The 226697-nt window shown below is 71.4% G+C and carries 204 protein-coding genes, 3 tRNA genes and 1 pseudogene (1 of these 208 running past the window's edge); 123 read left to right on the forward strand and 85 right to left on the reverse strand.

Annotated elements, in window-relative coordinates:
* Positions 1-154: 154 nt before the first annotated feature.
* The 5 genes from AB0O28_RS24310 to AB0O28_RS24330 form a co-directional block, all read right to left on the reverse strand.
* Positions 155-1600 carry an ATP-binding protein gene (locus AB0O28_RS24310; RefSeq protein ID WP_363643799.1) on the reverse strand — a complete coding sequence of 482 codons (1446 nt, stop codon included), beginning with the start codon at positions 1598-1600 and terminating at the stop codon, positions 155-157.
* A gap of 38 nt (positions 1601-1638) precedes the next feature.
* Positions 1639-2151 (reverse strand): MSMEG_6728 family protein, encoded by a 513-nt coding sequence (locus tag AB0O28_RS24315; protein WP_363643801.1) that lies wholly within the window; start codon positions 2149-2151, stop codon positions 1639-1641.
* A gap of 73 nt (positions 2152-2224) precedes the next feature.
* Entirely contained in the window at positions 2225-3313 is a 1089-nt protein-coding gene (locus AB0O28_RS24320; RefSeq protein ID WP_363643803.1) for a Zn-dependent alcohol dehydrogenase, read from the reverse strand.
* 37 nt (positions 3314-3350) lie between these two features.
* Positions 3351-3545 carry a ferredoxin gene (locus tag AB0O28_RS24325; RefSeq protein WP_030506197.1) on the reverse strand — a complete coding sequence of 65 codons (195 nt, stop codon included), beginning with the start codon at positions 3543-3545 and terminating at the stop codon, positions 3351-3353.
* A gap of 84 nt (positions 3546-3629) precedes the next feature.
* Entirely contained in the window at positions 3630-4112 is a 483-nt protein-coding gene (locus tag AB0O28_RS24330; RefSeq protein WP_363643805.1) for a pyridoxamine 5'-phosphate oxidase family protein, read from the reverse strand.
* A gap of 81 nt (positions 4113-4193) precedes the next feature.
* Here AB0O28_RS24330 and AB0O28_RS24335 point away from each other — a divergent pair, with 81 nt between their 5' ends.
* Positions 4194-4823, forward strand: a complete 630-nt coding sequence (locus tag AB0O28_RS24335; RefSeq protein WP_363643807.1) for a class I SAM-dependent methyltransferase — start codon at positions 4194-4196, stop codon at positions 4821-4823.
* A gap of 22 nt (positions 4824-4845) precedes the next feature.
* Here AB0O28_RS24335 and AB0O28_RS24340 read toward each other — a convergent pair whose 3' ends face one another.
* Positions 4846-5253, reverse strand: coding sequence for a RidA family protein (locus AB0O28_RS24340; protein ID WP_363643809.1), 408 nt, complete (start codon positions 5251-5253; stop codon positions 4846-4848).
* A 99-nt stretch (positions 5254-5352) separates the two neighbouring features.
* Between AB0O28_RS24340 and AB0O28_RS24345 the strand changes: the two genes are divergently transcribed.
* Positions 5353-5733 (forward strand): helix-turn-helix domain-containing protein, encoded by a 381-nt coding sequence (locus tag AB0O28_RS24345; RefSeq protein ID WP_363643811.1) that lies wholly within the window; start codon positions 5353-5355, stop codon positions 5731-5733.
* Positions 5734-5755: 22 nt separating this feature from the next.
* On the opposite strand, the gene AB0O28_RS24350 is transcribed toward AB0O28_RS24345, so the two are convergent.
* The 3 genes from AB0O28_RS24350 to AB0O28_RS24360 all read right to left on the reverse strand — a co-directional run bounded on the left by AB0O28_RS24350 (position 5756) and on the right by AB0O28_RS24360 (position 8957).
* A complete protein-coding gene (locus AB0O28_RS24350; RefSeq protein WP_363643812.1) occupies positions 5756-6817 on the reverse strand; it encodes a prenyltransferase in 1062 nt (353 codons plus the stop codon).
* Positions 6814-7527 (reverse strand): methyltransferase domain-containing protein, encoded by a 714-nt coding sequence (locus AB0O28_RS24355; protein WP_363643814.1) that lies wholly within the window; start codon positions 7525-7527, stop codon positions 6814-6816. The genes AB0O28_RS24350 and AB0O28_RS24355 overlap by 4 nt, the downstream gene beginning before the upstream one ends.
* A gap of 188 nt (positions 7528-7715) precedes the next feature.
* Entirely contained in the window at positions 7716-8957 is a 1242-nt protein-coding gene (locus tag AB0O28_RS24360; RefSeq protein WP_363643816.1) for a glycosyltransferase family 4 protein, read from the reverse strand.
* Between the two features lie 255 nt (positions 8958-9212).
* On the opposite strand from AB0O28_RS24360, the gene AB0O28_RS24365 reads away from it, so the two are divergent.
* Positions 9213-10238, forward strand: coding sequence for a GDP-mannose 4,6-dehydratase (locus AB0O28_RS24365; RefSeq protein ID WP_363643818.1), 1026 nt, complete (start codon positions 9213-9215; stop codon positions 10236-10238).
* 7 nt (positions 10239-10245) lie between these two features.
* Here the strand turns inward: AB0O28_RS24365 and AB0O28_RS24370 are convergent, their stop codons facing one another.
* Positions 10246-12153: a hypothetical protein gene (locus AB0O28_RS24370; protein WP_363643819.1), complete on the reverse strand. Its 1908-nt coding sequence runs from the start codon at positions 12151-12153 to the stop codon at positions 10246-10248.
* 21 nt (positions 12154-12174) lie between these two features.
* Between AB0O28_RS24370 and AB0O28_RS24375 the strand changes: the two genes are divergently transcribed.
* Complete coding sequence (locus AB0O28_RS24375; protein ID WP_363643821.1) at positions 12175-12501, forward strand: hypothetical protein; 327 nt, start codon at positions 12175-12177, stop codon at positions 12499-12501.
* Positions 12502-12645: 144 nt separating this feature from the next.
* Here AB0O28_RS24375 and AB0O28_RS24380 read toward each other — a convergent pair whose 3' ends face one another.
* Positions 12646-13083: a cellulose binding domain-containing protein gene (locus tag AB0O28_RS24380; RefSeq protein WP_363643823.1), complete on the reverse strand. Its 438-nt coding sequence runs from the start codon at positions 13081-13083 to the stop codon at positions 12646-12648.
* A 164-nt stretch (positions 13084-13247) separates the two neighbouring features.
* Here AB0O28_RS24380 and AB0O28_RS24385 point away from each other — a divergent pair, with 164 nt between their 5' ends.
* Entirely contained in the window at positions 13248-14477 is a 1230-nt protein-coding gene (locus AB0O28_RS24385; protein ID WP_363643825.1) for an ROK family transcriptional regulator, read from the forward strand.
* A 21-nt stretch (positions 14478-14498) separates the two neighbouring features.
* Here the strand turns inward: AB0O28_RS24385 and AB0O28_RS24390 are convergent, their stop codons facing one another.
* The gene (locus AB0O28_RS24390) at positions 14499-15698 is read right to left on the reverse strand and encodes a cytochrome P450 (protein WP_363643827.1); all 1200 of its coding nucleotides are present in this window, start codon (positions 15696-15698) and stop codon (positions 14499-14501) included.
* Positions 15699-15903: 205 nt separating this feature from the next.
* Between AB0O28_RS24390 and AB0O28_RS24395 the strand changes: the two genes are divergently transcribed.
* Complete coding sequence (locus tag AB0O28_RS24395) at positions 15904-16260, forward strand: MmcQ/YjbR family DNA-binding protein (protein ID WP_363643829.1); 357 nt, start codon at positions 15904-15906, stop codon at positions 16258-16260.
* Between the two features lie 114 nt (positions 16261-16374).
* Here AB0O28_RS24395 and AB0O28_RS24400 read toward each other — a convergent pair whose 3' ends face one another.
* A complete protein-coding gene (locus tag AB0O28_RS24400) occupies positions 16375-17043 on the reverse strand; it encodes a TetR family transcriptional regulator (RefSeq protein ID WP_363643831.1) in 669 nt (222 codons plus the stop codon).
* 208 nt (positions 17044-17251) lie between these two features.
* Between AB0O28_RS24400 and AB0O28_RS24405 the strand changes: the two genes are divergently transcribed.
* Entirely contained in the window at positions 17252-18319 is a 1068-nt protein-coding gene (locus AB0O28_RS24405; protein ID WP_363643833.1) for an acyl-CoA dehydrogenase family protein, read from the forward strand.
* A complete protein-coding gene (locus AB0O28_RS24410; RefSeq protein ID WP_363643835.1) occupies positions 18319-19491 on the forward strand; it encodes an acyl-CoA dehydrogenase family protein in 1173 nt (390 codons plus the stop codon). The genes AB0O28_RS24405 and AB0O28_RS24410 overlap by 1 nt, the downstream gene beginning before the upstream one ends.
* 64 nt (positions 19492-19555) lie before the next feature.
* On the opposite strand, the gene AB0O28_RS24415 is transcribed toward AB0O28_RS24410, so the two are convergent.
* Positions 19556-21508, reverse strand: coding sequence for a hypothetical protein (locus tag AB0O28_RS24415; protein ID WP_363643837.1), 1953 nt, complete (start codon positions 21506-21508; stop codon positions 19556-19558).
* Between the two features lie 274 nt (positions 21509-21782).
* Here AB0O28_RS24415 and AB0O28_RS24420 point away from each other — a divergent pair, with 274 nt between their 5' ends.
* Genes AB0O28_RS24420 through AB0O28_RS24435 form a run of 4 tightly spaced genes read left to right on the forward strand, consistent with a single transcriptional unit; the run spans position 21783 to position 25230 of the window.
* On the forward strand, positions 21783-22940 hold the full coding sequence (locus tag AB0O28_RS24420; RefSeq protein ID WP_363643839.1) for an ATP-binding cassette domain-containing protein: 1158 nt from the start codon (positions 21783-21785) through the stop codon (positions 22938-22940).
* Complete coding sequence (locus AB0O28_RS24425; protein WP_363643841.1) at positions 22937-23611, forward strand: ABC transporter permease; 675 nt, start codon at positions 22937-22939, stop codon at positions 23609-23611. Before AB0O28_RS24420 ends, AB0O28_RS24425 begins: the two co-directional genes overlap by 4 nt.
* Positions 23608-24270: an ABC transporter permease subunit gene (locus tag AB0O28_RS24430; protein WP_363643843.1), complete on the forward strand. Its 663-nt coding sequence runs from the start codon at positions 23608-23610 to the stop codon at positions 24268-24270. Before AB0O28_RS24425 ends, AB0O28_RS24430 begins: the two co-directional genes overlap by 4 nt.
* Before the next feature lie 39 nt (positions 24271-24309).
* A complete protein-coding gene (locus tag AB0O28_RS24435) occupies positions 24310-25230 on the forward strand; it encodes an ABC transporter substrate-binding protein (protein ID WP_363643845.1) in 921 nt (306 codons plus the stop codon).
* Between the two features lie 42 nt (positions 25231-25272).
* On the opposite strand, the gene AB0O28_RS24440 is transcribed toward AB0O28_RS24435, so the two are convergent.
* Together AB0O28_RS24440 and iolD are read right to left on the reverse strand one after the other, a co-directional pair.
* Positions 25273-26409: an SGNH/GDSL hydrolase family protein gene (locus tag AB0O28_RS24440; RefSeq protein WP_363643847.1), complete on the reverse strand. Its 1137-nt coding sequence runs from the start codon at positions 26407-26409 to the stop codon at positions 25273-25275.
* Between the two features lie 308 nt (positions 26410-26717).
* On the reverse strand, positions 26718-28580 hold the full coding sequence (iolD, locus tag AB0O28_RS24445) for a 3D-(3,5/4)-trihydroxycyclohexane-1,2-dione acylhydrolase (decyclizing) (RefSeq protein ID WP_363643849.1): 1863 nt from the start codon (positions 28578-28580) through the stop codon (positions 26718-26720).
* Positions 28581-28782: 202 nt separating this feature from the next.
* On the opposite strand from iolD, the gene AB0O28_RS24450 reads away from it, so the two are divergent.
* Entirely contained in the window at positions 28783-29274 is a 492-nt protein-coding gene (locus tag AB0O28_RS24450; protein WP_363643851.1) for a flavin reductase family protein, read from the forward strand.
* Here the strand turns inward: AB0O28_RS24450 and AB0O28_RS24455 are convergent.
* From AB0O28_RS24455 to AB0O28_RS24465, 3 genes are all read right to left on the reverse strand, one after another.
* A complete protein-coding gene (locus tag AB0O28_RS24455; RefSeq protein ID WP_363643853.1) occupies positions 29267-30958 on the reverse strand; it encodes a S49 family peptidase in 1692 nt (563 codons plus the stop codon). The two genes, AB0O28_RS24450 and AB0O28_RS24455, sit on opposite strands and share 8 nt — an antisense overlap.
* Positions 30959-31033: 75 nt before the next feature.
* Positions 31034-32656, reverse strand: coding sequence for a glycosyl hydrolase family 18 protein (locus AB0O28_RS24460; protein WP_363643855.1), 1623 nt, complete (start codon positions 32654-32656; stop codon positions 31034-31036).
* A gap of 317 nt (positions 32657-32973) precedes the next feature.
* The gene (locus AB0O28_RS24465) at positions 32974-33465 is read right to left on the reverse strand and encodes a helix-turn-helix domain-containing protein (protein ID WP_139578314.1); all 492 of its coding nucleotides are present in this window, start codon (positions 33463-33465) and stop codon (positions 32974-32976) included.
* Between the two features lie 94 nt (positions 33466-33559).
* Here AB0O28_RS24465 and AB0O28_RS24470 point away from each other — a divergent pair, with 94 nt between their 5' ends.
* The 3 genes from AB0O28_RS24470 (at position 33560) to AB0O28_RS24480 (ending at position 36140) form a co-directional block, all read left to right on the forward strand.
* Entirely contained in the window at positions 33560-34057 is a 498-nt protein-coding gene (locus AB0O28_RS24470) for a hypothetical protein (RefSeq protein WP_363643857.1), read from the forward strand.
* 260 nt (positions 34058-34317) lie between these two features.
* Positions 34318-35457, forward strand: a complete 1140-nt coding sequence (locus tag AB0O28_RS24475) for a histidine kinase (protein WP_363643859.1) — start codon at positions 34318-34320, stop codon at positions 35455-35457.
* Positions 35454-36140: a response regulator transcription factor gene (locus AB0O28_RS24480; RefSeq protein WP_363643861.1), complete on the forward strand. Its 687-nt coding sequence runs from the start codon at positions 35454-35456 to the stop codon at positions 36138-36140. The genes AB0O28_RS24475 and AB0O28_RS24480 overlap by 4 nt, the downstream gene beginning before the upstream one ends.
* Positions 36141-36169: 29 nt before the next feature.
* Here the strand turns inward: AB0O28_RS24480 and AB0O28_RS24485 are convergent, their stop codons facing one another.
* Positions 36170-37105: a LysR family transcriptional regulator gene (locus tag AB0O28_RS24485; protein WP_363643863.1), complete on the reverse strand. Its 936-nt coding sequence runs from the start codon at positions 37103-37105 to the stop codon at positions 36170-36172.
* 134 nt (positions 37106-37239) lie between these two features.
* Here AB0O28_RS24485 and AB0O28_RS24490 point away from each other — a divergent pair, with 134 nt between their 5' ends.
* Positions 37240-38517 (forward strand): MFS transporter, encoded by a 1278-nt coding sequence (locus tag AB0O28_RS24490; protein WP_363643865.1) that lies wholly within the window; start codon positions 37240-37242, stop codon positions 38515-38517.
* A 42-nt stretch (positions 38518-38559) separates the two neighbouring features.
* Positions 38560-39021 carry a cysteine hydrolase gene (locus AB0O28_RS24495; protein ID WP_363643867.1) on the forward strand — a complete coding sequence of 154 codons (462 nt, stop codon included), beginning with the start codon at positions 38560-38562 and terminating at the stop codon, positions 39019-39021.
* 5 nt (positions 39022-39026) lie between these two features.
* Here the strand turns inward: AB0O28_RS24495 and AB0O28_RS24500 are convergent, their stop codons facing one another.
* Positions 39027-39740: a DUF2306 domain-containing protein gene (locus AB0O28_RS24500; protein ID WP_363643869.1), complete on the reverse strand. Its 714-nt coding sequence runs from the start codon at positions 39738-39740 to the stop codon at positions 39027-39029.
* Positions 39741-39902: 162 nt separating this feature from the next.
* On the opposite strand from AB0O28_RS24500, the gene AB0O28_RS24505 reads away from it, so the two are divergent.
* Positions 39903-40886 (forward strand): NAD(P)-dependent alcohol dehydrogenase, encoded by a 984-nt coding sequence (locus AB0O28_RS24505; protein WP_363643871.1) that lies wholly within the window; start codon positions 39903-39905, stop codon positions 40884-40886.
* Positions 40887-40900: 14 nt separating this feature from the next.
* Here AB0O28_RS24505 and AB0O28_RS24510 read toward each other — a convergent pair whose 3' ends face one another.
* Positions 40901-41866, reverse strand: a complete 966-nt coding sequence (locus AB0O28_RS24510) for a YafY family protein (RefSeq protein ID WP_363643873.1) — start codon at positions 41864-41866, stop codon at positions 40901-40903.
* A 62-nt stretch (positions 41867-41928) separates the two neighbouring features.
* Between AB0O28_RS24510 and AB0O28_RS24515 the strand changes: the two genes are divergently transcribed.
* Positions 41929-43083 (forward strand): epoxide hydrolase family protein, encoded by a 1155-nt coding sequence (locus AB0O28_RS24515; protein WP_363643875.1) that lies wholly within the window; start codon positions 41929-41931, stop codon positions 43081-43083.
* A 48-nt stretch (positions 43084-43131) separates the two neighbouring features.
* Here AB0O28_RS24515 and glgB read toward each other — a convergent pair whose 3' ends face one another.
* From glgB to AB0O28_RS24535, 4 genes are read right to left on the reverse strand one after another with little or no spacing between them, the layout of a single operon-like run.
* Positions 43132-45360, reverse strand: coding sequence for a 1,4-alpha-glucan branching protein GlgB (glgB, locus tag AB0O28_RS24520; RefSeq protein ID WP_363643877.1), 2229 nt, complete (start codon positions 45358-45360; stop codon positions 43132-43134).
* A gap of 46 nt (positions 45361-45406) precedes the next feature.
* The gene (locus AB0O28_RS24525; RefSeq protein ID WP_363643878.1) at positions 45407-46756 is read right to left on the reverse strand and encodes an aminoglycoside phosphotransferase; all 1350 of its coding nucleotides are present in this window, start codon (positions 46754-46756) and stop codon (positions 45407-45409) included.
* A complete protein-coding gene (treS, locus tag AB0O28_RS24530; RefSeq protein ID WP_363643880.1) occupies positions 46753-48504 on the reverse strand; it encodes a maltose alpha-D-glucosyltransferase in 1752 nt (583 codons plus the stop codon). Before treS ends, AB0O28_RS24525 begins: the two co-directional genes overlap by 4 nt.
* Before the next feature lie 31 nt (positions 48505-48535).
* Positions 48536-50584: an alpha-1,4-glucan--maltose-1-phosphate maltosyltransferase gene (locus AB0O28_RS24535; RefSeq protein ID WP_363643882.1), complete on the reverse strand. Its 2049-nt coding sequence runs from the start codon at positions 50582-50584 to the stop codon at positions 48536-48538.
* 381 nt (positions 50585-50965) lie between these two features.
* Here AB0O28_RS24535 and glgP point away from each other — a divergent pair, with 381 nt between their 5' ends.
* From glgP to AB0O28_RS24550, 3 genes are all read left to right on the forward strand, one after another.
* Positions 50966-53563: an alpha-glucan family phosphorylase gene (glgP, locus tag AB0O28_RS24540; RefSeq protein WP_363643884.1), complete on the forward strand. Its 2598-nt coding sequence runs from the start codon at positions 50966-50968 to the stop codon at positions 53561-53563.
* Positions 53564-53624: 61 nt separating this feature from the next.
* Positions 53625-54683, forward strand: a complete 1059-nt coding sequence (locus tag AB0O28_RS24545) for a glycosyltransferase family 4 protein (RefSeq protein ID WP_363643886.1) — start codon at positions 53625-53627, stop codon at positions 54681-54683.
* Positions 54684-54704: 21 nt separating this feature from the next.
* On the forward strand, positions 54705-55478 hold the full coding sequence (locus tag AB0O28_RS24550) for an enoyl-CoA hydratase-related protein (protein ID WP_363643888.1): 774 nt from the start codon (positions 54705-54707) through the stop codon (positions 55476-55478).
* 53 nt (positions 55479-55531) lie between these two features.
* On the opposite strand, the gene AB0O28_RS24555 is transcribed toward AB0O28_RS24550, so the two are convergent.
* The gene (locus AB0O28_RS24555) at positions 55532-56407 is read right to left on the reverse strand and encodes an alpha/beta fold hydrolase (protein WP_363643890.1); all 876 of its coding nucleotides are present in this window, start codon (positions 56405-56407) and stop codon (positions 55532-55534) included.
* Positions 56408-56409: 2 nt separating this feature from the next.
* A complete protein-coding gene (locus AB0O28_RS24560; protein WP_363643892.1) occupies positions 56410-59109 on the reverse strand; it encodes an AAA family ATPase in 2700 nt (899 codons plus the stop codon).
* A gap of 224 nt (positions 59110-59333) precedes the next feature.
* Between AB0O28_RS24560 and AB0O28_RS24565 the strand changes: the two genes are divergently transcribed.
* From AB0O28_RS24565 to AB0O28_RS24595, 7 genes are all read left to right on the forward strand, one after another.
* Positions 59334-59702 carry a hypothetical protein gene (locus AB0O28_RS24565; RefSeq protein ID WP_363643894.1) on the forward strand — a complete coding sequence of 123 codons (369 nt, stop codon included), beginning with the start codon at positions 59334-59336 and terminating at the stop codon, positions 59700-59702.
* 6 nt (positions 59703-59708) lie between these two features.
* Complete coding sequence (locus AB0O28_RS24570; RefSeq protein ID WP_363643896.1) at positions 59709-60935, forward strand: DUF6395 domain-containing protein; 1227 nt, start codon at positions 59709-59711, stop codon at positions 60933-60935.
* A complete protein-coding gene (locus AB0O28_RS24575; protein WP_363643898.1) occupies positions 60920-61774 on the forward strand; it encodes a M55 family metallopeptidase in 855 nt (284 codons plus the stop codon). The genes AB0O28_RS24570 and AB0O28_RS24575 overlap by 16 nt, the downstream gene beginning before the upstream one ends.
* Before the next feature lie 104 nt (positions 61775-61878).
* Positions 61879-62394 carry a YbaK/EbsC family protein gene (locus tag AB0O28_RS24580; protein ID WP_363643900.1) on the forward strand — a complete coding sequence of 172 codons (516 nt, stop codon included), beginning with the start codon at positions 61879-61881 and terminating at the stop codon, positions 62392-62394.
* A 106-nt stretch (positions 62395-62500) separates the two neighbouring features.
* Entirely contained in the window at positions 62501-64747 is a 2247-nt protein-coding gene (locus AB0O28_RS24585) for a serine/threonine-protein kinase (protein ID WP_363643902.1), read from the forward strand.
* An 11-nt stretch (positions 64748-64758) separates the two neighbouring features.
* Positions 64759-66672, forward strand: a complete 1914-nt coding sequence (locus tag AB0O28_RS24590; RefSeq protein WP_363643904.1) for a serine/threonine-protein kinase — start codon at positions 64759-64761, stop codon at positions 66670-66672.
* 182 nt (positions 66673-66854) lie between these two features.
* On the forward strand, positions 66855-68099 hold the full coding sequence (locus tag AB0O28_RS24595; RefSeq protein WP_363643906.1) for a serine/threonine-protein kinase: 1245 nt from the start codon (positions 66855-66857) through the stop codon (positions 68097-68099).
* 60 nt (positions 68100-68159) lie between these two features.
* Here AB0O28_RS24595 and AB0O28_RS24600 read toward each other — a convergent pair whose 3' ends face one another.
* Positions 68160-68765, reverse strand: a complete 606-nt coding sequence (locus AB0O28_RS24600) for a hypothetical protein (RefSeq protein ID WP_363643908.1) — start codon at positions 68763-68765, stop codon at positions 68160-68162.
* Positions 68766-69180: 415 nt separating this feature from the next.
* Between AB0O28_RS24600 and AB0O28_RS24605 the strand changes: the two genes are divergently transcribed.
* Both AB0O28_RS24605 and AB0O28_RS24610 read left to right on the forward strand, forming a co-directional pair.
* A complete protein-coding gene (locus AB0O28_RS24605) occupies positions 69181-69960 on the forward strand; it encodes an electron transfer flavoprotein subunit beta/FixA family protein (protein ID WP_363643910.1) in 780 nt (259 codons plus the stop codon).
* An 11-nt stretch (positions 69961-69971) separates the two neighbouring features.
* Positions 69972-70925, forward strand: a complete 954-nt coding sequence (locus AB0O28_RS24610) for an electron transfer flavoprotein subunit alpha/FixB family protein (RefSeq protein WP_363643912.1) — start codon at positions 69972-69974, stop codon at positions 70923-70925.
* Between the two features lie 109 nt (positions 70926-71034).
* Here AB0O28_RS24610 and AB0O28_RS24615 read toward each other — a convergent pair whose 3' ends face one another.
* The 4 genes from AB0O28_RS24615 to AB0O28_RS24630 all read right to left on the reverse strand — a co-directional run bounded on the left by AB0O28_RS24615 (position 71035) and on the right by AB0O28_RS24630 (position 74673).
* Positions 71035-71436: a cupin domain-containing protein gene (locus AB0O28_RS24615; protein WP_363643914.1), complete on the reverse strand. Its 402-nt coding sequence runs from the start codon at positions 71434-71436 to the stop codon at positions 71035-71037.
* A 121-nt stretch (positions 71437-71557) separates the two neighbouring features.
* The gene (locus AB0O28_RS24620; protein ID WP_363643916.1) at positions 71558-72580 is read right to left on the reverse strand and encodes a zinc-dependent alcohol dehydrogenase family protein; all 1023 of its coding nucleotides are present in this window, start codon (positions 72578-72580) and stop codon (positions 71558-71560) included.
* A 213-nt stretch (positions 72581-72793) separates the two neighbouring features.
* On the reverse strand, positions 72794-74005 hold the full coding sequence (locus AB0O28_RS24625) for an MFS transporter (protein WP_363643917.1): 1212 nt from the start codon (positions 74003-74005) through the stop codon (positions 72794-72796).
* A gap of 176 nt (positions 74006-74181) precedes the next feature.
* Positions 74182-74673: a TetR/AcrR family transcriptional regulator gene (locus AB0O28_RS24630; RefSeq protein ID WP_363643919.1), complete on the reverse strand. Its 492-nt coding sequence runs from the start codon at positions 74671-74673 to the stop codon at positions 74182-74184.
* A gap of 103 nt (positions 74674-74776) precedes the next feature.
* On the opposite strand from AB0O28_RS24630, the gene AB0O28_RS24635 reads away from it, so the two are divergent.
* Together AB0O28_RS24635 and AB0O28_RS24640 are read left to right on the forward strand one after the other, a co-directional pair.
* Entirely contained in the window at positions 74777-75931 is a 1155-nt protein-coding gene (locus AB0O28_RS24635) for a cysteine desulfurase family protein (RefSeq protein WP_363643921.1), read from the forward strand.
* Positions 75932-76124: 193 nt separating this feature from the next.
* Complete coding sequence (locus AB0O28_RS24640; RefSeq protein ID WP_363643923.1) at positions 76125-77021, forward strand: LysR family transcriptional regulator; 897 nt, start codon at positions 76125-76127, stop codon at positions 77019-77021.
* A 138-nt stretch (positions 77022-77159) separates the two neighbouring features.
* Here AB0O28_RS24640 and AB0O28_RS24645 read toward each other — a convergent pair whose 3' ends face one another.
* The 4 genes from AB0O28_RS24645 to AB0O28_RS24660 all read right to left on the reverse strand — a co-directional run bounded on the left by AB0O28_RS24645 (position 77160) and on the right by AB0O28_RS24660 (position 80875).
* Positions 77160-77948, reverse strand: a complete 789-nt coding sequence (locus tag AB0O28_RS24645; protein ID WP_363643925.1) for an oxidoreductase — start codon at positions 77946-77948, stop codon at positions 77160-77162.
* A 281-nt stretch (positions 77949-78229) separates the two neighbouring features.
* On the reverse strand, positions 78230-78784 hold the full coding sequence (locus AB0O28_RS24650) for a hemerythrin domain-containing protein (RefSeq protein ID WP_363643927.1): 555 nt from the start codon (positions 78782-78784) through the stop codon (positions 78230-78232).
* Positions 78781-79701: a Rieske 2Fe-2S domain-containing protein gene (locus AB0O28_RS24655; RefSeq protein ID WP_363643929.1), complete on the reverse strand. Its 921-nt coding sequence runs from the start codon at positions 79699-79701 to the stop codon at positions 78781-78783. The genes AB0O28_RS24650 and AB0O28_RS24655 overlap by 4 nt, the downstream gene beginning before the upstream one ends.
* A 133-nt stretch (positions 79702-79834) precedes the next feature.
* A complete protein-coding gene (locus tag AB0O28_RS24660; RefSeq protein ID WP_363643931.1) occupies positions 79835-80875 on the reverse strand; it encodes a DUF695 domain-containing protein in 1041 nt (346 codons plus the stop codon).
* A gap of 155 nt (positions 80876-81030) precedes the next feature.
* Between AB0O28_RS24660 and mnmA the strand changes: the two genes are divergently transcribed.
* The gene (mnmA, locus tag AB0O28_RS24665) at positions 81031-82116 is read left to right on the forward strand and encodes a tRNA 2-thiouridine(34) synthase MnmA (RefSeq protein ID WP_363643933.1); all 1086 of its coding nucleotides are present in this window, start codon (positions 81031-81033) and stop codon (positions 82114-82116) included.
* A 17-nt stretch (positions 82117-82133) separates the two neighbouring features.
* Here mnmA and AB0O28_RS24670 read toward each other — a convergent pair whose 3' ends face one another.
* The gene (locus AB0O28_RS24670; protein WP_363643935.1) at positions 82134-82763 is read right to left on the reverse strand and encodes an MBL fold metallo-hydrolase; all 630 of its coding nucleotides are present in this window, start codon (positions 82761-82763) and stop codon (positions 82134-82136) included.
* A gap of 19 nt (positions 82764-82782) precedes the next feature.
* Between AB0O28_RS24670 and AB0O28_RS24675 the strand changes: the two genes are divergently transcribed.
* The 4 genes from AB0O28_RS24675 (at position 82783) to AB0O28_RS24690 (ending at position 86620) form a co-directional block, all read left to right on the forward strand.
* Entirely contained in the window at positions 82783-83787 is a 1005-nt protein-coding gene (locus AB0O28_RS24675; protein ID WP_363643937.1) for a methionine synthase, read from the forward strand.
* Positions 83788-83893: 106 nt separating this feature from the next.
* On the forward strand, positions 83894-84511 hold the full coding sequence (locus tag AB0O28_RS24680; RefSeq protein WP_363643939.1) for an urea carboxylase-associated family protein: 618 nt from the start codon (positions 83894-83896) through the stop codon (positions 84509-84511).
* A gap of 28 nt (positions 84512-84539) precedes the next feature.
* Positions 84540-85673: an NADH:flavin oxidoreductase gene (locus tag AB0O28_RS24685; protein WP_363643941.1), complete on the forward strand. Its 1134-nt coding sequence runs from the start codon at positions 84540-84542 to the stop codon at positions 85671-85673.
* Between the two features lie 80 nt (positions 85674-85753).
* Positions 85754-86620 carry a polysaccharide deacetylase gene (locus AB0O28_RS24690; protein ID WP_363643943.1) on the forward strand — a complete coding sequence of 289 codons (867 nt, stop codon included), beginning with the start codon at positions 85754-85756 and terminating at the stop codon, positions 86618-86620.
* A 59-nt stretch (positions 86621-86679) separates the two neighbouring features.
* Here AB0O28_RS24690 and AB0O28_RS24695 read toward each other — a convergent pair whose 3' ends face one another.
* Positions 86680-88242 (reverse strand): helix-turn-helix domain-containing protein, encoded by a 1563-nt coding sequence (locus tag AB0O28_RS24695; protein ID WP_363643945.1) that lies wholly within the window; start codon positions 88240-88242, stop codon positions 86680-86682.
* 124 nt (positions 88243-88366) lie between these two features.
* Between AB0O28_RS24695 and AB0O28_RS24700 the strand changes: the two genes are divergently transcribed.
* The 4 genes from AB0O28_RS24700 (at position 88367) to ligA (ending at position 93952) form a co-directional block, all read left to right on the forward strand.
* Positions 88367-89809: a cytosine permease gene (locus AB0O28_RS24700; protein ID WP_363643947.1), complete on the forward strand. Its 1443-nt coding sequence runs from the start codon at positions 88367-88369 to the stop codon at positions 89807-89809.
* Positions 89806-90789, forward strand: a complete 984-nt coding sequence (locus AB0O28_RS24705; RefSeq protein WP_363643948.1) for an asparaginase — start codon at positions 89806-89808, stop codon at positions 90787-90789. The genes AB0O28_RS24700 and AB0O28_RS24705 overlap by 4 nt, the downstream gene beginning before the upstream one ends.
* Before the next feature lie 131 nt (positions 90790-90920).
* Complete coding sequence (locus AB0O28_RS24710) at positions 90921-91382, forward strand: hypothetical protein (protein ID WP_363643950.1); 462 nt, start codon at positions 90921-90923, stop codon at positions 91380-91382.
* A gap of 389 nt (positions 91383-91771) precedes the next feature.
* The gene (ligA, locus tag AB0O28_RS24715; protein WP_363644187.1) at positions 91772-93952 is read left to right on the forward strand and encodes an NAD-dependent DNA ligase LigA; all 2181 of its coding nucleotides are present in this window, start codon (positions 91772-91774) and stop codon (positions 93950-93952) included.
* Positions 93953-93981: 29 nt separating this feature from the next.
* Here the strand turns inward: ligA and AB0O28_RS24720 are convergent, their stop codons facing one another.
* From AB0O28_RS24720 to AB0O28_RS24735, 4 genes are all read right to left on the reverse strand, one after another.
* A complete protein-coding gene (locus AB0O28_RS24720; RefSeq protein WP_363643952.1) occupies positions 93982-94848 on the reverse strand; it encodes a DUF234 domain-containing protein in 867 nt (288 codons plus the stop codon).
* Positions 94849-95012: 164 nt separating this feature from the next.
* Positions 95013-95279: a hypothetical protein gene (locus tag AB0O28_RS24725; protein WP_363643954.1), complete on the reverse strand. Its 267-nt coding sequence runs from the start codon at positions 95277-95279 to the stop codon at positions 95013-95015.
* A gap of 18 nt (positions 95280-95297) precedes the next feature.
* Positions 95298-96410, reverse strand: coding sequence for a hypothetical protein (locus AB0O28_RS24730; RefSeq protein ID WP_363643955.1), 1113 nt, complete (start codon positions 96408-96410; stop codon positions 95298-95300).
* A 99-nt stretch (positions 96411-96509) separates the two neighbouring features.
* On the reverse strand, positions 96510-97895 hold the full coding sequence (locus AB0O28_RS24735; protein ID WP_363643957.1) for a glycoside hydrolase family 6 protein: 1386 nt from the start codon (positions 97893-97895) through the stop codon (positions 96510-96512).
* A gap of 286 nt (positions 97896-98181) precedes the next feature.
* On the opposite strand from AB0O28_RS24735, the gene AB0O28_RS24740 reads away from it, so the two are divergent.
* The 10 genes from AB0O28_RS24740 to AB0O28_RS24785 all read left to right on the forward strand — a co-directional run bounded on the left by AB0O28_RS24740 (position 98182) and on the right by AB0O28_RS24785 (position 110587).
* Positions 98182-100332, forward strand: a complete 2151-nt coding sequence (locus AB0O28_RS24740) for an EAL domain-containing protein (protein WP_363643959.1) — start codon at positions 98182-98184, stop codon at positions 100330-100332.
* A gap of 96 nt (positions 100333-100428) precedes the next feature.
* Positions 100429-101157 (forward strand): hypothetical protein, encoded by a 729-nt coding sequence (locus tag AB0O28_RS24745; protein ID WP_363643961.1) that lies wholly within the window; start codon positions 100429-100431, stop codon positions 101155-101157.
* A 174-nt stretch (positions 101158-101331) separates the two neighbouring features.
* Positions 101332-101631: an Asp-tRNA(Asn)/Glu-tRNA(Gln) amidotransferase subunit GatC gene (gatC, locus tag AB0O28_RS24750; RefSeq protein WP_363643963.1), complete on the forward strand. Its 300-nt coding sequence runs from the start codon at positions 101332-101334 to the stop codon at positions 101629-101631.
* Entirely contained in the window at positions 101628-103118 is a 1491-nt protein-coding gene (gatA, locus tag AB0O28_RS24755; protein ID WP_363643965.1) for an Asp-tRNA(Asn)/Glu-tRNA(Gln) amidotransferase subunit GatA, read from the forward strand. The genes gatC and gatA overlap by 4 nt, the downstream gene beginning before the upstream one ends.
* Before the next feature lie 25 nt (positions 103119-103143).
* The gene (locus AB0O28_RS24760; protein ID WP_363643967.1) at positions 103144-104322 is read left to right on the forward strand and encodes an AAA family ATPase; all 1179 of its coding nucleotides are present in this window, start codon (positions 103144-103146) and stop codon (positions 104320-104322) included.
* Positions 104319-104909, forward strand: coding sequence for a DUF4276 family protein (locus AB0O28_RS24765; RefSeq protein WP_363643969.1), 591 nt, complete (start codon positions 104319-104321; stop codon positions 104907-104909). The genes AB0O28_RS24760 and AB0O28_RS24765 overlap by 4 nt, the downstream gene beginning before the upstream one ends.
* Positions 104910-104991: 82 nt before the next feature.
* Positions 104992-106302, forward strand: coding sequence for an AAA family ATPase (locus tag AB0O28_RS24770; RefSeq protein WP_363643971.1), 1311 nt, complete (start codon positions 104992-104994; stop codon positions 106300-106302).
* Positions 106303-106310: 8 nt separating this feature from the next.
* A complete protein-coding gene (locus tag AB0O28_RS24775) occupies positions 106311-106940 on the forward strand; it encodes a DUF4276 family protein (protein WP_363643973.1) in 630 nt (209 codons plus the stop codon).
* Positions 106933-108441 carry an Asp-tRNA(Asn)/Glu-tRNA(Gln) amidotransferase subunit GatB gene (gatB, locus tag AB0O28_RS24780; RefSeq protein ID WP_363643975.1) on the forward strand — a complete coding sequence of 503 codons (1509 nt, stop codon included), beginning with the start codon at positions 106933-106935 and terminating at the stop codon, positions 108439-108441. Before AB0O28_RS24775 ends, gatB begins: the two co-directional genes overlap by 8 nt.
* Positions 108442-108616: 175 nt before the next feature.
* Positions 108617-110587, forward strand: a complete 1971-nt coding sequence (locus tag AB0O28_RS24785; protein ID WP_363643977.1) for a VanW family protein — start codon at positions 108617-108619, stop codon at positions 110585-110587.
* A gap of 56 nt (positions 110588-110643) precedes the next feature.
* Here AB0O28_RS24785 and AB0O28_RS24790 read toward each other — a convergent pair whose 3' ends face one another.
* Positions 110644-111873 (reverse strand): PQQ-dependent sugar dehydrogenase, encoded by a 1230-nt coding sequence (locus tag AB0O28_RS24790; RefSeq protein ID WP_363643979.1) that lies wholly within the window; start codon positions 111871-111873, stop codon positions 110644-110646.
* Between the two features lie 65 nt (positions 111874-111938).
* Between AB0O28_RS24790 and AB0O28_RS24795 the strand changes: the two genes are divergently transcribed.
* The 5 genes from AB0O28_RS24795 to ilvC all read left to right on the forward strand — a co-directional run bounded on the left by AB0O28_RS24795 (position 111939) and on the right by ilvC (position 119565).
* Complete coding sequence (locus AB0O28_RS24795; RefSeq protein ID WP_363643981.1) at positions 111939-112859, forward strand: 2-hydroxyacid dehydrogenase; 921 nt, start codon at positions 111939-111941, stop codon at positions 112857-112859.
* A 300-nt stretch (positions 112860-113159) separates the two neighbouring features.
* The gene (locus tag AB0O28_RS24800) at positions 113160-115814 is read left to right on the forward strand and encodes an EAL domain-containing protein (RefSeq protein ID WP_363643983.1); all 2655 of its coding nucleotides are present in this window, start codon (positions 113160-113162) and stop codon (positions 115812-115814) included.
* A gap of 245 nt (positions 115815-116059) precedes the next feature.
* Entirely contained in the window at positions 116060-117865 is a 1806-nt protein-coding gene (locus AB0O28_RS24805; protein ID WP_363643985.1) for an acetolactate synthase large subunit, read from the forward strand.
* 126 nt (positions 117866-117991) lie between these two features.
* Positions 117992-118516: an acetolactate synthase small subunit gene (ilvN, locus tag AB0O28_RS24810; protein WP_363643987.1), complete on the forward strand. Its 525-nt coding sequence runs from the start codon at positions 117992-117994 to the stop codon at positions 118514-118516.
* Positions 118517-118572: 56 nt separating this feature from the next.
* A complete protein-coding gene (ilvC, locus tag AB0O28_RS24815) occupies positions 118573-119565 on the forward strand; it encodes a ketol-acid reductoisomerase (protein WP_363644189.1) in 993 nt (330 codons plus the stop codon).
* A 123-nt stretch (positions 119566-119688) separates the two neighbouring features.
* Here ilvC and dacB read toward each other — a convergent pair whose 3' ends face one another.
* The 4 genes from dacB to AB0O28_RS24835 all read right to left on the reverse strand — a co-directional run bounded on the left by dacB (position 119689) and on the right by AB0O28_RS24835 (position 123886).
* Positions 119689-121287 carry a D-alanyl-D-alanine carboxypeptidase/D-alanyl-D-alanine-endopeptidase gene (gene dacB / locus AB0O28_RS24820; protein WP_363643989.1) on the reverse strand — a complete coding sequence of 533 codons (1599 nt, stop codon included), beginning with the start codon at positions 121285-121287 and terminating at the stop codon, positions 119689-119691.
* Between the two features lie 81 nt (positions 121288-121368).
* Complete coding sequence (locus AB0O28_RS24825; RefSeq protein ID WP_363643991.1) at positions 121369-121902, reverse strand: DUF1707 and FHA domain-containing protein; 534 nt, start codon at positions 121900-121902, stop codon at positions 121369-121371.
* Positions 121903-122028: 126 nt separating this feature from the next.
* Positions 122029-122934 (reverse strand): CAP domain-containing protein, encoded by a 906-nt coding sequence (locus AB0O28_RS24830; protein WP_363643993.1) that lies wholly within the window; start codon positions 122932-122934, stop codon positions 122029-122031.
* Positions 122935-123223: 289 nt separating this feature from the next.
* A complete protein-coding gene (locus AB0O28_RS24835) occupies positions 123224-123886 on the reverse strand; it encodes a DinB family protein (RefSeq protein WP_363643995.1) in 663 nt (220 codons plus the stop codon).
* Positions 123887-123974: 88 nt separating this feature from the next.
* On the opposite strand from AB0O28_RS24835, the gene AB0O28_RS24840 reads away from it, so the two are divergent.
* Positions 123975-125021, forward strand: coding sequence for a sigma-70 family RNA polymerase sigma factor (locus AB0O28_RS24840; RefSeq protein WP_363643997.1), 1047 nt, complete (start codon positions 123975-123977; stop codon positions 125019-125021).
* Here the strand turns inward: AB0O28_RS24840 and AB0O28_RS24845 are convergent.
* Positions 124941-126380, reverse strand: coding sequence for an MFS transporter (locus AB0O28_RS24845; protein WP_363643999.1), 1440 nt, complete (start codon positions 126378-126380; stop codon positions 124941-124943). The two genes, AB0O28_RS24840 and AB0O28_RS24845, sit on opposite strands and share 81 nt — an antisense overlap.
* 177 nt (positions 126381-126557) lie before the next feature.
* Complete coding sequence (locus AB0O28_RS24850; RefSeq protein WP_363644001.1) at positions 126558-127445, reverse strand: hypothetical protein; 888 nt, start codon at positions 127443-127445, stop codon at positions 126558-126560.
* Between the two features lie 427 nt (positions 127446-127872).
* Between AB0O28_RS24850 and serA the strand changes: the two genes are divergently transcribed.
* The 4 genes from serA (at position 127873) to AB0O28_RS24870 (ending at position 132561) form a co-directional block, all read left to right on the forward strand.
* On the forward strand, positions 127873-129462 hold the full coding sequence (gene serA / locus AB0O28_RS24855; protein WP_363644003.1) for a phosphoglycerate dehydrogenase: 1590 nt from the start codon (positions 127873-127875) through the stop codon (positions 129460-129462).
* Between the two features lie 332 nt (positions 129463-129794).
* Positions 129795-129917, forward strand: coding sequence for a hypothetical protein (locus tag AB0O28_RS24860; protein WP_363644005.1), 123 nt, complete (start codon positions 129795-129797; stop codon positions 129915-129917).
* A 361-nt stretch (positions 129918-130278) separates the two neighbouring features.
* The gene (locus AB0O28_RS24865) at positions 130279-131325 is read left to right on the forward strand and encodes a 3-isopropylmalate dehydrogenase (protein WP_363644007.1); all 1047 of its coding nucleotides are present in this window, start codon (positions 130279-130281) and stop codon (positions 131323-131325) included.
* A gap of 144 nt (positions 131326-131469) precedes the next feature.
* Complete coding sequence (locus AB0O28_RS24870; protein WP_363644009.1) at positions 131470-132561, forward strand: branched-chain amino acid aminotransferase; 1092 nt, start codon at positions 131470-131472, stop codon at positions 132559-132561.
* A gap of 190 nt (positions 132562-132751) precedes the next feature.
* Here the strand turns inward: AB0O28_RS24870 and AB0O28_RS24875 are convergent, their stop codons facing one another.
* Complete coding sequence (locus AB0O28_RS24875) at positions 132752-133405, reverse strand: hypothetical protein (protein WP_363644011.1); 654 nt, start codon at positions 133403-133405, stop codon at positions 132752-132754.
* Positions 133406-134035: 630 nt separating this feature from the next.
* Here AB0O28_RS24875 and cimA point away from each other — a divergent pair.
* From cimA to AB0O28_RS24895, 4 genes are all read left to right on the forward strand, one after another.
* Positions 134036-135607, forward strand: a complete 1572-nt coding sequence (cimA, locus tag AB0O28_RS24880; protein ID WP_363644013.1) for a citramalate synthase — start codon at positions 134036-134038, stop codon at positions 135605-135607.
* A 400-nt stretch (positions 135608-136007) separates the two neighbouring features.
* Positions 136008-136391, forward strand: a complete 384-nt coding sequence (locus tag AB0O28_RS24885) for a group 1 truncated hemoglobin (RefSeq protein WP_363644015.1) — start codon at positions 136008-136010, stop codon at positions 136389-136391.
* Positions 136392-137513, forward strand: a complete 1122-nt coding sequence (locus AB0O28_RS24890) for a globin domain-containing protein (protein WP_363644017.1) — start codon at positions 136392-136394, stop codon at positions 137511-137513.
* A complete protein-coding gene (locus AB0O28_RS24895) occupies positions 137510-138163 on the forward strand; it encodes a DivIVA domain-containing protein (protein WP_363644019.1) in 654 nt (217 codons plus the stop codon). The genes AB0O28_RS24890 and AB0O28_RS24895 overlap by 4 nt, the downstream gene beginning before the upstream one ends.
* Before the next feature lie 42 nt (positions 138164-138205).
* On the opposite strand, the gene AB0O28_RS24900 is transcribed toward AB0O28_RS24895, so the two are convergent.
* Complete coding sequence (locus AB0O28_RS24900) at positions 138206-139903, reverse strand: heparinase II/III family protein (protein WP_363644021.1); 1698 nt, start codon at positions 139901-139903, stop codon at positions 138206-138208.
* Between the two features lie 227 nt (positions 139904-140130).
* On the opposite strand from AB0O28_RS24900, the gene AB0O28_RS24905 reads away from it, so the two are divergent.
* Entirely contained in the window at positions 140131-140730 is a 600-nt protein-coding gene (locus AB0O28_RS24905; protein ID WP_363644023.1) for an HD domain-containing protein, read from the forward strand.
* 113 nt (positions 140731-140843) lie between these two features.
* Here AB0O28_RS24905 and AB0O28_RS24910 read toward each other — a convergent pair whose 3' ends face one another.
* The gene (locus tag AB0O28_RS24910) at positions 140844-141236 is read right to left on the reverse strand and encodes an antibiotic biosynthesis monooxygenase (protein WP_363644025.1); all 393 of its coding nucleotides are present in this window, start codon (positions 141234-141236) and stop codon (positions 140844-140846) included.
* An 84-nt stretch (positions 141237-141320) separates the two neighbouring features.
* On the opposite strand from AB0O28_RS24910, the gene AB0O28_RS24915 reads away from it, so the two are divergent.
* On the forward strand, positions 141321-142091 hold the full coding sequence (locus tag AB0O28_RS24915) for a fumarylacetoacetate hydrolase family protein (protein WP_363644027.1): 771 nt from the start codon (positions 141321-141323) through the stop codon (positions 142089-142091).
* Entirely contained in the window at positions 142084-143460 is a 1377-nt protein-coding gene (gltX, locus tag AB0O28_RS24920; protein ID WP_363644029.1) for a glutamate--tRNA ligase, read from the forward strand. Before AB0O28_RS24915 ends, gltX begins: the two co-directional genes overlap by 8 nt.
* 235 nt (positions 143461-143695) lie before the next feature.
* Here the strand turns inward: gltX and AB0O28_RS24925 are convergent, their stop codons facing one another.
* Positions 143696-145678 (reverse strand): M3 family metallopeptidase, encoded by a 1983-nt coding sequence (locus AB0O28_RS24925; protein ID WP_363644031.1) that lies wholly within the window; start codon positions 145676-145678, stop codon positions 143696-143698.
* A gap of 229 nt (positions 145679-145907) precedes the next feature.
* Here AB0O28_RS24925 and AB0O28_RS24930 point away from each other — a divergent pair.
* From AB0O28_RS24930 to AB0O28_RS24950, 5 genes and pseudogenes are all read left to right on the forward strand, one after another.
* Positions 145908-145979: transfer RNA gene (locus AB0O28_RS24930), tRNA-Gln, on the forward strand.
* A 43-nt stretch (positions 145980-146022) separates the two neighbouring features.
* Positions 146023-146095, forward strand: a tRNA-Glu gene (locus AB0O28_RS24935).
* Between the two features lie 13 nt (positions 146096-146108).
* Positions 146109-146181: transfer RNA gene (locus AB0O28_RS24940), tRNA-Glu, on the forward strand.
* Positions 146182-146330: 149 nt separating this feature from the next.
* Positions 146331-146549 (forward strand): hypothetical protein, encoded by a 219-nt coding sequence (locus tag AB0O28_RS24945; RefSeq protein WP_363644033.1) that lies wholly within the window; start codon positions 146331-146333, stop codon positions 146547-146549.
* Positions 146550-146718: 169 nt separating this feature from the next.
* Positions 146719-147111 (forward strand): annotated as a pseudogene (locus AB0O28_RS24950) (ester cyclase); the annotation flags it as partial.
* Here the strand turns inward: AB0O28_RS24950 and AB0O28_RS24955 are convergent.
* The 3 genes from AB0O28_RS24955 to AB0O28_RS24965 all read right to left on the reverse strand — a co-directional run bounded on the left by AB0O28_RS24955 (position 147108) and on the right by AB0O28_RS24965 (position 150644).
* Entirely contained in the window at positions 147108-147830 is a 723-nt protein-coding gene (locus AB0O28_RS24955) for an MgtC/SapB family protein (RefSeq protein ID WP_363644035.1), read from the reverse strand. The pseudogene AB0O28_RS24950 and the gene AB0O28_RS24955 sit on opposite strands and share 4 nt — an antisense overlap.
* Positions 147831-147973: 143 nt before the next feature.
* Positions 147974-149677, reverse strand: coding sequence for a hypothetical protein (locus tag AB0O28_RS24960; protein WP_363644037.1), 1704 nt, complete (start codon positions 149675-149677; stop codon positions 147974-147976).
* Positions 149678-149927: 250 nt separating this feature from the next.
* Entirely contained in the window at positions 149928-150644 is a 717-nt protein-coding gene (locus tag AB0O28_RS24965) for an IclR family transcriptional regulator (RefSeq protein ID WP_079312748.1), read from the reverse strand.
* Between the two features lie 138 nt (positions 150645-150782).
* Here AB0O28_RS24965 and leuC point away from each other — a divergent pair, with 138 nt between their 5' ends.
* The 6 genes from leuC to AB0O28_RS24995 all read left to right on the forward strand — a co-directional run bounded on the left by leuC (position 150783) and on the right by AB0O28_RS24995 (position 156839).
* Positions 150783-152168 (forward strand): 3-isopropylmalate dehydratase large subunit, encoded by a 1386-nt coding sequence (gene leuC, locus AB0O28_RS24970; RefSeq protein WP_363644040.1) that lies wholly within the window; start codon positions 150783-150785, stop codon positions 152166-152168.
* Positions 152169-152197: 29 nt separating this feature from the next.
* A complete protein-coding gene (gene leuD / locus AB0O28_RS24975; RefSeq protein WP_363644042.1) occupies positions 152198-152785 on the forward strand; it encodes a 3-isopropylmalate dehydratase small subunit in 588 nt (195 codons plus the stop codon).
* On the forward strand, positions 152764-153024 hold the full coding sequence (locus AB0O28_RS24980) for a hypothetical protein (RefSeq protein WP_363644044.1): 261 nt from the start codon (positions 152764-152766) through the stop codon (positions 153022-153024). Before leuD ends, AB0O28_RS24980 begins: the two co-directional genes overlap by 22 nt.
* A gap of 53 nt (positions 153025-153077) precedes the next feature.
* Complete coding sequence (locus tag AB0O28_RS24985; protein ID WP_111698130.1) at positions 153078-153374, forward strand: HU family DNA-binding protein; 297 nt, start codon at positions 153078-153080, stop codon at positions 153372-153374.
* A 206-nt stretch (positions 153375-153580) separates the two neighbouring features.
* The gene (locus tag AB0O28_RS24990) at positions 153581-155641 is read left to right on the forward strand and encodes a SpoIIE family protein phosphatase (RefSeq protein WP_363644046.1); all 2061 of its coding nucleotides are present in this window, start codon (positions 153581-153583) and stop codon (positions 155639-155641) included.
* 19 nt (positions 155642-155660) lie between these two features.
* The gene (locus AB0O28_RS24995) at positions 155661-156839 is read left to right on the forward strand and encodes a DUF6596 domain-containing protein (protein ID WP_363644191.1); all 1179 of its coding nucleotides are present in this window, start codon (positions 155661-155663) and stop codon (positions 156837-156839) included.
* A 360-nt stretch (positions 156840-157199) separates the two neighbouring features.
* Here the strand turns inward: AB0O28_RS24995 and AB0O28_RS25000 are convergent, their stop codons facing one another.
* A complete protein-coding gene (locus AB0O28_RS25000; RefSeq protein ID WP_363644048.1) occupies positions 157200-157400 on the reverse strand; it encodes a hypothetical protein in 201 nt (66 codons plus the stop codon).
* A gap of 73 nt (positions 157401-157473) precedes the next feature.
* Between AB0O28_RS25000 and AB0O28_RS25005 the strand changes: the two genes are divergently transcribed.
* Positions 157474-158706, forward strand: a complete 1233-nt coding sequence (locus AB0O28_RS25005; protein ID WP_363644050.1) for an MFS transporter — start codon at positions 157474-157476, stop codon at positions 158704-158706.
* Here AB0O28_RS25005 and AB0O28_RS25010 read toward each other — a convergent pair.
* The gene (locus tag AB0O28_RS25010) at positions 158703-159455 is read right to left on the reverse strand and encodes a TetR/AcrR family transcriptional regulator (RefSeq protein WP_363644052.1); all 753 of its coding nucleotides are present in this window, start codon (positions 159453-159455) and stop codon (positions 158703-158705) included. The two genes, AB0O28_RS25005 and AB0O28_RS25010, sit on opposite strands and share 4 nt — an antisense overlap.
* A gap of 200 nt (positions 159456-159655) precedes the next feature.
* Here AB0O28_RS25010 and AB0O28_RS25015 point away from each other — a divergent pair, with 200 nt between their 5' ends.
* On the forward strand, positions 159656-161119 hold the full coding sequence (locus AB0O28_RS25015; protein WP_363644054.1) for an MFS transporter: 1464 nt from the start codon (positions 159656-159658) through the stop codon (positions 161117-161119).
* A 150-nt stretch (positions 161120-161269) separates the two neighbouring features.
* Here AB0O28_RS25015 and cofC read toward each other — a convergent pair whose 3' ends face one another.
* Positions 161270-161920, reverse strand: a complete 651-nt coding sequence (gene cofC / locus AB0O28_RS25020; protein ID WP_363644056.1) for a 2-phospho-L-lactate guanylyltransferase — start codon at positions 161918-161920, stop codon at positions 161270-161272.
* Between the two features lie 78 nt (positions 161921-161998).
* On the opposite strand from cofC, the gene AB0O28_RS25025 reads away from it, so the two are divergent.
* From AB0O28_RS25025 to AB0O28_RS25035, 3 genes are all read left to right on the forward strand, one after another.
* Positions 161999-162799: a lysophospholipid acyltransferase family protein gene (locus AB0O28_RS25025; protein WP_363644058.1), complete on the forward strand. Its 801-nt coding sequence runs from the start codon at positions 161999-162001 to the stop codon at positions 162797-162799.
* Positions 162800-162852: 53 nt separating this feature from the next.
* Positions 162853-163860 carry an NAD(P)H-dependent glycerol-3-phosphate dehydrogenase gene (locus AB0O28_RS25030; protein ID WP_363644060.1) on the forward strand — a complete coding sequence of 336 codons (1008 nt, stop codon included), beginning with the start codon at positions 162853-162855 and terminating at the stop codon, positions 163858-163860.
* Between the two features lie 86 nt (positions 163861-163946).
* Positions 163947-165062: a D-alanine--D-alanine ligase family protein gene (locus AB0O28_RS25035; protein ID WP_363644062.1), complete on the forward strand. Its 1116-nt coding sequence runs from the start codon at positions 163947-163949 to the stop codon at positions 165060-165062.
* Here AB0O28_RS25035 and AB0O28_RS25040 read toward each other — a convergent pair whose 3' ends face one another.
* Both AB0O28_RS25040 and AB0O28_RS25045 read right to left on the reverse strand, forming a co-directional pair.
* Positions 165063-165518, reverse strand: coding sequence for a DUF3515 domain-containing protein (locus tag AB0O28_RS25040; RefSeq protein ID WP_363644064.1), 456 nt, complete (start codon positions 165516-165518; stop codon positions 165063-165065). It lies immediately after the preceding gene.
* 23 nt (positions 165519-165541) lie between these two features.
* The gene (locus AB0O28_RS25045; protein ID WP_363644066.1) at positions 165542-165775 is read right to left on the reverse strand and encodes an Lrp/AsnC ligand binding domain-containing protein; all 234 of its coding nucleotides are present in this window, start codon (positions 165773-165775) and stop codon (positions 165542-165544) included.
* Between the two features lie 65 nt (positions 165776-165840).
* Here AB0O28_RS25045 and AB0O28_RS25050 point away from each other — a divergent pair, with 65 nt between their 5' ends.
* The 3 genes from AB0O28_RS25050 to thiD all read left to right on the forward strand — a co-directional run bounded on the left by AB0O28_RS25050 (position 165841) and on the right by thiD (position 169293).
* Positions 165841-166791, forward strand: coding sequence for a thiamine-phosphate kinase (locus AB0O28_RS25050; RefSeq protein WP_363644193.1), 951 nt, complete (start codon positions 165841-165843; stop codon positions 166789-166791).
* 295 nt (positions 166792-167086) lie between these two features.
* Positions 167087-168283, forward strand: a complete 1197-nt coding sequence (locus AB0O28_RS25055) for a hypothetical protein (RefSeq protein ID WP_363644068.1) — start codon at positions 167087-167089, stop codon at positions 168281-168283.
* 212 nt (positions 168284-168495) lie between these two features.
* Positions 168496-169293, forward strand: a complete 798-nt coding sequence (gene thiD / locus AB0O28_RS25060) for a bifunctional hydroxymethylpyrimidine kinase/phosphomethylpyrimidine kinase (protein WP_363644070.1) — start codon at positions 168496-168498, stop codon at positions 169291-169293.
* A gap of 109 nt (positions 169294-169402) precedes the next feature.
* On the opposite strand, the gene AB0O28_RS25065 is transcribed toward thiD, so the two are convergent.
* The gene (locus AB0O28_RS25065) at positions 169403-169834 is read right to left on the reverse strand and encodes a hypothetical protein (RefSeq protein ID WP_363644072.1); all 432 of its coding nucleotides are present in this window, start codon (positions 169832-169834) and stop codon (positions 169403-169405) included.
* Between the two features lie 97 nt (positions 169835-169931).
* Positions 169932-170117 (reverse strand): 50S ribosomal protein L28, encoded by a 186-nt coding sequence (gene rpmB / locus AB0O28_RS25070; protein WP_030506042.1) that lies wholly within the window; start codon positions 170115-170117, stop codon positions 169932-169934.
* Positions 170118-170347: 230 nt separating this feature from the next.
* Between rpmB and AB0O28_RS25075 the strand changes: the two genes are divergently transcribed.
* The 12 genes from AB0O28_RS25075 to ftsY all read left to right on the forward strand — a co-directional run bounded on the left by AB0O28_RS25075 (position 170348) and on the right by ftsY (position 184247).
* Complete coding sequence (locus tag AB0O28_RS25075) at positions 170348-171922, forward strand: DAK2 domain-containing protein (RefSeq protein ID WP_363644074.1); 1575 nt, start codon at positions 170348-170350, stop codon at positions 171920-171922.
* 36 nt (positions 171923-171958) lie between these two features.
* A complete protein-coding gene (gene recG, locus AB0O28_RS25080; RefSeq protein WP_363644076.1) occupies positions 171959-174121 on the forward strand; it encodes an ATP-dependent DNA helicase RecG in 2163 nt (720 codons plus the stop codon).
* Between the two features lie 423 nt (positions 174122-174544).
* On the forward strand, positions 174545-175114 hold the full coding sequence (rsmD, locus tag AB0O28_RS25085; RefSeq protein ID WP_363644078.1) for a 16S rRNA (guanine(966)-N(2))-methyltransferase RsmD: 570 nt from the start codon (positions 174545-174547) through the stop codon (positions 175112-175114).
* A gap of 16 nt (positions 175115-175130) precedes the next feature.
* A complete protein-coding gene (gene coaD / locus AB0O28_RS25090) occupies positions 175131-175607 on the forward strand; it encodes a pantetheine-phosphate adenylyltransferase (RefSeq protein WP_363644080.1) in 477 nt (158 codons plus the stop codon).
* Positions 175608-175677: 70 nt separating this feature from the next.
* Positions 175678-176232, forward strand: coding sequence for a DUF177 domain-containing protein (locus tag AB0O28_RS25095; protein WP_363644082.1), 555 nt, complete (start codon positions 175678-175680; stop codon positions 176230-176232).
* A 1-nt stretch (position 176233) separates the two neighbouring features.
* Positions 176234-176413 (forward strand): 50S ribosomal protein L32, encoded by a 180-nt coding sequence (rpmF, locus tag AB0O28_RS25100; protein WP_030506036.1) that lies wholly within the window; start codon positions 176234-176236, stop codon positions 176411-176413.
* A gap of 278 nt (positions 176414-176691) precedes the next feature.
* Positions 176692-177441: a ribonuclease III gene (gene rnc / locus AB0O28_RS25105; protein ID WP_363644085.1), complete on the forward strand. Its 750-nt coding sequence runs from the start codon at positions 176692-176694 to the stop codon at positions 177439-177441.
* Positions 177442-177456: 15 nt separating this feature from the next.
* On the forward strand, positions 177457-178332 hold the full coding sequence (gene mutM, locus AB0O28_RS25110; protein WP_363644087.1) for a bifunctional DNA-formamidopyrimidine glycosylase/DNA-(apurinic or apyrimidinic site) lyase: 876 nt from the start codon (positions 177457-177459) through the stop codon (positions 178330-178332).
* A gap of 59 nt (positions 178333-178391) precedes the next feature.
* Complete coding sequence (locus AB0O28_RS25115) at positions 178392-178652, forward strand: acylphosphatase (protein WP_363644089.1); 261 nt, start codon at positions 178392-178394, stop codon at positions 178650-178652.
* Positions 178653-178840: 188 nt separating this feature from the next.
* On the forward strand, positions 178841-179035 hold the full coding sequence (locus AB0O28_RS25120; protein ID WP_363644091.1) for a hypothetical protein: 195 nt from the start codon (positions 178841-178843) through the stop codon (positions 179033-179035).
* A 265-nt stretch (positions 179036-179300) separates the two neighbouring features.
* Complete coding sequence (locus AB0O28_RS25125) at positions 179301-183014, forward strand: AAA family ATPase (protein ID WP_363644093.1); 3714 nt, start codon at positions 179301-179303, stop codon at positions 183012-183014.
* Between the two features lie 51 nt (positions 183015-183065).
* Positions 183066-184247 (forward strand): signal recognition particle-docking protein FtsY, encoded by a 1182-nt coding sequence (ftsY, locus tag AB0O28_RS25130; RefSeq protein ID WP_363644095.1) that lies wholly within the window; start codon positions 183066-183068, stop codon positions 184245-184247.
* 73 nt (positions 184248-184320) lie between these two features.
* Here ftsY and AB0O28_RS25135 read toward each other — a convergent pair whose 3' ends face one another.
* Positions 184321-185391, reverse strand: a complete 1071-nt coding sequence (locus AB0O28_RS25135) for a PLP-dependent cysteine synthase family protein (protein ID WP_363644097.1) — start codon at positions 185389-185391, stop codon at positions 184321-184323.
* Positions 185392-185719: 328 nt separating this feature from the next.
* Here AB0O28_RS25135 and AB0O28_RS25140 point away from each other — a divergent pair, with 328 nt between their 5' ends.
* Positions 185720-186313 (forward strand): sigma-70 family RNA polymerase sigma factor, encoded by a 594-nt coding sequence (locus tag AB0O28_RS25140; protein WP_363644099.1) that lies wholly within the window; start codon positions 185720-185722, stop codon positions 186311-186313.
* A gap of 75 nt (positions 186314-186388) precedes the next feature.
* Here AB0O28_RS25140 and AB0O28_RS25145 read toward each other — a convergent pair whose 3' ends face one another.
* Complete coding sequence (locus AB0O28_RS25145) at positions 186389-187921, reverse strand: hypothetical protein (RefSeq protein WP_363644101.1); 1533 nt, start codon at positions 187919-187921, stop codon at positions 186389-186391.
* 140 nt (positions 187922-188061) lie between these two features.
* On the opposite strand from AB0O28_RS25145, the gene AB0O28_RS25150 reads away from it, so the two are divergent.
* Both AB0O28_RS25150 and AB0O28_RS25155 read left to right on the forward strand, forming a co-directional pair.
* Positions 188062-188724 (forward strand): response regulator transcription factor, encoded by a 663-nt coding sequence (locus AB0O28_RS25150; protein ID WP_363644103.1) that lies wholly within the window; start codon positions 188062-188064, stop codon positions 188722-188724.
* Positions 188721-189836: a HAMP domain-containing sensor histidine kinase gene (locus AB0O28_RS25155; protein ID WP_363644105.1), complete on the forward strand. Its 1116-nt coding sequence runs from the start codon at positions 188721-188723 to the stop codon at positions 189834-189836. Before AB0O28_RS25150 ends, AB0O28_RS25155 begins: the two co-directional genes overlap by 4 nt.
* 145 nt (positions 189837-189981) lie before the next feature.
* On the opposite strand, the gene AB0O28_RS25160 is transcribed toward AB0O28_RS25155, so the two are convergent.
* Positions 189982-190839 (reverse strand): DMT family transporter, encoded by an 858-nt coding sequence (locus AB0O28_RS25160; RefSeq protein ID WP_363644107.1) that lies wholly within the window; start codon positions 190837-190839, stop codon positions 189982-189984.
* A 44-nt stretch (positions 190840-190883) separates the two neighbouring features.
* Here AB0O28_RS25160 and AB0O28_RS25165 point away from each other — a divergent pair, with 44 nt between their 5' ends.
* The 4 genes from AB0O28_RS25165 to AB0O28_RS25180 all read left to right on the forward strand — a co-directional run bounded on the left by AB0O28_RS25165 (position 190884) and on the right by AB0O28_RS25180 (position 193499).
* Entirely contained in the window at positions 190884-191489 is a 606-nt protein-coding gene (locus AB0O28_RS25165; RefSeq protein WP_363644109.1) for an XRE family transcriptional regulator, read from the forward strand.
* A gap of 142 nt (positions 191490-191631) precedes the next feature.
* Positions 191632-191916: a hypothetical protein gene (locus AB0O28_RS25170; protein ID WP_319018244.1), complete on the forward strand. Its 285-nt coding sequence runs from the start codon at positions 191632-191634 to the stop codon at positions 191914-191916.
* Between the two features lie 34 nt (positions 191917-191950).
* Positions 191951-192775 carry a polysaccharide deacetylase family protein gene (locus AB0O28_RS25175; RefSeq protein ID WP_363644111.1) on the forward strand — a complete coding sequence of 275 codons (825 nt, stop codon included), beginning with the start codon at positions 191951-191953 and terminating at the stop codon, positions 192773-192775.
* 97 nt (positions 192776-192872) lie between these two features.
* Complete coding sequence (locus AB0O28_RS25180) at positions 192873-193499, forward strand: DUF2461 domain-containing protein (protein ID WP_363644113.1); 627 nt, start codon at positions 192873-192875, stop codon at positions 193497-193499.
* Between the two features lie 95 nt (positions 193500-193594).
* Here the strand turns inward: AB0O28_RS25180 and AB0O28_RS25185 are convergent, their stop codons facing one another.
* The 3 genes from AB0O28_RS25185 to typA all read right to left on the reverse strand — a co-directional run bounded on the left by AB0O28_RS25185 (position 193595) and on the right by typA (position 196616).
* A complete protein-coding gene (locus AB0O28_RS25185; RefSeq protein WP_363644115.1) occupies positions 193595-194296 on the reverse strand; it encodes a superoxide dismutase family protein in 702 nt (233 codons plus the stop codon).
* Positions 194297-194388: 92 nt separating this feature from the next.
* On the reverse strand, positions 194389-194583 hold the full coding sequence (locus tag AB0O28_RS25190) for an FAD-dependent oxidoreductase (RefSeq protein ID WP_363644117.1): 195 nt from the start codon (positions 194581-194583) through the stop codon (positions 194389-194391).
* A gap of 182 nt (positions 194584-194765) precedes the next feature.
* On the reverse strand, positions 194766-196616 hold the full coding sequence (typA, locus tag AB0O28_RS25195; protein WP_363644119.1) for a translational GTPase TypA: 1851 nt from the start codon (positions 196614-196616) through the stop codon (positions 194766-194768).
* Between the two features lie 314 nt (positions 196617-196930).
* Between typA and AB0O28_RS25200 the strand changes: the two genes are divergently transcribed.
* The 4 genes from AB0O28_RS25200 (at position 196931) to AB0O28_RS25215 (ending at position 200357) form a co-directional block, all read left to right on the forward strand.
* Positions 196931-197374 (forward strand): hypothetical protein, encoded by a 444-nt coding sequence (locus AB0O28_RS25200; RefSeq protein ID WP_363644121.1) that lies wholly within the window; start codon positions 196931-196933, stop codon positions 197372-197374.
* Positions 197371-198594 (forward strand): divalent metal cation transporter, encoded by a 1224-nt coding sequence (locus tag AB0O28_RS25205; RefSeq protein WP_363644123.1) that lies wholly within the window; start codon positions 197371-197373, stop codon positions 198592-198594. The genes AB0O28_RS25200 and AB0O28_RS25205 overlap by 4 nt, the downstream gene beginning before the upstream one ends.
* 134 nt (positions 198595-198728) lie before the next feature.
* On the forward strand, positions 198729-199535 hold the full coding sequence (locus AB0O28_RS25210) for a hypothetical protein (protein WP_363644125.1): 807 nt from the start codon (positions 198729-198731) through the stop codon (positions 199533-199535).
* Between the two features lie 66 nt (positions 199536-199601).
* The gene (locus tag AB0O28_RS25215) at positions 199602-200357 is read left to right on the forward strand and encodes an alpha/beta fold hydrolase (RefSeq protein WP_363644127.1); all 756 of its coding nucleotides are present in this window, start codon (positions 199602-199604) and stop codon (positions 200355-200357) included.
* 186 nt (positions 200358-200543) lie between these two features.
* On the opposite strand, the gene AB0O28_RS25220 is transcribed toward AB0O28_RS25215, so the two are convergent.
* From AB0O28_RS25220 to AB0O28_RS25230, 3 genes are all read right to left on the reverse strand, one after another.
* A complete protein-coding gene (locus AB0O28_RS25220) occupies positions 200544-201980 on the reverse strand; it encodes an aldehyde dehydrogenase (protein ID WP_363644129.1) in 1437 nt (478 codons plus the stop codon).
* A 170-nt stretch (positions 201981-202150) separates the two neighbouring features.
* Positions 202151-203776 carry a lactate permease LctP family transporter gene (locus AB0O28_RS25225; RefSeq protein ID WP_363644131.1) on the reverse strand — a complete coding sequence of 542 codons (1626 nt, stop codon included), beginning with the start codon at positions 203774-203776 and terminating at the stop codon, positions 202151-202153.
* A 37-nt stretch (positions 203777-203813) separates the two neighbouring features.
* The gene (locus AB0O28_RS25230) at positions 203814-204896 is read right to left on the reverse strand and encodes an alcohol dehydrogenase catalytic domain-containing protein (protein ID WP_363644133.1); all 1083 of its coding nucleotides are present in this window, start codon (positions 204894-204896) and stop codon (positions 203814-203816) included.
* 245 nt (positions 204897-205141) lie between these two features.
* Between AB0O28_RS25230 and AB0O28_RS25235 the strand changes: the two genes are divergently transcribed.
* Positions 205142-206032 carry a hypothetical protein gene (locus tag AB0O28_RS25235; protein WP_363644135.1) on the forward strand — a complete coding sequence of 297 codons (891 nt, stop codon included), beginning with the start codon at positions 205142-205144 and terminating at the stop codon, positions 206030-206032.
* On the opposite strand, the gene AB0O28_RS25240 is transcribed toward AB0O28_RS25235, so the two are convergent.
* Entirely contained in the window at positions 206014-207294 is a 1281-nt protein-coding gene (locus tag AB0O28_RS25240; RefSeq protein WP_363644136.1) for a GH1 family beta-glucosidase, read from the reverse strand. The genes AB0O28_RS25235 and AB0O28_RS25240 overlap by 19 nt on opposite strands.
* Before the next feature lie 74 nt (positions 207295-207368).
* On the opposite strand from AB0O28_RS25240, the gene AB0O28_RS25245 reads away from it, so the two are divergent.
* Positions 207369-208013, forward strand: coding sequence for a TetR family transcriptional regulator (locus AB0O28_RS25245; RefSeq protein WP_363644138.1), 645 nt, complete (start codon positions 207369-207371; stop codon positions 208011-208013).
* Between the two features lie 93 nt (positions 208014-208106).
* Here the strand turns inward: AB0O28_RS25245 and AB0O28_RS25250 are convergent, their stop codons facing one another.
* Positions 208107-208367 (reverse strand): hypothetical protein, encoded by a 261-nt coding sequence (locus AB0O28_RS25250; RefSeq protein ID WP_363644140.1) that lies wholly within the window; start codon positions 208365-208367, stop codon positions 208107-208109.
* 73 nt (positions 208368-208440) lie between these two features.
* Here AB0O28_RS25250 and AB0O28_RS25255 point away from each other — a divergent pair, with 73 nt between their 5' ends.
* Positions 208441-208731, forward strand: a complete 291-nt coding sequence (locus AB0O28_RS25255) for a hypothetical protein (RefSeq protein WP_363644141.1) — start codon at positions 208441-208443, stop codon at positions 208729-208731.
* A gap of 116 nt (positions 208732-208847) precedes the next feature.
* On the opposite strand, the gene AB0O28_RS25260 is transcribed toward AB0O28_RS25255, so the two are convergent.
* Together AB0O28_RS25260 and AB0O28_RS25265 are read right to left on the reverse strand one after the other, a co-directional pair.
* A complete protein-coding gene (locus tag AB0O28_RS25260; protein ID WP_363644143.1) occupies positions 208848-209759 on the reverse strand; it encodes an aldo/keto reductase in 912 nt (303 codons plus the stop codon).
* A gap of 45 nt (positions 209760-209804) precedes the next feature.
* Positions 209805-211502, reverse strand: coding sequence for a pentapeptide repeat-containing protein (locus AB0O28_RS25265; RefSeq protein ID WP_363644145.1), 1698 nt, complete (start codon positions 211500-211502; stop codon positions 209805-209807).
* 171 nt (positions 211503-211673) lie between these two features.
* On the opposite strand from AB0O28_RS25265, the gene AB0O28_RS25270 reads away from it, so the two are divergent.
* Entirely contained in the window at positions 211674-212066 is a 393-nt protein-coding gene (locus AB0O28_RS25270) for a MerR family transcriptional regulator (protein ID WP_363644147.1), read from the forward strand.
* Positions 212067-212120: 54 nt separating this feature from the next.
* Here AB0O28_RS25270 and AB0O28_RS25275 read toward each other — a convergent pair whose 3' ends face one another.
* Positions 212121-214025 carry an ABC transporter ATP-binding protein gene (locus AB0O28_RS25275; protein WP_363644149.1) on the reverse strand — a complete coding sequence of 635 codons (1905 nt, stop codon included), beginning with the start codon at positions 214023-214025 and terminating at the stop codon, positions 212121-212123.
* Between the two features lie 230 nt (positions 214026-214255).
* Between AB0O28_RS25275 and AB0O28_RS25280 the strand changes: the two genes are divergently transcribed.
* The 3 genes from AB0O28_RS25280 (at position 214256) to AB0O28_RS25290 (ending at position 217398) form a co-directional block, all read left to right on the forward strand.
* Positions 214256-215542, forward strand: a complete 1287-nt coding sequence (locus tag AB0O28_RS25280; RefSeq protein ID WP_363644151.1) for an ABC transporter substrate-binding protein — start codon at positions 214256-214258, stop codon at positions 215540-215542.
* A gap of 81 nt (positions 215543-215623) precedes the next feature.
* Positions 215624-216508, forward strand: coding sequence for a sugar ABC transporter permease (locus AB0O28_RS25285; protein WP_363644153.1), 885 nt, complete (start codon positions 215624-215626; stop codon positions 216506-216508).
* Positions 216505-217398 (forward strand): carbohydrate ABC transporter permease, encoded by an 894-nt coding sequence (locus tag AB0O28_RS25290; protein ID WP_363644155.1) that lies wholly within the window; start codon positions 216505-216507, stop codon positions 217396-217398. Before AB0O28_RS25285 ends, AB0O28_RS25290 begins: the two co-directional genes overlap by 4 nt.
* A gap of 17 nt (positions 217399-217415) precedes the next feature.
* Here the strand turns inward: AB0O28_RS25290 and AB0O28_RS25295 are convergent, their stop codons facing one another.
* Complete coding sequence (locus AB0O28_RS25295; protein ID WP_363644157.1) at positions 217416-218411, reverse strand: winged helix-turn-helix domain-containing protein; 996 nt, start codon at positions 218409-218411, stop codon at positions 217416-217418.
* A 79-nt stretch (positions 218412-218490) separates the two neighbouring features.
* On the opposite strand from AB0O28_RS25295, the gene AB0O28_RS25300 reads away from it, so the two are divergent.
* Positions 218491-219786: an MFS transporter gene (locus AB0O28_RS25300; protein WP_363644159.1), complete on the forward strand. Its 1296-nt coding sequence runs from the start codon at positions 218491-218493 to the stop codon at positions 219784-219786.
* Here the strand turns inward: AB0O28_RS25300 and AB0O28_RS25305 are convergent.
* Both AB0O28_RS25305 and AB0O28_RS25310 read right to left on the reverse strand, forming a co-directional pair.
* Positions 219716-220765 carry a LacI family DNA-binding transcriptional regulator gene (locus AB0O28_RS25305; protein ID WP_363644161.1) on the reverse strand — a complete coding sequence of 350 codons (1050 nt, stop codon included), beginning with the start codon at positions 220763-220765 and terminating at the stop codon, positions 219716-219718. The two genes, AB0O28_RS25300 and AB0O28_RS25305, sit on opposite strands and share 71 nt — an antisense overlap.
* Before the next feature lie 101 nt (positions 220766-220866).
* Positions 220867-221673: an IclR family transcriptional regulator gene (locus tag AB0O28_RS25310; RefSeq protein WP_363644163.1), complete on the reverse strand. Its 807-nt coding sequence runs from the start codon at positions 221671-221673 to the stop codon at positions 220867-220869.
* A 131-nt stretch (positions 221674-221804) separates the two neighbouring features.
* On the opposite strand from AB0O28_RS25310, the gene AB0O28_RS25315 reads away from it, so the two are divergent.
* Positions 221805-223028: an MFS transporter gene (locus AB0O28_RS25315; protein ID WP_363644165.1), complete on the forward strand. Its 1224-nt coding sequence runs from the start codon at positions 221805-221807 to the stop codon at positions 223026-223028.
* A gap of 19 nt (positions 223029-223047) precedes the next feature.
* On the opposite strand, the gene AB0O28_RS25320 is transcribed toward AB0O28_RS25315, so the two are convergent.
* The 4 genes from AB0O28_RS25320 to AB0O28_RS25335 form a co-directional block, all read right to left on the reverse strand.
* On the reverse strand, positions 223048-223677 hold the full coding sequence (locus AB0O28_RS25320; RefSeq protein WP_363644167.1) for a Uma2 family endonuclease: 630 nt from the start codon (positions 223675-223677) through the stop codon (positions 223048-223050).
* 50 nt (positions 223678-223727) lie between these two features.
* Positions 223728-224357: a cysteine dioxygenase family protein gene (locus AB0O28_RS25325; protein WP_363644169.1), complete on the reverse strand. Its 630-nt coding sequence runs from the start codon at positions 224355-224357 to the stop codon at positions 223728-223730.
* Complete coding sequence (locus tag AB0O28_RS25330; protein WP_363644171.1) at positions 224354-225253, reverse strand: amidohydrolase; 900 nt, start codon at positions 225251-225253, stop codon at positions 224354-224356. The genes AB0O28_RS25325 and AB0O28_RS25330 overlap by 4 nt, the downstream gene beginning before the upstream one ends.
* Before the next feature lie 104 nt (positions 225254-225357).
* Positions 225358-225732, reverse strand: a complete 375-nt coding sequence (locus AB0O28_RS25335; RefSeq protein WP_363644173.1) for a phage holin family protein — start codon at positions 225730-225732, stop codon at positions 225358-225360.
* A gap of 183 nt (positions 225733-225915) precedes the next feature.
* Between AB0O28_RS25335 and AB0O28_RS25340 the strand changes: the two genes are divergently transcribed.
* Both AB0O28_RS25340 and AB0O28_RS25345 read left to right on the forward strand, forming a co-directional pair.
* Positions 225916-226191 (forward strand): hypothetical protein, encoded by a 276-nt coding sequence (locus AB0O28_RS25340; protein WP_363644175.1) that lies wholly within the window; start codon positions 225916-225918, stop codon positions 226189-226191.
* A 52-nt stretch (positions 226192-226243) separates the two neighbouring features.
* A protein-coding gene (locus tag AB0O28_RS25345) for a response regulator transcription factor (protein WP_363644177.1) crosses the window boundary here: on the forward strand, positions 226244-226697 show its 5' portion. It continues 251 nt past the right edge of the window; the window shows 454 of its 705 coding nt (coding positions 1-454); its start codon is at positions 226244-226246; its stop codon lies beyond the right edge, outside the window.

Here is a 226697-nt window from a genome sequence, read left to right on the forward strand (position 1 = left end):
GAATCCCTCGCCTACATCCGCTCGCTCAACGCCATCACCCCGCCGGAGGCCGCCTTCGACGCCGCCTTCTCCTCCGAGAGCTGACCTCTCTCCCCAGCTCGCGTGAGGCCGGGCCGGGCGCTCCGTCAGGGGCGCCCGGCCCTTCGGCATGTCCTCATCCCCAGGCCGCCACCACGTCGTGGGCGTCCCAGGCCAGGCCGACGCCCTCCACGTCGGGGCGGACGCCGGACAACGACACCACCACGACGCCGCTCGTCCCCGCGTCGAAACCCGGCACCTGTACGGCGTCGCGGCGCAGCGCGGCGAGGTCGTGGCCGTCGAACGGCGTGCCGAGCCACTTGATCGAGCCCGCGAACAGCACCCGCCGTGCCACCGGTGCCCGGTCCGCGCCGACCAGGTCCACCTCGGGGGAGAACCGGCGGTTCCACCACCCGCCGACGGCCTCCGTATCAGGCCAGGGCAGATCTCCCGCCGCGGCGGCCATGCCCAGCGCCTGTCTGACGACCGGTTCGACGGCCCGCCCCCGCAGGCTCGCCCAGCGTCGCCGTACGAGCCCGAAGGCGAGATCGGGCCGTCCCCGGTGCGCGTGTTCCGCCGCTGCGCGCAGGACGCCCAGGTACATCCGCAGGTTGTGATCGCGGATGCGGTACAGCGCCGGTTTTCCGGGCTGGACGGACAAGGGCTCGTCCATCGCCAGGACGCGCTTCTCGCCGGTGAGCCTGCGCAGGAGAGGGGAGAGCGAACCGGACTGCAGCGGTCCCTCTCGCCCGCCCGCCGTCGCGGCGATGGCGGCGTGCGTCCTGTCGCCGCTGCCGACCGCTTCCAGCACCCGGCGGGCCTGGTCGGGCGAGGGGAATTCCCCGAGCAGCACGGATTCGGGCACGCCGAACAGGGCGGACGCCGGATCCTCGCACTCCTGCTGGATGAACTCCAGCGGTGGAGTGCCATGCGGCCAGGCGCGCAGGATCCCGGGCAGCCCTCCGCTGGCGAGGTACGCGTCGATCGCGTCACCTCCGGTCAGGCCCAGTGCCCCGGCGGTCTCCGCGGGATCAAGCGGGTCGAGCGCCATGGTGTCGGCGCGCCCGTAGAACGGCCGGTCGTAGGCGGTCAGCCGCTCCATCATGTGGAGGTCGCTGCCCAACAGGAGCAGGAGAACGGGCTTGGCCGACAGGAGCCGGTCCCAGGCCGTCTGCAGCGCGCCGTCGAAAAGGTCGTCCTGTTCCGCCAGCCAGGGCATCTCGTCGATCACGATTATCGAGGGGGTCGGCGGGATCGTCGCGTGCAGCACGCGAAAGCCCTCCGGCCAGCTCCCGCTGGTGACGCGGACGACCTGCTCGGGATCGGCGGGCAGGCACGACTCCTTGAGCTCGGCGCAGAACGCCTCGACCGCCTCGACCGGCGACATCCCCTTGGTCGCGGTGAAGAAAAGGTACGGCACCTCGGCCTTGTCGCAGAACTCCTGCACGAGCCGGGACTTGCCGACCTGGCGGCGTCCCCTGATGGCCATGGCGGAGCCGGCACCCGTCCGGCGGACCCGGTCGAGGCGTTTGGCCAGGGCGGCCAGCTCCCGCCGCCGGCCGATGAAAGGAACCGCGCTCACCATGCCCCTTATGTAGATGACATCTACGTAGATGCAATCTACACAGTTCGACGGCCCTGGATGGTGCGGCGCGGTGGGAGCAGGGCGTTGACGCGGTCGGAGTCGGGCCAGACGTAGGGGAGGTCGTCGGGGTCTCCGGGGAACTTCGGGCCGTAGAACTCGGGATCCTTGCGCAGCAGGGCCGAGCGGTGGCTGAGGTGGAGGGCGGGGTCTCCGAGCCACGGCGGCAGTTCGCCGGCCTCCGCGAGGCCCTCCTGGGTGCGGGGTGCCCCGATGCCCCGGCACTCCAGCAGCTCCTTGGTCATCGTCCCCGCGCAGGTGTCGGCCCGGCCCAGGCCGCACCAGGCCGCGACGATCTCCAGGCCGTAGCGGACCAGCGCCTCCTCGTAGCCGGCCCACATGTGCGCCACCGGGTGGTGCCGCCAGCCGTACCCGGGAACGGTGAGCGTGCGCAGGACCTGCAGGGCCTCGACCCGCTGCTTGCCGAGGCGGAGCGGGTCGAGGACGCCGGCGGTCGCCGTGAAGTCCGGATACGGCAGGAACGTCTGCATGTCGCCGCTCGGGTTACCCCGGCCCGCCGGAGATATCCCCGCGCCAGGGAGATCTCCGGCGGTGAGGGACGTCTCAGCCGAACAGGACGATCTGCCGGAGCACCTCGCCTCCGCGCAGGGCGGCGACGGCCTCGTTCAGGTCACCGAGTTTGATGCGCGAGCTGATCATGCTGTCGAGGTCGAGCTTGCCCGCCTTGTAGAGCTTGGCGAACAGGGAGAAGTCCCTGCGGACGTCGCCGCCGCCGTACAGGGAGCTGAGGATGTTCTTGCCGTCGAACAGCAGGCTGAAGGCGGTCAGCGGCACCTGGTCGTCCATGGCCCCCGCGCCGACGATGATGACGTCGCCGCCGCGCCGGGTCGCCTGCCAGGCCGTCATGATGGCCGCCGACTTGCCGACCGCCTCGAAGCCGTGGTCGAAGCCCTGACCGCCGGTCAGAGTGCCGATCGCGTCCGGGAGCTGGTCGGGCGTGCAGGCGTGGGTGGCCCCCACCTTCTTCGCGAGCTCGTGCTTGGACTCCAGCGGATCGATCGCGAGGATCGTGGTCGCGCCGGAGATCCGGGCCCCCTGGATCACCGACAGGCCGACGCCGCCGCAGCCCACCACGGCCACCGTCGCGCCGGGCCGCACCTTCGCCGTGTTGAGCACCGCGCCGACACCCGTGGTGACGCCGCAGCCGATCAGCGCCGCGACCTCGTACGGCACGTCGGGGTCGACCTTGATCGCGCCCTGCCAGGGCACGATGATCTCCTCGGCCCAGGTGCCGCACCCGGCCATGCCGAACACGGGAGTGTCGTCGCCGCCGAACCGGAAGCGGGGCTCGGCGAAGCTCTTCATCATGTACGTCATGCAGAGGTTCGGCTGCCCCACGGTGCAGCTCGGGCAGTCGCCGCAGGCGGGCGTCCAGTTGATGATGACGTGGTCGCCCGGCCGCAGCGCGGTCACCCCCTCGCCCACCTCGGCGACCTCGCCCGCGCCCTCGTGGCCGGGAATGATCGGCAGCGGCTGCGGCAGCACGCCGGTGAGCACCGAGAGGTCGGAGTGGCAGACGCCGGTGGCCCTGATCCGCACCCGGACGTCGCCCGGACCCACCGGCGTCAGCGTGATGTCGTCTCTGATGTCGAGCTTGTCGTCGCCGACCGCGTGCAGAAGCGCGCCGCGCATGGGACCTCCTGGTCTTTCGGGGGTTGGGTGCCGCGCGTCACTCGTCCTCGAGCGACAACGCGGCCTTAGGACAGGACCGGACCGCGTGGCGGACCCGATCGAGCAGTTCGGCGGGCGGCTCGGGCATCAGAACGTGGAGGTTGTCCTCGTCGTCGACCTCGAAGACCTCGGGTGCCAGGCCCATGCAGACGGCGTTGGCCTCGCACACGTCGTAATCGACCTTGATCTTCATGGCGCGTCCTCCTCCTGTGCGTCACTTCGCGCTGGAGTTCACACGTTAGGGCCTGTCTCTCGGACCTTTCGCCTTTCGCGGCCGCTACGGCGAGATCCGCGGGACGGACCCGTCGCCGAGCTTGCGGTGGTCCCAGGAGACCACGCGAACCGGCTCGACCACGTAGGCCACCCGCTTGCGCGCGGTGTGCTCGACGTATCCTCGGGCCTCGGGACCGTCGACGGGCATGCCGGTCATCCGCCGGGTGACGTCCAGGCCGACCTCCAGGACGGCCGCCGGGTCGTCGATCAGCCGCGCCTCGCCGTAGACGAGCACCCCGCGCAGCTGCGTGTACTCGTCCCCGGTCTCGATCAGGCAGCTCACCCGCGGGTCGCGGTCGATGTTGCGGGCCTTCTGCGACTTGGCGTACGTCCAGAACGTGACGCGGCCGTCGTCGAGTCCGTGGAACATGGTGACCAGGTGGGGCGTGCCGTCGGGGTTGATCGTGCCGAGCTGGAGCTTGCGGGCGTCCCGCAGGAGCCCGGCGATCTCGTCCTCGCTCATCGCGATGCGGCCGCGCTGGTTCACGAAGCAAAGTAGAACACGTTGCATCAGGGCCGACAAGGGGCTCGCCGAACCTCGTTCGGCCTATTGGATAAGGTGCCCGTCATGGTGACCCCGATGCCCGACGACCTGCGCCGCGCCGCCGAGGACGCGCGCGGGTTCATGCCGCCCGCCGAGGGAGAGGCGCTGTACGAGATCGCCTGCGCGTACGGCTCCCGCGGGCCGATCTGCGAGGTCGGCACCTACTGCGGCAAGTCGGCGATCTACCTGGGCGCGGGGGCGCGGCGGGCGGGCACGGTGGTCTTCACGGTGGACCACCACCGGGGGTCGGAGGAGATCCAGCCGGGCTGGCCGCACCACGACCCCGAGTTGGTGGACCCGAAGACCGGGCGGATGGACTCGCTGCCGTTCTTCCGTGACACGATCGCGGCCGCCGGCCTGGAGGACGAGGTGATCGCGATCGTGGGCGCCTCGGCGACGGTCGCCCGCCACTGGTCGACTCCGCTGGCCGTGCTGTTCGTCGACGGCGGCCACTCGGAGGAGCCGGTGACCGCCGACTACGAGGGATGGGCGCCGCACGTCATGAAGGGCGGCGCGCTGGTCTTCCACGACATCTACCCCGACCCGGCCGACGGCGGGCAGGCGCCGTACCGGGTCTATCTGCGCGCGCTGGAGTCGGGCGCCTTCCGCGAGGTGCGGATCGTCGGGTCGCTGCGCGTGCTGGAACGCCTTTGACGGCGCACCCCGCCGGGCGTGCTCACTCGATGACGGCGGTGGCCTCGACCTCGACCAGATGCTCGGGCACGTCCAGCGCCGCGACGCCCAGCAGCGTGCCGGGCGGCACCGGGGTGACCCCCAGCTTCGCGGAGGCCCGCGCGACCCCCTCCAGGAACAGCGGCATCTTGGCGGGAGTCCAGTCGACCACGTAGACGGTCAGTTTCGCCACGTCCGCGAAGGAAGCACCGGCCCCGGCCAGAGCGGTGGCGACGTTCAGGTAACACTGCTCGACCTGGGCGGCGAGGTCGCCTTCGCCGACCGTGACCCCGTCGGCGTCCCAGGCGACCTGTCCGGCGACGAAGACCAGTTTCGACCCGGTCGCGACCGATACCTGCCGGTAGGCCTCGATCTCCGGCAGCCCCGCGGGGTTCAGCAGAGTGAGGGCCATGCTGCCCACCTCCTCATTAGTCTCTTGTGGTTACCGAGGAACTGTAGGAGAGTGGCCGCTGACAAGGAAGAACGCACTTTTCGGTGACAGGGGAACCTCATGGTGACCAAGCAGTTCAGCGGCTCGCCGGAGGAAGCGGACCTGACGCGGGCGGACTCTCTGGCGCGGGAGATCTTCTCCGACATCGCGAACAAGTGGGCGTTGCTGATCATCGAGTCCATCGGTGATCGCACCCGGCGCTTCAGCGAGTTGCGCGACGAGATCGAGGGTGTCAGCCACAAGATGCTCACCCAGAATCTGCGCATGCTGGAGCGCAACGGCCTGGTCGAGCGGACCGTGCATCCCACCGTGCCGCCGCGGGTCGACTACACCCTCACGGAGCCGGGCCGGGCCCTGCGGGCTGTCGTCGACGGGATGTGCGACTGGACCCACCGATACCTCGGTGACATCGAGGCCTCCCGCGGCCGCTTCGACGGCTGAACGCCGCGCACGGGCCGGCCGGTCAGGCGCGGGCGCGCTCGCAGCCGCACTCGCCGGTGATGCGGGCCTCCCGGCCGCCGGCGTCGCGGAAGATCCCCGAGCCGGGGGTCGCGCGGGCGAGGGCGTCCGCGGCGAGCACCACCGCGGCGGCCGTGTAGCCCGAGCGCTCGTTGGGGAAGTGCCGCTCGTTCACGAACTGCCAGCCGGTCCAGTAGGACCCGTCCTCGTGGCGCAGGTGCTGCATGTCGGCGAAGACCGCCAGCGCACGCTCCCGCAGCCCGGCGGCGTCGAGCGCGAGCACCAGTTCGCACGACTCCGCGCCGGTCACCCAGGGCTGGTCGGAGACGCAGCGCGCGCCGAGGCCGGACACGACGAAGGTGTCCCATTCCTGGTCGAACCGCCGGGCCGCCGCCGCGCCGCGTAAGGCGCCGCCGAGCACGGGGTAGTACCAGTCCATCGAGAACCGGCTCTTGTCGGCGAACGCCTCCGGGTGGCCGGCGATCACGTGGCCGAGCTGGTCGGCGGCGAGCTCCCAGTCGGGCTGCGGGTCGCCGAGCCGCTCGGCGAGCAGTGCCCCGCACCGCAGGCCCTGGTGGATGGACGAGCAGCCGGTGAGCAGGGCGTAGTCCGCCGGGCGTCCCTCGGCGTCGCGCTGCCACAGGATCTCGCCGCGCGCGGTCTGCAGGCCGATGACGAAGTCGAGGGCCCGCGTCACCACCGGCCACATCGACCGGGCGAAGTCCTCGTCGCCGGTCACCAGCAGGTCGTGCCAGACCCCCACCGCGATGTACGCCGCGTGGTTCGACTCCCCGGCCGCCTCGGCGGGCTCGCCGTCGCGCACCTTCATCGGCCAGGAGCCGTCCGGGCGCTGGTGCCGTACGAGCCAGTCGTAGCCCTTGCGGGCTTCGGCGCGCAGCCCGGCCACGGTCAGCGCCATCAGGCACTCGACGTGGTTCCACGCGTCGATGTGGCCCTCGGGCCAGGGCACGCCGCCCTGGTCGTCCTGGACGGCGGCGATGCTCTCGGCCGTACGGACGACCTGCTCTGCGGTGATGATCCCCGGAACGTCCGGCACCCGCCTCATGCCGGCTTCCGGACGTAGACCACGACGCTCTTGCCGATCAGGGGGTTGAGCACGGCCTCGGCCAGCCGGGTGGCGAGTGGGCGCTTCATGATGTCCCAGACGAGCAGCTCGTGGTAGGCCTTGGCCAGCGGGTGCTGGTCGTCGTTCACCCCGACCGCGCACTTGATCCACCAGTACGGCGAGTGCAGGCCGTGGGCGTAGTGGTGGCCGCCGACCTCCAGCCCGGAGGCCTTCAGCTTCGCCTGGAGCTCGGCCAGCGTATAAATCCGGATATGTCCGCCGGGGGCGGTGTGGTAGTCCTCCGACAGGGCCCAGCAGATCCGCTCGGGCAGGAAGCTCGGCACCGTGATCGCGGCCCGTCCGCCCGGCTTCAGCACGCGTACGATCTCGCGCATCGCGGCCATGTCGTCGGGGATGTGCTCAAGCACCTCGGCGGCGATGACGCGGTCGAACGAGGCGTCGGGGAACGGCATGCCGAGGGCGTCGCCGACGACGGTCTCGCCGGTCGCGCCCGCCGGCACCTCGCCCTCCTTGTCCATGGCCGCGAACATGGCCGCCACGCTCTCCATCTCGGCGGCGTCCATGTCGAAGGCGACCACGTCGGCGCCCCGGCGCAGCACCTCGAAAGCGTGCCGGCCACCACCGGCCCCGAGGTCGAGAACGCGGTCGCCCGGGCCGACGGGCAGCCGGTTGAAGTCGACGGTCAGCACTCGGTGCCTGCCTTTCGTGGGTTTCGGGGAGTCGCCGGGAGACCTTCGGAAGTCACGGAGAGGCTTCCGGGGCTCACGGGAGGCTTTCGGAGGTCACCGGTTCCGGCGGTCTGCGGTTTCGGAAGTCACCGGTTCCGGTGGTCGCCGAGATCGATAGTCGCCGGGATCGGTGGTCACGGGCTTCGGGGTCACCGGGAGGGGCGGTGCGCGGCGATGGCCTCGTGGTAGGCCTCGACGGTGCGCTTGGCGACCACCGGCCACGCGTAGCGCTCCATCACGCGCTCGTAGCCGCGGCGGCCGTGCTCGGCGCGCTCCCCGGGGGAGTCGAGCAGGCGGCGCAGGACGGCGGCGAGCTCCTCGGGGTCGCCGGGGGTGACCTGCACGGCCGCGTCGCCGACCACCTCGGGCAGGGCGCCGGTACGCGAGGCGACCAGCGGCGTGCCGCACGCCATGTGCTCCACGGCCGGCAGCGAGAAGCCCTCGTACAGCGAGGGGACCACCGCGACCTCGGAGGTGGCGATCAGCTCGGCCAGCTCCTCGTCCGGGATGCCGTGCACGAACCGCACGCGGTCGTGCAGCGACAGCTCGTTGACCAGCTGCTCGGTCGGCCCGCCGGGCGTCGGCCTGCTCACCACGGTGAGGTTGACCTCGCGCTCGGTGGCGAGCTTGGCGACCGCGCGCAGCAGGGTCGCCACGCCCTTCATGGGCGAGTCGGCGCTGGCCACGGCCACGATCGAGTTCTCCCGCTTCGGCAGTTCCGGCCGGGGGTGGAAGAACCGCGTGTCGACGCCGAGCGGGATCAGCCGCATGTTGGACTGCGGCACGTTGAAGTCGCGGTGGATGTCGGCCAGCGACGACTCGCTGACGGTCAGGATCGGGCTGAGCCGGGGCGCCACGATGCTCTGCATGCGGACGAAGCCGTACCAGCGCCGCATCGACAGCCGCTTCCAGCCCTTGGCGGCCTTCAGCTCGATCCGCCGGTCCACGCTGATCGGGTGGTGGATGGTGCCGACCACCGGGAAGATCTTTTGAATGCCGAGCAGGCCGTATCCGAGGGTCTGGTTGTCCTGGACGACGTCGAAGTCGCCCCGCCGCCTCTTCAGCTCCCGGTAGGCCCGCAGGCTGAACGTCAGCGGCTCGGGGAAGCCGGCCGTCCACATCGTGGCGACCTCGAGCGCGTCGATCCAGTCGCGGTATTCGTCGCGTTTGGGGGTACGGAACGGGTCCTCGTCACGGTAGAGGTCCAGGCTCGGCACCTTGTTGAGGATCACGCCCTCGTCCAGCTCCGGGTACGGCTGGCCGGAGAAGACCTCGACATGGTGGCCCAGAGCGACGAGCTCGCGGCTTATGTGGCGCAGATACACCCCCTGGCCGCCGCAGGTGGGCTTGCTGCGGTAGGACAGCAGCGCGACTCGCAGCCTCTCCGCCAAGAGGCACCCCTTTCCAGCCGGTTTCCCGCCGTGCCCCCGTGGGGCTGCTCGCCAGGAACACTACCATTTGACCTTAGATGGGGTAGGTGAGGTGGAAAGGGTCCTCGCTCGACTCCCACCCTGCCCGACCTGGGGACTTAGCTTACTCGAACGAGATTCGGTGTAACGCGTTCTAGTGGGTGTATGCAGGCGAGGCCGGGCAGGACGGTACATTCGCCTCTCATAGGCCAAGTTGGGCGCTACGAGGAGGATCCGTTGGCCAGGCGTGCGCTGATCACCGGCATCACCGGTCAGGACGGCTCCTATCTCGCGGAACACCTGCTGAGCGAGGGATACGAGGTCTGGGGCCTGGTCCGCGGGCAGGCCAACCCGCGCGTCCCGCGCGTGCGCCGGCTCCTGCAGGACGTCCGGCTGGTCCGCGGTGATCTGCTCGACCAGGGGTCGCTGATCTCGGCCGTGGAGAAGGTGCAGCCGGACGAGGTCTACAACCTCGGCGCGATCTCGTTCGTGCCGATGTCGTGGGAGCAGGCCGAGCTGACCGCCGAGGTGACCGGCATGGGCGTGCTCCGGGTGCTGGAGGCCATCCGCGTCTGCTCGGGGATCACCGCCTCGCGCGGCACGGCCGCCGGGCAGATCCGCTTCTACCAGGCGTCGTCCTCGGAGATGTTCGGGCAGGTCAGGGAGACGCCGCAGACCGAGCGCACGCCGTTCCACCCCAGGTCTCCCTACGGCGTGGCCAAGGCGTACGGGCACTTCCTCACGCAGAACTATCGCGAGTCGTACGGGATGTTCGCGGTGTCGGGGATCCTGTTCAACCACGAGTCGCCCCGGCGGGGCGCCGAGTTCGTCACCCGCAAGGTCTCGCTGGGCGTGGCACGGATCAAACTCGGGATGGCCGCGGAGTTGCGCCTGGGCAACCTGGAGGCGCGCCGTGACTGGGGCTTCGCCGGCGACTTCGTCCGGGCGATGCACATGATGCTGGCGGCCGGCGAGCCCGAGGACTACGTCATCGGCACGGGACGCACGCACTCGGTGCGCGAGCTGGTCGAGGCGGCGTTCGCGGCCGCCGATCTGGACTGGGAACGGTACGTCGTCTGCGACGCGTCGCTGCACCGCCCGGCGGAGGTCGACCTGCTGTGCGCCGACCCGAAGAAGGCCCGCACCCAGCTCGGCTGGGAGCCGACGGTGTCGTTCGAGGAGCTCGTGGCGATGATGGTCGAGGCCGACCTGCGCCTGCTCGCCGACGGCGGCGACCCCGAGCAGGACTCCTCCTGGGCATGACCGGGAGTCACGGGGGAGTGAGATCCCGGCTCACCGCCTCCGCGACCTTGCCGATGCCGTGTTCGAGACGGCGGAAGTAGGTGGCCCTGGACAGGTGGAGGCGATGCGCGAGGAGGTCGTGGCCTCCGGCGCGGGCGAGGTAGTACAGGCGGAGGATCTCCCCGGCCTCGGCGTCCACAGCCGACGCCGACGACGCGAGCGCCTCCACGGCCTGCCGCAGGAGATCGGCGAGCGCGGGCGCCGGGCGCGGGCCCGATGCGGCCGCCCGGGTCGGTGCGCGAAGGTCCCGCAACGCGGCGCGGACGAGTTCGGCCGTCCGGCCGGGTCCCGCGGAGTGAGGGTCCTGCATCCGCCGCAGCCATCCGGACAGGTTCTGCGGCGTGAACGTGCGGGTGTAGAGGGCGCTCGGCCGGCCGCACCGGTAGACGTCGTGCCGCGTGTCGCCCATGCGGCGCAGGCCGAAGCGCGCCGCCATCTCCTGGTAGGGGATCCACGGCGTGGACACGACGAGCCGGCCGCCGTCGATCCCCGCGGTGAGGATGTGGCGGACGAGTGCGGGCTGAGCCCGGGCGAACTGCGGCTCGACCGCCATCATGCCGACGACCCATCCGGACCGCCCGAGGTTCAGCACCGTGTCCGCGTACTGCTGGAGCAGCGGCTCCAGCGCCGGTGCGCCGCCGGGATCCAGCGGCGTGAGGTTGACCATCCCCACCGCGTGATCGTCGGTGTCCACCGCGAGATGGAAGCCATGGTCGGCGCCGGAGAGCCACAGATCCCGCATCCGCCCCACCTGGCGTTCCGCCAGGCCCTCGGCGTCGCCCCACAACCGGATCAGGCGGCCGATCGCCTCGTCGTCGCCGTCGCCCGCGCGCCGGATCGAGAACTCGCCGCGCCCGTCGGCGTACAGATCACGGCGCGCACGCCGGTTCCCCGACAGGTAGAGAACCTGGTCGGCGAGCCGGGCCCGCAGCGGTGGGTCGGCGGTGCGGGCCAGCTGGCGGTGCCGATGCTCGGCGGCCCGGGCGGCCATGTCGTCGCGGAGCACCGGGTGACGCCAGCGATAGGCGAGATCGAAGAGCGTGCGGTACGGCTCGGCGACGGTCAGCCCGTGCCGGTCCGGGCGGATCACGCTCAGCCTTCCCAGCCGCGTGAAGGCCCTGGGCGGAAGCCGTGTCAGGGCGGTGAGGAGATCCTCGTCCGCTCCGTCGACGGCGGCCACGATCGGCAGCGTTTCGGCAGGAATCCCCCGGGACTCCACGCCCAGGCGAAGCAGCACCTCGCCGGCGGCCGCGTCGGCCGGCGCGCCCTCCGGGCCGGGGTCGCCGCCTCTGAGGATCGCCCGGCACAGCGAGTCCGCGATGAGCGGGATCCCGCCGCTGAGCCGTACGACCAGGTCGGCGCGCGCCGGGTCCGTCACCCCGAGCGCGCAGGCGAGCCCGCGGATGTCGGCGGGCGACCACGGCCCGAGCTCGACGGTGACGAGCGGCCTGTGCGCCCACCCGGGCCGTGAGGCCAGGGGCAGCCGGCCGGCGATCAGGAACCGGCCGCGACCGGCCCGGTCCAGGAGACGCGCCGCCGCGTCCGCACGGCGGTCGGTGTCGACACCGTCGATGGCGAGCGGAGCACACCCGTCCAGGTCGCCGTCAGCCGGCGTATGGACCTCGGCCGGCGTACGGAGGTCCACGAATCCGGACGACAGCGTCGCGAGCAGACGGCTCTTGCCGACGCCGAGCGGGCCCACGACGTTGACGATCGCCGACGCGCCCGCCTCGTCCAACGCTGCGACGACAGCACGGGCGGCCTCCGCGAAGGCGGCCGGCACGGCGGGCGAGCCGGCGAGCCGGTGGACGGAGGCGGGGAGGTTGAGACCCGGTTGAGACTTCGACGGGGACGAGCGCCGATACGTTCGGGTCACGTCGAACACGGAGGGGTGATCATGTTCACTGTCGTCCGCGCACGCGCCGGCGCCGCCGCCGTCGTCATCGGTGTGATGAGCGTCCTCGCTGTCACCGCCCGGCCCGCCCAGGCCGCCGTCAACCCGGCCAACTGCCAGTTCGGCTACGACCTGTCCATCGGACGCGTGGCCGCCGACTGCTGGAACAGCACCGGGTCGGGATGGTACATCCAGCTCACCTGCGAGCGCTTCGCCAACGGCAACCACTACTACGCCAGAGGATCGATCGTCTACGGCAGCGGCGTGTCGGCCGCGCAGTGCAACGCGCACCTCTCGGAGATCGCCGACGTCGAGATCGTCAACATCTGAGCCGGCGTCCACCGGGTCGCACGCCTGCGGCCGGTGCCCGGCGGTGTTCCGGGAGCGGGAGGCCTGCCGGCCTCCCGCTGTCGTCCCGTCGGCCCGCCGGGCGCTCGGGTCGGGGGTCACGATCCGTCCGCTCGGAACGGCGCCCTAGGAGATGTCCGTGTAGGTCACTTTGCAGGGCACGCCGTTGAGAGTGAAGTCGGTCGGTTTGTCATTGATCCCGCTGTAGGTGCCCTGGAAGCCGAGGGAGGTGCTCGCGCCGGGGTCGATGCTCTTCGCCCAAGTGGGGTTGACGGCCTGGACGCTCGGGGGTGTCTGCGTCCAGGTCGCGCTCCAGCCGACCGTGATCTTCTGATTGCCGGAGAACAGGAACTGCAGGATCCACGGGCTGAAGGGCTTGGAGCCGGTGTTGGAGATCGTCAACAGGGCGGTGAAGCCCGTGGCCCAGTCGGCGCTGGCGTAGGTCACCTCGCATCCGTAGCCGGGCGGGGGCGAAAGGGCCGCAGCGTGGGCGGGGGCGGCCGACAGCGCGGCCAGCAGGAGACCGGCCACTGCGATACCGGACGACGTGCGGGAAGAGCGCATGGATCCCCCTTCGGGACGCACACCCGCGATGCGGGGTGGTGGGGCGGGAGGGGTGTTCCAGCGCATCGTGAGCCGCCTCAAGCACGCTGTCAAGATTCCCGCGTTCTCGCGCCGGAGCCGTCCCAAAATTGACACAAAACCTACCAAGTGTGCATGATTTTTGCATGCTATCCAGGCCAGATGTCGTGTCTCCGGTGCGGCGCGGGCACGAGCAGGCCGTGCTCGGCCTGCTGCGCGGGCACGGCCCGCTCAACCGGGGCGAGATCAGCAGGCGGTGCGGTCTGTCGCGCACGACCCTGCACGACACGCTCCGCGGGCTGCTGGCCACGGGCGCGGTGGTCACCGCGGTGCCGGACGAGGGACCACGCGGCCGGGGGCGTCCGGCCGAGAAGCTGACCCTCAACACCTCGGTGGGCCAGGCCCTCGGCATCGACTTCGCCCGGCGTGCGGTGCACGTCGCGGCCGTCGGCGTGACGTACGAATTGGTGGGCTCGGCGGGGGAGGCGCACGCGCCAGGTCTGCCGTGGCCCGATCGGGTGGCCCTCGCCGAACGCCTCGTCCGCGGGCTTGCCGGCGCGGAGCCGTGGCGCAGGGCGCTCAGGGGCGTCGGCGTGGGCGTCGTGGGGCCGCTGACCGGGGCGCGGGACGGGACCCTCTCCGGCGTCGGGACTCTGCTCGGGGAGCGCTTCGGCGGGCCGGTGCTGCTGGACAACAACACCAGGCTCGCGGCGCTCGCCGAGTCGACGTGGGGCGCGGCCGCCGGCGACCAGGACGTGCTCTACCTACGGCTCTCGTACGGTGTCGGCGGCGGGGTGGTGGCCGGAGGCGTGCTGCACCGCGGCGCCGACGGGGTGTCCGGGGAGATCGGCCACATTCCGGTGGACCCGGCGGGAAGGCCCTGCGAATGCGGCGGCACCGGATGCCTGGAGACCGTCGCCTCGATCAGGGCGGTGCTCGACGCCTACCGCGCCCGGGGCGGCCACGGCGACGACCTGCCCGCCCTGGCGGCGGCCGTGGCGGCGGGAGACCCGATCGCCCGGGGCCTGCTGCGCGACGTGGGCACCCAGATCGGCCGGGTGCTCGCCGCGCTGTCCAATGCGATCGGGCCCAGGGTGATCGTGATCGGCGGTGAGCTGGCCCAGATCGGCGATCCGCTCCTTGGGCCCGTTCGGGAGGCTCTGAACGCGGGCGCGGTGCCGATCTCGCGCCACCGGCTGACCCTGCGCCGGGCGGCGCTCGGCGACGCCGCCGGCGCCCTCGGCGCAGTCGCCCTGGCGCTCGGGGACTCTCCGCTGCTGTCGCGCTACCCGGCCGCGGAGCCGGATTCCGGCCCGGCAGGCGCCGATCGGAACGGCGGGGTCGCGGTCCGGCCGCGCCTGGCCCTGACCTTCTGACCCCGCCGTCCTCGCCGCCCTTCAGCCGAGGGTGACGGGCAGTGTCTTGATGCCGTTGATGAAGTTGGACCTCAGCCGCGTGGCGTCGCCGCTCTGCCGGATGCCGGGCAGGCGCTGGGCCAGCACCTCGAACAGCACCCGAAGCTCCAGCTTGGCCAGGTGGTTGCCGAGGCAGAAGTGCGCCCCGCCGCCGCCGAAGCCGATCTGCGGGTTGGGGTCGCGGCCGATGTCGAACTCGTCGGGCCGCTCGAAGACCTCCTCGTCCCGGTTTGCCGACGCGTAGAAGACCACCACCTTGTCGCCCTCGGCGATCTTCTGGCCGCGGATCTCGGTGTCCGCCATGGCCGTACGCCGGAACAGGTTGACCGGGGAGACCCACCGGACGATCTCGTCGGCGGCCGTCCTGGCGAGGGAGGGGTCGTCCACCAGGCGCTTCCACTGGTCCGGGTGCTCGAAGAGGGTCAGCATGCCGCCGGACGCGGCGTTCCTGGTGGTCTCGTTGCCCGCCACGATCAGCAGCAGGACGAACAGGTCGAACTCGTCCTCGGTCAGCGTCTGCCCGTCCTCGTCGGGCTGCAGGAGCCTGGTGACGATGTCGTCGCGCGGGTCCTGCCTGCGCGCCTCCGCGAGGCTGTGGGCGTAGGAGTAGACCTCGATTGCGGCGGCCTGCCCCTCCTCGGGGCTGGTGGAGTAGTCGGGGTCGTCGCTGCCGATCATGCGGTTGGACCACTCGAAGATCTTGCCGCGGTCCTCGACCGGCGCGCCGAGCAGTTCGCAGATCACGTAAAGCGGCAACGGCGCGGCGATGTCCCGGACGAAGTCGACCTCGGGCTTGCCCTGGATCTCGTCCACCAGCGCGTGGCAGATGTCGCGGATGTGCTCCTCCAGCCGCCCGATCTGCCGCGGGGTGAAGCCGCGGTTGACCAGAGAACGGCGCCGGGTGTGCTCGGGCGGGTCCTGGTTGAGCATCATCAGCCGCTGGAACTCGCGCTGCTCCTCTGGCATCTCGTCGAACAACGCCAGCTTGCGGGCCGAGGAGAACAGGTCGGAGTGACGGGAGACGTGGACGACGTCCGCGTGCTTGGTGATCGTCCAGAATCCGGGCCAGTCGTCCTGTCCCTCGTGCCAGTAGACGGGCGCGTTCTCCCTGAGCCAGCGGAGCTGGTCGTGCGGAACCCCGCTGCGCGCGTAACGGTCCTTGTCGACGAGGTTGATGTCCATGGGATTCACCTAATCGGGTTTGGCAGCCCTTGGTAAGAGGGACGATCGCCCTGCGGGGGGCCGGCGGGATCGGATACGGCGATCAGTCGCTTGCTCGCGCTGCTCTGCAACGTGTTCTATTGCCGTGGTCACGGCCCGTCAAGCGCCTCGGGGGTGACGGATCGCTGTCGCCGTCCTGTCGGTGGGCTCTGGTACGACTGGGCGCATGGGTGTGAGTGTCGAGGAGTTGTTGGCCATGCTGGACCGGCTGCCCGAGGTCAGCCAGGGCCAGGGCGGCGACTGGGTCTCGTTCAAGGTGCGCGGCAAGGGCTTCGGCTACCTGTGGGAGCGCACCGAGACGGTGGGTCTCAAGGCGACGATCGAGGAGCAGATCGCGCTGGTGGCCGAGCGGCCCGAGGTGTTCGAGCCGCAGTTCACCGCCGGGCGTTTCGGCTGGGTCGTGGTCCATCTGGCGAAGATCGACGCGGACGAGCTGTTCGAGCTGGTCACCGAGGCGTGGTGCCTCACCGCGCCGAAGGCCCTCGTCGAGGCGCACGAGTCCGGGCCCGGCGCGTTGCCGTAGAACTGAAACATGTTCTAGCTGAATAGGGTGATTGGACGTGATCGGCTCGCGGGCGGTCATGCGAAGAGTGGACGACGTGACGCCGGTGAGCGGGGGCGCTGTCGGAACGGGAATCTAGAAACCCGCCAGCAACCTCTCGGCGGCGATCTCGATGCGGTGCTGGATCTGCTCGTAGGTGCGCCGCCCGCGCAGCATCTCCAGCAACTCCTGCACCCACACTCCGGCGAGGGAGCCGGTGAGCACGAGCTGGTCCTCCGCGGGCAGGTCCTCCGACGGTGGAACCGAGCGGCCGTTGCCGGCGACACGCAGCAGCAGGCTCGCCATCCGGTCGCCGAACGGCGCCTCCACCTCGGCCATGATCAGTGAGCGGATGAGCGCGTCGGCGAGTTCCGGCTCGCGCATCAGGCCGCGGGTCGCCCGCATCAGCACGTCGACCGCGCGGCCCGCGGGGTGTGCCGCGCTCGGCGGGCGCCGCTCGATGCTGGATTCGAGCAGGTCGATCTCCTCGCCGACCACCGCCACGACCAGGTCCATCTTGGAGGGGAAGTAGCGGTAGAGCGTTCCCAGTGCGACGCCGGCGCGCTCGGCGACCGTGCGCATCTGCATCGCCTCGACGCCTCCGCGGGAGGCGAGGGCGGCCGCCGCCTGGACGATGCGCCGACGCCGTTGGTGCTGGCTCCTGGTGCGGACACTCGGAGTGGCCGGAGCCGGATGGCCGCCCGCGCCGGAAGGGCCTTCGGGGAGCGGTGGTGGAGCGTCGGCGACTGTATGCGAAGTGCGCATAGGAACACGTTATCTGATTTCGGCTCCCGCTCGGTGGTTACCCGCCGGTCACAAAAGTGCTGGCATGTTAATGACTTTCGTGTTTCCGTCGCGTGTCGCCACCGCTTCGGGGCCACCCTCTGGACAGAGATTAGAATCTGTTCTACTTTGCGAAACTGGGCGGTGATCTCGCCCCACAGGCAGCTCGGCGGCACACGCGGGAGGCGCGGTGGACTTCGATCTCGACGAGACCCATGCCGAGTTGCGCGCGCTGGCCGCGTCGGTGCTGGACCGCGAGGCGGACCAGGCCAGGATCGAGGCGCACGAGCGCGGCGGCCGGCCGTACGACGCGGGGGCGTGGAAGGCGCTGGCGCAGGCGGGCCTGCTCGGCGCGTGCCTGCCGTCCGAGGCGGGCGGTGCCGGGCTCGGCCCGCTCGCGGCGGCGGTGATCCTGCGTGAGGTGGGAGCCCGCGCCGCGCCGGTTCCCGCGCTGACCGGTCTGATCGCCGCGCTGACCGTCGCCGGGCACGGCACGGACGCCCAGCGGCGGGCGCTCGCGCCGTTCGGCGAGGGGGAGGAGGTGCTGACCGTCGCCTTCCGCGAGGCCGGAGCGGGCCCCGGCGATCCGCCGGCCGCGATCGCCGGGGACGGCCGGATAACCGGGCGGCCCGGGATCGTCCCGTACGCCGCCGAGGCGTCGGCCATTCTCGTGCCCGCGCGGTCCGGGTCCGGGGCCGCGCTGTTCCTCGTACGGCCCGGGGACGCGCTGTTGTGCCCGGTCCCGTCGGCGAGCGGGGAGCCCGCGGCCGCGGTCATCCTCGAGGACGCGCCGGGCGAGATGGTGGGGGAGCCGGACGGCGCGGCCGTGGCCGCGTTGCGGCTGAACACCCTCGCGGCCGTGACCGCGGCCGCCTCCGGAGTGCTGGCCGGCGCGCTCGCGCTGACCAAGGGACACATCGCCACGCGCAGGCAGTTCGGCCGGGTGCTCGCCGAGTTCCAGGCGGTGACCATGCAGATCGCCGACGTCTACATCGCCGCACGCGCGCTCGACGTCGCCATGTGGACAGGGGCGTGGCGGCTGACCGAGGGGCTGCCCGCGGAGCGCGACCTCGCCGTCGCCGCCTACAACGCGGCGGGGCAGGCCGTGCGGGCGCTCTACACCTGTCAGCATCTGCACGGCGGCGTCGGCCTCGACCTGACCTATCCGCTGCACCGCTACTTCGGCCTGGGCAAGCACCTCGCCCATCTGCTGGGCGGTGAGCGGGCCCAGCTCGACCTGATCGGAGCCCTGGTCTGATGTTCATCGAACTGACGGCGGAGCAGCGGCGGCTCCGCGACGACCTGCGGGCCTACTTCGCGTCCTGCCTGACGGGCGAGGAGCGCGCCGAGATCGCCCGGGACCCGTTCGGCGAGGCGTACATGGCGCACTGCCGCAGGCTGGGCCGCGACGGCAAGCTCGGCCTCGGGTGGCCGGAGGAGTACGGCGGAGGCGGCTACGGCTCCGTCGAGCAGCAGATCTTCGCCAACGAGGTCGCCCGGGCCGAGGTGCCCTACCCCGTGATCACATTGCAGACGGTCGGCCCGACGCTGATGCGGTACGGCACGGACGCGCAGAAGGAGTTCTTCCTGCCGCGCATCCTGGCCGGAGAGTGTCACTTCGCGATCGGCTACAGCGAGCCGGAGGCGGGCACCGATCTCGCCTCGCTGCGCACGACGGCGGTGCTGGACGGCGACCACTACGTGGTCAACGGGCAGAAGGTGTTCACCTCGGGCGCCCACCACGCCGGCTACATCTGGCTGGCCGCGCGCACCGACCCGGCGGCGGACAGGCACCGGGGGATCACCATGATGATCGTCGACTGCGCGGACCCCGGATTCTCCTGGACGCCGATCACCACCATGGACGGCCGCCACCACACCAACGCCACGTACTACTCGGACGTGCGCGTCCCGCTCGACATGGTCGTCGGCGAGGTGAACAAGGGCTGGGACCTGATCGTCAGTCAGCTCAACCACGAGCGTGTCACGCTCGGGCCCGCCGGGACACTCGCGCACACCCTCGATCGTTTCGTCCGCTGGGCCAAGACCCATCCGGGCCGCGACGGCGTGCCACTGTGGGAACACCCCGACGTACGGCGGGCCGTCGCCGAGGTGTACGCGTACTTCCGGACGAACGAGCTGCTGAACTGGCAGGTCGCGGCGTCGATGGACCTTGGCTGGCTGGGCGCGCCCGACGCCTCGGCCACCAAGATCTACGCCTCCGAGCGGGTGCAGGACGCCGGCCGGATCGTCGGCGACACGCTGGCCCGCTTCGGCGACCCGTACGACGAGGAGACGCGCGACCTGATCGAACGGATGGACCGCGGCGTCAAGGGCGCGCTCGTGCTCACCTTCGGCGGCGGCGTCAACGAGGTCCAGCGCGAGCTGATCGCCATGCTCGGGCTCGGGCTGCCCAAACCGCCACGCTGAGCGCGCCCCCGCGCCGCGCCGCATGCAAGGCTCGGCGCAGGGCTCGTTCTCGGCTCGGCCGGGCTCAGGGCGTGAAGACCGTCGGCACGTTGAGGAAGACGATCACCGCGATGATCAGGCAGATCAGGATGCCGACGACCTCCCACAGCCAGTCGTAGTGCCGGTCGCGCTTGACGCGCCGGCCCTTGCCGGCGCTGTCGCCGCCGGACGGCTTGCCGGCGTGCTTGCTCGCCGTGTTCGTGCCCGAGGTGTTCTTGCCGGTGGTGTTCGTGCCTGCGGCCTTTTTGCCCGCGGTGCGCTTGCGTCCCGCGCGGCGGGTGCCCGCGGGCGCGGGAGCGGGGACTGCCGCGGCCGCCGGGTGGACCAGGACGTCCGGCTTGTCGGCGACCCAGGCTGTCTGGAACGGCTCGGCGTGCTCTCCGGCGGCCGGATCGGCCTGCGGAGGTGCGGGAGCGAACGCGTTCACGGGCGGATCGGCCGGAAGGAACGACTCGAGAGGCGACGCCGGCGGGATCTCGCCGGACGGCTCCTCGGTCTGCGGGAACACCGGGGGGAGCGCGCCGGCCTGTTCCGTGGCGGGAACCGGATCGAAGGGCCCGACCTGCGGGAAGGCCCCGGCGGGCTCGTCCGGCTGCGGCGAGCCGGTCTTCTCGGCCGTACCGAACGCGTCGAAGGGCACCGCGAAGCGGAGGGTGTCGAACAACGCGTCCAGCGGGTCCGCCGGGTGGGGTGTGCCGGTGGCGCCGGGCGCCGGGAAGGGGTCTGCCGGGCGCGGCGGGTTTCCGAAGGCGTCGAATGGTTCTGCCGGTGGTGGTGTGGTGCCGAAGGCGTCGAACGGTTCTGCCGGTGGTGGTGTGGTGCCGAAGGCGTCGAACGGTTCTGCCGGGTGGGGTGTGCCGGTGGCGCCGGGCGCCGGGAACGGGTCTGTCCGCCGGGGGACGCTCGACGTCCCGAACGCGACGAACGGGTCCGAGTGGTGGGGGGCGTCGGAGGTGCCGAAGGCGTCGAACGGCTCCGCCACGTTCTCCGCCGGGCCCCCGGCGGGTGGCGTGGCCGGGCCGGGCCGGGCGGATTCGCGCGGGGACGTCTGCGGCTCGACGGGTGCGGCCAGGGCCTCCGGTCGCTCCGCGGGCGCCGGTCGCCCGGCGCGCTTCCTGCGCAGACGCCCCTCGGCGAGCGAGTTGAGCAGCGATCCGCGCAGCCGGGGCATGGGCTCGGTGGTCGCCTCGTGCTTGGCCTTGCGCCGGGAGCCCTGCGGCTGTCCGATGGCGTCGGTTTTGACCACGCACGTGTTGGTGACCTGGTCGGGGTCGCTCAGCGGCAGCGGCCAGGTCGGCGTGGTCGGCCACAGTCTCTTGGTGGCGAGCCCGGAGGGCTGCTCCCGGCCCGTGGCGGTGCTTCCCGGCTCCTCGTACGGCAGCGCCGCCAGCACCCGGTTGCGCACGGACGCGGCCGGCCGGCGCCAGGGCAGCCGGGTCAGCACGTCGCCGATGGGAGAGACGCCGATGGCGTCGTACACCTCGGCGACGGAGTCGGGCACGAACGGCGCCGACCTGGCGGCGGTGACCGCCGTCTCCAGGGTCTGGCCGAAGCGGCGTGCCGCCCCCGCGATCAGCTCCTCGGCGGTGTCGGCCGCCACATCGAGAACCAGCGAAAGCTCGGGCGCCGTGAGGCCGCACACCTCCGACAGCAGCAGGACCTCCCGCTGGTGTGGCCGGATGTCCCGGAACACCCGCTCGATCAAGGCGGTGGCGGGGTCGGCGACGGAGTCGACGGCCGGCAGGGCGTAGCTGACGTCCCGGCGGTAGATCTCCCGTCGCGCCAGGGCGTACAGCGCGGCGCGCGAGGGTGGTTCGGCGGTCGGAGCGGTGGTGAAGACGGCCACCACGGCATCGGCGGCCGACGTCGTCTCACCGAGTTGGTCGTGGCAGTACGCGAACAACCCCGCGGCGTGACGCTCGTAGAGCTCGGCGATCAGTTCGCTCCTGGAGCGCTGACCGGTGAGCGGTGGAGTCACGACCGGCTCCTCAGAAGTTCATGGCTGGTCCGTATCGGAGGGACGCGGCGGAGGGATAGAAGAGGCGTGAGAGTAATCATGCCAACACATCGCCGCGTCACGCATCAGGAGATGCCCTATTGATAGATAACTAGGCCCGGCCGCCGCCGTAGGCTGACGGCCGGATGTTCTACGCGAAAGGGGTGGCGTTGGATATCCGGGAGGTTCACGGGGAAGAGCGGATGGGCTTCGCGATGTTGGCTTGATCGCACACTCTTTCGAAGGGCGAGATGGCGTGATCACGTTCGAAGGCGTCACCAAGCGCTACCGGGACGGGACGGTGGCCGTGGACGACCTCAGTCTTGAGGTACCCACGGGAGCGATCACCGTGTTCGTCGGCCCCTCCGGCTGCGGCAAGACCACCTCCCTGCGGATGATCAACCGCATGATCGACGCCACCTCCGGCCGCATCAGTCTGGACGGTCAGGATGTGCGCGAGATCGACCCGCCGACGCTGCGGCGCGGCATCGGGTACGTGATCCAGCAGGCGGGTCTGTTTCCGCACCGGAAGATCGTCGACAACGTGGCTACCGTGCCGTACCTGCTGGGCTGGAGCAAGAAGAAGGCGCGGACCCGCGCCATGGAGCTGCTGGAGCTCGTCGGGCTCGACCCGGGCCTGGCCGGCCGCTACCCCTTCCAGCTCTCGGGTGGTCAGCAGCAGCGCGTCGGCGTGGCCCGGGCGCTCGCGGCCGATCCTCCGGTGCTGCTCATGGACGAGCCGTTCAGCGCGGTCGATCCGATCGTGCGGGCCAGCCTCCAGGACGAGCTGCTGCGGCTGCAGTCGGAGCTGCGCAAGACGATCGTGTTCGTCACCCACGACATCGACGAGGCGGTCAAGCTCGGCGACACGGTGGCCGTCCTGCGCGTCGGCGGGCGGCTGGCCCAGATGGCCGGCCCGGCCACGCTGCTCACCGAGCCCGCCGACGACTTCGTCCGCGAGTTCCTCGGCCGCGACCGCGGCATCCGGCGGCTGTCGTTCATCTCGGCGAAGGAGGTGCGCCTGAGCCCGGCGCCGTCCGATCTGGCGACGGACGAGGACGGCAGGCCGCTCGGCTGGCGGACCGCGGACGGGCTCGCGGCCTACGGCACCTTCAATCCCGAGTCCGACTCGTTGCGCGCGGCACTCGACGCCGCGCTGCTGTCGCCGGGCGGCACCGCGGTCGCCGTGGACGAGGAGGGCCGCGTGCGCGGAGTGGCCGGCCGGGACGCGATCGACGAACTGCTCGCCGAGTACGCGCCGCCCGCCGCCCCCGCCCCGGGAACCGAAGCCCCGAATTCCAAAGCCCCGGGAGCCGCATCCCCGAAGGGCGAATCCTCGCGGGCCGCATCGCCGGACGGCGGATCACGCGATGACGCCTCCGGCGCCGGCTCCCCCGAGGGGGCGCCCGCGTGAACCAGGAGCCGTTGGTCCGCTGGGACTGGATCGCGCGCAACTGGGCCAACGGAGGCCCCACCGCGATCAGCGCCCTGCTGGAGAACCACGTCGTGATGGCCTTCCTGCCCGTGCTGTTCGGGCTGGTCGTGGCACTGCCGCTGGGCCTGGCCTGCGTACGCTGGCGCTGGCTGTACCAGCCGACGGCCGCGCTGATGAACGTCACCTACTCGCTGCCGTCCCTCGTGCTGTTCTCAATCTTCCTGTCGGTCACCGGGCTCACCCGGTCGACCGTCGTCATCCCGCTGACGTTCTTCGCGCTCGCGGTCCTGATCCCCGCCGTGGTGGACGGCCTGGCCTCGGTGCCCGACCCCGTACGGCAGTCCGCGGTGGCGATGGGGTTCCGGCCCGTGCGCCGGCTGCTCCGGGTCGAGCTGCCGGTCGCGGTGCCGGTGGTCCTGGCCGGGCTGCGGGTCGCGACCGTGTCCAGCATCAGCCTGGTCAGTGTGGGCGCGCTGATCGGCCAGGGCGGGCTCGGCAACCTGTTCATCGACGGCTGGCAACGGCAGTTCTACACGCCCATCGTGGTCGGGATCGTGCTCATCGTGCTGCTCGCCGTGCTCGCCGACGGGCTGCTCGTGCTCGCCCAGCGGCTGCTTACCCCCTGGTCCCGGGCGAGGAGGACGGCGTGAACTTCCTGACCGACTTCTTCGGCGACTCATCGCACTGGTCCGGCCCCGACGGCATCCCGGTCCGGCTGCTGGAGCACCTGGAGTTCTCGGCGGCGGCCTTCGTCGTCGCGGCGCTGATCGCCGTGCCGCTCGGCATGCTCATCGGCCACACCGGCCGCGGCGCGCTGCTCGTCGTGGTCGCGGCGAACGCCGCCCGGGCGTTGCCGACGCTCGGCCTGCTCGTGCTCGTGGTGCTGCTCGCGGGTGTGGGGACCGTCCTGCCGGTGCTGATCCCGCTGATCGTGCTCGCGGTCCCGCCCATCCTCGTGAACACGTACGAGGGTGTGCGGGGGGTGGACGCCGACCTGCGCGACGCCGCGTACGGCATGGGCCTGCGCGGGCGTCAGGTGCTGTTCCAGACGCTGACCCCGGTCGCGCTGCCGCTGATCCTGCTGGGCCTGCGCCTCGCCGCCATCCAGGTCGTCTCGACCGCCACCGTCGCGGCGTTCGTCGGGCTGGGGGGGCTCGGCCGGTTCATCATCGACGGCCTGGCCACCAAGACCTACGCGGACGTGATCGGGGGAGCGGTCCTGGTGGCCGCCCTCGCCCTGGCCGTCCAGTTCGCCTTCCTCCTGCTCGACCGGGTGGCCGTCTCGCCCGGTGTTCGCCAGGTCCGCTAATTTCGCTATTATCGCCCTAAAATGAAGGGATTTTTTGGTATGAGACGTATCTTCGGCGTCGCGGCGGTCGCCCTGACCGCGGCGCTCACGTTATCGGGCTGCGGGGGCTCCGACCCCCTTTCCACGACCGCGTCCGCCGCTCCGTCGGCGTCGGGCTCGGGCGACGCCGCCGCCGCGAAGGTCGTCGTGGGCTCCTTCAACTTCCCCGAGAGCGTCCTGCTCGCCTCGATCTACGCCCAGGCCCTCCAGGCCAAGGGGGTCACGGTCGAGGAGAAGCCCAACATCGGCAGCCGCGAGGTCGTCTACGACCAGGTCAAGAGCGGCGGCCTGACCGTGCTGCCCGAGTACGCCGGGTCGCTGCTGGCGTTCGTCGACAAGTCGAGCACCGCCAGGACCAAGGACGAGATTCTCTCGGGCCTGAAGGCCAAGCTGCCGCCGGAGCTGGAGATCCTGGAGCCCGCGGCGGCCGAGGACAACAACTCCCTCACGGTCACCAAGGCCACGGCCGACAAGTACAAGCTGACGAGCATCGAGGACCTCGCCAAGGTGGCGAAGGACTTCGTGGTCGGCGGTCCGCCGGAGTTCAAGCAGCGCCAGGAGGAGAACTTCAAGACCGTCTACGGCCTGGAGTTCAAGCAGTGGAAGCCGACCGGGGACACCACCGCTGACGCGATCAAGAGCGGCACGGTCCAGGTGGGCAACGTGTTCACCACCGACCCCAAGATCGTGCTGAACGACCTCGTGCCGCTGCAGGACAACAAGAACGCCTTCGGCTCCGAGAACGTGACGCCCCTCGTCTACAAGGCCGGGGTGAACGACACCGTGACCTCCACGCTGAACGCGGTCTCCGCCAAGCTGGACACGGAGACGCTGGTCGGGCTGATGAAGCGGATCGCCGTCGACAAGGACGACCCGCCCGTGGTGGCCAAGGACTGGCTCACCCAGAACGGCCTGCTGTGACCCGAGCCGGGGGCCCGGAGTCCTCCGGGCCCCCGGCCGCGTCTACCACCTGAGCGGCAGCGTGGCGATGAAGTCGTCGAGCCGCTGGGAGATGATCCGGTGGTCGTGGGCCGAGGGGTGCCAGTCACAGCCGCCGTAGTCCAGCTCCGAATTGTCGTAGTACCAGTAGCGGACCCGGTCGTCGCCCCGCTCGTTGCGGTCCTGGACGATCTGCCGCGCGGCGTCGGCGAACGCCGTGGTGTTGGACATGTAGGTGGCGCTGACCACGATGATCGCGCGCTTGCCGTACCGGGCCCGGAGCTTGTCGATGAAGCCGTGGTAGGCCGTCTTGTAGGCGGCGACCAGGGACTCCGGCGTCCACGGCTCGCCCGGGTTGATGGCGGTGGAGAAGTCGTTGATGCCGAGGCCGATCACGATCAGCTGCGGGTGCCAGGTGCCCGGATTCCGCCAGACGTCGCCGGGCACGCCGATCAGGGCGCGGTCGTAGTAGGTGCGGTAGTCGGTGCCGGGCTCGATCCCGTTGTAGTTGCGCACCACCCCGCGGCCGGAGAAGGCGTTGATCTGGTAGTCGGCTCCGAGGCGGCGCGCGGTGAGGGCGCCGAAGCTGACGTCGGCGTTGGTGTTCCGGTCGATCTGGCCGGGCGCGGGGCAGTCACGGGTGCCGGACATGTTGCCGTAGCCGGCGGTGTAGGAGTCGCCGATGAACTCGATCTGCCGGTGGCGATCGGCCGGCCTGGGCAGGATGGCGCCGCCGGGCGCGGCGACGAACCCGCCGAACCGGCCGGTGGACCACGGGCTCTCGGTGCGCTTGACGAGCCGCACGCTGTGCACGCCGTGGCTCAGGTTCCTGACCCAGTGGGTGGTGCGGCCGGGGGTCACCAGCGTGGCGACCGTGGCGCCGTCGACCTGGACGTCGTAGTCGTTCACCGCGTCGTCGATCACGATCCCGACCCCGCTGCCGCGGAAGCGGCCCTCGAAGTAGACGCCCGGCCAGCTGTAGTGCAGTGAGTTCCCCGCGACCTCGACCCGCCCGGCGGTGTGCACGGTGGCCGGCACGGCCGGCGCCGGCGTGCGCGCCTCCGCCACGCCGGGCGGGGCCGCCGCGTGGGCGGCCGCCGGCGGCAGCGCGGCGGTCATCGCGAGCGCGGCCAGCGCCGTCCTCACCATTGTGTGTCGCACGGTCTCTCCTTCTCCCTGCCGATGGGGCACCGGGCTCCCTGCCGATGGCACGCCGAGCAGCCGGCGCTGAACGTTTCACGGGCACGGGCACGGCGGGGGGCTCGCCGCGTCGCCGCCGTCCGGAGGCACGACCGGCCGCGGATCTTCGGCCGAGACGCGGATGACCTGGGGGTCAACGCCCACCCTTCGCATGTGATCGGACGGATGCCGGCGGCGGGTCCGTCAACGCGTGCGGGCCCGCGCCGAGCGCAGAGTGTGCGCCCCCGCCCTGATCGTCAAGGCCCCGAACGTCAAGGGCCCGGCTCTTGTCAGAGGTAGGGCCGCTGGGCGCGCTTGGCCTCCTCGTAGCGTTCGCGCGCGGCGCGCGTGTCGGCATTCCCGGAGACCTCGGCCACCGGGACGTCCCACCACGCCTCGGCGGCCGGTGCGGGGCCGGCGACCGTCTCGACGTAAACCAGGGTCGTACGCGGGGACGCGACGGCCTCGGCGAGCGCGGCCCGCAGGGCCCGCGGATCGGCCGCGGTCAGCACGTCGGCGCCGAGGCTGGCCGCGTTGGCGGCGAGGTCCACCGGCAGCCGCTCCCCGTCGAGGAGGCCGTCCGGGCCGCGCTTGCGGTAGGCCGTGCCGAGCCGCATGGCGCCGACCGACTCGCTCAGCGCGCCGATCGAGGCGAATCCCCGGTTGTCGACCAGGACGATGACGAGCTTGACACCCTCCTGCACGGCGGTGGCGATCTCCTGGGCCATCATCAGGTAGGACCCGTCGCCGACGAGCACGAACACCTCGCGCTCCGGGGCGGCGAGCTTCGCCCCCAGGCCGCCGGCGATCTCGTAGCCCATGCAGGAGTAGCCGTACTCGACGTGGTACGACTCCGGATCGGCCGCCCGCCACAGCTTGTGCAGGTCGCCCGGCATCGACCCGGCCGCGTTGACCACCACCCCGCCCGCGGCGACCTGGTCGACCGCGTCGTTGACGACGCCCAGCACGACCGGCTGGGTCAGCTCGCTCCCGCCGGAGAACCGGTCGATCTCGGCCTGCCAGGCGGCGGCCAGCTCGGCCGCCCGGCTCGTCCAGCCGGGGTCGGCCCGCCAGTCCAGGCCGTCAAGTGCCCTGAGTGCCTCGCGGGCGTCGGCGACGAGCGTCTCGGCCGCGTGCTTGGCCGCGTCGAACGCCGCCACGTTGACGTTCAGGAATCCGGCCCGGCCGAACAACGTCCGCGAGGCGGTGGTGAAGTCGCTCCAGCGGGTGCCGATCCCGATGACCAGGTCGGCCTCGCGGGCCAGGGCGTCGGCGGCGCGGGTCCCGGTGTGCCCGATCGCGCCCACCGCGCACGCGTGGTCGTACGGCAGCGCGCCCTTGCCCGCCTGGGTCTCGGCCACCGGCACGCCGTGACGTTCCGCGAAGCGGGCCAGCTCGGCGCAGGCGCCGCTGTACCCGACCCCGCCCCCGGCGACGATCAGCGGGCGGCGCGAGCCGCGCAGCACCTCGGCGGCCCTGGCCAGGGCCGCGGGTTCGGGGACCGGCCGGGCCACGTGCCAGACCCTGCGGGCGAACAGCTCGCCCGGCCAGTCGTACGCCTCGGCCTGCACATCCTGCGGCAGCGCCAGCGTCACCGCGCCGGTCTCGGCCGGGTCGGCGAGCACCCGCATGGCCCCCAGCAGCGCGGACGGAAGCTGCTCGGGCCGGTTGACCCGGTCCCAGAAGCGGCTGACCGGCTTGAGGCAGTCGTTGACGCCGACGTCGTACGACCGGGGGTCCTCCAGCTCCTGCAGCACCGGCGAGGCGGCCCGGGTGGCGAACAGGTCGCCGGGCAGCAGCAGCACCGGCAGCCGGTTGATCGTGGCCAGCGCGGCCCCGGTGACCATGTTGGTCGCGCCCGGCCCGATCGAGCTGGTGCAGGCGAGGGTGGACAGCCGGCCGGACTGCCGGGCGTAGCCGGCGGCCGTGTGCACCATGGCCTGCTCGTTGCGGGCCGGGTAGTAGGGCAGCGGGTCGCGGGTGCCCGCGCCCTGCTCGGCCAGGGCCTGGCCGATGCCCGCCACGTTGCCGTGCCCGAAGATGCCCAGGCAGCCGGCGATCAGCCGGTGCTCCACGCCGTCGCGTTCGGTCCACTGCCGCGCGAGGAACCGCACCAGCGCCTGCGCGACGGTGAGTCTCGTGGTGTTCCTCATCGCGCACCCCCCGGACAACGCGTCCCCCGCCCGGCGCCCGAGCCGGCGACGACGGGCCGCCCGGTTGGTGAGGCGCGGCCCGGGGACGTCCCCCTGGAGTGACGTTCCCCGGACGGCCTGTCGTCTGACGCGAGCGGGCGATCGGTTGCGCGTCCCGGTCCCCGGTGGCACAGTCGCACGCCGGAGGGGAAGGAGCCGGGCAGTGGGACCTGGGCAGGGGTTGTTCACCGAGGCCATGGGGCAGGTGGCCGCGGGCGTGGCGGTGGTGACGGTCAAGGACGACCGCGACGACCTGGGCACGACGGTCGCGACCCTGATGTCGGTGTCGCTCGATCCGCCGCTCGTGCTGGTCAGCCTCGACTCGGCCGGATACCTCGCCGAGGTGCTGCTGCGCCGCGACCGCTGGGCCGCGAGCGTGCTGGCGGACGGCCAGCAGGCGGTCGCCTCACGGTTCGCCGCGGCCGGACGGCCCGGCGCCCGGCTCCTGCTGGCCGGGGTCGCCCACCACCGCGGCACGCACAGCGAGGCGCTGGTCGTGGAGCGGGGGGTGACGGCGATCGAGGCCGAGACGACGCGGGTCGTCCCGGCCGGCGATCACACGTTGTTCATCGGGGAGGTCCTCGGCGTCGACTACGTCGACGCGTCGAAGGCCCCGCTCGTACGGCTGCGCTCCCGCTACCGTCCGGTCATCTGATCGTCCAGTGGCCCGGCAGCACCAGCGGGCCGTACGCCGGGAGACCGAGCCGCCCGGCCATCCGCGCCAGCGGGCCCCACGCCTCCAGGCGCACCCGGGCGAGCGCGGCCGACTTGTCCTCGCTGGACTCCGGCGGGCGCAGCCGCTCCAGCGGGTGCATGCGCGGATAGGTCCGTACGGGGGCGTCGTCGGCCAGCCCGGCCCGGCGGCGGGCCAGGGCGAGGGCGTCCTCCAGGCCGCCGAGCTCGTCGGCGAGACCGGCCGCCTTGGCGTCGGCGCCGGTCCACACCCGGCCCCTGGCCAGCTCGTGCGCCCGATCCTCGGTCAGGCCGCGACCCTGCGCCACCTTGCCCACGAAGTCGGCGTAGATGCGGTCGAGCCAGGCGTTCACCCGCTCCCACTGGGCGTCGGAGAACGCGGTGGACGGCGAGAACATCCCGGCGTTGGCGCCCTCGGCGACCGACTCGGTCACCACGCCGAGCTTGCCGAGCAGCTCGCCGACGACGGGCTTGCCGCCGAACACGCCGATCGAGCCGGTCAGCGTGCCGGGCTGGGCGACGATGACGTCGGCGGCCATCGACACGAAGTAACCGCCGGAGGCCGCCAGGTCGCCCATCGACACGATGACCGGCTTGCCCGCCCGACGAGCCAGGACGACCTCCCTCCAGATGGCGTCGGAGGCGACGTACGACCCGCCGGGGCTGTCCACGCGGAACACGATGGCCTTGACCTTCTCGTCCCGCCGGGCCGAGCGCAGGGCGGCGCAGATGGTGTCGGAGCCCATGGCGCCCCCGCCGCCGAGCGGCGAACGACCGCTGCGGCCGAGGCGGATCATGCCGTTGCCGTGGACCAGGGCGACCGTGTCGGCCCCCGGGTGGGGGAGCTTCCCGGACAGCACGCTCTTGGCGTACCGCGACACGTAGAGCAGGTGCGCGCCGTCGTCGACGGTCTCGGCGTAGACCTCGTCGCGATATTTCAGCGCGTCCACCAGCCCGGCCTCGACGGCCTCCGTGCCGATGAACGGGCCCTGGTCGATCAGCTCGCGCACCCGCTTCGGGTCGAGCCCGCGCGCCTCGGCGATGCCGGCGACGATCTGCTCGGTGATCGACTCGGCGATGCGGCCGGCCGACTCGCGGTGGGCGTCGGTCATGTGGTTCTGGGTGAACGTGTTGGCCGCGGTCTTGTACTCGTGCCGCTGGCCGAGCTGGTATTCCACCCCCGCCTTGGCGAGCGCGTCACGCAGGAACCGCTGCTCCAGCGCCACGCCGGTCAGACCCACGTCGCCGGAGGGCTGGAGGTAGACCCGCTCGAAGGCGCTCGCCAGGTAGTAGGGGACGGTGCCCGCGCCGAACTCGCCGTACGTCTCGGCGAACGCGACGGTCCGCTTGCCGGCGGCGCGCAGCTTGAGCACGGCCGTACGCAGCTCCTGCACCATGCCGAGGCCGAGGGGGTTGCCGCCGATCTTGACGATCAGCGCGGTGACGCGGGGGTCCTTACGGGCGCGGCGCAGACCCGAAAGCACGTCGGTGAGGCGTGTCTTGCGCATGGACAGCAGAGCGGTGACCGGGTCGGCGGGCGGCCCTTCCGACAGCCCTTCGGTCAGATCCAGTTCCAGCACGAGCGGCGCCGTACGGCGCTGCCGCAGCTTGCCGACGGTCTCTACGATCGTCCTCGTCGCGTCCATAAATGCCACCATAAGCGACGGTTTAGCCGGAATGGCCCGGATGAGGCCCCCGCAGGCGCGGGGGCCGGTGACCGTTTACTTGAGACCGCTCGACATCGCGGTGATCAGTTCGCCGTTCGCGGTGTCGCCGCTGAACTCCCAGAAGAAGGCCCCGCCGAGACCCTGGTTCTTGGCGTAGGTCATCTTGCCGCCGATCGTGGCGGGGGTGTCGTAGCTCCACCAGTTCGAGCCGCACTTGGCGTAGGCCGTGCCGGCGACGGTGCCGGTGGCCGGGCAGCTGTTCTTGAGGACCTTGTAGTCCTCGATGCCCGCCTCGTACGTGCCGGGGGCGGCGCCGGTGGCGGTGCCTCCGGGAGCGGCCTGGGTGACGCCGGTCCAGCCGCGGCCGTAGAAGCCGATGCCGAGCAGCAGCTTGCTCGCCGGCACGCCCTTGCTCTTGAGCTTCTGGATGGCCGCGTCGGAGTAGAACCCGGCGATGGGGATGCCGGAGTAGGAGGTGAGCGGCGAGTGCGGGGCCGTCGGGCCCTGTGCGGCGAAGGCGCCGAAGTAGTCGTAGGTCATCACGTTGTACCAGTCGACGTACTGCGCCGCGCCGGCGTAGTCGGCGGCGTCGATCTTGCCGCCGTTCGTGCCGTCGGCGGTGATCGCGGCGGTGACGAGGTAGCTGGGCCCGAACTTGGCCCGCAGGGCCGCCATCAGGTTCTTGAACGCCGCCGCGCCGCTGGTGTCACAGCTCAGGCCGCAGGCGTTCGGGTACTCCCAGTCGATGTCGATGCCGTCGAACACATCGGCCCAGCGCGGGTCCTTCAGCAGGGTGTAGCAGGAGTTGGCGAAGGCGGTGGGGTTGGCGGCCGCCTGGCCGAAGCCGCCGGACCAGGTCCAGCCGCCGAAGGAGTAGAGCACCTTGATGTGCGGATACTGCGCCTTCAGCTTGCGCAGCTGGTTGAACGCGCCCCGCAGCGCGCCGTTGTCCCAGGTGTCGGCCTTGCCGTCCACGCTGTTGGCCGTCGTGTAGGCCATGTCGTAGTCGGCGTAGGAGTCGCCGATCGCGCACTGGCCGTTGGTCACGTTGCCGAAGGCGTAGTTGATGTGGGTGAGCTTGGCGGCCGAGCCGCTGCTCACGATGTTCTTCACGAAGTACTGCCGGCCGTACACGCCCCAGTCGGTGAAGTAGCCGAGCACCTTCTTACCGCCGGGCGGCGGAGGCGTGGGGGAGGCGCTCGGCGACGCGGAGGGCGACGCGGAGGGCGATGCGGACGGGCTGACACTGGGGCTCGTGCTAGGGCCGGCCGAGGGGGAGCTGCCGGGCCCGCCGGCGCAGGGCGCGCCGTTCAGCGTGCAGTGCAGCGGCGTCGAGCCGCCGGGAGCGCCGATGAAGCCGAAGCTCGCCGAGGCGCCCGCCGCGAGCCCGCCGCTCCAGGAGGGGTTCTTGAACGTGTAGTGGTTGCCGCTCTTGGTCATGGTGGCGTCCCAGGCCGAGCTGATCGTCGCGCCCGAGGGCATGTCGACCTCGACGGTCCAGCTCGGCAGGGCGTCGGACCCCGCCTTGACGGTGAACTTGCCCTGGAAGCCGGAGCCCCAGTCGGAGTCGACGGTGTACGTGGCGGTGGCGGGGGTGGCGGCGGAGGCGGTCCCGAGCGCGAGCGGCGCGAGTAACGCGGCGCCCGCGATCAGGGACCCGAGGAGGATCTTTCGCATCGGAAACTCCCGGTGGGGGTGCTTGAATAGGAAAGTTTCCTATTTATTGTCAGAGTAAGCAAAGGCCGCGAGGGGGTCAACGCCCTCCTGACCCGCTAACCGTCGTTTAAGCCTCCGCTAAGGTCGCGGCGCCGTCCTCGGTGATGACCGGGCCTGCCCTGGTGCCGCGACCGACAGGATTCGCCCGGGGCGAAGATCGGCGAGAGGGGCACCAGCGTGCCGCAGCATCCGACGTTTGCCCCATGGCCCAGGCGTCGGCCTCACTGCTTGGATCATGCCTCTCGCGATATGAGCTGCTCAGTACGATCCTGGGGATCTCAGGAGCTTTCCACGAAGCGCGCGCCCGGCCCGGGCGTGCGGCAGACGTCTTCCGGGGCGAGGTGGCTGTGCCCCGCAGCGCACTCGAGGACGACCTTGACCGGCTCGTCGCAGGAGCTCGCATCGTCGACGGGCCGGTGCCGGACGATGACCGACGGGCCCTGCGGGTCGGCGAGGTACGTGTCGCCCCATTCCAGGAGCGCCACGAGCGTGGGCCGCAACGCCCGGCCCTGCTCGGTGAGCTCGTAGGCGAAGCGCTGCCGATCCCCGGGCTCCTGATAGGGCACGCGGCGCATCACTCCCGCGGTCACCAAGGTCTCGAGCCGAGTCGCCAGGAGATTCCTGGCGATCCCGAGGCGGGAGTGGAACTCTCCGAACCGGCGCGCGCCGTCCAGTGCTTCACGAACGATCAGCAGCGACCAGCGCTCCCCCACCACCGAGAGGGCGCGCGCCACCGAGCAGTTCACCGGGTCGATTCGCCGCGTCTCCATGGGACGAGTGTACCCATCTGGGTTTACAAGCTGTACTCAGCCCTCGTAGACTCCAGTCTGAGTTTAAGAACTAAACTCATAAAGGAGATCGATCATGCCCATGCTCGACGTGTACATTCCCGAGGGCGCGCTCCAGCCGGACGCCGAGGCGGCCCTGCTGAACCGCATCACCGAGATCCTCGTCCGCAACGAGGGATTCGACCCCGCCGACCCGGTGAGCCGTTCCGTCTCCTGGCTCTGGCTGCACCGACCGGCCGGCATCTACGTCGGCGGGGAACCCGCGGACGCACCTCGCTACAAGGTCGTCCCGTCCGTCCCCGAGGGCCAGCTCGACGAGCAGAAGCGTGCGAGCGTCATCGCCGAGGTCACCGAGGCGATCCTCGACGCGGAGAACGGCGCCTGGCCGCGTGACGCCAGCCGGATCTGGGTATTCCCCACCGAGATCCCCGAGGGTCACTGGGGCGGCTGGGGCAAGATCAGGCCGCTCGCAGCGATCCTCGCCCGACTCACCGGCGACGACACCGAACGGGCCCGTACGCTCGCGCGTGAGCGGATCGCTGCCACCCGAGCCGAACACGCCCGCCTGCCCTGATGAGCGGCGAACGAAGTGGGGATCGACGCGGCCGGTGACACAGTCGTGAGGATCAGCCCGATTCGGGCGACGTTGGCCTTGGCCACGACCTCGCGGAGGCGTTCGTCGGCGGCGTGCTGGTCCCGCCTCTCCCATGTCACCGCACCGGACTCGTCGTCGCCGGCGACAAGGACGAACTCCCGCTCTCCACCCGAGGACCGGACGTTTCTCAGCCGCGGTGCCTGTTCTGCTTCCCACGTCCGCTCTCGTACCATGAGGCGGTGCACGGCTTCATCCGCTCCGTGTGGCACGAGCCCCGTCCTCCCGATCCCCCCGTACGTGTGTGGCGGGACTGGGTGCTCGCCGGGGTGCTCGTGCCGCTCGCGATACTCGAAGGAGTGCTGCGGCCGGATCTTCCGTGGCGGCCGCTGGCGGTGGCCGTCACCGTCGGACTGGTGCCCACCCTCCTGTGGCGGCGGACCCGTCCCCTGGCGATGCTCGCGATCTGCTTCGTCGCCGCGCATGCGATCCCGATCCTCGTGACCGGCGCGACCCTCGACGTGTACACGCTGGGATACCTGCTGATCCTGCCCTACGCGGTGTTCCGGTGGGGGTCGGGCAGGGAGATCGTGACCGGTCTCGGAATCATGATCGCCTCCGCCGGTCTGTCCGCGCTCGTCGACCACGCCGCTCTCGCCGACGTGGTCGGGCCGTTCGCCGTCCTGCTCGCGACCACCAGCCTGGGCGGCGCATTCCGCTACCGGGCCGGGGCGAGAATGCGCGAGCTGGACCAGGTCAAGCTGCTGATGCGCGAGCAGCTCGCCCGCGACCTGCACGACACGGTCGCGCACCATGTCTCCGCGATGGCCATCCGCGCACAGGCGGGGCTCGCCACGGCGGCGGCGCGGCCGGACGCCGCGACCGATGCTCTCCGCGTGATCGAGGCCGAGGCGGCACGGGCCCTCGACGAGATGCGCGCCATCGTCCGCGTCCTGCGGCGCGACCGGCCGGCGGAGCTGACCCCTGGCCTGCGCATCGCCGAACTCGAACGGCTCGCGAGCCGGGGCGGCTCCCACCACCCGGCGGTCGAGGTGGAGATATCCGGTGACTTGGACGATCTGTCGCCGTCGGTCGAGTCCGCGGTCTACCGCATCGCCCAGGAGGCGGTGACCAACGCCGTACGGCACGCGCGCCGTGCCACCAGGGTCGAGGTGCGCGTCGCCGCCGACGAGGCGGCGGTGCGCCTGTGCGTGCGTGACGACGGCGACGGGGGCTCCACCCGCCCGGCCGCGTCGCCGGGATACGGGATCATCGGCATGAGCGAGCGCGCGAGCCTGCTCGGCGGCACGTGCGTGGCCGGCCCGGACCGCGATCGGGGGTGGACGGTGACCGCGGTGCTTCCCCGGGCCGGGGTCGCATGAGCGAGCGGAGCGAGCGAGCCGGTGGGCACGGCGTCCGGGTGCTGATCGCCGACGATCAGGAGATCGTCCGCACCGGGCTCTCGATGATCCTCGACGCCCAGCCGGACATCGAGGTCGTCGCCACGGCCGCCGACGGGCGGCGAGCCGTCGAGCTCGCCCGGCGCCTGCGCCCCGACGTGTGCCTGTTCGACATCCGCATGCCCGGGACCGACGGCATCGAGGCGACCAGGTCCCTCGCAGGACCGGACGTCGCCGACCCCCTCGCCGTCGTCGTCATCACCACGTTCGACCTCGACGAGTACGTCTATGCGGCGTTGCAGGCCGGGGCCCGGGGTTTCCTGTTGAAGAACGCCGGGGCCGACATGCTCGCGCAGGCCGTGCACGCCGCCGCCGCGGGCGACGCGCTCATCGCCCCGAGCATCACCGCGCGGCTGCTCGGCGCCTTCGCCCGCACCGGTCCCGCCGCGCAGGCCGTGCGGCCCATCGAGGAGCTCACGCACCGGGAGGAGCAGATCCTCGCCGCCGTGGCGCGCGGCCGGACCAACGGCGAGATCTCCGCCGAGCTGCACATCTCGCTCAGCACGGTCAAGACCCACGTCGCCAGCCTGATGGCCAAGCTCGGCGCCCGCAACCGCGTGGAGATCGCCATCTGGGCCTACGAGACCGGCCGCGTCAGGAGCTGACCGCGGTCCGGCCCGCCGAGGCGGCGCGTTCAGCGTGCGATCGCCCAGTCCGGCGCCCAGGTCCCGGCGGCGTCGTGGCCGGCCGCCGTGGCGGCGAGGTGGGCGCGGAGGGTGGCCAGCGCGGGGTGGGGGTTGTCGCGGTGCCACAGGAGCGAGTGCGGGTAGACGGGCGTGGGGTCGGTCACCGGGATGCGGCGCAGGCCGTGGCCGGCGGGCCAGACGAGGCGGGTGTGCCCGCCCATGAAGGTGGCCAGGGCCGGGGTGTCGGCGATGGTGTCGAGGAGCGCGTCGGAGCCGAAGTTGGGGCCGGTCGCCTCGATGGTGAGGCCGAACTCGGCGACGAGGTCGTCGTAGTAGGCGGTCCACTCGGTGCCGGGGGTCAGGCCGGGCATCCAGATCCGGTGCCCGGCGAGCTGGGCGACGGTCACCGACCGGGCGCCGGCCAGCGCGTGGGCGGGGCCGATGAGGAGCTGGAGCGGCTCGTCGAGCACCCGGACGGACTCGAGCTCCTCGGGAAGGGGCCGGCCGGGCATGGCGACGGCACGGAAGGACGCGTCGATCGCTCCGGACCGGATGGCGGCGACGGCCTTCTCGATGTCGAACAGCATCACCACGTCGAGGTCGATCTCGGGGTGCGCGCGGTGGAAGCCGCGCATCAGGCCCGAGGCCGCGCTGCGGGAGGTGAGCATGTCGACGCGCAGCGGACGGCGGCCGGCGCGCACGGACGCGACAGCCCGGTCGGCGGCGCGCAGCAGCTCCTTGGCGTGGGGCAGGAAGGCCTGCCCGTCGATGGTGAGCTCGGCGCCGCGCGGCGTGCGGGTGAACAGCCGCACGCCGAGGTCGCGCTCCAGCGCGGCGATGCGCTTGGAGACGGCCTGTTGCGTGACCGCCAGCTCCGCGGCGGCCTCCTGGAACTGTCCCGCGTCGGCGGCGGCGACGAAGGTCCGGACGATGTCGAGGTCCATGCGGACACCTTACGGATACAACCATCGGTTGTGGCCGGGTGGCCTCGCGGTTGTTTGATCTGCGGCCATGGTGCTCGCTTTGATGCTTCTGATCGCGGATCGGTTGTACGGGCGAGTGGCGAGGGGCGTGGGACGTGAGGAACGGGCACCGGTTGGGGCGGCGGTTCGGATGGCTCTGGGCGGCGTACGGGACCAGCGCGCTCGGCACGTGGCTCGCCTTCGGCGCGTTCCCGCTGATCGCGGTCCAGGTGCTGCACGCCGGGCCGGCGCAGGTCGCGGCGTTGGCCTCCGTGGGGGCCGCGGTGGGCGCGGCCGTTGCGGTGCCGCTGGGCCCGTGGGTGGAGTTCCGCCGCAAGCGGCCGGTGCTGATCGGGACGGACCTGGTGCGCTTCGCGGCGCTGCTGACGATCCCGGCCGCGTTCGCGCTCGGCGTGCTCTCCTTCGTCCAGCTCCTGCTGGTCTCGGTCGTCGTCGCGGCGGCGGACATCACCTTCCGCGCGGCCTCCGGCGCGTACCTGAAGACGCTGGTGCCGGCCGAGCACCTGCTCGTCGCCAACGCCCGATTCGAGTCCACGGCCTGGACGACCACGATCATCGGACCGCCGCTGGGCGGTGCCGCGATCGGCCTCCTCGGCCCGGTGGCGACGGTGGTGGCCGACGCGGTCAGCTACCTGCTCTCGGCCCTCGGCATCCGCGCGACGGGCGGCCGGGAGCCGCGGCCCGAGCGCGGGGAGGCCGCGCGCGTGCGGGCCGGGGACCTGCTCGACGGCTGGCGGTACATCCTCGCCGACGCGACGCTGCGTCCGCTGTTCTTCAACACCGCCGTGTTCAACGGCCTGGTGATGGCCGCCGACGCGCTGCTGGCCGTCCTGATGCTCGGCCGGCTCGGGTTCGCACCGTGGCAGTACGGCCTCGCCTTCGCCGCGCCCGCGATCGGCGGGCTGCTGGGCTCGCGGCTGGCCCGGCCGCTCGTCACCCGGTTCGGGCAGCACCGGGTCCTGGTCGTGTCCGGGACGCTGCGCGCGCTCTGGCTCGTCGGCCTGGCCTTCGTGGGGCCGGGCACCGGGGGGCTGTTGCTGGTGATGGGCGTCGAGCTCGGGCTCATCTTCTGCTGCGGCGTCTTCAACCCCGTCTGCGCGACCTACCGTCTCGAACGCACGGCGACCGGCCGGGTGGCCCGCACGCTGTCCGCCTGGACGGTGACGACCAAGGCCTCGACCGCGCTTTTGACGGCCGTCTGGGGCGTGCTGGGCGGCCTGCTCGGCCCGCGTACGGCCATCGGCCTGGCCGGTGTGCTCCTGCTGGCGACCCCGCTGCTGCTTCCCCGACGCGCCGCGGCGACCCCCGCTCAGTCCCCTGCCCAGCCCCCCGCCGGGCCCGCCGAGCCGGAGCCCGCATCGACCCGCGCCTGACGGGCCGCCACCGCCGTCACCGCCATTTCCTCACTCGCCTACGTGCGCGTCGGATTCACCGAAGCCGACTGGGCGGCGATCCCGCCGGCCAACAGGACGTTCTCCTTCCTCGGCCGGCAGCGCCTCATGCACCACGCGGATCCCGCCACGGCCATCCACTATCGGCTCGCTCCCGAGCCCGGCGACATCGTCGTCCGCAAGACCCGCTACGGCGCGCTGTCCACGACAGACTTGGACCGGCGGCTGCAGGATCGCGGAATCACCACCCTGGTCATCGCCGGCGTCACCACCAGCGGCGTCGTGCTGTCCACCGTCACCGACGCCGCCGACCGCGACTACCGGCTCCACGTCCTGTCCGACGGCGTCGCCGACCCGGACCCGCAGGCCCACCAGGCCCTGATGACCGGCGTCTTCCCGAGGCTGGCCCACATCGTCGACACCGCGGAGCTGCGCGCGCTCCTGCACCAGGGTCATCACGATCGGGCGGAGACCGGCGGGGCATGAGCCGCTCACTTCGCCCCTCGGGACGATGCCGGCATTCGGGCACCTCTGCGGACGACCCACTCCGCGACGGCGATGTTGATCAGCCATCCCGCGCCCAGCAGCAGCGCCCGGGGGAGCGGACCGGGCTGACCGGCCACCACGACCCAGGGCACGGTGGTCAGCACCTGGGTGCCCGCGCCCATGCCGATCGCGTAGCCGCGCGTCATCCAGGCGCGATGGCGGGCGACGTCCCGTCGCCGGATCGCCGCGAAGCCGAGGACGACGGACACGAGCATGGCCGTGCCGAACACCAGCCGCATGCCGGTCAGGAGGGCGTGGTCGGCCGGTGGGTGGGGATAGAACACCGTCATCCACAGCCCCGACAGCGCCGTGACGATCCCGGACGGAACCAGCACCCGGCCCAGGACGCGATGCAGGCGCGGCGCGCGGCGGCGGAGCCCGGCGGCGAACTGCAGGGCTCCCAGGACGCTGAACAGGGTGACGGCGACGATGTGCGCGACCACGGGAACGGGTGAGGCGAAGAACCGGGCGTTGTCCGCGGTGACCGGTCCTCCGCCGGTCAGTTGGGACAGCCGGGCGGCGCCGGCGATCACGGGGACGGCGCTGAGCACGATCAGCGCGGCGGGCACGAGCCACCCCGCCCCGCGGTTTCCGCCCGATCGGCCGGTTTCCTTCACCCGGCCGTGTGCGAGCCTGGGCCGTTCCATCGATTCGGTCATGTGCCGATCGTGGGCCGCGAGGGGGCCGTGGTTCATCGGTGGAACGGCCGGATCCGTGCCGCCCGATCGGCTGCCGATCGGGCGTACTTTCGGCCGATACGCCCGGCACGCGACGCTTCTTACGCTGGCCCTCCCCACTGCCAAGGTGACGAGGAGAACGCGATGAAGGCGTACGTCCTGCGCTCGTACGGCCCGCCCGACGTCCTGGAGCTCACCGACGTCGGCACGCCCGTGCCCGGCCCCGGCGAGGTGCTGGTCCGGGTGCGCGCCACCTCCGTCCAGCCGTACGACTGGCACCACATGAGAGGCGAGCCGTACGTCGCGCGCCTGATGGGCGGCACGCTCGGCCCGCGACGGCCGCGGATCGGCGTCCTGGGCGCCGACGTGGCGGGAGAGGTCGAGGCGGTCGGCGCCGGCGTCACCGCGTTCCGCCCCGGCGACGAGGTGTTCGCACTGCTCACGCAGGGCGGCTTCGCCGAGTACGTGTGCGTGCGGGAGGGCGCACTGGCCAGGAAACCGGAGAACCTGTCGTTCGAGCAGGCGGCGGCGGTGCCGATGGCGGCCGTCACCGCACTGATCGCGCTCGACCAGGGACGGGTCCAGGAGGGGCACGCGGTTCTCGTGAACGGAGCCTCGGGCGGCGTGGGGACCTTCGCCGTGCAGCTCGCCAAGGCGTTCGGCGCCGAGGTCACCGCAGTGTGCAGCGGCCGGAACGCGGACCTGGTGCGATCGATCGGCGCCGACGAGGTCGTCGACTACACGAAGGAGGACTTCACCCGGCGCGGGCGGCGCCACGACCTGCTGCTCGACATCGCGGGTACCCGCCCGCTGCGGGCCTGCGCGCGGGTGCTGAAGCCCCGGGGGACGCACCTCGTCGTCGGCGGGCCGGCCGGACGATGGCTGCAGCCCGTCGGTCACATCATCGCGACGCTCGCGGTGTCGCCGTTCGTGTCCCAGCGTGTGGTCGTGACCCAGGTGTCCTACGGCGAGAAGGTCCGGGGCGACCTGATGCGGCTGACCGACCTCATCGAGGACGGCAAGGTCACTCCGGTGATCGACCGCGGTTATCCGTTCGACGAGATCCCGGCCGCCGTCGGGTACGTGGAACAGGGGCACGCCCGCGGAAAGGTCGTCGTCACGCTCTGACCGATAGGCGGTGGCTAGGCTTCGGCCGCCGTACGCAGCCGGTCGGCCAGGTCGCGCAGGACCGGGATCAGCTCGGGCGGGTCCAGCACCCGGAACGGGAATCCCTTGGCCGCGACGTGCAGGGCGAGCGTCTCCAGCGAGTCGGAGCCCGTGTGGAACAGGCAGGCGTCGGCGCCGTGCGCCTCCAGCCGGCCGGCCGTGGGGGAGGAGCGCCGGGCCACCGCCTCGATCGGGGCCTCGAACAGGATCCGGGCCCGGTAGCGGTAGGGCGCCGACGAGATCGCCTGGGAGACGTAGGCCGCCACGTCGCCGGAGGGGGGCGTACGCGGGGTGAACCGGGCGCCGGGCGGGTCCACGGGGCCCTGGATCCGGTCGGCCCGGAAGGTCCGCCAGTCGTCGCGGTCCACGTCCCACGCCAGCAGATACCACCGGCGGTGCGTGTGAGCCAGCCGGTGGGGCTCGACGGTACGGACCGCCGGGCCGTCCCGTCCCGGGTACCGCAGCCGCAGCCGCCGGTGGTCCCGGCAGGCCGCCGCGAGCGCGGTCAGCAGGCCGGGGCCGACCGCCTCGCCGGCCTGCGCCGGCCCGGTCAGCGGCACGGCCGCCGCCCGGAACGCGGTCACCCGATGCCGGAGGCGGGCCGGGAGCATCTGCTCGAGCTTGACCAACGCCCGCACCGAGCTCTCCTCCAGCCCGGCCACGCTGCCGGTCGCGGCCGTGTGCAACCCGATCGCTACCGCCACCGCCTCCTCGTCGTCGAGCAGTAGCGGTGGCAGCGCCGTGCCGGCGCCGAGCCGGTAGCCGCCCGCGACTCCCGGGGTCGCGTCCACCGGATAACCGAGGTCGCGCAGCCGGTCGATGTCGCGCCGCACCGTACGCAGGCCCACACCGAGCCGTTCGGCCAGGTCTGCGCCCCGCCAGTCGCCGCGCGCCTGGAGTAGGGACAGCAGCCGGAGCAGTCGTGCCGAGGTTTCCAGCATGACTGGAATTGTGCCCGCCATTGGTGGCCGAATCTGACACCGATCGTTCCTACGGTGATCGCATGACGAAGACAGAGATCCGTCCGTTCCGCATCGAGATCCCCCAGGCCGACGTCGACGACCTGCGCGATCGGCTGGCCCGCACCCGCTGGGCCCCGGAGCTGCCGGGAACCGGATGGGAGCGCGGCGTGCCGACCGGCTACCTGCGCGACCTGGCGGCGTATTGGGCGGAGAAGTACGACTGGCGGGCGCACGAGGCGGCGATCAACGCCCATCAGCAGTTCACGACCACGATCGACGGAATCGACCTGCACTTCCTCCACGTCCGCTCGGCCGTGCCGGACGCCACGCCGCTGCTGCTGCTCCACGGCTGGCCCGGTTCGATCGTGGAGTTCCTCGACGTGATCGGCCCGCTCACCGACCCGGCGGCGCACGGTGGCGACCCCGCCGCCGCCTTCCACGTGGTGATCCCGTCGCTTCCCGGGTACGGCTTCTCCGGCCCGCTGCCCGCCGCCGGCTGGACCGACGGACGGGCCGCCGCGGCGATGGCGGACCTGATGGACCGGCTCGGCTACGACCGGTACGGCGTGCAGGGCGGCGACGTGAGCGCCTTCATCGCCCCGCTGATCGGCCGGGCGGCGCCCGACCGGGTCATCGGGGTCCACCTCAACGCGCTGGTCACCTTCCCGACGGGGAACCCGGCCGACCTGGCCGCGCTCACCGAGGCCGAACGGGAGCGGCTGAGGCGGATGAAGGACTGGCAGGACCGGTCGAGCGCGTACATGCAGATTCAGGGCACCCGGCCGCAGACGATCGCGCACGCCCTGCACGACTCCCCGGCCGGCCAGCTCGCCTGGATCGTGGAGAAGTTCCGTGAGTGGACCGACCCGGCCGCCGAGCTGCCCGAAGACGCCGTGGACCGCGACCGGATCCTCACCGACGTCAGCCTCTACTGGTACACCGGCACCGCGGGCTCGGCCGCGCACACCTACTTCGAGCGGTTCAACGACCCGTTCATGTGGGCGCCGCGCGAGCGGACGGGCGTGCCGACGGCCGTGGCGGTCTTCCCCACGGACTTCGCCATCCGTGGGTTCGCCGGAAGGACGCACACCATCGTGCGCTGGACCGAGTTCGACCGGGGCGGCCACTTTCCCGCCCTGGAGGCTCCCGGCCTGCTCGTGGAGGACCTGCGGGAGTTCTTCCGCGGCCGCGCCTGACCGGCTCCCCCTGCCGGGGCCCGCGCCGCGGACCCCGGCAGGAAGGGCTCAGGACTCGGCGACCAGGCCCTCGGGCTCGGCCTCCGCCGCCTCCGGCTCCACCGCCCGCTCGTCCATCTCGGCGCTCACGGCCGTGGGACTCTCCACCGGCCGCAGCCACACCACGCCGAGCGGCGGCACGCGCAGGCGTGCCGAGCAGGGCAGTCCGTGCCGCGGCTCCTCGGCCGCCTCGACCGCGCCCATGTTGCCGGTGCCGCTGCCGGCGTACTCGTACGCGTCGGTGTTGAGGATCTCCTCCCACCGGCCGGGGGTGGGCAGGCCGAGGTGGTAGTCCTCGTGCGGGGCGCCGGAGAAGTTGGCGACGCAGGCCAGCACCGAGCCGTCCGTGCCGTACCGGAGGAACGACAGCACGTTGCCCGAGGCGTCGTCGGCGTCGATCCAGCGGAAGCCCTCGTGGGTGTTGTCGCGGGAGTACAGCGCGGGCGACTCCCGGTAGACCCGGTTGAGGTCCCGGACCAGGCGTTGCACGCCACGGTGGTAGTCGAAGTCCAGCACCCACCAGTCGAGGCCCTTGGCCTCCGACCACTCGGCGCCCTGGCCGAACTCGCCGCCCATGAACAGCAGCTGCTTGCCGGGATGGGCCCACATGAAGCCGTACAACGCGCGCAGGTTGGCGAAGCGCTGCCACTCGTCGCCCGGCATCTTGCCCAGCAGCGACCCCTTGAGGTGGACGACCTCGTCATGCGACAGCGGCAGCACGAAGTTCTCGGAGAAGGCGTACATCAGGGAGAACGTCATCTGGTGGTGGTGATACTGCCGGTAGATCGGCTCGCGCGACATGTAGCTGAGCGAGTCGTGCATCCAGCCCATGTTCCACTTGAAGCCGAAGCCGAGCCCGCCGAGGTAGGCCGGCCGAGACACGCCTGGCCAGGCCGTCGACTCCTCCGCGATCGTGACGATCCCCGGCTCCTCGCGGTAGACGACGGCGTTCATCTCCTTGAGGAACTCGATCGCGTCGAGGTTCTCCCTGCCGCCGTACGCGTTGGGCGTCCACTCGCCCTCACGGCGGGAGTAGTCGAGATAGAGCATCGAGGCCACCGCGTCCACCCGCAGGCCGTCGATGTGGAACTCCTTGAGCCAGTAGAGCGCGTTGGCCACGAGGAAGTTGCGCACCTCGTTGCGGCCGAAGTCGAAGACGTACGTGCCCCAGTCGGGGTGCATGCCGCGGGCGGGGTCGGCGTGCTCGTAGAGCGGCGTGCCGTCGAAGCGGGCCAGCGCCCACTCGTCCATGGGGAAGTGCGCGGGCACCCAGTCGACGATCACGCCGATGCCGGCCCGGTGCAGCTCGTCGACCAGGTGGCGGAAGTCGTCGGGGGAGCCGAAGCGCGAGGTGGGGGCGTAGTAGGAGGTCACCTGGTAGCCCCACGAGCCGCCGAAGGGGTGCTCGGCGACCGGCATGAACTCCACGTGCGTGAATCCCATGTCCTTGACGTAGCCGACCAGCTCGCGGGCGAGCTCCCGGTAGGACAGGCCGGGCCGCCACGAGCCCAGGTGCACCTCGTAGGTGCTCATCGGCTCGGCGAGGGCGTCGCGCGACGGCCTGCCGGCCATCCACTCCCCGTCGCGCCACCCGTACGCGGACTTCTCGACGATGCTGGCCGTCGCCGGGGGGATCTCGGTGCGGCGGGCCATCGGGTCGGCCTTCTCCCGCCAGATGCCGTCGAGGCCGAGGATCTGGAACTTGTACCGCATGCCCTCGCCGATGTCCGGGAGGAACAGTTCCCAGACCCCCGACCGGCCGAGGGAGCGCATGGGATGGGCGGCGCCGTTCCAGTGGTTGAAGTCGCCGATCACCCGCACGCCCTGGGCGTTCGGCGCCCACACCGAGAAGGCCGTCCCGTCCACGTCCTCATGGCGGACGACCCGCGCCCCGAGCACCTCCCACAGCCGCTCGTGCCGTCCCTCACCGATCAGGTGGAGGTCCAGCTCGCCCAGCGTCGGCCAGTGCCGGTACGGATCGTCCGTCTCGTACGGCGGGGCGTCGGCATAGGTGATGCGCAGGCGATAGTCGGGGACCTTGTCGAGGCCGGGCAGCGTCACCTCGAAGACCCCGAAGGCGAGGTGACTCATCTCGTGGGCCGAGCCGTCGGCCAGCACCTCGACCTTCTCCGCGAAAGGGCGCAGGGCCCTGATCGTGATGCCGTCGGGCCCGGGATGGGCACCCAATATGGAGTGGGGGTCGTGGTGCGCGCCCCCCGCCAGCCGATCCAAATCCATGTCGCCAACCTGCCCTCGATGTGTCCCTCGGAACACCCTGATCTTGTCAGCGGAACGCCGCGATTGGGATGGGCAGCCACGAGGGGCGGTTGCGCGCCTCGTAGACGACCTCGTACACCGCCTTGCTCAGTTCCAGCGCGCGCAGCAGCACCGCGTCGTCGCCGCGGATGCGCCCGCCACCCTCCGAATAGCCGGCCAGGAACGCGGCGCGGTTGCGCTCCGACCACTCCCTGGCCCGGTTCTCCAGGCTCTCGGCGTCGGGGCGGTCGGCCAGCAGGTGCCGGGCGGCGTAGTCGAACGAGCGCAGCATGCCCGCCACGTCCCGCAACGGCGAGTCGAGCGCCCGGCGCTCGGCCAGCGGCTGCCCCGGCTCTCCCTCGAAGTCGAGCACCACCCAGTCGGTCATGGTGCGCATGACCTGGCCGAGGTGATAGTCGCCGTGCACCCGCTGCACCGGGATCTCGTGGCCGAGATCGGACAGCCGGTCGAACGCCTCGGCGGCCACGGCGGCGTGCTCGCCGAGACGCGGCACCTCGGCGACCGCCTTGTCCAGACGGCGGCGGAACCGCTCGGTCATCCGCTTGATCTCGGGCGGCTCGATAGTCCCCGTCGGGAAGGCCCGCGCGAGCTCGCGGTGGACCTGCGCGGTGGCCAGCCCGAGCCGTCGCGCCTCGCCCGCGAAGTCGCCGCCGGCGTCCTGCGCCGGCATGTCCTCCGGGCACGCGTAGAGATCGCGGACGCTGGTGAGGGCCATGGACCAGCCCTCGTTGGCGTTCTGCAGGTACTCCTGCATGATCGCCAACGTGGTCGGCTCGCCCAGGAGCTCGGTTTCGATCCATCCGTACGGCCTGGCCACCTGGGCCGAGCCCGCGTCGGCGAGCGCCGTGATGATCTCCAGCTCGGGGTTGACCCCCGGGCTGAGCTGGCGGAACAGCTTGAATATGTACTGGTCGCCGTACACCAGCGAGGTGTTCGACTGCTCGGCGGTCAGCACGAGGCTGCGTTGCGAGGTGTCGATCTGCGCCCCGTGCGCGAGATGGAAGCCGAGGCCGTCGAACCGGCGGTCGCCGGCCATCCCCTCCAGCAGGTGCCCGGTCAGGGCGGAGTCGTGCAGCGCGTCGTACACCTCGACCTCGCGGTCGTCCCGGCGGCAGGCGCCGATCCGCACGTGGCCGAGCCGGTCGGGCAGGTGCTCGCGCAGCCCGACCGGAATCTGGTAGCGCGTGCGGCGTTCCCCCTGGCGCACGCACACGATCAGATGGAGCAGCGCCGGGTCTCCCGCGACGATCTCGATCTCCGAGTCGATGGACAGGTCGTCGATGGCGCGCCCCTTGCCGGCGAACCACCGTTGTCCGGTGATCCAGCCGGCGAGGAGCCCCTGCAGTGAAGTCGTCACTCCTCCTTGGTGCCGGCCGTCCTGTGCGTGACGGGCAGTGTGAACCAATAGAACCCATGCCCAGGGAGCGTCAAAAGATACGGAAGCTCACCGATCGGGGGAAAAGGAACTCCGCCCATGCACTCGACCGGCGTGGATCCCTCGAACCTGCGCAGGTCGAGCTCGACCGGCTGGGGGAAGCGCGACAGGTTGTTGACGCACAGGACCCGGTCGTCGCCCAGCTCCCGTACGAACGCGAGCACGCTCGGGTTGGACGAGTTCAGCTCGGTGAACTCGCCGAGGCCGAACACCGGGTGACGCTTGCGGATCTCGATCATCCGCTTGGTGAAGTGGAGCAGCGAGCTGGCGCTCTTCTGCTGTGCCTCGACGTTGATCGCCTGGTACCCGTAGATCGGGTCCATGATCACCGGTAGGTAGAGCCGGCCGGGGTCGCAGTTCGAGAAGCCGGCGTTGCGGTCGGGCGTCCACTGCATCGGCGTGCGGACGCCGTCCCGGTCGCCGAGCCAGATGTTGTCGCCCATGCCGATCTCGTCGCCGTAGTACATGACCGGCGATCCGGGCAGGCTGAGCAGCAGCGCGGTGAACAGCTCGATCTGGTTGCGGTCGTTGTCCAGCAGCGTCGCCAGCCGGCGGCGGATGCCGACGTTGGCCCGCATGCGGGGGTCCTTGGCGTACTCGGAGTACATGTAGTCGCGCTCTTCGTCGGTGACCATCTCGAGCGTGAGCTCGTCGTGGTTGCGCAGGAAGATGCCCCACTGGCAGTTCTCGGGGATCTTCGGCGTCTGGGCCATGATCTCCGAGATCGGGTAGCGCGACTCCCGCCGCACCGCCATGAAGATGCGCGGCATCAGCGGGAAGTGGAAGGCCATGTGGCACTCGTCGCCGCCGGTGACCGGGTCGCCGAAGTACTCCACCACGTCGGCCGGCCACTGGTTGGCCTCGGCCAGCAGCACCCGGTCGGGGTAGATGCGGTCCACCTCGGCCCGCACCCGCTTCAGGTACGCGTGGGTCGCCGGCAGGTTCTCGCAGTTGGTGTCCTCCTGCTCGAACAGGTACGGGATCGCGTCGAGGCGGAACCCGTCGATGCCGAGGTCGAGCCAGAAGCGGATGACCTCCATCATCGCGTCCTGCACCGCCGGGTTCTCGAAGTTGAGATCCGGCTGGTGGTGGAAGAACCGGTGCCAGTAGTACTGCCCGCGGACGGGGTCGAAGGTCCAGTTGGACGCCTCGGTGTCGATGAAGATGATCCGGGCGTCCTTGTACTCCTCGTCCGTGTCGCGCCAGACGTAGAAGTCGCCGTACGGGCCCTCGGGGTCGTGGCGGGACGCCTGGAACCACGGGTGCTGGTCGCTGGTGTGGTTCATGACCAGGTCGGCGATGACCCGGATGCCCCGCTTGTGCGCCTCGTCGACCAGCCTGACGAAGTCGCCCAGGTCACCGAAGTCCGGGAGGATCTTCATGTAGTCCGAGATGTCGTACCCGCCGTCCTTCAGAGGGGACTCGTACAGCGGGAGCAGCCACAGACAGTCGATGCCGAGCCACTGGAGGTAGTCCAGCTTCTCGATGAGGCCGCGGATGTCGCCGGTGCCGTCGCCGTTCGAGTCGGCGAAGCCGCGGATAAGCACCTCGTAGAAGACAGCCCGCTTGTACCAGTACTTGTCCCGTGGTTCCTCCTCGGTGAAGGTGTTCGGGACGGGCTGCGTGTGGCTGGGCTGTGTGTGACTGGGCGGAGGTGTCGTCGAGCTCACCTTTTGACTCCCCGGATGTGCCGAGCTGCGCTCACGGGCGGTGCGCTGACCCGTGGCGGAGCGTGAGAATGTGTGCGGGATGGACGTGCGGATCGAGGCGCACGTAGTTCGCCTGCCCCCAGCGGTACGACTCGCCCGACAGTTGGTCGTCCACGACGAACTCGGCATGCCAGTCGAGACCGAGGGCCGGCATGTCGAGCCGGACCGTCGCCTCGTGTGTGTTGTGTGGATCCAGATTGACGACGGCCAGCACCACATCGCCTAGTCCGTGCCGTCGTGTGGCCGTGTCATAGGCGCCGGGCAGCCGCTTGGAGAAGCAGATCACGTCCGGCTGGTCGACGTTGTGAAACCGTAGGTTACGCAATTCCTGGAGCGCCGGGTGTGCTCTTCTCAACAAATTGAGCTGGGTAATGAGCGGGGCAAGGCTGCGGCCCTCACGCTCCGCCTCCGCCCAGTCACGCGGCCTGTACTGGTACTTCTCGCTGTCGAGGTACTCCTCGCTGCCCGGACGGACCGGGACGTTCTCGGCCAGCTCGTACCCGGAGTACACACCCCATGTAGGCGCCATCAAGGCGGCCAGAACGGCCCGGATCTCGAACGCCGGCACGCCCCCGTGCTGGAGGTACTCGTGCAGGATGTCGGGCGTGTTGACGAAGAGGTTCGGCCGCAGGTAGTGCGAGGTCTCGTGGGACAGCTCCCGCAGGTACTCCTCGACTTCCGGCTTGGAGTTGCGCCAGGTGAAGTACGTGTACGACTGGTGGAAGCCGATCTTGGCGAGGGTCTGCAGCATGGCCGGGCGGGTGAACGCCTCGGCGAGGAACAGCACGTCCGGGTCGGTCGAGTTGATGTCGGACAGCAGCCGCTCCCAGAACCGGACCGGCTTGGTGTGCGGGTTGTCCACCCGGAAGATCCGCACGCCGTGGTCCATCCAGTGGCGGACCACCCGCTTGACCTCCGCGTAGATCCCCTCGGGATCCTTGTCGAAGTTCAGGGGGTAGATGTCCTGGTACTTCTTCGGAGGGTTCTCGGCGTACGCGATCGAGCCGTCGGCCCGGATGTTGAACCACTCCGGGTGCTCCTTGACCCAGGGGTGGTCCGGCGAGCACTGGAGCGCGAGGTCGAGGGCGATCTCCATGCCCAGCTCGCGCGCCTTGGCGACGAACACGTCGAAGTCCTCGATCGTGCCCAGATCGGGGTGGATGGCGTCGTGCCCGCCCTCCTGCCCGCCGATGGCCCAGGGCGACCCGGGGTCGTACTGGTCGGGGGTCAGGGTGTTGTTGCGGCCCTTGCGGAACTGGGCCCCGATCGGGTGGATCGGGGGCAGGTAGACCACGTCGAAGCCCATCTGGGCGATCGCCGGGAGTCGCTTGGCCGCCGTCCTGAACGTCCCCGACTTGGGCGCGACGCCCTCCTCTCCCACCACGGCCCCCTCGGACCGGGGGAAGAACTCGTACCACGAGCCGAACAGCGCCCGCCGCCGGTCCACCCTGACGCGGTTGCGGCCGGAGCGGGTGAGCAGGTCGCGCAGCGGGTGCGCGGCGATCAGCGCGGCGGTCTCGGGCAGCTGGGTCACCGCGAAGCGCGCCCGGGGATCCACCGCCTCGTCCCGCAGGCGGGCCGCGAGGGCCAGCAGCGCGGCCCGGTGCCCACAGGCGCCGCCCGCCTCCGTCACCACGCAGTCCGCCGCCCGCACGCCCTTCGCCGCCCGCTCGAACAGCCGGGCGCCCTCCTCGCACATGAGGTCGGCGTCCAGGTTGCGGGGAATCTTGATCCCCGCGTCGTGCATCCACGTGGCGATCGGGTCGCTCCACGCCTCGACCCGGAACTGCCACAGGCCCTCGGCGGGCAGCGTCACCTCCACGCTCCACCGGTCGGTGCCCGGCGCCACCTCGCGCATGGGCATCATCCTGCCCGGCTTGCCGCTCGGGTCGATCAGCACGACGCCGGCGGCGACCGCGTCGTGTCCCTCGCGGAACACGGTCGCGCTGATCTCGAAGGTCTCTCCCGCGGCGGCCTTGGCGGGCCACTGGCCGCAGTCGACGACGGGCTGGATGTCCTGGATGGGAATGCGTCCGATCATCGTCACTTCGTATTCGGGGGCGGCACACCGGGTGCCGCCGGGGCTTGCGGGGCAGGAACATCTGTGGTCAGGCGGGCAGCACGAGACGACGGAAACCGCTGGCCGCGGTCCTTCTCTCGTCCATACAGGGGGTTGCCCCAATAGTCCACTCTTACCCCTGTCGATGGAAAGACCGCCCGCCGTGTTTGGGACGGCCTTCCCGGGAGATCGATCATCTCGTGCCGGCCGTCGTCGCCCGGCGCGGACATCACCAGGTCAAGGGTACTTTGGTGAGGTTTGAACCGGTTTGATGGTGGTGAGAGCGTTCGACAACTGGCATCGCAGTACGACAAGTTTGATTCGGTCGCGCATCGTGGCGCTGAGTAACTAGGGTCTGGCCCCGTGAGAGCTATCCGCAGGTTCACTGTCCGAACCGTTCTTCCCTCACAGCTCGCACCTCTGGGCGAGTTGGTCCACAACCTCCGATGGTCCTGGCACCCGGAGACCATGGACCTGTTCGCCGAGGTGGATCCCGAGGTCTGGGAGCGTGTCGATCACGACCCCGTCGCGCTGCTCGGCGCGGTCGAGGCCGACAGGCTGCGCGAGCTCGCCCAGGACCGGCGCTTCCTGCGCCGCCTGGCCGACGCCGCCGACGACCTGCGCGAGTACATGACCGCCCCCCGCTGGTATCAGTCGCTCGAGGACGCACCCAGGGCGATCGGCTACTTCTCCCCCGAATACGGCATCTCCGCCGCCCTGCCGCAGTATTCCGGCGGCCTCGGCATCCTCGCCGGCGACCACCTGAAGGCCGCCAGCGACCTCGGTGTGCCGATCCTCGGCGTCGGCCTGCTCTACCGGCACGGCTACTTCACCCAGTCGCTGTCCGCGGAGGGCTGGCAGCTGGAGCACTACCCCTCCCTCGACCCGGGCGGCCTGCCGCTCACCCTGCTCAAGGAGGAGGACGGCGCACCGGCCCGCATCAAGATCGGTCTGCCGGAGGGGCGCGTCCTGCACGCCCAGATCTGGGTGGCCCAGGTCGGCCGGGTTCCGCTGCTCCTGCTCGACTCCGACGTCGCCGAGAACGACACGGTCGCGCGCGACGTGACCGACCGCCTGTACGGCGGGGGCGGCGACCACCGCCTGATGCAGGAGCTGCTGCTCGGCATCGGCGGCGTACGCGCCATCCGGGCCTACTGCCGGATCACCGGCCACCCCGAGCCCGAGGTGTTCCACACCAACGAGGGCCACGCCGGTTTCCTCGGCCTGGAGCGCATCCGCGAGCTCACCGAGGCCCGGCTGTCGTTCGAGGAGGCCCTGGAGGCCGTACGCGCCGGGACCGTGTTCACCACCCACACGCCGGTCCCCGCCGGCATCGACCGGTTCCCGGCCGAGATGATCGCCCGGCAGTTCGGCGGGTCGAACGCCTGGCCGACGGTGTCGGTGGACCGCATTCTGGAGCTCGGCGCCGAGCCGGACGGTCCCGACGCCGACAAGTCGGTCTTCAACATGGCCGTCATGGGCATGCGGCTGGCCCAGCGGGTCAACGGCGTGTCCGAGCTGCACGGCCACGTCAGCCGGGAGATGTTCCAGGGCCTGTGGCCGGGCTTCGACGTGGACGAGGTGCCGATCGGCTCGATCACCAACGGCGTCCACGCCCCGACGTGGGTCGGCCGGGAGATGATGGAGCTCGCCGGCGAGGAGCTGCCGTCGCTGATCGACAAGGCGCAGGGCTGGGAGAGCGTGCAGAAGCTCTCCGACGCCGACATCTGGGGCATCCGCGCCAAGCTGCGCGCCCGCCTGGTCGAGGAGGCGCGCCGGCGGCTGCGCAAGTCGTGGCGGCAGCGCGGCGCCAGCGAGGCCGAGCTGGGCTGGGTGGAGGAGGCGCTCGACCCGGACGTGCTGACGATCGGCTTCGCCCGGCGGGTGCCCTCCTACAAGCGCCTGACCCTCATGCTCTCCCAGCCCGACCGGCTCCGCAGGCTGCTGCTCGACCCGGACAAGCCGGTGCAGATCGTCATCGCCGGCAAGGCGCACCCGGCCGACGAGGGCGGCAAGAAGCTCATCCAGCAGATCGTCCGCTTCGCCGACTCCGAGGACGTGCGGCACCGCATCGTCTTCCTGCCCGACTACGACATGGCGCTCGGGCAGCTCATGGTGACGGGCTCCGATGTGTGGATGAACAACCCGCTGCGCCCGCTGGAGGCGTGCGGCACGTCCGGCATGAAGGCGGCGCTCAACGGCGGTCTCAACCTGTCCATCCGCGACGGATGGTGGGACGAGTGGTACGACGGCAACAACGGCTGGGCGATCCCCAGCGCCGACGGCGTGGACGACCCCGAGCGCCGCGACGACCTGGAGGCGACGGCGCTGTACGACCTCATCGAGCGCGAGGTCGCCGACCGTTTCTACGACCGGGCCGCCGACGGTCTGCCCCGGCGCTGGCTGGAGATGGTCAAGCACACGCTGAGCTCACTCGGGCCGAAGGTACTGGCCGGGCGCATGCTGCACGACTACGTCACCGAGCTGTACACCCCGGCGGCGGCCTCCGCCCGCGCGCTCGCGGCCGGCGGCTACGGCGACGCCCGGGTGTTCGCGGCCTGGAAGCTGCGCGTGGCCAAGGCGTGGCCGGGCGTACGGGTCGAGCACGTCGAGGCGACCGGCGTGGGGGACACCCCCGAGCTTGGGGCCCGGCTGGAGCTTCGGGCCACGATCGCCCTCGGCGAGCTGTCGCCCGAGGACGTCCGGGTCCAGGCCGCTTACGGCCGGGTGGGCGCACACGACGAGCTGCTGTCACCCGGCTACGTCACGCTGAAGATCGACTCGGTGGGCGACGACGGCCGGGCGTACTACACCGGCGTCCTGCCGCTGGACCGCACGGGGGCCTTCGGCTACAGCGTGCGTGTGGTCCCGTCCCACCCGCTGATGGCGTCCGTGGCGGAGCTCGGCCTCATCACCGTCCCGGAGGAGCCGGTCGGCATGACCAACGGCACCCTGCGCTAGGTCGTGTCAGACCCCTCTCACCGGCTGCTTCCGTGGCAGGTGAGAGGGGTAGACCAGCACCATGGCACAGGCCCTGCACGTCGGGATGGTCGCGCCGCCGTGGTATGACGTGCCACCCCGGACCTACGGCGGCATCGAGGCGGTGGTCGCCGGTCTGGTTCGCGGCCTGCGGGACCGCGGGCACCGGGTCACCGTCATCGGGGCCGGCCGCCGTGTGGATCTGCGGACCTACGACGAGCCGCCGTCGGCGCGGATAGGCGAGCCGTACCCGGAGGTCGTGCACGCGGCCGAGGCGGCCCGCCTCCTGCGGGGCCTGGACGTGGACGTCGTCCACGACCACTCGCTGGCCGGGCCGCTCACCGCCGCCGGGCGGCTCGTGCCGACGGTCGTCACCTGCCACAACGACGTGAGCGGGGAGCTCGGCGACTACTACCGGGGCCTCGGCTCGGACGTGTCCCTCGTGGCCGTCTCCTCGGCCCAGCGCGCTCACGCGCCCGATCTGCACTGGGTGGGGCGGGTGCACAACGCGGTGGACGTCGCGGCGTGGCCGTTCAGGGAGCGCAAGGACGACTGGGTGCTGTGGCTGGGGCGGCTCAGCCAGGACAAGGGCGCCCACCTCGCGATCGAGGCGGCGCGGGCGGCGGGGCGCCGCCTTCTGCTGGTCGGCAGGCAGGCCGGGCAAGCGGAGCGGGCCTACTTCCGCGAGCGGGTGGAGCCGCTGCTCGGGCCCGATGTCGAATATCTGGGGGAGGCGGAGGGCCCGCTCAAGAGCGAGCTGTTCTCCCGGGCCCGGTGCCTGGTGCTCCCTTTGTTGTGGGACGAGCCCTTCGGCATGGTCATGATCGAGGCGATGGCCTGCGGCACGCCGGTGGTGGCGCTGCGGCGGGGCGCGGTGCCCGAGATCGTGGTGGACGGGGTGACCGGCTACGTGCGTGACACGCCCGCCGAGCTTCCCGCCGCGATCGAGGCGGTCCCCGCGCTGGACCCGAAGGCCGTACGGGCCCGGGTGGTCCGGCACTTCGACGTGCCCGTGATGGCCGAGGGATACGAGCGGGTCTACCGCGAGGTGACGGCCGCCGCGCCGGCCGCTCCCCGGCGGCCCCTCCCGCTCGGGCGCTGATCACCCCTTTATGGTGGGGCCATGGGTGAATTCGTCAGGGTGGAGATCTCCGAGCGCATCGCCACGATCAGGCTCGACCGGCCGAAGATGAACGCGCTGAACCGGCAGGTCCAGGAGGAGATCGCGGAGGCCGCGCGGCTCGTGGACGCCGATCGGAACACGCACGCCGTCATCGTCTACGGCGGCGAACGCGTCTTCGCGGCCGGGGCCGACATCAAGGAGATGGCGGTCATGTCCTACGCCGACATGGCCGTGCACTCGCGCACCCTGCAGGACTGCTTCACCGCCGTCGCGCGGATCGGCAAGCCGGTGATCGCGGCGATCACCGGGTACGCCCTGGGCGGCGGCTGCGAACTCGCGCTCTGCGCCGACTTCCGGGTGGCCGGGCAGAGCGCGAAGCTCGGCCAGCCGGAGATCACCCTCGGGATCATCCCCGGCGCGGGCGGGACCCAGCGCCTGCCCCGGCTCGTCGGGCCCGCCCGGGCCAAGGACCTGATCTTCACCGGGCGGCACGTGGACGCCGCCGAGGCGCTCGCCATCGGCCTGGTCGACCGGGTGGTGCCCGACGGCGAGGTCTACACGGCGGCGCTCGAACTCGCGGCGACGTTCGCCGAGGGGCCGGCCGTCGCGGTCCGGGCGGCCAAGTTCGCGATCGACCACGGACTCGAGACCGACCTCGACACCGGCCTGGAGATCGAGCGGCTCCAGTTCTCGGGCCTGTTCGCCACCCAGGACGCCCGGGAGGGCATGACGGCCTTCGCCGAGAAGCGCCGGCCCAAATTCACCGGCAGATGAATTCACCGGCGGCTGAGTTCGCGGGCGGCCGAGACCACCGGCCGGTGACGGGGTCACCCGGTCGCGGTGTGCGTGAGGATGGCGTCGGCCAGCTCATCGTGCACTTCCGGCGGCAGGGTGTGGCCCATGCCCTCGACCGTCATCAGCCGGGCGCCGGGGATCTGCTCGGCGATGCGGGCGCCGTGGCCCGGCTTGGCGGGTTCGTGCGTGCCCTCGACGACCAGGGTGGGCGCCGTGACCCGGTGCAGGACGCCCACCGGCTCGAAGTCCGGCTTCGCCGCCGCCGCGAGACGGTGGTTGGCCGCCGCGTCGAGGTTCCGCGCCCGGTCGTAGAGGCGTTCCTGCATCCTGCGCGAGGCGTCCTCGTCGAACGGCAGGCCGGTGCCGTGCAGCACGCGGTCCTCCGCGATCATGCGCTCGATCCGCTCCCGCCGGTCGCGCGGCGGCGGCGCGACGATCAGCTCGCGGTAGAACGCGACGAACTCCGGCGTGGGCTCGGGCAGGCTGCCCTCGGGCTGCGGCTCGCCCATCAGCGCCCGCATGAGCACCGCGCCCTCACCGCCGCCGAGCGGCGATGAGGCGATGACGGTGAGCGTCCGCACGCGCTCCGGCCGCTCCACCGCGATCAGCTGCCCGAGCAGCCCGCCCGCCGAGTGACCGACCAGATGCGCGCTGTCCAGCCCGTGCGCGTCCATCACCCGCAGCACGTCGTTCTTGATGTCGTCCCATGTGTACGGATCCTTCTCGAAGTCGATGACGTCGGACATCCCGGTGTCGCGGTGGTCGTAGCGGATCACGCGCCGGCCGCCGGCGGCGAGCCGGCCCACGAACGCGTCCGGCCACGCGATGCCCTGCGACATCGAACCCATCACCAGCACGATCGGCGCGTCGGCCGCGGCCCCGAACTCTTCGCTCCAGATGTTTTGCATGGCTAAAGCATGTCGTCCGCGGTCGGCGGCGCCTTCCGTAGAACTACTAGCCGCGTCAGCTCCGTACGTGAGGTGATGCCGAGCTTCGGATAGATCTTGTACAGGTGGTATTCGACCGTGCGCGGGCTGAGGAACAGCCGGGCGGCGATCTCCTTGCTGGTCGCGCCGCCCGCGACCAGGGTGGCGATGCGCAGCTCCTGCGGGGTGAGGGCGTCCAGCGCCGTCCCGCGTACGTCGGGGATCGCCTCGGGAGCCGCGGGCGTGTCCTGCTCGGCCCGTATGGTCTCGCCCGCCGCGCGCAGCTCGCCGTACGCGCGGCGCGCCCACGGAGCGGCTCCCGCCCGCTGGAACGTCTCGTACGCCGCGCGCAGGTGCGCCCTGGCCTCTCCCGGCCGGTGCGTGCGGCGCAGCCGCTCGCCGAGCAGAAGTCCCGTCCTGGCCGCCTCGAACGGGTTGGTGTGCAGCCGTGAGGCCTCGCCGAGCGCCTCGACCGCCCGGTCGTCCGGCAGGACAAGGCCGCGGCACCGGGCGAGCAGCGCCCGCGACTCGGGCGTCCCCGCGTGGGCCGACCAGCGTTCGTACGCCTCAAGCGCCGCCCGGGCGGCGTCCGGGTCGCCGGCGCCCACGGCGGCCTCGATCCGGTCCGGCGTGCTCCGCCAGACCACGGCCGGATGACCGGCCCCCGGCCCCGCCGAGACGATCGCGGCGAACCGGTCGTGCGCCGCGGCGAACCGGCCCAGGCACAGGTCGAGCATGGCCATGGCGTACGCCGCGAGCCCGGCGCGCAGGCCCACCCGGTGCGGGACGGCGATGGCCAGCGCCTCCCTGGCGAGCCGGGCGCAGGGCTCCTCCTCGCCGCGCAGGGCCGCCACGGCCGCGAGGTTCGCCAGATGCGCGGCCACGGTGTTGGCGTATCCGGCCTCGCGGGCCAGCTCCAGCCCCTCCTCGGAGACGGCCCTGCTCTCCGCGAGGCGCCCGGCCAGCCGTTCGGCGGTGGCGACGAACTCCAGCACCACGGGCAGCTGGCCCGTCATCCCGGAGACCCTGGCCACCCGCCCGGCCCGCTCGGCCAGCTCGGCGGACAGGTCCACCTCGCCGAGCTGGCTGGCCGCCGCCGTCGCCCACAGGAACTCGGCCGCCTCGCGCAGCTCGCCCGTACGGCCGAGGGCCCGCCTGAGCAGGTCGTGCCCGCTGCCGTCGGCGAGCGCCGCGCCGATGCCGGCGACCACGTCGCGCAGGAACCCCTCGGGGAAGGCCGCCGCCCGCCGCCCGATCTCGATGACGGCCGCCGTGTCGCCGACGTACGACGCCGCCTCCGAGGCGTCGGCCAGCATGTCGAGGGTGTCGCCCGCCGCGAGGATCCGCACGGCCTCGGCGGCGTCGCCGGAGTTCAGCTCGAACCGTCCGCGCAGCTGGGCGATCTCCATGAGCAGCGCCCTGTCCGCCCCGGCGAACTCGCGAGCCTCGGCCAGCAGCGACTCCGCCTGGCCGGGACGCCCCCCGAGCCACGCGGACACGGCGGCGTCCTTGAGCCGCCCGGCGCGCGCGAGCGGTTCGGGGGTGAGCTCGGCGGCTCTGGTGAGGGCGGTGGCGGCGGCGCCGTACCCGCCCCGGTCCCGGTCCCGCTCCGCGGCCCGCGCGAGCGCGGCGGCGACCGATTCGTCCTGGCCGAGCGCGGCCCCGGCCAGATGCCGGGCCCGCCGGTCCTCACCGGACACCTCGGCCAGCGCCGCGTGCGCCTCGCGGCGTGCGGCGGGGGAGGCCGCCTCGTACACCGCCGACCGGATCAGCGGATGGTGGAACCGCACGTGCGTCCCGGACACGTTCGCGAGCCCGGCGGACTCGAGCTCGGGCAGCGCCGCTTCGCCCGCGCCCAGCCGCCCGGCGGCCCGAAGCACCAGGTCGACATCGCTCTCGACCGCCGCCAGCAGGGCCGTCAGCCGCGCCTCCGCGGTCAGCGCGGCCACCCGGTCACCGAAGAGCCGGCTCCCTCCGGGGAGGGGATCGGGCAGCGGTTCCCGCCCGGCCCGCTGGGCGGGGGTGAGCAGCCGGGCCGTCTCGCGCAACGCCAGCGGATTGCCCCCGGTCAGCGCCACGAGGTCGCGCCTGACCCGCGCCGCGAGTGTGAAACCGGCGTCGAGCAGCTCGGCGGCCGCCGGTTCGGCCAGCCCGGCGATCTCCAACGCGGGCAGGCCCTTCACCGGAGTGTCGCCCCGCACGGCCAGTGGCATCGCGATCGGTTCGGTGCCGAGCCTCCTGGCGGCGAACAGCAGGGCGTCGGCCGACGGCCGGTCCACCCACTGAAAATCGTCGACCACGCAGATCAGCCCGTCGGGCGCGGCGGCCTCGGCCAGCAGCGACAGCACCCCGGCCGCCAGCAGGAACCGATCGCCGAAGCCGGCGGGGGCCAGCCCGAGCGCGCCGCGTACGGCCTCGGCCTGCGGTCCGGGCAGCGCGTCGAGCAGCCCGGCCACCGGCAGCAGCAACTGGTGGAGGGCGGCGAACGCCAGATCGGCCTCCGCCTCGACCCCCGTGGTCCGGAGCACTCTCATCGGGCCACCCCGGGTGGCCGCCTGGTCGAGCAGCGCCGTCTTGCCGGCACCGGCGTCGCCGCGCAGCACCAGCGCGCCCCCGGAGCCCTTCCGCGCCCGATCGACCAGGTCGTCGATCGCGGCCGTTTCCACCGATCTGCCGTAAAGCACAACCGCAGACTGTATTGCGCGGCGCGCTCGCGTCCGGCGTCCCGGTCCGGTTCCCCCAGTGCGGTTCCCCCAGTGCGGTTCCCCCAGTGCGGTTCCCCCGGTCCGGCGCCCCCGGTCCGATGCCTCTGTCCGGGCAGACGGCCGGAAGTAGTTCCCAGCCAACGTGGAGCAACTCTGCATTTTGCGTCAAGAAACGCTCCAAAATGCCGCTAATGTGGCGGCTCATGATGCGGTTGCGAGTGCTGGGCCTGTCACGGCTGCGCCGGGCGCTGCTGTCCCGGCTCGACTCTCGGTACGTCACCAAGCCCGATCACCGGCAGGACCTCAAGGACGCCCTGTGGGAGGTCCAGATGCTCCGCAGAGAGGTCGTGGCGCTGCGCGACGAGGTCGACCGGCTGCGCCGGACCGCCGTGACGCCTGTGAAGGCGGCCCCACAGCCCAAGGCGACGCCGGACCCCAAGGCCGCCGAGGCCCACCGGCTGGCGACCGAGACGGCCGAGGCGGTGGACACGCTGCTGCAGAGCGAGATGCGCATCTGGCAGGCGATCGACGAGCTGTCGGCGCGGGTGGGCGCTCCCGGAAGGGCGGGGTAGCCGGTCATGCGGGTGCAGTGGACGCGTGACGCGGGCGTGTGGCGGCTGGTCTTCCTGCTCGACGCGGAGGACGAGACCACGGGGGCCTGCACCGACGGCCACCCCATCGAGCTGCGGACCAACTCCTGCCACGTGCGGACCGGGGACGCCGGCGCGTCCGCGCATCCCGACCTGCTCGCGGTCGCCGCGTGGACCGTGGTCGCGCCGTGGACCGGACGGCGCGTGACGTTCGACCGGCCGATCTCCGCCGGGCTCGCCGAGGCGCTGCGTACGGGGTGGGGCGTGGACGCGGGGCCGGTCGGGGCGGACGCCAGGAACGGCACACGTCTGGCCATCTCCTACAGCGGGGGCGCGGACTCGATGGCCGTGGCCGCGATGTTCCCCGACGCGCCGTTCGTGCACTTCCAGCGGATCAGCCATCCCCGCGTGCCCAACCGCTGGACGCACTACCGCTCCGAAGTGCTGGCACAGCTCGCCCACAAGACCGGCAGGGATCTCCACGTCGTCCAGTCGGACCTGGAGTTCGTGCTGAGCCGGCCCCGGCCCGGGTTTCCCGAGCACCACGCGGTGACGGCGGGCGCGCTCCTGCTCGCCGACGATCTGGACCTCGGCGGTGTCGCGCTGGGCTACGAGATCGGGTCGCGCTGGCTCGGCAGCGACCGGTACGTCAACCGCTACACGCCCGACAACCCGATGTGGGCGGCGCACGGGAAGTGGGCCCGGCTGTACGCGGCGGCGGGGCTCCCGCTGGTGCTTCCGGTCGGAGGGGTGAGCGAGCCGGTGACCATGCGCATGGCGCTGGGCTCCGATCTCGGTCATCTGGTCCGCTGGTGCCTGCGCGGCGACGTGTCGGGGCCCTGCCGGAGATGCGGCAAATGCCTGCGCAAGGAGCTGATTCTCGCCGCCATCGAGGGGCGCCCGCTCAGCACGACGCTCACCGCCGGATCGGTCCCCGCCCGCGCCTGGCAGCAGCCGCCGCCGTACTCTGGCCAGGAGACGATCGAGTACGGCTGCGCGCGGGTGCCGGGGATCGAGACGACGCCGTTCGCCAAGGCGGCGGAGTACCTTGGAGCGACCGTGGAGTCGACCCGCTGGATGGAGCGCTGTTACCCGCCCTCCATCGACGAGACGCCGGAGCCGTGGCGCGAGCAGGTCGGCGCGTACATGCGGGACACCATCGGACTCATGACCGCGGACGAGCAGCGCCAGGTGGAGGCATGGGCGGCGACATGAAGATCTACCTGTCGGTGGACATGGAGGGGGTCACCGGGCTGACCGACCCCGAGGAGATGCACCTCGGGGGCCGGGGCTACGAGCGCGGCTGCGAGTTGATGACCGGGGACGCCAACGCGGTCGTCCAGGGCGCCTTCGACGCGGGCGCCGGGTCCGTGCTGGTGAACGACGCTCACGGGTCCACCAAGAACCTCAGGATCGACCTGCTGGACGAGCGGGCCACCCTGATCAGGGGCCCGGGCAAGCCGCACCGCATGGGGCAGGGACTGTCGGCCGACATGGACGCCGCCTGCTTCGCCGGCTACCACGCCCGCGCGGGCGTGCAGCACGGGGTGCTCAACCACACGTGGATGGGCAAGGAGATCCAGAACGTCTACCTGAACGGCGAGATCTGCGGCGAGACCCGGCTGGTGGCGGGCTTCGCGGGCTCGCTGGGCGTGCCGGTCGCGCTCGTCACCGGCGACGAGGCGGTGTGCGAGGAGGCCGGGGAGCTGCTCGGCGACGTCGAGACGGTCGCCGTGAAGAAGGGCATCGACAAGTTCTCCGCCGAGCTGCTGCCCCCGGCCGTCGCGTGGCGCCGCATCCGCGAGGGCGCGGCCCGCGCGCTCGGCAGGCTGTCCGATTTCCGGCCCTACGTGGTCGAGCCGCCGTACACGCTGGGCGTGGAGTGGAACTCCACCGCCATCGCCGCGGCCTGTTCGATCGTGCCCGGCGTACGGCTCGCCGGTCCCCGGCACACCGAGTTCACCACGGACGACTACCACGAGATCATGGCGTTGTTCGGGCTCTTCTCGATGATCGGCGGCCAGGTGGCCTGCGGCAGCGGCAAGTACGGCTGACGCCCGGCCTCTCCCCATCACTGCCCGCGCCTGGGCGGGGGCGCCGGAGCCGGCGCGTAAGGTGGTCACCCAATCGCACGGAGCGCGCCGACAAGGAGGGCTGAATGCCGCTCGAATGGGTTCCCGCGTCCGACCGGCCGGACCTGCTCGCCGATCCCGTCGCCAAGGCCGTCGCCTCCCTCGACCTCACGGTGGAGGTCGCCGAGATCGATCCCGAGCTGTCCGACACCGCCGCCTTCTGCGAGAGGTACGGCGTGGCGATGGAGGACTCGGCCAACTGCGTCGTCGTCGCGGCCAAGCGGGGCGGGGAGACGCGGTACGCCGCCGTCATGGTGCTCGCCACCGCGCGCGCCGACATCAACGGGATCGTGCGCCGCCACCTGGACGCGCGGAAGGCGTCCTTCGCGCCGCAGGCGGAGGCCGTCGATCTGACCGGAATGGAGTATGGCGGCATCACTCCCATCGGGTTGCCCGAGGGCTGGCCGGTGCTCGTTGACGAAAACGTGATACGCCGGCCTTCCGTGGTGATCGGCAGCGGCGTCCGCCGCTCCAAGCTGGCACTTTCCGGTGAGGCGCTGGCCGCGGCGACTCAGGGGGAGATCCTCGCGCTCACGGTTTGACCCCGTGCCCGGAAACCGTTGGCGTCTTTTCTCCGTTGTGCTGAGCGGAGATGTGGCGCGATGGTTCACTCATGGGCGTTCTTTTAGTCGGTATGGTGCTTAGGCAATGAATCAGGACGACCGACTGGGCCCGTACCGGCTGCTGAGGCGGCTCGGTGAGGGCGGCATGGGCGTGGTTCATCTCGCTCTCGACCCACAGGGCAGGCAGGTGGCCGTCAAGGTCCTGCGCTCGGAGGTCGCGGGCGACGACGTCGCGCGCAGGCGTCTGTCGCGCGAGGTCGAGACCATGCGGCGGGTGCGCGGGCCGCACATCGCGGAGGTCGTCGACGCCGACGTCACCGGGCGCAGGCCCTACATCGTCACCCGCTACGTGCCGGGCCGGCCGCTCGACGCGATCGTCAAGAACGAGGGCCCGCTGCCGCTCGACGGTGTGCTGAAGGTCGCCTACGGGGTGGCCGAGGCCCTCGCCACCGTGCACGCCGCCGGGGTCATCCACCGCGATCTGAAGCCGGGCAACGTGCTGATGCTGGACGGTCAGCCCGTGCTGATCGACTTCGGCATCGCCCAGGCTGTCGACGCCACCCGGCTCACGCAGACCGGCATGCTCATCGGCACGCCCGGCTACCTCGCTCCGGAGATCATCGAGGGCCACGAGGCCGGGCCGCAGGTGGACGTGCACGCCTGGGCCGGCACCGTGCTGTTCGCCGCCACCGGCCAGCCGCCGTTCGGCAAGGGCACGCTGGAGATGGTGTTCTTCAACATCACCTCCGGCCGGGCCAACGTCGAGGCCGCCCCCACGCTGATCCAGCCGATGCTGCGCGCCGCGTTCAACCGCGACCCGGCGAGGCGGCCGACCGCGGCCGAGCTCGTACGGCAGCTCGCGGGGCTCATGCCCCGGTCTCCGGGTGGCAGGCCCCGCGTGCCCGACGAGATCACCACCGTGCCCAACGTCGACGACACCGGCGGTCAGCAGGCGCCCGGCGTCGGCCGGCCGGGCGGGCCGCCGATGCCGCCGATCACTCCGCCGGTCGCGCCCGTGGCGACGCCGCCGGTCACGCCGTCCCCGCAGGGCGGCCGGGCCGAGGAGTTCGTCTCGCTGCTGCGTGAGACGCCCCCGGCGGGCCAGGGCGGCGACCCCTTCCCGACCGTACGGGTGACGGGAGAGGACCTGCGCAGGGCGGGTCTCGGGCAGGTCGCCCCGCAGGACACCCCGGTGAGCCCGGCGGAGGGCGACATCCCGACCCGCATGCCGCCGCCCCGCACGCCGCCGACCGGCTCGTCCGGACCGGCACCGCTCCCGGGTTCGTCCGGTCCGGCACCGCGCCCAGGTTCGTTCCCCGGCTCGTCCGGTGCCGCCGCCGCGCCGGGCCCGGCTCCCGCGACCGGCGGGCCGTCCGTGCCGCCGCATGCCCGGGCGGACGGGTGGCCCACGCCGATGCTGCGTCCGGAGGGCGACATCCCCACCCGGCGGGTGACCTCCGAGGAGATGCGCCAGGCCGTCACCGGCGACTCCCCGGCACCGCGCGGCGCCGGGTCCCCTCAGCACGGGTCCTCTCAGCACGGGTCGTCGCAGCACGCAGATGTGGCGGCGCGCGACCAGGCGCTCTTCGGGCACGCGCCCGAGATCTACGAGCGGACTCCGCACGTCCACCAGCCGAACCCCGCGCCGTTCATGCCGACGGTGCGGGTGCCGCCGCCGACCGTGCCGCCCATGCCGTTCCCGCCCGGGGGACTGCTGCAGCGCTCCAGGGCGTACGGCGTGGCGAGCGCGCTGCTGCTCGTCGTGACGACGTCTCTCGCCGTCATGGCGCCGCTGCTGGTGTGCCTGGTGGCCGTTCCGGCCGCGGTGCTGCTGCGGGCCGCCGACCTGGCCCAGCCGCACCTCAACTCCCGCCGTCCGGCGGGCGCCGCGGCGGCCGACGTGCTGCGCGTGCTGGGCCGTCCGGCGGAGCTCGTCAAGTCGATCGGCGTCACGATCGCGCTCGTGCCGTACGCGCTGGTCCTGGGGCTGCCGGTGACGCTGCTGCTCACCGTCCTGTTCGGCGGCACGGACACGCTCCGGCTCGCGGCGCTGAGCTGGGGGATCGCGACGGCTTTGTGGACGATCTGCGCCGGGCCCGGGGTGGTGGGCCCGGGCAGGCAGATGCGGCGGACGCTGGCCTCGCTGGCGCCCGGCGAGGGAGCGGCGAAGGGGCTCGCCTGGGGGATCGGCGCCCTCGCGGTGCTGACGGCGGCGATCGCGCTCTCCAGCCTTCTGGGTAAACAGACAGCAGGGCACTTCTGGGGCCCGATAGACGTTTTCTCAGTACTGGAACGGCTGAAAGACCTGCGTAACCAGGCGGGGAACGGGTGACGGGGGACGACATGTCGGCTACCGAGGCTCCGGAGAGGATCGGGCCCTACCGGCTGCTGCGGCAGCTCGGCGAGGGCGGCATGGGGGTGGTCCACCTCGGCCTGGACGCGGAGGGGCGCGAGGTCGCGGTCAAGGTCCTGCACCCCCACGTCGCCACCGATCTCAAGGCACGCGACCGGCTCACCCGCGAGGTCGAGACCATGCGGCGGGTCCGCAGCAAGCGCGTCGCCGAGGTCCTCGACGCCGACCTGACCGGCGCCGCGCCCTACATCGTGACGCGGTACGCCCCCGGGCGGACCTTAGAGCAGACGGTGCTGGAGGACGGCCCGCTCGGCGACGACGCGGTGATCCGGCTCGCGGTGGGCCTGTGCGAGGCACTGGTCGCCATCCACGCGGCCGACGTCATCCACCGCGACCTCAAGCCGGCCAACGTGATGCTCGTGGACGGCGAGCCGCTCGTGATCGACTTCGGCATCGCCCACCTGGTCAACGCCACCCGGCTGACCCAGACGGGGATGTTCGTCGGCACTCCCGGCTACCTCGCCCCGGAGATCATCCGGGACACCGAGATCACCCAGGCCGCCGACGTGCACGCGCTGGCGGCCACGGTGTTCTTCGCGGCCACCGGGAAGGCGCCGTTCGGCTCGGGTACGTTCGAGTCGGTCTGTTACAACATCCTCGAAGGCAAGGCACAGGTGGACCTCGCGCCGGCCTGGCTGCGGGGGTGGCTCCGTCTCGCCCTGGCGCCCGAGGCCACGTCGCGTCCCACCGCCGCGTCGCTGCTCCGGCTCAGCCGTTCGCTCGACCCCTCGGTCACCGTGCTTCAGGAGACCGCCCAGGAGGGACCGCGCGACGGCGGCACGCGGCTTCTGGACGGCACGCGCGTGCTGGACGAGCCGGCGCGGAGGGACACGGGCGGCCCGGTGAACGGGGGCAACGGGAGCCGGACCGGCAGACTGCCGGCGAACGACGACAGCTACTCCGACCTGTTGCCACCGGTGAACTACGTGGAGCCGGAGCGGCCCCGCAGGGAGCCCCGGGCGCCGAGGCAGCGCCGTCCGGTGTCCGCGCCGCCTCCCGCGCATCCACAGGCCCCGCCGTACGGGCAGGCGGGCCCGCCCCCGCCGTCGTACCAGCCCGCGCCGTACCCGCCGCCGCCGTACCCGGACCAGCGAGTGGCGGGCTACCCGGAGCCCCAGGTCGCGCCGCCGCCGGCCCCCGCACCGCGGTACGAACCGGAGCAGAAGCGGGCCCCCTACCGGGCCCCGCATCCGGTGCTCGCGGCTCTGCTGCTGGCCACGCTCGTGGCGCTGGCCTGCCTGCTGCCGGTCGTGGTGAGCCTGTTCGCCGCCGTGGCGGCGCTGTGCCTGCGGGTCGGGCAGTACCTGATCGGGGATCTCGCCGACCGCCGGGCCGCGCGGGGCAGCAGCGGGGCCGACCCGCTCTTCGCGGTGCTCGGCACGCCGTGGGCGCTGATCAGGGCGGGGCTCGCGACGGTGGTTCAGGTGCCGCTGGCCCTGATGTTCGCGATGTGCGCGTGGGGCGGGTTCCACTACATCGGCGGGTTGCGGCCCGATCCCGCCGCCGCGTACGCCGCGGGCGCCTTCGTGGCCGGGCTGTTCCTGCTGCCCGGAGGCAAGGCACCCCGCAAGGCCGTGTCCCGGACGCTGAGCGCGGTGATCCGGAGCCCCGGAGCGGGAATGATCGTGACGATCGCGGTCGGTACGGTCGCGCTGTTCGCGATCATGACGGCGCTGTCCGCGGACGCCTCGTGGGTCCCCTGGCGGCCGCCGTCGGTGGCGGTGGACCACATCGTCGCGGATCTCAAGCAAAGGGGTCAGGACACGGTCGTCAACCTGATCGGCGGCGTGATCGGGGACCTCATGGACAGGATCGGCCTGCGCTTTCTGACCTTCTGGACCTGACCCGCCCGGGTCCCGCCAGACTGAACCAGGGAACGAGCGGCTCCGAGCGACGAGGGAAGCGCTCACGGCGCGCCTCCGGCACGACCCGGCGGGTGTGAACGCCCCGACGGTGAACGGGAACACCGAGCGAAGCGGGAAACACCGAGCGAAGCGGGAACACCGAGCGACGTGGGAGGCACGAATTGGGCACGCCGGAACAGCTTGGTCCCTACCGCCTGGTCTCCGCTCTCGGCTCCGGGGGGTTCGGCGAGGTCCATCTCGCGCTCGACCCCGACGGGCGCACGGTCGCGGTGAAGATCCTGCATCCCCACGTGGCCGCCGACGGGTTCGCGATCACCCGCCTCGCCCGCGAGGTGGAGACGATGCGCCGGGTCCGCGGGGCGCACGTCGCCGAAGTGCTGGACGTCTCACTGTCGGGGGAGCGGCCCTACATCGTGACGCGGTACGTCCAGGGCAGGCCGCTCAGCACGGTCGTGGCCAAGGACGGGCCGGTCGCCGGGGCCGGCCTGCTGCGGCTCGCCCTCGGCCTGGCGGAGGCGCTGGAGTCCATCCACGAAGCCGGTGTCGTCCACCGCGACCTCAAACCGGCCAACGTGATCGTCTGCGAGCGCGAGCCGTACGTGATCGATTTCGGCATCGCCTGCGCACTGGAGTCGGCCTCGGTCACCGCGTCGGGCGCGGTCGTGGGAACCCCCGGCTACCTCGCCCCCGAGGTCCTGGAAGGCCGCGACGCCGGACCGGAGGCCGACGTGTTCGCGTGGGGGGCGACGCTGGCCTTCGCCGCGTCGGGGCGGCAGCCGTACGGGACCGGGCCGGCCGCCGCCATCGCCTACCGCGTCGTCCACCGTGAGCCCGACCTGTCGGGCGTGCCGTCCTGGCTCGTCCCGCTCGTGGAGCGGTGTCTGAGCGCCGACCCGGCGGACCGCCCGGCGACGGCCGAGCTGGGCGGGCTGCTGAAGGAGGCCGCGCCGGTGCTCGACGGGATCGAGCCGGCCCGGCCCGCGCTGTCGGAGGCGCCGACGCGCGAGTGGCGGCCCGGTGACCGGCGGCCCGGTGATCGGCGGCCCTCGCGCGGAACCCGGCGGGGAGGAGAGGTGGACGACCCGCGCGCCGCGCGCCGGGAGAAGCTGCACCGCCGGTGGGTGATCGGCTCCGCGGTGGTCGTCGGCCTGTTCGCCGCCGCGGCCCGCGCCAACCTGCCCGAGGTGTCGCTTCTCCTGCTCGTGCTCTACGGCATCGCCCTGCTGGTGGACGCGGGGTTCGGGCTGCTGGGGAGGTCCAGGCGGCGGCTCGTGGTGGACCTCGCGGGCGGCGTGGGGGCCGTCGCGGTGTGGGCGCTGCTCAGCACGCTGTTCAGCACGGCGACGCTCCTGCTGGCCGTCGGCACCGTCGTGTTCCTGCTCGTCATGCTCGTGTTCGCCAGCTGAACCCTGCCCTTGGGAGAACCGGGGCCCCTGGGAGAACCGGTCGCCGCGCCGCTGCGGCGGTCAGGAGAACCAGTTGCCGCCGAGCTCCCGGATGGTTCTGCCGCCGTCGGGCACCAGTAGCGCCTCGCTCAGCACCTGGTTGACGTGCTTGGGGTTGTTCACCAGGCCGAACAGGAAGAACGAACCGCCGTCCGCCGTACGGAAGCCGAAGATCGAACCGTGCCCGGCGAACTCGACGTAGGCCCCCTTGTACACGGCGGGGAACGCCTTACGGCTGTAGCTGTCCTTGGCCAGGCGGTAGCCGGAGGCGCCCTCCTTCTTCTCGTTGTTCCAGAAGTTCAGGTACTCCTGAGCCACCGCGCGCGCCACGTCGGTGTCCATGTCGGCGATGTAGCCGTCGGCGTCCAGGCGCGGCTTCGGCATCCGCTCGCCCCAGTGGATCGGAGTCGCGACGGCCAGCTTGAAGGGCTGCCCGGCGGTGCCGAGGAACGCGAGCAGGTGCGGGCGGGCATGACCCTTGGCGTCCTTGTAGGTCGCCTGCGCGATGAACCACTCGCCGATCGGCTGCTGCCGTTCAGGTCTGGGCAGGTGGATCGCCGGAGCGCCGGTCACCTTGATCGGCCTGTGCCCCGGCTTCGACCCGAAGATCTCATGAAGACCCCCCAAGATCGAGCGTAGAAATGCCAACATATCGGGGCATCCGGCGCGGTCGACCGGACGGACGCCGTGCGGCCTCGGCGAGGCCGCGGCCCGCGGAGCGGTTGGCGTGGAATCCCGGGGTCCCGCCGCGGGGGCCTCGGCGACACTTCCGGAACATAGTTCGGTAGGGTGAGTGTGGGCGTGACCGGGTTCTGGGAATTCCTCAACAGAAGGACGCGGCCGTAAAAACCCGGAGGTTTGCACATAAGCTACCGATGGGTAACATACCGTCTGGGGGGACCAGGGTCAGCTCGACACCCGGGCCACCTGCACAGGCACGCCCGCGAGCACCTGGCAGTCTTGCATCACGTGCGCGTACCCCGCGCCACGTACCGAGAACCGCGGCGTCAGCCGTACGGAAAGGGGAGGTCGGCCACCGGCCATGAACATCGTCGTCTGCGTGAAGCAGGTCCCCGACACGGCGACCGAGCGCAAGCTGAGGTCCGATGACAAGACGCTCGACCGCGACGCCGCCGACGGCGTCGTGAACGAGCTCGACGAGTACGCGGTGGAGGAGGCGCTGCGGCTCAAGGAGGCCCATGGGGGTGAGGTCACCGTCCTCAGCATGGGCCCCGCCAAGGCGACCGAGACCATCCGCAAGGCCCTGGCGATGGGCGCGGACAAGGCGGTGCACCTGCACGACGACGCGCTGCACGGCTCGGACGCCCTCGGCACCTCCTACGCCATCTCCCAGGCCCTGAAGAAGATCGGTTTCGACCTGGTCATCCTGGGCTCGGAGTCGACCGACGCCCGCACCGGCATGCTCGCCGCGATGCTGGCCGAGCGGCTCGGCGCCGCGCAGCTCACGTTGGCCGGCAAGGTCGAGGTCGAGGGGGGCTCCATCAGGGTCCAGCGCATCACCGACTACGGCTACGACAAGATCGAGGCGTCGCTGCCCGCCGTCGTGTCGGTGGTCGAGAAGATCAACGAGCCGCGTTATCCCTCCTTCAAGGGCATCATGGCCGCCAAGAAGAAGCCGGTCGAGACGCTCGGCGTCGCCGACGCGGAGATCGCGGCCGACCAGGTGGGCCTGGCGAACTCCTGGAGCGAGGTCGTCGACTTCGCCGCCGCCCCGCCGCGTGCAGCGGGCACCGTGATCAAGGATGAGGGCGACGGCGGAGCCAAGGCCGCCGAGTTCCTCGCGTCGAAGAAGTTCATCTGAGGGGCCCCGTGATGAGTGAGATTCTGGTGCTCGTCGAGCACGTCGACGGTGACGTCAAGAAGGTCACCCTCGAACTGCTGACCCTGGCCCGGTCGCTGGGCACGCCGGCCGCCGTGTGGGCCGGCCCCGGCTACTCCGACGCCGCGAAGGCCAGGCTCGCCGAGTACGGCGCGGAGAAGATCTACGTGGCGGCGGCCGACGAGATCGGCGACTACGTGGTGGCGCCCAAGGCCGAGGTGCTGGCGCACCTGGTGGCCGAGCGCTCCCCGGCCGCGGTCTTCGTCGCCGCGACCGGCGAGGGCAAGGAGATCGCCGGCCGCCTGGCGATCAAGACCGACTCCGGCGTGATCTCGGACGCGGTGGGCGTCGGCGAGGGCTTCGTCGCCGAGCAGTCCATCTTCGGCGGCGGCGTGAACGTCCGCAGCCGCGTGGCCAAGGGCACGCCGATCATCACGGTCCGCCCGAACAGCACCGCCCCCGTCGCCGCCGCGGCGGCGGGCGCGGAGGAGAAGGTGGAGGTCGCGCTGTCGGACGCCGCCCGCGCGGCCAGGATCGTCGAGCGGGTCGTCCAGGAGAAGGGCGCCCGTCCGGAGCTGACCGAGGCCGCGATCGTGGTCTCCGGAGGCCGGGGCGTGGGCTCGGGCGAGAACTTCTCGATCATCGAGAAGCTCGCCGACGCGCTCGGCGCGGCCGTGGGCGCCTCGCGCGCCGCGACCGACGCCGGCTGGTACCCGCACCAGTTCCAGGTCGGGCAGACCGGCAAGACCGTGTCCCCGCAGCTCTACATCGCGGCCGGCATCTCCGGCGCCATCCAGCACCGGGCCGGGATGCAGACCTCCAAGACCATCGTCGTGATCAACAAGGACGCCGAGGCGCCCCTGTTCGAGATCGCCGACTTCGGTGTCGTGGGCGACCTGCACCAGGTCGTTCCGCAGCTCACCGAGGAGATCGACAAGCGCAGGTGACGCGCTCGGCCCGTGCCGCGTGAACACGGCGGCACGGGCCGGGTGGCGCGGCCCGGAAGCCGTGGCGGGCAGCCGGCGGCAGGCACGGCCGGCGCTCGCGGGCGTCGGGTCACCGGCGGGTGCTGGAGCGTTCCGCGGTGTATTCGCTGTCGGTGACGTGCTCCAGCCAGGACGTGTCGTCGCCCTCCCACAGCGCCAGGTGGACCATGAAGTGGTCGGGCGCGGCACCGTGCCAGTGCTCCTCGCCCGGCGGAGTCCAGATCACATCGCCCGGGTGGGCCTCGATCAGCTCACCGCCGCGGGACTGGACGAGCGCGACACCCTCCACGATGTAGAGAGCCTGGCCGAGACCGTGGGAGTGCCAGGCGGTGCGGGCACCGGGAGCGAACTTCACCATGTTCGCGCGCGTTCTGGAAGGGTCCTCGCCGCGGTGGACGACGTCGAACCAGACGTCGCCGGTGAACCATTCGGCCGGGCCCTTGACGGTCGGCGGCCGCTTCAGCAACTCCATAACTACTCCTTGTCGTCGGAAATCCGCTTCGGCGGGCCCATCGCGGTCGTCGCGTTCGGCCCGCCGGTGGAGAAGGCCGGATGGCTGATCGACTGCTTCAGCTCCCCGGCCGTGCGCCGCGTCAGGGGCGCAGCAGAACCTTGATGGCCCGGCGCTCGTCCATGGCCTTGTAGGCTTCGGCCGCCTGCTCCAGGGGCATTTCGAGGTCGAAGACCTTGCCCGGGTCGATCTCGCGGTCCCAGATCAGCCGGATCAGCTCCGGCAGGAAGCGGCGCACCGGGGCCGGGCCTCCGTGCAGGTGCACGCCGGAGAAGAACAGCTCCGTGCCGGGCAGCTCGACTCCGTGGGTGACCCCGACGTAGCCCACGTGCCCGCCGGGGCGGGCGGAGCGGATGGCCTGCATCATCGACTCCTGGGTGCCGACCGCCTCGATGACCGAGTGCGCGCCCAGGCCGCCGGTCATCTCCTTGATCCTGGCCACGCCCTCGTCGCCGCGTTCGGTGACGACGTCGGTGGCGCCGAACTCGACGGCGAGCCTCTGCCGGTCGGCGTGCCGGCTGAAGACGACGATCCGTTCGGCGCCCAGCCGCTTGGCGGCCAGCACTCCGAGCAGGCCGACGGCGCCGTCGCCGACGACGGCGACGGTCTTGCCGGGGCCGGCCTCGGCGGCGACCGCGGCGAACCAGCCGGTGCCCAGCACGTCGGAGGCGGCCAGCAGACTCGGGACCAGGTCCGCGTCGGGCATGCCGGGGGTCGCGACCAGGGTGCCGTCGGCCAGGGGGATGCGGGCCCGCTCCGCCTGGGTGCCGATCGTGCCGATCGGGACGGCGTGCACGCAGCGGGACTGATAGCCGGCCCGGCAGATCTCACAGGTGTTGTCGGAGGCGAAGAACGAGCCGATCACGAACTGGCCCGGCTTGAGGTCGCGGACCTCGCTGCCGATCTCCTCGACGACGCCGACGTACTCGTGGCCCATCGGGACCGGCCCGTCGTGCGTGTCCACCCCGCGATAGGGCCACAGGTCCGACCCGCAGACGCAGGCTGCGGACAGCCGGATGATCGCATCGGTCGGGGCGAGGATCTTCGGGTCCTCGCGCTGCTCCACCCGCACGTCGCCGGGGGCGTGCATCACTACGGCTCGCATCTCATGTACTCCTTGGTGGGTTCCCGGCCGCCTGCCTGTGGACGGCCGGGCAAACCCGATGTCACGGTAAACAACGGTGTTCCGTCTGAAAGCATCCGGCATCCCCAGTGCCCAGCAAGCCCGGGGCCATGGCCACCACCCAGTAAAAAGCGCCGGTGGGCAGGGCACGCCGACGCCAGGCCTCGCCGGCCAGGAGTGCCGCCCCGCCGGGTGTCAGGCCGCCGCGCGGAGAGGGGCCTTCTCGTCCCCCGACCGGACCGGCAGCGGGATGATCTCCGTACGGGACGCGGGCAGCAGCCGCGCGGCCACGGCGATGACGGCGCCGAGGACGACCGCCACGCCCAGCGCGGCCCGCAGCGACACCGCGGCGGACAAGAAACCGATCACCACGGGCCCGAGCAGCAGGCCCGCGTAGCCGATCGCGCTCGCCTGCGCGATCGCGGGGCCCGGCTCGGGCGTCGCGGCGCCCGCCAGCGACAGCGCCATCGGCGAGATCGTCGCCACCGACAGCCCGATGAAGAACAGCCCGGCCACGGCCGCCACGGTCACCGGCGCGGCGATGACCACGAGGAACGCGAGCGCGGTGGCGGCGCCGGAGAACGTGATCAGCCCGCGCGCGCCGTAGCGGCCGCGCAGCCGGTCGCCGGCCAGCCGGGCGATCAGCATGCCCGCCTCGAACACCGGGTAGCCGAGCGCGGCGACCGCCTCGGAGGCGTGCAGGGTGCCGATCAGATACAGGCCGTTCCAGTCGGCGACGACGCCCTCCACCATGAACGCGGCGAAGGTGACCGCGCCGAGCAGGTAGACGACCCCGGGCATCCTGCGCCGGGAACGGGCGGACGGCTTCTCTCCGGCCGTCTCGGGCGCGGGGTCGGGCAGGTGCATGCGGCTGAGGGCCAGCGCCGCCGGCACCGACACCAGGGCGACGACCGCGATGTGGGCGGTGAGGGACAGGTTCAGGGCGATGGCCGCCGTGCCCAGCAGGCCCGCCGAGATCGCGCCGACGCACCATCCCGCGTGCATGCCGCTCATGATCGGCCGGCCGTACGCGCGCTCGACGGTGGAGCCCTGGGCGTTCATGCCGACGTCGACCGCGCCGAACGCCATGCCGAACAGCGCGGCGGCCACGGCCAGCACCGGGAAGGACGGCGCGAAGGCGACGAGGACCAGTGACGCCGCGCACAGGGGAGCGGCCGCGCGCAGGACGCCACGGCTGCCGATCCTGGCCAGGACGACGCGCATGAGCTGCATGGTGAGCAGCGCGCCGATCCCCCAGCTGAGCAGGGTGAGCCCGACCGACGACTCCGGCAGGCGGAGCCGGTCGGCCAGCGCCGGGAGGCGCACGGTGAAGGTTCCACACATCAGGCCGGCCAGGACGAAGGTGAGGACTGCCCCGTGACGGGCCTTCCTCAAAGCGCGGGTCATCACAGCTTCCTTTCCAGGTGAGTCAAGTGGGTTTCCGGTCCCGGATTAGCGGGCAGACACCAGCAGGTCGCCCTTTCACGGCAGAGCCGGAAGGAAGGGCGACCACCAGGTGTGAGTTCGGGGGCGCGCCGCAGGCGCGCTACGACAGGGCTTGCCGGAGGGGCGCTACAACGGCGCTACAACAGGGCGAGCAGCCTGGCGCGTATCGCGGCGTAGTCGATGATCTCCGCACAGTGCGTGGCGGCGTCCCAGACGCCCTCACAGGCCAGCCGTACGACCTGGGAGGCCAGGGGGTCGGGCTCGTCGTCCAGGCCGTGCCGCATCCAGCGGACCATCGCCTCTCGCAGCGGCGCGAGCAGTTCGGGATCGCCGGCCGCGCCCGTGACCACGGCCCATCGTCGCAGCCGGCCGGTCTCCACGGCCTCGAACGTCGCCGCGACGTACGCCCGGGTGTAGGTGCTCTCCGACTGCGCCTCGATCAGCGCGTCGAAATCGGCGATCAGGCGCTCGACCATGCCTTTGACGAGCGCTTCCTTGGTCGCGAAGTGATAGAGGAGACCGCCCTTGCTGACACCGGCGCGCTCGGCCACCGCCGCCAGGGTCAGGGCTTGGGCGCCCTGGTCCTGAAGCAGGCCCTCGGCCGCGTCCAGCAATTCGTCCCTCCGCATGCCGTCTACTGTACCGTCTGGACGGTTTAGTTGCGACACGTTATCGGTGTCCGCCGTCTACCCGGATACGCTTGGTGAGCTGAATACGCGTCAGGGAGGGGTCATGGGAGCTGCGTACTTGGACCATGCCTCGACCACACCGATGCTGCCCGAGGCGATCGAGGCGATGACCGCCCAGCTCGGGCAGGTCGGCAATCCCTCGTCCCTGCACGCGGCCGGCCGCCGGGCCCGCCGGGTCGTCGAGGAGTCGCGAGAGACGATCGCCTGCGCGCTCGGCGCACGCCCGAGCGAGGTCGTGTTCACGGCCGGCGGCACCGAGGCCGACAACCTCGCGATCAAGGGCCTGTTCTGGGCGCGCAAGCGGCCCAGGATCCTGATCAGCTCGGTCGAGCACCACGCCGCCCTGGACCCCGCCCACTGGCTGGGCGACAACCACGGCGCGAGGGTCGAGCTGCTGGAGGTGGACGAGCGGGGCCGGGTTCATCCGGAGACGCTGCGCGAGGCCATCGCCCGTGATCCGGACGACGTCGCGCTGGTGAGCGTCATGTGGGCCAACAACGAGGTCGGCACCGTGCAGCCGGTGCGGGTGCTCGCCGCCATCGCGCACGAGTACGGCATCCCCTTCCACACCGACGCGGTGCAGGCGGTCGGTCAGCTTCCGGTCTCGTTCGCCGACTCCGGCGTGGACGCCATGACCGTCTCCGGCCACAAGGTCGGCGGCCCCGTGGGCGTGGGCGCGCTGCTGCTGGCCCGCGGTGTCGATCCGGTTCCGGTTCTGCACGGCGGCGGACAGGAACGTGACATCCGCTCCGGCACCCTCGACGCACCCGCCGTCGCCGGGTTCGCGGCGGCGGTCGAGACGGCCGTCGCCCGTCAGCCCGCCACGGCCGAGCGGCTGTCGGCGCTGCGCGACGACCTGATCGAGCGCGTACGGCGGGCCGTGCCCGACGTGCTGCTGAACGGCGACCCGGTGAACCGGCTGCCCGGCAACGCCCACTTCTCGTTCCCCGGCTGCGAGGGGGACGCCCTCCTCATGCTCCTCGACGCGAAAGGCGTGGAGTGCTCCACCGGCTCGGCCTGCTCCGCCGGGGTGGCCCAGCCGTCCCACGTGCTGCTGGCGATGGGCCAGGACGGCGTACGGGCCCGCGGCTCGCTGCGCTTCTCCCTGGGGCACACCTCCGTGGAGGAGGACGTCGAGCGGGTCGCGGAGGTCATCGGGCACGTCGTCGAGCGCGCCCGCCGTGCCGGTTTGTCGTAACTCGCCCGGTTTACCCCTTCGGGGCGTGGTCCCAGACCCGCCCCCGCGTCCCGTCGGCTGAACCGGCCGTATCGCCCCTCGCCCGCACCGCAGCGAGAATTTGATCTGCGAGAGTGGATAGGCACTCGCTTACGCTATTACAGCGATTACACGGATGAGATCGGGGATGCCCCGCAGGGAGGGGAAGAAGCCGATGAGCCTTCGTCAGTTCGAATACGCCCTGGCCGTCGCCGAGGAGGGCTCGGTGACGGCGGCGGCGGAGCGGCTGCACGTCGCCCAACCGTCGGTGTCTCAGCAGATCCGCGGCCTGGAGCGGGAACTGGGCGTCCAGCTGTTCGCCCGCACGCCGACCGGACTGGTGCCCACCGTGGCCGGCCGCGCGTTCCTGCGGGAGGCGCAGGTCGCGGTGAGCGCGTCGCGGCGGGCGAGGGCGACGGCGCGGGCCCATGCCGACGAACTGGTGGGCGAGCTGGTGGTCGCGGCGCAGATGGGCTTCGGCACACGGCAGCTGCCGGGCGCGCTGGACGCGCTGCGCCGCCGCTTCCCGCGGCTGGAGGTCACCGTCTTCGAAGAGCCGAGCTCCGCCGAGCTGGACCGGCTGTGCCGCCGCGGCGTCCTGGACCTCGCCCTCATGGCGGCGTGTGAACAGTCCCCCGGCGACGCCCAGCACCTCGGCGACGAGGAGTTCGTCGTGGTGCTGGGCGCCGGGCACCCGCAGCTCACCGCGGACCGGGTCGAGCTGCGCGCATTGGAGGGGGAGCCGTGGGTGCGGTTCGACCGCGACAGCGCGCTCGACGGCGTGCTGCTGAACGTCCTGCGGGACAACGAACTGACTCCGGCCACGGCCGCACGCGTGTCCCAGACGGCGACGGCCGTGCGCTGGGCCGCCCACGGACTGGGGGTGACGCTCGTCCCGGCCTCCGCGGTGCCCTACGGTTACGAGCACCTCGTCCGCCCGGTGTTCCCGGTCGTGTCCCAGCCCGTCATCGCCGTGGTCCGGCCCGGCCCGGGCCCGGCGGAGACGGCCCTGCTCGAGTTCCTGCGTCAGGAGTCCTGGCGCGGCTCCGCGGTGTTCTCGCCGGTGTCCTGAGGGCCGGGCACGCCACAATTGACGACTGCATTCTTGTCGCTGTGCTCATCTTTTTCCCTCACAATTCGGTGATCTGCCGGACATCACGCCGATGAGTCCTTCGGGCGTGCTGGAATTCCATCGGCGTCGACCCCTGCCTCAACCTCTGGGGAATTCGCCGCCGTCCACGACGAGATTGCTCCCGGTCAGCCAGCTCGCCCGGTCGGACACGAGGAACAGCACCGCGTGGGCGATGTCGTCGGGCTGACCGTCGCGCCCCAGCGGCACGGGGGTGCCGTTCCGGTCCGGCGCCGCGTCCTGGTCCGGCGCGGTGTCCAGGCGCGCCCACTGCTCCCGCGTCGCCTCGCCGCCGGGGGTGGCGACTCTGCCGGGAGTCACCGTGTTGACCCGGATCCCGAACGGGGCAAGCTCCAGGGCCAGTCCCCGGCTGTAGTTCTCCAGTGCCGCCTTCGCCGCCGTGTAGTGCAGGAACGGCGCCACCGAAGTGGGGACCGCGGCCGAGGAGACGTGCACGATCATTCCCGAGCGCCGTTCCCGCATGCCGGGCGTCAGGAGCGAGTCCAGCCGCACCGACGCCAGGAAGTTCAGGTCCAGCGCGTCCTGCCACTCCTCGTCGGGGATGGCCGAGCTGCCCTTGTACGGCCGCGCTCCACCCGCGTTGTGGACCAGGATGTCGACTCCGCCGAGCGCCTCCTGCGCGGCCGCGGCGAGCGCCTGCGCTCCGGCCCGTGTCCGTACGTCGGCCTCCACGAAGACGGCCCCCTCCGGCACCGTGCTCGTCGCCGACCTGGCGGTCGTGAGCACCTCGGCCCCCGCGTCCAGGAGCCGGCGCACGACGGCCGCTCCGATTCCGCGGGAACCACCCGTGACCAGGGCCCGCTTTCCCGCGAGTTCTCGCGTTTCCGATCCGTTCTCGAACGTGGTCATGCCACCGGTCCTTTCCTCGCGTGTGTCAGTCCGCTCGACATGAGAAAAATCGGCGTGCGCAGAGCGCGAATCCCCGGAGAAATCGCGGTGTGCGCCTCATCGAGCCGTTTCACGGTACGTCCGGAAAAGAACGAGAGACAAAGACGAAATGCCAGTGGAGGCCATAGGTGATGCCTATGGCACCTGGCCAGGCGGTGACCGGCGCAGGAGACGGATCAAGGCGACTTCGTCCGCCGCGTCCGCGCCGCCATCGCCGTACGCCTGCCGGGCCTGGCGCGCGCCTATCGGGCCGTACGGCGCAGCAGTGCCCGTTGGAGGCGAAGGACCGCCCGGATGAGCCGTGACGAGCGCAGCCGCTCCAGCCGGGCCTGGAGCCGGTCGCCCAGCTCGACGAGCAGCTCCTCGTCGGCGAAGCGCTCGATTTCCGGGAACATCTGCCGCTCCTCGTCCAGGTGGGCGTGCGACTCCAGCGCGTCGTGCATCGCCCTCAGCTCCCGGTCGAACCGCTCGGTCCGCGGGGCGGCGCGCGTCAGGGCCGCGAGCTGGTCGCTGAGCTGGCGATGCTCCGACCAGGCCGCCGAGACGGCAGGGGTGACGTGGCGCATGGCGGGATAGAAGATCGCCTCCTCGATCCGCTCGTGCAGCCACAGCTCGTCGAACAGCTCGTCGGCGAGCGCGCGCCGCAGGCCGGGCTGGGATCGCGGCGTCTCCAGCAGGCGCCGCAGGATCGCCCGCAGCACCTCGTGGTGCTCCACGAGCACCCGTGTCGCCGGCTTCCGCTCCTGCCGGGCGGCTTCCTGCGGCGCCTCCGTGAGCACCTGCTGCCTCCTCCTCACGGCCGCACCTCCTGCTGGTGGACCAGCGCGCTCCCGGGAGGCGCGGTGACCGCGACCGGCGCGCGGCGCACCTCGATCCACCCGTCGCGCACCCGGGTCTGGAAGCACGGCACGGGTGCGGAGGCCGGGCCGTTCAGGCTCACTCCGGTGGACAGCTCGAACCGGGAGCCGTGCCAGGGGCAGGTGAGGGCGCCGTCCCGGAGCCAGCCCTGAGACAGCGGTCCGCGCAGGTGCGGGCACGCGTTCTCCAGGGCGTGGATGCGGCCGTCCGCGCGGACCAGGACGATCTCCACGTCGCCCGCCCGCGCCCGGCGCGGGCTCTTTTCGGCCAGGTCGTGCTCGGCCATCACCCGGGTGAAGTGGCGTGGTTCGAGCCGCCGGTCCGTGTGGTCGACTCCGATGCGGTGGCGGTAGACGAGTGCGCCGCCGAGGAAACCGCTGACCATGATCACGGGATAGCCGGCCAGGGCGGCGATCCGTCCGCGCAGATGGTGTCCCCGGCCCCGCTGCCACCACGACCAGCCGTACACGGCGAAGGCGAGCGTGTTGAGCGTGCCGTGGACCAGCCCGACGCGCCGGGCGTTGTCGTGCGTGTGCTGCCAGTCGTGCAGGCCCGTCACGGCCGCCGCCAGCGCTCCGGCGAGGCCGACTCCCACGGCCGCGCGCGCCGCGCGCCTCTGCCCGGTGAGGTCCAGGACCAGCGCCGTCGTCCACGAGCCGATCGGGAGGTCGGTGAACACCGGGTGGAGGGGGTGCCCCAGCCAGACGCCGTGCAGGAAGCCGCGGGCGCGGCCCCCGGTGATCCCGAGAAGGTTCTCCGTGAACGCCAGACCCTGTTCGAGCCGATGGCTCGCCCGGTCGAGGCGGCCATCGCCCTCGATCGCGTCCGGCAGCCGGTCCAGTGCGCGCTGAGCCATGTCCGACCCCAATCCCATCGCCGGATCGGCCCGCAGCCTGCGGGAACGGGCGGAACGCGGGCGCTCGCCCGCGCGTCGCGTCTATCGCGACGTGCCCGTGCTCAAATATGGTGAAACGCGCTGAATGTCCGGTTCAGGTCAGGAAGGGGGCCACCGCGCTCCAGGACGGGTCCTCGGTCACGTCGACGCGGGCGGGCCCCTCCTTCCACTCGTCGGCGACCTCCTCGACCACCGGGGGGACGGCCGCCGCGGGATCGGCGTACACGTGCAGCACCCGGCTGCCGTCGGCGCTGATGTGAGCGGCCAGCACGGCCGAGCCGAGCGCGGCCAGCCGTTCCGTCAGCCGGTCCTCGAAGTCGCGCAGCGCCTCGAGGGAGGCTCCGCTCGGCAGCCCGTCGCCGCCGGCCTCCCCGTACGGCAGGGTGACGGCGATGTGCTGGTCGAACAGCGGGAAGTCCACCGGCCTGAGGGGGTAGCGGGCGGCGGCGGCCAGCCGGCTGCCGGTGGCGGTGTGGCCTTCGAGGAGCGCCCACTGCTCCTCTTTGAAGCCCTCCGCCACGTCGGCGACGACGGCGGGCAGATGAATCGCGGGGAGGGCGTCGATCGGCTCGAACTCCGCGGCCGTGATCTCGCCGACCCACCGGGCCACCTCGTCCTCGCCCAGCAGCCAGTCGAGCGCGATGAGGGCCGCCTCCATGCGGGTGTCGTCGTCGACGTCCGGGAAGATCGGGTGGAAGGCGGTGACGTCCACGCGCGGCGTGCCCGGCGGCACCCGCAGCGCCACCACCAGCCGGTCGAGCCCGAACTCCCGCCCGCCGACGTCCACCGTGAGGTCGGCGGCCTGCGGGTTCGCCTGCCGCGACGGATGGAACTCCCACATCGCGTCCGCCGGCGGCGCGGCCAGGGCCCACCGGTGGGCGAACGGCCGCAGCTCCGGGTCGTTCGACGCGGTGACGACCAGGGCGTTCACGGCCATGCGGCCGGGAGCGATCTCCCAGACGAGGGACGGATGCAGCGCGGTGACGGCGGGGCCGATCAGCTCGAACAGGGCCTCGGGGTCCTCCGCCTCGACGTGCGCGTCGATCTGGGGACGTGCCTGGTCCCACCAGGTCCAGAATGCCGCGATGGCCTCGGCGGGGTCGGCGGACTCGCTCTTGCGCCCGAACAGTCGCATGACCCCGCATCCTCCCAGTACGCCCGCCCCGATGCCAACGCGGCGCGACCGGGCGGCCCGAGGGCTGGGCGCGGGTACGGCGCGGGCGGGTGCGGCGGGTACGGCGCGGCCGGGCGGATCGCGGGGACACCACTCGGGGGTAACCTCGAACTGTTATGGGTCCCACACCGAAGCTCCGCGTCCTCGCCGCCATGTCGGGCGGGGTCGACTCCGCGGTGGCCGCCGCCCGGATCGCCGAGGCGGGGCACGACGTGACCGGCGTTCATCTGGCGCTGTCGTCCAATCCGCAGTCCTACCGCACCGGCGCGCGCGGGTGCTGCACGCTGGAGGACGCCCGCGACGCCCGCAGGGCCGCCGACGTCATCGGCATCCCCTTCTACGTGTGGGACATGGCCGAACGGTTCCACCGCGACGTGGTCGAGGACTTCGTCAGCGAGTACGCCGCCGGGCGCACGCCCAACCCCTGCCTGCGCTGCAACGAGAAGATCAAGTTCGAGGCGGTGCTCGACCGGGCGCTCGCGCTCGGCTTCGACGCCGTCGCCACCGGCCACCATGCGCGGCTGGAGGACGGCATGCTGCGGCGCAGCGTCGACGAGGCCAAGGACCAGTCGTACGTGCTGGGTGTGCTCACCCGCGAGCAGCTCGCGCACGCGATCTTCCCGCTGGGCGGCTCGACCAAGGCGCAGGTGCGTGAGGAGGCCGCGCGGCGCGGCCTGACCGTCGCCGACAAGCCCGACAGCCACGACATCTGCTTCATCGCCGACGGCGACACCCGGGCGTTCCTCGCCGAGCGGCTGGGGGCGTCGGAGGGGCCGATCGTCGACGCGCTCACCGGCCGGGTGGTCGGCAGCCACCAGGGGGCGTACGGCTTCACCGTCGGGCAGCGCAAGGGCCTGCACATCGACCGGCCGGCCCCCGACGGCAGGCCGCGTTACGTCCTGTCGATCGAGCCGGTGTCCAACACGGTCACGATCGGCCCCCGCACCTCCCTGGAGGTCCGGAGCATCGCCGGGGAGCGGCCGGTGTGGAACGGGCCGCTGCCGGAGCCGTACGAGCCGATCACGTGCACCGTGCAGTTGCGGGCGCACGGCGAGGTGTACGGCTGCCGCGCCCAGCTGTCCGGCGGCGAGCTGCACATCGAGCTCGACCGCCCGGCGACCGGCGTCGCGGCGGGCCAGGGCGCCGTCCTGTACGACGGCGACGTCGTCATCGGTTCCGCCACGATCGCCTCGGCCGTCTGAGGTCAGATCTCGACGGGTCAGATCTCGACCGACTCCCCGACGGGGACGCGGCGGAAGTCGGCCTTCTGCTTGCCGGCCTCCATGTCGAGCCAGTTGTCGATCAGCGTCGCGCCGATGTCGTTGACCAGCCCGTCGTGGGTCGAGTAGGCACGCGCGGGCCGGACGTAGCGCAGGTACATGATCATCTCTGCTCCCTTGAGCCACGGCGCGTTGGTCGGCACGAGCAGCGTGGGCACGTCGCGACCGGGCGGCGTGAGGGCGTCACCGGGGTAGAACACCTCGTCGTCCACGAAGAAGCCGACGTTCTGCACGGGCGGGACGTCGGGCAGGTTGAGCGCGTGCCACTCGCCGACCGCCCGCACGCGGAAGCCCGCCGTGTCGAAGGCGTCCCCATGGGTGACGACCTGGACCTTCGCCGGGATCTGACCGAGCTGGTCGGCGACGGCCCGGCAGGTGTACACCTCCAGGTCGGGGCTCGCATTCCTGAGCAGGTTCGTGTCCACATGGTCGAAGTGCTCGTGCGTGATCAGCACGGCGTCCGCGCCGTCGAGGAGCCCTTCGCCGCTGAACGCGCCGGGGTCGATGACGAGGGTCCGCCCGTCCTTCTCCAGCCGCCAGCACGCGTGACCGAGTTTGGTGAGTTTCATAGTCCTTAAGCTAGTCACCGTGAGTGAGTATCCGTGGAGCGAGGCCACGGCAACAGGGGTGGGGTCCTATCCGGGCGAGGACCATCTGGAGGCGGTCAGGACGGCCTTCGGCGAGCTGCCCATGCCCTACCTGCCCGAGCTGCCCGGCCGGGGCGTGGGCGCCGACATGATCGGCCGTACGGCGTCCCTGCTGGTCGAGCTGCCCGTGGAGGTGCAGCCGTCCGGCTGGCGGCTCTCCGACCGGCCCGGGCGGGACTTCAAACGGGCCAGGGACCATCTCATCCGCGACCTCGACGGCCTGGAGGAGGTCGCCCAGGGCTACGAAGGACCGTTCAAGATCCAGGCGTGCGGCCCGTGGACGCTGGCCGGGGCGATCGAGCTCAGGCACGGCGACAAGGTGCTCGCCGACGCGGGAGCCGTACGCGACCTGACCGAGTCGCTGGCCGAGGGGCTGGCGCAGCACGTGGCGGAGGTCCGGCGGCGGGTGCCGGGAGCCGAACTCGTCGTCCAGATCGACGAGCCGGGGCTGCCCGGGGTGCTCGCGGGCACGGTGCCGACCGCGTCCGGCTTCGGGCGGCTGCGCGCCGTGGAGTCCCCGATCGCGGCCGAACGGCTGAAGACCGTGCTGTCCGCGCTCGCGCCCGCGTTCCCGGTCGTCCACTGCTGCGCGCCGGGCGTGCCGTACGAGGTGGTCCGTACGGCGGGGGCGCGGGGCGTCTCGGTGGACGCGGCGCTGCTGCGCCGCCGTGACGAGGACGCCATCGGGGAGACGATCGAGAAGGGGCTCGCGTTGTTCCTCGGCGTCGTGCCGGGCGTCGACTCCCGGCTCGCCGATGTCGGGGTGGTGGCCAGGCCGGCGGTGGAGCTGTGGCGGCGGCTCGGGTTCGCGCCGGCCCGGCTGGCCGAGCAGGTCGTGCTCACCCCCGCGTGCGGCCTGGCCGGGGCGTCTCCGGCGTACGCCAAGGCGGCGCTGGCCCGGTGCCGTGAGGCGGCCCGGGTGCTGCGCGAGGACCCCGGTGAGTGACGGGCGCTGCGGCTCGCAGCGGGGATGGATGTTCACACAGCCGCAGTGAGATTCACTGGAGGAAGCTCCATGGCATCGCGGAGGGTTCCGATGGTTGCCTTGGGGCATGAATCCGATCACCGCCGTTGAGCGGACCGTCGTACCCGCCCGGGAGGCGAGGGCGGTGCGGGTGCCGCAGGGCCGGCGTGTCAGCGTCGTCGATCTCGAAGGCGGCCAGGTGGGCGACGTCTTCGCCTTCGCCGCCGATGACGTCACCGAGCACCTCAGCGCCTCGCACACGCGCAGTGCCACGAACCGGTTGTTCCCCGCGGTGGGGGAGCGGTTCTTCACCGATCGCCGCCGGCCGATCCTGACGCTCGTCTCCGACACGTCCCCGGGCCGGCACGACATGTTGATCGCCGCCTGCGATCCGGAGCGGTACGCCGCGCTGGGTGCGCAGCCGTCACACGCCTCGTGCGCGAGCAACCTGCACCGGGCGCTCGCCTCGATGGGTCTGGCCCTTCCCTTCACCCCGCAACCGGTCAACGTGTTCATGCGGATCCCCGTCGACGAGGAGGGGCGGCTCGACTGGCTTCCCGCGGTCAGCCGACCGGGAGACGCGATCAGCTTCCGGGCGGACATGGACTGCGTTCTCGTGGTCTCCGCCTGCCCGCAGGACCTGGTGGACATCAACGGCGGCGTGCCGACGTCGCTGGCGATCGACGTCCTGCCCGAATCCGACTGAAATCCACGTTTCGAGGAGTGCGTTTCCGATGAGCGCGTTCACTTCGGGTCATCCGGCCCTGCTGCCTTTCCGCTTCGCCGGCCTCGACCTGCCCAACCGGCTCGCGGTCGCGCCGATGACTCGGGTCTCCGCGGCCCCCGACGGCACGCCGACCCCGGAGATGGCCGACTACTACACCACGTTCGCCGAGGGCGGCTTCGGTCTGGTGATCACCGAGGGTACCTACACGGACACCGTCTACAGCCAGGGTTACCGCAACCAGCCGGGCATCGTGTCGGACGACCACGTCGCGGCCTGGCGGGAGATCACCCGCCGCGTGCACGCCGCGGGCGGACGGATCCTGCTGCAGCTCATGCACGCCGGCGCGCTGTCCCAGGGCAACCACTATCGCGACGATACGGCCGGGCCGTCCGCCGTGCCGCCCCGCGGGGAGATGATGCCCGAGTACGGAGGATCGGGCAGGTGGCCGATCCCCAGGGAGATGAGCACGGCCGACATCGAGACGGCGATCGCCGGGTTCACGGCTTCGGCCGTACGGGCCCGGGAGGCGGGTTTCGACGGCGTCGAGGTGCACGCGGCCAACGGCTACCTACTGGACCAGTTCCTCACCGACTACACCAATCGCCGTGCCGACTCGTACGGAGGCGACGTGGCCAACCGGGTGCGCCTCACGGCCGAGGTGGTGGCCGGCATCCGGGCCGAACTGGGTCCCGGCTTCTGCGTGGGGGTGCGGCTGTCCCAGGGCAAGGTCAACGATTTCACGCACCGCTGGGCCGGGGGCGCCCGGGACGGGAAGATCATATTCTCCGCGCTCGCCGAGGCGGGCGCGACGTACCTGCACGTCGCCAGCGAGGGCCGCGACTGGATCGAGACCGCCCGCCTCGACGGCGACGTCACGATCACAGCCCTGGCCCGCGAGGTGACCGGCCTTCCGGTCCTCGCGAACGGCGGCATGCACGACCTCGCCCAGGCGGCGCGGGTGCTCGCGGACGGCCACGCCGACATGCTGTCCGTCGCCAGGGGCGCGCTGGCCAACCCCGATCTCCCGCGGCGTCTCGCCCAGGGCCTGCCGCTGGACCGATTCGATCACGGCATGCTGGAGCCGATGGCGACGCTCGCCAACGCGCGCCGGTGGTCGCGTACGGCGCGGGCGATGTCCTGATCGCCGGGATGCGACACTCGGCACGCGGGGGGACGGTGGAATGACGGCCGCGCGATCGGCCAGGAGAGGAAGGACGCGCGATGAGCGCGAACTGGCGTGACGGCGCCGCGGCCGTGGTGACCCTGACCTTCGACGTCGACGCCGAGACGCCGGTGCTCGCGCACGGACGCGAGTACGCCCGGCACGCGAGCACCATGTCGCACCAGGCGTACGGCCCGGAGGTGGGCCTGCCGCGCATCCTGGATCTGCTCGGCGAACTCGGCGTTCCGGCGACGTTCTTCGTCCCGGGCTGGGTCGCCGAGCAGCGGCCGGGGCTGGCCGTGTCGATCGTGGAGCGCGGGCACGAGGTGGCACATCACTCCTACAGCCACCGCCCGCCCACGTCGATGACCGCGAAGGAGGAGCGCGCCGATTTCGAGCGTGCCCTCGAGGTCTTCGCCCGCCAGGGCATCGAGATCGCCGGGCATCGGGCCGCGCTGTGGGAGGCATCGTGGCAGACCGCCGGCCTCGTCGCCGAGCACGGCCTGCTCTACGACTCCTCCCTGATGGGTGACGATCGGCCGTACCGGCTGGTCACCGGCTCCCGCGACATCGTCGAGCTGCCCGTGCACTGGTCGCTCGACGACTGGGAGCAGTACGCCTACCTCCCCGCGCCGCACGTCGGAACGGTGATCGAGTCTCCGGGGAAGGTGCTGGAGTTGTGGCGCGCCGAGCTCGACGGGATGCGCCATTACGGATGCCTGTTCAACCTGTGCGTGCACCCGTTCCTGTCCGGTCGTCCGGGGCGTGCCCTGGCGCTGCGCCGATTCGTCGAGTACGCGCTGGAGTGCGGGGACGTGCGGTTCGCCCGGTGCCGCGAGGCGGCGGAACTGGCGGCGGCCGACCCGGATCTGACCACGCGCCGCCCCTCCCCGCCGGTCGTCGACCCCGACGTCTATCCCGCGTAGGCGCCGTTCGCGGGCGCGGTCGGCAGGCAGGGGGCGGCAGGCGCGCGCGGCAGTGCTGCTCAGCTCGTCTCGGCGGCGAGGGCGAGGAACAGGTCGACGCGGTCCTCGGTGCGTCCCACGTCCCTTCCGGTCAACTCGGCGATCTTCGCCAGCCGGTTGCGCAGGGTGTTGACGTGGATGTGCAGGGCCGCCGCCGTGGCCGCCCACTGCCCGTCGTGATCGAGGAAAGCACGCAGCGTCGCTTCCAGGTCGCTCCCGCGGCGATCGTCGTGCTCCCGGAGGGGACCGAGCAGGTCGCGGGAGAAGCCGCGCAGCGTCTCGGAGTCCACCAGCCCGAGCAGCAGCCGGTGTGTGCCGAGCTCGGCGAAGCCGCGCACCGCCGGTCCGTGGGGGGAGCGCCGGAGCACCCGGCACGCCTCCCGCGCGTGCAGCAGCGGCTGCCGGAGCCCCGCCGCGTGCGGAGCCACCCCGCCGAGCCCCACGACCGCCCGCCGGCCCGGGAAACGCCTGTGCACAGCCGCCAGAAGGCGCTCGGCGAGCAGGGGGAGCTCGGGCTCGGGATGCCGCCAGGAGAGCACGGACACGACGTCCTGCGTCCCTCCGGCCACCAACGCGGGGATCCCGGCGGCGGAGAGGAACTCGCCGGTCAGCTCGCCAAGGCCGTGCGGCGTGGCGGGCTCCGGCCCGGAAAAGGCCAGCGCGAACACGGCAAGCGGCCCCGCCGCGTCCACCCCGAACGCCTGCAGCCTGCCGGCCACCTCAGCCGTGCGCCCGCCGGACAGCACCATCTCCAGCAGTTCGCCCGCGAAGCGCATCTCGATGGCCTGCACCGCCTGCTGCTTGGCCACCTCGAGGCTGAGGAACCTGGCCGCCTGCTCCAGCGCCGCCTGCTCGGCAGGTTCGAGGCCGGACAACGGGCGCAGGCAGATGAGTGCCGCGTCGACGTCGCCCACCGCTCCCACGGGGAAGAGCGCGGCGAGGGTCTCGGCTCGGTCCGGCTCCAGCATCAGCTCCAGGGGCGGCGGCCTGCGGGCCAGCCCGGCGGCCACCGCTCGCGCCTGGGCGTCGTCGAGGCCGGCCCCCGCCGCCGCCAGCACCCGGCCCGTCCGGTCGACCACGGCGAGAGGCAGGTCGTGGTCCCGCCGGAGTACGTCGAGCACGCCGGTGGGGCCCGCCCCACGCGAGATCGCGGTCGCCAGGGCGTCGCCCCTGCGGACCATTCCGACCAGGGCCTGCTGGCGCTGGTCCGTGTACATGGCGGAGACCGCCTGGGAGACCTCCGTGAACGGCACCGCCGGGGCGATCTCCAGCAGTGGCAGGCCGGCGTCCCGGCAGGCGCTCACCAGCTCCCGCGGCGTGCTCGGGGTCTGCGGGCGCAGCCCGAAGACGATTCCCGCGGCCCTCGCCAGCCGCACGTTCGCCACGAACTCGGCGGCGCTCGCCTGCCCCGCCCACAGGCCGTTGGTCAACACCAGCTCTCGCTCCCTGACGTACGGGGAGGGATCGGGGAGCTCGGTGTTGTGGACCCACGCGACGGGCTCGTCCAGGGCGCCCTCCGGGCCGGGCACCAGCACCTTCAGCTTCAGCGACGCGTTCGCGACAAGGGACCGCAGCGTGAACACCGTGTGAATGTACACAGTGGTCGGGTTGATTACTAGAGCTTCGTCCACTTACCGGCCTCTGTCCCACCTGCTTGTGTGGTGGGTGTCACACCGGCGTGTGACGCCAGCACTATCAGGAGCAGCCATGCACAACCCCCCTCCTTCCGGCCACTCTCCTTCCGGCTCGGCGGACTCGGTCCGCTTCGACTCCCACGGCATCGAGCCCATCTCCCCCTCGGCACGCGACTCCACGCCGTGGCAACAGTTCTGGATCTGGACGGGCGCCAACATCGCGCCTATCAACTGGGTGCTCGGCGCCCTCGGCGTCACCCTGGGCCTCAACCTGATCGAGACCATCGTCGTCGTGGCCGTGGGCAACCTGGTGGGCTGCGCCGTGTTCGGCCTGTTCAACATCATGGGACATCGCACCGGGGTCAACCAGATGGTGCTCGGTCGCGCGGCCTTCGGGCGCCGGGGGGCGGTCGTGCCGGGCCTCGTCCAGGGCCTGCTGACCATGGGCTGGGTCGGGGTCAACACCTGGGTCGTGCTCGACCTCGTGCTGGCGATCCTCGCGCAGCTGGGGATCCAGGGCGGCACCGGCCTGAGGTATCTGGTGGCCGCCGTCATCATGGGCGTCCAGCTCGTCCTGGCGCTGTACGGCTTCTACGCCATCCGCACCTTCGAGAAGTACACCGTGCCGGCCACCGTGGCGCTCATGGCCCTCATGACCGTCCTCGCGGTGAGCCAGGCCGACCCGCAGTGGACGACCGTCGCGGCGGCGCCGGGATCGAAGATCACCGCGGTCACGCAGCTCCTCACCGCGATCGGCGTCGGCTGGGGGATCACCTGGCTGCCCTACTCCGCCGACTACAGCCGCTTCGTCCGGGCCGGTGCGTCCGCCCGGTCCGTGTTCTGGTCAACCGCGCTCGGCATGTACGTGCCGACCGTGTGGCTGGCCGCGCTCGGGGCGTACCTGGCCGCCTCGGGCAGCGGAGCGGACCCCGCCGGCCTGGTGACGAGCACCTTCGGGGTGATGGCGATTCCCGTGCTCCTGCTGATCATGCATGGGCCGGTCGCCACCAACATCCTCAACCTCTACTCCTGCTCGCTCGCCGCCCTGTCCGTCGGCATCCGGATCGCACGGTGGAAGCTCACCCTCATCGCGGGCCTCGTGGCCTCCGTCGTGCTCGCGGTGTTCGTCCGGGCCGACAGCTTCGCCCACGCCTTCGACAACTGGATGGTCTCGATCCTGGTGTGGATCAGCCCGTGGGCGAGCATCGTCCTGGTCGACTTCTTCCTCCTCCGCCGTGGCCGGATCGACGTGCTCTCCCTCTACCGCGACGACGCCTTGCCCGGCGGCGGGACCGGCCGGCCCGCGTTGATCAGCCTCGGGCTGGGCCTGCTCGCGGCGTGGAGCTGGCAATTCGGCATGGTGCCCGCGACCCAGGGCCCCATCGCCCGGGCGCTGAACGACACCGACTTCTCGTGGCTCGCCGGCGGCCTCGTCGCGGGCGGGCTCTACTACCTGCTCGCCCGGGCGAGGACCGGCCGTACGTCCCCGCAGCGGGAGGAGGCGTTGTCCCGATGAGCGCGCGGATCCGCGTCATCACCACCGGAGGCACGATCGCCTCCGTGCCGGGCGGCGGCGCGGTAAGCGTGGCCGTCTCCGGCCGTGACCTGGTCGGCGCGGCCGGAGGACCGGCCGTGATCGTCGAGGTGGACGAGGCGATGCTCGTCCACAGCTTCAACCTCACGCTGGACGGCATGCTGCGGATCGCGGAACGGGTAGCCGCGGCGGTCGCCGACCCGGATGTGGACGGGGTCGTCGTCACCCACGGCACCGACACGATGGAGGAGACCGCGTTCTTCGTGGACCTGCTCCTGGGCGCCGGCCGGACCGTGGTGTTCACCGGGGCGCAGCGGCACGCGGGCGAGCCGGACGGCGACGGGCCGCGCAACCTCGCGGACGCCCTGCGGGTCGCCGCCGCGACCGCGGGCAGGGGGCTGGGCGCCGTCATCGTCATGGCCGGACGGGTCCACGCCGCACGGCACGCGACCAAGGCCGACACGGTGGCGCTCGACGCCTTCGACTCACCCGGCTACGGTCCCGTCGGCCGCGTGCACGGCGAGCGCGTCCATATCGCCGCCAGGCCCGAACGTCTCCCCGGGTTCACCCTGGCGGAGCTCGGAGGCCTGGAAGCCCGGGTGGACATCGTGCCCGCCTACCTCGGCGCCGACGGCGTCCATGTGGTCGCCTCCCGGGCGGCGGGCGCACGCGGGCTCGTCCTGGAGGCACTGGGAGCGGGCAACCCGACCCCCGGCCTGCTCGGCGAGGTCCGCGCGTGCGTCGCGGCGGGCATCCCCGTGCTCGTGACCTCGCGCTGCCATGCCGGTCCGTCGCTACCGGTGTACGGGGCGGGAGGCGGAGCCACCCTGCGGGAGGCGGGCGCCGTCTTCGCCGGATCGCTCGCCGCGCCCAAGGCCCGGCTGCTGCTCGCCGCCGCCCTCGCGGCCGAGCCCGGGCCCGCCGAGGCGCTGGCCCGGCTCGGGCCACACCTCACTGTCTGAACGGCCGAGCGCACGCGCGAGGGGTGTGCGAGGTGATCCAAGCGGCCTCCCAGCTCATCCCCAAGTGATTCACAAGCCCTGTCACGTATCTCTTGACGTGCTGGAAGTTCAGACGTTCAGGAGAAAGACCAATGCGAAGCGCCGCGCGCCTTCTGCTCCCACTCGCCGCCGCCGGGCTGTCCGCCGCTCTGGCCGCGGGACTCGCCGCGGCTCCCGCGGCGGCCTCGGCCTCGTCGGCGGCATCGCCCGCGTCGGCGGCGGAGACCTGGAAGTGGGGACCGACGGCGTCCTCGGACACCAAGGGCTGGGCGAACGGGCACGTCCGGTCGGGCTCGTCGGGCCTGCGCATCGTCGGCGACCTCTATGACGCGGGCGGGGCGAAGACCTGCTCGTGGGTGAAGATCAAGTGGCTGACCGACCGCGGGAAGTACCGCACGGCGACCTACCGGAACTGCTCTCAGTCCACTCCGCGCAGGTTCACGGTGAACGCCGGGTACATGCTGCTCGCCAGGGCCATGGTCTGCCGGGGCAGCTCGACCCGCGTTACCGGCAAGTGCTCTCGCTGGGAGCGGGTCTGGACCCAGGGAGGATGACCCTCGGGCCGGTCCCCTCCCCATCCACGGAGACCGGCCCGAGTACACCCGGACAAAAAGGAATGAAAGTGGGCCGCAAGCGGTCTACCGTAATTCTCGATCGCTCAATGAGACGAGGGGCCGCGCGGTCTGGAGCGGCCCTCTCGCCGAGCGGTCCGGCGGGAGCCGCCCACGTCCTCGGCGCGGCTCCCGCCCCCGTCCTGCGCGAACTGTCGGTCGCCGGAGATACGGTTGCCCTGGGTGTCTGACGAGGGGAGACGGGCGACGTGACCGACAGGGCTTACGAGGCTGACGGGCTCGACGGCGCCACGTCCGGGGACGCGGCGGACGGGCACGCGGAGGCCGCGAGCGAGGTCGAAAGTGTGACGGGCGCCACCGGGGAGGCCCCCATCGGGCAGACCCAGGGCGCGCCGGCCGAGGCACGGGAGCGGCACGCCGAGCTCACGGAGCTGCTCGAGGACGCCAACTGGCGCTACTACGTGCTCGACTCGCCCACGGTGAGCGACGCCGAGTACGACGGCTGGATGCGGGAGATCCTGGCGCTGGAGGAGGCGCATCCCGATCTGCGCACGCCTGACTCGCCCACCCAGAACGTCGGAGCGCCGATCTCGACCGAGTTCGCTCCCGTCACCCATCTCCAGCGCATGGAGAGCCTCGACAACGCCTTCAACGACGCCGACCTCGCCGGCTGGCAGGCCAGGGCGGAGCGGCTGATCGAGGCCGACCCCGGCCCCTACCTGTGCGAGCTGAAGATCGACGGCCTGGCCGTCGCGCTCGTGTACGAGAAGGGCCGCCTGGTGCGCGGCGCGACCCGGGGCGACGGGCGCACCGGCGACGACATCACGCCCAACATCCGCACGCTCGGCGACGTGCCGCACCGGCTCACCGGGGACGGCGTCCCCGACCTGCTGGAGGTGCGCGGCGAGGTCTTCCTGCCGGTCGAGGGCTTCAAGAAGCTCAACGAGCAGCTCATGGACGCGGGCAAGCCGCCGTTCGCGAATCCGCGCAACTCGGCCGCCGGCTCGCTGCGGCAGAAGGATCCGCGGATCACCGCGCAGCGCCCGCTGCGGATGATCGTGCACGGCGTCGGGAAGTGGGAGGGCGGCGGTCCGCTGCCCGCCACCCAGTCGGCCGTCTACGAGCGGCTGCGCGACTTCGGCCTGCCGGTCAGCGACCGCTACCGGGTGGTCGAGGGCCTCGACGAGATCCGAGAGTTCATCGCCTTCTACAACGAGCACCGCCACGATCCGGAGTACGAGATCGACGGCGTGGTGGTGAAGATCGACCGCATCCCGGTGCAGCGGCAGCTCGGCTCGACCAGCCGGGCTCCGCGGTGGGCGATCGCGTTCAAGTACCCGCCGGAGGAGGTCACCACCAAGCTCCTCGACATCCAGGTCGGCGTGGGCAGGACGGGCCGGGTCACTCCGTTCGGCGTGATGAAGCCGGTGGTGGTGGCCGGGTCCACCGTCGAGCGTGCGACGCTGCACAACGGCTCGGAGGTGGCGCGCAAGGGGGTGCTGATCGGCGACACCGTGGTGCTGCGCAAGGCGGGCGACGTCATCCCCGAGATCGTCGGCCCGGTCGTGGACCTGCGGCAGGGCGGCGAGCGGGAGTTCGTGATGCCCACGCACTGTCCCGAGTGCGGCACCGAGCTGGCCTACGAGCGCGAGGGCGACGCCGACCTGCGCTGCCCGAACGCCCGATCCTGCCCCGCGCAACTACGTGAGCGGATCTACTTCGCGGCCGGGCGCAACGCGTTCGACATCGACGGTCTGGGCTATGTCGCGGCGACCGCGCTGACCCAGCCGCTGCCGCCGCAGGAGCCGCCGGTCCGCACGGAGGCCGACCTGTTCGACCTGACCATCGAGAAGCTGCTGCCGATCAGGTCGGTGGTCCGCGACCCCGACACGGGGCTGCCGAAGACCGATCCGGAGACCGGCGAGCCGAAGGTGGTCTCCTTCTTCGCCAACATCTCCGGAGAGCCGAGCAAGAACGCCGAGCTGATCCTCGAGCAGCTGGAGCAGAAGAAGGACCAGCCGCTGTGGCGGGTGCTCGTGGCGCTGACGATCCGGCACATCGGGCCGCCCACGGCCCGCGCGCTCGCCGCGGAGTTCCGCTCGATCGACGCCATCGCCAAGGCGTCGGAAGAGGAGCTCGCGGCCGTGGAGGGCATCGGCCCGCGGGTCGCCGCGACCATCAAGGAGTGGTTCGCGGTCGACTGGCACCAGGAGATCGTCGACAGGTGGCGGGCCGCCGGTGTCCGGATGGCCGACGAGTCGCCCGAGGACGAGGGGCCGCGTCCGCTGGAGGGGCTGACGTTCGTCGTCACCGGGACGTTGTCGGACTTCAGCCGTGACGAGGCGAGCGAGGCCATCGGCGCCAGAGGCGGCAAGGTGACCTCGTCGGTGTCCAAGAAGACGAGCTTCCTGGTGGTGGGAGACAATCCCGGTTCGAAGTACGACAAGGCGGTTAAGGCCGGCGTCCCGATCCTGAACGAGGAGGGTTTCCACACCCTGCTGAGCGAGGGCCCCGACGCCGCCCGCGCCGCCGCCGTCACCCCCGAGGAGTGACCGCGCCCCCGTAGCCGCGCCCGGCTCGCCTACGCCTGCCAGGCGGCCAGCAGGTCTTCGGGACCCCAGTGCGCGGCCAGCGGCAGGGCGTCATCGACACCGGAGCGGGAAACGGCCACCAGCGGAGTTGTGGGCTCGGTGCCCGGAACGGCGAGCATGCCGCGCACCAGGCTCTCGTACTCATGTCGTCCGAACGACCCGTTCTCCAGCCACTTGATCGATCCGAGGAAGTGGACACGCCGCGCCACCGGCTCGCGGTCCGCACCCACAAGGTCGATCTCCGGGTTGTTCTGGCGGTTCCACCATCCGCCGACGGCCTCTGTCTCGGGCCACCGGTCGTCGGGCAACAGCCTGAGCAGTGCCTCACGGACGACGGGTTCGACGGCGCGGCCCCGCCAGGAGGTCCAGGAGCGTTCGATGGCGGCCAGGACGCGTTCCCCCTGGCCACGCTCGACCAGCGGAATGCCACGGTCGAGGAAGGCCAGCCAGAATCGCAGATACGAGTCGGCGATGCGATAGCGCTTGTTCTTCGTGTCCGGCTTGGTCGACAGCGGGCTGTCGACGGCCAGCACCCCCTTGCCGATCAGGGTGGACAGCAGCGGGGAAAGCGTGCCGGAGGCCAGGGGAGCGGCATCACCCGCCTCGGTGGCGATGGCGGTGAACGTGCGCTCACCGCTCCCGACTGCCGACAGAACCGCACGAGAGTGGGAGGTCTCGGGAAATTCCCCCAGCAACGACAGCTCGCCGGCCATCAGCAGCGCTGACAGTGGATTGGCCAGCGACTCCCGTAGGTAGTCGATGCGATTCATGCCCGGCTGCCAGGCTTGGGCAACCTCCGGGAACCCGCCGGTGATCAGGAAGGCGTCGATCGCGTCGGCGGCGTCCAGTCCGGTCATGACGGCCACATCCGCGGGGTGGAGCGGCTGGACGGTCATCTTCGCGGCGCGGCCGACCCCCGCGCGAGCTTGGCATCGGGACCCGGCACTTGGCGGGCGGTGGAAGGCGCGAATCCCGCTCACCGCCATCCGGGACCTGTGTGATCGGGTCGCCGCGGGCGGCGTCAGCAGTTGACCAACTGTGCCATCGCGTTCTTGGTTTCGCTCGCGATGTCGAGGCCGGTCGTGAGCTGGTCGAACACTGCTTTCAGCAGCCCCAGGCGCTTGATCGCCTCGTCCTCGACGGGGGTGCCTGACCGCAGCCGGGCGTTGATGGCGAGGGCTGCCATGAGGCGCTTGCCGGTGAAAGCTCGATCGAACAGGCGAGTGAAGTCGTCGCCCTCGGCTTCCTGGATTGTCCGCGCCTCGGCCGCGTCAACATGCGCATACACCCATACGTTGCCTTCCAGTCAGCGGCTCAGCCAGGAGTCGAGCCGACTCAGCAGAGCGGGCTCGGCCCTCAGCCCGGCGGCGGTGCCGCTGAACACGGCCCGGCAGGGGGCACGCCAGATCCGCATCTCGGCGACGGCTCCGGTCGTGTCGGCCGCCCACACGACGTCGAGCCGGCCGATCGGCGTCGCGGCCCGTGTCCGGTCAGGCCTGCCGCAGTCCACCCCGTTGACGTTGTAGGTGGTGACTCCTTGGCCGTCGGTCACGCTCTGAACGGTGGCCGCGGTGTTGAGGAGTTCCCGGACGGGTTCGAGATCGTCTCGCAGGACCCGGTGGGAGCGCAGCCGCAGATCGTCTCCGTCCGCCCGGTAGCGGCAGGCGGTGACCACAGCGAGCGGGCTGGGCAGGAACCCGTCCTCGCGGCCCCGGTTGCGGGCCATGCCGTCCTCGGGAAACTCCAGGTCAGGCCGGTTGTCGACCTCCGCAACCGTCACCTTGGCCGGGCATTTCGGCGGCGGGACCGCCGTCGGGTCCCTCGCGATCTGTTCCCGATAGAGGAAGAGGAAACGGTCGACCGGCTCCCCGCGCAGAAAACGGGTCCGGCCCGCGTGGTGGACCACTCCGCAGTTGCGGTCGAGCAGGAGCAGCGCGGATGGCCGATCGCGGTAGCGCACCGCGAACGACAACTGGGTGCGATACCCGATGTCCGTACAGACCTCGCCGATGTGCAGGTCCCCGGGCGGCGCGTGGCCCTCGGCCGCCATTTCGGCCCGCGCCGCCGCCTCCACCTCGTCTCGTGCCGGCAGCGCGTTGAGCACGGCGATCATCTCGTCGACGTGAGTGGCGAGGGTGCGGTCCTGTCCGGGCCGTGGCGACGGCGGCGGCCCGGGACCGTCTCTCGCCGGTGTGATCAACTCGCACAGTGTCACCGAGACGGCGTCCTCGGCGGGCACCAGCGGCCCCGGCCTGTCGGCGGTTCCCCGCACCTCCATCACCGCGGTGGGACAGCCGTCCGCCTTCAGAAACCGCGCGTCCGGCACCTCGACGGGATAGGAGGCGGACCCGGCGAGAAGCAGCGCGATCACGGCCCCGCCGGCCAAGCCGCGTCCGGCCCGGCCTCGCCACGAGATCATGAACCGACTGTACGGCAGGCATGTCCGGCAGGTCCCCGGATACGGCACAGGCGTGCCGTACGGCACGAAGCCGTACGGCACACCTGGACTATGCGGGGGTCAGGAGACGGTGCAGACGAGCGGGGACGGGGTGGACGGGGTCCCGCTGGAGCTGCCGAGGAAGCCGAACGTGGTCTTGGCGCCGGGGGCGAGGTTGCCGTTCCAGTCCAGGTTCGTGGCCGTGACGCTGCTGCTGCCGGTGAGGTTGGCGTTCCACGCCTGGGTGATGGACTGCCCGCCGGGCATCGTCCACTTCACGGTCCAGTTGTTGATCGCCGAGGAGCCCGCGCTGGTCACGGTGACCTCACCCTGGAAGCCGCCGCCCCACGAGTTGACGACCTTGTAGACCGCCGTACAGCCGCGGTCTCCGGTGAACGTCGGCGAGGCCGACGGGGACGGGGAGGGCGACGGGGACTGAGGTGCCGAGGGCGAGGGAGACGGCGACGGCGAGGGCGACGGCGAGGGCGACGGGGACACCGGCGGCGGGGTGTACGGGGCCGCGATCGCCAGGTCGTAGGCCCGCTGCGGCACGAACTGGCCGGCGGGGGCGATGCAGCCGTCGGACTCGCCCGGAGGCTTGACCCACAGGTACGCGGCGATCGCCGAGTCGCCGGTGTTGGTGGTGCTCCAGGCGCCCGTGGCGCGGCCGGCCGGGTCGCACCACTCGGTGCCGACCGGGCCGTTGCCGTTGCGGCTGGTGTCGATCACGGCCTTCAGCCAGGACACACCGGTGGCCGCGATGACGTTCTTGGCGTAGGAGACCGCGCCGGAGGTGAACCGGTAGTTGGAGACGTTGAGCGAGATGCCGTCCGCGCTGTTGGCGACGTCGGCGCCCCGCAGGCGGTTGGCCATGTCGGAGGCGCCCACCCAGGCGTCGTTGCCGGCGTCGAAGAAGACCTTGACGTTCGGGGAGGTGGCCTTGAACTTCTTCCCGGCGTACGCCATGGAGGCCTGGACCTCGGCCTGCTGCGAGGAGTTCATGCAGTTCGGCATGATCGCCAGGGCGTCGGGCTCCAGGATGATGTAGGCGGGCCGCCCGCCGAGGCCCGCGGCGACCTGGTCGATCCAGGCGCGGTAGGAGGCGTGGTCGGGAGCACCGCCCGCGCTCGCGCCGCCGCAGTCGCGGTTCGGCATCTCGTACACGACCATGATCGGGATCTTGCCCGCGGACGCGGCCGCGCCGACGTAGGCGTCGACCTGGCTGCGTACGGCCGAGGGGTTGTAGCTGGCGAACCAGCGGCCCTGCGGGACGGCGGCGATGCGGTCCCTGATCACCTGGGCTTTGCTGTCGCCGGGGTTGGCGGCCACCCACTTGGCCGCGTTGGTCGTGGGGTCCACGTAGAAGGCGGAGTCGGCGGCCTGCGCGGCGGAGGAGGAGAGCACGGACGCCCCCACCGCGGCCGTGGCGACCGCTGTGAGCACAGCCGCCGTCAATCTGCGAGACATGGAATACTCCGTCCGGTAATGTGGGAGCGCTCCCACAGTTATCTCGGATGGTAGGGAGCCGACGGCGTGTCCAAGAAGGGCCGCTCGGGGTTCGTTTGGGCGATCAACCTAATAGGTGCAGGCGGGCGGGGGAATGGACTCGTGGAGCAGTTGAAACTTTCACCCCAAGCTCGGGCAGACCGTGATATCTCCAGAAATCATGGTGACGCAGTGTGCCCAAGCGGTTTCGCGAAGTGGCCCAGAGGTCGTACCCTCCCATAGTGACCTCTTGGGGGGTTTCTTACCGATGACGCTTTCACGCGGTCTCACGCCGCTCACCGGGGTGCCACGCGTCCTTCTGCCCGCCGTCGACCTGGGCGAGATATCCACGCCCGTCGACACCCGGGACACCGGACCGCGCCCCGGCTCGCCGCTGTGGGCCTACCTCACCGTGGTCACCGCCGCCGGCGTCACCGCACTGGTGATCGCGCAGGTGCGGCTCGGCTTCGGCGAGCTGGGCGAGGCGGCCCGCACTCCGCTGTTCTGGATGCTGACCGTCCTGGTGGTGCTGGGGGAGCTGCGCCCGGTCATGTTCAGCTCCTCGACGCTGGTCGGGGGCACGCCGACTTCCACGATGTTCGCCTTCGCCGTGCTGATCTACCAGGGCCTGCCGACGGCGGCGCTGATGCAGGCGGTCGCCGTGGTGGTCAGCGGTCTGGTGCGCCGCAGGGCCTGGCACCGGGTGCTGTTCAACCTCGCCCAGGTGACCCTGGCCTGCACGGCGGCGGCGGCCGCCTTCGCCGCGTTCGGCGCGCATCCGGCGCCCGCGACCCCCTGGATGCCCGACGGCCGGGACATCCCCGCCCTGGTGGTGGCCGCGGCGGCGTACTTCGCGGTCCGCGCCATCCTGGTCTGCCAGGCGGTGGCGCTGCACGAGCGCCGGCCGCTGACCCGGGTGATGAAGGCGTCCATCGGCCCGCAGGCCCTCGTCTACGGGGCGCTGCTCGGGCTCGCACCGCTGGTCGTGGTCGTGATGGCGCACTCCACGGCCCTGGTCCCCCTGTTCGTCGCGCCGCTGACCGCGGTCTACTTCACCGCGACGCTCTCGCTGCGCCGGGACCACCAGGCGACCCACGACGGGCTCACCGGTCTGCCCAACCGCAAGATGCTCATTCTGCGCACCGAGGAGGCGCTGGCCGAGGCGCGGGCGCACGAGCGGGTGGGCCTGCTGCTGCTCGACCTCGACCGTTTCAAGGAGGTCAACGACACGCTCGGCCACCCGGTCGGCGACCGGCTGCTGCAGATCGTGGCCCACCGGCTCACCCACAGCGTGCGGCCCGGCGACGTGGTGGCCCGCCTCGGCGGTGACGAGTTCGCGGTGCTGCTCCCGTCGATCAGGGACGCCCACGCGGCCAAGGAGGTCGCCTCACGGCTGCGGGTCGCGCTGACCGAGCCGGTACGCCTCGAGGGCATGACCTTCGACCTCGACGCGTCGATCGGCATCGCCCTCTATCCCGACCACGCGCCGGACTTCGAGCTGCTCATGCAGCGTTCCGACGTGGCGATGTATCTGGCGAAGGAGAGCCGCACCGGTGTCGAGTTCTACCTGCCGGGCAAGGACCGCAACTCGCCGGAGCGGCTGAGCCTGCTCGGCGACCTGCGCCGGGCGATCGACGCCGACGAGCTGGAGCTTCACTATCAGCCCAAGGTGAGCCTGGAGGACGGCAGGGTCGAGAGCGTCGAGGCGCTGCTGCGCTGGTGGCACCCGGTGCGCGGGCCGATCTCGCCCGCCGAGTTCATCCCGCTGGCCGAGCAGTCCTACCTGATGCGCGAGCTCACCCAGCACGTCATCGGTCACGCGTTGCGGCAGGCGGCCCGGTGGTGGCACTCGGGCGTCGACGTGCCGGTCTCGGTCAACGTGTCGGCCCGCGACCTGCTGGATTCGAGCCTGCCCGAGCAACTGGAGTCCGGCCTGGAGAAGCTGGACCTGCCTCCCGAGGCCATCCGGCTGGAGGTCACCGAGCGCATCCTGATGACCGACCAGGCCTACAGCGCCGACACGATCCGCACGCTCGCCGGGCTCGGCATCCAGCTCGCACTGGACGACTTCGGCACCGGCTACTCCTCCCTGGTCCGTCTCCAGCGGCTCCCGGTCTCCGAGGTGAAGATCGACGCGTCGTTCATACGGCGGCTCGGGGAGTCCGCGGACGACGAGCGGATCGTCCGCTCGATCATCGACCTCGTGCGGTCTCTCGGGCTGAGGTCGGTGGCCGAGGGGGTCGAGTCACCGGAGGTCGCGGCGCTGCTGCGCGAGATGGGCTGCCACGCGGGCCAGGGATGGTGGCTGGCCAAGCCCATGCCCGCGAGCGAGGCGACCACGTGGTTGCGCGGCCGGCTCGGCGCCGCGTTCAGAGAGCACGAGAGCGGCGACGCTGTCGCCGGCGCGAGCTCGTTCTGACGGATTTCGCGACATTTGTTGACTGGCAGCGTGGGGACGCGGATCCTGCCTGTGTGAACTCCGCCCCACGACGCGCCCGATGAGGATCACGCGGCGTTGATCGAGTTGCGCAGTGAGGATTTGCCCACCGCGGAGCGGTTCCCGTGGTGGTGCGAGCTGACCTCGCGGCAGATGTACCCCACGCTGCTCAGCAGCGACCACGCCGACGATTACCGGGCAGCGGTGAAAGTGCTGGAACTCGGGCGGGTGACGGTGGCGGTGCCGGAGTTCGACTGCATGAGAGCGGTCCGTACGCAGCGGCTCATCCGGCGTTCCGACCCGGAGGTGTGGACGCTCACGCTCATCTGCGGCGGGTCGCTCTGGATCGAGCAGGATCGTGAACGCCATGAGCTGCGGATCGGCGATCTGGTGCTGCAGGATCCCTCACGGCCCTTCCGGTCCGAGGCGCTGGAGGCCGGAGGCGTGGCCCGTACCGTGCAGTTGGACCTGCCCCGCAGGTCGTTGCCGGTGCCCGAACAAGCGAGCGCCCGCGGCACGCTGTGCTGGCAGAAGCTGCCGGGGGAGATACGGTTCACCGTCGACGGGAGCCTCAAGGACAGCGCGGGCGACGGCAGATACGCCGTGTTCCGGATCCATTACCGCTCGCGCACGGCCGTCGGGTGGAGCACGCACACGAAGGACATCCGGACTACCAAGGGCCACAACGCGCCGGTGAGCCTCTACGTCGACTGGCGCGGTTCCGCGAGCCGGGGTCTCAAGGACTTCTGGATGCAGGTGTGCAAGCAGGGCGGCGGCAAGCGGACCTGCGACGGTCACTGGCACTGAGCGCCCGTCAGGGGAGCCGGGCCCTGAAGGAGAGCAGCGACGTCCGTCTCGCGCCGCACTGAGCGAGGCGTGAGTTAAGACCATGTGACGCGGTGTCGTCGGGTCGGCCGCGCTCGGCGGCGAGCCCTAGGATGAGTAGGTCCAATCTCCATCATGAAACGGGTTCGACGACTCATGTCCGCCATAACCCGCGATGAGGTCGCTCACCTCGCCCGGCTGTCCCGGCTGGCACTGGCCGACGACGAGCTCGACCACTTCGCCGCCCAGCTCGACCAGATCGTCGGCGCCGTCGCCCGTGTCGCGGAGGTGGCGGCCGACGACATCCCGCCGTCCTCGCACGCGCTTCCGCTGACCAACGTGTTCCGGCCCGACGACGTACGGCCCGGCCTCTCACCCGAGGACGCGCTGTCCGGCGCGCCCGCCGTGGAGGACGACCGCTTCCGCGTGCCGCGGATCCTCGGGGAGGAAGAATGAGCTTGATTCGCAAGACCGCCGCCGAGCTCGGCGCGCTGGTCGCCTCCCGTGAGGTCACCGCCGTCGAGGTCGCCCAGGCGCACCTCGACCGGATCGCCGAGGTCGACGGCAGGGTCAACGCCTTCCTGCACGTCGACGCGGAGTCCGCGCTGGCACAGGCCCGCGCGGTCGACGAGCGCATCGCCGGCGGGGAGACGCTCGGCCCGCTCGCCGGGGTGCCGATCGCGCACAAGGACGTGTTCACCACGACCGGCATGCCGACGACCGCCGGATCGAAGATCCTCGAAGGCTGGCGCCCGCCGTACGACGCGACCGTGACCCGCCGCCTGCGCGAGGCCGGCCTGGTGATTCTCGGCAAGACGAACCTGGACGAGTTCGCCATGGGATCGTCCACGGAGAACTCGGCGTACGGCCCCACCCGCAACCCCTGGGACCTGGGCAGGATCCCGGGCGGTTCGTCGGGCGGTTCGTCGGCCGCGGTGTCCGCCTACGAGGCGCCGCTGTCCACCGGCACCGACACCGGCGGCTCGATCCGCCAGCCCGCCGCCGTCACCGGCATCGTCGGCATGAAGCCGACGTACGGGGGCTCGTCCCGCTACGGGCTGATCGCGTTCGCGTCCTCGCTGGACACGCCCGGTCCATTCGCCCGCAACGTGCTCGACGCGGCGCTGCTGCACGAGGCGTTCTCCGGCCACGACCCGCTCGACTCGACCTCGGTCGACGCGCCGGTCCCGCCGGTCGTCGAGGCCGCGCGGCAGGCCGACGTGGCGGGCATGCGGGTCGGCGTGGTCAAGGAGTTCGGCGGGGAGGGCTACCAGCCCGGCGTCCTCGCCCGCTTCCAGGAGGCCGTCGACCTGCTGGAGTCGCTCGGCGCCAAGGTCGTCGAGGTCTCCTGCCCGGCCTTCTCCTACGCGCTGCCCGCGTACTACCTGATCGCGCCGTCGGAGTGCTCGTCCAACCTGGCCCGCTTCGACGCCATGCGGTACGGCCTGCGCGTCGGCGACGACGGCACCCGCAGCGCCGAGGAGGTCATGGCCCTGACCCGGGCGGCCGGCTTCGGCCCCGAGGTCAAGCGGCGCATCATGCTCGGCACGTACGCCCTGTCGTCCGGCTACTACGACGCCTACTACGGGCAGGCCCAGAAGGTCCGCACGCTGATCATGCGGGACTTCGAGGCGGCCTTCCATCAGGTGGACGTGCTGGTCTCGCCGACCACGCCGACCACGGCGTTCCCGATCGGGGAGCGGGCCGACGACCCGATGGCGATGTACCTCGCCGACCTGTGCACGATCCCGACCAACCTGGCCGGCAACGCGGCGATCTCGGTGCCCTGCGGCCTCGCCGACGAGGACGGCCTGCCGGTCGGGCTGCAGGTCATGGCCCCGGTCCTGGCCGACGACCGCTGCTACCGGGTCGGCGCCGCCGTGGAGAAGGCGTTCGAGAGCCGGTGGGGCGGCCCGCTGCTGTCCCGCGCGCCCGCGCTCTAGTCGCCGAGAGGAGGGGAACGGCGGCATGATCACCCGCATCGAGATCGACGGCTTCAAGTCCTTCCTGGACTTCCAGCTCGACATCCCGCCGTTCCTCGCCCTCGTCGGCCCCAACTCCAGCGGCAAGTCGAACCTCTTCGACGCCTTGGAATATCTGCGCCGTGCCGGTATGGGCGATGAGGATCCGCTGCTGGCGTCCCGTCGCGGCCGGCCACGCGAGCTGTTCCACCGGGTCAGCAAGGGTCAGCCGTTGACCCACTTCGGCATCCAGGCGGACACCGTCGCGCAAAGGGAGCGTTCTCTTCTCCCGTTCATGTACCGGAGCGGCGCCGAACTGGGGGAGGACGGCGTCCCGCACACGAGCGAGTTGCGGTTCGGACTGTCAACCGTGGTAGGGCTGCCCCGCTGGCCGTATGACCAGGACAGGGAGGCGATCGCCGAGTTGGTGGAGGTCACGCTTGCCCTCCACGATGCGGAGACGGCCGATCCCCGAAGCTACATCCGCCGGATCACCGGGGAATTGGGCACCTGGCGCCTGCACCAGCCTGATCCGGAGCGTCTGAGGGCGTGGTCGTCGGCGGCGGACAATGGACCGCTGCGGGCGGACGGAAGCAACCTCGGCGCGGTTCTCGGACGGCTGAAGGCGGAGGGAGCACTCGAGGAACTCCTCGTGGACCTCGTGGCACTGATACCGGACATCGCCGGGGTCGAACCCATCCTGGATGAACGACGCCAGGAGTGGACGTTCGACGTGCTCGTGGACGGCCAGGGCGCGATACCCAGCACATTGCTGTCCGACGGAACGCTCAGGGTCATCGCGCTGCTGGCCGCGCTGCACGATCCTGACCACGCCGGAGTGCTCCTCATCGAGGAGATCGAGAACGGGCTGCACCCCAGTCGTCTCGCGGAACTGCTCCGCAGGATCCAGGGCAGGGTCACCGACCTCGACGACCCGGAGTGCGGCAACCGGCCGCTGCGACAGGTGATTCTCACCACGCACTCGCCGGTGGTCGTCTCTGAGCTCTACCGCCTCAGGCCGGACGCGCTGGTCTTCCTCGACACCGCCGTACGCGTCGATCCCGGCAACGACAGGATCTCCAGGGTCACGGTGGCCAAGCCGGTGCGGGCGGAGGGAGAGCCCGGCACGTTCGTCTCCCCGCGCCAGGTGCGCAAGTATCTGAGCGCGGTGGGCGAGGTGCCATGAGCAGGCCGCTGGTGCCCGGATTGATCGCCGAGGGGGAGACCGACGAGGTCTTCCTCGGCGTGGTGATCTCGCGGCAGCTTCGTGAGCTCACCGCGCAGTCCTCTCGGTGCGCGGTCGACGTGGAGAGCACCGAGGTCGGCGCCTGCCGATCGATCTACGACCACGGCAGGACGACCGGCGCACTGCGCGAGCTGGCGAGCGACTGTCACCTGCTCTTCGTGCACAACGACCACAGGGAGCGGGACAAGGCGGACCGAGCCGTGCGCGACTCGGGACTGCCCACACCGGTGATCGCGCTGGTGCCGGTTCAGGAGACCGAGGCGTGGCTCCTCGCGGACGCCGGCGTGTGGCGCCGGTTGAGCGGGAGCGACCAGGGACGGCTGCCCGCCCGACCGCGGGACGTCGAGAAGATCTCAGATCCCAAGCGGGTCCTCGCCGAGGTGGCGCCGCGCCGTGGCAAACCCGTTCGTGACTATTTCGAATACATCGCTCGTAACATCGACCTCGACGTTCTCGCCCAGGTGCCCGCGTACGCGGACTGGGTCGCCGAGGCGACGAACGCGCTGAAGGGACTCGGATACCTGTGAGCAGGACGAGACGCTGGTCGGCTCGTTGCCGTAGGTCGAGTTCCGCGCGCTACGGACATGTGCCGAAGGGAGGAACAGCGGCGTGATCACCCGCATCGAGATCGACGGCTTCAAGTCGTTTGAGAACTTCACGCTCGATCTGCCGCCGTTCCTCGTGCTCATTGGCACCAACGCCAGCGGCAAATCGAATCTCCTGGACGCTTTGACGTTCGTCGCCACCGCTGCCACTGAAGGGCTGAACGCCGCCGTCGCGAAGGTGCGCGGCGACGCTCGGGGACTGTTCCGCAGGCGTGGGGACGGCACTCGCGTGAAGCTGATGAGCTTTGCCCTGGAGTTTCTTCTCTCAGGTCCTGACCTGAATTCGGGTAATCGGTGGCGCTACGAACTCAGTCTCGGATGGGAGGTCCCGGAAGACGCGCTTGAGGGCATTGTCGTCCGAGCGCAGCGCCTGATCTCGATGCCGTTCGGCACCGAGCGCTGGGACCCCCTCTTGAGCGCGGCCCCTGAGTGGCTCGAGGGCATCGAGTGGGAGGGAAGCAACGTCATCGAGCTGCCCGCCGCCGAAGCGCTGCCAGGTCCCCACGGTGTGCTCGGTCTGTTGACTGCTGCCCTGAGCGGGACAGCGAAGCATAGCCAAGGCGACGTCCACCTCCTTCTGCGGCTGCAGCGAGAACTTTCGGACATACGTCTTCTCCATCTCGAAGCTGGTGCGCTTCGCCGGCCCAGTGAGATGGGCGGCCCTCAGCGGATGGACTCCACCGGGCGGGACCTCCCCAACTACCTCCGCTTTCTTGCGAAGGAGGGCGTTTCGGACAACCGGCCACTTGGCCGAATCGGCGAGATCAAAATGCATCTCGTGGGGCTGGTTCGTGAAGTCAGCGATTTCATGATCGTCGAGGACGAGCGCCGCAGGGATGTGCGGCTGGAGTTCTCCTCGCCCTATGAGCGTGGTCTTGGGGCGGAGTTCGCCTCAGACGGCACCTTGCGGATGCTGGCGATCCTGGCCGCCCTTCACGATCGCGGGACCACGGCTGTGGAGGAGCCCGAAAACGGGGTCTTCCCGGAGCGGTTGCGGCAACTGCTCGGCCTGGCCGGCGCCCTCGTCACCAACTTCCGCGAGCCGCCGGAGCGAGATCAGTCGGGCGTCCGGCTGTCGCAGCGACAGGTGCTTTTCACCAGTCACTCGCCCGTCGTGCTCGACGCGGTGCCGTACGAGAACATCGCGTTCCTCGACATGACGACGGTCATCGAGGACGGGGTGCCCAGCCGGGTGAGCCGGGTGCGGCGGCTACGGGAGGACGCCGGTCCGGTGCGCGTGGCGGGCGAGCGGTGGCCGCGCGTCACGGACTCGGAGCTCGACAGGTTCCGCGCCGGGGTGGAGGAACCGGTCTGATGCGGAGCTTGAGCTGCGTTCTCATCAGGGAGGGGCCGTCGGACGACTGGTTCCTGCCGATCCTGCTGCGCCGGGCCTTGGAGGAGCTCGTCATCGAGTCCTTCCCGGCCTGCCGGGAGGTGCAGGAGGTGCGCAGCCTGCCGAAGGCGGGCAATCAGAGCCCCGAGCCCGTGCTCACGGCTCTGAAGCAGGAGCGGGGCAGCTTCGACGTGGTCCTGTACCACCATGACGGAGCTCCACCGGCGAAGTCGGGTCCCATGCTGGAGCGGATGCGGCAAACTTGGAGGACCAGCGACTTCGAGGAACCCTTGGTGGCCGTCGTCCCGATGAGGGAGACGGAGGCCTGGTTGCTCGCGGACCATGCTGCTCTCGTCAGGGCGCTCAACGTGCGAAAGCTCGGCCGGACGTCCGTGTCGGGACCGGAGGTCGAGTCCTGCCTCGATCCGAAGGCGGTGGTCGAGACCCTGCTGCGGGACGAAGCCGGGATGAACCCCAAGAAGAACGGCGTGCTCCGGAACTTCTATGTGTCGGTGGCGGAGACCGCCGGCATCGCTGAACTGCGGAAGGTGCCCGCCTTCCAGCAATGGTGGAATGACATGATCGAAGCATTGGAAGGACTGGGTTACCAGCATGGCTGATACCGCGACGCTCATGCCGTACGACGAGGCGCTGGAGCGCTTCGAGCCGGTGCTGGGGCTGGAGACGCACGTCGAGCTGGGCACCGCCTCGAAGATGTTCTGCGGCTGCCCCACGGTGTTCGGCGCACCGCCGAACACGCAGGTCTGCCCGGTGTGCCTGGCACTGCCCGGCTCGCTGCCGACGGCCAACGAGAAGGCGATCGAATCGACGATCCGGATCGGCCTCGCGCTGAACTGCACCATCGCGAAGTGGTGCAGGATGGCCCGGAAGAACTACTTCTATCCGGACATGCCGAAGAACTACCAGATCAGCCAGTACGACGAGCCGCTGTGCACGGACGGCTACCTGGACGTGGAGGTCGACGGGAAGACCGTCCGCGTGGAGATCGAGCGGGTGCACCTGGAGGAGGACACCGGCAAGTCCACCCACGTCGGCGGCGCGACCGGGCGGATCCACGGCGCCGACTACTCGATCGTCGACTACAACCGGGCCGGCATCCCGCTCGTCGAGATCGTCACCAAGCCGATCGAGGGCACCGACCGGCTCGCCCCCGAGGTCGCCCGCGCGTACGTCACCGAACTGCGCGAGGTGATGCGCTCGCTCGGCGTCTCCGACGTGCGGATGGAGCAGGGCTCGCTGCGCTGCGACGTGAACGTGTCGCTGATGCCGCGCGGCTCGGCCGAGTGGGGCACCCGTACGGAGACCAAGAACGTCAACTCGCTGCGCAGCGTCGAGCGCGCGGTGCGGGGTGAGATCGAGCGCCAGGCGGCCATCCTCGCCGAGGGCGGCCGCATCGTGCAGGAGACCCGGCACTTCCACGAGGACACCGGGCAGACGACCTCGGGCCGGTCGAAGGAGGAGGCGCAGGACTACCGCTACTTCCCCGAGCCCGACCTGCTGCCGATCGCGCCCGACCCCGCCTGGGTCGAGTCGCTGAAGGCCGCGCTGCCCGAGCTGCCGTCGGCGCGGCGCAACCGGCTCCAGCAGGAGTGGGGCGTGTCCGACCTCGACATGGCCGCCATGCACAACGCCGACGCGATCGACCTGGTCGAGGCGACGGTGGCCGCGGGCGCTCCCGCCGCGGACGCCCGCAAGTGGTGGATGGGCGAGCTGGCCCGGCGGGCCAACGAGGCCGGTACGGCTCTCGCCGACCTGCCGATCACCCCGGCGCAGGTCGCCCGGGTGGCCGAGCTGGTCGCCTCCGGCGCGCTCAACGACAAGCTGGCCCGCCAGGTGCTGGAGGGCGTGCTCGCCGGCGAGGGAGGCCCGGACGAGGTCGTGGAGAAGCGCGGCCTCCAGGTCGTCAGCGACGAGGGCGAGCTGTCGGCGATCATCGACCAGGTGCTGGCGGACAACGCCGACGCCGCGGACAAGGTCCGCGGCGGGAAGATCGCGGCCGTGGGCGCGCTGGTCGGCGGCGTGATGAAGGCCAGCCGGGGCAAGGCGGACGCGGGCCGGGCCCGTGAGCTCATTCTGGAGAAGCTCGGCGTCCAGGGCTGAGACGACCGGAACGGCCGGCCACGGTAGACGTGGCCGGCCGTCGCGCGTAATAGACAGCCGCGGGCCGACGCGTGCAAAGGGAAAGCACGCAAGCTGTGGCTTCGGGACATATCCAGCAGAGGGTGCTTTAGGGTTAACTGATCGGAGTTGACCTTGAGCTGGAGGAGACCGAGGCGTGCGCAACGCCGGAGCGTCCGTCGACCCGCCCACGGATCCGTCCGGGGCGGAGCCCACGCCTCCGCGCAAACACCCGGTGCGCCGCGTCACCTCGCTGCCCCGCGGGGTCTCGGCCCTTCCTCCCGGGGTCTCGGCGGACATCTTCGCCGAACCTCCCGCTCCCGCCGTCCCGGCCGCGGCCAAGCCGTCCGGCAACGCGACCATCCCACCGCCGGCTCCGCCGGTCGAGCCGTGGCGGGTCCCGGAGCGCCCGGTGCGCGAGGAGCCCGCGGTCGTCCCGCCGCCGGACCTCGAACCGCTGGACGCCGCCCCACGGGGCCGTACGCTCCGCCGTGCGCTGATCGGGCTGGTGGTGCTGGTCCTGGCGATCTACGTCCTGCCGGCCATCCCGATGGCGGGGAAGATCCTGCCCGGCACCACGGTGCTCGGCGTGGACATCGGCGGGCAGAGCAGGACCGAGGCCGCCGTCACGCTGCGCGAACGGCTGTATGCCCTGGCCAGGACGCCGTTGATCGTACGGCAGGGCACGCGGCGGCTGACCCTGGACCCGGTGCGCGCCGGTCTGGCCCTCGACGCGGAGGCCACGGCGCGCGTCGCGCCGGGGGGTTTCCCGAGCCCGCCGGAGGTGTGGAGCGCGCTGACCGGCAGCCGTGAGGTGGAGCCCGTGGTGTCGGTGGACCGGCGGAAGCTCGACGAGGCGGTGGCCAGGGAGATCGCGGCGCCGCTGGAGATCCCGCGGCGCGAGGGCGACGTGTCGTTCGACGGGGTCACCCCGGTTCCGACCTTTCCGCGCGTGGGCCGCGTCATCGACAGGAAGGCGACGGCCGACCAGATCGTCAGGGGATACCTCCACCCGGAGACCATCGTCGTGGTGCCCACGATGCGCGATCTGCCGCACATCACCCGCGCCGAGGTGCGGCGCGCCCTGGGCTGGGCGAGGCGATCGACGGCCGCGCCGCTCACGCTGACCAACGGGGACGTCTCCGTCAGCCTGTCGCCGGCCACACTCGCACGGCACCTGACGTTCGCTCCCGACGGCGCGGTTCTGCGGCCGCGCTTCGACGCCGAGGCGGCGATCGCCGGTGTGGAGGCCACGCTGGTCGGCCCCGCGCGGGTGGCCCGCGACGCCGCCTTCACGATCGCGGACGGCAGGCCGGTCCTGGTGCCCGGCAGGCCGGGCGACCGGGTGGACACCGACCGCCTCGCCGCGGACGTGCTGGCCGCTCTCGACGGCGGCGGCCGTACGGTGGCCGTGCCGGTCGTGAACGGCCCGCCGCGGATCACCGACGACGCGGCGGAGCGCATGGGGATCCGCGAGGAGGTCGGCCGCTTCGCCACCTCCTACGCCTGCTGCCCGTCGAGCGCGGGCAACATCCGCAGGGCCGCCGCGCTTGTCGACGGCCGCCTGGTGAGACCGGGGGAGACGTTCTCGTTCAACGAGGTCGTCGGCCCGCGCACCGCGGCGGCGGGCTTCGACGGCGTCGCCCCCACCATGATCCATGGCCGGGCGGGCACGGACGCGGCGGGGATGACCCAGGTGGCCACCACGATGATGAACGCGGTGCTCCGCGCGGGCCTACGGGTCACCGAGCACACCCCGCCCGAGGTCCACGCCGCCCACCTGCCGGTCGGCACCGAGGCCGCGGTGTCCCTCCCCGGCCCGGACCTGCGCTGGAGGAACGACTCGCCGTACGGCGTGCTCGTCCAGGCCTCCGCCACCGGCACCTCGCTGACCGTGACGCTGTGGAGCACCAAGCGATACGACGTGGACCTGGAGGAGCCGGTCGTCGGGCAGCGGGTCTCCGTGCCCGCCGTGACCGGTCACGGGTCCGGCTGCGTGGCGACGCCGGGGCAGCCCGGTTTCACCGCGACGGTGACGCGGGTGCTGCGGGAGAACGGCGAAGTGGTCTCCCGGCGGACCTTCCGCACCTCCTACCGGGCCCAGGCCGAGGTCGTCTGCTCAGGCTGACCGCGTACGCCTCCGCGCCTCCCGGGCCCGGAATCCGGAGTGCGGCGGCCGGGCCGTCAGGCCGAGGGCCGCACCACCAGGATCCGGTCGTCGCCGTCCCTGGGGGTTCCGCGCCCGTCCCGGTTGCTGGTGCCCACCCACAGCGTGCCGTCGGGCGCGGCGGCCACCGCGCGCAGCCTGCCGTACTCGCCCGTGTACAGCGCGACGGGACGGCCGACGCGACCCGAGGCGTCCACGGGCACGCGCCACAGCCGCTCGCCGCGCAACGCGGCGGCCCACAGCGCCCCCCGCGCGTACGCGAGGCCGGACGGCGACGCCTCGGCGGGCGACCAGGTGAGCAGCGGATCGGTGTACCCGGGCCGGTGGCCCACGCCCTCGACCTCGGGCCAGCCGTAGTTGCGGCCCTTCTCGATGAGGTTGATCTCGTCGTAGGTGTCCTGGCCGAACTCGGTGGCGTACATGTGCCCCCGGTCGTCCCAGGCCAGGCCCTGCACGTTGCGGTGCCCGTAGGACCACACGAGCGTGCCGAAGGGGTTGCCGGGGGCGGGCCGGCCCTCCGCCGTCATGCGCAGGATCTTGCCGCCCAGCGAGCTCTTGTCCTGCGCGATGCCGTCCCTGCCGGTCTCGCCGGTCGAGGCGTACAGGTGGCCGTCGGGGCCGAAGGCGAGGCGGCCCCCGTTGTGGATGGGCCCCTTCGGGATGCCGGTGACGATCACCCGGCGGTCCGAGAGCCGCCCGTCGTAGCGGTAGCGGACGATGCGGTTGTCGTCCCCGGCGGTGAAGTAGACGAAGATGAAACGATCGGTGGCGTAGCGGGGCGAGACGGCCACCCCCAGCAGCCCGCCCTCGCCGCTCGCCGACACGCCCTCGATCACGCCGATCTCGCGGACCTCGCCGCGCGGCGTGACCCGCAGCAGCCGCGCCGACTCGCGCTCGGTCACCAGTGCGTCGCCGCCGGGCAGGAACGCGATCGCCCAGGGCACCGACAGACCGGTGACCAGCGTGCGCGGCGCGGCCGGGGTGACGGTCGTCTCACCGGCACCCCCGTTGGCACCCTCACCGGTCCTCTCTCCGGCACCCTCTCCGACATCCCGGGCGTCCCCGGCGGCACCCCCGGCCGCGCCCGTGACCTCGCTCGTGGCGGGCGGCGGAGTCCTGCCCCCGCCCGCTCCGCCGGGCGCGCACGCCGTGACCGTCAGAAGGACCGCCAGAAGGGCCGTCAGAACGGCCGCCGACGAAAGGGCCGCCGCCAGGCGCGCGGTGCCCGTGCCGTGTCTGTCCGCCATCCTCGATGACCTCCTCGTGTACCCATACTCGCGGGCCGATGCGATGGTTCCCTAGGTTGGTGCCCGTGAAGATCTGGGTCGCCTCACAGGACATCGCCGACGCCCTCGCCGTGCTGCCCGAAGGGCTTCCTGCCCTCGACTGCTCGGTGTACGACGGAAGGACGCCGCCGCCCGGCCCCCCTGAGGAGGTGGAGATCTGGGTGCCTCCGCTGGTCCCGGTGCCGGACACCGCCGGTCTGCTGGGCCGGATGACCGGCCTCCGCCTGCTGCAGACCGTGACGGCGGGGGTCGAGCCGTACCTGCCGCACGTGCCGCCGAAGGCGGTCCTGTGCAACGCCCGCGGAGTCCACGACGCGGGCACGGCCGAGTGGGCGGTGGGCGCGATGATCGCGATGCTGCGGGAGTTCCCCGGCTTCGCCGCCGCCCAGGCCAGACGCGAGTGGACCTACCACCACACCGGCGTCCTCGCCGACTCCACCGTGCTGATCGTCGGATACGGCTCGATCGGCGAGGCGCTCGAACGGCGTCTGGCCGGGTTCGAGGTGGAGATCGTCCGGGTGGCGCGCACGGCCCGGGACGGCGTCCACGGCCAGGACGAACTGCCCGCGCTGCTGCCCGCGGCCGACGTGGTCGTGCTGCTGGTGCCCGCCACGGCAGGGACGGCCGGTCTGGTGGACGCCCGGTTCCTCGCCCGGATGAAGGACGGCGCGCTGCTGGTGAACGCCGCGCGCGGGTCGGTCGTGGACGCCGGCGCGCTGCTGGCCGAGCTGCGGTCGGGCAGGCTTCGGGCGGCGCTCGACGTCACCCCCGTCGAGCCGTTGCCGTCCGACCACCCGCTCTGGACCGCCCCGGGGGTCTTCATCACCCCGCACGTCGCCGGCAGCACGCCCGCGTCCGTACGCCGTACCCGGAAGCTGGTGCGGGAACAGGTCATCCGTCATCTGACGGGCCGCCCGCTCGCTAACATGATCACTGGGCATTACTGACCGCTCCATTAAGGATTCCGGAACGTGGCTGCCTCGTGACCTGGGGTGCGTACGGTGATGCTCAGCGTGCACGGCTGGTTATCAGATCGGTGACGACTCGCTCGTTGTCCCCCTCTCGATCAGCGGCTGCGCGCACACTGGCCATGTGACAGGGAGAGTAAAGCCGAGTCGAGAACGGGAGGGGCAGTGACCGCACACCCCACCGGACCCGGCGACGCCGAAACGACTCCGGCCTCCGCCGAAACCGCGGAGGACACGACGGCCGGTGGGCAATCGGCGACAGGTGCAGAGGCGACGCGCGTGAACGTCAGGCGTGACCCCCGGGTCCCAGTCACCACCGCGGCCGGGCTCGGCGCGGTGGCCGTCGTCGTGGCCCTGATCACCGGGGGCTCGGCGCCGGTCGTGACCGCGATCGCGGGGGTCGTCACCGGCCTGTTCGCGGCCGTCTCGCTGATCATGGCCGCCTCCCGCGTCATCCCCTCCCACCGGCGACAGGCCGGCGCCTGGAGGTGGATGGCCGCCGGGTCGCTGACCTGGCTCCTCGGCGTCGGCGTACGTCCCATGGCGGACGGCACGCCGTTCGTCCTCACTTTCGCCGACCTGCTCATGCTCGTCGGATCGGTGCTGCTCGCCATCGGCTGCGGCATGTCGGTGAAACCACCCGCGTTCACCCGCGGGGTGATACGCCAGGCCGCCGACGCCTACCTGGGCGCGGCGTCGGTCTTCGCCATGACCTGGGTCGCCGTGCTCGGCCCGGCGTTCAGGAAGGCGGAGGACACCGGTGCGTTCTTCGTCGCGCTCGCGCTGCCCGTGGTCTGCCTGCTCGCGACCTGCGCGGTGACACCGGCCGTGGCGGCGTCGCGGTCGGGCAACCGGGCGGTCGGGCTCACCGGCGTCGGAGTGCTCACCGCGATAACGGTCGCGGAGATGGCCACGGCCCTCGCCCGTCTCGACGGCGACACCCCGCCGCTCGCGGCCGGGCTCGTCGTCCCGGCCATGCTGCTCGTTCTGGCCGTAACCCCGTGGGTGCAGGACGTACGGCCGGTCAGGCCGCTGCCCGCCGCGCTGACGGCCGCCACTCCGCTGGTGCTCGTCGCCGCCGCCACGGTGATCGCCACCCTGTACGTCATCAGAGGCAGCCGCGACGCCGCCCTGGCGGTCGTGGCGGCCTCGGTCGTCCTGGTCCTGCTCGGCCGGCTGTTCGTGCTCCTGGTCGAGACCGCGGGCATGCGCCGCCTCGTGGACGTGGGCGAGCAGCAACTGCGCAGGCTCGCCGAGAACACCGGCGACGTCGTGCTCGTGTGCGACCCCGTCGGCGTCATCCAGGAGGTGGGCCCCGGGCTGGAGGCCACCTATGGCTACCGCCCGGACGACCTCGCCTTCCGGCCGATCTTCGACTACATCCACCCCGAGGACCTGCCGGCCGTGCAGGCCCTGCTCGACCGCATGACGGACGAGGACGACGGGCCGGAGCAGGAGGGCGGGCCGGCGCAGGAGGGCGGCACCCGCATCTCCTGCCGGTTCCGCGCCTCCGACGGCACCTGGCGGCCCACCGAGTCCGTCGCCGCCCGGCACGTACGCGACGACGACCTCGTCCTGGTCACGATCCGCGACCTCAGCGACCAGGTGGCCCTGCGCAACCAGGTCACCCACCTGACCTTCCACGACGGGGTCACCGGGCTGCCCAACCGGGCCTACTTCGAGGAACGCGCCCGCGACGTGCTCACCCGCCGCGGCGCCGGCGGGACCGCCGTGATCTTCCTGGACCTCGACGGCTTCACCTCCGTCAACGACTCCGTCGGCCACGCCAGTGGCGACCACCTGCTCGGCCAGGCCGCCCGCCGCCTCCGCTCGGCCGTACGCGCCGACGACACCCTCGCCCGGTGGGGCGGGGACGAGTTCGCGGTGCTGCTGGAGGGCGGCGGGTCCGGCGGCACCGACGCGCAGACCGCCATCGACCTGGCCGAGCGGCTCGTCCGCGCGGTATCCAACGAGCCGTTCCGCGTCGCGGACCGGGACGTCGCGCTGACGGCCAGCGTCGGCGTGGCGTTCGCCGAGGAGGATCTGCCTCCCGGAGACCTGCTGCGCAACGCCGACGTCGCGATGTCGCGGGCCAAGGAGCTCGGCGGGCGCCGGGTGGAGGTCTTCGCCACCCACATGCACGCCGACGTCCTGCGCCGCCTGGAGATCGCCTCCGACCTGCAGCGGGCGCTGCTCGAAAACCAGTTCGCGATCGAATATCAGCCGGTGGTCGACCTGGCCACGTCGCGGGTGACCGCCGTGGAGGCGCTGGTGCGCTGGTGGCGGGGCGGCACGTTCGTGCCGCCGGAGCAGTTCCTCGGGCCCGCCGAGGACACCGGGATCATCGTGCCGCTCAGCGAGTGGATCCTGCGCGAGGCGTGCCGTGAGGTCGCGGCCTGGCGTGCGTCGTCCTGGGACATCGGGCTGGCGCTGAACCTGTCCGCGCGGCAGATCATGGCTCCGCGCTTCGTGGAGACCGTGGCGGACGCGCTGAGCGAGAGCGGGCTGCCCGCCAGTGCGCTGACGCTCGAGGTCATCGAGGAGATGCTGGTCGAGGACGCCGGAGAGATGATCAGCAGGCTGTCGGAGCTGAGGACCCTCGGCGTACGGCTGGCCATCGACGACTTCGGCACCGGCTACGCGTCCCTCGCGTTCCTGCGCCAGCTGCCGGTGGACATGATCAAGATCGACCCGTCGTTCGTCTCCGGGCTGGGCCGCGACGACACGCTGACCCTGCTGACGAGGACGATCGTGCAGCTCGGCAACGATCTCGGCCTGATCGTCGTGGCCGAGGGCATCGAGCGTCCCGAGCAGCTCGACCTGCTGCGCAAGATGGGCTGCACGCGCGGCCAGGGCTATCTGGTGGCCCGCCCCATGACCGCACGCGGCGTCGACTCCCTGATGCCCACCTCCACCCTGCAGAACACGGCGTAGGGGCGTTTCCCGCCCCGTCTCGGAGGATGCCGGACGGGTGCCTATGGCATAACCTGGGAGTCCGTTGTGGGTGTCTTGGATGGCGAGACGGGCGTCCCAGATGATTTGACGTGGAGGCGGTCCATCGGACATCGTGTAGCCATGCATCGCGGTGGGATTCTCGTAGTACTTCGCAGGCGCGCAGCCTGACGAAGCACTCGTTCCTGCGCGCGCCCCAGCTCCGCTCAGCGGATGGGGCATTTTTTATGCCAGGAGTCACGCCAAGCAGCCCAGCCACAGCAAGCTCAGCCACAAGGAACGAGCCGATGACCGAGAAAATGACAGGTGCCCAGGCCCTCGTGCGGGCGCTGGAGCAGGTCGGGGTCGACACGGTGTTCGGGATCCCGGGCGGGGCCATCCTCCCCGCGTACGATCCCCTCTACGACTCGACCAAGGTCCGGCACGTGCTTGTACGGCACGAGCAGGGCGCCGGCCACGCGGCCGAGGGCTACGCGCAGGCGACCGGCAAGGTCGGGGTGTGCATGGCCACCAGTGGCCCGGGAGCGACCAACCTGGTCACCCCGATCGCCGACGCCTACATGGACTCGGTGCCGATCGTGGCGATCACGGGGCAGGTGGCGTCACCGCTGATCGGGACCGACGCCTTCCAGGAGGCCGACATCTCCGGCATCACGATGCCGATCACCAAGCACAACTTCCTGGTCACCAAGGCCGAGGACATCCCGCGGACCATCGCCGAGGCGTTCCACGTCGCCGGGACCGGCCGCCCCGGGCCGGTGCTGGTGGACATCTCCAAGGACGCGCTGGAGGCCACGACCACCTTCTCCTGGCCGCCGGTCATGCAGCTGCCGGGCTACCGCCCGGTGACCCGGCCGCACTCCAAGCAGATCCGCGAGGCGGCCCGGCTGATGAGCGAGGCCAGCCGGCCGGTGTTCTACGTCGGCGGGGGCGTGCACAAGGCGCGGGCCGCGGCCGAGCTGCTCGAGCTGGCCGAGCTGACCGGCATCCCGGTGGTCACCACGCTGATGGCGCGGGGCACCTTCCCCGACAGTCACCCCCAGCACATGGGCATGCCCGGCATGCACGGCAGCGTCTCGGCGGTGGGCGCCCTGCAGCGCTCCGACCTGTTGATCGCGCTGGGCACCCGCTTCGACGACCGCGTCACCGGCCGGCTGTCCAGCTTCGCGCCGCACGCCAAGGTGATCCACGCGGACATCGATCCCGCGGAGATCTCCAAGAACCGGCATGCCGACGTGCCGATCGTGGGCGACTGCCGTGAGGTGATCAACGACCTGATCGTGGCGGTGCGGGCCGAGCACGCCGAGGGCCGCAAGGGTGACTACGCCGACTGGTGGAAGATTCTCAACGGCTACAAGGAGACCTACCCTCTGGGGTACGAGGAGTTCGCCGACGGCTCGCTCGCCCCGCAGTACGTCATCGAGCGGCTCAGCGCGCTGGCGGGGCCGGACGCGATCTACACCGCGGGTGTGGGCCAGCACCAGATGTGGGCCGCGCAGTTCGTCAAGTACGAGAAGCCCGGAACGTTCATCAACTCCGGCGGGGCGGGCACGATGGGCTTCTCCGTTCCGGCCGCCATGGGCGCCAAGATGGGCTGCCCGGACACCGTCGTCTGGGCGATCGACGGCGACGGCTGCTTCCAGATGACCAACCAGGAGCTGGCGACCTGCGCGATCGAGGGTGTGCCGATCAAGGTGGCCGTCATCAACAACGGCAACCTCGGCATGGTCCGCCAGTGGCAGACCCTGTTCTACGACGAGCGGTATTCGAACACCGACCTGCAGCGGGTGAAGCGGATTCCCGACTTCGTGAAGCTCGCGGAGGCGTACGGTTGTGTCGGCCTGCGGTGCGAGCGCCCCGAGGACGTGGACGCGACCATCCTCAAGGCCATGGAGATCAACGACGTGCCGGTCGTGGTCGATTTCGTCGTGCACCAGGACGCGATGGTCTGGCCGATGGTCGCCGCCGGCACCAGCAACGACGACATCAAGTACGCCCGCGACATGGCGCCGAACTGGGAGGGCGGAGAATGAGCCCGGCCCCGGCCCGACCCGATCACGACCAGCAGTGCGAGGAGATGGCATGAGCGAGCGCAGCGAGCGAATCAGCGAGCACAGTGTCCGGCGAATGCCACTCCGAGCCGAAGGCGAGGAGATGGCATGAGTCGGCACACGCTGTCCGTCCTGGTGGAGAACAAGCCGGGCGTGCTGGCCCGGGTCGCCGCGCTGTTCAGCCGTCGCGGCTTCAACATCGACTCGCTGGCCGTGGGGCCGACCGAGCACGACGACATCTCGCGGATGACCATCGTCGTCAACGTGGAGGACCTCCCGCTGGAGCAGGTCACCAAGCAGCTCAACAAGCTGGTCAACGTCATCAAGATCGTCGAGCTCGACAACAACCAGTCGGTGCAGCGCGAGCTGATGTTGATCAAGGTGCGGACCGACTCCGAGAGCCGGTCGCACGTCCTCGAACTCGTGAACCTCTTCCGGGCGCGCTGCGTGGACGTGGCCCCGGACGCGGTCACAATCGAGGTCACCGGGACGACCGACAAGCTGGAGGCGTTCGTCCGGGTCCTTGAGCCGTACGGCATCAAGGAGCTCGTGCAGTCGGGCATGGTGGCCATCGGCCGCGGCGCCCGTTCCATCACCGACCGCTCGCTTCGCGCCCTCGACCGCAGCGCATAGCTCCTATTCAGGCACGTCGCGACGGACAACCCGTGAAAGGCAATCAAGTGACTGAGATCTTCTACGACGACGACGCCGACCTGTCGATCATCCAGGGCCGCCACGTCGCGGTGCTGGGCTACGGCAGCCAGGGCCACGCGCACGCGCTGAGCCTGCGCGACTCCGGCGTGGACGTCCGGGTGGGCCTGCCCGAGGGCTCCAAGAGCCGGGAGAAGGCCGAGGCCGACGGGCTGCGCGTGCTGTCGCCGGGCGAGGCCGTCGAAGAGGCCGACCTCACGATGATCCTCGCGCCGGACCACATCCAGCGGCACCTGTACGCCGAGCACGTCGCGCCGAACCTCGTCGAGGGCGACGCGCTGTTCTTCGGTCACGGCCTCAACATCCGCTACGGCCTCATCGAGGCCCCGGAGGGCGTCGACGTCGCGATGGTGGCGCCGAAGGGCCCGGGTCACCTGGTTCGCCGTCAGTACTCCGCCGGCCGCGGCGTGCCCTGCCTGGTCGCGGTCGAGCGCGACGCCACCGGCAACGCCTGGCCGCTCGTGCTGTCGTACGCCAAGGGCATCGGCGGCACCCGCGCCGGCGCGCTGAAGACGACCTTCACCGAGGAGACCGAGACCGACCTGTTCGGTGAGCAGGCCGTGCTGTGCGGCGGCGTCTCCGAGCTGATCAAGGCCGGGTTCGAGACGCTGATCGAGGCCGGCTACCAGCCGGAGGTCGCTTACTTCGAGTGCCTCCACGAGATGAAGCTGATCGTGGACCTGATGTACGAGGGCGGCGTCTCCAAGATGTACTGGTCGGTGTCCGACACCGCCGAGTACGGCGGCTACACCCGCGGCCCGCGCGTGGTGAACGCCGAGACCAAGAAGGAGATGCGCCGCATCCTGGACGAGATCCAGGACGGCCGCTTCGCCCGCGAGCTGGTCGAGGAGTTCGACTCCGGCCAGACCAACTTCAAGCGCTACCGCGAGGAGCTGGCGGGCCACCCGATCGAGGAGACCGGCGGCAAGCTCCGCCCGATGATGAGCTGGCTCAAGGGCGAGCAGGCCTGACGCTCGCCGACGCGTCCGTGACCGCGGCGCCGCGCCCCGCCCATGAGGTGGGGAGCGGCGCCGCGTCGCGTCTCACGGACCCGGTCGGCTACCGGTGGCCGGACGGGCTCAGCACCGGACGACTCAGCACCGGACGGGCTTGAGCCAGGAGCACTCGAGGTCGTCGGCCGACCGCTGCGGGGACGTCGCAGCGGCGTCCCGCGGCGACGACCCGGGAGCCACGCCGCGCGCCGCCGTCTCGTCCGAAGTCTCGTCCACCGCGGCCTTCCTGGTGAACCGGGCCAGCCTGACGGCGATCCGGTCCTCCAGATCCCTCGGCGGGCCGGACAGGTAGCCGTTGCTGATGATCGAGAAGACCAGCGGTTCGCCGTCCGCACTGGTCACGTAGCCCGACAGCGCGGTCACGCCGGTGAGCGAGCCGGTCTTGGCGTGCACGTTCCCGGCCGCCGCCGTGCCGCCCATCCTGCTGCGCAGCGTGCCGCCGACCATCCGCTCCGCCTCTCCCGCGATCGGCAGGGCGGCGTACCAGGTGGGGAACCAGGGCTTGCCGCGCACCGCCGCGAGCAGGGCCGTGATGCCGGCGGGCGTCAGGGCGTCCACCCTGGACAGGCCCGAGCCGTCCCGCAGCCGCAGCGTCTTCACGCCGTTCGTCTGCGCGAACGCGGTCGTGACGGCGAGTCCGGCCGCCCACGTCCCCGTGCCGGAGACCTTGCGTCCCATCGTCTTGGTGAGGATCTCCGCGTGCATGTTGTTGCTCAGCTTCAGGAACGGCACGAGCAGGTCGCCGAGGGGCATCGATCGGCGTGAGGCGACCGTGGCCGCCTTGGCCGGCGCGGTCCCGCGTACGGTCGGCCCGAGGACCTTCACGCCGTGCCGGGTCAGCCCCTCACGGAACAGGGTGGCCGCGTAGAGCGTGGGGTCCCACACCGCGACCCACTCGTCGTACGGCTCGGAGACCGTGCCGCTGACGACGACGGTGTTGGTGCCGTGCTGCCGCTCGACGAGCACGTCGGTCTCGTCGCCGGTGACGGCCCGGTTCACGATCTTCAGGTAGCCGGTCGCCGGCGTGGTCGACACCTTGGCGGCCTTGCCGGGGCCGTCCCCGGGCGCGACAGAGACGATCACCGAGCCCGCGTCATAGTCGGTGTCGGGCGCCGCGGTCAGCGCGGAGATCTGCCCGGCGTAGTAGTACGGCTCGTCGTCCCAGGTCCAGTCGGTGCCGAGCCGTACGTCGTCGAACCAGGTGTCGTCGGCGACCAGCCGTCCCGTGACGGCCTTCACCCCGGCGGCCGCGACCTTGGCGGCGAGGGCGTCGTAGTCGGCGGCGAGCATGGTGGGGTCGCCCGTGCCCCGCAGCGTGAGGTCCCCGGCGACCGTGCGGCCCACTTTGGCCGCGGCGAGCACGTCGGTCGTGAACCTGAAGTCGGTGCCGAGCGTGTCGAGGGCGGCGGCCGAGGTGAGCAGCTTGGTGTTGGAGGCGGGGGCGAACAGCTTGTCCGCGTCGAGGGAGTAGAGGTCCTCACCGGTCGCCGCGGCGCGCACGGCGACGCCCGCCCGCGCGGGGGCCAGCCGGGAGTCGGCGAGGATCTGGTCGAGGTCGCGGGTCAGATCCGCGACGCCGGGGGCCGGGTCCCGCGCCACGGCGGGGGCGCCGGAGCCGGCGATCCCGGTGGCCAGGACGGCACCGGCCAGCATGATCGTGATACGTCGTGACAACCGCACAGTCCGCTCCCGGGTGAGTGGCTTTCCGCGATCATCGGTGAGCGGTGCCGGGGCGGCAATACGGAAATGTACGTATAGCGGTCAGGCCTGGAGCGAGACCAGGAACACACAGTCGCCGAAGGCCACCTCGTCACCGGCACGCACCGGCGCCGGGCCGACCAGGCGCCAGCCGTTCAGCCGGGTGCCGTTCATCGAGCCGAGGTCGACGAGCAGCCAGGAGTCGAGCTCCCGCCGCAGCTCGGCGTGGACCCGGGAGACGGTCAGGTCGGCGAGGACGAGGTCGCAGGAGGAGCCGCGGCCGACCAGGTAGCGTGCCCGGCCGTCGGTGGGCAGGGCGAGCCGGGGCAGCCGGGGACGCCGCCAGGCGGACTCGATCCGGCTGCTCAGCTCCGACACCGAGGCGACGGCGTCGGTGATCCGTCTGCGCCAGCGCCCGCGGTGCGGAAGGTCGGCGACCAGCTCGTCCAGCTCGGTGCGGTTGCGAGCGCGAAGCGCCAGGTCCACCCGGCCGACGAAGGTCTCCATCGACAGGCGTCCTTCGGCGACCCGGTCGCGGAGCTCGCTGAGTGCGCGCTCGCGGTCCCCGTCCGAGGCGCGAACCGGGGGAGAGCTCATGATTGGAAGTATCCGCCGCAGTGGTCCGAGGTGTCCAGAAGACCGCCGTAATCCCCTTCGATCCCGGCGCGGGAGCGGGGCCGCCGGGCGTGGCGTCCCCGCTCCCGCGCCGAACCGGTGGAGGCTCTACTGCCGGCCGAAGTCCTGGGTCCAGTACGCGCCCGCGGCCGCGTAGCCGACCCCGATGTCGGTGTAGGTGCAGTTGAGGATGTTCTGCCGGTGCCCGGGGCTGTTCATCCAGCCCTGCACCACGGACGCGGCCGTGGGATAGCCCTGCGCGATGTTCTCCCCGTACGCCCGCCAGGTGTAGCCGGCGGCCGTGATGCGCTGCCCGGGGTCACGATCGTCCAATACGTGATCCATCTTGTGCTGCGCGGACATGTTGGCCGAGTGGTTGTACGCGGCGGTGCGCAGCCGCGCGTCGTGCTTCAGCGGGCCGCAGCCCGCCTTGGCCCGCTCGATGTTGGTGAGGCGCACGACCTCGTTCTCGACGGCGGTGCCCACGGCCGAGCCACTTGTGGGAGAGGTGCTGGGAGCGGCGGTGGCGGGGGCGCTCGCGGCGGGACTCGCGGCGGGACTGGTGGAGGGAACCGTGGAGGGGCTCGCCGTGGGGGCGGCGGTGGGGCTCGGGGAGGAGGTGGAGGAGGGAATCGGGGTGGGGACGTCGCAGTCGAGGCGCACCTGCCTCGACCGCGACACGTGGCCGCGGTAGTCGGTGACGACGCTGTAGTAGGCGCCGTCCGCGCAGACCAGGGAGACGAGGACGCGCGCGTTCCTGACCACCTTGGAGCCGCTCTTGACCACGCGGTCGGGGCCCGGCCTGTCCTTCAGGATCCGGACCCGGAAACGGGCGTTGTCGACGCAACCGGCCCGCGAGCCCGCCGCGCGGATCTTGCCGTCCGCGGTGACGTAGGGCTTCGCGGCGGCGACCCGGCAGCCCGCGTGCTGGGCCTCGGCCTGAGCGGGTCCGGCCGCCAGGCCGACGGCCGCGACGCTTCCGAGGCACAGGACCGCTCCGAGCGCTCTGTTCACGATCAGTCCTCCAGTGGGGGTTAGACGCTGGGGAAGTCGTCATTATGGTGCTCTACAGACCGACATGTGGTGATAAATCGGTCAATAGCCTAAAATATCTACCTTCTCTTAAACCTCTCTTATCCCGGGCACGCCTCATCAGGTCGGATAATTCGCAGGTCAGGGGCATGATTCGCGAAGCGGCGCCCTTGAGGGGTGCTTAAGGCGGCCCACGATCATCCGCGCCGCGGCCGTACGCGGTGCCGGAGCGCTCGCGCGCGGCGGCTCCGCGCACGGCCGGCGACGTCGGTCAGCGGGAGTGAGCGCCGCGATCGGCAGGGGCGCCGGCCGCTCCCGGAACGCCGGGACCACGGTGGGCGGCCTCCCAGGCCACGCGTTCCAATTCCTCGCGGTATTCCTGCCACCACGACAGATCGCCGGCCGTCACCAGGTCGTCGCCGTCCCGGTACCCGGCGCCGCCGTCGATCGACTCGCGGACGATGTCGGCGTGGCCGGCGTGCCGGTGTGTTTCGGCGATCACGTGGACCAGCACGCGGTGCAGGGTCGCCCGCCGGTGCTCCTCGGGCCACCACACGATGTGGGCGGCCGACTCGAGCGGCAGCGCCGCGATCGTGGCGTCCGCGTGTCCCCAAACGCGCCGGTACACAACGGTGACGTACTCGCGGGACTCCTCGGCGGTGGCCCACATGTCCGTGTTCCGCGGGACGGCCGGCCCCAGGTCGGGACGGAACCAGGGCACGGGCTCGTCGAAGTGACGGCCGAACACGAACCCCAGATACAGCAGTTCGACGCCGGCCAGATGCTTGACCAGCCCCAGCAGGTTGGTGCCCGTCGGCGTCACCGGGCGGCGGACGTCGTATTCCGAGAGCCCGTCCAGCTTCCACAGCAGGGCGTCGCGAGCCTCCTGCAGATAGCGGCGCAGGTCGGCCTTCAGATCCGCCTCGGTGATCATGGCGTGTCTCCTGTTCGGGAGGAACGGTCGGGAGCCGGTCGTGCTCCCCGGGAGGGGAGACTCCCGATGTGAGGCAGAATCGTCGCTCGTGGGCGAAGTTTTTTCCCCGGCGGCGGACGGCGACCTGGCGCGGGCGCGGGACGGGGACGAGGCCGCGTTCACCAGGCTGGTCCGGCCGCTGCGCCCGGAGCTGCACGCCCACTGCTACCGCATGCTCGGCTCGGTCCATGACGCCGACGACGCGCTCCAGGACGCCCTGCTGCGGGCCTGGCGGGGCCTCGCCCGCTTCGAGGGCCGCTCCTCGCTGCGCTCGTGGATGTACGCCGTGACCACCCACGCCTGCCTCGACCTCGCGGAGAGCCGGGGCAGGCGGGCGCTGCCGATGGACCTGGGCCCGTCGAGCGAGCGCGCGGTCGTGGACGGGCGGGGTCCGCTCGGCGACGTCGCCTGGCTGGGCCCCTATCCCGACGCCGGCACGACGGACGGCCCCGCGGGGCGCTACGAGCGGCGCGAGGCCGTCGAGCTCGCCTTCGTCGCCGCTCTGCAGCACCTGCCCGGCAACCAGCGTGCGGCGCTGCTGCTCTTCGAGGTGCTCGGCTTCTCCGCCGCCGAGATCGCCGCGATGATGAAGACCTCGGCCGCCTCCGTGAACTCGGCTCTGGCGCGGGCCCGCAGAATCCTCGCGGAGAAGGCGCCCTCCCTCACCCGGGAGCGGGCGCCGCGCACGAGTGGCGACCCCGGGGCGCGGGAGATCGCCATCGGATTCGCGTCCGCCCTCGAACGCGGGGACGCCGACGCCCTGATCGCGCTGCTCACCGACGACGTCACCTGGTCGATGCCGCCGCTGCCGCACTGGTATCGCGGCATCGCGGCGGTCGCCGACTTCGCCGTGCAGGTGCCGCTCACCCGCTGCCCGAGCTGGCGGTATGTCCTGACCGGCGCGAATTGCCAGCCGGCCGTGGCCTTCTACGTCGGCGAAGGCGCCGCCCGCACGCACACCGCCTGGTCGATCACCGTGCTGACCCTGCGCGACGAGCGGATCTCCGAGATCACGTCATTCCTCGGCGCGGAGCACTTCGCCGGTTTCGGGTTGCCCGCCGTCCTGCCCGGCGTCGTCAGCGACGGCGGCCGCTGAGGCCGTGGCCCCGGCCCCGGCGGTGGCGGCGTCGATGCGCTCGGCGGTCAGTTCGTACTTGAGGGTCATCAGCACGCCCGCGAACGTGATGAGGGCGGGGACCAGGGTCACGCCGACCATCACCGCGACGTGGGCGGTGTCCGGCTGGGTCACCGGGTGCTCCGGGTCGGAGGACAGGAAGCCTCCCGCGCTCAGCACCCAGCCGTAGAGCGTCGCCCCGAGCGCCTGCACCGCGTTCTCGACCGCCGTCCACAGGCCGGTGAAGACGCCGCCCCTGCGCTTGCCGCTCACCACGCCGTCGTAGGCGATGACGTCGGCGAGCATGGAGTACTGGAGCAGTTGCAGGCCGGCGTAGCCGATGCCGACGAGCATCACGCACAGGTGCGCGTACAGCGAGCCGAGCGCGGGCGTCGCCAGGATCAGCAGCCCGCCGACGCCGAACATCGCACCGGACAGGATCATCGCCCCGCGCTTGTCGAGCCTGCGGGCGAGCCACACCCACAGCGGCATCGTGACCAGCATCGGGCCGACGAGCGCGGCGAAGAGCGTGGTGGTGGCGGAGGGATCGTCCAGGACGTAGGCGGCGAAGTAGGGCGAGCCCGCGAGCATGACGCCGACGGCCAGGGTCTGCGCCGAGCTGAGCCCGAGCAGCCACATGAACGGCCTGCTCGTGCGGGCGGCCGACAACTGCTCACGCAGTGTCCCCTCGGACCTCTGCTGGCCGGTGAAGGGCGCGCGGGCGGTGCCGAAGAACGAGGCCAGCATCGCGACGAGCAGGATCACGCCGAAGACGACGCCCATGGTGCGGTACCCGCCGGCCGTCTTACCGGCGATCATGGGGGCGAGGATGCCGCTCATCGCGATCCCGACCGAGATGAGGACCATGCGCCACTGCAGCAGCGAGGTTCGCTCGTGGTAGTCGGTCGTCATCTCCGCGGGCATCGCCTTGTACGGCACCTCGTACAGGGCGTATCCGGTGGCGGCGAGCAGGAACGTGAGGCCGACGTAGGCGCCGGCGGGCGCGCCGGTGAGCGGCGGCCCGGCGAACATGAGGGCGAACGACACCGGCAGCACGAGGGCGCCGGCCAGCAGCCAGGGCCGGCGTGGTCCCCAGCGTGAGACCGTGCGGTCCGACCACCGGCCGACCAGGGTGTTGGCGATCAGGTCCCAGGCTTTGGGCAGGAAGAGCACGACCCCCGCGAACGCGGCCGGCACCGCGAGCACGTTCGTCATGTAGAAGAGCAGCAGCAGCCCGGGGATGGTGGCGAAGTTGGCGGTGCAGAACGAGCCGACGGCATACCCGAGGCGAACACCGAGGGAGACCTTCGACGGGGAGGGCGTCGCGGCCGTGGAGACCATGGCGTCATTCAAGCCGAGCAAGCGCCCGTCCGGAAGGACTGTCCCGCAACGGTTCGGCTGCTGCGCGATCTCCTCTGGATCTCCACCGCGCCCCCGATCCCCGCCGGGCCCTCCGATCTCCACCGCGCCCCCCGGATCTCCGCCGGCGGCGCCGGCGGAGATCCGGGGGGCCGGCGTTCAGTCGCGCGCGTCGGGACAGACGACGTGCGCGCCGATCTCGATCAGGCGGCGCTCGGTGTGGGCGTCGGCGACGCGGGCCATGAGCACCGGGGCCTCGCTGGCCGCGAGCTGCGGCAGCCGGGAGCGCACCCGCCGGTGCAGCTCCTTGACGACGTCCTCGGCGGCGAGGGTGTGCACCTTGACGTGCAGCATGAGCCCCCACAGCCCCGCGGCCGTCCGCGACTCGGAGATCCAGACGTGGTGGACGTAGGGATACTCCGGCAGCAGTTCGGCGATCGCCACCCGCAGCGCGGGCAGGATCGGATGACGCGTCCTGCGGTAGCCGGGGTCCACGACCTGCATGGCCCCCGACAGGTGCTGGCGGGGCGCGGGGATCCACTGCGAGGGCAGCGCCGCGGGTGTCTCCGGGACCGGGGCGGGCACGGGCGCAGGGGGAGCCTGCCGCGCGACCTGCGCGCGGGTGACGGTCGCCATCGCGCCCGTGGCGTACGCCGTCGGGGCGGCCTGGTTCATCGCCGACAGCGCGGGAGCGGGACCCGTGCGGGTCGCCTCCAGATGGCGCCGCAGATCGTCGATCGGCACGGCGGCGGCCGCGGGACCGGCCGCGTCGATCACGATTTCGCGCACGCCCGTGACGCGCTGGATGTCGAGGATGGTGTCGGCGTCGCACGCCGACAGCGAGTGGCTGCCACGGTGCCGGGCGTAGGTCGCCGGTCCGGTGTAGCCCAGCAGAACGCGTTCGCCGTTCTGCGTCGTGCCGAGCACCACGGAGCGGTCGGGGCGGACCGCCACCAGGATGCCCCACTCCGCGAGGGCCGCCAGGAGTTGCCGGGGGCTGCCATGCCGCGCGAGAACGTCGCCCAGGGAGGGGTTCCCGATGCTCATAGCCTGAACGATAGGGACTGGACCATGGCGAATCAGGCTAATCCCGAAGATTAGGTGCGATCAATACCAAGTTGGCGACAGTCCGTATGGATCATGGTCGCCTGGGTACACCGATCGGCTTGGCCCGCGCGTGAGTGGGTCGCATGAATCTCGAGAGTCCCGGCGGTTCCCGCGCCGCGTCATGCGTGCCGAGGACGCCGTTCCACGTCCGGCCCTCCCGGGCCCGCGCCGTCCGTTCGCGGACCTCGAGTGCCGCGTCCGCGGAGTGGACGCATGTGCGGACGTGATCCGAGACCGGGTCGACGTGCCGCCGCGATGCCTCCGTGACGTTGGTTGTCTCGTATGCCGGGCGCTCGTGAGGGCTTTCACAAGGCCCCGATAGACTCACGTCGTCCGCGCTGTCGCACTTCACGAAGGACTCAACCCAGTGAACAAGCCCGTCGTACTTGTCGCAGAAGAGCTCTCAGAAGCGGGTCTCGCCGTGCTCGGCGCGGACTTCGAGGTCCGGCACACCGACGGCGCCGACCGGTCGCAGCTGCTGCCCGCCCTCGCCGACGTGGACGCCCTGATCGTACGCAGCGCCACCAAGGTGGACGCGGAGGCCATCGCGGCCGCCCCCAAGCTGCGCGTCGTCGCCCGCGCCGGTGTGGGCCTGGACAACGTCGACGTCGAGGCCGCGACCAAGGCCGGCGTCATGGTCGTCAACGCCCCGACCTCCAACATCACCAGTGCCGCCGAGCACACGGTCGCACTGATCCTCGCCAGCGCCCGCAACGTCGCCCAGGCGCACTCCGCGCTCAAGGGCGGCGAGTGGAAGCGCTCGAAGTACACCGGTGTCGAGCTCGACGAGAAGGTCGTCGGCATCCTCGGCCTCGGCAAGATCGGCCAGCTCGTCGCGCAGCGCCTGCAGCCGTTCGGCGTCGAGATCATCGCGTACGACCCCTATCTCCAGCCGGCCCGCGCGGCGGCGATGGGCGTGCGGCTCGCGTCGCTGGAGGAGGTGCTCCAGCAGGCCGACTTCATCACGGTCCACCTGCCGAAGTCGAAGGAGACCATCGGACTCATCGGTGACCGTGAACTCCACATGGTCAAGCCGACCGTCCGGATCGTCAACGTCGCCCGCGGCGGGATCATCGACGAGAACGCCCTCTACTCCGCCCTCAAGGAGGGACGCGTCGCCGGCGCCGGCGTCGACGTCTTCGCCAAGGAGCCCTGCACCGACAGCCCGCTGTTCGAGTTCGACCAGGTCGTGGTGACGCCGCACCTCGGCGCCTCCACCCACGAGGCCCAGGAGAAGGCCGGCACGCAGGTCGCCCGCAGCGTCAAGCTGGCGCTCGCCGGCGAGTTCGTGCCCGACGCCGTGAACGTCCAGGGCGGCGCGGTCGCCGAGGACGTCAAGCCGGGCCTGCCGCTCACCGAGAAGCTCGGCCGCATCTTCACCGCGCTCGCGGGCGAGGTGGCCACCCGCCTCGACGTCGAGGTGCGCGGTGAGATCTCCTCGCAGGACGTCCGGGTTCTGGAGCTGGCCGCGCTCAAGGGCGTCTTCACCGACGTCGTCGAGGACGCGGTGACCTACGTCAACGCGCCGCTGCACGCCAAGGACCGCGGTGTCGTGGTCGAGCTGGTCACCAGCGCGGAGAGCCCCGACTGGCGCAACGTCGTCACCGTCCGCGGCGTGCTCGCCGACGGCCGTACGGTCTCCGTCTCCGGCACCCTGTCCGGCCCCCGGCAGATCACCAAGATCGTCGAGGTCAACGGCTACGCGATGGAGATCGAGCCCACCGACCACCTGGCGTTCTTCACCTACGCCGACCGCCCCGGCATCGTCGGGATCGTCGGCCGACTGCTCGGTGAGCACGGCGTGAACATCGCCTCCATGCAGGTCTCCCGGGACGTGAAGGGCGGCAAGGCGCTCATCGCGCTGACCGTCGACACGGCGATCCCGTCCGAGGTCGTCGAGCAGATCGCGGGAGAGATCGGCGCCGACAGCGGTCGCACGGTCGACCTGGAGGACTGACACCCCGGCACCCGCTCAGCGAACGGCCCGGCGCACACGCGCCGGGCCGTTCGCCGTTTCCGCTCGCCTCTTCCGCAGCCGCCACATCGCGGACCGCGTCTCACCAAGTGAGATAGTAGGTCGTCCTACGAGATTGTGGGGTAGTCTTGCGATGACGAGGCGCCCCGCACATCACTTGCCGCGACGGGGCCTGATCAGGGCAGGCCGGCCCGTCGTGGAGCGCGGTGCCGCCGGCCTTCGGCTCGCCCGTGACGCGTGACCCGCGTTCCATCGGTGGCCGACGTTCCGGGATCCGCGACCGGCGGGTCCGCTCTCAGCATCCCTCCGTCGAAGTGAGAATCGTCATGTACGACATGTATCCCTGGGGCCGGTCCGAGGACGCTGAGGACGAGGCGGCCGCGGCCCTGCAGATCGCGCTCGACCGCCGCGACAACGGGGGAGTACCGCAGCGCTGACCTGGCCTATGCCGATTTCGGATGTGTCGCGGGCATCGGCGGTGGAGCCGCGAACACGACCGGCCTGCTCCGGCTGATCGACCGGCGGGCGGGGTTCACCGAGATCTTCCACCTCGGCAGGGCCTCGCGGCCCGAGTCCGCCCAGGTGACCGGACTGTCGAAGCCGGCGATCTCGACGGCGCCGGCCGACCTGGAGCGTGCCAGGGTCGTCCCGTCCGGTCGGACTGCGCACCGGCGGCGCCGGGCGTGCCGTGGCCGCGGGATCTGGCCGCGGGATCCGTCTGACGGGCGCATTCGCCCGGGTATGGCCGAATGGTGAGATCGGTGTTTCGATCTCCGAGACAACCGGTAAGGTACACGCATGGAGTCGAGCAACATCCGCCTGGCAGTCATCCCCGGAGACGGTATCGGCACCGAGGTGGTCGCCGAAGGCCTCAAGGTCCTCAACGCCGTCGGTGTCAAGTCCGAGACCACGGAGTACGATCTCGGCGCCAGGCGCTACCACGCGACCGGGCAGACGCTTCCCGACGAGGTGCTCGACGAGCTGCGCGGCTACGACGCGATCCTGCTGGGCGCCGTCGGCGACCCGAGCGTGCCGCCCGGCGTGCTGGAGCGCGAGCTGCTGCTGCGCCTGCGCTTCGAGCTCGACCACTACGTGAACCTCCGCCCGGTCAAGCTGTTCCCCGGCGTGACGACCCCGCTCGGACAGGCCCGCCCCGAGGACATCGACATGATCGTCGTGCGGGAGGGCACCGAGGGCCCGTACGCCGGCGCCGGTGGCGCGATGCGCCGCGGGACGCCGCACGAGATCGCCACCCAGGAGTCCCTGAACACCGCCTACGGTGTCGAGCGCGTCGTGCGCTACGCCTTCGAGAAGGCCCTGAGCCGGCCGCGCCGCAAGCTGACCCTGGTTCACAAGACCAACGTGCTGACGTACGCGGGCGACCTGTGGGCGCGCACCGTCGACCGGCTCAGCCTGGAGTTCCCCGAGGTCGAGACCGACTACTGCCACGTCGACGCCGCCTCCATGTTCTTCATCACCCAGCCGCAGCGGTTCGACGTGATCGTCACCGACAACCTGTTCGGCGACATCCTGACCGACATCGGCGCGGCGGTCGCCGGCGGCATCGGCCTCGCGGCCAGCGGCAACGTCAACCCGGCCCGCACGGCGCCGTCCATGTTCGAGCCCGTCCACGGCAGCGCGCCGGACATCGCGGGTCAGGGCAAGGCCGACCCGACCGCCACGATCCTGTCGGTCGCCATGCTCCTCGACCACCTCGGCCACGCCGGGGCGGCGGCCCGTGTCGAGCAGGCCGTCGCCGACGACCTGATCGAGCGCCAGAGCGCGTGGACGGCGCGCTCCACCCGCGAGATCGGCGACGACATCGCCGCCCGAGTAGCCGGCTGATCCCGGCCGCTCATCCTGACCTCACGCGCATGGCGGCCCGGTATGGGCCGCCATGCGCTTTTTCATACCTGCCGAATGCCCTAGTTTTCCCTTAGCCGACTCGTCGCACAATTACTACGACGACGAAGAGAGAAGGACCTCGCCATGACCACCCACCTAAGGTTCGACGTGCAGCTCAACCCGCAGGCCCGCAGTGCGGCCGAGCGTGAGCAGGTGCTGGCGAGCCCCGTCTTCGGTCAGGTCTTCACCGACCACATGATCTCCATCGACTGGACCGAGGGGGAGGGCTGGCACGACGCGAAGCTCCAGCCGTACGGCCCGCTCGTCCTGGACCCCGCCACGTCGGTGTTCCACTACGGCCAGGAGCTGTTCGAGGGGCTCAAGGCCTACCGGCAGTCGAACGGCTCGATCGTCGCCTTCCGGCCGTACTCGAACGCGGCGCGGTTCAACCAGTCCGCGCTGCGGATGGCGATGCCGGAGATCCCCGAGGAGACGTTCGTCGAGTCGCTCGAACTTCTCGTGCAGACCGACCGCGACTGGGTGCCGAGCACGGAGGGTCACAGCCTCTACCTGCGCCCCTTCATGATCGCCACGCAGCCCGGACTCGGGGTGAACCACCCATCGCGGAGCTACAAGTACATGGTGATCGCCTCGCCCGCCGCGTCGTACTTCACCGGCGGGCTCAAGCCGGTCTCGGTGTGGCTGTCCACCGAGTACACCCGCGCGGCGCCCGGCGGCACCGGATTCGCCAAGTGCGGCGGCAACTACGCGGCGGCGTTCGTGGCGCAGCGGCAGGCCGTCGCGGAGGGGTGCGACCAGGTCGTCTGGCTCGACGCGTTCGAGCACCGGTGGGTCGAGGAGATGGGCGGGATGAACCTGTTCTTCGTCTTCGGTGACCGCCTCGTCACCCCTGCGCTCACCGGGACGCTGCTGCCCGGCATCACCCGCGACTCGATCCTCAGCCTGGCCGGCGAGCTGGGATACACGGTCGAAGAGGGCAAGATCTCCATCGAGGACTGGCAGGCGGGCTGCGAGTCCGGCGAGCTCACCGAGGTCTTCGCCTGCGGCACCGCCGCCGTCGTCACCCCCGTCGGCTCGGTCAAGGGCGTCGACCGGAGCTGGACCGTCGGTGACGGCACCCCCGGCCCGGTGACGATGAAGATCCGCGAGGAGCTCGTGGGCATCCAGTACGGCAGCCGCCCCGACGCCCACCACTGGATCCACAAGATCTGCTGACGGCCGCGGCGTCGTAGGGCGCTCGCCGCACCGCCTCCCCTTCCGAGCGGCGCGCCCCGGCGTCACCCCACGCGGGGGCGTACCCTGTGGCGAACCCCTGCGACCAGCCCGTACGGGGGATCGGCGCGATCGCCGGAAGCCGCGCCCCGGCCCCGCCTCGGCACCAGGGCCGGACCTACCCCGGGCCCGATCAGCCGGACGCGCCGGGGCAGGCCGCGCCCCTTCCGAGGACGGGCAGCGGCAGCAGCCCTTCGAGCAGGCCGCTGCCCCCGCCGGTGCCCGCGCCGGCTCCGGCGTCGACCCCGGCCCCGGCCCTGGCGTCGATCCCTGCGTCGATCCCCGCGTCGACCCTTGCGTCGACCCTGAGCAGGGGGCGCGGAGCCGGGCACGGCGCCGGTTCGTCCGCCACGACAGGGGGAGCCACGACGGGCGACGGCGTCGCCGTCACCGTGACGGTGACCGTGGGCATCGGCGTGGGGCTCGCGGTCACGCGTGGTCCGGCGATCGTCACGTGCTGGGTGATGTTGCAGACCCGGGCGCGCCGGCACAGCGCGTTCTGCACGTTCGACGAGCCGCCGGCGGTGTTGGCGGAGGTGTGCTGGTAGCCGCGGTTGTGCGTCGCTCCGGCCACCGACAGTTTGTCCCCGGGCCGGTCCCGCGGCTCCTGCCCAGGCAGGGTCGCGACGTTGCGCGAGGCGCGATCGGCGCGGCCGTGCCCGTTGTCCGCGGCGGCCCCGAGCGGAACGACACCGGTGATGAACGCGGTCGAAGCCGAAGTGCCGGCGAGAAGGAAACCGGCGATCCTGCCGGTGAGAAACGCCCCGCCGCCGCGCCGACAAGTCATCCGTCGCCCCCTGGTTGAACTGAACGTTGATCTGAACGCTGAACCGAGCCCTGTTCGAACCGGGCGCCTGGTCACATCTGACGCTCACGTGCATCAGGCGCGTGATCGGTTGGACGCCGCTGGGCGAACACGAGCCCGGGCGGAGCGGTCCGCCGATGCGAACCGCTTCGCGAGCGTACTCACTGAGGGTGGGCCGATCGTGTGTCCCGCGCCTCTATGGCGGGTTATTACCGGATCATTGCCCCAGGCATTGTCAGACCCGATCTACGTCCGCCGGGGCTGAGACACCGACATGGGAGTGGTGGGCCGCTTTCCGCCCGCCCGGCGTGACCACCCGTACCCGCCGACCGGCCGTTCATCTCGGCGCCGCCGATGCCGATCCCCTTTGACCTGCGCGAACACTCCCCGATATCTCGTACTATGAGATCGATGTGCCAGAGGGTGACCGGCTGTGGCAAACTGCTCAGCACCATGTACTACGGTCTGCTCATTATCGGCAGGCGCGCCGGCTGAAGGACACTCGCCGGCGCGCAGACCTCTCACGTCCGTGAGGGGTCTTTTTGTTTGGGGCCGATGGTGGCAGGGGCCCGTGCGCGCGGCGAGACACAACCCCGCGAAGGAGACACAGAGATGGCCGACGATCGTTTCCACGTGTACGACACGACGCTCCGTGACGGCGCCCAGCAGGAGGGGCTGAACCTCACGGTCGCCGACAAGCTGGCCATCGCACGGCACCTGGACGGCCTCGGCGTCGGCTTCATCGAAGGCGGCTGGCCGGGCGCCAACCCCAAGGACACCGAGTTCTTCCGGCGGGCTCAGACCGAGCTCGACCTCAAGCACGCGCAGCTCGCCGCGTTCGGCGCGACCCGCCGGGCGGGCGTAAAGGCCGCCGACGACCCCTTGGTGGCCGCGCTGCGCGAATCCGGCGCGCCGATCGTGACGCTCGTGGCCAAGAGCCACGACCGCCACGTGGAACTGGCCCTCCGCACCACGCTGGAGGAGAACCTCGCGATGATCCGCGACACGGTCTCCCACCTGGCGGCGGAGGGCCAGCGCGTCTTCCTCGACGCCGAGCACTTCTTCGACGGCTACCGGTCCAACCCGGCGTACGCGCTGGAGGTGCTGCGCACGGCCGCGGAGGCCGGGGCGTCGGTGATCGCGTTGTGCGACACCAACGGCGGCATGCTTCCCGACGAGCTGGCCGACGTGGTGCACGAGGCGGCGGGCACCGGGGCCCGCATCGGCATCCACTGCCACGACGACACCGGTTGCGCGGTCGCCAACACGCTGGCCGCGGTCAAGGCCGGCGCCACGCACGTGCAGGGCTGCGCCAACGGGTACGGCGAGCGCTCCGGCAACGCCAACCTGTTCACCGTGGTCGCGAACCTCCAGCTCAAGCGGGGATTCGACCTCGTGCCGCCGCAGTCGCTGCGCGAGATGACCCGCATCGCCCACGCGATCACCGAGGTCACCAACGTCACGCCGAACTCGCATCAGCCGTACGTCGGGACCTCGGCCTTCGCGCACAAGGCGGGCCTGCACGCGTCGGCGATCAAGGTGGACCCGAACCTCTACCAGCACATCGACCCCGCCGAGGTCGGCAACGACATGCGCATGCTGGTCTCCGACATGGCCGGCCGCGCCTCGGTCGAGCTGAAGGGCCGCGAGCTGGGCTACGAGCTCACCGGCGAGCAGTCCAGGCAGCTGGTCGACCGGGTCAAGGAGCTGGAGGCGAAGGGGCACACCTTCGAGGCGGCCGACGCGTCGTTCGAGCTGCTGCTGCGCGACACGGTCGGCGAGCGCCGGCGCTACTTCACCGTCGAGTCGTGGCGGGTGATCGTCGAGCGCCGCCCCGGCGGCGACGTGGTCAGCGAGGCGACCGTGAAGCTCCACGCGAAGGACGAGCGGATCGTCGCGACCGGCGAGGGGAACGGCCCGGTCAACGCGCTCGACAGGGCGGTGCGGCTGGCGCTGGAGAAGCTCTACCCCGAGCTGGCCGAGGTCGAGCTGATCGACTTCAAGGTCCGCATCCTGGAGGGCACGCACGGCACGGACGCGGTGACCCGGGTGCTGATCACCTCAAGCGACGCGACCGGCGAGTGGGCCACGGTCGGGGTCGCCGAGAACGTCATCGAGGCGTCCTGGCAGGCGTTGGAGCAGGCGGTGACCTACGGGCTGCTGCGGGCGGGGCACAGCGCCTGAACCATCGGAGTATGGCATCATTCGGGCAATCAGTGTGCAATGGGATGATCACTGGACGTGTAAGAACGCCTGTGGTTTTAGTGACATTTGGTCTAGTTAGTGCTTAGATAGGCGAAGCTCCTGAGGCGGTCTTCGCCACGATCGGCGATCCCGGCCGCGGTTCCAGCCTCAGCGCCCCGCTCTGGCTCAACGGAGGGTGAAGGCAAACAAGCACCTGTGCACTGAACTCCGTACTGTCGCGGCGCCCGCCGTCGGCTGCTGATCTTTCTATCAGAGACGGTCGGCGTCGTGGGAGCCAAGCCATGTCTGTCACCATGACCAGCCGCGTGACTGTGTCCGGTTCGAGAATTTTCGGCCCCCAGTCATCCCCCTCGCTGGTGCACCCGGAATGGGAGGGTCTGTGATCACCTCGTCGTCATACTATGACCAGATCGGCGGCGCACCGGTGGTGCGCGACGTCGTCGACCGCTTCTACGAGCGCGTGCTCGGCGACGACGATCTGAAGCCGTACTTCGCCGGCATCGACATGCCCCGGCTGAAGCGGCACATGGTCATGCTGCTGTGCTCGGTCCTGGGTGGCCCGGAGCCGTACGAGGGACGAGACCTGGGCGAGGCGCACGCCGGCATGGGCGTCACCTCCGCCCACTACGACAAGGTGGGCGAGCACCTCTTCGCGGTCCTGCAGGAGAGCGGCGTCGGCGAGGACATCCTGCGCGACGTCGGCCTCGTCCTCGGCAAGGTGAAGTCGTCCATCGTGGCCGAACCCGTGGAAACGGCCGACTGAGTGGACACGCAGGCTCTCAAGGACAGCTGGCACCTTGTCTCCCGGTCGGGCGACCAGGTGCCGCTGTACTTCTATTCGGTTCTTTTCCTGATGAACCCGGACGTACGGGACATGTTCCCGGTGTCGATGGCACGCCAGCGCGACAAGCTCGTGACCGCGCTCGGGCAGGTCGTCAGCAACGTCGACCGGGTGGAGGAAGTCGTCCCGTTCCTCCAGCAGCTCGGCCGCGACCACCGCAAGTTCGGGGTCACCGCCACGCACTACCCGGCCGTCGGCCAGGCACTGCTCGCCACGCTCGAGCACTTCCTCTCCGATCGGTGGACTCCCGCGCTCGCGCACGACTGGACCCAGGCGTACAACCTGGTCGCCCAGGTGATGGTCGAGGCCGCCAACGAGTCGTCGAAGGTCTCCCCGCCCTGGTGGGAGGCCGAGATCATCGGCCACGAGATGCGCACCCTCGGCATCGCCGTCATCCGCGCGCGGCTGAACTACCAGTACCCCTTCCGGCCGGGCCAGTCGGCGTCGATCTCCTACGCCATGCGCCCGCGCGTCTGGCGGTACTACTCGTTCGCCAACGCGCCCCGCCAGGACAACACCATCGATCTGCACGTACGCATGGTCGACGGTGGCGTGCTCAGCTCCGCGCTCGTCATGGGCGCGCGGCGGGGCGACATGCTGCGCGTGGGCGCGGCCGTGGGGGAACGGCTGACGCTCCCCCCGGACGCCCAGGGCGACCTGCTCATGATCGCGGGCGGCACCGGCCTCGCGCCGCTCAAGGCGCTCGTGGAGCAGATCGCCTACGAGGGTCCGACGCGCAGGGTGGACCTCGTCGTCGGCGCCCGGAACTCCAGGGAGCTGTACGACTACGAGTCGCTGGCCAAGATGGCCGCCGAACACCCCTGGCTGAACGTCGTGCCGGTCGTCTCCCACGACCCCTTCTACCGGGGCACCCGCGGTTACGCGGTGGACGTGGCGCTGCAGGGATGGCGTGGCCAGCACGTCTACGTCTGCGGCTCGGAGGAGATGGCGCAGGCGACCGTCGGACGGCTGCTGGACGCCGGCGTGCCCTCCGAGCAGATCCACTTCGACGAGTTCACGAGCGACAAAGGTCGGGAGTCATGACGGCAGAGATGCCTTGGGGAAGCCCGGCGGGCGAGCGCCAGCCCCTCACCCCGGATCGGGTCCGCAAGCAGGAGTTCACGCGCACATCGCTCGGGCGCCGCGGTTACAGCGAGGACGAGGTGCGGGCGTTCCTCTACCGCGTGGCGGAGGACATGGCCGCCAGTGACAAGGAGAAGGCGGACCTGCGGGCGTACATCGACCGTATGAAGCAGTGGTACAAGGAACACGGCCTCAACCCGGAACAGGGCGCCGCTCCCCAGTCGCTCAACGTCGACGCCATCAACATCCTGTCCCGCGCGCAGCAGACCGCCGACGCCCAGATCGCGGAGGCGGAGGACTACGCGCGGCGCATCGTGGGCCAGGCCCGCCAGCAGTACGAGGAACTCCTGATGGAGGCGCAGCGGCAGGCGGAGGAGGCCGCCAACCAGGCGGTCGGCGCCTACCGCGAGGCGGGCCACGGGCTGCAGAGCGCGGAGGCCGAGGAACTCGAGCGCAGGATCGCCTACCTGCGCACGTTCGCGGACGTCACGCAGGTGCAGCTGCGTGCGGTCCTGGAGGGACTGGCGCACGAGGTCGACAAGCTCGGCCACGTTCCCGACCAGGCCCAGCAGCTGGCAGGCGGCTCACCGACGCCGTCCGTGTACGGATAGCCGCCCGCAGGCCTCCTGCCGGGGGAGGAGGCCTGGTCGTGACTACGACAGAGTGCCGGACGAGCTCGCGCGCAGCGTGACCGAACCGGCCGGGGTGTGAACGATCAGAGTGCGTGCTGAGCAGGTGACCTCCGGCCGGTCGGTCCCGGGCACCACCACGGTCAGCAACGACTTCGCCACGGGCGAGACGATCACCGGAGCCGGCTCCTTGCGCATGTAACCCGGCGAGACCCAGCCCTGGTAGGGCGAGGTCTGCCCGCGCACCACCCGCTGCCCGCCGACGGGCTTGCACGACGGCATCGCGAGCTGGACGATGGACGCCTTCCACCCGCCGTCGCCCACCACGATCTGCCCGCCCTCGTTGGACACGACCTTCAGCCCGGGGTCGAGGTGCCACAGGTTCCGGAGCTTCCCGCCGCCGCTGTCGAGCACCGCCATCACGTCCTCGCGATGGTTGACCAGCACCGACCGCTTGCGCGGCACGCCGTACGCCTTGTCGGTGACCGTGAACGTCTGCCGGTCCTTGCGCACGGACTTGGCCACGAGCGGGGTGGGCGTGTGCCCGCGGAACTTCCTGCCCACGAGGATCGGCACGTTGTGCGCCTCCGGGCTCAGCGTCCACCGGCGGTACGGAGTGTTCTCGTACGAGACGAAGCCCGCCTCCGTGAGGATCGAGCGGCCCTGGGCGTAGTAGGTCACGCCCATGTGGTCCTCGTGGCCGTGGAACTTCAGCGCCGGCCCGAAGCGGATCGAGTAGTAGGCCGACTTGGGGTCGTTCCAGGCGGTGCGGCCGAAGACGTACCCGGCGTCGAAGACCTGCACGGTCGACTTGGCGTGGTCGAAGGCGGCCGGCTGGACGTCGGCGGGCCCGTCGCCGATCGGCACCATGTAGCCGTTGGGCTGGGTGGCGGCGCTGATGTGCCGCGGCAGGCTCTCCCACCGGGTGGCCAGCGCCGCCGGGACCTTCATCTCGCAGTCCTTGATGGTGTCGACCGCCACCCTGAGCCGGTCGTGCACGTAGATGGCGTAGCGCGGCGCCTGCTCGCGCAACGCGCCCTGCCCGTCGATGTCGAGCTTCATCGACTTCACCATGCGGCTCACCGCGAGGTTCTTCCACTTCGGGTTCCCGTAGCGGCAGCCGATGCGCAGCAGGCCGATGTCCTGGTCGAGCCCGTGGTTGTGGCCGAGCTCGTAGTTCTTGGGGTTCGACAGCAGCTTGGCGTGCAGGGCGAGGCTGTTCTTCAGCCAGTCGGCCTTCACGTACCTGCTCAGGCATACCAGGGCCGGGGCGCGCAGCGCGATCGGGTGCTCGGCCCAGGCGTACGGGCTGGTCGTGCGCCCGCCGTACGGGTTGTCCGTGACCCAGTCCTCGGCGATCTCGGTGGCCCGGCTGAGGTAGGTCTCCTCGCCGGTCGACTCGTAGTCGGCCACGAGCCGGCCCATCCACCGCAGCGACTGGAACACCATCTGCCAGGACCGGTTCTTGTACGGGTCCACGCGCCAGTCGACGTCCTTGCCCACCGTGACCGCGGGCAGGCCGAGGAAGGACAGCTTGCCGTTCACGACGTCGCCGGAGGTGGGGGTGGCGGGCAGCCAGTCCCCCTGGCACTCGGGCGTGCGGTGCGGGGCCTGCGCCCGGGCGGGCGCGGCCCCCGTGAGCACGGTGAGCCCGGTGAGCCCGGTGAGCGCGGTCAGCGGGAGGACGGCCGACAGGGAGAGGACTGAGAGGCGGCGGAGCACGCCGGTTTCCCTTCCGAGATCGAATTGGGGAGCCGCTCATGCTGTCCGGATTCTGGCGATCTGGTCAAGTCGCTTGGGTTACAACTGCGCAACTGCTCACGACCGCCACCCGGTGGAACGTCATGGCCGGAATGCCATGGCGCGCCCATGGGTTCTGGCCCGGATCGTGTGGAAGTGGCCGCATGGCCGCTCGCGCCCGGCCGGCCCGCTCTGCCAGCCTGGGGGCCATGCCGGTTCCGTTCTCAGAGACGTTCCCCGAAACACCCGCCGCGGCGGCCGCGCTCGCCGTCGCCACCCGCTTCTGCTCGCCCGCGCTGCTCAACCACTCGATCAGGTCATACCTGTGGGGCGCCGGGTACGCCCGGGCGCACGGGATCGGCTTCGACGACGAGCTGTACTACGTGTCCTCCCTGCTCCACGACATCGGGCTGACCGAGACCTTCGACAGTCACGAGGTGGCGTTCGAGGAGGCGGGGGGACGGCTCGCCTGGGTCTTCGGCACGTCCGCCGGATGGCCGCCGGAGAGGGCGGCGCACGCCGAGAAGATCATCGTCATGCACATGCGCGACGCGGTCGGCGCGTCCGAGGACCCCGAGTCGCACCTGCTGCAGGTGGCGACGTCGTGGGACGTGTCGGGACGGCGGCCCGAGGAGTTCCCGGCGGACGTCCGGGCCGCCGTGCTCGCGCGCCATCCCCGGCTCGGGTTCGGCGCGGAGTTCCTCGCCGCCTTCGAGGGGCAGGCCCGGCGCAAGCCGGGTTGCGCGGCGGCCGGCTCCGTCGCGGGCGGGGTCAGCGCCCGGATCGCCGCCAACCCGCTCGACGCGTGAACCTCCCCCGCACGCCGTAAAAGCCCCCCGGACGTCGTGAACGCGGCCCGCTCGACGCCTGAACGCCCCCGGTCACACATGACCGGGGGCGTTCGAACGTCAACGGACGTGGCTCAGCCCTCTTGCTTGGGGCCGGTGCTCTCCACGACCTCGAACGTCCACAGCTCGGAGTCGGTCGCGGCCGGGCCGCCCTGCCCGTGGCCGTGTCCGTGGCCCTGCTCCTGCCCGTGTCCGTGGCTCTGGCCCTGCGCGGAGGCCTCGGCGGCGGCCTGCGCGTGCCCCGCCTGGAACGCCCGGCTCTCCTGCCAGCGCCGGAAGTCCTCCTCGCTGCGCCAGCGCGTGTAGACGAGGTAGCGGTCGCTGCCCTCCACCGGCCGCAGCAGCTCGAACCACTCGAACCCGTCGGCGGACTCCACCATCCCGGCCCGGCCGGCGAACCGCTTCTCCAGCTCGCGCCGCATATCCTCGGGCACGGTCAGCACGTTGATCTTCACGACCGAAGGCACATCGACTCCCGTACGCTCGACAACCCACCTGGTACGTGACCACCTTACGTACGCCCGGCAGCCGGGCGGCACTAGGCTCGTGACGTGCGTATCGCGAGGTTCTCGATGGGCGACCAGGTCGCCTTCGGCGTGGTGGAAGAGGGCGAACAGGTGATCGCCCGCATCGGCGGGCACCCCTTCGGCGGGGTGGAGTTCACCGGCGAGAGGTTCCCGGTGGCCGAGGTCCGCCTGGTCGCGCCCATGCTGCCCAGCAAGATCGTCGCTATCGGCAAGAACTACGCCGACCACGCCAGGGAGATGGGCGGCGAGCCCCCGGCGGAGCCGGTCGTGTTCCTCAAGCCCAACACGACCGTGATCGGCCCGTCGGAGGCGATCGCCTATCCGGGCAAGCTGTCGGAGCGGGTCGACTACGAGGGCGAGCTGGCCGTGGTGATCGGCCGGCTGTGCCGTGACGTGCCCGCCGAGCGCGCGAGCGAAGTGATCTTCGGCTACACCTGTGCCAACGACGTGACCGCGCGTGACCTGCAGTCCAGGGACGGCCAGTGGACCAGGGCCAAGGGCTTCGACACGTTCTGCCCGCTCGGGCCCTGGATCGAGACCGAACTCGACCCGGCCGACCTGGCGATCACCACGACGCTCAACGGCGAGGTCAGGCAGAGCGCCCGCACCTCCCTTCTGCTGCACGACATCCCCGCGCTCGTCGCGTACGTGAGCGCGGTCATGACCCTGCTGCCCGGCGACGTCATCCTGACCGGCACGCCCGCCGGGGTGGGCCCGATGTCCGTGGGCGACGAGGTCGGCGTCTCCATCGAAGGAATCGGAACTCTCACTAACCGGGTGATCTCACGTGACTAGGGTCCGCTTCGCCCCTTCGCCCACCGGCATGTTCCACGTCGGCGGCGCGCGCTCCGCGCTGTTCAACTGGGCGGTCGCCGAGCAGTCCGGCGGCACGTTCGTGCTGCGCATCGAGGACACGGACGCGGCACGCAACAGGCCCGAGTGGACGGAGGGCATCATCTCGGCCCTCGCCTGGATCGGCATCAACGGCGACTCGCCGCACTTCGAGGGGCCGTACTTCCAGTCCGCCTACGAGCAGCAGCACCGTGAGGCCGCGGCCAAGCTGCTCAAGGACGGCAAGGCCTATCACTGCACCTGCACGCGCGACGACGTGAAGGCCAGGACCGGCTCCGAGCACCAGGGCTACGACGGCCACTGCCGCGACCGCGGCCTGACCGAGGGCGCCGTGCGGTTCCGCACGCCCGACGAGGGCGTGACGGTCGTGAACGACAAGGTCCGCGGGCGGGTGGAGTTCCCCAACTCGGCGATGGAGGACTTCGTCATCGTCCGCGGGGACGGCTCGCCGCTGTTCATCCTCGCCAACGTCGTGGACGACATGGAGATGCGGATCGATCACGTGATCCGCGCCGAGGAGCACCTGTCCAACACGCCCAAGCAGCAGCTGCTGTGGAGGGCGCTCGGCGCGGAGCCGCCGGTGTGGTCGCACGTGCCGGTGATCGTGAACGAGAAGCGGCAGAAGCTGTCCAAGCGCCGCGACAAGGTCGCCCTGGAGTCCTACCGCGACGAGGGCTACCTCGCCGAGGCGATGGTCAACTACCTCATGCTGCTCGGCTGGGGGCCCGGCGACGACCGCGAGATCATGCCGTGGGCGGAGATGATGCCGCTGTTCCGGCTGGAGGACGTGAACCAGGCGCCGGCGTTCTTCGACGAGAAGAAGCTGCGGGCCTTCAACGGCGAGTACATCAGGGCGCTGCCCCGCGAGGTGTTCATCGCCCGGTGCGAGCCGTGGCTCGACCCGTCCTGGGACCGCTCGGTGTTCGCCCGCGTGGCCGAGCTGGTGCAGACCCGGGTCGCCGTGCTCTCGGAGGTCACCGCCAACGTCGACTTCCTGTTCCTCGACGAGCCGGTCTTCGACCAGGCGTCGTGGGACAAGGGGATGAAGGCGGGGGCGGCCGGGATTCTGGCCGGGTACGCCGAGCGGCTGGAGACGGTCAGTTGGGACCCCGAGTCACTCAAGACCGCCCTGGAGGAGGTCGGCCTCGCTCACGGGCTCAAGCTCGGGAAGGCGCAGGCCCCCGTCCGCGTGGCGATCACCGGCAGGACCGTGGGCCTGCCGCTGTTCGAGTCGATCGAGGTGCTGGGCCGCGAGCGCTCACTCGACCGGGTCCGCGCCGCCCTCACCCGCCTCCCCGAAGCCACATCGTGATCTCGTAGTGTGCCGCAACGGTGGCCGCTGACCAGGGCGAACCCGCCGCGTGATCGTGCGGTGGCGGCCGCGCTCGTGGTCCTGCCCGCGGCCATGCCGTTCGTGACCTCGCGACTGCGAGGTCACGAACGGCGTTCGCGCTGCTCGGCGGTGTGAGCGGCACGAACAGACGTGACGCGGGCCGGATGGCCTGCCTGCGACGACCGCACGATCACGGACGGTGGGCGGGTGGGGGTCAGCGGAGGCCGCGGCGGTCCAGCAGGGGAGTGATCTCCGGGTCTCGGCCGCGGAAGTCGCGGAACGCCGTCATGGAGTCGAGGCTGCCACCCCGGGACAGCAGGGACCGGCGGAAGGTGTCGCCGTTCTCCCGGCGCAGCCCTCCGTTCTCGTCGAACCACTCCACGGTGTCGGCGTCGAGCACCTCGCTCCAGATGTAGGAGTAGTAGCCGGCGCTGTAGCCGCCCGCCCAGATGTGGGCGAAATACGTGCTCCGATACCGCGGCGGCACGGTCGGCAGGTCCACTCCGGCCTCCCTGAGCGCCCGCCGCTCGAACTCCTCGACGTCCTGCTCGCCGTCGTACGCCGTATGCCAGGCCCAGTCGAGCAGGGTCGCGGCCAGATACTCCAGCGTCGCGAAGCCCTGGTTGAACTTCTGCGTCTCCAGCATCCGGTCGACGAGGTCCTGCGGCATCGGCTCGCCCGTCTCATGGTGCCTGGCGTACTCGGCGAGGATCTCCGGACGGGTCGCCCACATCTCGTTCACCTGGGAGGGGTACTCGACGAAGTCGCGCGGCACGGCCGTGCCCGAGAACCGGGGGTAGCGCACGTCTGAGAACAACCCGTGCAGCGCGTGCCCGAACTCGTGGAACATCGTGTTGACCTCGTCGAACGTCAGCAGCGTCGGCTCGCCCTTGACGATGTTGAGGTTGTTGACCACGACCGGCCTGGTGCCCTCCAGGCCCGACTGCCTCACCAGGCTGTTCATCCACGCCCCGCCCCGCTTGGAGGCCCTGGCGTGGAAGTCGCCGAGGAACAGGCCCAGCGGAGAGTCGTCCTCGTCGCGCACCTCGAAGACCCGCACCTCCGGGTGGTAGCCGTACAGGTCGGGGCGCTCGTGGAAAGTGACGCCGTACAGGCGGCTCGCCGCGTTGAAGACGCCTCTCTCCAGCACCGTGTTCAGTTCGAAGTAGGGCCGCATGCGCCGGCTGTCGATGTCGTAGCGGGCCTTGCGCACCTTCTCGGAGTAGAACGCCCAGTCCCACGGCTGAATCGGGTGCCCTGCGATCTCCTCCAGGTCCGCCTGCTCCTTGCGCGCGTTGGCCACGGCCGGCGGCACGAGCCGCTCGAGCATCTCGGTGACGGCCTGAGTCGTGCCCGCCGTCTGGTCGGCCAGCACGTACTCCGCGTGGTTCTCGTAACCCAGCAGCCGTGCGCGTTCCCGGCGCAGGACCGCCATCTCCTTGATCAGCTCTGCGTTCGCCGCGCCCCGTCCGACCGAGGCCCGGTGGATCCGCTCACGCAACGACCGGTTGGTCAGCTCGGCCAGGGCGGGCTGACCGGTGGGCAGGACAAGAGAGATCAGATACTTGCCGTCCAGCCCGCGCTCGCCGGCCTGGTCGGCGAGCGCCTGGATCGCATCCTGCGACAACCCGTCGAGCTCGGCCGCGTCCTCGACCACCACCGCCCGCTCGTTGGTGTCGGCGAGCAGGTTCTGCTGGAACGCCGTCCCCAGGGCCGACAGCCGCTCGTTGATCTCCCTGAGCCTGGACTGGTCCTGCGGGCCCAGCGTCGCCCCCGCACGCGTGAAATCGGTGACGTAGCGCTTCAGCAGCCACCGCTGCTCCTCGTCGGCCGCCTCCACCGCCTGGATACGCGCGAACAGCTTCGCGTTGAGGTGGATCGCGTCGGCGTGCTTGGCGAGCTTCGGCGTGACGTCCTTCTGGATCTCCTGGACGCCGGACGTCGAGTCGGAGGACGCCTGATTGAAGAACACCGCGGAGACTCGGTCGAGCAGAGCGCCGGACTTCTCCAGCGCCTCGATGGTGTTCTCGAACGTCGGGGACTCCGGGTTCTCCGCGATCGCCTCGACCTCCGCGAGGTGCTCGGCCATGCCCTGCTCGAACGCCGGCGCGTAGTGCTCCTCCCTGATCTCCTGGAAGGGGGGCAGCCCGTACGGCAGGGCGCTCGGGCTGAGGAAGGGGTTCGCGGCCGAGGTCATGGCTGGCGGCTCCTCACGTGGTGCTGACGTTTGTCCCAGCCTCGCACAGGAGGACCCGACCCCTCACCGAGAGGACCGGACCCCTCACCCGGAAGGGCCGGACGCCCCTTGTGGAGGAGGATCGGATCACGAGATCGCGAGGCGCGCCGCAATCGTTTTGGTAGTGCGCCGCAAGCTGGGCTATTCTTTCGGAGTCGCAAGCGGGAGCCGCGAGGCCCCCGCAAGCAGATGGGGTATGGGGTAATTGGCAGCCCGACGGATTCTGGCTCCGTTAGTCTAGGTTCGAGTCCTGGTACCCCAGCTGGATCCCCTCAAGGGATTCTGCTGGAAACAGCGCAGTGCAAGGTCCCGTCGTCTAGTGGCCTAGGACGCCGCCCTCTCAAGGCGGTAACGGCGGTTCGAATCCGCTCGGGACTACTTCACTGCACTCGGCTCCGTCGTCTAGTGGCCTAGGACGCCGCCCTCTCAAGGCGGTAGCGCCGGTTCGAATCCGGTCGGGGCTACATCATCGAGAACCCTCGGCGCTTCCCCGTGCCGGGGGTTTTCGCCGTTACGGGGCGCCGCGTCCTGCTCATGGCCCGCTGCGCGGGTGCGAATCCGGCGGGGGCTACATCGTCGAGAACCCTCGGTACGTCTCTGCGGCGACCGGGCCGTGGCCATCCTGTGCGACGCCGGCTTCACGCCGCCGCTCGCGCTCCAGGCGATCCGCTGCGTTCAGGAGTTCACCGTGGGGCACGTGCTGCTCTCACCGCCGCACAGCTGGGCGGGCTGCGCCGCAGCAGAAAGCCCGCTCCGGGCGCTCCCGGCTACAACCTGCTCGCGCGGGGCGCCGACGGGTCCGGGCGCGGCGACCACTTCGACGTGGGACTGACGGCCCTGCTGGACGGTTTCGAACGCCTCGTACGCTCACGGGCTGTGAGTCGTTTCGCCCCTCCTGCCGTGGAGGGGCCTCTCGCACCGCGGCCTACGCTGGGAGGTGAAAGTAACGGAGGTGATGGACGCGGTGACACGGGCACGGGAGGTCATGGACCAGATGGGCCGTCTGTTTCGACGCCCATGACACGGACGGCGCGATGCTGCTGTTCGATCCGGGGTGCGCGCTCGTCAGCCCCGAGGGCACGGCCGACGGACGTGAGGAGATCGCGTGGGTTGTGATGCGGTTCTTCACCGCCTTCCCGGACTACCGTCGGTCGGTCTGGCGCACGATCGACGTCGGCGACTGCGCGGTGGACGAGGTCACACTCACCGGCACGCACAAGGGCCCGCTGCTGTTGCCGGACGGTGAGGAGGCGCCGCCGACAGGACGGCGCTTCTTCGTGCGCTCCTGCGAGGTCATCACGCTCGAGAACGGGCTGGTGGTCAGCTATCAGGTCTATTACGACCAGCTGGAGCTGCTCGCGCAGCTCGGGCTCTACCCGCCGCCCGCCGACTAGAAGTGCTGGGCGTTGGCGTCGTCGCAGGACACGACGAGCACACCCTCGACCTCGGCGAGCCTGCTCGTGAGGTCCCCGACCGAGCCAGGGCCGTGGATCAGCAGGGTGACGGTGACCGTGCCGCCGTCCCGGCCCTGGCCGGGCTGCTCCAGCGACAGTTCGTCGATCACGAATCGGCGGCTCGTGCACTCGGCCAGAGCCTGCCGCAGCACGCCCCGGCCGTCCACGTACGACAGCCGCAGCCGCGACTGGGCATGTCTGGAGCGGGGGAGCCGGGCGGCCAGCGGGGTGAGTCCCAGCATCACGACGAAGTTGCCCACCGTGGCCATGACGGCCAGCGGCCACAGGCCCGCCCCCGCGGCCATGCCGACTCCGGCGGTGAGCCAGACGGCGGCGGCGGTGGTCAGCCCCTTGACCGCGTCGCGGCGTACGAAGATCAGCCCGCCGCCGATGAAGCCGATGCCGGAGACGATCTGCGCCGCCACCCGGGACGGGTCGAGCACCACGGAGTCGCCGAGGACGTCGGAGAAGCCGTGCTTGGACACGAGCATGAACAGCGCGGCGCCGAACCCCACGAGCGTGTGGGTGCGCAGCCCGGCGCTCTTCTGCCGGATCTCCCGCTCGACCCCGATGGCCGCTGACAACACGAGCGCGATGGCGAGGTCCACGGCCTGCTGCCACCCCGCCATCGGGCTCACCATCAGTGTGATCGGCGTCACGCACCCAGACTAAGTCCGGGCGCTGCGTCGAAGCGGGTCATTCCGCCAGGCGGAAACGACGACCGGCCTGAATGCCCTTCGCTCCGAAAGGAAGGCCGCCCTGCGTGAGGCAGGGCGGCCTTAAGAGTCGTGCGGACGGGCGGCTACCGTCCCGAGCGCGCCTTGAACAGCGCCCGCTTGGCGGCCTTCACCACCTGCTTGTCCGGATGGGTCTCGCCGATGAGCTCCAGCAACTCCTCGAGGTGAGGGTGGCTGACCTTCCAGATCACGTCGAGCAGCCCGATGAGCGTCTGGGCGGGGCCGATGTCGTGCAGGCTGGACACGAACTCCGGCCGGCCGAGCCCGGCGGAGATCGTCCACATGTCGAGGATCAGCCAGTGGGTGTCCGCCTGGGTCGGCTCCGGGGCGTCCTCGACGTCCATCTGGGTCAGGTGCGTCGCGGCGTACGGCCGCAACGAGGGCTCCTCCAGCGCCTCCTGCCAGGCCGGGATGGCGGCCTCGCCCAGCGAGCCCACCAGGCTGGCCGCCTGGACCCGCACGAGAGCGTCCGACTCCTCCTCGGCGGCGGCCTCGAGCAACTCGGAGGCGGCCCGCGCGGGGTCGCGCAGCGCGAGCCAGGCGGCGAACTCCTCGTCGGCCTCCTCCTCGGACATGTCGGCGCTGAACGACAGCAGGTCGAGGGCGGTCATGGCGTCGATCGCGGGCCGCGCGTCGATCTCGATGTCCTCGTCGTCCAGCAGGTGGACGAGGCCCTCGGTGCCGAGCGGCGTCAAGGTCACCGCGTCCCCCTCGACGGTGACCATGCCGTATCCGGTGAGCCAGGCGAGCACGGAGGCGAGCGGGTCGCCGGCCGCGGCCCAGGCGTCGGCGCCCAGGTCGTCGTACTCCGCCGCGGCCTCGGCCAGCTCCTCGCGCAGGGAGGACACCGGCCGCGTGCCGCCGGCCAGCAGCACGCGGATCAGCAGCGCCCGGGTCAGGCCGGACAGGGCCAGAGTGAGGTCGTCGTCGTCCAGTTCCGGGTCGCCGTAGTCGAGCGAGTGCAGGCCGAGCATCCAGGCGTCCAGGACGTCGTCGTCGTCCTCGAAGGGCCAGGCGGCGGTGTCGGAGTCCACGCTGACCGTGTCGTCGCCGTCAGGGGCGAGGAACTCCAAGTCGATCGCGAGATTCCACAGATTCCAGATGTTGCGCGCGTCCGGCAGGCCGAGCGTGCGCACGGCCTCGTCCACCTCGGATTCGGTGAGCAGGGTCTCCTCGCCCACCTTGCGCCCGGTGCCGACCCACAGCGCCAGGTCGCGGGCCTGCGCGATGAGCGTCACCCCGCGGGCCGCCTCGGCGAGTTCGGTGTCGGGACGCAGCCGGATCGTGGGCAGGGCCCCGATCTCGTCGGTGAACGGCTCGAAGTCGCCGAGGCCCTCGTCGGCCTCGTCCTCGTCGAGCTCGTCCTCCTCCTCGTCCCAGTCACGCTCGGCTATGGCGTCCTCCATCGCGTCCACGAAGTCGTCCTCGACCTCGTCCAGCTCCGCGAGCAGGCTCTCCAGAGACGCCGAGCCCGGCGAGAGCCGTCCGGTGCCCGACAGGAACGTCAGGTACGCCCGGACGGCCGGGATCATGCCGTCGGCGGCGGCGTCGGGGTCCTCGACCACCTGGGGCATGCGCTCGAGCAGGACCGCGCGCAGGTCACCGCGTTTCCACAGCCCCACGTCGGTGCGGGCGATCAGGCGGTGCCACAGGGCGACGGCGCCCACGAGATCGGGGTCGCTGCCGGGTGCGTTCTCCGGCGCCCAGAGGATGAATTCTTGGAGCAGGGGACGCAGTTCAGCGGCGGCTGCCTCGATGCGGTCTGTCACTCCGCCAGCCTAGTGCCGCGACCGCCAGGATTTGCCCGGAAGGAGCGGTGTCCAGAGTGGTGCATCGCAAGGCGGAGGAGGAGCTCGTAGCGGAGCCTACGAGCGATCTTCCCCGGGCCCCGCGGAGATTCCGAGCCTGCGAGGAATCTTCGTGGTGGGGCGAGGACGCGGCGAGGTGCGGCTCTGGGCGACGCGACGGGGCGAAGATCGGCGGGAGGGGCACCAGGGCTTTCGGGACACCGCTCTTCGATCAGTTCGCGCGCCGCATGGCTTCGGTTATCCGCTCGGCGGCGGCGACGACGGGAGCGGCGTGCATCCGGCCGGGCGTACGGGTCAGCCGCTCTATCGGGCCGGACACGGAGACCGCGGCGATCACCTTGCCGCCGGCGCCGCGGATGGGCGCGGAGACGCTCGCCACGCCCTGCTCGCGCTCGCCGACGCTGTGCGCCCAGCCCCTCCTGCGTACGCTCGCGAGGGTGGCGGCGGTGAACTTGGCGCCGCGCAGGCCGCGGTGCAGCCGGTCGGGCTCCTCCCAGGCGAGCAGGATCTGCGCGGCGGACCCCGCGGTCATGGGCAGCGCGGAGCCGACCGGCACGGTGTCGCGCAGTCCGCTGGCGCGCTCGGCGGCGGCCACGCAGACCCGCTCGTCGCCCTGGCGGCGGTAAAGTTGAGCGCTCTCCCCGGTGAGGTCGCGAAGCTGGGTGAGCACCGGCCCGGCGACGGCCAGCAACCGGTCCTCGCCCGCGGCGGTGGACAGCTCAGAAAGACGGGGCCCGAGGATGAACCGGCCCTGCGTGTCGCGGGAGACGATGCGGTGGTGCTCCAGCGCGACGGCCAGCCGGTGGGCCGTCGGCCTGGCCAGGCCGGTCGCCTGGACGAGCTGTGCCAGGGAAGCGGGGCCCGCCTCCAGGGCGTTGAGTACGAGAACCGCCTTGTCGAGTACTCCGACCCCGCTAGAGTTGTCCATACCCCGATACTGCCGTCTCGCCATACGAGATGCAAACGCAATGTTGGGAATCAGCAGATACAGTGTCCATATCCCGATATTCCCGTCTCACGATGAGAGACACGACCGGGGGTCTGAACGCGAGGAGGCGTCACAACCATGGGTCGCACACTGGCTGAGAAAGTCTGGGAGCAGCACGTCGTACGCCGTGCCGAAGGCGAGCCCGACCTGCTCTACATCGACCTGCACCTCATTCACGAGGTGACCAGCCCGCAGGCCTTCGACGGCCTGCGCATGGCCGGCCGCGCCGTACGCCGCCCGGACCTCACGATCGCCACCGAGGACCACAACGTCCCGACCGTGCTCGGGCCCATCTCCGACCCGGTGTCCCGCACGCAGGTCGAGACGCTGCGCAAGAACGCCGCGGAGTTCGGCATCCGCCTGCACCCGATGGGCGACGCCGGCCAGGGCGTGGTGCACATCATCGGCCCGCAGTTCGGACTCACCCAGCCCGGCATGACGATCGTCTGCGGCGACTCGCACACCTCGACCCACGGGGCGTTCGGCGCGATCGCGTTCGGCATCGGGACCTCCGAGGTCGAGCACGTGCTGGCCACCCAGACGCTGCCGGCCTACCGGCCCAAGACGATGGCCATCGAGGTCAAGGGCGAGCTGCCGGTCGGCGTGACCGCCAAGGACCTGATCCTGGCGATCATCGCGAAGATCGGCACCGGCGGCGGTCAGGGCTACATCGTCGAGTACCGGGGCGAGGCCGTGCGCAAGCTCTCCATGGAGGGCCGCATGACCGTCTGCAACATGTCGATCGAGGCCGGCGCCCGGGCGGGCATGATCGCCCCCGACGAGACCACGTTCGAGTACCTGCGCGGCCGTGCTCACGCCCCCACGGGCGAGGCCTGGGACCGGGCGGTGGAGTACTGGAAGACGCTGCGCACCGACGACGACGCCGAGTTCGACAGGGTCGTGGAGATCGACGCCTCCACCCTCACGCCGTTCGTCACGTGGGGCACCAACCCGGGCCAGGGCGCGCCGCTCGGCTCCGCGGTGCCGTCGCCCGAGCAGTTCGCCGACCCGGTCGAGCGGTCCGCCGCCGAGCGGGCGCTGGAGTACATGGGCCTGACCGCGGGCACGCCGCTGCGTGACATCCAGGTGGACACCGTCTTCGTCGGCTCCTGCACCAACGGCCGCATCGAGGACCTGCGCGCGGCCGCCGAGATCCTGCGCGGCCGCACGGTCGTCACCCGCACGCTGATCGTCCCGGGCTCCATGGGCGTCAAGAAGGCGGCAGAGGAGGAGGGCCTGCACGAGGTCTTCAAGGCGGCCGGTGCCGAGTGGCGCGAGGCCGGATGCTCGATGTGCCTGGGCATGAACCCCGACACCCTGAAGCCGGGCGAGCGCAGCGCCTCGACCTCCAACCGCAACTTCGAGGGCCGCCAGGGCAAGGGCGGGCGCACCCATCTCGTGTCGCCGCAGGTGGCGGCCGCGACCGCCGTCACCGGCCGGCTGACCGCCCCCGCCGACCTCTAGTCCGCCCCACGTCGCAGGAAGAGATCATCATGGATGCCTTCACCACACACACCGGCCGGGCCGTGCCGCTGCGCCGCAGCAACGTGGACACCGACCAGATCATCCCGGCGGTCTGGCTGAAGCAGGTCAGCCGTACGGGCTTCGAGAAGGGCCTGTTCGCCGCCTGGCGCGAGGACCCGTCGTTCGTGCTGAACGACCCCGCGTACGAGGGCGCGTCGATCCTGGTCTCCGGGCCCGACTTCGGCACCGGCTCCTCCCGGGAGCACGCCGTCTGGGCCCTGCAGCAGTACGGCTTCCGCGTCGTGATCGCCTCGCGGTTCGGCGACATCTTCCGGAACAACTCCACGAAGATGGGCCTGCTGCCGGTCATCCTGCCCGAGGACGTGGTCGAGCGCCTGCAGGACGCGGCCGAGGCCGACCCGAAGACGGAGATCACCGTCGACCTGGTCGAACGCCAGGTGCGCTCGGGCGACCTGGTGGCCTCGTTCGAGATCGACGACTACACCCGCTGGCGGCTGATGGAGGGCCTCGACGACATCGGCCTGACCCTGCGTCACGCGGACACCATCGAGGAGTACGAGAATGGACGGCAGCCATGGCTGCCGACGACCGTCTGAACGAACCTCAGACCGCTGATGAGCTGCTGGCGCGGCGACTGCGTGATGCGCATCGCCGCGTCAGAGCGTTAGCCTTACCACAGGAGGAGCAGGCCCGCCTGGCGCGACGGCTGCTTGCTATCTGTGACGTGGCAAAGCGGGACATAGCCCGTGCGGCCGCCCGGCTGGACGCCTTCATCGCCTGTCTGGACGGCACATTCGACACGCCGAGCAGGCGAAACATGCCCCCCGGTGATTGAAGTCCCGCGACCTCGTCCCCTAATTTCAAGCGCGTAAGGGGGAGGAAACCGAAATGAACAAGAAAGAACTCGTCGACGCGATCACGGATCGTGTCGGCGACAAGAAGACGGCGACCGAGGCCGTCAACGCCGTCCTCGACGCCATCCAGGGTGCTGTCGCGAGCGGTGACAAGGTCTCGATCACCGGGTTCGGCGCATTCGAGATGGTGCACAAGCCGGCGCGTACGGCCCGCAACCCTTCCACCGGCGATCCGATCAAGGTGGAGGAGAGCTGGGCGCCGAGGTTCCGTCCCGGCGCGGACTTCAAGGAGCAGGTCAACGCGGGTGGCAAGGCTGCCAAGAAGAAGTAGCCGGCCCCACCGGTACCAGTGGACGGCGCTCGGAGCCCCCGGGCGCCGTTCGTCGTTGTATGCCCCGGCGCTCTCGGCCGCGGGAGGGCGCCGACCCTACCCTTGACCTGTGCAAACGTGTGTAGTCTGCAGGTAAGCGAGTCGAGGGGCGCATATGCGGGGGACCCACCGATCGCGTGCATACGGTTCGACCGGGGGAAAAAGTAGTGCAAGTCGGCCAAAAACCTGAGTCCAGCCGGGTGGCGCTGGACGTGTTCGACCGGGCACCGGTCGGAGTCCTGGTTACCCGGGGGAAGGATCACCGGCTCCTCTACATCAACGACGCCTTCCGCGCGATGGCCGGGAACCGGCCGATCGGCGCGCCGGCCTGGAAGGCCCTGCGCGACATCCTCGGACCGAACTTCCCCGGGGTGCTCGGCGACGTCCTGACAACCGGGGAGACCGTGTGCGTCGACGAGGTCTCCGCGACCGTGGCCGATCCCGGCGGCGGACCACGCGAGCGCCTCTTCCGGGTGAGCCTTTCCGGGATCCCCCTGCCCGGCGGCGAGAGCGGGCTGCTGGCGGTGGCGCAGGAGGTCACGGCGCAGGAGGTCACGGGGCGGGCCGACGCCATGCCGCGGACCCGCGACCTGGAGAAGGAGCTGCGCCGCCTTCAGCGCCGTTACCGGAGCATGGCGTGGGCGGGCGCGCACATGGTGTGGGTGACCGGTCCCGACGGCGAGGTCAGGGAGGTGAGCCGGGGCTGGCAGCGCATCTCGGGGCAGACACTGGAGGAGAGCCGCGGTTACGGCTGGCTGCGGGCCCTGCATCCCGAGGACCGCGAGCGGGCTCTGGACGCCTGGACGCGGGCCGTCGAGCTGGCGAACCCGGTCTGGGAGCAGGTCTTCCGCGTCGCGGCCTCGGACGGCGCATACCGGCACATCCGGTTCCGGGCCGTGCCGGTGTACGAGGACGGCGCCGTGGTGGAGTGGGTGGGCGCCTCCGCCGACGTCGAGCAGGAGTGGCAGGAGGAGCGGCGCCGCCGTCTGCTGGACCTCGCCGCGGCCGCGGCCACCGACATCACCAACCTGGAGGAGATGTGCCAGGCGATCGCCGGCGTGATCGTGCCGGAGCTCGCCGACGCGTGCCACATCTACCTGCTCCCCGAGTCGAGCGGTAGCCTCCCCCACACGCCGATCGTCACCGAGTGTGCCGCCGCCGCCGTGCGCCCGGGCCTGCCGACGCTGCCCCCGCGGCGCAAGGAGTATCACCCCGTCGACAGCGGGTTCGTACGCGCGGTGCGGCGGCGCGGCCCCGTCCACGTGTCCTTCCCTCCCGGACGTCCCCCGTTCCCCTGCGCCGACAAGGTCACGAAGTGGCTGGCCGAGGCCCGATCGCACAGCATGGCCCTCCTGCCGATCGTCGTCGAGGGCGAGGTGGCGGCCGTGGTCGCGACCGCCGTCTGCGGGGAGCGCCCGCCCATCGCGCCGGACGACGTTCACCTGATGCGGGAGATGCTCGACCACGCGCACGACGCGATCAGCAAGGCTCTGCGCTTCCGCCGGACTCAGCGGGTGGCGCTGGCCCTGCAGCACAGCCTGCTGGCCGAGCCGCCCCATATTCCCGGGCTACAGCTCGCGGCCCGCTACCAGGCGAGCCCGACCGCCGCGGAGATCGGCGGAGACTGGTACGACGCGTTCCAGCTGTCCTGCGGCGCCGTCAAACTGGTCATCGGGGACGTGGCCGGGCACGATCTCGGCGCCGCCGTCTGCATGAGCCAGGTGCGGAACATGCTGCGGGCTCTCGCCGTCGACCGTGACGAATCCCCGGGCGACGTCCTGCGGCGGCTGAACAGAGCCCTGGAGACCCTGAACGGCGAGAGCACGGCGACCTGCGTGCTGAGCCGCCTGGAAAGGGACCGCGACGGCGTGTGGCAGCTGGCGTACTCGGTGGCCGGGCATCCGCCGCCGCTGCTGGTGACCGGCGACGGACAGGGCCGCTTCCTCGAGGACGCGGGCAACCCCCTCCTCGGCCTGTACCACGGCCGCCCGTGGACCAGTGCCGTGGCGCCGTTGCCGCCGCACAGCACCCTGCTGCTCTACACCGACGGCCTCATCGAGCGGCGGGGAGAGGACCTCGGTGAGGGCCTCGAACGGTTGCGGCGGTGCGCGGAGCCGCTCGCCCGCGAACCCCTGGGCCGGTTCTGTGACGAGCTGCTCACCGAAATGCCGGTGACGGGGGAGGACGACGTCGCCATGATCGCGCTGCGCGTGCCGTCGCCCGCCTGAGCGCGCCTCCCAGATCGCCCTGACGCTGCGAGCGGTCGGCGGCCTGACCACCGCCGAGATCGCCCGCGCGTTCCTGGTGCCCGAGGCCACCATGGCGGCCAGGATCAGCCGGGCCAAGCAGCGCATCAAGGCCGCCGGCAGCTGGTTCGGCCTGCCGGACGGCGCGGAGCTCCAGGAGCGGCTCCGGGTCGTCCTCCACGTGCTCTACCTGATCTTCAATGAGGGGTACACCGCCTCCTCGGGCAGCGAGCTGCACCGCGCCGACCTCGCGTACGAGGCGATCCGGCTGACCCGGATGGTGCACGCCCAGCTGCCCGAGGACGGCGAGGTGACCGGGCTGCTCGCGCGGATGCTGCTGACCCACGCCCGCCGGGATGCCCGTACGACCCCGGCCGGCGACCTGGTGCCGCTGGACGAGCAGGACCGCACGAAGTGGGATCGCGGGCTGATCGACGAGGGCGTCGAGCTGGTCAAGGCGTCGCTGGCCGGCCCGGCGCTGGGGCCTTACCAGCTGCAGGCCGCCATCGCCGCCACGCACGGCGGCGCGGCCGCGGCCGGGGAGACCGACTGGTCGCAGGTGCACGCCCTCTACCTGATCCTGGAGCGGATCGCGCCCAACCCGATGGTCACCCTCAACCGGGCCATCGCGCTCGCCGAGGTCGAGGGCCCACGGGCCGGGCTGGCCCTGCTGTCCGGCCTGGACGGTGACGAGCGGATGGCCGGGCATCACCGGCTGCTGTCCGTACGGGCGCATCTGCTGGAGAAGACCGGCGACATGGCCGGGGCGTACGAGCATTACCGGCGCGCCGCGAAGGCCACCGCCAGCATCGCCGAGCAGCGCTATCTGGAGTCCCGGGGCCGGCCGGGTGAGGGCATAGGCCCCGCCCCGCCCTGGACCCCGCCGGACGCTCGCCACGACATCGCCGCAGACGGGCGCCCGGGGCCCGGTTCTTCTCACATCCCCAGCAGGTGCCGGAGGACCAGCAGCCCGATGTCCAGCCCCACCTGCAGGCCGATTCCCACCTCGGCGGAACCCACCAGCGCGAGGGCGAGTGGCATCAGGACGGGGAACAGGACACGGGCCGTCCGGGCCAGGATCTGCGGCAGCGTGTTCGGAACGGAAATCGTGATCGTCATGACGGACCTCCTGTCTCATGCCGGACGTGCGGCACGGATGAGAACCCGTCACCTTGCCTGACAGCGGGCGGCGACCGCCTCGACGACGCCGGAGCCGCGCGTCGTGCCGGGGAGGGTGACGGGATGGGACGGTTGCGGACTACTGCCGGAAGTCATCCCGACCACCTCCTCACGGTCGTGACGCCCCTGGTGCGGCGGATGGCCGCCGGCGGCGCCGGTCGATCTCTCGCCCCTTCACGCAGGAGCCTCTCCAGTAGAACCCCGGCCGGGTCACCGGGTCAAACCCGCCCTGGTCAGGGGACCCTCACGGGATGACCGGCGGGGCGGGGGAGCCGAATCCGCGCAGCAGGGTGCCCACGCGCGGGTCGCGAGCGAGGAGCCGCAAGCTCGGTCGTTCACGGCCGAGAAGCCGACTGGCGATTCAGGGCGTCGGGAACGTGGAGAGCGTCACGTAGGTGACGCGGCCGTCCGCCATGACGAGGGCGACCCGCTGGCCGGGGCGCAGGTGCCGCAGCGGCCCGGCGTCGAACGCCTCGCCGTCGAAGGGGATCCGGGTGCCGTCGTCGAGGAAGGCCCAGCCCGAACGGGTCGCTGGGTCGAAGCTCTGCACCGTCGCCTGCACGCCGCCAGCCTACTCGCGCGGGGCCCGGCAATTGGTTTGACCATCTAACTATCGTGGTGTCAGCATCGTCCGCATGTCTGCGGTGGCGAGCGGAAGCCTGTGGCGCGTCAGGGACTTCCGGCGATACGCCGGGGCCGACGCGATCAGCAAGCTCGGCAGCGAGGTCTCCCTGGTCGCCCTGCCGCTCACGGCGGCGCTCACCCTCCACGCGAGCCCGTTCCAGGTGGGGCTGCTCACCGCCGCCGAGATGGCGGCGTTCCTGCTGGTCGGCCTGCCCGCGGGAGCCTGGGTGGACCGGATGCGGCGCCGTCCCGTGCTGGTCGCCGCCGACGTGGTCCGCGCGCTGGCGCTGCTGTCGATCCCGGCCGCGGGCGTGCTCGGCGTGCTCGGCCTGCCCCAGATGTACGCCGTGGCCCTGCTGAACGGGCTGTGCACGGTCTTCTTCGACGTCGCCCACCAGAGCTATCTCCCGGCGATCGTCGGCAGGGAGGACCTCGCCCGCGGGCACGGCACGCTCGCCGCGAACCAGTCGCTCGCCCAGCTCGCGGGCCCGGGGATCGGCGGCTGGCTGGTGCAGGCGCTCACCGCCCCGATCGCGGTGGTCGCCGACGCGCTGAGCTACGCCGGGTCCGCGCTGCTGCTCCTCGGCGTACGCGCGGACGAGAAGCCCGACGGAAGGGACGCCCGGGGCGGAGGCCGGCTGTGGACGGAGATCGCCGAGGGGCTCTCGTTCGTCGCGGGGCAGCCCGTCCTGCGCCGGGTCGCCGCCGTCGGAGCGCTGATGATGCTGTCGTTCGGCCTGTGGTCGGCCACGGTGCCGCTCTACCTCGTCCGCGAGGTCGGCACCAGCCCTGGCACGTACGGCATGCTGCTGTCGGCCGGTGCGGTGGGCGGGGTGGCCGGCGCCTGGCTCGCCCCGCGGATCGCGGCCCGCCTGGGAAGGGGGCGGGCCATGTACGCCTCGGCGTGGGCGGCCACGGTGTGCACCGCCCCGCTCGCACTGACGGCGGCGGGCCCCCGGCTGCTGATCCTTCCAGTGGCCCTGGCCGCGAGCGGGGTGGCGACCACCGTCTTCAGCGTGGCGCAGGGGGCCTACCGTCAGTCGATCTGCCCGCCGCATCTGCTCGGCCGGCTGAGCGCCACCATGCGCTTCCTGATGTGGGGCGCGATGCCGCTCGGCGGCCTGCTGGCGGGCACGCTCGGCCAGCTCGCCGGGGTGCGCGTCGCGTTCTGGGCCGCTTGTGGGGTCTACACGCTCGCCCACCTGCCGGTCCTGATCGCGCCCCGGATCCGCGAGGTCGCTTAGGCCTCCTCGCTCTCCTTGCCCTCCTCGCCGGGGTCCGGCTCGCCGATGTAGGAGGCGAGGCCGCGCAGGATGATCTCCAGGCCGAGCTCGAACCGGTAGTCGTTCGACTCGTCGATCATGATGTCGGCGAGCGCGACCAGGTTCGGGAACCGGTCGGGCGGCAGGGAGGCGAAGTAGTCGTTGATCTCGTCGCGCAGCTTGTGCCACGAGCTGTGGGTCTCGCGGTAGCGCTGCTGCCAGAGGCTCTCCTCCAGCGCGAACCCGTTGACGTACGTGGACAGCATGTCGCCGGAGATGGCCAGGACCCGCCGCGGCATCCCGGAGGCGCCGAGGACGGCCATCAGCCGCTCCACGTAGGGGAGCAGCTCCGGCGTGAACGGGACGTGCCCCATCGCGAGCTTCGTCAGGTCGCGACGGCTGAGCAGCCGCTCACGCGCCTGGCGGGCGAAATCCTTGACCTGCTCCCGCCAGTGCTCGGGGTCCGGCTCCGGAATCTCGTAGCCCTCGAACATGCGGGTGTACATGAGCTGCAGCAGTTCGTCCTTGTCGCGTACGTGCACGTACAGCGCCGAAACGGCGACACCGAGCTCGGCGGCGACCTGCCGCATGCTCAGCCGGTCGTAGCCCTCGCGGTCGAGGACCGTGTAGGCGGCGTCGACGATTCGCTCACGGGTGAGGGGCACCCTGGCCGGCGTACGTCGCTTGGGCGGACGCTCCCACGGCGGTGTGGGCATGTCCGGCTGCGTCATGAAGGACCTCCCGCTGTTCCGCCCATGCTAATGAACACCGCTCCGCGTTCACGAACACCGATCTGTGATCGAGATATATCTTGTGTCCTCCGCAATCGAGATATATCGTGGCGAACATCGAACTTTGCGCTGAACACTGATCGGTGCTAGAACAGCGCTCACTTTACTATGAACACTGTTCAGTCCCTAAGGGAGGGATGATGTCGGAACCCGTCACGGCGACCGCGCCGCCGGCGTCGGCGGCTGGAGCGCCGTACCGCTGGCGCTGGGCCGCTCTCTTCGTGATCCTCGCCGGCGAGGTCATGGACATGCTCGACGCGATGGTCACCAACATCGCGGCGCCCAACATGCGCGCCGACCTCGGCGGTTCCGAGGCCGTCATCCAGTGGCTGGGCGCCGCCTACACGCTCGCGATGGCCGTGGGGCTCATCACCGGCGGCCGACTCGGGGACATCTTCGGCCGCAAGCGTATGTTCCTGATCGGAGCCGCCGGGTTCACCGTGGGGTCCCTGCTGTGCGCCGTCGCCCAGTCGCCCGAGATGCTGGTCGGCGCCCGGGTGATCCAGGGCCTGTTCGGGTCCGTCATGCTGCCGCAGGGCCTCGGCATGATCAAGGAGATGTTCCCGCCCGAGGACGTGGCCAAGGCGTTCGGCATGTTCGGGCCGGTCATGGGCCTGTCGGCGGTCGGCGGCCCGCTCCTCGCCGGCTGGCTCGTAACGGCCGACTTCTGGGGCACCGGCTGGCGGATGATCTTTTTCATCAACCTGCCGCTCGGCCTGGCCGCGCTCCTCGCCGGGCTGCGTTTCCTGCCCGAGTCGAGGTCGCCGCGGCCGCCGCGACTCGACCTGGCCGGGGTCGCGCTCGCGTCCGTGGGCGCCTTCCTGGTGATCTACCCGCTGGTGCAGGGCCGCGAGCACGACTGGCCCGTGTGGGCGTTCGTGATGCTCGCCGCCTCGGTGCTCGTGTTCGCCGTCTTCGGCTGGTTCCAGTCCCGCCGCAGCCGCACGGGCGGCGACCCGCTGATCGTGCCGAGCCTGTTCCGCAAGCGTGCGTTCACCGGCGGTCTGTTCACCGGCATGGTGTTCTTCTCCGGCATGGCCGGGTTCATGCTGGCCTTCAACCTCTACTGCCAGCTGGGGCTCGGCTACTCGCCGCTCAAGGCGGGGCTCGCGACGGTTCCCTCGTCGATCGGCACGCTTCTCGGATTCGGCGCCGCGATGGGGCTGCAGAAGTTCGGGCGCAAGCTGCTCCAGGGCGGCACCCTGGTCATGACGCTGGGCGTGATCGGCGTCGTGATCACGCTGAACATCGCGGGCATGCACGTCAGCCCGTGGCAGCTCGCTCCCGCGCTGGCCGTCAGCGGTTTCGGCATGGGCATGCTGATGGCGCCGTTCTTCGACATCGTGCTCGCCGGCGTGGAGGAGCACGAGACGGGCTCGGCGTCCGGCACGCTGACGGCGGTGCAGCAGCTGGGCAACGCGTTCGGCGTGGCCCTGCTCGGCACGGTCTTCTTCGACCTGCTCGGCGACGTGCCCACCGCCGGGAGCTTCGACCAGGCCATGAAGGTCACCCTCTGGGTGGTCGCCGGAATGCTCCTGCTCACCTTCGCCGTGGCCTTCCTGCTCCCCAAGCAGGCCCGGGAGAACGCGGAGGCGGCCCACTGACACGACGACACGGGCGACCACGCCGGAGCGGGGGCTCGGCGTGGCCGCCTTTCGCGCATCCGGCTTTCGTGTGTCCGGCGCCGCCTCCGCCCCGCGGCCGGCCGGACGGTCAGCAGGGCGGGCGGCTCACCGGCTGAACGGGTCTCCTCTCTACGGCAGGGGAGCCGTGCCGCCGAGGATTCGGGCGGCGACCTCGGCGGTGGCGGGGCCGACGCCCAGGGTCAGGGCGTCGCGCAGGTCCTCCACCGTGTCCACGTCCCTGCGTACGGACGCGATCCCGGGCGGGGTCAGTTCCTTGGCCCCCCGGGACAGGTGCCTGGCCCTCGACTCGCCGCCGAACCCCGGCCGGAAGGACACGCCCGGTCGTACGCCGTAGAAGGTCGTGCCCACCTCGGCCGTGTCGGGAACGAACGCCTGGTCGAACTCCGCCGCCGCCGCGAGTGCCGTCTCCAGCTCGGCGGGCCGCAGGGCGGGCAGATCGGCCTGCAGAGCGCCGACGGCGTCGCCGGGCGCGAGCCGTACCGCCTCCTCCGCGCCCGCACGCAGAGCGGTGTTCAGCCCCCGGTCCGGATCGGCCACGACGTGGGCCCCGAGCGCGGCCAGCCGCCGGGCGGGCAACGGGTCGGCCGTGACGACCACCACGCGCGCCACCAGCGGGCACCGCAGCGCCGCCGCCACGGTGTCGGAGGCCACCGCGACCGCCAGATCGGTCCGGTACGGCCCGGCCGCCGTGGCGAGCCGTGTCTTGGCCCGGATCAGGGTCTTCACCGGGACCACTATTGACCATCGCGCGAGGTGCATGCCTGTAGCATCCCGCCTCGACATCGCGCATGGCCAACCGGGAGACTTGTCCCGGATCCCGGTGATTTTGGAGACCCTGTGAGCCACCCCAGCGAGCCCTCGTCCGACCCGACCAGCCCCCAGGCCACACCCCCGGCCACACCCGCCCCCGCCAGGGTGAGCCGCCGTGCCGGCCGGCCGCCGCGCTTCTGGGAGGCGCTCGCGGTCGTCGTCGTCAAGCCGCTCTCACGGCTGTTCGTGAAGCGGCGGTGGCGCGGCGGGGAGAACATCCCCCGCACCGGCGGACTGATCATCGCGGTCAACCACCTGTCGTGGTCGGACCCCGTGCTGCTCTCGCACTACCTGTACAACAACGGGCGGTGGCCGACGATCCTGGCCAAGGCGGGTCTCTTCCGGATCCGCGGACTCGGTCACGCCATCGCGCAGCTCCAGGCCATCCCGGTCGAGCGCAACAGCACCGAGGCGACCAAGTCGCTCAAGATCGCCGAGGAGCGGCTGCGGAGTGGCGCCTGCATCCTCTTCTATCCCGAGGGCACCATCACCCGCGATCCCGACCAGTGGCCCATGGTGGGCAAGACCGGCGTCGCCCGGCTGGCCCTCGCGACCGGCGTGCCGGTCGTCCCGATCGCCCACTGGGGCGCCCAGGAGCTGCTGCCGTACGGGGCGAAGAAGCCGCGCCTGCTGCCCCGCACGACCTTCCACGTGCTGGCCGGGCCGCCGGTCGACCTGTCCAGGTACGCCGGGCAGCCCATGCGCGGCTCGGTCCTGCGCGAGGCCACCGCGGACATCACGGCGGCCATCACCGGCCTGCTCGCCGAGATCCGGGACGAGAAGGCGCCCGAGGTTCCCTACGACCCGAAGAACGCGGCCAACGGCTGAGCGGGGCGTACGGTGTGGGAGGAGCGCGCGGAGCAAGAGGAGTGGTGCGGCCAGTGAGCAGGGCGGCTGTTTTCGGAACGGGCTCGTGGGGCACCACGTTCGCGATGATCCTCGCCGAGGCCGGCACCGCCACGACCCTGTGGGGCAGGCGGGCGGAGATCGTCGACGCGATCAACGAGACCCGGGAGAACCCCGAATACCTGCCGGGGATGCGGCTGCCCGACACCATCCGCGCCACGACGGACCCCGCCGAGGCCATGGAGGGCGCCGATTTCGTGGTCCTCGCGGTGCCGTCCCAGACGCTGCGCGCCAACCTCCAGGTGTGGAAGCCCCACATCCCGCCGGAGGCCGTGCTGGTCAGCCTGATGAAGGGCGTCGAGCTCGGCACGTGCAAGCGGATGAGCGAGGTCGTCTGCGAGGTGGCCGAGGTGCCGGAGCGCCGGGTGGCCGTGGTCTCCGGGCCCAACCTGGTGCCCGAGCTGGCCCAGCGGCAGCCCGCCGCGGCCGTCGTCGCCTGCTCCGACGAGGAGGTGGCCGCCCGGCTCCAGGAGGCGTGTCACCTGCCGTGGTTCCGGACCTACACCAACCCGGACGTGGTGGGCGTCGAGCTCGGCGGCGCGGTCAAGAACGTCATCGCGCTGGCCGTCGGGGTCGCGGCCGGCATGGGCCTGGGCGACAACGTGCGGGCGACGCTCATGACGCGCGGGCTGGCCGAGATCGCCCGGCTGGGCGCGGCGCTCGGGGCGGACCAGCACACCTTCGCGGGCCTCGCGGGCATGGGCGACCTCGTCGCGACCTGCACCTCGCCGCTGTCGCGCAACCGCACGTTCGGCGAGAACCTGGGCCGCGGCATGACGATGGCCGAGGTCGTCGCGGCCACGAAGCAGACGGCCGAGGGGGTCAAGTCGTGCGAGTCGGTGCTCGAACTGGCCAGGAAACACGACGTGGAGATGCCCATCACCGAGGTGGTCGTCGGCGTCGTCCACGACGGCATGACCCCCGGTGAGGCCGCGGTGCTGCTGATGTCGCGCACGCCCAAGCCGGAGCGCTACGGCGTCTGATCAGGTCTGATCGGGGATAACGGACCTCCGCGACGCGCGCGGCTGACAAGCCGTTTTGCGCCTCGAACACGGTAGATTCGGGCATCATGAATGAGGATCGCGAGTCCCCGTCACGCGTGCGCGTGGCAGTCGTCTTCGGCGGCCGCAACTCCGAGCACGCCGTTTCCCTGATGGGCGCCGGCAGCGTGCTGGATGCCATCGACCGGTCGAAGTACGAGGTCATCCCCATCGGCATCGCCCAGGACGGGCGCTGGGTGCTGGCGTCGGGCACCCAGTCCTACGCGATCGAGTCCGGCCGCCTGCCCGTCGTGGACGACTCCGGCACGGCGCTCGCGCTCCCCGGGGACTCCGGCACTCTCGTGGCCCTCGAATCCGGTGAGATCCCGCGCGCGCTCGGCCGGGTGGACGTCGTGTTCCCCATGCTGCACGGCCCGTTCGGCGAGGACGGGACGATCCAGGGTCTGCTGGAGATGGCCGGCGTCCGCTATGTGGGCTCCGGCGTGCTGGCGAGCGCGGTCGGCATGGACAAGGCGTACATGAAGCTCGTGCTGCGCGCCGCGGGGCTGCCGGTCGGCCCGTTCGTGGTCGTCCGCGACCGCGACTGGCGGCTCGACCGCGGCCGGGTGCTCAAGGAGATCGAGGAACTGGGCTGGCCGGTGTTCGTCAAGCCGTCCCGGGCCGGGTCGTCGCAGGGCATCTCCAAGGCGCACGACCCCGAGTCGCTGGAGGCGGCGATCGAACTCGCCCGCGAGCACGACCCGAAGGTGCTGGTCGAGGCCGCCATCGCCGGCCGGGAGGTCGAGTGCGCGGTGCTGGAGTCGCTCGACGACGCCGCTCCCGCGGCGAGCGTCCCCGGCGAGGTGCTCGTCCGGGGCGACCGCGAGTTCTTCGACTTCGAGGCCAAGTACTACCCCGACCAGATGGCGCTCCAGGCGCCGGCCGACATTCCGGCCGAGGTGGCGGAGACGGTGCGGTCCATGGCCGTGCGCGCGTTCGAGGCGCTCGGCTGCGAGGGCCTGTCGCGGGTCGACTTCTTCTACACGCCGTCCGGAGAGCTGATCGTCAACGAGATCAACACCATGCCGGGCTTCACGTCGCTGTCGGTCGCGCCGCAGCTGTGGGCCGCCACCGGCCTGCCGTACGACGGCCTGGTCGAGCGGCTGATCCAGCTCGCGCTGCGCCGGCCCGCGGGCCTGCGCTAGCTACTCGGGGATGCTGGACTTGATCGGCTCGGCGAGGTCGACCAGCACGGCCCCGGGCTGGTGGCCCTTGCCGATCGTCACCTCGACGTACGCGACCCGGTTGGTGGACGTGAACAGCGTCGGCCGGCGCGGGTCCTGGAACCAGCCGACGCCGTTGATGTCGGAGACCTCCGCCGTCGGCTCCATCGCGGCCGGCCGGGGCACCCCGCAGCGCAGGGCGATCTGGCCGTCGCCCCACACGGCGACGTACGGCGAGGGAGGCTCGGAGGCGGCCCGGCCGAGCCCGTCGAGCGTCTTCGGCAGCGCCGTGCCGAGCGTGCGGCAGGCCGCCGCCGCCTCGCCGGTCGGCGTGGGCGGCTCCACGTGCACCGTGGACGAGCAGCCGGCGAGCAGGGCGAGCGCCGCCACGACCGCGGCCGGCAGCGTCGTTCGTGCGGGCCCCTTCGCCTCTCGCATCGTCTCCCCGGCTCGTCTTCCGCTCAGATGTGAACGATCGGGCACGTCAGTGTACGGGTGATGCCCTGCACCGCCTGGATCTTGGCCACCACGAGCTTGCCGAGCTCGTCCACGTTGTTGGCCTGGGCCCGGACGATCACGTCGTAGGGGCCGGTGACATCCTCGGCCTGGGTGACCCCGGGGATGGTGGAGATCTCCTCGGCCACGTTGGCGGCCCTGCCGACCTCGGTCTGGATAAGGATGTAGGCCTGCACCATGACGCCCTCCGGATAGAGATCAGTGCCGGAGCGTAACCGTACCTCGAATGCACTAGGGGTGTGCTATCACAGTCGGAGATCTTGGCGAATTCGGAGTAATTCAACGTATATCGGGACGCCTTCCGCGGACCGCCGCCGTACTGCTGGGCCCCGGCGACGACGCCGCGGTCCTGAAGGCCCCCGACGGCCGGGTTGTCGTGAGCACGGACCTACTGATCGAGGGTAGGCACTTCCGCCGCGACTGGTCGAGTGGCTACGACATCGGCCGTAAGGCGGCGGCACAGAACCTTTCCGACATCGTTGCCATGGGGGCCGATCCCACCGCCCTCGTGGTCGGCCTGGGGCTGCCCGCCGACGTCGCCGCCGACTGGCTGGACGCCCTGACCGACGGCTTCCGCGACGAGTGCGACCTGGTGGGGGCGACCGTGGCGGGGGGCGACATCGCGCGCTCCGAGACCGTCGTGCTCGGCGTGACCGCGCTCGGCGATCTCGGCGGCCGGTCTCCGGTGACCCGGTCCGGCGCGCGTCCCGGCGACGTGGTCGCCGTGGCGGGCCGTCTCGGACACGCCGCGGCCGGTCTGGCCCTGCTCGGGGCGGGGGTGACCGGCGGCGCCCCGGATCTCGTGGCACTGCTGGAGGCGCACCGCCGTCCCCGGCCGCCGTATCCCTGTGGCCCGCGGGCCGCGCTGCTCGGCGCGACGGCGATGCTCGACGTCAGCGACGGCCTGCTGCAGGACCTCGGTCACGTCGCCGACGCGAGCGGCGTGGCCGTCGAGCTGGACGCCGCCGCCCTGCCCGTGCCCGAGGCGCTGTCCGCGGCGGCGCGCGATCTCGGCGCCGACCCCCTGGAGTGGGTGCTGACCGGCGGTGACGACCACGCTCTGGCCGCGACGTTCCCTTCCGGGGTACGGCTGCCGCCCGAGTGGACGCCCGTAGGGGCGGTCACGCAGGGGAGCGGAGTGCGCGTCGACGGTCAGACCTGGACCACGGGGGGATGGGACCACTTCCGAGGATGATGTGAAATTTGTGACATAGGCGTATTAGATCTGTTATTAAGTATGGCGGTCGGCAACAGGAAGGACCTCGATGGGCCGTCATACGGCAGGACGCAAAGCACGAGAGGGGCAGCCCTCTCCGGCTCCCGGCGACCCGCGGGGGACGGGCTCCGGCCCGGACCACCTGGCCTTCCGTCCGCCGGCGGCACCGGGTGGCGCCCCGGGGACCCTTCCCGGAAGCGGCTACGCCCGGCCGGGGACGGGCGGCGGGGACGCGCCCTGGCCTGCGCCCTCCGCCGGTTCGAACGGTGGTGGCGTGCCCTGGCCCGTGCCGCCCGAGGAGGCGATCAACGGGCACCTGCCGTTGACGGCGCCACCGTCGGAGGCGACGACCCGGATGTTCGCCGCACTGTCGCCCGAGAGCCTGGAGTCCGAGAGCCGGGAGCCTGAGAGCCTCGCGTCGTCCCGGCGGCCGACGTCGTCGGGGAGATCCGAGGGCGGAGGCGTCACCGGCCGGGACGACCGCGTGGAGCGGCCGAGACGCCTGCGGCGGCTGGCGCTCGTGTCGGGGCTGTCGGTGTTGGTCGCCGTGGGCGTCACGACCGGCGGTGCCCGCCTCATCGCCGGGCGGACCTCCCTGACTATGGAGCAGACGACGACGGCCTGCCCGGCTTCCGCGGACTGCGCCGCCGCGGGGGCGTCTCACGCAGAGCCGGGCTCCGGCGAGTCCCTCGGCGGGACACCCGTCCAGAGCGACTCGACCGGCGATCCGACCGGCGACCCGGTCAGGAACGGCCAGGAGGATTCCGGTGAGACCGGCGCCGATGAGGGGGAGCAGGGCCAGAAGGACGCGGGGAAGAGCACGGCAGGGCAGGACAAGCCGGCGAGGCCCCGGTCCACCCCGGCCCCCACGGCGAAAGGCCGGGATCGCGACCACACGGCCGCCCGTACGCGCACTCCGTCCACCGCCGCCCCACGGGCGTCTGCCCAGGCGTCCGCGCAGGCCGGCGACGCTCCCGTCGCCGTCGCGCCCGCCGGAGAGGGCACGGAGAACACCGTGCCCGACGGAGACGCCCAGCTCGGTGAGGACGCCCCCGGCGACAGCGGAAGCACCGAGGACGCCGCGGGCACGGACGCGGCCGGCACAGGCACGGACACGGCGCGGACGGAGTCCGCTTTCGCCGGCGGTCCTGCGGTGCGGGTGGGGATCACGGTGACACGCCGTGCCGGGAGCGGCTACACGGCACGGCTCGCCGTACGCAACGAGGGGCCGGCCCTGCCCGCCTGGACCATCAGGCTGGCCGTCGGCGGACAGGTGACCGCGGTCGAGGGGGCGGACTGGCGGCAGCAGGGGAACACCCTGATCCTGAGCTCGCAGACCGCGCTGGGCGAAGGCGGCACGCTGACGTTGACCGTCCGCGCCGACGGAGCGTCCGCCGCACCCGCCGACTGCGTGCTCTCCGAAGGACGGTGCGAGGTGAGCGGCCCCGGTCCGTCCAGGCGCCGCGGCTGACCCGCTCCGCGCTCCGGCCCGCTCCGCCCCGGCCCGCTCCGCTCCGGCCCGCTCCGCTCCGGCCCGCTCCGCTCCGGCCCGCTCCGCTCCGGCCCGCTCCGCTCCGGCCCGCTCCGCCCCGGCCCGCTCCGCCCCGGCCCGCCCGGCCGGGGCGGCCATCCGGGGAACGAGGCGTTTCGGGGGAGCGGCGGGCGTTTTGGTTGGATGGTCGCATGACCACCCCACCACGTGTCCTGACGATCGCGGGCTCCGACTCCGGCGGCGGCGCCGGCATCCAGGCCGACCTGAAGACCATGCTGGCCCTCGGCGTGCACGGCATGAGCGTCATCGCGGCCGTGACGGCGCAGAACTCGCTGGGCGTGCAGGGCTACTGGGAACTGCCCCCCGAGGCGGTGCGGGCGCAGCTCGACTCGGTCCTCGGCGACATCGGAGCCCAGGCGATCAAGACGGGCATGCTGGCGTCGTCCGTGCTGGTGGAGACCGTCGCGGAGGTGCTCGCGGGCGTGACCGCGCCCGTCGTGGTGGACCCGGTCGGCGTGTCCAAACACGGCGACAGCCTGCTCGCGCCGGAGGCCGTGGAGACCGTCAAGAGCGTGCTGCTGCCGGCCGCGACCGTGGTCACCCCCAACCTGTGGGAGGTCGAGCAGCTCACGGGCGTCAAGGTCGAGGACGAGGGCGACATGCCCCGCGCCGCCGAGGCCGTGCTGGCCCTCGGCCCGAAGTGGGCGCTGATCAAGGGCGGCCACCTGCCCGGGGAGCCCGTGGACCTGCTCACCGACGGATCGAGCGAGCACCGCTTCACCGCCGAGCGGCACGACAACCGGCACACCCACGGCACCGGCTGCACGCTGGCCTCCGCCATCGCGTCGTACCTCGCTCTCGGCGAGGACGTGCCCGGAGCCGTACGGCGGGCCAAGGAGTACGTCACGGGCGCGATCGCGCACGGCTTCCCGCTGGGGGCGGGCATCGGCCCGGTCGACCACGGGTGGCGTCTGCGCCGCGCCCTCTGAGCAGCCGGCGGCCGATGGCGGCAGGCGCCGCGGCGCCCCGACGGCAGCCGCACCGTTCACCTGGTCATGTGCCGCGCGGAGGTCCGGGCAGGGGCCGCGCCGCCGAGAGTCACAGCAGGCGGCCGAGGGGGTCGTGGGCGAGGCGGCGCAGGACGGTCGCCACCTCGGCGGCCTCCGGCTCGGGCCGCGTCCCGGACTCCACCGCGTCGGCGAGCGCCGTGAGTTCTCGCGGAGGAAGCAACGCGCCGTCCAGGTCGCGCAGGCGGAGCTTGATCCGGCGTCCCGAGGGGTTCTGGGCGACCAGCAGGGGAATCCGGCGGCCGGTGCGCCGCCTTCCCTCGCCGTCCGCCGCACGTTCGTACTCCGGCTCGGAGTCCAACCACACCTGGGCGGTGGAGAGGTCGGCGCTGCCGCTCGTGAGCGTTCCCCGCACGTGGAGGACGGACCCGGTCAGGCGGGCGCCGTACCGGAAGGTGTGCAGCAGGACCACCACCAACGTCACGGCCCCGACGAGGACGACCACAGCGGGAATGGCCAGCACAAGGGCGCCCGGATCCCCATCGCCGGGGAATCCGGTGTCCGGGCATGCGAAAGCCCGCCACCGGAACCGGTGGCGGGCTTTCGCGGATGTCAGACGGTCAGCGCGTGACCTTGCCCGCCTTGATGCAGGAGGTGCAGACGTTCATCCGCTTCGGCGTCCCGTTGACCACCGCGCGCACAGTCTGGATGTTGGGGTTCCAGCGGCGGCGGGTGCGGCGGTGCGAGTGGGAGATGTTGTTGCCGAAAATCGGCTTCTTGGCGCAGACGTCGCAGACGGAAGCCACGGTAATCGCTCCTTTGAATCAGTCGATCGGCCCGGCGCCGGTGCAGCGGCTCGTCCGAGCAATGCCGGGACAACCGGCTGGCCACACGAGGATATCCGATGTTCGCCGGTGCACGCCAAACGGGACTCCGGCGGACGGGGATAGTCTCGTACCCGCCAACGGTAGCGCATCGAGGGGCCGGAGCGGGTAACGCATCGAGGGCAAGAGCGCGCGGAAGGAAGGTCGGCCGGATGCTCAAGGTGCTCGATCCCCCCGCGGTGCGCCGGTGGTCCCGCCACTGCGCGGCGGCCCTCGGCCGGGCCAGGGCGGACATCGACGCGCTCAACGTGTTCCCCGTCCCGGACGGGGACACCGGCACCAACCTGCACCTCACGATCCTGTCGGCGGCCGAGGCGCTGGACGCGCTGCCCGGCGACGCGGACGGGGGCGCGACGTGGGAGGCACTGACGCGCGGCGCCCTGCTCGGCGCGCGGGGCAACTCCGGTGTGATCGTCAGCCAGGCGCTGCGAGGCATGGGCCAGGTGCTGGGGCGCGCGCCGGGAGGCGGCGCCGACCTGCGTGAGGGCCTGACGAGGGCGGCCGAAATGGCCAGGGCGGCGGTGATGCGGCCCGTGGAGGGCACGGTGCTCAGCGTGCTGTCGGCCGCGGCGCACGCCGTACGCGACGCGCCGGACGACCTGAACGAGGTGGCCCGCCGGGCGGCGGACGAGGCACGACGGGCCCTGCGCCGGACGACCGGGCAGCTCGGTGTGCTGTCCCGCAACGGCGTGGTGGACGCGGGCGCGGCCGGGCTGGTGATCCTCCTGGAGAGCCTGGCGGAGGTGGTGGCCGAGGCGTACAGCGAGCGGCACGAGGTGCCCGCCCCGGCCGCGCGGATCGCACCGGAGGAGCTCGGGCGGCAGGACGCGGACGGCCGTGGATACGAGGTGATGTACCTCCTGGACGCGGGCGCGGACGAGGCGGACCGGCTGAGGGACGAACTCGACGCGCTCGGGGACAGCCTCGTGATCATCGGGGGAGAGGGCCTGTGGAACGTCCATGTCCACGTGGACGACGCCGGCGCGGCGATCGAGGCCGGGCTGCGGGCCGGGCGCCCGCACCGGATCAAGGTGACCTACCTCGGGGGACGGCCGCACGAGCCGGGCCCGGCGCGGGGCGTCGTCGCGGTCGCCGCGGGGGACGGCCTGGCGGCGCTGTTCCGTGAGGCGGGAGCGGTCGTCGTGCGGCGCGAGCCGGGCTCGGCGCCGTCGGCGGCGGCCCTGCTGCGGGCCGTCCGCGAGGCCGGGACCGAGGTCGCCGTGCTGCCCAACGACGCGGCCGTGCACGACGTCGCCGTGGCCGCCGCGGAGATCGCCAGGGAGGAGGGCGTGACGGTCAGCGTCCTGCCCACCCGGGCGTCGGTGCAGGGCCTGGCCGCGCTGGCCGTGCACGACCCGCTGCGCCGCTTCGACGACGACATCGTGGCGATGACCGACGCCGCCGGGCACACCCGCCACGGGCACGTGTGGGTGGCCGACCGCGCGGCGATGACCAGCGTCGGGCTGTGCCGGATCGGTGACGTGCTCGGCGTGGTGGACGGCGAGGTCGCGCTGATCGGCGCGGACCTGGCCGAAGCCGCGGTCGAGGTCGCCCGGCGCCTGGTGTCCGGGGGCAGTGAGATGGTCACGCTCGTCACCGGCGCCGGCGCGTCCGAGTGCCTCCTCCGCGCCGTACGCGATCATCTGGAGCGCGTCCGCCCGGATCTGGAGATCGTCGTGTACGAGGGCGGGCAGGGCGGCTATCCCCTCCTGATCGGCGTCGAGTAGCCGGATTGTCGGCCCACAGGGGTAGTAATTGGTGTCGTGACGAGCTTCGACGAGCCGCTCAAGAAGGTGGTCGGCAGGTCGGCCGCCCCGCTGGAGAGCGCGCTGGGCATCAGCACGGTCGGTGAACTGCTGCGCCACTATCCGCGGCGGTACGCGCAGCGGGGGGAGCTGACGCCGATCGCGTCGCTGGAGCACGACGAGCACGTCACCGTGGTCGCCAAGGTGTCGTCCGCCGTGCGCAGGCCGATGAAGAACCGGCAGGGCACCTGGCTCGACATCGAGGTGACCGACGGCGAGGAGAAGCTGCACCTGGCCTTCTTCGGCAAGGGCGCCTACGTGGCCGAGCAGCGGCTCACCCCGGGCACCGAGGCGATGTTCTCCGGCAAGGTGAGCGTCTTCGCCGGCGGGAGGACCAGGCGCGTCTCGCTCACCCATCCCGAGTACGAGTCGTTCGACGAAACGGAGGAGACGGCCGAGGAGTTCGCCTCCGCGCTGGTGCCGATCTACCCCTCCGGGCAGGGGCTGCCGAGCTGGAAGATCCGCCGGGCCGTGCGCACGGTGCTCGACGTGCTGAGTCTGGACGACCCCGTGCCCGGCGAGATACGGGAGCGGCTGGGGCTGCTGCCGATCGAGGAGGCGCTGCGGCGCGTCCACCGGCCCCGCAGCCAGGCGGACGTCGGCCGCTCGCACGATCGGCTGAAATTCGACGAGGCGTTCGTCCTGCAGGCCGTTCTGGTGCGGCGGCGCATCGCCGCCTCCGCCTGGCTCGCCAGGGCCCGCCCCGGGCGCGACGACGGGCTGCTGCGGGAGTTCGACAAGCGGCTGCCGTTCCAGCTCACCGACGGGCAACGGCAGGTCGGCGAGGAGATCGCCGCGGACCTCGCCCGTGAGCATCCCATGCACCGGCTCCTGCAGGGCGAGGTGGGCGCGGGCAAGACCGTGGTCGCGCTGCGCGCGATGCTCCAGGTGGTCGACTCCGGCGGCCAGGCCGTGCTGCTCGCGCCCACCGAGGTCCTCGCCCAGCAGCACCACCGGTCGATCGTGAACATGCTCGGCGATCTCGCGACCGGCGGCATGTTCGGCGGGACGGCGGTCGCGCTGCTCACCGGCTCGATGGGGGCCGCCGCGCGGCGGAGCGCGCTGCTCGACGCGGCCTCCGGCGCGGCCGGCATCGTGATCGGCACCCACGCCGTGCTGCAGGAGCACGTCCAGTTCGCCGACCTCGGGCTGGTCGTCGTGGACGAGCAGCACAGGTTCGGTGTCGAGCAGCGCGACGCCCTGCGCGAGAAGGGCGGCGGCGGGCGTCCCCACGTGCTCGTCATGACGGCGACGCCGATCCCGCGCACGGTCGCGATGACCGTGTTCGGCGACCTGGAGGTCTCCACGCTGTCCCAGCTCCCCTCGGGCCGGGCTCCGATCACCACCCACGTGGTGCCCGCCGCGGAGAAGCCCCACTTCCTCGACCGCGCCTGGCAGCGGGTCCGCGAGGAGGTCGGCCTGGGCCGCCAGGCGTACGTGGTGTGCCCGCGCATCGGCGACCAGGAGGGCGACGAGGGCGACCTGGCGAAGGACGACGACGAGCGCAGGCCGCCCCTGGCGGTGCTCGACGTCGCGCGCATGCTCGCCGAGGGGCCGCTGGCCGGTCTGCGGATCGAGGCGCTGCACGGCAAGCTCCCGCCCGAGGACAAGGACGCGGTGATGCGCGCCTTCGCCAGGGGCGAGATCGACGTACTGGTCGCGACCACGGTCATCGAGGTCGGCGTCGACGTACCCAACTCGTCGGTGATGGTCATCATGGACGCCGACCGTTTCGGCGTCTCCCAGCTCCACCAGCTGCGCGGCCGGGTGGGCCGGGGAGGCCTGCCCGGGCTGTGCCTGCTCGTGAGCGAGGCCCCGGAGGGCACCCAGGCGCGCCGCAGGCTCGACGCGGTGGCCACGACCCTCGACGGCTTCGAGCTGTCCCGTGTCGACCTGGAGCAGCGCAGGGAGGGCGACGTGCTCGGCGCGGCCCAGTCGGGGCGCAAGTCGTCACTCAAGCTGCTGCAGCTTCTGCGCGACGAGGACGTGATCGAGACCGCCAGGACCGAGGCGACCGCCCTGTTGTCCGCCGATCCCGAGCTGTCGGCCCATCCGGGCCTGCGCGCCGAGATCGACACCATGGTCGCCGACGAACGCGCCGAGTTCCTCGAGAAGGCCTGAACGCCGTCCCCGCCGCGGCGCCCCGCGGGCGGGGGCGCCCGCGGCCTGCGCCCGCGGGCGCCGCGGTATGCGCCCGGAAAGTGACGCCCGGAAAGTGAAACGGGCGCCGTGTCAAACACGACGCCCGTTGAATGACCCAGGGCCCAGCCTTGGGACGGCCTCCCCCCGAATGCCGTCCCCGGCTGGGCCCACCCTCGGGTCAGGTGCCGAGGGCGCCGACGTGCGGAAGGGCTCACGACCACGCCGGCCGGCCTTCCCCTGGGTCACCGTGAAGGCCGCAGAACTCATGATGCGCATGTGACGGAGCCCGCGATACGGCTCTTACTCATTCGTCGCCGCCGCTTGCCCACTCTTGACCTGCTCGATCTTTCGGGCCCTCCGCCCGCCGTACGGAAAGGGCGCCGGGGGCGGGACAATGAGGGCGTGACGCGGGTGATCGCAGGGACGGCGGGGGGACGCAGACTGGCCGTGCCGCCGGGGAAGTCGACCAGGCCGACGAGCGACCGCACCCGGGAGGGCCTGTTCGCCACCGTCGGTTCCGTGCTCGGCTCGCTGGAGGGGGCCCGGGTCCTCGATCTGTACGCCGGGTCCGGCGCCGTGGGGCTGGAGGCCCTGAGCAGGGGGGCCGCCCACGCGCTGCTGGTCGAGTCGGAGGCCAAGGCCGTACGCACGATCAGGGAGAACATCGCGTCCCTGGGGCTGCCGGGGGCGTCCCTGCGGGCCGAGAAGGTCGAGCGGGTGGTGGGCCGGCCGTGCGAGGAGCCGTACGACTTCGTCTTCGCCGATCCGCCGTACGCCGTCTCGGACGAGGCGGTCTCGCGGGTGCTGCTGGCGCTGCACGACAACGGCTGGCTGGCCGAGGGCGCGCTGGTGGCCGTCGAGCGGGAGTCGAGGGGTAAGGACCTGATGTGGCCCGTGGGCTTCACGGAAGACAGGGTCCGTCGGTACGGTGAGGCGGCCGTTTGGTACGGTCGCGCAGCCGGGAACCCGTAGATCATGGGGGTGCGCCTTGCGTCGCGTCGTCTGCCCGGGGTCGTTCGATCCCGTCACCAACGGACATCTGGACATCATCGGCCGGACGTCACGGCTGTACGACGAGGTCGTCGTGGCTGTGCTCATCAACGTAGAGAAGCGCAGCCTGTTCACCGTCGACGAGCGCATCGAGATGCTGCAGGCGGTGACGAAGGAGTACGGCAACGTCCGCGTCGAGAAGTTCCACGGCCTGCTGGTCGACTTCTGCAGGCAGCAGGGCATCCCGGCCATCGTGAAGGGCCTGCGGGCGGTCAGCGACTTCGACTACGAGCTGCAGATGGCCCAGCTCAACTATCGGATGTCGGGCGTCGAGACGCTGTTCATGTCCACCAACCCGGAATACTCGTTCCTGTCGTCCAGCAGGCTCAAGGAGATCGCCCGGTACGGCGGGGACGTCTCCGGCCTGGTCCCCGACCTCGTTCGCCAGCTGCTCGTGGAGCGGCTCAGAGGCTGAACCGGGGCTGGTATTCTTGCCTTTCAGCCTTGCACGACGGCGGTGATTCGCCATGCCTAACGAGAGCAGGATGAGTCTGCACAGCCTCGATCCCCGAGCCCCCTGGGTGATCTCCACCCACGACCTGGGGCGCCGACCGGGATCGATGCGCACGCTCAGCCCGGTCCTCCCGGCACCGGCGGACCTCGCGGTCGGAATGATCGGCGTTCCCAAGGACGCCGACGTCGAGCTGGACATCCGGCTCGAGGCGGTGATGGAGGGCGTGCTCGTCACGGGCACGGCGCAGGCTCCCCTGACGGGGGAGTGCTCGCGCTGCCTGGACCCGTTGACCTCGGAGATCGAGGTCGACTTCCAGGAGCTCTACTTCTACTCGGCGGAGGACGCCGGAGAGGACGATCTGCTCCTCGACGGCGAACTGCTCGATCTCGAGCCGGTATTCCGTGACGCGGTGGTGCTCGCACTGCCGCTGAGCCCGGTGTGCGGTGAGGACTGCCCCGGTCTCTGTGCGGAGTGCGGGATCAGGCTGGCGGAGGCCGGCCCTGACCACCGGCACGAAACCGTCGACGCCCGCTGGGCGGCGCTGCAGGGTTTGGTTGTGGAACAGGAAGACGATCAGGAGGGTTGACGTGGCCGTCCCCAAGCGGAAGATGTCGCGGAGCAACACCCGCGCCCGCAGGTCCCAGTGGAAGGCGGCGGCGGTCGCACTCGTGAGCTGCCCGCAGTGCCGCTCGCCCAAGCGCCCGCACGTGGCGTGCCCGACCTGCGGCACCTACAACCGCCGTCAGGTCGTCGAGCCGTCGGCCTGATCGCGCGTAGAGCGTTGCCTCGCGCAGCAATCGGAAACGCCGGCCGGATCGTCAAGGCGAGCCGGTCGGCGTTACCGTGCTCTTAAGGAACGTGCGGCTTTCAGGGAACGTGCGGTGGCGGTTGGACGGTACGCACCGACATGCACGCCCGCGGCCGTGGTGGACGCCGGGGCCATCGGCTCCCGGCGGACCGGCGTCCACCACGCCTTCGGGCCTTCGGCCGGTCCACCTGCCTCCCGTGCACGGCCTTGCCTGCACATAGGAGTTGGGAGGATTTCATGGCCGCGCCGTCTGTAAAGCCCGTGCCCGTCGAGGTCGCCAGAGACGAGCTGTTCCAGACTCTGGACGTCCGGCTCAGCACCGGCATCCTTGAGCGGGCGCTGACGCACCGCTCGTACGCCTACGAGAACGGTGGGCTGCCGACGAACGAGCGCCTGGAGTTCCTGGGCGACTCGGTGCTGGGTCTCGTGGTGACGGACACGCTGTTCCGCAACCACCCGGACCTGCCGGAGGGCCAGCTCGCCAAGCTGCGCGCCGCCGTGGTCAACATGCGGGCGCTCGCGGACGTCGCCAGGACGCTCGACCTCGGCAAGTACCTGCGGCTCGGCCGCGGCGAGGAGGGCACGGGCGGCCGGGACAAGTCGTCCATCCTGGCCGACACGCTGGAGGCCCTGATCGGCACCGTGTACGTCGACAAGGGCCTCGACGAGGCGTTCCGGGTCGTCCACCTGCTGTTCGACCCGCTCATCACGCGCTCGGCGTCGCTCGGTGCCGGGCTCGACTGGAAGACGTCCCTGCAGGAGCTCACCGCCGCCGAGATGCTCGGCGTGCCGGAGTATCACGTGGACGAGAGCGGGCCCGACCACGCCAAGTCGTTCTCCGCGATCGTGCGCGTCGGCGGCAAGGAGTACGGCAAGGGCGCGGGGCGCAGCAAGAAGGAGGCCGAGCAGCAGGCGGCGGAGGCGGCCTGGACCGCGATCCGCGCGCTGCGCGACGCCCGCGACGGCGCCGGGCCCGTACGGGCCTGACCCGGGAGACGGCGCATGCCCGAGTTGCCCGAGGTAGAGGTCGTCCGCAGGGGCCTGGAGAGCTGGGTCGCCGGCCGTACGGTGGCCGCGGCCGAGGTTCTGCACCCCAGGGCGGTCCGCCGCAACGTCGGCGACCTGCCCGCCCAGCTCAAGGGCCGCACGGCGGGGTCGGCCGAGCGGCGCGGCAAGTACCTGTGGCTGCCCCTGCGGGACGGCGCCCAGGAGGAGCCGGAAGAGGCCCTGATCGCCCACCTCGGCATGAGCGGCCAGCTTCTCGTCGTCGACCCGTTGTCGCCCATCGAGAAGCACCTGCGCGTGCGCATGGGCTTCACCGACGGCGGCCCGGAGTTACGGTTCGTCGACCAGCGCACCTTCGGGCATCTCCTGGTGGCCCCGATGACCTCCGGTCCCGCCCGGCCGGTGCCCGAGCCGATCGCGCACATCGCCGCCGACCCGCTGGAGGACGCCTTCGACGACGAGGAGTTCGCCGTGCGGCTGCGGCTGCGCCGTACGGGGGTCAAGCGGGCGCTGCTCGACCAGTCGCTGATCAGCGGCGTGGGCAACATCTACGCGGACGAGGCGTTGTGGCGGGCGCGCCTGCACTGGGCGCGGCCGACCGAGACGCTGACCCGGCCGAAGATCGCCGAACTGCTGGCGGCGATCCGCGCGGTCATGGGTGAGGCGCTGGAGCAGGGCGGCACCTCCTTCGACAGCCTGTACGTGAACGTGAACGGCGAGAGCGGCTACTTCGACCGCTCGCTCGCGGTGTACGGCAGGCGGGACGAGCCCTGCCGCCGCTGCGGGACGCCGGTCCGCCGGGAGGCGTTCATGAACCGGTCCTCCTACAGCTGTCCGAAATGCCAGCCCCGCCCCAGGAACGCCCGTCCCTGAGTGGGCACCCCGGCCTGTCGCGGCCGAAATCGATCTGGATACTTGTAGGCGTGGTTCGGATGACGGCATGGGTCCGGGGACGGGTGCAGGGTGTGGGGTTCCGCTGGTGGACCCGGGCCCGCGCACTGGAGCTCGGGCTCGTCGGGTGGGCCTCGAACCTGGCCGACGGGAGGGTCGAGGTCGTCGCCGAGGGCCCGAGGGAGTCGTGCGAGCGGCTCCTGTCGTTGTTACGCGCCGGCGACACGCCCGGCCACGTTGAGGGGGTGGTTGAGCGCTGGAGTGATGCGAAGAGAGGTATCGCCGGGTTTGTCGAGAGGTAGGGCTTCCCTCAAACCCCTCAAATCCGGTATATTTATCTAGCGAGAGTGCCCACCGGCACGTCTGTGCGGAGCGTTCAGCTTGACCGTCTCCAATGCCGGTGCGACTCTTGAGAGGAACCACGCGCACCCCTCCCGCGGCATGAAGTGCGCGAACCAGTCTGGTCACTCAGCGTGGAGGACCCTTTACTATGGCGAAGGCTCTACTCGGCCACGTCGGCGGTCCTGATCCTCGTATGATCTCGGAAATGCGCCGTCTCCAGCAGCGCGTCCGCGACCTCGAGGCAGAACTCACCCGGCTTCAGGCCCAGAACGACGCGCTCACGGCGCAGACTCGTGATGAGGACCTGGTCCGGCTGCAGGATCGCGAGCCGGCTCTCACCTGAGAACCGGCCGGAAGAGAAGGATTGTAGGGACGCCCCGCAAAGGCGTCCCTTGCCATTTCCGCCGCCGTTCCCGGGGAATCGATTCACCGGCTGACCGATCTCAGGGATCGTTCGCCCGTGGAATGGGCGGACTGCCCGGCTTGTCTTATCCCGCTTTCGGTCCAGGCCCCGCCGCGTGGGCCGCCGGTGCCTATCCCCGCGTACCCGGCCTGCCGGAGCTGTAGTCTTTCCCCCCAAACGCCAGGCGGCATCGAGGGGGGCGGACGTGTATCTGAAAACGCTCACCTTACGCGGCTTCAAGTCCTTCGCCTCGGCCACCACCCTCCGATTCGAGCCGGGCATCACCGCCGTGGTGGGCCCCAACGGCTCCGGCAAGTCCAACGTCGTCGACGCCCTCGCATGGGTGATGGGCGAGCACAGCGCCAAGTCGCTGCGCGGCGGCAAGATGGAGGACGTCATCTTCGCGGGCACCTCCAGCCGCCCGCCGCTCGGCCGCGCCGAGGTCACGCTGACGATCGACAACACCGACGGCGCGCTCCCGATCGACTACACCGAGGTCACGATCAGCCGGCTGATGTTCCGGTCCGGCCAGAGCGAGTACGCCATCAACGGCGACACCTGCCGCCTGCTCGACATCCAGGAGCTGCTGTCCGACTCCGGCATCGGCCGGGAGATGCACGTCATCGTCGGCCAGGGCCAGCTCGACCAGGTGCTGCACGCGGGCCCCGAGGAGCGCAGGGCGTTCATCGAGGAGGCCGCAGGCGTGCTCAAGCACCGCAAGCGCAAGGAGAAGGCGCTCCGCAAGCTCGACGCGATGCAGGCCAACCTCACCCGCGTGCAGGACCTCGTGACCGAGCTGCGCCGCCAGCTCAAACCATTGGGCCGCCAGGCCGAGATCGCCCGCAAGGCGGCCGTCATCCAGGCCGACCTGCGTGACGCGCGGCTTCGCCTGCTCGCCGACGACGTGATCACCCTCCGCGACACGCTGCAGCGGGAGGAGGCCGACGAGGCGGCCGTACAGGCGCGGCGGGCCCGGGTGGAGGCGGAGCTGGCCGAGGGCCAGCGGCGGGAGGCCGAGCTGGAGGCGGCTGAGAACGAGGCGCAGCCGCGGCTCAAGGCCGCCCAGGAGACCTTCTACCGCCTCTCCGCCCTGCGGGAGCGGCTGCGCGGCGTGGAGAGCCTCGCGGCAGAACGCCGGCGTCACGCCGCCGACGCCGCGTCGATCGAGCGGCGCGGGCGCGACCCGGAGGACCTGGAACGCGAGGCCGCCGAGGTGCGGGAGCAGGAGCGGGTGCTGGCGGAGGAGCTGGACGAGGCGCGCGAGCGGCTCGCGGCCGCCGTCGAGGTGCGGGCCGAGGCCGAGGAGGCGCTGGCCGCCGAGGAGCGGCGCCTGACCGCCGCCGCCCGCGCCGCGGCCGACCGCCGTGAGGCCCTCGCCAGTCTCCGGGGCCAGGTCGAGTCGGCCAGGAGCCGGGCCAGGGCCGCCGGAGACGAGATCGGCAGGCTCACCAAGGCCGTCGAGGACGCCACCCGGCGCGCGGAGCAGGCCCAGGACGAGCTCGACGCGCAGGCGCTCGACGAACAGCCGGCCGACCCCGAGCTCGCGGCGGAGCTGGAGGCCGCGCAGGAGGGCGTGGACCTCGCTCGCGCCGCGGTGGAGGAGGCCAGGGCCGTGGCCGAGCAGGCCGAGGCCGTGGTGGAGCGGGCGCGGGCCGCCCTGGCCGCCCCCAGGGACGCGCTGGCCGCCGCCAGGGCCGCCGTGGGCACGGCCCGCGCCGCCGACCAGGAGTCACAGCGCGCCGTCGCCGCTCTCCAGGCGCGGTGCGAAGCCCTGGAGATGAGCCTCGCCGGGGGAGCGGACGGGGCCGCCGCGCTGCTCGGCGCGGGTCTGCCCGGCGTGCTCGGCCCGATCGCCACACTGCTGGCAGTACGCCCGGGGGCGGAGGCGGCCGTCGCGGCCGTGCTGACCGTGGACGGGGTCGCCGTCGCCTCGCTCACCGCCGCCGTGGCGGCCGTCGAGCACCTGCGCGAGGCCGACGCCGGCCGCGCCGCCCTGTTGATCGCCGGCGACAGGAACGGTGACGGCGGGCGGCCGGAGGTGCCCGTCGCGGGCGCCGAATGGGCCGCCGATCTGGTGACCGTGCCGGACGAGCTGCGCCCCGCCGTGGAGGCGCTGCTGGCCGGCGTGGTCGTGGTGCCCGACCTGCTCACCGCGCGCAAGGTGGTGGACGCCCACCCGGAGCTGCGGGCCGTCACGACGTCGGGCGACCTGCTCGGGGTCCACGCCGCGCACGGCGGCTCCGGTGGCGGGGTCTCGCTGCTGCAGATGCGTACGGCCCTGGACGAGGCCGCGGCCGATCTCGCCACCGCCCGGGCCGAGGCCGAACGGCATGCGGAGGCGCTGGCCGAGGCCGTGGCCGCCGAGCGGGAGTGCCAGCTCGCGCTGGAGACGGCGCAGGCACGGGTCGCGGAGGCGCAGAGCGGTGTGAGCGCCGCCCAGAGCGGCGTCAACGCCGCGCAGAACGGGCTGAACACGGCGCAGGCCGGGCTCGACCGCCTGCGCGGCAGGCAGCGGGAGGCCGACCAGCGGGCCGCGGCGGCGGCCAGGCAGCTCGCCCGGCTGGAGGCCGCCGTCAAGGCCGCCCAGGACGAGGCGGCCCGGCTGAGCCGATCGGTGCTGGACGCCCAGGAGGCGCGCGAGCAGGCTCAGGCCATGGTCGTGGAGCTGGAGGAGCAGCTCGCCGAGGCCGAGTACGCCGCCGAGCTGGAGGCGGAGCCGACCACCGACACCCGGGACGAGCTGGCCGCGGCCTGCGGCGTCACCCGGCAGGCCGAGATGGAGGCCCGGCTGACCGTCCGTACGGCCGAGGAGCGGGTGCGGGGCATCGCGGGCCGCGCCGACGCCCTGCTGCGCGCGGCCCAGCGCGAGCGGCAGGACCGGGCCCGGGCCGCGGCCGACCGGGAACGTCGCCGCAGGCAGGCGGAGATCGCCGCGGCGGTGGCCGAGGGCGCCCGGGCCGCTCTGAACGCCCTGGAAGGCTCACTCGCCCGGGCCGCCGGGGAACGTGATGAGGCGGAGCGGGCGCGCGGGCAGATCGACGCCGAGCTCAAGCAGGTGCGCCTGCGCGTACGGGAGCTCAGCTCCGAGCTGGACGCCCTGGTCAACCGCGTCCACGGCAGCGAGATGGCCAGGACGGAGCGCCGGCTGCGCCTGGAGCAGATGGAGCAGCGCGCCCTGGAGGAGTACGGCATCGAGCTCGAACCGCTCATCGCCGAGTATGGGCCGGGCGTGCCGGTGCCCGGCGACCCGCCGGTGCCGTACGTCCGGGAGGAGCAGGAGAAGCGGGCCAGGACGGCCGAGCGGCAGATGGCCCAGCTCGGCAAGGTCAACCCGCTGGCGCTTGAGGAGTTCGCCGCGCTCGAGGAGCGGCACGCCTTCCTCACCTCGCAGCTCGAAGACCTCAAGAAGACCCGGCGCGACCTGCTGCTCGTGGTCAAGGAGGTCGACGACCGGGTCGAGCAGGTCTTCGCGGCGGCGTTCGAGGACGTGGCGCGCGAGTTCGGGGAGATCTTCCAGCGGGTCTTCCCCGGCGGGGAGGGCCGCCTGCTGCTGACCGACCCGGAGGACATGCTGACGACGGGCGTCGAGGTCGAGGCCCGGCCGCCCGGCAAGAAGGTCAAGCGCCTGTCGCTGCTGTCCGGCGGCGAGCGGTCGCTCACGGCGGTCGCGTTCCTCGTCTCGATCTTCAAGGCGCGCCCGTCGCCGTTCTACGTGATGGACGAGGTCGAGGCGGCGCTCGACGACACCAACACGCAGCGGCTGCTCACCCTCTTCGAGGAATTGAGACAGACCTCACAGCTCATCGTGATCACGCATCAGAAGCGCACGATGGAGATCGCCGACGCGTTGTACGGCGTGTCCATGCGCGGAGACGGTGTCACCCAGGTCGTCAGCCAGCGCCTCCGGGAGAAAGTCTAGATAGAGCCGCCCTGGCCGGAGTAATGCGGGTGATCTGGGAAACTGCATGGTGTGGACGGTTACCTCGGCATCATCGTGATCGTGGCCATCGTCGCCATATTGGCGGTGGGTGGCCTGTGGCTGCTGTTCCGGCCGAAGGCGAAGGACCTGCCGCCCGCGCCGCCGGCCCCGCCGGAGCCGAAGGCTCCCGTTGTGGAGGAGCCCGCGAAGACGGGGCTCGGTGAGGAAGACGGCGGCACGACGACCACGCTGCCTCCTCCCGCGCCTCCGATCGAAGAGCTGATCAAGGCTCCCGAGATCGAGGTCCCGCCGCCCTCGGCCGGCCGGATGGTGCGGCTGCGCAGCAGACTCGCCCGCTCGCAGAACGTCCTCGGGCGCGGCCTGCTCGAACTGCTGTCGCGCGACCATCTCGACGACGACGTCTGGGACGAGATCGAGGAGACCCTGATCACCGCCGACGTCGGCGTGGCCCCCACCCGCGCCATGGTGGAGGAACTGCGGACGAAGGTGAAGGTGCTCGGCACCCGCACCCCGACCGAGGTGCGCAAGCTGCTGCGCGAGGAGCTGCTCACGCAGATCGCGCCGGACCTCGACCGCACCCTGCACACGACGCCGCACGGGGAGCGGCCCGCGGTCGTCCTCGTCGTCGGCGTCAACGGCACCGGCAAGACCACGACCACGGGCAAGCTCGCCCGGGTCCTGGTCGGCGACGGCGGCAAGGTCGTCCTGGGCGCCGCGGACACCTTCCGCGCGGCGGCCACCGACCAGCTCCAGACGTGGGGTGACCGCGTCGGGGCGGGCGTGGTGCGCGGCCCGGAGGGCGGTGACCCGGCGTCCGTGGCGTTCGACGCCGTGGCCAAGGGCATCGAGGACAAGGCGGACACCGTCATCATCGACACCGCGGGACGCCTGCACACCAAGACCGGCCTGATGGACGAGCTGGGCAAGGTCAAGCGGGTCATCGAGAAGAAGGCGGCGGTGGACGAGGTGCTCCTCGTCCTGGACGCGACCACCGGGCAGAACGGCATGCGCCAGGCGCAGGTCTTCGCCGAGGTGGTCAACGTCACCGGCATCGCCCTCACCAAGCTGGACGGCACCGCCAAGGGCGGCATCGTGATCTCGGTTCAGCGTGAGCTGGGCGTGCCCGTGAAGCTGGTCGGCCTCGGCGAGGGGCCCGACGACCTCGCGCCGTTCGACCCCGAGGTCTTCGTCGACGCCCTGCTCGGCGACTGACGCGAGAAAACAAGGAACCACGAGAAAAACAAGGAACACGGTGGCGGGCCGGGACTCCCCGGCTCGCCACTCGTCAGCTCCGGAGGAAGGCGCGTAGTTCCTCCAGGTGAGGGGCGATGTCGATGCCCTGCTCGGACAGCCAGCGCGGGTCGCCGTAGGTGTCGCGGTAACGCTCGGCGCCGTCGCAGATCAGCGTGACCACGCTGCCGCGCTCGCCCCGCTCGCGCATCTCGCGGATGATCTGCACCGCCGCCGCGATGTTGGTGCCGGTCGACCCGCCGACCTCCCGGCGGGCGACCTCCCTGACCCAGTGCATGGCCGCGATCGACATGGCGTCCGGAACCTGGGTCATCCGGTCGATGACCGTCGGCAGGAACGACGGCTCGACCCGTGGCCGGCCGATGCCCTCGATGCGCGATCCGGCGCCGCCGTGCTCCTTGCCCGACACCCAGGACGGGTAGAAGGCCGAGCCCTCGGGATCCGCCACGCACAGCCGGGTCTGGTGGCGGCGGTAGCGGATGTAGCGGCCGATCGTCGCCGAGGTCCCTCCGGTGCCCGCGCCGACCACGATCCACGCGGGTTCCGGGTGCCGTTCGAGCGTCATCTGCTGGAAGACGCTCTCGGCGATGTTGTTGTTGCCCCGCCAGTCCGTCGCCCGTTCGGCGTAGGTGAACTGGTCCATGTAGTGCCCGCCGGTCTCGGCGGCGAGCCGGTGCGACTCGTCGTAGATCGCCCTCGGGTCGTCCACCAGGTGGCACTTGCCGCCGTGGAACTCGATGATCTCCCGCTTCTCCGGTGAGGTGCTCGCCGGCATCACGGCGATGAACGGCAGGCCGAGCAGGCGGGCGAAGTACGCCTCGCTCACCGCGGTGGACCCGCTGGACGCCTCGATGATCGTGGTGGTGGGCCCGATCCAGCCGTTCGCCAGGCCGTACAGGAAGAGGGACCGGGCGAGACGGTGCTTGAGTGAACCGGTCGGGTGCACCGACTCGTCTTTCAGATAGAGGTCGACATCCCAGTGCGAGGGGAGCGGGAATGCGTGCAGGTGAGTGTCGCAGCTTCGGTTGGCGTCGGCCTCGACGGCCTGGATGGCGTCGGCCACCCAGGCTCTCGTGACCGGATCGTGCCGATCCAGGTGGTTCATCCCGCTACTGTGGCACGCCCTCGGGCATGAACACCAAAGGCTGAGCCGCCGGGGCACGACCGCCGACCGCGTCGGCGGCCAGTGAAATCTGCCACATTTTACTCCGGATTGAGGCTTCAGTGTTACGCTAATGAGACTTGTTCGGCTTGCGCGTGACCTGGCCGCGCGGGCCTGGTCCGGGAGAACGACGGTGCTGACCAGGCCGGACGAATTAACAGCGTGCTTAGGCCCCAAACGGCACGATGTCCTTGGCACAACGATGAACGAGCCACCTCGCATGTGTTCCGGCCGGACGGGTAACGGGGGAGAAGTTCCGTAGGGGGAAGAGATGATCTCGACCGACGAGCAGCGGCAGGCATGGTTCGAGCGTGAGGTCGTGCCGGTGACGAGCCAGCTCTACGCGTCCGCCATGCGTTTGACGCGCAACCCCGCAGACGCCGAGGACCTGGTCCAGGAAACCGTCGCCAAGGCGTTCACGTCGTACCACCAGTTCCGTGAGGGCACGAACCTCAAGGCGTGGCTGCACCGCATCCTCACCAACAACTTCATCAACGACTACCGCAAGAAGCAGCGCTCGCCCAAGCTGTCGGCCGCCGAGGAGATCGAGGACTGGCAGCTGGCCGCGGCGGAGTCGCACATGTCGAGCGGGCTGCGCTCGGCCGAGACCGAGGCGCTCGACCAGATCCCGGACAGTGTCGTGATGAACGCCCTGCGCGCGCTGCCGGAGGACTTCCGGGTGGCCGTCTACCTCGCCGACGTCGAGGGCTTCGCGTACAAGGAGATCGCCGACCGGATGGGCACTCCGATCGGCACCGTCATGTCCAGGTTGCACCGGGGCCGCCGGCAGCTCCGGGGCATGCTGGAGGACTACGCCCGCGAGGAGGGCGTCGTACGCGTCCCCGAGCAGGCCTGCGCCGCCTGATCCGCGCCTGATCGGCCCGTGAGGAGCCGTGACCGAGGTCGCCCCTGCCCGGCCGCGCCGGAAACTCAGAGCGGCTCACCTGGATGCCGAGTGCTGCGGCCGGGTTTGTACGGCCATCGCCACCCCGAGGGCGAGGGCGGCGTACGCGCAGGCGACGGTCAGGCCTGCCCATGGCGGGAGCGGGTAGTAGCCTGCGAGCAGTGACGGGTCCACGTCGACGTGCGCGAACGTGGGGATGCTCTGCGTGATCGCGAACCCGGCGGCAGGGGTGATCATCAGCAGCCGTGGCGCCAGACCCGCGGTCGCCAGCAGGTAGGGCACGACGACCAGCGCGATGGCCAGCCCTATCGCGATACCGGCCCGCTTGACCAGCGCGGCGAGGCCCAGGGCCAGCACGGCGGCGGCCGCGGTCAGCGCCGCGTAGCCGACGATCATACGGAGCTCGGTGCTCGAGGTGATCGGCTGAACCTGGTTGTGATTGGCACGCAGTATCGCCAGGCCGACGGGGACCACGACCCCCGAGGACACCAGCGCCGCCGCGAACGCGACCGCGCCGACCACCATGGCCTTGGCCGCCAGAAGCCGCACCGGACGCGGCTGCGCCGGTGGGCCGGTCCCGATGAGCCGGCGCCGGTGTTCCGTCGTGAAGAACGTGACCGCCGCCACGAGCACCGGGATCAGCCCCACGGCCCCGCCGATCAGCATGAGGTCGGCGCGTATACCGCCCAGCATCACGGCGGGCCCGATGTCACCACCTCCGGTCACGATGAGCTTGTCGCCGGACTCGACGACCCCGCCCGGGTGATGCGGGGTCTTGCCGTCGGACTCGTAACCGACGCCCACGTCGTCGCGGTGCCACGGACCGTTCGCGCCCTGCAGATCGATCCGGTCGAAAGTGGCGGTGACCTGGGAGAAGGCTACGGCCATGTCCCATAAGGCACCTGGCGAGGTGGCGAACAGCCCGACTTCGGCCGTCTCGGGCAGTCCGGTCAGCGTGACCGTGCCGACCTCGGTCCACGTCGTGCCGTCGTCCGACTCGTAGCCGGTGACGGTGTCGCCCGACCTGGTCAGCCGCAGCCACTGCGGGCCGTTGTGAGGACCGCCGGCCACGTCGTGGGTGTAGTTGTACTGCATCCGCACGCCGTGATCTCCGGTGAGCATGACGGCGGCATACGGGGTGCCCTGCTTGAGGCTCTGCCTGACGAGGAGCCCGGCCTTCGCCCACGGCACCACCCCCTGCTGGATGTTGCGCACCCCGGGTACGGGGTGCGGCATCCGGATCTGCCCGGTCATGCCCGACACGCGGGCGGTGATGCTGCCGTTCCCCTTGAGCGGCTGGTGCACGAAGTAGTACTTGTCCCTGACCGCCGTGCCATCGGGTCCCACCAAGGGCGCGGGGCAGGGGCCCTCGCCCTTCTCGGTCACACAAGTGCTGCGAACGCCCCCGGCGATCAGCAGACCGAGCGACACGGTGACCAGCACGGAGGCCGCCATGGCGAGCGTCCAGCCGAGCGTGGTGCGGAACCTGGTCCACTCCGTGCGCAGCATCTGGGGGAAGCCGTCCTGCCCGGCCCGCCGGCTGGATCGGTCAGACGTGGATGAATTCATGCCGACGGTTGTACGGGGCACCCGGTTCCATCCGGGTCGCGGCCGCTGCGACCCGGCTGCGACCGGGGATCTGACATCGTGGCGGACATGGCACCTGAACCCGTTCGCCCCGCCCGCACGACGGCCGGCGGTGAGGGGCGATGAGGGTCCTCGTCGTCGAGGACTTCGAGGTCCTCGCCCGCTCCATCGGCACCGGGTTGCGCCGTGAGGGCATGGCCGTCGACGTCGTCCTGGACGGAACCGCCGCCCTCGACCGCCTGGCGGTCACCCGCTACGACGTGGTGGTCCTCGACCGCGACCTGCCCGGCGTCCACGGGGACGAGATCTGCCGGCGACTCGCCCACGACCGCTGCGAGACTCGCGTACTGATGCTCACCGCCTCCGGCACGATCGAGGACCGTGTCGACGGGCTCAGCCTCGGCGCCGACGACTACCTGCCCAAGCCTTTCGCGTTCGCCGAACTGGTCGCCCGCGTCCGCGCCCTGGCGCGCCGCGCCACTCCGCCGCTGCCGCCCACCCTGGCATGCGGCGACATCACCCTCGATCCGGCCCGCCGTATCGCGTTGCGGGCCGGTCGGCGCCTCGATCTGAGCCCGCGGGAGTTCGCCCTGCTCGAATGCCTGCTCGCCGTGCCCGGCCTGGTCATCTCGGCCGAAGAACTGCTCGAACGTGTCTGGGACGAGGCCGCCGACCCCTTCAGCAGCGCCGTCAAGCACACCATGCACAGGTTGCGGGCCAAGCTCGGCGACCCTCCCGTCATCGAGACGATCCGCGAAGGCGGCTACCGCATCGGACCGTCATGACCTCCCGGCGGCTCGCCAGAAGGTCCCTGCAGACGCGGCTCGCGCTCGCCTACGCGGCGGGCTTCTACGCCGCCGGGGTCTTCGTGCTCGTCCTCGTCGCCGTCCCGCTCGCCGACATCGACGCGGCCACACCCATAGGCCACTCCTCATCGAGTGCGATCACCGGAACCGGAACCGGAACCGGGCCCGGGATCAGCCTGCCCCAGCTCCTCACGGGATCCGCCGTCGCCCTGGTCGTTCTGCTTCCCCTCGCCCTGGCTCTCGGCTGGTACGTCGCCGGCCGGTTCCTGCAGCCGCTGCGCGCCATCACCGCCACCGCCAAAGTCATCTCCGCCGGGAACCTCCACCGGCGCCTGGACCTCGGCGAGCCAACGGACGAGCTGACCGAACTCGGCCACACTCTGGACGACCTGTTCGCCCGCCTCGAAGCCTCCTTCGACGCCCAGCGCCACTTCGTCGCCAACGCCTCCCACGAGCTGCGCACCCCTCTCGCCGGGCTGCGTACCCTCCTTGAGGTCACCCTCGCCGACCCCGGCGCCGACGCCGGCACCCTGCGCTCGGCCTGCCAGGAGGCCCTCGCTCTGGGCGGGCACCAGGAGCGGCTCGTTCACGCGCTGCTGGCCCTGGCCACCAGCGAGCGCGGCGTCACCCGCTGGGACACCCTCGACCTCGCCCACGTCGTCGAAGGAGTGCTCACCTCCCGCCGCGACCAGGCGAAGGAGGCAGGCGTCGACCTCGCCGGCCACCTGGCGCCCGCGGTGACGGCCGGGGACCGGAGACTGATCGAAAGCCTCGTCGCCAACCTCATCGACAACGCCATCCGCCACAACCACGCGGACGGGCGGGTGAAGGTCACCACACAGACCTCCGGCGCGCGGGTGGCCCTTACGGTCGTCAACAGCGGGCCGGTCGTCCCCGGCGACCAGATCCAGCGACTTTTTCATCCCTTCCAGAAACTGGCACCCGAACGTCACGGCCGCAGCGAGGGCTACGGCCTCGGCCTGGCCATCGTCGATGCCGTCGCCCAAGCTCACCACGCCGCCCTCACCACCAGCGCACGCCCCGAAGGCGGCCTGTCCATCACCGTGCGGTTCGCGCGCGATCGTCCCTAAGGGGAGTCGGACGGCCCGGCGGAGTGGCCAATCGAGGCGGCGACGTGGTGAACGGGTGGGTCCCGGCGATGCCGGGAGGGTTTCCCCGCATCGCCGTGGCGGCCACCGACCGCGCCGCGGATCCAGGCGGAGGACCGGGTGCGGCTCAGGCCGCGGCGATGAGGGCGATCGCGCCGAGCGCGAACCCGACGCCGGTGATCTGCACCGGGCTCAGCCGCTCGCCCAGGACATACCGGGCGAGCAGCAGGGTGCTCGCCGGATACAGCGACACCAGGACGGCGACCAGGGTGAGCATCCCCCGCTGCGCCGCGAAGAGATAGAGCACGTTGGCGGCCATGTCGAGCACCCCGGCCGCGATCGTCACCGTGAGGCTGCCGGGCACCGGGCGCAGGCTCCTGCGCGTGACCAGGGCCAGCAGCACGACCAGGGTGATCGACGCGATCCGCGCCCCCAGCAGAGGCCAGGTGCCGGAGTCGGCGGGGGCCACCTTGAGCAGCACGAAGAATCCGCCGAACCCCGCGCCCGACACCAGGGCGGCGAGGATAGGCCCCGCCTTCGGGCCGCTCGCGCCGCCGCCCGGCTCGCGGCTGACCAGCAGAACGGCGAACAGGCCGAGCGCCACGCCCACGAGTGCCAGAGCGGACGGCCGGTCGCCGGTGAGAAGTCCGAAGAGCACGGGGACGGCCATCGCGGTCGTGGCCGTGGTGGGGGCGATCACGGACATCATTCCGGTGGCCAGGCCACGGTAGAACAGCACGATGCCGAAGGCGCCGGCGACTCCGGAGGCCATCCCCCAGGCCAGCGCGGCCGTGCTCACATGGCCGGGCAGGACCGGGAGCAGTGCGCCGACCAGCAGCAGGCCGCCGAGCTGGGAGAGCACGACGACGGCCAGCACCTTCGAGCGCCTGGTGGCGAGCCCGCCGAAGAAGTCGGCCGTACCGAAGATCACCGCGCATGCCGTCGCGAGCGCCACCGCCGTCACGGATCCCCCAAGAGAACTCATCGATAGTGCAATGAATTGTAGTAGGAGATCACTAGGCTGTACTCATGGCCGATCCTGCGACGATCACCGCGGCCATCGCCGCGAACGTAAGGGGCCAGCGGGCCCACCGGGGGCTGACCCTCGACGAGCTCGCGGCCCGGTCGAACGTGAGCCGCGGCATGCTCATCCAGATCGAGCAGGGCCGCACCAACCCGAGCGTCAACACGCTCACCCGGATCGCCGACGCGCTGGGCGTGACCCTCGCGCGGCTGGTGGAGGTCGCCGACACCCCGGTCGTCCGGGTCGTGCACGAGTCCGAGATGGTGACGTTCCGGCACCCCGGGAGGGGCTCGGCCCGCCTGCTCGTGGGCACCGACGCGCCCGCCATCCTGGAGCTGTGGGACTGGTGCCTCGGGCCCGGCGAGCACCACGACGGCGACGCGCACCCCGCCGGCACCCGCGAGATGCTCACCGTCCTGGAGGGGCGGCTCACGCTGACCGTGTACGGCAGGAGCCACGTCGTGGCGTCCGGCGACGCCGTCGTGTTCGGCGCCGACCGTCCGCACCGGTACGCCAACGAGCACGACGAACCGCTGCGGTTCGTGATGGTGGTCACCGAGCCTCCCGTGCCTCCCGACCGGCCCGCGGTCGGAGAACCTGGAGATGACTGACCAGTAAGGGCTGCGTGGTGACGCTTAGTAGTCGATGATTACAGAATGAATCCGCAAGCCCCGCTCCAAGGTTGGGTACATCCCTTTTTGTGCGTGTCTGCTGTGCAGGGGGCGGTGGCCGGTGAGTGAATCGCGAGTCGCGGTGGAAAAACTTCGCGCGGAACTCGCCGCGCTCGGGGTGGCCGACGCCTACGAGATCGGTGACGAGGCTACTCTCTCCGTCTGGATAGGCCTGGTCGTGACCTTTCGTGAGGGCTTTTACCGTTGGCGCGAGGGTGCCGTGAAGTGCCGGCACCTGGGTACGGACCCGGCAGGATGCGCCATCCGGGTGGCTCGCAGATACGCCGAGCTCAAGGCGGACGTGCCGCCCTGGTGGGAGGAGCTGGAAAAGGTTCTGCGTGGGGGAGCGGCCGGAGGCTATCCGTAGCGTTCGTGGCCCCCCGCCTGCTCCGGGGGGTCGTATGCGGATCGGATCCGTTCTGCTGTCGTTGCTGTTGCTCGGCGGGTGCGCCCAGGTCCGGTCCGTACCGGCGGGGGAGAACCGGCCGGGGCCGGCGGCCCAGCATCCGCGCTTCGGCACACCGCGGCGGTTCGACGCCGACCTGCTGCGCTGGCGGCTCGCGGGGGCGCAGCGGGGAGTGCCGGGCCCGCGCCTGCCCGCGATCCCGCCGCCGCGGCATGTCGACTGCCGAAAGCACAAATGCGTGGCCCTGACGTTCGACGACGGGCCGGCCGAATACACCGGGCACGTCCTCGACCTGCTCGCGGCCCACCACGCCCGGGCCACGTTCTTCCTGCTCGGCCAGATGATCACGAACGAGACGCGCGACTTCGTGCGGCGGATGGCCGCCGAGGGCCACGAGATCGGCAACCACTCCTGGGACCACGCCTCCCTGGCGGGGCTGTCGCCCGATGCCCTGCGCCACGAGCTCGACCGGACCCAGGACGCCGTGCGGAAGGTGACCGGCGTGCGGATGCGGCTCATGCGCCCGCCGTACGGTGCGACGAACCAGACGGTGGACAACGAGACGAAGCAGACGGGGCTCGCGCAGATCCTGTGGGCCGTCGACACCCTCGACTGGCTCAACCGCAACCCCACGGTGATCGCCCAGCGCAGCGCCGCCGCCAAACCCGGCGACATCGTGCTCATGCATGACATCCACCCGACCACCGTGCAGGCGCTGCCCCGGCTGCTGGACGAACTCGACCACAAGGGCTTCACGTACGTGACCGTCTCGGAGCTGCTCGGCGACACCGCTCCCGGGAAGAAGTACACGAACAAGTGAATCCGTGACCTCGTGCGACAACGACAACGGCGGCGCCGAGGGCGGCCGAGCCGTCCCGGTCCCGGGACTGTCGGTGGGGCGTGCGAAGGTGGGTGGCATGGGTTTCAGCGGGTTCCCCGATGAGGCGCTCATCTTCTACGAGGGCCTCGTCGCCGACAATTCGAAGGCGTACTGGACGGCCCACAAGGAGTTGTACGAGACCGGGGTCCGGACGCCGATGCTCGCGCTCATGGACGAGCTGGAGCCGGAGTTCGGACCCGCCCACCTGTTCCGGCCGCACCGCGATGTCCGGTTCGCCAGGGACAAGTCGCCGTACAAGACGCATCAGGGGGCCTACTGCGGGGTGGGCGTGGAGGGCGTCGGCTATTACGTGCAGGTGGACGCCGACGGTCTCTACGTGGCGGCGGGCTGGTGGATGCCGGGCGACCAGGTGCTTCGTTACCGCGAGGCCTTGGACGACGACACCGCCGGGCCCCTGCTGGAGGAGATCCTCGCGGCCCTGCCCGGCGATCTCACGGTCGGCGGCGAGCGGCTCAAGACCCGCCCTCGCGGCACGCCGGAGGACCACCCCCGGCTCGACCTCCTGCGGCACAAGACGCTGCACGCCGGGCGGCGGTTCGAGCCGGAGCCGTGGCTGCACACCCCCGAAACCCTCGACCGGGTCCGCTCGACCTGGCGGGCGCTGGTCCCGCTGGTCGACTGGCAGCGCCGCCACCTCTCCTGACACCGCCTCTCCTGACACCGCGTCCCCCCGCCGTGAGTCGTCCGTACTGCGCGGGGTCGGGCCGCGTGCTCCGGAACGGCCCCGCACGCGAGGGATCAGGCGTGGAGTTTGACGACGCCGCAGCCGATCCGGGCGCCGGCGTCGCCGGTCTTGCGCGTGGTCGCGTCCGGGCCCGTGGCGCCTGCGGCGTCCGGACGATGGAAGTACCTGTCCGGGATATGGGCGAAGTTGTCCGGCCCGGCGTGCACCACGAACGCGCTTCCGTTGGCGTCGCCGAGTCGCTCCAGGGTGAACCTGTCGGTCACGAAGGACGCGGCGGCGGTGCCGTCCGCGGCCGCGAGCAGCGGCGGCATGTCCCCGGCTCCGTCGCCGTGCTCTCCTGGGCCGAGGTGACTCCCGGCGCTGGAGAACGCGCTGCCCGTCGCCTTGTCGACCGAACGGGCGTCGCACACGCCGACGGCGTGCACGTGAAAGCCGTGGAACCCGGGAGTGAGTCCCTGCACGCTGACGCTGACCCTCGACTTCTTCGCGTCGTACCGCTCGATCCTCACGGTGCCGAGGACGCGCCCGGCCGCGGTCCTGATGACGGCGGTCGCCGACTCTCCGGTGCGGGCCGGCGTCGCGGCGGCCGCCAGGGTGGCGCTGGCGGGCGCCCCCAAAGCCGACAGAGCAGACGGCGCCGACGACGCGGACGGGGCCGCCGGGGCGATCAAGCCGATCGGGGCGGCCGGCACGGCCGCCGCGGCCAGTCCCAGGGTGAGCCCGGCGGCCAGGGCGAAACGGGTTGTGCGGGGCATGATCGCTCCTCCTCAGACACTGCACTGCCTGCGACAGCAGAGCACGGCCGGATATGGCGAGGAGCGCGGACGACACCATCTGTGCCCGCCGTTTACCCGCTCTTGCCGCTCCGGGGCCGCGCGTCGAGCCCGTTCGGGGCCAGGCTGAGCATCGCCCCGACGCCGTCCGCGGCGCTGTGGTGCGCCTCGAGAACGGTCGCCCGGATGCCGGCCTTGGCCAGGGCGAGCGCCGTCACGGGTCCGGCGACGCCGCCGCCGATCACCAGTGCGCTGGTCACGTTGCTCATGCTCACTCCTCGTCTGCCGTGAGTCGTCCGCTGGCTGCGGTGGTCGTGGACGACCTGCGCGAGGGGCGGCTGACCTGGCCCGCGAGCGACTCCTGAACAAGGCCGGTGGGAAAGCCGAAGCCCCCGCCGATCGTCCGGCGAGGGCTTCGGCGCCCGGTCCCCGTACGGGACCGGGGCGGTGGTCAGCTGCGCTTGGCGCGGGCGGCGGCGCGGCCACGGCTGGCCGCGTCGAGGACGACCTTGCGGATGCGCACGGTCTGCGAAGTGATCTCCACGCACTCGTCGTCGCGGATGAACTCCAGGGCCTGCTCCAGGGACAGGACGCGCGGCGGGATCACCTTCTCGGTCTCCTCGCTGGTGGAGGAGCGCATGTTCGTGAGCTTCTTCTCCTTGGTGATGTTCACGTCCATGTCGTCGGAGCGGGAGTTCTCTCCGATGACCATGCCCTCGTACACCTCGGTGCCGGGGGAGACGAACAGCGTGCCGCGCTCCTGCAGGTTGAGCATGGCGAACGCGGTGACCTGGCCCGCGCGGTCGGCGACCAGCGAGCCGTTGTTGCGGGTGCGCAGCTCGCCGAACCACGGCTCGTACGTCTCGAACACGTGGTGCACGAGGCCCGTGCCGCGGGTCTCGGTGAGGAACTCGGTGCGGAAGCCGATCAGGCCGCGCGCCGGCACCAGGAACTCCATCCGGATCCAGCCGGTGCCGTGGTTGGTCATGTGCTCCATGCGGCCCTTGCGCACCGCCAGGAGCTGGGTGACCGCGCCCAGGTACTCCTCAGGGCAGTCGACGGTGAGCCGCTCGACCGGCTCGTGCACCTTGCCGTCGACGACCTTGGTCACGACCTGCGGCTTGCCGACCGTCAGCTCGTAGCCCTCGCGGCGCATCTGCTCGACGAGGATGGCCAGGGCCAGCTCGCCACGGCCCTGCACCTCCCAGGCGTCCGGGCTCTCGGTGGGCAGCACGCGCAGCGAGACGTTGCCGACCAGCTCCTTGTCGAGGCGGTCCTTCACGAGGCGGGCGGTGACCTTGGCGCCCTTGACCTTGCCGACCAGCGGGCTGGTGTTGGTGCCGATCGTCATGGAGATCGCCGGCTCGTCGACGGTGATCAGCGGCAGCGGGCGCGGGTCCTCGGGGTCGGCAAGCGTCTCACCGATCATGATGTCCGGGATGCCGGCGATCGCGATGATGTCGCCGGGCCCGGCCTCCTCGGCGGGCTTGCGCTCCAGCGCCTCGGTCATCAGCAGCTCGGAGATCTTCACGCGCTGCACGCTGCCGTCGGTGCGGCACCACGCGACCTGCTGGCCCTTGCGGATCGTGCCCTGGTGGACGCGGCAGAGCGCGATACGGCCCAGGTAGCTGGACGCGTCGAGGTTGGTGACGTGAGCCTGGAGCGGCGCGGTCGGGTCGTACACCGGCGCCGGAATCGTGTTCTTGATCGTCTCGAACAGCGGCTCCAGGTCGGGGGAGTCCGGCATGCCGCCGTCGGCGGGGCGCTCCAGCGAGGCACGCCCGGCCTTGGCCGAGGCGTACACGATCGGGAAGTCGATCTGGTCCTCGGTGGCGTCGAGGTCGATGAACAGCTCGTACACCTCGTCGACGACCTCGGCGATGCGGGCGTCCGGCCGGTCCACCTTGTTGATGCACAGGATCACCGGCATCTTCGCGGCGAGCGCCTTGCGCAGCACGAAGCGGGTCTGCGGCAGCGGGCCCTCGGAGGCGTCCACGAGCAGCACGACGCCGTCCACCATCGACAGGCCGCGCTCGACCTCGCCGCCGAAGTCGGCGTGGCCGGGGGTGTCGATGATGTTGAGGGTCATGCCGTCGTGCCGGACCGCCGTGTTCTTCGCGAGGATGGTGATCCCCTTCTCGCGCTCCAGGTCGTTGGAGTCCATGACGCGCTCGTCGACGTCCTGGTTGGCACGGAACGCGCCGGACTGCCACAGCATCGCGTCGACCAGCGTGGTCTTGCCGTGGTCGACGTGTGCGATGATCGCGATGTTCCGCAGGTCGTCGCGGGTGTTCATAGGCATAGTGAAGTCTCGCTCTGGTTGGTCGGGGTCTCGTCCGCGTCCCGGGACTGAAGCGAGACGCACATCCGCCGCGTGCACGGCCTACCCATTTTAGTTGATCCCGATCGCCGGCACGTGCCGCCCGCGTAGGGGACCCTCGATGGCAACGCCCCCGCCGCGAGCCGCATTCCTTACCGTCTGTGGGCCGTATAAAGGCTTTCCGTTAGGGCAGATGAACCGGCTGTGACGGATGAAGGTCTCGTGCTGCTCATCGCCTGGGCGGAGTTTCTCGTGCCGCTCCTCGTCCTCGCCTATCTCCTGCTGCGGCGGCGCACATGACTCCGCCGGCTCGGCTGGCGCCGCTCGCCCTCCTGACGGCACTTGTGCTGTCCGCCTGCGTGAGCCCCGCCTGGGACGACCACGACTACGCGCTCAAGGCGGGGAAGACCGCCGCCTCGGCCGCCTCGGCCGTGCGGTTCGCCCGTTCGGCCGTCGCCTACCGGGACCGGATGACCGGGCCGTACGCCGAGGGCCTGCTGACCGAGGCGGTGCAGGACCTGAGCAGCGTGAACGACCAGTTCGGCGGCGTGCAGCCGCCCTCGGACGCATCCGACGGGATCAGAGACGAGGTGCTGCGCCTCACCGAGAAGGCCGAGAGCGAGGTGGAGGAGCTGCTCATCCAGACGCGCCGCGACGGGGTGAAGGACCCGGCGGCGGCCGCACGAGAGCTGGACGGGCTCGCGAGCGAGCTGAACGACTTCGCGGAGAAGCACAAGTGAAGAAACTGGTCGCGGTCACGCTCGGCATCCTGACGGCCTTCGGCGGCTTCGTGGACATCGGCGACCTCGTCGCCAACGCCGTCGTGGGGTCGAGGTTCGGGATGTCCCTCGCGTGGGTGGTGATCGTCGGCATCGTCGGGATCTGCGTCTTCGCCGAGATGTCCGGCAGGATCGCGGCGGTGTCCCAGCGGCCGGTCTTCGACCTCGTCCGCGAGCGCATGGGCCCCCGCGCCGGGCTGGTCAACCTCGGGGCGTCGTTCTTCATCAACGTGCTCACGCTCGCGGCCGAGATCGGCGGCTCCGCGCTCGCGCTGGAGCTGGTGACAGGGCTCAACTATCTGCTGTGGGTGCCGCCGGTGGCCCTGGTCGCCTGGCTGGTCATGTGGCGGGTGAAGTTCGAGACCATGGAGCGCGTCTTCGGGCTGGCCGGGCTCGCGCTCGTCGTGTTCATCGTCGCGCTGTGGCGGCTCGGGCCCGACTGGGGCGAGCTGACCACGCAGCTCGTCCGGCCGCCGCAGGACGAGGGGGTGCCGACCTACCTCTACTACGCGATCGCGCTGCTCGGCGGGGCGATGACGCCGTACGAGGTCTTCTTCTTCTCCTCCGGCGGCGTCGAGGAGAAGTGGACGCGCAAGGATCTGGTGACCGCGCGGGCCAACGTGTTCGTCGGTTTCCCCCTCGGCGGGGCGCTGTCGCTGGCGATCGCGGCGTGCGCGGCGACCGTGTTCATGCCCGTCGCGGCCGAGCCCGACTCGCTCGGGCAGATGGTGCTCCCGGTCGCCCAGGGGTTGGGCAAGGTCGGTCTCGGAGTGGTGATCCTGGGGGTGTTCGCGGCCACCTTCGGCGCGACGCTGGAGACCGCCCTGTCGTCGGGCTACTCGCTGAGCCAGTATTTCGGCTGGCAGTGGGGCAAGTACGTGGTGCCGGGCCGCGCCGCCCGGTTCCACGTGACCGTGCTGGCCTCGGTGATCGTCGCGACCGCGCTGATCCTCACCACCATCGACCCGATCAAGGTGACCGAGTATTCGCTGGTCTTCTCGGCCGCGGCCCTTCCGCTCACCTACCTGCCGGTCCTCATGATCGCCAACGATCCCGACTACATGGGGCAGAAGGTCAACGGCAGATTCAGCAACGTGCTGGGAAGTTTCTACATGGTGCTGCTTCTCGTCGTGGCGCTCGCGGCCATCCCCCTGATGCTCGCGACGAAGGCGGGACAGTGACGGCCCGGTATGAGGAGGTGAGCATCGATGAGTGAGCGAAGCGAGCGAATCAATGAGCACAGCACAATCTCGAGACGTGCCGACCTGCGCACCTGCGGCACGACGCGAACCCGAGCCGCCAGGCGAGGGGTGGCATGAGTGAGCCCGCGCGGGTGCTGCACGCCCGCCTGCATCTGCTCGACCGGCAGGTCGTCAGGGAGAGCGACGACCGTCTGCTCTGCAAGGTGGACGACCTGGAGGTGCGGCCCGGCGACCGGCCGTACGTCACCGCGATCCTGTCCGGGCCGCTGGCGCTCGGCCCGCGGCTCGGCGGCCTCCCCGGCTGGCTGATGACGCAGACCGACCGGCTCTTCCGGGGAGAGGAGCGGCCGGGGCCGTACCGCATCGAGATGAGCCTGGTGACCGAGATCGGCAGCGCCGTACGGGTGGCCGGCCACCGGCAGGACCTGGCCCTGGAGCGCTGGCTGACCGGGAACGTCGTCGGCCGGATCCCCGGCGCGGTGGGTACGCCCGAGCAAGATGCTCCCGAAAGTACGGCGCAGGATGCGCCGGAGAAGACCCTCCAGGTGCGGGAGAGGTGGGAGGACAGGCCGGACACCATGCGGCTCGGCGGGCTGCTCGGCCGTGCGGTGCTCGGTCCGTCGGGGGAGGCCGCCGGCGACACGGTGGACGTCCGTCTCGTCCAGGACGGGCCGCTGCTGGCCGAGGTCCATCAGGCGTTCCGGCTCGCCGGCCTGCTGATCGCCCGGCGCCGTGCCGGGCGGCTCTTCGGGTACGAGCGCGGCCCCGGACTGTGGCGGCCGTCGCTGCTCGGCGCCCTCGTGCGGCGCATGCACGGCGAGATCCGGTACGCCGAGTGGGACCAGATCGAGTCGCTCGACGACGGGGAGGTCAGGCTGAAGGCCGCCTGGGACCGGCTGCCTTCGACTGCCGACCTGTGACGGTTCCCGTAGCGCGCGGGGGGCACCTGGGAGTTATGTGACATGGGGGGAAATAAGGTCGGGGGCATGGCTCTCGCTGCTGCTTTCGGAGCGATGCTGCGCACGGCGGACGGTGTCCGCATCGACGCGGCGCACACGCCCAACGGTTCGCTCGATCTCGGGATCGTGGTCGCGCACGGCTTCACCGGCACGTGGAGGGGGCCGGACACGCGGCGCATCGTGCACGTTCTGTCGAAGTTCGGCGGCGTGGTGTCGTTCGACTTCCGGGGGCACGGACACTCCGGCGGCCGGTCCACCGTGGGCGACCTCGAGGTTCTCGACGTGGACGCGGCGGTCAAGCATGCCCGCGCCATCGGCTACCGGCGCATCGCCACGGTCGGCTTCTCGATGGGCGCAGCCGTGGTCGTACGGCACGCCGCGCTGCACCGGGGCGTGGACGGGGTGGTGTCGGTGAGCGGCCCGGCCCGCTGGTACTACCGGGACACCAAACCTATGCGCCAGGTCCACTGGGCCATCGAACGCTGGCACGGGCGGCTCGCGGCCCGGCTGGTCAAACGGACCAGGATCGCGGGCGGCGGCTGGGACCCGGTCCCGCTTCCGCCGTACAAGGCCGCGGCGCTGGTCGCGCCCACGCCCCTGCTGATCGTGCACGGCGACAGCGACCCGTTCTTCCCCACCGAGCACGCCCACCAGTTGTACGAGTGCGCCGCCGAGCCGAAGGAGTTGTGGATCGAGCCCGGGTACGGCCACGCGGAGGCGGCGGCCAGCCCTGACCTGGTCCGCAAAATCGGTCACTGGATTTCGCGAACCAAATCCCCATAAGTGTCGTCTACAAGGGGTGTGCGGGGCTGATCCTTCCCGCACCGCCGATTGGGGGATCGGCGCACACCCTCACACGGTGTGGCCCAGCGTCGCGGGGGCGCGCTGGGCGGTTTCACCGGCCCGGTGCGGCACGCAGGCCGTACCGGGCCGGAGGGACGCATTCAGCCACGCGTTCGAAGCACGCGTTCAGCCCAGGCGGGCGATCGACTTGTACTCCAGGTAGGCCGACAGGCCCTCGGGGCCGAGCTCCCGGCCGAGGCCGCTGGCCTTGAAGCCGCCGAACGGCGCGTTCGCGTCAAGCGTGTGCATCATGTTGACGCCGTAGGTGCCGGTGCGCACCCGGCGCGCGACGTCCACTCCGTGATCGGCATCGGCGGTCCAGACCGAGCCCGACAGGCCGTAGTCGCTGTCGTTGGCGATCCGCACCGCGTCCTCCTCGTCCTCGTACGGGATCACCGTCAGCACCGGGCCGAAGATCTCCTCACGGGCGATGCGCATGTCGTTGGTGGCCCCGGCGAAGACGGTCGGGGCGACGTACCAGCCCCGGTCGTACGGCCGGTCGAGGCCGCCGACGACCGGCTTGGCGCCCTCCTCGATGCCCGACCTGATGTAGCCCTCGACCCGCTCCTGCTGGCGCTTGGCCACCAACGGTCCGATGCCGGTGGCCGGGTCGGCGGGGTCGCCCACCCGCTGGCTCGTCACCATCTCGGCGACGGCCTGGACGACCTCGTCGTACCGGTTGCGGGAGGCGAGGATGCGGGTCTGGGCGACGCACGCCTGGCCGTTATTCATGAGCGAGGCCATCGACAGGAAGCCCATGGCCGAGGGCAGATCGCAGTCGTCCAGGATGATCGCGGCCGATTTGCCGCCGAGTTCGAGCGTGCAGCGCTTGAGCTGTTGGCCGCAGATCGCCGCGATCCTGCGCCCGGCGGCGGTCGAGCCGGTGAACGCGACCTTGTCGACGTCCGGGTGGGAGACCAGGTGCTCGCCCGCCTCACGGCCGGCCGCGACGATGTTCACGACCCCGGAGGGGATGCCGGCCTCCTGGATCATCTCGGCCAGCAGGTAGGAGTCGAGAGGCGTCTCGGGGGCCGGCTTGACCACCAGGGTGCAGCCCGCGACGAGCGCCGGGGCCAGCTTGGTCATGAGGACGAACTGGGGGACGTTCCAGGGGACGACGGCCGCCACCACGCCGACCGGCTCGCGGCGGACGATCATCGGGCCGAACAGGCCGGGCCGTTCCTCCTCGACGGGGAACGTCGTGCCGAGAGCGGCGAAGTACTTGAGCATGCCCAGCGGCTGCGGCGCCTGGGCGAGCTGGGAGAACGTGATCGGAGAGCCCATCTCCGCCGTGATGATCTCGGCCATCTCGGCCTGGCGCGTCTCGTAGATCTCCGCCAGCCGTCCCACGATCGCCGCGCGCTCGGCCATCGTCATCCGCGGCCAGGGCCCGTTGTCGAAGGCGTCCCTGGCGGCCGCGACGGCCCGGTCCATGTCGGCGGCGGTGCCGTCCGGCACCCGGCCGACGACCTCCTCGCTGTGGGGGGAGATCACCTCGATCGTGCCCGTGCCCGCGGGGGCCACCCAGTCGCCCCCGATGAACAGCGTGTCGTGCTGCAGCATGCCTGCCTCCTGATCGGGCGCGCCTTCGCGCACACAGAGAGACCGAATCACTTTCTGCTCTGCCTTGGCAAGAGCCGCCGGCCGTGGGACGAGCCGGAGGCCGGATGGACGTCCCCCGCATCGCGCGGACCCGCACCGAGGGCCGGCGACCCGGCGCAGCCGGTGTCCGCTCACCGCACGACCAGCCAGGACAGAGGGCCCGCCGCCATCAGGGTGACCAGGACGGTGAACCCGATGAGCAGCCCGAGGCTCCATGGGAAGGTACGGCGGAACAGGGTCGCCTCCCGGACGGCCGTTCCCGCCACCGCCGCCGCCATGGCGAGATTCTGCGGGCTGATCAGCTTTCCCAGTACGCCTGCCTCGCTGTTGGTCGCCGCGAGCAGCGTCGGACTGACCCCGATCGTGCCCGCCCCCGTCACCTGTATGGCGCCGAAGAGCGCGTTCGACGAGGTGTCGGACCCGGTCAGCGCCACCCCTAGCCAGCCGAGCAGCGGAGACAGCAGGATGAACGCGCCGCCGGTACCGGCCAGCCAGGTGCCGATGGTGACGACTTGGCCCGAATAGTTCATCAGGTAGGCGAGCCCCATCAGCAGGGTGACAGTGACCGCGGCACGGCGGATTCCCGCCAGGGCCATGCCGTACTCGCGCAGGGCGACGCGTGCGGGTAGCCGCAGGGCCGCCGTCGAGATGAGCCCGGCCACCAGCACGACCGTTCCGGTGGCGGTGAGCCAGTTGAACTGGAAGACGGCCGGCTTCAGCGGCCTGCCGTCGACGCCGAGAACCTCCACGCCGGGCCAGGGGAACGTGACCGCGAGGCCGTTGGCGAAACGGGCGACGGGATTGTCGATCGCGACCAGGGCAAGGAGCACGATCAGCGTCAGGTAGGGGGAGAACGCGCGCAGTGTGGTCGCCGCCGAACCCGGTGAAGGGTCGGAATCGTGTGATGAATGAATCGGGCGTACGGCGTGTGCCCCGTAGGGGGCGGCGAAGGACCACAGGCGAAGTACGGCGGCCGTCGCCGCGCCGGCCAGCAGCGCGCCGGCCAGGTCGGAAAGGGGATAGGCGACGAAGTTGGAGGTCACCACCTGCCCGATGGCGAAGCCGAGCCCGGCCACCAGGCCGATCGGCCAAAGTTCCCGCACCCCGCGCCGTCCGTCCAGCACCAGCAGGATGACGAAGGGCACGAAGAGCGCCACGATGGCGGACTGGCGCCCGGTCATCCGGCCCAGCTCCTCCGCCGGCAGGCTCGCCGCCTTCGCAAGAGCCGCGATCGGAGTCCCCATCGAGCCGAAGGCGGCGCCTCCGGCGTCGGCGAACATCGCCACGGTCGCGGCGCGGATCGGGGCCAGGCCGAGCGCGAGGAGGATCGCGGCCACCACGACCACGGGCGCGCCGAAACCCGCCGTCGCCTCCAACAGGGCGCCGAAGCAGAACGCCACCACGAGCGCCTGGACCCGCCGGTCGTCTGACAGGCTCGTGAACGTGCGCCGGACGACGGACAGGAGCCCGGAGGCGTCGAGCAGGCGGTTCACCCACACCGCGTTGACCATGACCCAGGCGATGGGGAAGAGGCCGAACGCCGCGCCCTGCGCGATACCGCTGAGGAGCGGCGTCGCCGGCACGCGGTAGGCGAACGCGGCGATCAGTACGGCGGCGAGCAGCCCGCAGGCCGCCGCGACGTCGGCCCGTAGGCGGAGAACGCCGAGCGACACGAGCAGGACGATCAGGGGAGACGACGCCACCGCGGCGGACAGCGCCAAGGAGCCGCCGATCGGGGCGAGGATCTGCTGGTACATCGGCCATCCCCCACGTCGCTGTGATACCCCGCGCCGCTCAGGGGGCGACAACGACCTTCAACGGGTCCCCCTCGCGCTCGCGCAGGGTCCGGAACGCTTCGTTGATCTCCTTCAGGGGATAGCGATGGGTGACCAGTGCACGGCCCTGGACCATGCCCGCGGCCGCCAAGGCGACGGCGCGCCGGACGCTGTCGCCCCCCTCGCCCCGTGAGGTGTACATGGTGATGCCCTTGCGGACCACCGCGCTCAGGTCGAGCCGGACGGCCTCCGGGTAGAACGCGACGAACAGGATCTTGCCGCCGCGCTTGGTCACCTGGGCACACTGCTGGGGCACACCGGGAGACCCGGAGGCGTCGATCGCGAGGTCGACGCCCAACTCGCCGGTGTGGTCGAGCACCGCCGCGACCGGGTCGGCCTCGGTGGCGTTCACCGTGTGGTCTGCCCCCAGCTCGCGGCCAAGTCGCAGCCGGGACTCCCGAGTGCCGATGAGGATCACCTGGGCAGCGCCCATGCGCTTGCATATCTGCGCCGTCATCAGCCCGACGGGGCCGGGGCCGAAGACCGCGACGTCCTGCCCGACGATGTAGCCGCCGGCGGTGTCCAGGCCGTACAGTCCGGTGCCGGCCGTGGTGGCGAGAACGGCGTCCTCGGCCGTGAGGTGGGCGGGCAGCCGGTAGAGCGCGCTGACGTGGTGGACGGCGTACTCCGCGAAGCCGCCGTTCGTCGTAATCCCGCTCGCCCGGTGCCCCTTGGCGCGGTCGCCGTAGTTGAGGCAGGCGGTGTACTTGCCGGTCAGGCAGTTGCCGCACCGCCCGCATCCGTGGTGTGCCTCGATGCACACCCGGTCACCGGGCGCGAACTCGTCCACCGTCGCACCGCAGGCCACGACGGTGCCGGTCCACTCGTGGCCCGGGATGTACTCACCGTACGGCGGGATCTGCGGGAAGTGCCCGTCGAGGATCTTCAGGTCGGTGCCGCAGATCCCGCACATGGCCACCCGGACGAGCACCTCCTCGGCCCGGGGCTCGGGGACGGGACGGTCGACGACCCGCAGGTCCCCCGGCCCGAACAGGACCGCCGCGTGCATCGTGTGCGGGAGAACCGTGGTGAGTCGGCTCATCGCTGAACCTCCCGAGCCAGGGTGCGCCCTCCAGGCTCATGTACCCGTGGACCCGGCGGGCTACGTGGCGCGTCGCGATACATCGGACCGTGATAGTCCGCGGACGCCCGGCGTGATGGCCGACGACCGTTGGGCCGTACGCTTCAGGCTGTTGTCCGCTTTGGGACCAAGCGCTTCACCTGTTCCGGTAGCAGTCCGTAAAGATCCTCTTCTATAGTTTCGAGCCGAATCCGAGTGGAGGTCACGTGCGGCGCTGGGCCAGGCTGGCGGTGGTCACCACCGCGCTGCTCGTCGCACCGTCCGTCTCGGGCGCGATCACCGCCGAGGCCGAGCCGGACCGGCAGGCGAAACTCCGCAAGCTCACCCAGGAGGCCGCCACGCTCCAGAAGGAGTACCGCGGCGAGATCCTCAGCCTGGAGGACGCGAAGCTGGCCGCGCAGAAGGCGTCCGGCAGGGTCAAGAAGCTGAAGGTGGACCTGATCGCGGCTCAGCGGCAGGTGGTGGCGTTCGCCCAGACCTCGTACATGACCGGAGGCATGGACGTGTCCCGGCTCCTGTCCCTGTCGGCCGACCCGAGCTCGCTGGCGACGCTGGCCTATCTGGGCACCGCCAGGACCGAGCGGCTCAACAGCATCAAGGACCTCGTCGCCAGGCAGAAGAAGGCGGCCCGCGCGGCCGACGACGAGATCGACAAGCTGCAGGCCCACATCAAGGAACTCAAGGCCAGGCGCGGCGAGATCGAGCGGCTCATGGCGAAGTTCGGCTTTCAGACGCCCGACGCCGGCAGCGGCCTGACCCAGCGGATGATCTCGACCCGCAACGTCATCATGCAGAACTTCCCGATGCCCTTCGGGGTCGGCTGCCTGCGAGCCGGTGACCCGGGTGAGCACGGCAAGGGCCGGGCCTGCGACTTCATGATGAGCAGCGGCGGCCGCATGCCCGACGCCGTGGCCAAGGAGCGCGGCGACGCCCTCGCGCAGTGGTGCATCCAGCACGCGAGCGAGTACGGGATCATGTACATCATCTGGCAGCAGCGCTACTACGACATGCGTACGCGCACCGGGTGGAAGATGATGTCCGACCGCGGCGGCATCACCGCCAACCACTACGACCACGTTCACGTGTCGGTGCTCTGACCTCCGAGGAACGCGCGCAGCCAGTGGTAGGACGCCTTGGGGATGCGCTCCTGGGTCTCGAAGTCGACGTGGACCAGCCCGAACCGCTGGTGGTAGCCCTCGGCCCACTCGAAGTTGTCCAGCAGCGACCAGACGAAGTAGCCCCGCACGTCCGCCTTCGCCTGCTTCATCGCCTGGATGTGGCCGTCGAGGTAGGCGATCCGCTCCTGGTCGTCCAGGCCGTCGTACGAGCAGCCGTTCTCGGTGATGTAGACGGGCGGCAGGGCGTCGCCGTACCGGGCCTCGAGTCCGTCGAGCAGCTCGCGCAGGCCGTCGGGGACGACGGGCCAGCCGAACGCGGTGAGGGGAACGCCGGTGATCTCCTCGATCCGGAACGGCAGGCCGTCCTCGCCGGGGCCGCCGATCCGGGTGGGGTTGTAGTAGTTGATCCCCAGCCCGTCGAGGGGCTGGGCGATGGTCTCCAGGTCGCCGGACTTCACGGGGATGTCGACGCCGAACGCCGTGATGTCGGGGTAGGCGCCGGTGAGGACCGGCTCGTTGAACAGCCGGTTGTGCAGCATGTCGTACGTCTCGGCGGCGGCGAGATCCTCCGGGGAGTCGGAGACGGGCCGGACCGGGGTGCAGTTGTTCGTGATCAGCACCTGCTCCGCGCCGGCCGCCCGCAGCGCCTGCGTGGCCAGGCCGTGCCCGAGCAGCTGATGGTGGGCCGCCGGCAGCGCGTCGAACATGAGCCGCCTGCCCGGGGCGTGCACGCCCAGCCCGTATCCGTACGCCACGTGGACGAAGGGCTCGTTTAGTGTGATCCACATGCGTACGCGGTCGGCCAGCCGCTCGGCCACGACGGAGGCGTATTCCGCGAAATATCGTGAGGTGTCCCGGTTGAGCCAGCCGCCCTCGTCCTCCAGCGCCTGCGGCAGGTCCCAATGGAAGAGCGTCGGCACCGGAGCGATGCCCTTCTCGCAGAGCGTGTCCACCAGGCGGTCGTAGAAGTCGAGCCCGGCCCGGTTGACCGGGCCGCGGCCCGTGGGCAGCACCCGCGGCCAGGCGATGGAGAAGCGGTAGGCGTTGACGCCCAGCCCGGTCATGAGGGCGATGTCCTCGGTGTGACGGTGGTAGTGGTCGCAGGCGACGTCGCCGGTGTGCCCGTCGCGGACCTTGCCGGGCGTGTGGGAGAAGGTGTCCCAGATGGAGGGTCCTCTGCCGTCCTCGGTGACCGCTCCTTCGATCTGGTAGGACGCAGTGGCCGTACCCCAGAGGAACATGATGCCGCCTCTCTCAAAATATGAGGAGAACTCATGTTAACTCGATTGTCGGGGAAGCGGGAGAGAATGGCGGAATGACCACAGGGGGAGCGTTGCGCCGGCGGCCCGCACAGCGGCGCAGCCAGGAGCGGGTCGAGCGCATGCTGGACGAGTGCGCCCGGCTGCTCGACGAGGTGGGGTACGCCGCCCTGACCACCAAGGAGGTCGCCCGCCGGGCCGAGGTGCCGATCGGCACCTTCTATCAGTTCTTCACCGACAAGCAGAGCCTGGTCCGCGCGCTCGCGCTGCGGAACCTGGAGGCGTACCTGGACCGGATCTCCTCCCGGCTGGCCGCCGCGCCGCCATCGGACTGGACCGACGCCGTGGACCTCGTCATCGACGAGTTCGTCCTGATGAAGCGGACCACGCCGGGCTTCGGCGTGGTGGACTTCGGCGAGGTGTACGCCGCTCCCGGCGGCCCCGCCCTGCCCGGCACCCAGCGGATGCTCGACGAGGCGCTGGAGAACAACGTGATCGTGGCCGACCGGCTGCGCTCGCTCGTCGTGGAGTTGCTCGGCGTCGCGCCGGGCGAGGGCATGTCACGCGCCTTCGTGGTCGCCGTCGAGGCCGCCGACGCCGTGCTCAAACTGGCCTTCCGCGCCCACCCCGAGGGTGACCCCGACCTCATCGCCGAATGCAAACGCCTCGTCCGCCGCTACCTTTCGGACCACTTGGCCTAGGCATGCGAAAGCCGGGCCACCACCTGCGGAGGTCGACCCGGCTCCACTTCGTGAGCCCGAGTGGGCCACGCACGTCCGATCGAACAGCCGGGCTCAGAGGTCGTCGTTCAGGAGGGCGTCCGCGGACTGGACCGTGGCGGCGGCGCGGATCCACCCGTCCAGCCGATCGAGGTCGCGACACTTTCTGATCTTGTCGTTGAGCTCGTCGGGCACCTCGATGCCGCGGGCGGCCAGCACGGTCAGGATCGCCTCGGTCTTGGCCTCGGTCATGCCCTTGGCCTGGCCCTCGGCCATGCCCTTGGCGATGTTCTCGCGGGCCCAGTCGCTGAGGTACTCGTAACTCTCTGTCTTCATGTGCCTGTCCAAGTGATCCCAGATCTCTCGGGGGAGCGCCGCACGCACCATGTCAGCGTTACATACCCCCCTGGTGACGGTCGAGATTGTGCAGCGCGGCGAACAGCGCGTTGAGAATATCGGGGCCCTGCGGCGTGGCCGCGTGGTGAATCACCGACAGCATCGCCAGTTCGATGTCGTCGGCCGCTGGCCGGGGTCGGTGATGACGGGGACTTCGTCGGGGCCCGCGACCAGCGGCGTCAGCACCAGCCCCGGGTGGCCGAGCTCGATCGGACGGGAGCACCAACGCGCGATGGCCGCCTCCGGGCAGATCACCAGCAGTATGACCGGGCATTCGAGGCGGCTGCGCAGAATATCAATGTGACTCTGAGTACATTATGTGGCGCGAGCGCAGAGGCAAGCGAACGGGCGAGGCCGGTGACTGTGGGAGACGAGCCCGGCGGCGGAAGCTACGCGCCACCGCCGCCGGGATGCCGTAGGTCAGGCGGGGGCGTCGAGACGGGCGACCAGCTCGTCGTCGAGCTTGATGTCCACAAGGAGCTCTTCGAGCTGGGCCATCGAGCTGACGCCGACGATCGGGATGATGCCCTGCGCCCGCAGCCAGGCCAGCACGACCTGGTTGCGCGTCGCGCCGAGCTCGCCGGCCACCTCGTCCAGCACCGCCAGCCGCCTCGTGGTGCCCGGGTGGTCGTAGTACTCGGGTAGCGGCTTGCTGGTGTACGCGCCCGCCAGCAGCGAGGAGTAGACCCACAGCGTCAGGTCGCCCTCGGAACGCACGTAGTCCAGCATCTCGTCGGAGACCTGAGTGTGACCGCCTTCGGGCAGGTGCACCCAGGGCCGGGGGCGGAGGTAGGAGTGGCGCAGCTGGACGTGGCTGTAGCGGGTGCCGCCGCGCGCCGCCGCCAGCGACCGGGCGCGCTCCAGCCGCCACGTCGCGTGGTTGCTCGCGCCGACCTCCTTGGCCTTACCGGCGAGCACCAGTTCGTCGAAGGCGGCGACCGTCTCCTCCAGCGGCGTCGACCTGTCGTCGATGTGGGCCCAGTAGACGTCGACGTGATCGGTGCCGAGACGGCGCAGGCTGCCCTCGATCGCGGCCCGGACCACACCCGCCGACAGGCCCTCCGCGGCGTCGAGCGTACGGGCGCCGGGCACGGACGGGCGGGCGCCGCACTTGGTGCTGATCACCAGCTTGTCCCGGTTACGCCGGGAGGTGAGCCACCGGCCGATGGTGGCCTCGCTTTCGTCGCCGGTCGCGCCGTCCATCCAGAACGGATAGTTGTTGGCCGTGTCGAGCATCGTTCCGCCGCCTTCGACGAAGCGGTCGAGAATGGCGAACGAGGTCGCCTCGTCCACGGTGGTCCCGAAGGGGATCGTTCCCAGAGCGATTCTCATGCCGACCACCTTGCCGCCTGGAGCGCACTCCAGCACAAGCGGCCGTCATCGGCGGTGTGTCAGGGCCGCGCGGCCGCGTGCCACGATGGTCTCCACGTCCTTCAGATCGTCCATGTCGTGGGCCGTCGCCAGCGCCTCCTTCGCCGCGTCGTAGGCGTCCAGGACCGCGTTCCAGTCGACGCCGCCGGTTCTGTCCGTCAGGTTGTCGATCTCCTCGCCCAGCCGTGTCACGTTCTCCTCCTGAACGGCCTTGGCGTCTTCGAACCGGACCGCTCTGGCGGCGGCCTGCTCCCTGGCGGCTCTCCTCCGCCGCGCCCTGGCCGTGACCAGGCCGGCGGCGATGAAGAGAACGACGGACCCGACGATGCCGAAGAAGATCAGCCAACCGGCGGACATCCGGCTGGAGGACCCCGCCAGGTCGATGTCCTCGGCGAAGTCCTGCTGAAGCCCGGTGACCTCGGCGTCCTCGAACGTCGCGCCCCGCAGTTGCGCGGAGGACACGTCGGCGTCGGTCAAGGTGGCCTTGCGGAAGATCGCGTCCCGATACTTGCCGCTGCGGAGATACGCCCGATCCAACCTGGCGCCGGTGAAGTCGGCCTGGTCGGCCGTGGTGCTGATCAGCTCCGCATCGCGAAGGTCGGCGCCGAGCAGCTTCGCCTGCGTCAGGTTGGCGCTGCCGAGGGCCGCGCCCGACAGGTCCGCCCGCGACAGGTTCGCCCCCACGAGGTCGGCGCTGCCGAGCTTGGCCCGCCGCAGCCGTGCACCGCGCAGGTCCGCGCCCTTCGCCGAGCGAAGACTCGCCCCGACGGCGGAGACGTCGCGGAGGATCGCGCGGTTCAGCTTGGTCCCGGTCAGGTCGACGCCGTCCAGTTTGGCGCCGGTCAGATCGGCGCAGCTCAGATCGTCGGGGAAGTCCGTGACCAGGGTCAGGTCCCGTTCCCGGTAGTCCTGGCCGCTGCCGGGCTCGCACGACGGATCGGGCGCGGGCAGGAACCTGGGCACGCCCGTGCTCCCGGCCAGGCGGGCGTCCCTGACGTCACGCAGGTCGGCCCCGGCGAGGTCGGCTCCTGTGAAGTCCGCGCCGGTCATCACCGACTCGTACAGTTGCGCGCCGCTGAGATCCGCCTGCCGGAGCACGGTCCTGACCAGGGTGGCGCCGTAGAGTCTGGCCTTCGCGGCCTTGACCCGGCTGAGGTCGGCCCGGCGCATGTCCGCGCCGTAGGCGAAGGCGTCGGTCAGATCGACGCCGACCAGCTTCGCGTCGTCGAACTGCGCGCCGTACGTCTTGGCCCGCGTCATCGTGGCCCCGCTGAGGTCGGCCCCCTCGAAGTGCGCGTAGTACGGCGCGGAGTCGTCCATAATCGCCCGGCGCAGGTCGCTGCCGCGCAGGTCGGCGTAGTACAGCTCGGCCTCGGAAAGGTCGGCCTCGCGGAGTCTGGCCCCGGTCATCTGGGCGTACCCGAGGTGGGCCCCCTTGAGCGAGGCCCCGGTCAGATCGGCCCCGATGAGCACGCTCCGCACGGTCAGGCCGTCCAGTTTGGCGCCGCGGAGGTCCGCACAGGACAGGTCGGCGGGCAGGGGCGACCGGGTGAGGTCCCTGCCGGCGAGATGCGGGCCGCTGCCGGGGCGGCACGGGAGGCGGTCGCCCGGCGTCGCGGCGCCGGCCGGGGTCATCGGGATCGACAGCACGATCGCGGCGGAGAGGGTCACCACACCGGCGACTGAGCGGGGGAAGCCGGGCATTTCTGTCTCACTGTCTATATAAGGGACGCCGCCCAGACGCTCTTTTGGAAGCGCGGGCAGATCGTACGTGTCAGGACCCGTTATAAGGCGGCGAGTTGCGCCCCGCTTGCGAGACACCTACAGCTCGTCAGTGCGCCTGTGCCTGAGATCCGATGTGACAGGATCAATGGCGTGGCCGTGTACACACCTGGACAAGTCGTCGAGGAGACCGGGTTCAGCCTCGACACCCTGCGGTACTACGAACGGATCGGGCTGCTGGAGCCGGTCGGCCGTAACGCGGCGGGCCAGCGTCGGTTCACAGAGGACGACGTGAGCTGGCTCGGCATGGTCCGCTGCCTGCGGGACACCGGCATGCCGATCGCGGAGATGCTGCGCTTCGCCCAGCTCGTACGGCAGGGCGAGCACACCATCGAGGCCCGGATCGCCCTGCTGGAAGAGCACGACCGGAAGGTCGAGGCCCAGATCGCCGACCTGCGCCAGAAGCAGGGGGCGATCCAGCGGAAGATCCAGTACTACAAGGACGTGCGCACCATGCACGACATGCTCCCCGAGCAGGCCTCCTGACGGGTCGAGTGCAAGATCAAGGACCGTGAGTGCCGAGGTGGGCACGCCTGGCGTTCAGGTCGTCCGGTATGCCTCCGCCTGGAGGTTGTAGAGCTCGGCGTAGACGCCGTCGAGGGCGATCAGCTCGTCGTGCGTGCCGTGCTCACGGACCTTTCCGTGGTCGAGCACGTAGATGCGGTCGGCGTAACGGACGCTGGCGAGGCGATGGGTGATGAGCAGCACGGTCCGGCCGTCGGCGTGTCGCCGGATCCGCTCGAACAACGCGTGCTCGGCCCTGGCGTCGAGCGCCGCCGTGGGCTCGTCGCAGATCAGCAACGGCGCGTCCCGGTAGAACCCGCGGGCCACCGCGATTCGCTGCCACTGCCCGCCCGACAGCTCGTGGCCGTTCTTGAACCGGCGGTCGAGCAGCGTGCGGTAGCCGTACGGGAGCTCGGCGATGACCTGGTCGGCGCCGGCGACCTCGGCGGCGCGGGCCACCTCGTCCTCGCCCTTCTCCATGCCCATCGTGATGTTGTGGCGGGCGGTCAGCGGCCAGCGAGTGTGGTCCTGGGCGATGACCGCGATCCTGCGGCGGAGGCTGCCGGGGTCGACCTCGGCCAGGTCGACGTCGTCCCACAGGACGCGGCCTCCGTCCGGCTCGTACAGCCCGGCGAGGATCTTGGAGAGGGTGGTCTTGCCCGACCCGTTCTCCCCGACGAGGGCCACGACCTCGCCGCGCTCGATGCGAACCGACACCCCGCGCAGGGCCGGGGCCGGCGCGGAGGGGTAGGTGAAGGTGACGTCCTCGACCGTGATGCGGCCGAACCCGTCGGGGGCCTGTCGTTCCCGGGCGGCCGGGATGCGGGCCTCGGCGTGCGCGACGAAGTCCAGGAAGTCGGTGAAGTAGAGACCCTCCTCGTAGAGATGGTTCGTCGCGAACATCACATTGGCCAGTGACGTCTGGCCGGAGCGGATGGCCAGCACCGCGGTGCCGGCCACCGCGAGCGGCACGGCACCCGCCGCGAGCAGCAGGCCGAGCGCGACGTAGACCACGCCCTGCCCCAGGCCGCTGAGCGCCTCGCCGAGGACGCGGGCGACCGTCTGCCGCCGCGCGAGGTCGAGCATGACCCGCTGCTCGCTCCGGGCCACCGCGTCGAACATCCGCAGCAGGAAGCCGCGCATGGTGAACGTGCGGACTTCGGCCGCGGTGTCCTTGTCGGCGAGCAACTCCTCGATGATCCATTTGCGGCGCCGGGCCGGGACGAGCACGAGAGACGTCGTGTAGCGCATCCTGGCCGCCCGCACGGCCGCCCAGGCGTCGGGGACGACCGCGAGCAGGAGCAGCGGCAGCAGCACGGGGTGCAGCACGCCCAGCACGCCCGCCGCGGCCACGATGCCGACCAGGCCCGTCAACGTGTCGATGGTCGTGCTCACGACCGCCTCGGCCATCTGCATGCCGCGCATGCGGGCCCGCTGCAGCGCGTCGTGAAACTCGGGATCGTCGAAGCAGACGAGCTCGACCCGGCTGGTCAGCGTGTAAAGACGCTCCTCGGTGATTCGGCTGACCTGGGGTTCGAGCCGGGACTGCGCCCAGTTCGCCCCGGCCTGCAGGGCCGTGCGCGCGGTGGCGGCCAGGCCCACCAGCAGCAGGCTGGGCAGCGCGGCCCGGACCCGATCGGGGGTGGGCCCCGCCTGGAACAGCGCGGTCAGCACGCCCGTGGTGGCGAGCAGGCCGAAAGCGGTGAAGACGCCGCCGAGCATGCTCAGCGTGACCGTGGCCACGGTGTCGCGGGGGCTCGCCTCCCAGGCGATGCCCAGTGCCTGCCGGACCAGCCGGGGCAGCCGTCGCGCGACCGTGAGGAAGCCCAGCCCCGCCATCGTGCCGTAGTGTCGCGCCCATTGCGGAGATTCGACGTCCGCCATGTCCGGCAGGTCGTCCTCCGACAGGTGATCAGGTCCCCCCTGCTGTGTGACCGTCATGCCAGCAGTGTGAGCGCGTGTGCCGACAATTTCCCGGAGGCGTGTCGCGGCGCTTCTTTTGACGCGCGCCCTTAACAGGTGGCCAGGGTCGGTATGCAGAGACGTTATCGGCCCAAACTTGACGACATGCCGGTGGAAGTGGGTTGATGGGGCCAGTCTGACAACGTTGTCAGTCACATCTGTCTTCGGGGGCCCGAAATCCTCCTGAGATGCCTGAAGGGAATGTTGCGATGAGACGACGGTTTATGGCGGCCGTCGCGGTCTCTGTTGCAGGTCTGCTCACTCTTTCCGCCTGCGGTGGCGGTGACAAGAAGGAGAGCGGAGGCGGTCAGGCCGCGCAGAAGAAGGTCGAGGTCTTCTCGTGGTGGACGGGCCCCGGCGAGGCCGACGGTCTCAAGGCGATGCGTGAGATCTTCGCCAAGCAGAACCCGGACTTCGAGTTCTTCGACGCCGCGGTCGCGGGCGGCTCGGGCGACCAGGCCCGCGCGCTGCTGTCGAGCAAGCTGCAGGCCAACCAGCCCCCGGACACCTTCCAGGGCCACGCCGGAGCCGAGCTCCAGGGCTACATCAAGAGCGGCAAGCTGGAGGCGCTGAACTTCCTGTACGACGAGCTGAAGCTCAAGGAAGTCTTCCCGCAGCAGCTCATCGACCAGATCTCGGTGCAGGGCCAGCTGTACTCCGTGCCGGTGAACATCCACCGGTCGAACGTCCTGTGGTTCAACCCCTCGGTCCTGAAGAAGGCCGGCATCGACGGCGCGCCGAAGACCGTCGAGGAGTTCGTCACCGACCTCGAGAAGGTCAAGAAGACCGGGAAGATCCCGCTGTCGATCGGCTCGCAGTGGACCCTGGTGCACCTGCTCGAGTCCGTGCTGCTCGGCTCGCTCGGCACCGACGCCTACAACGCCCTGTGGACGGCCAACGCCGACTGGTCCAACGCCAATGTGACCAAGGCGCTGGAGAACTTCAAGACCATCCTGTCGTACGCGGGCAGCCCGCAGGACGACTGGCAGCCGGCGGCCAAGCAGGTCGCCGACGGCGAGGCGGCCTTCAACATCATGGGCGACTGGGCCTACGGCTACTTCCACAACCCGCCGGAGGGCGGCCTCGGCAAGGAGTCGCACAAGGACTTCGACTGGGCCGCGTCGCCGGGCACGGACGGCACCTTCATGTGGCTGTCGGACAGCTTCACGCTGCCGAAGGGCGCACCCAACCGCGACGGTGCGATCGCGTGGCTGAAGGTGGCCGCCAGCAAGGAGGGCCAGGACGCGTTCAACCCGCTGAAGGGCTCGATCCCGGCCCGCAAGGACGCCGACCAGTCCCTCTACAAGGACTACCTGTCCTGGGACCTGGAGCAGTGGGCGAGCGACAAGCTGGCCGGCTCGATCCAGCACGGCGTGGTCGCCAACGACCAGTGGCGTCAGGCGATCACCGACGCGGTCGGCCTGTTCCAGCAGGACAAGGACGTCGCCAAGTTGCAGCAGGCGCTGGTCGCGGCGGCCAAGAACAGCGGCCAGTGAGCTGATCTCCTCGTACGGCCCACGCTGGGTCCACAACGGCGTGGGCCGTACTTGATCCTCTGAGAGGTACAAGTGACGCGGGTGCGCAGATGGCTGCCCGGGCTACTCCTGGTGTCGCCGTCGATCATCCTCATCGCGGTCTTCGTGTACGGCCTGCTGGGCTGGAACTTCAAGCTCGCCATGACCGACAAGCACGACGAGATCGCGGAGATCCCCGGCAACTTCGTCGGGCTGGAGAACTTCACCTCCATCTGGAGCGAGGAGCGCTGGGGCCTGTCGGTCCGGCACGCGATCGTCTTCACCGTGGTCTTCGTCGGCGGCGCGCTCGTCCTCGGCTGGCTCCTGGCCTTCCTGATGGAGAAGGGCATCCGGGCGGAGAGCGGCTTCCGCGCCGTCTACCTGTTCCCGATGGCCATCTCCTTCATCGCCACCGGCGTGGTCTGGCGATGGCTGATGAACAGCGCGACGGGTGATCAGGCGGTCGGGCTCAACCGGCTCTTCCACTATGTGGGGCTCGACTTCCTGCAGTGGCAGTGGTTCCGCGATCCCGGATGGGGCATGGCCGCCATGGCGATCCCGGCGATCTGGCAGATGTCCGGATACATCATGGCGCTGTTCCTCGCCGGATTCCGGGGCGTGCCCGAGGAACTGCGCGAGGCCGCCCGGGTGGACGGCTGCAGTGAGTGGGGGGTCTACCGGCACGTGGTGCTGCCGATGCTGCGCCCGGTGACGCTGTCCGCTCTGATCATCCTCGGCCACATCTCGCTGAAGGTCTTCGACCTCGTCGTCGCGGTGTCGGGCAAGCAGATCATCACCGACGTGCCCGCGACCTTCATGTGGACGGCGGTCTACGACTCCCACGACCCGGCGAAGGGCGCGACGATCGCGTCCTACATCGTGCTGTCCGTCGCCGTCTTCGTCGTGCCCTACCTGATCTGGGACGCCCGTAAGGGGAAGCGTTCATGACCGCGCACGTCGCCGAGAAGGCCCCGGCCGCCGCGCTCGCCGCCCCGGGCCGCGGGCGGGGCAGGGCCGCCGCGTGGGTGCGGCTCGTCCTGCTGCTGTTGTTCGTCCTGGTCTTCCTGATCCCGGTCTACGTCCTGCTGGTCACGAGCTTCAAGCCGCTCAGCGAGGCCGACCCCACGCAGGCGTGGAACCTCCCGAAGGTGTGGACGACCGAGGCGTGGAGCGTCGCCTGGGAGAAGCTCGAGCCCGGCATCGTCAACAGCTTCCTGCTCGCGATCCCCGGGTCGCTGATCTCCGCCGCCCTCGGATCGCTGAACGGGTACGTGCTGTCCAAATGGCGCTTTCCCGGCGCCGGCGTGCTGTTCACGCTGTTCCTGTTCGGCATGTTCATCCCGTACCAGGGCGTGATGATCCCGCTGGTGCAGCTCATGGTGGACGTGGGCGACACGCTCGGTGTGCAGTTGTACGGCGGCATCCCCGGCCTGGTTCTCGCCCACGTGGTGTACGGCATCCCGATCTGCACGCTGATCTTCCGCAACTACTACGTCACGATCCCCGACGAGCTGATCGAGGCGTCCCGCGTCGACGGCGCGGGGATGCTGCGGACGCTCTGGTCGATCGTGCTGCCGGTCTCCGGCCCGGCGTTCGCCGTGGTGATCATCTGGCAATTCACCTCGATGTGGAACGACTTCCTCTTCGCGGTCTTCCTCACCGGGCCGAGCTCGTGGCCGACGACGGTCATGCTCAACAACATCGCGGGCGCGGTGACGACGCCGTACAGCCAGCAGATGGCGGCGGCGATCCTGGCGTCCATTCCCACGATGGTCGTCTATGTGCTGCTCGGCAGGTTCTTCATGCGCGGTCTCATGGCGGGCGCCCTCAAGGGCTGAATCTCAAGGGCTGATTCTCAGGGGTCGAGGCGGCCGGTCACCAGCGCGTCCCCGAGAGGGGTGCGCCGGTAGAGGACCTGCCGCCCGACCCGGGTGCCGGCGACCAGCCCGGCCGCGCGCAGGGCGGTCAGGTGGCCGCCGGCCGTGCCGAGCGCCAGCCCGAGGCGGGCGGCGAGCTGCGTGGTGGTCGCCGGGGTCTCCAGCTCGGCCAGGATCCGGGCCCGGGACCTGCCGACCAGCCCGGCGAGCGCCGCCGCGCCGCCCGCCCGCGGGTGCGCCGCCGCCACCCCGCGCGCCGGATACACCAGCGCGTACGGCCACGCCTCGTCGAGGTAGGCGATGACCTGGCGGACGAAGAGGCTGGGCAGGAACAGCAGGCCGCGGCCGCCGAGCCGGTGCCGCTCTTCCCGGTCGCGGGTGGCCGCCACCTCGATGTGGGCCGACGCCGGCCGCCAGCGGACCCGCGGGCCGAGGTCGTCGAGCGCCGCCGCCCAGCCGTACGTCGCCAGCCGCCCGGCCCGCTGGATCACGTCGCGCTCCAGGATCGCGTGGAAGCGGGGCCACTGCGGCGCGACCAGCTCGGTCCAGGTGCGTTCGAGCCCGTCGGCCAGCAGCGCGACCACGTCGTCGTCCTCCAGGACCTCCATGATCCCGGCGGGTGGGGTTGGCCGCCCGTCCAGCGTCATCGCGATCTCGGCCCGCGCCCGCTCCAGGGGCGTGGCCCGCATCGCCGCGATCTCCTCGGCGAAGGCGACGTTGACCCCGGTGGGCGGCGGCGCGATGAAGTCGGCGTTGTAGGCCCCCTGCCGGAACAGCGCGACCATCGCCCGCGCTCCCGGGCTGCCGGTAAGCAGCCGGGCGAACCGGGGGCGTGCCGTCGCGGCCCAGGACACGAGCGGGCCCGCCTGCGTCCGCCCGGACAGCACCCACATCGTGTGCATGGTCTCGTTCAGCGGGGAGATCGCGAAACGGCTGGCGGCGATGTCCTGCGGGCTCACCTCGATGCGGTACACACACTCACCCTTCGGCCATTGCCGAAACGTTAGCGCGGCCGGAGGCGGTGCGCCGAGCATGGGCGCCGGGAGGTGGGCCGTGACCGTGGCCGCGAACCAGGAAAGATCGACGTTCCGGGCGTGCTTCGCCGTCGCGGAGTTCCGTGTGCTGTTCGGGAGCCAGCTCCTGCTGGTCCTGGGCGACACGGTGAAGATGCTCGCGTTCTCCGTGCTGGTCTTCGCGCGGACGGGATCGCCGGGGCTGGCCGCACTGGCGTACATGATCGGGTTCCTGCCGCAGGTGGCGGGCGGGATGCTCCTGCTGTCGCTCGCCGACCGGTGGCGTCCGCGCGCTCTCATGGTCGCGGGCGACCTGCTGCGCGTGGCCACGTGCCTCGTGCTGGGCTTGGGGGACCTGCCCATCGGGGTCATGCTCGCGCTGGTGTTCGCGGCGGGCGTGCCCACGCCGCTGTTCTCGGCCGCGCGCGCCGCCGTGCTGCCCGACGTGCTGGCGGGAGACGCGTACGTGCTCGGCCGCGCCGTGTTCACCACGACCTCGGCGGGTGCGCAGGTCGCCGGGCTGGCCGTCGGCGGAGGTCTGCTCGCGGTGACCGGCCCGCACAGGGCGCTGCTGATCACCGCGGCGCTCTCGCTGGTCAGCGCGGCGCTGACCAGGCTCGGGCTGCGTGACCGCCCGGCGCGTTCCGCACGGTCCGGCCTCGGTCATCGGGCCGGGGCCGTACGGACGACGCTGCGGGTCAACCGGGCGCTGCTGGCCGACCGTGCCGTCCGGGGGCTGCTGCTGGCCGGGTGGCTGCCGCCGATGCTCTCGGTCGGCGCGGAGGCCGTCTACGTGCCGTACCTCACGGGTGAGGGATCGGCGTGGGGCGCGGGGGTCGTGCTGGCCGCCGCTGCGGCGGGCATGGGCGCGGGGGAGTTCGCCGTCGGCCGGTTCGCCGCGCCCGCCGCGCGTGAACGGCTGGCCATCCCGCTGGCGCTCCTGCTGGGTGTGCCGCTGCTCGGGTTCGCCGCCCGCCCGGGGGTCGTCGCGGCGGCGGCGCTGGCCGCCCTGGCGGCGGCGGGTCTCGCCTACAACCTGGGGCTCCAGCGGCGGTTCCTCGACCAGGTTCCCGAGGCCGCGCGCGGGCAGGCGTTCGGCCTGCAGACCTCAGGCCTGATGACGGCACAGGCGCTGGGCGCCGCCGCCGCGGGCGCCCTCGCCGAACTCGTGCCCGCCCATCTCGCCATCGCGCTGTCGGGCTGCGGCGTGATCGCCGTCGTGCTCGCGCTGCGAAGTGATCTGCGCGGCGACCTGCCCGGGAGGGTCAGCCCGCCGTACGGTTCCGCTGGGGCAGGGGAGAGCGTTCGCCCGAGCCCCGCGGAACCAGCCGCGTAGCCAGTTCGATCCTGCTGATCGGCCCGTCGTCCCCGGACAGGCGAATGAACAGCAGGTCGGCTGCCGTACGGCCGAGCCGGGCGGGATCTTGCGCCACAACGGTGATGCCCAGCAGGTCGGCCAGTTCGAAGTCGTCGAACCCCACCAGGGCGAGGCCGCCCGCGGCGCCCGCGTCGGCGGCGTCGGTGAGCGATGCCAGCGCCCGCAGGGTCTCCACGGTGGTGCGGCCGTTTCCGGTCAGCACCGCGGTCGGGGGGTCGAACGCGGTGAGCAGCCGGGTCAGGTCGGCCCGCATCCGCGCCGGGTCCGGCGGCCCCATGGCCACCAGGCCCTCGTCGTACGGCAGGCCGGCGGCGGCCAGCGCCTGCCGGTAGCCGCGCAGTCGTTCCGAGGCGGTGAAGATATCGGGGGAGTCGCCGAGGAAGGCGATGCGGCGGTGGCCGTGCGCGATCAGGTGGGCGGTTCCCATCCTGGCGCCGCCCGCGTTGTCGCACAGGACGGTGTCCGCCTCGCATCCCGCCCCGGGCGGCCGGTCGGCGAAGACCGCCCTGATCCCGGCCGCGAACTCGGGCGCCAGGTAGTCGTGGTCACTCCCGGCGGGCACGATGATCAGCCCGTCCACACGGCGGGCGCAGAAGGCGAGCACGAGGTCGCGCTCGCGGGCCGAGTCCTCCCGGGACGACCCCGTGAACAGCAGGTAGCCGTGGTGCAGCGCGGCGTCCTCCACGGCCCGGCTGAGGCTGGAGTAGAAGGCGTCGGCGACGTCCTCGATGACCAGGCCGATGCTCGCCGTACGGCCCCGCCGCAGGATGCGCGCGCTGTCGTTGCGGCGGTAGCCGAGCCGTTCGATGGCCGCCTGCACGCGGCTCGCGGTCGCGGCGTTGACGCCGGGTTCGTTGTTGACGACGCGGGAGACGGTTTTGAGCGCCACACCGGCCGCGGCGGCCACGTCGTTCATGGTCGGACGGCCGCGTCTCATCTCTCCCACGCTGAGATCATCCCCCATTCCACGACAATAGACAACGTTGTCAGTTCCATGGTGAGGGATGGTCGCTTCAGTGGAGACGTGGGGGTGCCTGCTCAAGGGCGGCCCGCGCCTCCGGTGACGGGCAGAGCGCGGCCCGCGCCTCCGGTGGCACGGAGGTCGGCCTCGATCCTGGCGGCGGTGGCGAGCAGCGGGGGAAGCAGGTCGCGACGGGCCGACTCCACGGTGGTGCGGCTGGCGTGCGAGGAGATGTTGACCGCCGCCGCCACCCGGCCGTCGCGGTCCCTGATCGGTGCCGCGATCGACCGCAGTCCCTCCTCCAGCTCTTGGTCCACCATCGCCCAGCCCTGGGACCGTACGCGGTCGAGCGCGGTGCGCAGGGCGACCGGCGAGGTGGTCGTGTGCGGGGTCAGCCGCTCCAGGACGGCCCGGGCGAGGTAGGCGTCGAGGTCCTCCGGGGGGAGCCCCGCGAGCAGCACCCGGCCCATGGAGGTGCAGTACGCCGGGAAGCGGGTGCCGATCGCTATCGTCACGCGCATGATCCGGGCCGTCGGCACGCGGGCCACGTAGACGATGTCGGTGTCGTCCAGCACGGAGACCGACGCCGACTCGTGCACCTCGGCGGCGAGCCGTTCCAGGTGCGGCAGCGCGACCTCGGGCAGGGAGAGGCTCGAAAGGTAGGCGTAGCCCAGCTCCAGCACCCGGGGCGACAGGGAGAACAGACGCCCGTCGGTCCGCACGTAACCCAGCTCGGCCAGCGTCAGCAGGAATCTGCGCGCCGCGGCGCGGGTGAGACCGGTCTTGCGGGCCACCTCGCTCAGCGTCAGCTCCGGGCTCGCCGCGTCGAACGCCCGGATCACGGCCAGACCCCGGGCCAGCGACTGGACGTGCTCCTCCGCCATGACCACCCACCTCCCGACCGAACCTTAGTGCCCCTCCCGTCGATCTTTGCCCCGTCGCGTCGCCCAGAGCACCTCGCCGCGTTGCCCCATCCACGGGCGGGCGCGCGACACCGGCCGGTAGGGTTTGGCGAATGATGAGGGGGATCACGGACAATCGGGGGAAGCTGCTGCTGGTGGGCGGGTTCGTCCTGGCGGCGCTCAACCTGAGGCCCGCTCTCGCGGGCGTGTCACCGCTCCTCCCGGCCATCATGCGGGACCTCGGCCTCAGCCCTGCCGGGGGCGGCGCCATCACCACGGTGATGGTGGCGTGCCTCGGCCTGCTCGCCCCGGTCGCGCCCGTGCTGGCCACCCGGATCGGGCTGGACCGCACGCTGCTGGCCGGCCTGCTCGTCCTGGCCGCCGGTGTCGCGCTGCGCAGCGCGGACGGCGTGCCCGCGCTGTACTGCGGCGCCGCCCTGGCGGGCACGGCCATCGCCGTCATGAATGTCGTCATGCCGGGCCTCGTCAAGCAGCACTTCCCCGGCAGGATCGGGCTCTTCACCGGCCTTTACGTCTCGGTCATGGTCAGTGGGGCCGCCATCGCCTCGGCGGCGATGGTCCCGCTGGCGGGGCAGGTCGGCTGGCGGGCGGCGGCGGGGTCGCCGGCCCTGCTCGCGCTGCTGGCGGCGGTCCTGTGGGGGATGGCGCTCAGGAGACCGGCCACGCAGGACCCGGCGATGCCGGTCACGGGGCGAAGTCGCCGTTCCCGGCCCGGTGACCCCGGCCACCGGCCGTACGCGGCCCTGCTCCGCACGCCGGCGACGTGGGCGGTCATGGCGTTCATGGGCCTGCAGTCGCTGACCTTCTACGTCCTGCTGGCCTGGCTGCCGACCGTGTTCCAGGCCGCCGGCCTGCCCGCCGACGAGGCGGGATATCTGCTGGGCCTGACGAACCTCGTGCAGATCGTCGCGGCGCTGGCCGTCCCCCTGCACGCGGGCAGGGCCCGGTCTCAGGTGCCACACGTGGTGGTGGCCGTGCTGCTGACCGTCGCCGGATATCTGGGGGTGCTGCTCGCGCCCACCACCACGCCGTGGCTGTGGATGATCGTCCTCGGGCTCGGTCAGGGCGCGTCGATCGCGCTCGCCCTGCTGATCATCACGCTGCGGGCGCCCGATCCGGCCTCGGTGACCGCGCTGTCGGCGGTCGCCCAGTCGAGCGGCTACGTGCTGGCCGCGGTCGGGCCGCTCGCGTTCGGCCTGCTCCACGAGCTGTCCGACGGCTGGACCGTGCCCCTGCTCGCCGGGCTGGGGGCCTGCGCGCTCCAACTGGCGTCGGGTGTCCTCGCCGCCCGCCCGGCGCCGGGTCAGCCGGGATAGACAGGGTCAGCCGGGATAGTCAGCGCGGCAGCCGTACGAGATCGATGTCGATGGGAAAGGGGGCGTCCACCGCGAGACGGGTGTGGTGGACGCCGGTCACCTGGTATCCGGCGCCGTCGGCGTCGAGTTCGAAGGAGTAGACGAACGGCCGGCAGTCGCTGCTCTCCACCCGCCAGAAGTGGGGGATGCCGGCCGCCGCGTAGTGCCGCGGCCGCACGTCGCGGTCCGTGACGCCCGCGTCGGGGCCGACGACCTCGATGACCAGCCGCACCTCTTCGGCGAGATAGCAGATCCTCTCGTCGTCGGCGGCGGCGAGGTCGTCCACCAGCGAGACGTCGGGACGGGCGCGCCGCTCCGGCCCCAGCAGGACGTCCATCCGGCTCACCGCCACCAGGTCGCCCGGGACCTGCGCGTTCAGGGCCGTGCGCAGGCCGTAGGTCACACGTTCGTGGAACCGCGTCTGGGGGCCCGTGGGGATGAGGGCGGCGGGGTGATCGGCGTCGGGATGGTCGGCGTCGGGGTGGTCGGCGCGGTCCTCGCCGTCCCGCCGCTCGCCGGCGGCGGGACGGAGCCGGGAAAGCCGATCGGAGGCGCCTCCGGCCCCGCCTCCCGCACGGGGCTGGAGCCAGTCATCGAGCACGCTGGTCATGAGATCAGCCTAGCGTCACCCAGCGTGATGGCCGAACTACTCGAATCGTTTTAAGCGGGGTCGACCGGGCGCAATTCGTCCGCGTACCCGACCGAAAGACGGCGCATGGTCCCGTCCTCAGTGATGGAGTACTGCCCCATGCGCCACAGCGGCGGCGAGTACGCGTGGATCGAGACCGAGCCTGGCGCCTCGCCGGTCAGCCGGTGGATGTGGTCGGGCCCGAACGAGAACGCCTCACCCTCCACGACCGACGTCTCCAGGTGGGCGCCTCCGATGCGCGGGTTGCACTCCTTCAGCTCGCCGGCCACCACCTTCACCGCACCCGAGGAGACGTCGTGGTCGTGCCAACCGGTGTCGTCCCCGGGGCGCCAGCACAGCAGCCACACGTCCACGTACGCGTCGCGGTGCAGCGAGACGTAGTGGCGGCCCCCGTCCTGCGTGCCGTCGAAGTTGAGGTGGTGACGCCACAGGCCGGGCCGCGTGGCCAGGTCCTCCACGAGGGCGAGCAGCTCGCGCCGGTCGAGGGCGCGGGCGGGCAGGCCGCCGAAGGGAGCCGGGTCGGTCAAGGAGGCCGGGTCGGTCAAGGAGGCCGGGTCGGTCAAGGAGGCCGGGTCGGCTGAAGAGGTCAGGTCGGTTGAGGAGGCACAGAGCGCGCCTTCCTGGATCGTGGGCGTGCTCATTGGTGCGACTCCTTCCGGGACAGCAGGCGGCCGGGATTGGCCACGCGGACGGCGTGATCGATGGCTCGTTGTGCGGGGTCGCCGGGGTCGGGCCACACCGACTCGGCGTACGGCTGGTCGCTTCCGGCGACGAGGACGTCGATTCCGAGTTCGCGGATCACCGCGTCGGCGGCCCGGGGGCCGTAGGACGACGTCTCCAGGAACAGGCCGGGGTCCACCAGGCCGCGCCCGGCGGCGCCCCGGCTCAACTGGCGCTCCCTGTGCAGCGGGGCCAGCCCGGCCAGCAGCGCGAAGCACACCTTCAGACGGGGATGCCGGGGCCGGCCGAACGCCTCGAAGGCGTACCAGGCCGCGTGCATCTGCTGCACGTACGGCACGACGGCGGCCCACCACGCCGGGCCCGCCGCCGCGGCGGGGCCCGGGTGGACGAACAGCGGCAGGCCGCGGTCCTCCAGCACGTCGAGCAGCGGGGCGGCCAGGGCCAGCCCCCGGGCGTCCCCGAGCGCGGTCGCCGGAAGCTGCAGTCCGGCCAGCCCGTGATCGAGAGTGCGCGCGAGCCGTACGGGATCGGGGTCGGTCACCGGGGCGGCGGCCCAGGCGCCGAACGGCGCGGGCAGCGCGCTCGCGTCGGCGTGGTAGGCGTCGATGAGCGGCCACGCCTCCTCCGGCGGCAGGTGCTCGATCCCGAGTGGACTCGACAGGGAGACGAGGGCGAGGTCGAGGTGGGCGTTGCGCTTGCGCCGGATCTCCACGTCGTGGTCGGCCGGATCCGCGTCGTACGGCGGCTCGCCGTCGAGGACGAGCGTCCACCCGTCCAGGTGAGGCGGGCGGGTGCGCCGGCGGAGCGCGTCGACGAGCGACGGCGTCCACAGGTGCTGATGCACGTCCACACGCATCGTCCGCCCCTTCCGGGAAGCAGGAAGCCCTAATTCCCTACTAACAATACATGCTTTCAACCCGGGTGCGACCCCGGAGCGCGCATGACGCGCCCCGGGATCACTCAGTCGTCGTCTCCGAGGATCATGTTGAGGAGCCAGCTGATCACGCCGACGACGATGGCGCCCCAGAAGGCGGCCATGAACCCGTCGACGTGGAAGGGGAGGTTGAGCTGCTCGGCGAGCCAGCTCGTGAGCAGCAGCAGGGCGGCGTTCACCACCAGGGCGAACAACCCGAGCGTGAGCACGTAGAACGCGCAGCCGATCGTCTTGATGACCGGCTTGATGACCGCGTTCACGAGGCCGAAGATCAGCGCGACCGCGAGGAGGGTGCCGATCTGCTTGGCGGTGGAACCGGCGCTGACGGTGATGCCGTCCACCAGCTTGGTGGACGCCCACAGGGCCGCGGCCACCACGATGATCTTGAGTATGACCTTCACTTCTAGGATCCTTCCACGGGACGGCAAAGAGCGCGCGGTTCCCGGACGGCCGAGATGAGCGGGCCCGAACCGGCGGCAGTGGAGGAGCGGCAAACAAGCCGTTCGCTTTCGGCGGTCTTTTCCCCGCCTCGGGGGTATAAGGGGCAAACCCGGGGGAAACTCACGAGTTGGGGGTGAGATCGAATGGACGTGAAAGAGCTCGAGTCGCTCCCCGCGAAGGAGCTGCACGACCGCGCCGTGCGCTACGCCGTACGGCACGGCGACCTGGGATTCCTGTGGGATCTGCTGAAGGTCATCCCGGCGGCCGAGGCCGCCAGCGGCAACAGCGACGAGACCGCGAACGACCTCAGCAGGGTCTCGGCGCTGCTCAGCGATGCGATCGGGGCGGGCCAGGGCGAGCTCGGCGACGCGCTCCGGCCCGTCTACGTCGACTATCTGTCCAAACACCCCGACGCCTGAACGCGCGGAGCGCGCTCAGCAACCTCTCATCTCCGCACGCCACAATGGCGGCGTGGTCAAGACACAGGTGCTCGTCGTCGACGACGAACCCGAGGTACGCGACGCGATCGCGCGGGCACTGCGCGTCGAGGGGTACGGCGTGGCGACCGCCGGCGACGGTCTGGACGCCCTCGACGTCATCGACGGCGCGGCGCCCGATCTCGTGGTGCTCGACGTGCTCATGCCGGGCATGGACGGCATCGAGGTCTGCCGGGCGTTGCGCGGCGACGGCAACCGCCTGCCGGTGCTCATGCTGACGGCACTGGACGGCATCACCGACAAGGTGGCGGGCCTCGACGCGGGCGCCGACGACTACCTGGTGAAGCCGTTCGCGCTCGAGGAGCTGTTCGCCCGGGTCCGTGCCCTGTTACGGCGCGCCGCGCCGCCTCCAGAAGCCGGCTTCGCCGACCTGGTCCTGCTGCCCGACAGCAGGCAGGCCCGGCGCGGCAGGCGGCTCATCGATCTGA

Origin of the sequence: Microbispora sp. NPDC088329 (assembly GCF_040685655.1) — a bacterium.
In the GTDB taxonomy this organism is placed as follows: domain Bacteria; phylum Actinomycetota; class Actinomycetes; order Streptosporangiales; family Streptosporangiaceae; genus Microbispora.

Excerpts from the sequence above, each read along its gene's own strand:
- AB0O28_RS25280 (WP_363644151.1), top strand. The coding sequence starts at position 214,256 with ATGAGACGACGGTTTATGGCGGCCGTCGCGGTCTCTGTTGCAGGTCTG.
- gatB (WP_363643975.1), top strand. The coding sequence starts at position 106,933 with ATGGCTGATACCGCGACGCTCATGCCGTACGACGAGGCGCTGGAGCGC.
- ilvN (WP_363643987.1), top strand. The coding sequence starts at position 117,992 with ATGAGTCGGCACACGCTGTCCGTCCTGGTGGAGAACAAGCCGGGCGTG.
- AB0O28_RS25150 (WP_363644103.1), top strand. The coding sequence starts at position 188,062 with ATGAGGGTCCTCGTCGTCGAGGACTTCGAGGTCCTCGCCCGCTCCATC.
- AB0O28_RS24550 (WP_363643888.1), top strand. The coding sequence starts at position 54,705 with ATGGGTGAATTCGTCAGGGTGGAGATCTCCGAGCGCATCGCCACGATC.
- cimA (WP_363644013.1), top strand. The coding sequence starts at position 134,036 with ATGGCCGACGATCGTTTCCACGTGTACGACACGACGCTCCGTGACGGC.
- AB0O28_RS24340 (WP_363643809.1), bottom strand. The coding sequence starts at position 5,253 with ATGGCCCTCACTCTGCTGAACCCCGCGGGGCTGCCGGAGATCGAGGCC.
- AB0O28_RS25180 (WP_363644113.1), top strand. The coding sequence starts at position 192,873 with ATGGGTTTCAGCGGGTTCCCCGATGAGGCGCTCATCTTCTACGAGGGC.
- AB0O28_RS24395 (WP_363643829.1), top strand. The coding sequence starts at position 15,904 with ATGGGTGTGAGTGTCGAGGAGTTGTTGGCCATGCTGGACCGGCTGCCC.
- AB0O28_RS25330 (WP_363644171.1), bottom strand. The coding sequence starts at position 225,253 with ATGCGTGTGGACGTGCATCAGCACCTGTGGACGCCGTCGCTCGTCGAC.
- AB0O28_RS24635 (WP_363643921.1), top strand. The coding sequence starts at position 74,777 with ATGGGAGCTGCGTACTTGGACCATGCCTCGACCACACCGATGCTGCCC.
- AB0O28_RS24505 (WP_363643871.1), top strand. The coding sequence starts at position 39,903 with ATGAAGGCGTACGTCCTGCGCTCGTACGGCCCGCCCGACGTCCTGGAG.
- AB0O28_RS25325 (WP_363644169.1), bottom strand. The coding sequence starts at position 224,357 with ATGAGCACGCCCACGATCCAGGAAGGCGCGCTCTGTGCCTCCTCAACC.
- AB0O28_RS24660 (WP_363643931.1), bottom strand. The coding sequence starts at position 80,875 with ATGCGACTGTTCGGGCGCAAGAGCGAGTCCGCCGACCCCGCCGAGGCC.
- AB0O28_RS24585 (WP_363643902.1), top strand. The coding sequence starts at position 62,501 with ATGAATCAGGACGACCGACTGGGCCCGTACCGGCTGCTGAGGCGGCTC.
- AB0O28_RS25265 (WP_363644145.1), bottom strand. The coding sequence starts at position 211,502 with ATGCCCGGCTTCCCCCGCTCAGTCGCCGGTGTGGTGACCCTCTCCGCC.
- typA (WP_363644119.1), bottom strand. The coding sequence starts at position 196,616 with ATGCCTATGAACACCCGCGACGACCTGCGGAACATCGCGATCATCGCA.
- AB0O28_RS24735 (WP_363643957.1), bottom strand. The coding sequence starts at position 97,895 with ATGTCTCGCAGATTGACGGCGGCTGTGCTCACAGCGGTCGCCACGGCC.
- AB0O28_RS24375 (WP_363643821.1), top strand. The coding sequence starts at position 12,175 with ATGTTCACTGTCGTCCGCGCACGCGCCGGCGCCGCCGCCGTCGTCATC.
- AB0O28_RS24620 (WP_363643916.1), bottom strand. The coding sequence starts at position 72,580 with ATGCGAGCCGTAGTGATGCACGCCCCCGGCGACGTGCGGGTGGAGCAG.
- cofC (WP_363644056.1), bottom strand. The coding sequence starts at position 161,920 with ATGCACCTCGCGCGATGGTCAATAGTGGTCCCGGTGAAGACCCTGATC.
- AB0O28_RS24720 (WP_363643952.1), bottom strand. The coding sequence starts at position 94,848 with ATGACCGGACTGGACGCCGCCGACGCGATCGACGCCTTCCTGATCACC.
- AB0O28_RS25185 (WP_363644115.1), bottom strand. The coding sequence starts at position 194,296 with ATGCCCCGCACAACCCGTTTCGCCCTGGCCGCCGGGCTCACCCTGGGA.
- AB0O28_RS24455 (WP_363643853.1), bottom strand. The coding sequence starts at position 30,958 with ATGGACGCGACGAGGACGATCGTAGAGACCGTCGGCAAGCTGCGGCAG.
- AB0O28_RS25005 (WP_363644050.1), top strand. The coding sequence starts at position 157,474 with ATGTCTGCGGTGGCGAGCGGAAGCCTGTGGCGCGTCAGGGACTTCCGG.
- AB0O28_RS24535 (WP_363643882.1), bottom strand. The coding sequence starts at position 50,584 with ATGATCGGACGCATTCCCATCCAGGACATCCAGCCCGTCGTCGACTGC.
- AB0O28_RS24805 (WP_363643985.1), top strand. The coding sequence starts at position 116,060 with ATGCCAGGAGTCACGCCAAGCAGCCCAGCCACAGCAAGCTCAGCCACA.
- AB0O28_RS25315 (WP_363644165.1), top strand. The coding sequence starts at position 221,805 with ATGATGAGGGGGATCACGGACAATCGGGGGAAGCTGCTGCTGGTGGGC.
- AB0O28_RS24320 (WP_363643803.1), bottom strand. The coding sequence starts at position 3,313 with ATGCGCGGCGCGCTTCTGCACGCGGTCGGCGACGACAAGCTCGACATC.
- AB0O28_RS24345 (WP_363643811.1), top strand. The coding sequence starts at position 5,353 with ATGGTGACCAAGCAGTTCAGCGGCTCGCCGGAGGAAGCGGACCTGACG.
- AB0O28_RS24710 (WP_363643950.1), top strand. The coding sequence starts at position 90,921 with ATGCGAAGCGCCGCGCGCCTTCTGCTCCCACTCGCCGCCGCCGGGCTG.
- AB0O28_RS25250 (WP_363644140.1), bottom strand. The coding sequence starts at position 208,367 with ATGAAGACAGAGAGTTACGAGTACCTCAGCGACTGGGCCCGCGAGAAC.
- AB0O28_RS25010 (WP_363644052.1), bottom strand. The coding sequence starts at position 159,455 with ATGACGCAGCCGGACATGCCCACACCGCCGTGGGAGCGTCCGCCCAAG.
- AB0O28_RS24845 (WP_363643999.1), bottom strand. The coding sequence starts at position 126,380 with ATGGTCTCCACGGCCGCGACGCCCTCCCCGTCGAAGGTCTCCCTCGGT.
- AB0O28_RS25210 (WP_363644125.1), top strand. The coding sequence starts at position 198,729 with ATGAGTGAGCCCGCGCGGGTGCTGCACGCCCGCCTGCATCTGCTCGAC.
- AB0O28_RS25340 (WP_363644175.1), top strand. The coding sequence starts at position 225,916 with ATGGACGTGAAAGAGCTCGAGTCGCTCCCCGCGAAGGAGCTGCACGAC.
- AB0O28_RS24555 (WP_363643890.1), bottom strand. The coding sequence starts at position 56,407 with ATGCAAAACATCTGGAGCGAAGAGTTCGGGGCCGCGGCCGACGCGCCG.
- AB0O28_RS24580 (WP_363643900.1), top strand. The coding sequence starts at position 61,879 with ATGCCGCTCGAATGGGTTCCCGCGTCCGACCGGCCGGACCTGCTCGCC.
- AB0O28_RS24985 (WP_111698130.1), top strand. The coding sequence starts at position 153,078 with ATGAACAAGAAAGAACTCGTCGACGCGATCACGGATCGTGTCGGCGAC.
- AB0O28_RS24400 (WP_363643831.1), bottom strand. The coding sequence starts at position 17,043 with ATGCGCACTTCGCATACAGTCGCCGACGCTCCACCACCGCTCCCCGAA.
- AB0O28_RS24510 (WP_363643873.1), bottom strand. The coding sequence starts at position 41,866 with ATGCTGGAAACCTCGGCACGACTGCTCCGGCTGCTGTCCCTACTCCAG.
- AB0O28_RS24895 (WP_363644019.1), top strand. The coding sequence starts at position 137,510 with ATGACGGCAGAGATGCCTTGGGGAAGCCCGGCGGGCGAGCGCCAGCCC.
- AB0O28_RS24865 (WP_363644007.1), top strand. The coding sequence starts at position 130,279 with ATGGAGTCGAGCAACATCCGCCTGGCAGTCATCCCCGGAGACGGTATC.
- AB0O28_RS25095 (WP_363644082.1), top strand. The coding sequence starts at position 175,678 with ATGAGTCTGCACAGCCTCGATCCCCGAGCCCCCTGGGTGATCTCCACC.
- AB0O28_RS24410 (WP_363643835.1), top strand. The coding sequence starts at position 18,319 with ATGTTCATCGAACTGACGGCGGAGCAGCGGCGGCTCCGCGACGACCTG.
- AB0O28_RS25245 (WP_363644138.1), top strand. The coding sequence starts at position 207,369 with ATGACCACAGGGGGAGCGTTGCGCCGGCGGCCCGCACAGCGGCGCAGC.
- AB0O28_RS24700 (WP_363643947.1), top strand. The coding sequence starts at position 88,367 with ATGCACAACCCCCCTCCTTCCGGCCACTCTCCTTCCGGCTCGGCGGAC.
- AB0O28_RS24390 (WP_363643827.1), bottom strand. The coding sequence starts at position 15,698 with ATGGACATCAACCTCGTCGACAAGGACCGTTACGCGCGCAGCGGGGTT.
- iolD (WP_363643849.1), bottom strand. The coding sequence starts at position 28,580 with ATGAGGAACACCACGAGACTCACCGTCGCGCAGGCGCTGGTGCGGTTC.
- AB0O28_RS24565 (WP_363643894.1), top strand. The coding sequence starts at position 59,334 with ATGATGCGGTTGCGAGTGCTGGGCCTGTCACGGCTGCGCCGGGCGCTG.
- AB0O28_RS24705 (WP_363643948.1), top strand. The coding sequence starts at position 89,806 with ATGAGCGCGCGGATCCGCGTCATCACCACCGGAGGCACGATCGCCTCC.
- AB0O28_RS24460 (WP_363643855.1), bottom strand. The coding sequence starts at position 32,656 with ATGCGAAAGATCCTCCTCGGGTCCCTGATCGCGGGCGCCGCGTTACTC.
- AB0O28_RS25145 (WP_363644101.1), bottom strand. The coding sequence starts at position 187,921 with ATGAATTCATCCACGTCTGACCGATCCAGCCGGCGGGCCGGGCAGGAC.
- AB0O28_RS25200 (WP_363644121.1), top strand. The coding sequence starts at position 196,931 with ATGACTCCGCCGGCTCGGCTGGCGCCGCTCGCCCTCCTGACGGCACTT.
- AB0O28_RS25045 (WP_363644066.1), bottom strand. The coding sequence starts at position 165,775 with ATGGTGCAGGCCTACATCCTTATCCAGACCGAGGTCGGCAGGGCCGCC.
- AB0O28_RS24870 (WP_363644009.1), top strand. The coding sequence starts at position 131,470 with ATGACCACCCACCTAAGGTTCGACGTGCAGCTCAACCCGCAGGCCCGC.
- AB0O28_RS24515 (WP_363643875.1), top strand. The coding sequence starts at position 41,929 with ATGACGAAGACAGAGATCCGTCCGTTCCGCATCGAGATCCCCCAGGCC.
- AB0O28_RS24825 (WP_363643991.1), bottom strand. The coding sequence starts at position 121,902 with ATGAGCTCTCCCCCGGTTCGCGCCTCGGACGGGGACCGCGAGCGCGCA.
- AB0O28_RS25165 (WP_363644109.1), top strand. The coding sequence starts at position 190,884 with ATGGCCGATCCTGCGACGATCACCGCGGCCATCGCCGCGAACGTAAGG.
- AB0O28_RS24610 (WP_363643912.1), top strand. The coding sequence starts at position 69,972 with ATGAGTGAGATTCTGGTGCTCGTCGAGCACGTCGACGGTGACGTCAAG.
- AB0O28_RS24575 (WP_363643898.1), top strand. The coding sequence starts at position 60,920 with ATGGGCGGCGACATGAAGATCTACCTGTCGGTGGACATGGAGGGGGTC.
- AB0O28_RS24500 (WP_363643869.1), bottom strand. The coding sequence starts at position 39,740 with ATGACCGAATCGATGGAACGGCCCAGGCTCGCACACGGCCGGGTGAAG.
- AB0O28_RS24545 (WP_363643886.1), top strand. The coding sequence starts at position 53,625 with ATGGCACAGGCCCTGCACGTCGGGATGGTCGCGCCGCCGTGGTATGAC.
- AB0O28_RS24925 (WP_363644031.1), bottom strand. The coding sequence starts at position 145,678 with ATGACCTCGGCCGCGAACCCCTTCCTCAGCCCGAGCGCCCTGCCGTAC.
- AB0O28_RS25015 (WP_363644054.1), top strand. The coding sequence starts at position 159,656 with ATGTCGGAACCCGTCACGGCGACCGCGCCGCCGGCGTCGGCGGCTGGA.
- AB0O28_RS24630 (WP_363643919.1), bottom strand. The coding sequence starts at position 74,673 with ATGCGGAGGGACGAATTGCTGGACGCGGCCGAGGGCCTGCTTCAGGAC.
- gatC (WP_363643963.1), top strand. The coding sequence starts at position 101,332 with ATGTCCGCCATAACCCGCGATGAGGTCGCTCACCTCGCCCGGCTGTCC.
- AB0O28_RS25155 (WP_363644105.1), top strand. The coding sequence starts at position 188,721 with ATGACCTCCCGGCGGCTCGCCAGAAGGTCCCTGCAGACGCGGCTCGCG.
- AB0O28_RS25220 (WP_363644129.1), bottom strand. The coding sequence starts at position 201,980 with ATGCTGCAGCACGACACGCTGTTCATCGGGGGCGACTGGGTGGCCCCC.
- AB0O28_RS24645 (WP_363643925.1), bottom strand. The coding sequence starts at position 77,948 with ATGACCACGTTCGAGAACGGATCGGAAACGCGAGAACTCGCGGGAAAG.
- AB0O28_RS24335 (WP_363643807.1), top strand. The coding sequence starts at position 4,194 with ATGGTGACCCCGATGCCCGACGACCTGCGCCGCGCCGCCGAGGACGCG.
- AB0O28_RS25240 (WP_363644136.1), bottom strand. The coding sequence starts at position 207,294 with ATGTTCCTCTGGGGTACGGCCACTGCGTCCTACCAGATCGAAGGAGCG.
- AB0O28_RS24850 (WP_363644001.1), bottom strand. The coding sequence starts at position 127,445 with ATGAGCATCGGGAACCCCTCCCTGGGCGACGTTCTCGCGCGGCATGGC.
- AB0O28_RS24765 (WP_363643969.1), top strand. The coding sequence starts at position 104,319 with ATGAGCAGGCCGCTGGTGCCCGGATTGATCGCCGAGGGGGAGACCGAC.
- AB0O28_RS24570 (WP_363643896.1), top strand. The coding sequence starts at position 59,709 with ATGCGGGTGCAGTGGACGCGTGACGCGGGCGTGTGGCGGCTGGTCTTC.
- AB0O28_RS25140 (WP_363644099.1), top strand. The coding sequence starts at position 185,720 with ATGATCTCGACCGACGAGCAGCGGCAGGCATGGTTCGAGCGTGAGGTC.
- thiD (WP_363644070.1), top strand. The coding sequence starts at position 168,496 with ATGACCACCCCACCACGTGTCCTGACGATCGCGGGCTCCGACTCCGGC.
- AB0O28_RS24325 (WP_030506197.1), bottom strand. The coding sequence starts at position 3,545 with ATGAAGATCAAGGTCGATTACGACGTGTGCGAGGCCAACGCCGTCTGC.
- AB0O28_RS25230 (WP_363644133.1), bottom strand. The coding sequence starts at position 204,896 with ATGAGCCGACTCACCACGGTTCTCCCGCACACGATGCACGCGGCGGTC.
- AB0O28_RS24760 (WP_363643967.1), top strand. The coding sequence starts at position 103,144 with ATGATCACCCGCATCGAGATCGACGGCTTCAAGTCCTTCCTGGACTTC.
- AB0O28_RS24470 (WP_363643857.1), top strand. The coding sequence starts at position 33,560 with ATGCCCATGCTCGACGTGTACATTCCCGAGGGCGCGCTCCAGCCGGAC.
- AB0O28_RS24435 (WP_363643845.1), top strand. The coding sequence starts at position 24,310 with ATGAGACGTATCTTCGGCGTCGCGGCGGTCGCCCTGACCGCGGCGCTC.
- AB0O28_RS25275 (WP_363644149.1), bottom strand. The coding sequence starts at position 214,025 with ATGACGGTCACACAGCAGGGGGGACCTGATCACCTGTCGGAGGACGAC.
- AB0O28_RS24485 (WP_363643863.1), bottom strand. The coding sequence starts at position 37,105 with ATGGACCTCGACATCGTCCGGACCTTCGTCGCCGCCGCCGACGCGGGA.
- gatA (WP_363643965.1), top strand. The coding sequence starts at position 101,628 with ATGAGCTTGATTCGCAAGACCGCCGCCGAGCTCGGCGCGCTGGTCGCC.
- AB0O28_RS24905 (WP_363644023.1), top strand. The coding sequence starts at position 140,131 with ATGCCGGTTCCGTTCTCAGAGACGTTCCCCGAAACACCCGCCGCGGCG.
- AB0O28_RS24380 (WP_363643823.1), bottom strand. The coding sequence starts at position 13,083 with ATGCGCTCTTCCCGCACGTCGTCCGGTATCGCAGTGGCCGGTCTCCTG.
- AB0O28_RS24590 (WP_363643904.1), top strand. The coding sequence starts at position 64,759 with ATGTCGGCTACCGAGGCTCCGGAGAGGATCGGGCCCTACCGGCTGCTG.
- AB0O28_RS25040 (WP_363644064.1), bottom strand. The coding sequence starts at position 165,518 with ATGCGAGAGGCGAAGGGGCCCGCACGAACGACGCTGCCGGCCGCGGTC.
- AB0O28_RS24730 (WP_363643955.1), bottom strand. The coding sequence starts at position 96,410 with ATGATCTCGTGGCGAGGCCGGGCCGGACGCGGCTTGGCCGGCGGGGCC.
- AB0O28_RS24690 (WP_363643943.1), top strand. The coding sequence starts at position 85,754 with ATGAGCGCGAACTGGCGTGACGGCGCCGCGGCCGTGGTGACCCTGACC.
- rnc (WP_363644085.1), top strand. The coding sequence starts at position 176,692 with ATGGCCGCGCCGTCTGTAAAGCCCGTGCCCGTCGAGGTCGCCAGAGAC.
- AB0O28_RS24670 (WP_363643935.1), bottom strand. The coding sequence starts at position 82,763 with ATGAAACTCACCAAACTCGGTCACGCGTGCTGGCGGCTGGAGAAGGAC.
- AB0O28_RS24385 (WP_363643825.1), top strand. The coding sequence starts at position 13,248 with ATGCTATCCAGGCCAGATGTCGTGTCTCCGGTGCGGCGCGGGCACGAG.
- AB0O28_RS25120 (WP_363644091.1), top strand. The coding sequence starts at position 178,841 with ATGGCGAAGGCTCTACTCGGCCACGTCGGCGGTCCTGATCCTCGTATG.
- AB0O28_RS25260 (WP_363644143.1), bottom strand. The coding sequence starts at position 209,759 with ATGAGAATCGCTCTGGGAACGATCCCCTTCGGGACCACCGTGGACGAG.
- AB0O28_RS25135 (WP_363644097.1), bottom strand. The coding sequence starts at position 185,391 with ATGAACCACCTGGATCGGCACGATCCGGTCACGAGAGCCTGGGTGGCC.
- AB0O28_RS24350 (WP_363643812.1), bottom strand. The coding sequence starts at position 6,817 with ATGAGGCGGGTGCCGGACGTTCCGGGGATCATCACCGCAGAGCAGGTC.
- AB0O28_RS24685 (WP_363643941.1), top strand. The coding sequence starts at position 84,540 with ATGAGCGCGTTCACTTCGGGTCATCCGGCCCTGCTGCCTTTCCGCTTC.
- AB0O28_RS25290 (WP_363644155.1), top strand. The coding sequence starts at position 216,505 with ATGACCGCGCACGTCGCCGAGAAGGCCCCGGCCGCCGCGCTCGCCGCC.
- AB0O28_RS24465 (WP_139578314.1), bottom strand. The coding sequence starts at position 33,465 with ATGGAGACGCGGCGAATCGACCCGGTGAACTGCTCGGTGGCGCGCGCC.
- glgB (WP_363643877.1), bottom strand. The coding sequence starts at position 45,360 with ATGGATTTGGATCGGCTGGCGGGGGGCGCGCACCACGACCCCCACTCC.
- AB0O28_RS24480 (WP_363643861.1), top strand. The coding sequence starts at position 35,454 with ATGAGCGAGCGGAGCGAGCGAGCCGGTGGGCACGGCGTCCGGGTGCTG.
- AB0O28_RS24605 (WP_363643910.1), top strand. The coding sequence starts at position 69,181 with ATGAACATCGTCGTCTGCGTGAAGCAGGTCCCCGACACGGCGACCGAG.
- mnmA (WP_363643933.1), top strand. The coding sequence starts at position 81,031 with ATGGGTCCCACACCGAAGCTCCGCGTCCTCGCCGCCATGTCGGGCGGG.
- AB0O28_RS24615 (WP_363643914.1), bottom strand. The coding sequence starts at position 71,436 with ATGGAGTTGCTGAAGCGGCCGCCGACCGTCAAGGGCCCGGCCGAATGG.
- AB0O28_RS24315 (WP_363643801.1), bottom strand. The coding sequence starts at position 2,151 with ATGCAGACGTTCCTGCCGTATCCGGACTTCACGGCGACCGCCGGCGTC.
- AB0O28_RS24965 (WP_079312748.1), bottom strand. The coding sequence starts at position 150,644 with ATGGACAACTCTAGCGGGGTCGGAGTACTCGACAAGGCGGTTCTCGTA.
- AB0O28_RS25215 (WP_363644127.1), top strand. The coding sequence starts at position 199,602 with ATGGCTCTCGCTGCTGCTTTCGGAGCGATGCTGCGCACGGCGGACGGT.
- AB0O28_RS25310 (WP_363644163.1), bottom strand. The coding sequence starts at position 221,673 with ATGGCGGAGGAGCACGTCCAGTCGCTGGCCCGGGGTCTGGCCGTGATC.
- AB0O28_RS24790 (WP_363643979.1), bottom strand. The coding sequence starts at position 111,873 with ATGGCGGACAGACACGGCACGGGCACCGCGCGCCTGGCGGCGGCCCTT.
- leuC (WP_363644040.1), top strand. The coding sequence starts at position 150,783 with ATGGGTCGCACACTGGCTGAGAAAGTCTGGGAGCAGCACGTCGTACGC.
- AB0O28_RS25305 (WP_363644161.1), bottom strand. The coding sequence starts at position 220,765 with ATGAGACGCGGCCGTCCGACCATGAACGACGTGGCCGCCGCGGCCGGT.
- AB0O28_RS24740 (WP_363643959.1), top strand. The coding sequence starts at position 98,182 with ATGACGCTTTCACGCGGTCTCACGCCGCTCACCGGGGTGCCACGCGTC.
- AB0O28_RS24875 (WP_363644011.1), bottom strand. The coding sequence starts at position 133,405 with ATGACTTGTCGGCGCGGCGGCGGGGCGTTTCTCACCGGCAGGATCGCC.
- leuD (WP_363644042.1), top strand. The coding sequence starts at position 152,198 with ATGGATGCCTTCACCACACACACCGGCCGGGCCGTGCCGCTGCGCCGC.
- AB0O28_RS25160 (WP_363644107.1), bottom strand. The coding sequence starts at position 190,839 with ATGAGTTCTCTTGGGGGATCCGTGACGGCGGTGGCGCTCGCGACGGCA.
- AB0O28_RS24655 (WP_363643929.1), bottom strand. The coding sequence starts at position 79,701 with ATGGCTCAGCGCGCACTGGACCGGCTGCCGGACGCGATCGAGGGCGAT.
- AB0O28_RS25175 (WP_363644111.1), top strand. The coding sequence starts at position 191,951 with ATGCGGATCGGATCCGTTCTGCTGTCGTTGCTGTTGCTCGGCGGGTGC.
- AB0O28_RS25190 (WP_363644117.1), bottom strand. The coding sequence starts at position 194,583 with ATGAGCAACGTGACCAGCGCACTGGTGATCGGCGGCGGCGTCGCCGGA.
- mutM (WP_363644087.1), top strand. The coding sequence starts at position 177,457 with ATGCCCGAGTTGCCCGAGGTAGAGGTCGTCCGCAGGGGCCTGGAGAGC.
- AB0O28_RS24835 (WP_363643995.1), bottom strand. The coding sequence starts at position 123,886 with ATGATCACCGAGGCGGATCTGAAGGCCGACCTGCGCCGCTATCTGCAG.
- AB0O28_RS24625 (WP_363643917.1), bottom strand. The coding sequence starts at position 74,005 with ATGACCCGCGCTTTGAGGAAGGCCCGTCACGGGGCAGTCCTCACCTTC.
- AB0O28_RS25320 (WP_363644167.1), bottom strand. The coding sequence starts at position 223,677 with ATGACCAGCGTGCTCGATGACTGGCTCCAGCCCCGTGCGGGAGGCGGG.
- AB0O28_RS25225 (WP_363644131.1), bottom strand. The coding sequence starts at position 203,776 with ATGTACCAGCAGATCCTCGCCCCGATCGGCGGCTCCTTGGCGCTGTCC.
- AB0O28_RS25115 (WP_363644089.1), top strand. The coding sequence starts at position 178,392 with ATGACGGCATGGGTCCGGGGACGGGTGCAGGGTGTGGGGTTCCGCTGG.
- AB0O28_RS24980 (WP_363644044.1), top strand. The coding sequence starts at position 152,764 with ATGGCTGCCGACGACCGTCTGAACGAACCTCAGACCGCTGATGAGCTG.
- AB0O28_RS24640 (WP_363643923.1), top strand. The coding sequence starts at position 76,125 with ATGAGCCTTCGTCAGTTCGAATACGCCCTGGCCGTCGCCGAGGAGGGC.
- AB0O28_RS25035 (WP_363644062.1), top strand. The coding sequence starts at position 163,947 with ATGAATGAGGATCGCGAGTCCCCGTCACGCGTGCGCGTGGCAGTCGTC.
- AB0O28_RS24680 (WP_363643939.1), top strand. The coding sequence starts at position 83,894 with ATGAATCCGATCACCGCCGTTGAGCGGACCGTCGTACCCGCCCGGGAG.
- AB0O28_RS25075 (WP_363644074.1), top strand. The coding sequence starts at position 170,348 with ATGCTCAAGGTGCTCGATCCCCCCGCGGTGCGCCGGTGGTCCCGCCAC.